The 230,686-nt window shown below is 60.7% G+C and carries 198 protein-coding genes, 1 tRNA gene, 2 other RNA genes and 1 pseudogene (2 of these 202 cut by a window edge); 155 read left to right on the top strand and 47 right to left on the bottom strand.

Going from position 1 to position 230,686, the window contains the following annotated elements:
• Nucleotides 1-645, bottom strand: the start of a protein-coding gene (locus AC07N6_RS11705) for a ShlB/FhaC/HecB family hemolysin secretion/activation protein (RefSeq protein WP_494783287.1). It extends 1,083 nt beyond the left edge of the window; 645 of the gene's 1,728 nt are visible here — the first part of the coding sequence; its start codon is at nucleotides 643-645; its stop codon lies off the left edge, out of view.
• Nucleotides 646-1,739: 1,094 nt separating this feature from the next.
• On the opposite strand from AC07N6_RS11705, the gene AC07N6_RS11700 reads away from it, so the two are divergent.
• Nucleotides 1,740-4,634, top strand: coding sequence for an NEL-type E3 ubiquitin ligase domain-containing protein (locus AC07N6_RS11700; protein ID WP_494783288.1), 2,895 nt, complete (start codon nucleotides 1,740-1,742; stop codon nucleotides 4,632-4,634).
• Between the two features lie 54 nt (nucleotides 4,635-4,688).
• On the opposite strand, the gene AC07N6_RS11695 is transcribed toward AC07N6_RS11700, so the two are convergent.
• Both AC07N6_RS11695 and AC07N6_RS11690 read right to left on the bottom strand, forming a co-directional pair.
• On the bottom strand, nucleotides 4,689-5,378 hold the full coding sequence (locus tag AC07N6_RS11695; protein WP_494783289.1) for a hypothetical protein: 690 nt from the start codon (nucleotides 5,376-5,378) through the stop codon (nucleotides 4,689-4,691).
• Nucleotides 5,379-5,568: 190 nt separating this feature from the next.
• Nucleotides 5,569-6,789 (bottom strand): aminotransferase class III-fold pyridoxal phosphate-dependent enzyme, encoded by a 1,221-nt coding sequence (locus AC07N6_RS11690; protein ID WP_494783290.1) that lies wholly within the window; start codon nucleotides 6,787-6,789, stop codon nucleotides 5,569-5,571.
• Here AC07N6_RS11690 and AC07N6_RS11685 point away from each other — a divergent pair.
• The 3 genes from AC07N6_RS11685 (at nucleotide 6,784) to AC07N6_RS11675 (ending at nucleotide 7,776) form a co-directional block, all read left to right on the top strand.
• Complete coding sequence (locus tag AC07N6_RS11685; RefSeq protein ID WP_494783291.1) at nucleotides 6,784-6,960, top strand: hypothetical protein; 177 nt, start codon at nucleotides 6,784-6,786, stop codon at nucleotides 6,958-6,960. The two genes, AC07N6_RS11690 and AC07N6_RS11685, sit on opposite strands and share 6 nt — an antisense overlap.
• A gap of 175 nt (nucleotides 6,961-7,135) precedes the next feature.
• Nucleotides 7,136-7,273, top strand: a complete 138-nt coding sequence (locus AC07N6_RS11680) for a hypothetical protein (RefSeq protein WP_494783292.1) — start codon at nucleotides 7,136-7,138, stop codon at nucleotides 7,271-7,273.
• A 95-nt stretch (nucleotides 7,274-7,368) separates the two neighbouring features.
• A complete protein-coding gene (locus AC07N6_RS11675; protein WP_494783293.1) occupies nucleotides 7,369-7,776 on the top strand; it encodes a CesT family type III secretion system chaperone in 408 nt (135 codons plus the stop codon).
• Nucleotides 7,777-7,951: 175 nt separating this feature from the next.
• Here AC07N6_RS11675 and AC07N6_RS11670 read toward each other — a convergent pair whose 3' ends face one another.
• Nucleotides 7,952-8,380 (bottom strand): hypothetical protein, encoded by a 429-nt coding sequence (locus AC07N6_RS11670; RefSeq protein WP_494783294.1) that lies wholly within the window; start codon nucleotides 8,378-8,380, stop codon nucleotides 7,952-7,954.
• A gap of 335 nt (nucleotides 8,381-8,715) precedes the next feature.
• On the opposite strand from AC07N6_RS11670, the gene AC07N6_RS11665 reads away from it, so the two are divergent.
• The 9 genes from AC07N6_RS11665 (at nucleotide 8,716) to AC07N6_RS11625 (ending at nucleotide 16,188) form a co-directional block, all read left to right on the top strand.
• The gene (locus AC07N6_RS11665) at nucleotides 8,716-8,874 is read left to right on the top strand and encodes a hypothetical protein (protein ID WP_225201430.1); all 159 of its coding nucleotides are present in this window, start codon (nucleotides 8,716-8,718) and stop codon (nucleotides 8,872-8,874) included.
• 83 nt (nucleotides 8,875-8,957) lie between these two features.
• Nucleotides 8,958-9,170, top strand: coding sequence for a hypothetical protein (locus AC07N6_RS11660; protein ID WP_494783295.1), 213 nt, complete (start codon nucleotides 8,958-8,960; stop codon nucleotides 9,168-9,170).
• Nucleotides 9,171-9,207: 37 nt separating this feature from the next.
• Nucleotides 9,208-9,381, top strand: a complete 174-nt coding sequence (locus AC07N6_RS11655; RefSeq protein ID WP_494783296.1) for a hypothetical protein — start codon at nucleotides 9,208-9,210, stop codon at nucleotides 9,379-9,381.
• Between the two features lie 258 nt (nucleotides 9,382-9,639).
• Complete coding sequence (locus AC07N6_RS11650; protein WP_494783297.1) at nucleotides 9,640-9,795, top strand: hypothetical protein; 156 nt, start codon at nucleotides 9,640-9,642, stop codon at nucleotides 9,793-9,795.
• A 411-nt stretch (nucleotides 9,796-10,206) separates the two neighbouring features.
• A complete protein-coding gene (locus tag AC07N6_RS11645; RefSeq protein ID WP_494786258.1) occupies nucleotides 10,207-13,092 on the top strand; it encodes a hypothetical protein in 2,886 nt (961 codons plus the stop codon).
• An 83-nt stretch (nucleotides 13,093-13,175) separates the two neighbouring features.
• Complete coding sequence (locus tag AC07N6_RS11640) at nucleotides 13,176-13,736, top strand: hypothetical protein (RefSeq protein WP_494783298.1); 561 nt, start codon at nucleotides 13,176-13,178, stop codon at nucleotides 13,734-13,736.
• 56 nt (nucleotides 13,737-13,792) lie between these two features.
• Nucleotides 13,793-13,948 (top strand): hypothetical protein, encoded by a 156-nt coding sequence (locus AC07N6_RS11635; RefSeq protein ID WP_494783299.1) that lies wholly within the window; start codon nucleotides 13,793-13,795, stop codon nucleotides 13,946-13,948.
• 118 nt (nucleotides 13,949-14,066) lie between these two features.
• Nucleotides 14,067-15,620, top strand: coding sequence for a class I SAM-dependent methyltransferase (locus AC07N6_RS11630; protein WP_494783300.1), 1,554 nt, complete (start codon nucleotides 14,067-14,069; stop codon nucleotides 15,618-15,620).
• A 142-nt stretch (nucleotides 15,621-15,762) separates the two neighbouring features.
• Nucleotides 15,763-16,188 carry a hypothetical protein gene (locus AC07N6_RS11625; RefSeq protein ID WP_494783301.1) on the top strand — a complete coding sequence of 142 codons (426 nt, stop codon included), beginning with the start codon at nucleotides 15,763-15,765 and terminating at the stop codon, nucleotides 16,186-16,188.
• Nucleotides 16,189-16,209: 21 nt separating this feature from the next.
• On the opposite strand, the gene AC07N6_RS11620 is transcribed toward AC07N6_RS11625, so the two are convergent.
• Nucleotides 16,210-16,950, bottom strand: a complete 741-nt coding sequence (locus AC07N6_RS11620) for an RNA polymerase sigma factor (protein WP_494783302.1) — start codon at nucleotides 16,948-16,950, stop codon at nucleotides 16,210-16,212.
• Nucleotides 16,951-17,177: 227 nt separating this feature from the next.
• On the opposite strand from AC07N6_RS11620, the gene AC07N6_RS11615 reads away from it, so the two are divergent.
• The 39 genes from AC07N6_RS11615 to AC07N6_RS11425 all read left to right on the top strand — a co-directional run bounded on the left by AC07N6_RS11615 (nucleotide 17,178) and on the right by AC07N6_RS11425 (nucleotide 52,626).
• Nucleotides 17,178-18,230, top strand: a complete 1,053-nt coding sequence (locus AC07N6_RS11615) for a hypothetical protein (RefSeq protein ID WP_494783303.1) — start codon at nucleotides 17,178-17,180, stop codon at nucleotides 18,228-18,230.
• Nucleotides 18,227-18,589: a hypothetical protein gene (locus AC07N6_RS11610; RefSeq protein WP_494783304.1), complete on the top strand. Its 363-nt coding sequence runs from the start codon at nucleotides 18,227-18,229 to the stop codon at nucleotides 18,587-18,589. The genes AC07N6_RS11615 and AC07N6_RS11610 overlap by 4 nt, the downstream gene beginning before the upstream one ends.
• A gap of 64 nt (nucleotides 18,590-18,653) precedes the next feature.
• Nucleotides 18,654-18,980 (top strand): hypothetical protein, encoded by a 327-nt coding sequence (locus tag AC07N6_RS11605; RefSeq protein ID WP_494783305.1) that lies wholly within the window; start codon nucleotides 18,654-18,656, stop codon nucleotides 18,978-18,980.
• Nucleotides 18,977-19,432 (top strand): hypothetical protein, encoded by a 456-nt coding sequence (locus AC07N6_RS11600; protein ID WP_494783306.1) that lies wholly within the window; start codon nucleotides 18,977-18,979, stop codon nucleotides 19,430-19,432. The genes AC07N6_RS11605 and AC07N6_RS11600 overlap by 4 nt, the downstream gene beginning before the upstream one ends.
• Complete coding sequence (locus AC07N6_RS11595; protein ID WP_494783307.1) at nucleotides 19,410-19,739, top strand: hypothetical protein; 330 nt, start codon at nucleotides 19,410-19,412, stop codon at nucleotides 19,737-19,739. Before AC07N6_RS11600 ends, AC07N6_RS11595 begins: the two co-directional genes overlap by 23 nt.
• Nucleotides 19,736-21,823: a type III secretion system export apparatus subunit SctV gene (sctV, locus tag AC07N6_RS11590; protein WP_494783308.1), complete on the top strand. Its 2,088-nt coding sequence runs from the start codon at nucleotides 19,736-19,738 to the stop codon at nucleotides 21,821-21,823. Before AC07N6_RS11595 ends, sctV begins: the two co-directional genes overlap by 4 nt.
• Nucleotides 21,824-22,061: 238 nt before the next feature.
• On the top strand, nucleotides 22,062-23,366 hold the full coding sequence (locus AC07N6_RS11585; protein ID WP_494783309.1) for a hypothetical protein: 1,305 nt from the start codon (nucleotides 22,062-22,064) through the stop codon (nucleotides 23,364-23,366).
• 116 nt (nucleotides 23,367-23,482) lie between these two features.
• On the top strand, nucleotides 23,483-23,917 hold the full coding sequence (locus AC07N6_RS11580; RefSeq protein ID WP_494783310.1) for a hypothetical protein: 435 nt from the start codon (nucleotides 23,483-23,485) through the stop codon (nucleotides 23,915-23,917).
• Nucleotides 23,918-23,985: 68 nt separating this feature from the next.
• Nucleotides 23,986-25,062 (top strand): FHA domain-containing protein, encoded by a 1,077-nt coding sequence (locus AC07N6_RS11575; protein WP_494783311.1) that lies wholly within the window; start codon nucleotides 23,986-23,988, stop codon nucleotides 25,060-25,062.
• Nucleotides 25,056-26,438 (top strand): FliI/YscN family ATPase, encoded by a 1,383-nt coding sequence (locus AC07N6_RS11570; RefSeq protein WP_494783312.1) that lies wholly within the window; start codon nucleotides 25,056-25,058, stop codon nucleotides 26,436-26,438. Before AC07N6_RS11575 ends, AC07N6_RS11570 begins: the two co-directional genes overlap by 7 nt.
• Nucleotides 26,435-26,935 (top strand): hypothetical protein, encoded by a 501-nt coding sequence (locus AC07N6_RS11565; RefSeq protein ID WP_494783313.1) that lies wholly within the window; start codon nucleotides 26,435-26,437, stop codon nucleotides 26,933-26,935. Before AC07N6_RS11570 ends, AC07N6_RS11565 begins: the two co-directional genes overlap by 4 nt.
• Nucleotides 26,936-26,937: 2 nt before the next feature.
• Nucleotides 26,938-27,600, top strand: coding sequence for a hypothetical protein (locus tag AC07N6_RS11560; protein WP_494786257.1), 663 nt, complete (start codon nucleotides 26,938-26,940; stop codon nucleotides 27,598-27,600).
• Nucleotides 27,601-27,692: 92 nt separating this feature from the next.
• Nucleotides 27,693-28,910: a FliM/FliN family flagellar motor switch protein gene (locus AC07N6_RS11555; RefSeq protein WP_494781977.1), complete on the top strand. Its 1,218-nt coding sequence runs from the start codon at nucleotides 27,693-27,695 to the stop codon at nucleotides 28,908-28,910.
• Nucleotides 28,904-29,566, top strand: a complete 663-nt coding sequence (gene sctR, locus AC07N6_RS11550; RefSeq protein ID WP_494781976.1) for a type III secretion system export apparatus subunit SctR — start codon at nucleotides 28,904-28,906, stop codon at nucleotides 29,564-29,566. Before AC07N6_RS11555 ends, sctR begins: the two co-directional genes overlap by 7 nt.
• A gap of 45 nt (nucleotides 29,567-29,611) precedes the next feature.
• Nucleotides 29,612-29,875, top strand: a complete 264-nt coding sequence (sctS, locus tag AC07N6_RS11545; RefSeq protein WP_494781975.1) for a type III secretion system export apparatus subunit SctS — start codon at nucleotides 29,612-29,614, stop codon at nucleotides 29,873-29,875.
• A gap of 4 nt (nucleotides 29,876-29,879) precedes the next feature.
• Nucleotides 29,880-30,668, top strand: coding sequence for a type III secretion system export apparatus subunit SctT (gene sctT, locus AC07N6_RS11540; protein WP_494781974.1), 789 nt, complete (start codon nucleotides 29,880-29,882; stop codon nucleotides 30,666-30,668).
• Nucleotides 30,669-30,683: 15 nt separating this feature from the next.
• The gene (gene sctU, locus AC07N6_RS11535) at nucleotides 30,684-31,790 is read left to right on the top strand and encodes a type III secretion system export apparatus subunit SctU (protein ID WP_494781973.1); all 1,107 of its coding nucleotides are present in this window, start codon (nucleotides 30,684-30,686) and stop codon (nucleotides 31,788-31,790) included.
• Nucleotides 31,791-31,799: 9 nt separating this feature from the next.
• Nucleotides 31,800-32,366, top strand: a complete 567-nt coding sequence (locus AC07N6_RS11530) for a hypothetical protein (protein WP_494781972.1) — start codon at nucleotides 31,800-31,802, stop codon at nucleotides 32,364-32,366.
• 80 nt (nucleotides 32,367-32,446) lie between these two features.
• On the top strand, nucleotides 32,447-32,851 hold the full coding sequence (locus AC07N6_RS11525; RefSeq protein WP_494781971.1) for an EscF/YscF/HrpA family type III secretion system needle major subunit: 405 nt from the start codon (nucleotides 32,447-32,449) through the stop codon (nucleotides 32,849-32,851).
• A gap of 14 nt (nucleotides 32,852-32,865) precedes the next feature.
• Nucleotides 32,866-33,768, top strand: a complete 903-nt coding sequence (gene sctJ, locus AC07N6_RS11520; protein ID WP_494781970.1) for a type III secretion system inner membrane ring lipoprotein SctJ — start codon at nucleotides 32,866-32,868, stop codon at nucleotides 33,766-33,768.
• The gene (locus tag AC07N6_RS11515; protein ID WP_494781969.1) at nucleotides 33,768-34,361 is read left to right on the top strand and encodes a hypothetical protein; all 594 of its coding nucleotides are present in this window, start codon (nucleotides 33,768-33,770) and stop codon (nucleotides 34,359-34,361) included. The genes sctJ and AC07N6_RS11515 overlap by 1 nt, the downstream gene beginning before the upstream one ends.
• A 69-nt stretch (nucleotides 34,362-34,430) precedes the next feature.
• The gene (locus AC07N6_RS11510) at nucleotides 34,431-35,150 is read left to right on the top strand and encodes a FliH/SctL family protein (protein WP_494781968.1); all 720 of its coding nucleotides are present in this window, start codon (nucleotides 34,431-34,433) and stop codon (nucleotides 35,148-35,150) included.
• Nucleotides 35,151-35,300: 150 nt separating this feature from the next.
• Complete coding sequence (locus AC07N6_RS11505) at nucleotides 35,301-35,534, top strand: hypothetical protein (protein ID WP_050468518.1); 234 nt, start codon at nucleotides 35,301-35,303, stop codon at nucleotides 35,532-35,534.
• Between the two features lie 3 nt (nucleotides 35,535-35,537).
• Complete coding sequence (locus AC07N6_RS11500) at nucleotides 35,538-35,957, top strand: hypothetical protein (RefSeq protein ID WP_494781967.1); 420 nt, start codon at nucleotides 35,538-35,540, stop codon at nucleotides 35,955-35,957.
• Entirely contained in the window at nucleotides 35,954-38,041 is a 2,088-nt protein-coding gene (sctC, locus tag AC07N6_RS11495) for a type III secretion system outer membrane ring subunit SctC (protein ID WP_494781966.1), read from the top strand. Before AC07N6_RS11500 ends, sctC begins: the two co-directional genes overlap by 4 nt.
• Before the next feature lie 540 nt (nucleotides 38,042-38,581).
• The gene (locus AC07N6_RS11490) at nucleotides 38,582-39,235 is read left to right on the top strand and encodes a toxin co-regulated pilus biosynthesis Q family protein (protein WP_494781965.1); all 654 of its coding nucleotides are present in this window, start codon (nucleotides 38,582-38,584) and stop codon (nucleotides 39,233-39,235) included.
• Entirely contained in the window at nucleotides 39,232-41,016 is a 1,785-nt protein-coding gene (pilN, locus tag AC07N6_RS11485) for a PilN family type IVB pilus formation outer membrane protein (protein ID WP_494781964.1), read from the top strand. The genes AC07N6_RS11490 and pilN overlap by 4 nt, the downstream gene beginning before the upstream one ends.
• Before the next feature lie 10 nt (nucleotides 41,017-41,026).
• Complete coding sequence (gene pilO2 / locus AC07N6_RS11480; protein WP_494781963.1) at nucleotides 41,027-42,292, top strand: type 4b pilus protein PilO2; 1,266 nt, start codon at nucleotides 41,027-41,029, stop codon at nucleotides 42,290-42,292.
• Nucleotides 42,282-42,791 carry a type IV pilus biogenesis protein PilP gene (pilP, locus tag AC07N6_RS11475; protein WP_494781962.1) on the top strand — a complete coding sequence of 170 codons (510 nt, stop codon included), beginning with the start codon at nucleotides 42,282-42,284 and terminating at the stop codon, nucleotides 42,789-42,791. Before pilO2 ends, pilP begins: the two co-directional genes overlap by 11 nt.
• A complete protein-coding gene (locus AC07N6_RS11470) occupies nucleotides 42,788-44,401 on the top strand; it encodes a GspE/PulE family protein (RefSeq protein ID WP_494781961.1) in 1,614 nt (537 codons plus the stop codon). Before pilP ends, AC07N6_RS11470 begins: the two co-directional genes overlap by 4 nt.
• Nucleotides 44,391-45,464 (top strand): type II secretion system F family protein, encoded by a 1,074-nt coding sequence (locus AC07N6_RS11465; protein ID WP_494781960.1) that lies wholly within the window; start codon nucleotides 44,391-44,393, stop codon nucleotides 45,462-45,464. Before AC07N6_RS11470 ends, AC07N6_RS11465 begins: the two co-directional genes overlap by 11 nt.
• A gap of 38 nt (nucleotides 45,465-45,502) precedes the next feature.
• Nucleotides 45,503-46,054, top strand: coding sequence for a type 4 pilus major pilin (locus AC07N6_RS11460; protein ID WP_494781959.1), 552 nt, complete (start codon nucleotides 45,503-45,505; stop codon nucleotides 46,052-46,054).
• A 73-nt stretch (nucleotides 46,055-46,127) separates the two neighbouring features.
• On the top strand, nucleotides 46,128-46,625 hold the full coding sequence (pilM, locus tag AC07N6_RS11455; RefSeq protein WP_494781958.1) for a type IV pilus biogenesis protein PilM: 498 nt from the start codon (nucleotides 46,128-46,130) through the stop codon (nucleotides 46,623-46,625).
• A gap of 53 nt (nucleotides 46,626-46,678) precedes the next feature.
• Nucleotides 46,679-48,055, top strand: coding sequence for a shufflon system plasmid conjugative transfer pilus tip adhesin PilV (gene pilV, locus AC07N6_RS11450; protein WP_494781957.1), 1,377 nt, complete (start codon nucleotides 46,679-46,681; stop codon nucleotides 48,053-48,055).
• Complete coding sequence (locus AC07N6_RS11445) at nucleotides 48,036-48,512, top strand: lytic transglycosylase domain-containing protein (RefSeq protein ID WP_494781956.1); 477 nt, start codon at nucleotides 48,036-48,038, stop codon at nucleotides 48,510-48,512. Before pilV ends, AC07N6_RS11445 begins: the two co-directional genes overlap by 20 nt.
• A 386-nt stretch (nucleotides 48,513-48,898) precedes the next feature.
• Entirely contained in the window at nucleotides 48,899-49,996 is a 1,098-nt protein-coding gene (locus AC07N6_RS11440; RefSeq protein ID WP_494781955.1) for a type IV pilus twitching motility protein PilT, read from the top strand.
• A gap of 214 nt (nucleotides 49,997-50,210) precedes the next feature.
• Nucleotides 50,211-50,612, top strand: coding sequence for a CesT family type III secretion system chaperone (locus AC07N6_RS11435; protein WP_494781954.1), 402 nt, complete (start codon nucleotides 50,211-50,213; stop codon nucleotides 50,610-50,612).
• A gap of 47 nt (nucleotides 50,613-50,659) precedes the next feature.
• The gene (locus AC07N6_RS11430; RefSeq protein WP_494781953.1) at nucleotides 50,660-52,111 is read left to right on the top strand and encodes a hypothetical protein; all 1,452 of its coding nucleotides are present in this window, start codon (nucleotides 50,660-50,662) and stop codon (nucleotides 52,109-52,111) included.
• Entirely contained in the window at nucleotides 52,108-52,626 is a 519-nt protein-coding gene (locus AC07N6_RS11425) for a phosphoribosyltransferase family protein (protein WP_494781952.1), read from the top strand. The genes AC07N6_RS11430 and AC07N6_RS11425 overlap by 4 nt, the downstream gene beginning before the upstream one ends.
• A 168-nt stretch (nucleotides 52,627-52,794) precedes the next feature.
• On the opposite strand, the gene AC07N6_RS11420 is transcribed toward AC07N6_RS11425, so the two are convergent.
• Nucleotides 52,795-53,574: a response regulator transcription factor gene (locus AC07N6_RS11420; protein ID WP_494781951.1), complete on the bottom strand. Its 780-nt coding sequence runs from the start codon at nucleotides 53,572-53,574 to the stop codon at nucleotides 52,795-52,797.
• A 443-nt stretch (nucleotides 53,575-54,017) separates the two neighbouring features.
• Nucleotides 54,018-54,374: a hypothetical protein gene (locus AC07N6_RS11415; RefSeq protein WP_494781950.1), complete on the bottom strand. Its 357-nt coding sequence runs from the start codon at nucleotides 54,372-54,374 to the stop codon at nucleotides 54,018-54,020.
• 625 nt (nucleotides 54,375-54,999) lie between these two features.
• Between AC07N6_RS11415 and AC07N6_RS11410 the strand changes: the two genes are divergently transcribed.
• The 7 genes from AC07N6_RS11410 (at nucleotide 55,000) to AC07N6_RS11380 (ending at nucleotide 63,135) form a co-directional block, all read left to right on the top strand.
• Nucleotides 55,000-56,610, top strand: coding sequence for an ABC transporter substrate-binding protein (locus tag AC07N6_RS11410; RefSeq protein WP_494781949.1), 1,611 nt, complete (start codon nucleotides 55,000-55,002; stop codon nucleotides 56,608-56,610).
• A gap of 70 nt (nucleotides 56,611-56,680) precedes the next feature.
• Nucleotides 56,681-57,655: an ABC transporter permease gene (locus AC07N6_RS11405; RefSeq protein ID WP_494781948.1), complete on the top strand. Its 975-nt coding sequence runs from the start codon at nucleotides 56,681-56,683 to the stop codon at nucleotides 57,653-57,655.
• Nucleotides 57,656-57,668: 13 nt separating this feature from the next.
• A complete protein-coding gene (locus AC07N6_RS11400; protein ID WP_494781947.1) occupies nucleotides 57,669-58,583 on the top strand; it encodes an ABC transporter permease in 915 nt (304 codons plus the stop codon).
• 26 nt (nucleotides 58,584-58,609) lie between these two features.
• Nucleotides 58,610-59,611, top strand: coding sequence for an ABC transporter ATP-binding protein (locus AC07N6_RS11395; protein WP_494781946.1), 1,002 nt, complete (start codon nucleotides 58,610-58,612; stop codon nucleotides 59,609-59,611).
• Nucleotides 59,608-60,645, top strand: coding sequence for an ABC transporter ATP-binding protein (locus AC07N6_RS11390; protein WP_494781945.1), 1,038 nt, complete (start codon nucleotides 59,608-59,610; stop codon nucleotides 60,643-60,645). The genes AC07N6_RS11395 and AC07N6_RS11390 overlap by 4 nt, the downstream gene beginning before the upstream one ends.
• Complete coding sequence (locus AC07N6_RS11385; protein ID WP_494781944.1) at nucleotides 60,638-61,102, top strand: transposase; 465 nt, start codon at nucleotides 60,638-60,640, stop codon at nucleotides 61,100-61,102. The genes AC07N6_RS11390 and AC07N6_RS11385 overlap by 8 nt, the downstream gene beginning before the upstream one ends.
• Before the next feature lie 146 nt (nucleotides 61,103-61,248).
• Nucleotides 61,249-63,135, top strand: coding sequence for a methyl-accepting chemotaxis protein (locus AC07N6_RS11380; RefSeq protein WP_494781943.1), 1,887 nt, complete (start codon nucleotides 61,249-61,251; stop codon nucleotides 63,133-63,135).
• Here AC07N6_RS11380 and AC07N6_RS11375 read toward each other — a convergent pair.
• Nucleotides 63,087-64,484 (bottom strand): aminotransferase-like domain-containing protein, encoded by a 1,398-nt coding sequence (locus AC07N6_RS11375; protein ID WP_494781942.1) that lies wholly within the window; start codon nucleotides 64,482-64,484, stop codon nucleotides 63,087-63,089. The genes AC07N6_RS11380 and AC07N6_RS11375 overlap by 49 nt on opposite strands.
• A 239-nt stretch (nucleotides 64,485-64,723) precedes the next feature.
• Here AC07N6_RS11375 and argE point away from each other — a divergent pair, with 239 nt between their 5' ends.
• From argE to AC07N6_RS11340, 7 genes are all read left to right on the top strand, one after another.
• The gene (gene argE, locus AC07N6_RS11370; RefSeq protein ID WP_494781941.1) at nucleotides 64,724-65,974 is read left to right on the top strand and encodes an acetylornithine deacetylase; all 1,251 of its coding nucleotides are present in this window, start codon (nucleotides 64,724-64,726) and stop codon (nucleotides 65,972-65,974) included.
• Nucleotides 65,965-67,326: an MmgE/PrpD family protein gene (locus tag AC07N6_RS11365; RefSeq protein ID WP_494781940.1), complete on the top strand. Its 1,362-nt coding sequence runs from the start codon at nucleotides 65,965-65,967 to the stop codon at nucleotides 67,324-67,326. The genes argE and AC07N6_RS11365 overlap by 10 nt, the downstream gene beginning before the upstream one ends.
• 579 nt (nucleotides 67,327-67,905) lie before the next feature.
• Complete coding sequence (locus tag AC07N6_RS11360; RefSeq protein WP_494781939.1) at nucleotides 67,906-68,286, top strand: hypothetical protein; 381 nt, start codon at nucleotides 67,906-67,908, stop codon at nucleotides 68,284-68,286.
• Nucleotides 68,270-69,388 (top strand): hypothetical protein, encoded by a 1,119-nt coding sequence (locus AC07N6_RS11355; RefSeq protein ID WP_494781938.1) that lies wholly within the window; start codon nucleotides 68,270-68,272, stop codon nucleotides 69,386-69,388. Before AC07N6_RS11360 ends, AC07N6_RS11355 begins: the two co-directional genes overlap by 17 nt.
• A gap of 188 nt (nucleotides 69,389-69,576) precedes the next feature.
• On the top strand, nucleotides 69,577-72,210 hold the full coding sequence (locus AC07N6_RS11350; protein ID WP_494781937.1) for a hypothetical protein: 2,634 nt from the start codon (nucleotides 69,577-69,579) through the stop codon (nucleotides 72,208-72,210).
• Between the two features lie 184 nt (nucleotides 72,211-72,394).
• Nucleotides 72,395-72,895, top strand: a complete 501-nt coding sequence (locus AC07N6_RS11345) for a hypothetical protein (protein ID WP_494781936.1) — start codon at nucleotides 72,395-72,397, stop codon at nucleotides 72,893-72,895.
• Between the two features lie 287 nt (nucleotides 72,896-73,182).
• Nucleotides 73,183-73,977: a transporter substrate-binding domain-containing protein gene (locus AC07N6_RS11340; RefSeq protein ID WP_494781935.1), complete on the top strand. Its 795-nt coding sequence runs from the start codon at nucleotides 73,183-73,185 to the stop codon at nucleotides 73,975-73,977.
• A 201-nt stretch (nucleotides 73,978-74,178) separates the two neighbouring features.
• On the opposite strand, the gene AC07N6_RS11335 is transcribed toward AC07N6_RS11340, so the two are convergent.
• Entirely contained in the window at nucleotides 74,179-75,108 is a 930-nt protein-coding gene (locus AC07N6_RS11335; protein ID WP_494781934.1) for a LysR family transcriptional regulator, read from the bottom strand.
• Nucleotides 75,109-75,219: 111 nt separating this feature from the next.
• Here AC07N6_RS11335 and AC07N6_RS11330 point away from each other — a divergent pair, with 111 nt between their 5' ends.
• The 3 genes from AC07N6_RS11330 to AC07N6_RS11320 all read left to right on the top strand — a co-directional run bounded on the left by AC07N6_RS11330 (nucleotide 75,220) and on the right by AC07N6_RS11320 (nucleotide 78,777).
• Nucleotides 75,220-76,506 (top strand): MFS transporter, encoded by a 1,287-nt coding sequence (locus tag AC07N6_RS11330; protein WP_494781933.1) that lies wholly within the window; start codon nucleotides 75,220-75,222, stop codon nucleotides 76,504-76,506.
• A 49-nt stretch (nucleotides 76,507-76,555) separates the two neighbouring features.
• Nucleotides 76,556-77,764, top strand: a complete 1,209-nt coding sequence (locus AC07N6_RS11325; RefSeq protein WP_494781932.1) for a M20 aminoacylase family protein — start codon at nucleotides 76,556-76,558, stop codon at nucleotides 77,762-77,764.
• 95 nt (nucleotides 77,765-77,859) lie between these two features.
• Nucleotides 77,860-78,777, top strand: coding sequence for a glutaminase (locus tag AC07N6_RS11320; RefSeq protein ID WP_494781987.1), 918 nt, complete (start codon nucleotides 77,860-77,862; stop codon nucleotides 78,775-78,777).
• 152 nt (nucleotides 78,778-78,929) lie between these two features.
• Here the strand turns inward: AC07N6_RS11320 and AC07N6_RS11315 are convergent, their stop codons facing one another.
• On the bottom strand, nucleotides 78,930-79,655 hold the full coding sequence (locus AC07N6_RS11315; protein ID WP_494781931.1) for a response regulator transcription factor: 726 nt from the start codon (nucleotides 79,653-79,655) through the stop codon (nucleotides 78,930-78,932).
• Nucleotides 79,656-80,074: 419 nt separating this feature from the next.
• Nucleotides 80,075-84,949 carry a hypothetical protein gene (locus tag AC07N6_RS11310; RefSeq protein WP_494781930.1) on the bottom strand — a complete coding sequence of 1,625 codons (4,875 nt, stop codon included), beginning with the start codon at nucleotides 84,947-84,949 and terminating at the stop codon, nucleotides 80,075-80,077.
• A gap of 400 nt (nucleotides 84,950-85,349) precedes the next feature.
• On the opposite strand from AC07N6_RS11310, the gene AC07N6_RS11305 reads away from it, so the two are divergent.
• The 13 genes from AC07N6_RS11305 to AC07N6_RS11245 all read left to right on the top strand — a co-directional run bounded on the left by AC07N6_RS11305 (nucleotide 85,350) and on the right by AC07N6_RS11245 (nucleotide 99,547).
• Nucleotides 85,350-85,763, top strand: coding sequence for an ExbD/TolR family protein (locus AC07N6_RS11305; protein ID WP_494781929.1), 414 nt, complete (start codon nucleotides 85,350-85,352; stop codon nucleotides 85,761-85,763).
• A 5-nt stretch (nucleotides 85,764-85,768) separates the two neighbouring features.
• A complete protein-coding gene (locus AC07N6_RS11300) occupies nucleotides 85,769-86,461 on the top strand; it encodes a TonB family protein (protein ID WP_494781928.1) in 693 nt (230 codons plus the stop codon).
• Nucleotides 86,462-86,632: 171 nt separating this feature from the next.
• The gene (locus tag AC07N6_RS11295) at nucleotides 86,633-89,104 is read left to right on the top strand and encodes a TonB-dependent receptor (protein WP_494781927.1); all 2,472 of its coding nucleotides are present in this window, start codon (nucleotides 86,633-86,635) and stop codon (nucleotides 89,102-89,104) included.
• Between the two features lie 62 nt (nucleotides 89,105-89,166).
• Nucleotides 89,167-89,823 carry a MotA/TolQ/ExbB proton channel family protein gene (locus tag AC07N6_RS11290; RefSeq protein WP_494781926.1) on the top strand — a complete coding sequence of 219 codons (657 nt, stop codon included), beginning with the start codon at nucleotides 89,167-89,169 and terminating at the stop codon, nucleotides 89,821-89,823.
• A 70-nt stretch (nucleotides 89,824-89,893) separates the two neighbouring features.
• Entirely contained in the window at nucleotides 89,894-90,637 is a 744-nt protein-coding gene (locus tag AC07N6_RS11285) for a GntR family transcriptional regulator (protein WP_494781925.1), read from the top strand.
• Nucleotides 90,638-90,657: 20 nt separating this feature from the next.
• The gene (locus AC07N6_RS11280) at nucleotides 90,658-91,761 is read left to right on the top strand and encodes a BMP family lipoprotein (protein ID WP_494781924.1); all 1,104 of its coding nucleotides are present in this window, start codon (nucleotides 90,658-90,660) and stop codon (nucleotides 91,759-91,761) included.
• Nucleotides 91,758-93,341: an ABC transporter ATP-binding protein gene (locus AC07N6_RS11275; RefSeq protein WP_494781923.1), complete on the top strand. Its 1,584-nt coding sequence runs from the start codon at nucleotides 91,758-91,760 to the stop codon at nucleotides 93,339-93,341. Before AC07N6_RS11280 ends, AC07N6_RS11275 begins: the two co-directional genes overlap by 4 nt.
• Complete coding sequence (locus tag AC07N6_RS11270) at nucleotides 93,338-94,471, top strand: ABC transporter permease (RefSeq protein ID WP_494781922.1); 1,134 nt, start codon at nucleotides 93,338-93,340, stop codon at nucleotides 94,469-94,471. Before AC07N6_RS11275 ends, AC07N6_RS11270 begins: the two co-directional genes overlap by 4 nt.
• Nucleotides 94,461-95,417 carry an ABC transporter permease gene (locus tag AC07N6_RS11265; protein WP_494781921.1) on the top strand — a complete coding sequence of 319 codons (957 nt, stop codon included), beginning with the start codon at nucleotides 94,461-94,463 and terminating at the stop codon, nucleotides 95,415-95,417. The genes AC07N6_RS11270 and AC07N6_RS11265 overlap by 11 nt, the downstream gene beginning before the upstream one ends.
• Before the next feature lie 31 nt (nucleotides 95,418-95,448).
• The gene (locus AC07N6_RS11260) at nucleotides 95,449-96,516 is read left to right on the top strand and encodes an ADP-ribosylglycohydrolase family protein (RefSeq protein WP_494781920.1); all 1,068 of its coding nucleotides are present in this window, start codon (nucleotides 95,449-95,451) and stop codon (nucleotides 96,514-96,516) included.
• On the top strand, nucleotides 96,513-97,454 hold the full coding sequence (locus tag AC07N6_RS11255; RefSeq protein WP_494781919.1) for a carbohydrate kinase family protein: 942 nt from the start codon (nucleotides 96,513-96,515) through the stop codon (nucleotides 97,452-97,454). The genes AC07N6_RS11260 and AC07N6_RS11255 overlap by 4 nt, the downstream gene beginning before the upstream one ends.
• Nucleotides 97,451-98,359 (top strand): nucleoside hydrolase, encoded by a 909-nt coding sequence (locus AC07N6_RS11250; RefSeq protein ID WP_494781918.1) that lies wholly within the window; start codon nucleotides 97,451-97,453, stop codon nucleotides 98,357-98,359. Before AC07N6_RS11255 ends, AC07N6_RS11250 begins: the two co-directional genes overlap by 4 nt.
• 30 nt (nucleotides 98,360-98,389) lie before the next feature.
• Nucleotides 98,390-99,547: an esterase-like activity of phytase family protein gene (locus AC07N6_RS11245; protein ID WP_494781917.1), complete on the top strand. Its 1,158-nt coding sequence runs from the start codon at nucleotides 98,390-98,392 to the stop codon at nucleotides 99,545-99,547.
• A gap of 131 nt (nucleotides 99,548-99,678) precedes the next feature.
• Here the strand turns inward: AC07N6_RS11245 and ssrA (AC07N6_RS11240) are convergent.
• Nucleotides 99,679-100,018, bottom strand: a transfer-messenger RNA (tmRNA) gene (gene ssrA, locus AC07N6_RS11240).
• A 6-nt stretch (nucleotides 100,019-100,024) separates the two neighbouring features.
• Here ssrA (AC07N6_RS11240) and AC07N6_RS11235 point away from each other — a divergent pair.
• The gene (locus tag AC07N6_RS11235) at nucleotides 100,025-100,387 is read left to right on the top strand and encodes a hypothetical protein (protein ID WP_494781916.1); all 363 of its coding nucleotides are present in this window, start codon (nucleotides 100,025-100,027) and stop codon (nucleotides 100,385-100,387) included.
• Between the two features lie 45 nt (nucleotides 100,388-100,432).
• Here the strand turns inward: AC07N6_RS11235 and AC07N6_RS11230 are convergent, their stop codons facing one another.
• On the bottom strand, nucleotides 100,433-101,365 hold the full coding sequence (locus tag AC07N6_RS11230) for an SDR family oxidoreductase (RefSeq protein ID WP_494781915.1): 933 nt from the start codon (nucleotides 101,363-101,365) through the stop codon (nucleotides 100,433-100,435).
• Between the two features lie 107 nt (nucleotides 101,366-101,472).
• Between AC07N6_RS11230 and AC07N6_RS11225 the strand changes: the two genes are divergently transcribed.
• From AC07N6_RS11225 to AC07N6_RS11195, 7 genes are all read left to right on the top strand, one after another.
• On the top strand, nucleotides 101,473-101,727 hold the full coding sequence (locus AC07N6_RS11225; RefSeq protein WP_494781914.1) for an addiction module antidote protein: 255 nt from the start codon (nucleotides 101,473-101,475) through the stop codon (nucleotides 101,725-101,727).
• 623 nt (nucleotides 101,728-102,350) lie between these two features.
• Nucleotides 102,351-104,468: a peptidase domain-containing ABC transporter gene (locus tag AC07N6_RS11220; protein ID WP_494781913.1), complete on the top strand. Its 2,118-nt coding sequence runs from the start codon at nucleotides 102,351-102,353 to the stop codon at nucleotides 104,466-104,468.
• A 196-nt stretch (nucleotides 104,469-104,664) separates the two neighbouring features.
• On the top strand, nucleotides 104,665-105,192 hold the full coding sequence (locus AC07N6_RS11215; protein ID WP_494781912.1) for a hypothetical protein: 528 nt from the start codon (nucleotides 104,665-104,667) through the stop codon (nucleotides 105,190-105,192).
• Nucleotides 105,193-105,216: 24 nt separating this feature from the next.
• Nucleotides 105,217-122,592, top strand: a complete 17,376-nt coding sequence (locus tag AC07N6_RS11210; protein ID WP_494781911.1) for an SPM autocatalytic domain-containing protein — start codon at nucleotides 105,217-105,219, stop codon at nucleotides 122,590-122,592.
• A gap of 18 nt (nucleotides 122,593-122,610) precedes the next feature.
• Nucleotides 122,611-123,147, top strand: a complete 537-nt coding sequence (locus AC07N6_RS11205) for a toxin-activating lysine-acyltransferase (protein ID WP_494781910.1) — start codon at nucleotides 122,611-122,613, stop codon at nucleotides 123,145-123,147.
• 16 nt (nucleotides 123,148-123,163) lie between these two features.
• On the top strand, nucleotides 123,164-124,534 hold the full coding sequence (locus AC07N6_RS11200) for an HlyD family type I secretion periplasmic adaptor subunit (protein WP_494781909.1): 1,371 nt from the start codon (nucleotides 123,164-123,166) through the stop codon (nucleotides 124,532-124,534).
• A gap of 74 nt (nucleotides 124,535-124,608) precedes the next feature.
• Entirely contained in the window at nucleotides 124,609-125,886 is a 1,278-nt protein-coding gene (locus tag AC07N6_RS11195) for a TolC family outer membrane protein (protein ID WP_494781908.1), read from the top strand.
• A 69-nt stretch (nucleotides 125,887-125,955) separates the two neighbouring features.
• Here the strand turns inward: AC07N6_RS11195 and AC07N6_RS11190 are convergent.
• Nucleotides 125,956-126,249 (bottom strand): annotated as a pseudogene (locus tag AC07N6_RS11190) (IS481 family transposase); the annotation flags it as partial.
• Nucleotides 126,250-126,268: 19 nt separating this feature from the next.
• Between AC07N6_RS11190 and AC07N6_RS11185 the strand changes: the two are divergent.
• A complete protein-coding gene (locus tag AC07N6_RS11185) occupies nucleotides 126,269-126,649 on the top strand; it encodes a site-specific integrase (RefSeq protein ID WP_494781907.1) in 381 nt (126 codons plus the stop codon).
• Between the two features lie 71 nt (nucleotides 126,650-126,720).
• Complete coding sequence (locus AC07N6_RS11180; protein ID WP_494781906.1) at nucleotides 126,721-126,957, top strand: hypothetical protein; 237 nt, start codon at nucleotides 126,721-126,723, stop codon at nucleotides 126,955-126,957.
• 139 nt (nucleotides 126,958-127,096) lie between these two features.
• Here AC07N6_RS11180 and AC07N6_RS11175 read toward each other — a convergent pair.
• Together AC07N6_RS11175 and AC07N6_RS11170 are read right to left on the bottom strand one after the other, a co-directional pair.
• Nucleotides 127,097-127,172 (bottom strand) — tRNA-Thr (locus AC07N6_RS11175).
• 373 nt (nucleotides 127,173-127,545) lie between these two features.
• Nucleotides 127,546-128,043, bottom strand: a complete 498-nt coding sequence (locus AC07N6_RS11170; protein WP_494781905.1) for a DUF2726 domain-containing protein — start codon at nucleotides 128,041-128,043, stop codon at nucleotides 127,546-127,548.
• A 161-nt stretch (nucleotides 128,044-128,204) separates the two neighbouring features.
• On the opposite strand from AC07N6_RS11170, the gene AC07N6_RS11165 reads away from it, so the two are divergent.
• The 10 genes from AC07N6_RS11165 to AC07N6_RS11120 all read left to right on the top strand — a co-directional run bounded on the left by AC07N6_RS11165 (nucleotide 128,205) and on the right by AC07N6_RS11120 (nucleotide 137,515).
• On the top strand, nucleotides 128,205-128,516 hold the full coding sequence (locus tag AC07N6_RS11165; RefSeq protein ID WP_494781904.1) for a hypothetical protein: 312 nt from the start codon (nucleotides 128,205-128,207) through the stop codon (nucleotides 128,514-128,516).
• A gap of 560 nt (nucleotides 128,517-129,076) precedes the next feature.
• The gene (locus AC07N6_RS11160) at nucleotides 129,077-129,313 is read left to right on the top strand and encodes a hypothetical protein (protein ID WP_494781903.1); all 237 of its coding nucleotides are present in this window, start codon (nucleotides 129,077-129,079) and stop codon (nucleotides 129,311-129,313) included.
• Between the two features lie 163 nt (nucleotides 129,314-129,476).
• Complete coding sequence (locus AC07N6_RS11155; RefSeq protein ID WP_494781902.1) at nucleotides 129,477-131,063, top strand: hypothetical protein; 1,587 nt, start codon at nucleotides 129,477-129,479, stop codon at nucleotides 131,061-131,063.
• 11 nt (nucleotides 131,064-131,074) lie between these two features.
• Complete coding sequence (locus tag AC07N6_RS11150) at nucleotides 131,075-131,362, top strand: DUF2523 family protein (protein ID WP_494781901.1); 288 nt, start codon at nucleotides 131,075-131,077, stop codon at nucleotides 131,360-131,362.
• Between the two features lie 2 nt (nucleotides 131,363-131,364).
• A complete protein-coding gene (locus tag AC07N6_RS11145) occupies nucleotides 131,365-132,438 on the top strand; it encodes a zonular occludens toxin domain-containing protein (RefSeq protein WP_494781900.1) in 1,074 nt (357 codons plus the stop codon).
• Nucleotides 132,435-133,697, top strand: coding sequence for a type II secretion system protein GspD (locus AC07N6_RS11140; RefSeq protein ID WP_494781899.1), 1,263 nt, complete (start codon nucleotides 132,435-132,437; stop codon nucleotides 133,695-133,697). Before AC07N6_RS11145 ends, AC07N6_RS11140 begins: the two co-directional genes overlap by 4 nt.
• Before the next feature lie 186 nt (nucleotides 133,698-133,883).
• Complete coding sequence (locus AC07N6_RS11135) at nucleotides 133,884-134,921, top strand: rolling circle replication-associated protein (protein ID WP_494781898.1); 1,038 nt, start codon at nucleotides 133,884-133,886, stop codon at nucleotides 134,919-134,921.
• A gap of 99 nt (nucleotides 134,922-135,020) precedes the next feature.
• On the top strand, nucleotides 135,021-135,851 hold the full coding sequence (locus AC07N6_RS11130) for a tyrosine-type recombinase/integrase (protein WP_494781897.1): 831 nt from the start codon (nucleotides 135,021-135,023) through the stop codon (nucleotides 135,849-135,851).
• 54 nt (nucleotides 135,852-135,905) lie between these two features.
• Nucleotides 135,906-136,853, top strand: coding sequence for a DUF4747 family protein (locus AC07N6_RS11125; protein ID WP_494781896.1), 948 nt, complete (start codon nucleotides 135,906-135,908; stop codon nucleotides 136,851-136,853).
• Nucleotides 136,854-136,873: 20 nt separating this feature from the next.
• Entirely contained in the window at nucleotides 136,874-137,515 is a 642-nt protein-coding gene (locus AC07N6_RS11120; protein WP_494781895.1) for a hypothetical protein, read from the top strand.
• A 343-nt stretch (nucleotides 137,516-137,858) separates the two neighbouring features.
• Here AC07N6_RS11120 and AC07N6_RS11115 read toward each other — a convergent pair whose 3' ends face one another.
• On the bottom strand, nucleotides 137,859-139,001 hold the full coding sequence (locus tag AC07N6_RS11115; RefSeq protein ID WP_494781894.1) for a branched-chain amino acid ABC transporter substrate-binding protein: 1,143 nt from the start codon (nucleotides 138,999-139,001) through the stop codon (nucleotides 137,859-137,861).
• Nucleotides 139,002-139,230: 229 nt separating this feature from the next.
• Here AC07N6_RS11115 and AC07N6_RS11110 point away from each other — a divergent pair, with 229 nt between their 5' ends.
• The 3 genes from AC07N6_RS11110 (at nucleotide 139,231) to rpiA (ending at nucleotide 142,765) form a co-directional block, all read left to right on the top strand.
• A complete protein-coding gene (locus AC07N6_RS11110) occupies nucleotides 139,231-139,743 on the top strand; it encodes an Lrp/AsnC family transcriptional regulator (RefSeq protein ID WP_141912163.1) in 513 nt (170 codons plus the stop codon).
• Nucleotides 139,744-140,290: 547 nt separating this feature from the next.
• Complete coding sequence (locus AC07N6_RS11105; protein ID WP_494781893.1) at nucleotides 140,291-142,054, top strand: cation:proton antiporter; 1,764 nt, start codon at nucleotides 140,291-140,293, stop codon at nucleotides 142,052-142,054.
• 39 nt (nucleotides 142,055-142,093) lie between these two features.
• Nucleotides 142,094-142,765, top strand: coding sequence for a ribose-5-phosphate isomerase RpiA (gene rpiA, locus AC07N6_RS11100; RefSeq protein WP_494781892.1), 672 nt, complete (start codon nucleotides 142,094-142,096; stop codon nucleotides 142,763-142,765).
• Nucleotides 142,766-142,885: 120 nt separating this feature from the next.
• On the opposite strand, the gene AC07N6_RS11095 is transcribed toward rpiA, so the two are convergent.
• The 3 genes from AC07N6_RS11095 to argA form a co-directional block, all read right to left on the bottom strand.
• Nucleotides 142,886-145,651 (bottom strand): M16 family metallopeptidase, encoded by a 2,766-nt coding sequence (locus AC07N6_RS11095; RefSeq protein WP_494781986.1) that lies wholly within the window; start codon nucleotides 145,649-145,651, stop codon nucleotides 142,886-142,888.
• 192 nt (nucleotides 145,652-145,843) lie between these two features.
• Nucleotides 145,844-146,116: an oxidative damage protection protein gene (locus tag AC07N6_RS11090; protein ID WP_050467979.1), complete on the bottom strand. Its 273-nt coding sequence runs from the start codon at nucleotides 146,114-146,116 to the stop codon at nucleotides 145,844-145,846.
• Nucleotides 146,117-146,206: 90 nt separating this feature from the next.
• Nucleotides 146,207-147,520 carry an amino-acid N-acetyltransferase gene (gene argA / locus AC07N6_RS11085; RefSeq protein ID WP_494781891.1) on the bottom strand — a complete coding sequence of 438 codons (1,314 nt, stop codon included), beginning with the start codon at nucleotides 147,518-147,520 and terminating at the stop codon, nucleotides 146,207-146,209.
• A gap of 336 nt (nucleotides 147,521-147,856) precedes the next feature.
• Between argA and AC07N6_RS11080 the strand changes: the two genes are divergently transcribed.
• The 12 genes from AC07N6_RS11080 to AC07N6_RS11025 all read left to right on the top strand — a co-directional run bounded on the left by AC07N6_RS11080 (nucleotide 147,857) and on the right by AC07N6_RS11025 (nucleotide 160,960).
• The gene (locus AC07N6_RS11080) at nucleotides 147,857-150,202 is read left to right on the top strand and encodes a TonB-dependent hemoglobin/transferrin/lactoferrin family receptor (protein WP_494781890.1); all 2,346 of its coding nucleotides are present in this window, start codon (nucleotides 147,857-147,859) and stop codon (nucleotides 150,200-150,202) included.
• A gap of 520 nt (nucleotides 150,203-150,722) precedes the next feature.
• Complete coding sequence (locus AC07N6_RS11075) at nucleotides 150,723-151,868, top strand: M20 family metallopeptidase (protein ID WP_494786256.1); 1,146 nt, start codon at nucleotides 150,723-150,725, stop codon at nucleotides 151,866-151,868.
• Between the two features lie 4 nt (nucleotides 151,869-151,872).
• Nucleotides 151,873-153,309, top strand: coding sequence for a 4-hydroxyphenylacetate 3-hydroxylase family protein (locus tag AC07N6_RS11070; RefSeq protein ID WP_494781888.1), 1,437 nt, complete (start codon nucleotides 151,873-151,875; stop codon nucleotides 153,307-153,309).
• Between the two features lie 52 nt (nucleotides 153,310-153,361).
• Nucleotides 153,362-154,468, top strand: a complete 1,107-nt coding sequence (locus tag AC07N6_RS11065) for an ABC transporter ATP-binding protein (protein ID WP_494781887.1) — start codon at nucleotides 153,362-153,364, stop codon at nucleotides 154,466-154,468.
• Nucleotides 154,469-154,470: 2 nt separating this feature from the next.
• The gene (locus AC07N6_RS11060) at nucleotides 154,471-155,361 is read left to right on the top strand and encodes an ABC transporter permease (protein WP_494781886.1); all 891 of its coding nucleotides are present in this window, start codon (nucleotides 154,471-154,473) and stop codon (nucleotides 155,359-155,361) included.
• Complete coding sequence (locus AC07N6_RS11055; RefSeq protein ID WP_494781885.1) at nucleotides 155,351-156,154, top strand: ABC transporter permease; 804 nt, start codon at nucleotides 155,351-155,353, stop codon at nucleotides 156,152-156,154. Before AC07N6_RS11060 ends, AC07N6_RS11055 begins: the two co-directional genes overlap by 11 nt.
• Before the next feature lie 38 nt (nucleotides 156,155-156,192).
• On the top strand, nucleotides 156,193-156,705 hold the full coding sequence (locus AC07N6_RS11050) for a flavin reductase family protein (protein WP_494781884.1): 513 nt from the start codon (nucleotides 156,193-156,195) through the stop codon (nucleotides 156,703-156,705).
• On the top strand, nucleotides 156,702-157,394 hold the full coding sequence (locus AC07N6_RS11045) for a DUF1028 domain-containing protein (protein WP_494781883.1): 693 nt from the start codon (nucleotides 156,702-156,704) through the stop codon (nucleotides 157,392-157,394). Before AC07N6_RS11050 ends, AC07N6_RS11045 begins: the two co-directional genes overlap by 4 nt.
• The gene (locus AC07N6_RS11040; protein WP_494781882.1) at nucleotides 157,391-158,065 is read left to right on the top strand and encodes a glutathione S-transferase N-terminal domain-containing protein; all 675 of its coding nucleotides are present in this window, start codon (nucleotides 157,391-157,393) and stop codon (nucleotides 158,063-158,065) included. The genes AC07N6_RS11045 and AC07N6_RS11040 overlap by 4 nt, the downstream gene beginning before the upstream one ends.
• Nucleotides 158,066-158,095: 30 nt before the next feature.
• Complete coding sequence (locus AC07N6_RS11035) at nucleotides 158,096-158,926, top strand: class II aldolase/adducin family protein (RefSeq protein ID WP_494781881.1); 831 nt, start codon at nucleotides 158,096-158,098, stop codon at nucleotides 158,924-158,926.
• Nucleotides 158,927-159,156: 230 nt separating this feature from the next.
• The gene (locus AC07N6_RS11030; RefSeq protein WP_494781880.1) at nucleotides 159,157-159,897 is read left to right on the top strand and encodes a GntR family transcriptional regulator; all 741 of its coding nucleotides are present in this window, start codon (nucleotides 159,157-159,159) and stop codon (nucleotides 159,895-159,897) included.
• Between the two features lie 40 nt (nucleotides 159,898-159,937).
• Complete coding sequence (locus AC07N6_RS11025) at nucleotides 159,938-160,960, top strand: ABC transporter substrate-binding protein (RefSeq protein ID WP_494786255.1); 1,023 nt, start codon at nucleotides 159,938-159,940, stop codon at nucleotides 160,958-160,960.
• A 131-nt stretch (nucleotides 160,961-161,091) separates the two neighbouring features.
• Here the strand turns inward: AC07N6_RS11025 and AC07N6_RS11020 are convergent, their stop codons facing one another.
• From AC07N6_RS11020 to AC07N6_RS11010, 3 genes are all read right to left on the bottom strand, one after another.
• On the bottom strand, nucleotides 161,092-161,733 hold the full coding sequence (locus AC07N6_RS11020; RefSeq protein ID WP_494781878.1) for a DUF1109 domain-containing protein: 642 nt from the start codon (nucleotides 161,731-161,733) through the stop codon (nucleotides 161,092-161,094).
• Between the two features lie 3 nt (nucleotides 161,734-161,736).
• The gene (locus tag AC07N6_RS11015; protein ID WP_494781985.1) at nucleotides 161,737-162,309 is read right to left on the bottom strand and encodes a sigma-70 family RNA polymerase sigma factor; all 573 of its coding nucleotides are present in this window, start codon (nucleotides 162,307-162,309) and stop codon (nucleotides 161,737-161,739) included.
• Nucleotides 162,310-162,393: 84 nt separating this feature from the next.
• Nucleotides 162,394-163,035, bottom strand: a complete 642-nt coding sequence (locus tag AC07N6_RS11010; protein ID WP_494781984.1) for a DUF1109 domain-containing protein — start codon at nucleotides 163,033-163,035, stop codon at nucleotides 162,394-162,396.
• A 250-nt stretch (nucleotides 163,036-163,285) separates the two neighbouring features.
• On the opposite strand from AC07N6_RS11010, the gene AC07N6_RS11005 reads away from it, so the two are divergent.
• The 4 genes from AC07N6_RS11005 (at nucleotide 163,286) to AC07N6_RS10990 (ending at nucleotide 165,671) form a co-directional block, all read left to right on the top strand.
• Nucleotides 163,286-163,564, top strand: coding sequence for a BufA1 family periplasmic bufferin-type metallophore (locus AC07N6_RS11005; RefSeq protein ID WP_494781877.1), 279 nt, complete (start codon nucleotides 163,286-163,288; stop codon nucleotides 163,562-163,564).
• Between the two features lie 15 nt (nucleotides 163,565-163,579).
• Nucleotides 163,580-164,437 (top strand): MNIO family bufferin maturase, encoded by an 858-nt coding sequence (gene bufB / locus AC07N6_RS11000; RefSeq protein ID WP_494781876.1) that lies wholly within the window; start codon nucleotides 163,580-163,582, stop codon nucleotides 164,435-164,437.
• Nucleotides 164,434-165,183, top strand: coding sequence for an HvfC/BufC N-terminal domain-containing protein (locus AC07N6_RS10995; protein ID WP_494781875.1), 750 nt, complete (start codon nucleotides 164,434-164,436; stop codon nucleotides 165,181-165,183). Before bufB ends, AC07N6_RS10995 begins: the two co-directional genes overlap by 4 nt.
• An 86-nt stretch (nucleotides 165,184-165,269) precedes the next feature.
• Nucleotides 165,270-165,671 (top strand): DoxX family protein, encoded by a 402-nt coding sequence (locus AC07N6_RS10990; protein ID WP_494781983.1) that lies wholly within the window; start codon nucleotides 165,270-165,272, stop codon nucleotides 165,669-165,671.
• Between the two features lie 104 nt (nucleotides 165,672-165,775).
• Here AC07N6_RS10990 and AC07N6_RS10985 read toward each other — a convergent pair whose 3' ends face one another.
• A complete protein-coding gene (locus AC07N6_RS10985; RefSeq protein WP_494781874.1) occupies nucleotides 165,776-166,501 on the bottom strand; it encodes an AraC family transcriptional regulator in 726 nt (241 codons plus the stop codon).
• A gap of 140 nt (nucleotides 166,502-166,641) precedes the next feature.
• Between AC07N6_RS10985 and AC07N6_RS10980 the strand changes: the two genes are divergently transcribed.
• Both AC07N6_RS10980 and AC07N6_RS10975 read left to right on the top strand, forming a co-directional pair.
• Nucleotides 166,642-167,313 (top strand): MSMEG_1061 family FMN-dependent PPOX-type flavoprotein, encoded by a 672-nt coding sequence (locus tag AC07N6_RS10980; protein WP_494781873.1) that lies wholly within the window; start codon nucleotides 166,642-166,644, stop codon nucleotides 167,311-167,313.
• A gap of 32 nt (nucleotides 167,314-167,345) precedes the next feature.
• Nucleotides 167,346-168,164 (top strand): SDR family NAD(P)-dependent oxidoreductase, encoded by an 819-nt coding sequence (locus AC07N6_RS10975; RefSeq protein ID WP_494781872.1) that lies wholly within the window; start codon nucleotides 167,346-167,348, stop codon nucleotides 168,162-168,164.
• A 139-nt stretch (nucleotides 168,165-168,303) separates the two neighbouring features.
• Here AC07N6_RS10975 and AC07N6_RS10970 read toward each other — a convergent pair whose 3' ends face one another.
• The 13 genes from AC07N6_RS10970 to AC07N6_RS10910 form a co-directional block, all read right to left on the bottom strand.
• Entirely contained in the window at nucleotides 168,304-169,092 is a 789-nt protein-coding gene (locus AC07N6_RS10970) for an enoyl-CoA hydratase-related protein (RefSeq protein ID WP_494781871.1), read from the bottom strand.
• 15 nt (nucleotides 169,093-169,107) lie between these two features.
• A complete protein-coding gene (gene pcaF / locus AC07N6_RS10965; protein ID WP_494781870.1) occupies nucleotides 169,108-170,310 on the bottom strand; it encodes a 3-oxoadipyl-CoA thiolase in 1,203 nt (400 codons plus the stop codon).
• Nucleotides 170,311-170,371: 61 nt separating this feature from the next.
• Complete coding sequence (paaK, locus tag AC07N6_RS10960) at nucleotides 170,372-171,715, bottom strand: phenylacetate--CoA ligase PaaK (protein ID WP_494781869.1); 1,344 nt, start codon at nucleotides 171,713-171,715, stop codon at nucleotides 170,372-170,374.
• 61 nt (nucleotides 171,716-171,776) lie between these two features.
• Nucleotides 171,777-172,256, bottom strand: a complete 480-nt coding sequence (gene paaI, locus AC07N6_RS10955; RefSeq protein ID WP_494781867.1) for a hydroxyphenylacetyl-CoA thioesterase PaaI — start codon at nucleotides 172,254-172,256, stop codon at nucleotides 171,777-171,779.
• Complete coding sequence (paaH, locus tag AC07N6_RS10950) at nucleotides 172,249-173,790, bottom strand: 3-hydroxyacyl-CoA dehydrogenase PaaH (RefSeq protein WP_494781866.1); 1,542 nt, start codon at nucleotides 173,788-173,790, stop codon at nucleotides 172,249-172,251. Before paaH ends, paaI begins: the two co-directional genes overlap by 8 nt.
• A gap of 2 nt (nucleotides 173,791-173,792) precedes the next feature.
• Nucleotides 173,793-174,584 (bottom strand): 2-(1,2-epoxy-1,2-dihydrophenyl)acetyl-CoA isomerase PaaG, encoded by a 792-nt coding sequence (paaG, locus tag AC07N6_RS10945; protein WP_494781865.1) that lies wholly within the window; start codon nucleotides 174,582-174,584, stop codon nucleotides 173,793-173,795.
• A 17-nt stretch (nucleotides 174,585-174,601) separates the two neighbouring features.
• A complete protein-coding gene (gene paaN, locus AC07N6_RS10940; protein ID WP_494781864.1) occupies nucleotides 174,602-176,278 on the bottom strand; it encodes a phenylacetic acid degradation protein PaaN in 1,677 nt (558 codons plus the stop codon).
• A 44-nt stretch (nucleotides 176,279-176,322) separates the two neighbouring features.
• Nucleotides 176,323-177,396 (bottom strand): 1,2-phenylacetyl-CoA epoxidase subunit PaaE, encoded by a 1,074-nt coding sequence (gene paaE / locus AC07N6_RS10935; protein ID WP_494781863.1) that lies wholly within the window; start codon nucleotides 177,394-177,396, stop codon nucleotides 176,323-176,325.
• 54 nt (nucleotides 177,397-177,450) lie between these two features.
• On the bottom strand, nucleotides 177,451-177,996 hold the full coding sequence (paaD, locus tag AC07N6_RS10930; protein WP_494781862.1) for a 1,2-phenylacetyl-CoA epoxidase subunit PaaD: 546 nt from the start codon (nucleotides 177,994-177,996) through the stop codon (nucleotides 177,451-177,453).
• Complete coding sequence (paaC, locus tag AC07N6_RS10925; protein WP_494781861.1) at nucleotides 177,993-178,745, bottom strand: 1,2-phenylacetyl-CoA epoxidase subunit PaaC; 753 nt, start codon at nucleotides 178,743-178,745, stop codon at nucleotides 177,993-177,995. Before paaC ends, paaD begins: the two co-directional genes overlap by 4 nt.
• 21 nt (nucleotides 178,746-178,766) lie before the next feature.
• Nucleotides 178,767-179,051 carry a 1,2-phenylacetyl-CoA epoxidase subunit PaaB gene (paaB, locus tag AC07N6_RS10920; protein WP_050468012.1) on the bottom strand — a complete coding sequence of 95 codons (285 nt, stop codon included), beginning with the start codon at nucleotides 179,049-179,051 and terminating at the stop codon, nucleotides 178,767-178,769.
• 63 nt (nucleotides 179,052-179,114) lie between these two features.
• Nucleotides 179,115-180,104, bottom strand: coding sequence for a 1,2-phenylacetyl-CoA epoxidase subunit PaaA (gene paaA / locus AC07N6_RS10915; RefSeq protein WP_494781860.1), 990 nt, complete (start codon nucleotides 180,102-180,104; stop codon nucleotides 179,115-179,117).
• 103 nt (nucleotides 180,105-180,207) lie between these two features.
• On the bottom strand, nucleotides 180,208-180,810 hold the full coding sequence (locus AC07N6_RS10910; RefSeq protein ID WP_494781859.1) for a phenylacetic acid degradation protein PaaY: 603 nt from the start codon (nucleotides 180,808-180,810) through the stop codon (nucleotides 180,208-180,210).
• Between the two features lie 371 nt (nucleotides 180,811-181,181).
• Between AC07N6_RS10910 and AC07N6_RS10905 the strand changes: the two genes are divergently transcribed.
• The 11 genes from AC07N6_RS10905 (at nucleotide 181,182) to AC07N6_RS10855 (ending at nucleotide 195,338) form a co-directional block, all read left to right on the top strand.
• Nucleotides 181,182-181,802, top strand: coding sequence for a TetR/AcrR family transcriptional regulator (locus AC07N6_RS10905; protein ID WP_494781858.1), 621 nt, complete (start codon nucleotides 181,182-181,184; stop codon nucleotides 181,800-181,802).
• 95 nt (nucleotides 181,803-181,897) lie between these two features.
• Complete coding sequence (locus AC07N6_RS10900; protein ID WP_494781857.1) at nucleotides 181,898-183,043, top strand: ABC transporter substrate-binding protein; 1,146 nt, start codon at nucleotides 181,898-181,900, stop codon at nucleotides 183,041-183,043.
• 73 nt (nucleotides 183,044-183,116) lie between these two features.
• Entirely contained in the window at nucleotides 183,117-185,174 is a 2,058-nt protein-coding gene (gene paaZ, locus AC07N6_RS10895) for a phenylacetic acid degradation bifunctional protein PaaZ (RefSeq protein WP_494781856.1), read from the top strand.
• Between the two features lie 151 nt (nucleotides 185,175-185,325).
• On the top strand, nucleotides 185,326-186,378 hold the full coding sequence (locus AC07N6_RS10890; RefSeq protein ID WP_494781855.1) for a branched-chain amino acid ABC transporter permease: 1,053 nt from the start codon (nucleotides 185,326-185,328) through the stop codon (nucleotides 186,376-186,378).
• A gap of 10 nt (nucleotides 186,379-186,388) precedes the next feature.
• Nucleotides 186,389-188,176 (top strand): branched-chain amino acid ABC transporter ATP-binding protein/permease, encoded by a 1,788-nt coding sequence (locus AC07N6_RS10885; protein WP_494786254.1) that lies wholly within the window; start codon nucleotides 186,389-186,391, stop codon nucleotides 188,174-188,176.
• Nucleotides 188,176-188,967 (top strand): ABC transporter ATP-binding protein, encoded by a 792-nt coding sequence (locus AC07N6_RS10880; protein ID WP_494781853.1) that lies wholly within the window; start codon nucleotides 188,176-188,178, stop codon nucleotides 188,965-188,967. Before AC07N6_RS10885 ends, AC07N6_RS10880 begins: the two co-directional genes overlap by 1 nt.
• 54 nt (nucleotides 188,968-189,021) lie before the next feature.
• Nucleotides 189,022-190,602, top strand: coding sequence for a methyl-accepting chemotaxis protein (locus AC07N6_RS10875; RefSeq protein ID WP_494781852.1), 1,581 nt, complete (start codon nucleotides 189,022-189,024; stop codon nucleotides 190,600-190,602).
• A 435-nt stretch (nucleotides 190,603-191,037) separates the two neighbouring features.
• Nucleotides 191,038-192,084, top strand: coding sequence for an aromatic ring-hydroxylating dioxygenase subunit alpha (locus AC07N6_RS10870; RefSeq protein WP_494781851.1), 1,047 nt, complete (start codon nucleotides 191,038-191,040; stop codon nucleotides 192,082-192,084).
• A gap of 85 nt (nucleotides 192,085-192,169) precedes the next feature.
• Nucleotides 192,170-193,360, top strand: coding sequence for an ABC transporter substrate-binding protein (locus tag AC07N6_RS10865; RefSeq protein WP_494781850.1), 1,191 nt, complete (start codon nucleotides 192,170-192,172; stop codon nucleotides 193,358-193,360).
• A 72-nt stretch (nucleotides 193,361-193,432) separates the two neighbouring features.
• Nucleotides 193,433-194,386: a PDR/VanB family oxidoreductase gene (locus AC07N6_RS10860; RefSeq protein ID WP_494781849.1), complete on the top strand. Its 954-nt coding sequence runs from the start codon at nucleotides 193,433-193,435 to the stop codon at nucleotides 194,384-194,386.
• 253 nt (nucleotides 194,387-194,639) lie between these two features.
• Nucleotides 194,640-195,338, top strand: coding sequence for a TetR/AcrR family transcriptional regulator (locus AC07N6_RS10855; RefSeq protein ID WP_494781848.1), 699 nt, complete (start codon nucleotides 194,640-194,642; stop codon nucleotides 195,336-195,338).
• A 28-nt stretch (nucleotides 195,339-195,366) separates the two neighbouring features.
• On the opposite strand, the gene AC07N6_RS10850 is transcribed toward AC07N6_RS10855, so the two are convergent.
• On the bottom strand, nucleotides 195,367-196,299 hold the full coding sequence (locus AC07N6_RS10850) for a LysR family transcriptional regulator (protein WP_494781847.1): 933 nt from the start codon (nucleotides 196,297-196,299) through the stop codon (nucleotides 195,367-195,369).
• Between the two features lie 128 nt (nucleotides 196,300-196,427).
• Between AC07N6_RS10850 and AC07N6_RS10845 the strand changes: the two genes are divergently transcribed.
• From AC07N6_RS10845 to AC07N6_RS10785, 13 genes are all read left to right on the top strand, one after another.
• Complete coding sequence (locus AC07N6_RS10845; RefSeq protein WP_494781846.1) at nucleotides 196,428-197,414, top strand: 2Fe-2S iron-sulfur cluster-binding protein; 987 nt, start codon at nucleotides 196,428-196,430, stop codon at nucleotides 197,412-197,414.
• A gap of 28 nt (nucleotides 197,415-197,442) precedes the next feature.
• Nucleotides 197,443-198,498 (top strand): gentisate 1,2-dioxygenase, encoded by a 1,056-nt coding sequence (gene gtdA / locus AC07N6_RS10840; RefSeq protein ID WP_494781845.1) that lies wholly within the window; start codon nucleotides 197,443-197,445, stop codon nucleotides 198,496-198,498.
• Between the two features lie 97 nt (nucleotides 198,499-198,595).
• Nucleotides 198,596-199,294 carry a fumarylacetoacetate hydrolase family protein gene (locus AC07N6_RS10835; RefSeq protein WP_494781844.1) on the top strand — a complete coding sequence of 233 codons (699 nt, stop codon included), beginning with the start codon at nucleotides 198,596-198,598 and terminating at the stop codon, nucleotides 199,292-199,294.
• 28 nt (nucleotides 199,295-199,322) lie between these two features.
• Nucleotides 199,323-200,585: an aromatic ring-hydroxylating dioxygenase subunit alpha gene (locus tag AC07N6_RS10830; protein ID WP_494781843.1), complete on the top strand. Its 1,263-nt coding sequence runs from the start codon at nucleotides 199,323-199,325 to the stop codon at nucleotides 200,583-200,585.
• 2 nt (nucleotides 200,586-200,587) lie between these two features.
• Nucleotides 200,588-201,058: an aromatic-ring-hydroxylating dioxygenase subunit beta gene (locus AC07N6_RS10825; RefSeq protein ID WP_494781982.1), complete on the top strand. Its 471-nt coding sequence runs from the start codon at nucleotides 200,588-200,590 to the stop codon at nucleotides 201,056-201,058.
• A gap of 7 nt (nucleotides 201,059-201,065) precedes the next feature.
• Nucleotides 201,066-201,389, top strand: coding sequence for a non-heme iron oxygenase ferredoxin subunit (locus tag AC07N6_RS10820; RefSeq protein WP_494781842.1), 324 nt, complete (start codon nucleotides 201,066-201,068; stop codon nucleotides 201,387-201,389).
• A 60-nt stretch (nucleotides 201,390-201,449) separates the two neighbouring features.
• Entirely contained in the window at nucleotides 201,450-202,637 is a 1,188-nt protein-coding gene (locus AC07N6_RS10815) for an ABC transporter substrate-binding protein (protein ID WP_494781841.1), read from the top strand.
• Between the two features lie 3 nt (nucleotides 202,638-202,640).
• A complete protein-coding gene (locus AC07N6_RS10810) occupies nucleotides 202,641-203,564 on the top strand; it encodes a branched-chain amino acid ABC transporter permease (protein WP_494781840.1) in 924 nt (307 codons plus the stop codon).
• Nucleotides 203,564-204,598, top strand: coding sequence for a branched-chain amino acid ABC transporter permease (locus tag AC07N6_RS10805; protein WP_494781839.1), 1,035 nt, complete (start codon nucleotides 203,564-203,566; stop codon nucleotides 204,596-204,598). The genes AC07N6_RS10810 and AC07N6_RS10805 overlap by 1 nt, the downstream gene beginning before the upstream one ends.
• Entirely contained in the window at nucleotides 204,595-205,344 is a 750-nt protein-coding gene (locus AC07N6_RS10800) for an ABC transporter ATP-binding protein (protein WP_494781838.1), read from the top strand. Before AC07N6_RS10805 ends, AC07N6_RS10800 begins: the two co-directional genes overlap by 4 nt.
• A 2-nt stretch (nucleotides 205,345-205,346) precedes the next feature.
• Entirely contained in the window at nucleotides 205,347-206,063 is a 717-nt protein-coding gene (locus AC07N6_RS10795; protein ID WP_494781837.1) for an ABC transporter ATP-binding protein, read from the top strand.
• Nucleotides 206,064-206,067: 4 nt separating this feature from the next.
• Complete coding sequence (maiA, locus tag AC07N6_RS10790) at nucleotides 206,068-206,724, top strand: maleylacetoacetate isomerase (RefSeq protein WP_494781836.1); 657 nt, start codon at nucleotides 206,068-206,070, stop codon at nucleotides 206,722-206,724.
• Nucleotides 206,725-206,873: 149 nt separating this feature from the next.
• Nucleotides 206,874-207,974 (top strand): porin, encoded by a 1,101-nt coding sequence (locus tag AC07N6_RS10785; protein ID WP_494781835.1) that lies wholly within the window; start codon nucleotides 206,874-206,876, stop codon nucleotides 207,972-207,974.
• Nucleotides 207,975-208,367: 393 nt separating this feature from the next.
• On the opposite strand, the gene AC07N6_RS10780 is transcribed toward AC07N6_RS10785, so the two are convergent.
• The 9 genes from AC07N6_RS10780 to ompA form a co-directional block, all read right to left on the bottom strand.
• Complete coding sequence (locus AC07N6_RS10780; protein ID WP_494781834.1) at nucleotides 208,368-209,519, bottom strand: Arm DNA-binding domain-containing protein; 1,152 nt, start codon at nucleotides 209,517-209,519, stop codon at nucleotides 208,368-208,370.
• 243 nt (nucleotides 209,520-209,762) lie between these two features.
• Entirely contained in the window at nucleotides 209,763-209,966 is a 204-nt protein-coding gene (gene xisR / locus AC07N6_RS10775; RefSeq protein WP_494781833.1) for an excisionase family protein, read from the bottom strand.
• 84 nt (nucleotides 209,967-210,050) lie between these two features.
• The gene (locus tag AC07N6_RS10770; protein ID WP_494781832.1) at nucleotides 210,051-210,383 is read right to left on the bottom strand and encodes a hypothetical protein; all 333 of its coding nucleotides are present in this window, start codon (nucleotides 210,381-210,383) and stop codon (nucleotides 210,051-210,053) included.
• 639 nt (nucleotides 210,384-211,022) lie between these two features.
• Nucleotides 211,023-212,051, bottom strand: a complete 1,029-nt coding sequence (locus tag AC07N6_RS10765) for a phage/plasmid replication protein, II/X family (protein ID WP_494781831.1) — start codon at nucleotides 212,049-212,051, stop codon at nucleotides 211,023-211,025.
• Between the two features lie 160 nt (nucleotides 212,052-212,211).
• Nucleotides 212,212-212,572: a transfer-messenger RNA gene (gene ssrA, locus AC07N6_RS10760) on the bottom strand.
• A 79-nt stretch (nucleotides 212,573-212,651) separates the two neighbouring features.
• Entirely contained in the window at nucleotides 212,652-216,383 is a 3,732-nt protein-coding gene (locus tag AC07N6_RS10755) for a DUF748 domain-containing protein (RefSeq protein WP_494781830.1), read from the bottom strand.
• A 263-nt stretch (nucleotides 216,384-216,646) separates the two neighbouring features.
• Nucleotides 216,647-217,315 (bottom strand): HAD family hydrolase, encoded by a 669-nt coding sequence (locus AC07N6_RS10750; protein WP_494781829.1) that lies wholly within the window; start codon nucleotides 217,313-217,315, stop codon nucleotides 216,647-216,649.
• Nucleotides 217,316-217,388: 73 nt separating this feature from the next.
• Nucleotides 217,389-218,096: a bifunctional 2-polyprenyl-6-hydroxyphenol methylase/3-demethylubiquinol 3-O-methyltransferase UbiG gene (ubiG, locus tag AC07N6_RS10745; RefSeq protein WP_494781828.1), complete on the bottom strand. Its 708-nt coding sequence runs from the start codon at nucleotides 218,094-218,096 to the stop codon at nucleotides 217,389-217,391.
• A gap of 110 nt (nucleotides 218,097-218,206) precedes the next feature.
• Nucleotides 218,207-218,821, bottom strand: a complete 615-nt coding sequence (gene ompA / locus AC07N6_RS10740) for an outer membrane protein OmpA (RefSeq protein WP_494781827.1) — start codon at nucleotides 218,819-218,821, stop codon at nucleotides 218,207-218,209.
• Between the two features lie 689 nt (nucleotides 218,822-219,510).
• Between ompA and gyrA the strand changes: the two genes are divergently transcribed.
• The 8 genes from gyrA to rpsA all read left to right on the top strand — a co-directional run.
• Complete coding sequence (gyrA, locus tag AC07N6_RS10735) at nucleotides 219,511-222,171, top strand: DNA gyrase subunit A (RefSeq protein ID WP_494781826.1); 2,661 nt, start codon at nucleotides 219,511-219,513, stop codon at nucleotides 222,169-222,171.
• Between the two features lie 62 nt (nucleotides 222,172-222,233).
• Nucleotides 222,234-223,346 (top strand): 3-phosphoserine/phosphohydroxythreonine transaminase, encoded by a 1,113-nt coding sequence (serC, locus tag AC07N6_RS10730; RefSeq protein WP_494781825.1) that lies wholly within the window; start codon nucleotides 222,234-222,236, stop codon nucleotides 223,344-223,346.
• 130 nt (nucleotides 223,347-223,476) lie between these two features.
• The gene (gene pheA / locus AC07N6_RS10725; RefSeq protein WP_141912256.1) at nucleotides 223,477-224,550 is read left to right on the top strand and encodes a prephenate dehydratase; all 1,074 of its coding nucleotides are present in this window, start codon (nucleotides 223,477-223,479) and stop codon (nucleotides 224,548-224,550) included.
• 70 nt (nucleotides 224,551-224,620) lie between these two features.
• Nucleotides 224,621-225,757 (top strand): histidinol-phosphate transaminase, encoded by a 1,137-nt coding sequence (gene hisC, locus AC07N6_RS10720; protein WP_494781824.1) that lies wholly within the window; start codon nucleotides 224,621-224,623, stop codon nucleotides 225,755-225,757.
• Between the two features lie 7 nt (nucleotides 225,758-225,764).
• Complete coding sequence (locus tag AC07N6_RS10715) at nucleotides 225,765-226,652, top strand: prephenate dehydrogenase (protein WP_494781823.1); 888 nt, start codon at nucleotides 225,765-225,767, stop codon at nucleotides 226,650-226,652.
• An 80-nt stretch (nucleotides 226,653-226,732) separates the two neighbouring features.
• Nucleotides 226,733-228,064 (top strand): 3-phosphoshikimate 1-carboxyvinyltransferase, encoded by a 1,332-nt coding sequence (aroA, locus tag AC07N6_RS10710; protein ID WP_494781822.1) that lies wholly within the window; start codon nucleotides 226,733-226,735, stop codon nucleotides 228,062-228,064.
• 62 nt (nucleotides 228,065-228,126) lie between these two features.
• Entirely contained in the window at nucleotides 228,127-228,795 is a 669-nt protein-coding gene (cmk, locus tag AC07N6_RS10705) for a (d)CMP kinase (protein WP_494781821.1), read from the top strand.
• A 205-nt stretch (nucleotides 228,796-229,000) separates the two neighbouring features.
• Nucleotides 229,001-230,686: the 5' portion of a 30S ribosomal protein S1 gene (gene rpsA, locus AC07N6_RS10700; protein WP_494781820.1), read on the top strand. 30 nt of this gene lie beyond the right edge of the window; the window shows 1,686 of its 1,716 coding nt (coding positions 1-1,686); its start codon is at nucleotides 229,001-229,003; the stop codon falls past the right edge of the window.

Below are 230,686 nucleotides of genomic sequence, written 5' to 3'. Positions count from 1 at the left end.
TGCCACGCCCGGCAGATCGTTGATCAACAGCAGTTCCCGTTCCAGCCGGGTGCCGGCCAGCGGCAAGCCCAGGCCGATCCGGTCCAGCCGTTGCCGCAGCGTGGCGCTGTCTATCCGTGATTCGTTATGCAGCCGGATTTCGCCCAGCCGTCCTTCCAGCACCAGCAGGCGCACCAGGCCCTGGTCCAGTCGCTGGGCGGGCAGATAGGCGCGCGCCAGCAGGTAGCCATGCTCGCGGTAAAAGCGGGTGATGCGAGCGGCGGCTTCATCGAGCGTGGCCAGGCTGCGCTCCGGGCCGACCAGGTCTTGCAACAGCCGGGCCAGGATGTCTGGTGAAAACGCCACGGCGCCTTCGATACGAAAACCGCTAACGGCAAATTTTTCCTGACCGATGTCTGCCGGCAGCGGCGTGGCGCCGAGCGGCGCTTCGGGCGGCAGGCTCTGGTTGCCCGGCGCGGCCAATGGCTGCGCCGGGCGCAGGTCGCGCAGCAGTTCGCCGGCGCCCGGCAGGCTTTGCGCGTGGGCCGCCGAGGCGGCCAGGCTCAGCACCGGGCCGATGACCCATAGCGTGCGCCGGACTCTTTTGCGATCATCCGCGCGCAAGCCGGCAGACCACTCCCCTGTTGTGTTGATTGAGGCAACCACGTCGCTTCCCCTTTTTATCGCCAGGCGAGAAAGCCTGGCTGTCGACACTGCTGGTTTTGTTGCGCCTGTTTATTCAAGGCCGACGCGTCGAGGCGTTGGCGTGAAAATACTGTAGGGCAATTCGCCGATCGAATGTCTCAACATTCCTCACGCCGGGGAACCGATGCAAAAGTGTTATCGCGCGGTGCTGTCGGGAACAAATGCCGGAGGGTCGCCTTCGTCGAAACCCGGATCAAGGCGTGGAGATCAACGTGCTTTGCCATGTGCCTGGTTGGCCGATACGGTAGACGGATCTCCGAATGGGAATAGAGCCGGCCATGCATGAAGCTTGAACAAAAACGGCGCCCGAGGGCGCCGTCATCAAGGTTAGTGCTGGCTGAAATAATGTTAAGGGAAGACGCCGAACAGATCGTCGACGTCGTATCTGCGGCGGGCGCTGGCAGCAGGGCCCGGGTTGGCGGGCAGCGGTCGCGCTGCGGCCTGGTGGCGCCGATCCGCCTCACGCGAAGCGTCAGGCAAGACCGGCGATGTCGTCTGCGGTTTCACTGTGCTCCTTTGATCGGCGAGTCTGGCTTGTCTGGTCCGGCCGTTGCGTTCCCCCAAGCCTTGCGAACAAGGGGCCGGTCTCTTGCATGTTTCGGCCAATGCCGGGGAACAGGCCGCGGCGATATTCTGCCGCGGCCGGATGCGCTATTAAGGTCAGGCGCCTGACCAGGCGGCGCGGCTTTCTTCTACTTGCCGCCGAACGGAGCGCCAGGTGAACGTGGCTGTTCGGCGGGAAGCGCGGTCGTTGCTCCGGAATCGAAACGGGGGGATTTCTTTCCCGGAGACGCCGTTCGACAACAGGTTGAAGTTGTCCGCGCCCTCCATGACCATATATGTCGCTGCCGGCCTGACGGTTCCATCTTCGGCCGTTCCGCACGGCGGGTGGTCGTGGGCATCGTTTTTCCGGCAGGGAAGCGGAACCCGGATCGCAGGTTTTCCACTTATCGATCAATGAAGGTCTTGCGCCGCCGCCATTCAGGCTGCGAACGCCCACCCCAAAATCGTTGCACCGAACGATGCAAGCGATGCTTTCCCGGAGTAATCACATCATGTATCCCCTGAACAATATCCAATCACACGCACCTGATCCTTTACAACGATATACCTATCAATATCCGGACATCCCATTTTCCTCGATCGACTTCACGTACACCCGTACGGATCGCCAGCTGTCGGCGTTGCAAAACGCATTGAACTTGGTATGGAACGACAGGTCTGCCTGGAGCAATGATGCGCACCCTGTGGGACTCGTTCTTCAAGACATGGGCCTGCTGGCGATCCATTCATCTGGCCGGCTGATCCCCGGATGGGTCGAGTCCGTTTCGCTGGACGATAACGAGTTGTTCTATAAATTGCCCAATGACTTGCCGAACCAGTTGCGACACCTTTCGGTGCGTAACAACCCCGCCTTGAAACGTTTGCCCCAGAGTCTGCCACGAGGCCTGACGATGGAAGTTTCTGGCAGCGGCCTGACACCAGAATATCTGCGTGCATGGATGAACATTCATCCGAATGCGGCGGTGAGCTTTACCGCTCAAGGCATCGCCATCGAGCCCGATCCCGTCGTCAGGGCACGCGAGCCGCGGCGCGAGCGCCACAATTGGGAAGCGCGCAGCGATCGACATACCGAGCCTTCTGACTATCAACCGCGCGTATTCTCGCGCGAGGACTATGAGCGTGACCGTTATGGAGCGCAATACGTCTATGCCCGCGCCGCGACGCGCCGCCAGGCTCCGGCAGAAGAGTACCCCATCGACGAGGTGGAAGACGATTCGGATGATTCCTCATCCGAAAGCGAGCAGTCCAGGTATGCGTCTGAAGCCGGCTCTTCGCTGCCTGCGGACATGGGCGCGGAAGAGATCGGTTTGGGCGATTATGTACTCGACAGCGAGAGCGACTCGGCAGCAGTGGAAAGAAGCGAGCAACTCAGCGAATTCGGTACATTCGCCAGGGATGAATTCGAGCTGGCCCTGGCAGCTTCGCTGGACGAGGCGCAACCAGGCAGTAGTGGCGCAGCACATGAAAGCGCCTCTCGACCAGACCACTTGTATCTGGACGACATGCCTGTGCCGTACGTGACCGAAGTTGGGCCCGAGGCCTATGCGGCGGCAATGATCGATTGTGATGGCTACCTTAGTCACAAGATGGCGTTCTGGCTCAACGAGGATACGCATGAAATGGAGCAATCCAGCGCGATCGCTCATCAGTGCATCCTCCACCTCTACGCGTTGGAAGAGGAAGACGACAATGGCGTCAAACGCCGTGCGCCCTATGAAATTGTCAAAGATCATTACGTCCGGTTGAACGAATTCGCCACAACCCTCGATCGGATCAAGAGTACCGCCACGTTCAGGAATGGGGGGCGTGAAAACCAGGCGCGCCAGCGTCAGCGGGTGGCCGACATGTTGCAGCTCATGGAAAGCGACAAGGAGTTGTGCGGGACAGTGTTGGTGGCCATGAAGGTTGCTGCAAGCAGCTGTCCCGATGCGCTGGCCACCGAAGGCCTGGAGATGATGGAGGCAATGTGCACGACTGCCCGTTCCATCCGGGAAAACTGGACTGCCGAAAAGTTTTATCAGAAGATGGAACAGCAGATCAAGCGTGAAAAAGTGCGAGCGCTGGTCGGTGACATTATCAAGCGTATGAAAAAGGATTATCGCCGTGCGTTGTTGGCCGCGATCGACAAGAACCACCGGGCATTCCATTCAATTTTTTGGCCCAATCCCGGCGTCAGGTTGTCCAAGCTGGTGGGGGAGAAGTTTCATCAGGTCAGACGTAATGGCACCATCGAGATACGCTATCCAGATCCTGGAGAGGAAACCGTTTATGCCAAGAGCGATAGAAAGAAGTATGCCAAGTTGCAGGCCGACAAGAAGGTTGATGACATCGAGGTCTTGAGCCTGTGCCAGAACAAGATGCAATCGCGCGGCTTGCTGAGCGACGTCCAGGCAGGTCTTTATACCTACATGCACGACAATAATTTTTACTCTGATACGCTCAACGTAACGTCGGCGGAACTGAGCAGCATGGCGGAGAGGTTAAGCTTGAGCCGGGCCAATGTGTTGAAGAAGATGACCTCCTGGGATCACTGGGCCGATTTTATGGATCGTAACGGCCATACCGACGAGGTGCGTAACGATCCCGAACTGAAGCGTCTTGAGGCCGATCTCGACGCCAAGATGGAGAAGTTGCGAGACGAACTTGAGAAGTTCACCGAAAAATATGCGATGGACCATCCCGAGGCTGGGCAAGACTTTGCCTTGCTTAACAATCTCATCACCGCGGTAGGCACTCCGGTGGTCATGCCGCACGAGCTCCTGCGTCGTGGCGGGGCAGACGCCAAGGCGATCACCTTCGCCGACAAGGAAAAGCACGTCAGTAAGGGGGTGACCCGGCTGGGCCAACTGGAAGCAGAAGCCAGCGCCATGGCAGTCGCCGCACCGGAACCCGGTACGCGGCGGCGTTCGACCGCGCCTGCCGGCGGTCATCGAGAGCGCGAGCGCAGTCACCATGCCGATTCGAATCGGCATCGCTCCGGTCATGGCCACCGAGCGCAAGATCGGGGGGCGAGCCGGCGCAGCACGACCGACGATGCAGCCAACGTCAGCAGTCGGCGTCGTCATGGTAACGACAGCAGAACCAGCGTCGCTGCCATTGCTCCCGCTTCCACTTCCGCTCCTTCTCCTGCTCTCGCTCCTGCTCTCGCTCCCGCGCTGGAACTTTCCTTTGAAGAAAGTCGGCTGGCGCTGTTCAAGTCCGTCGTCAAGACACTCAAGGATCAAGGCGAATCTCCGTATGAAGCGGCCTTGCTGAGAAAAACAGAAGAACTGGTGACAGCGGCAACAGCGGCAACAGCGGCAACAGCGGCAACAGCGGCAACAGCGGCAACAGCGGCAACAGCGGCAACAGCGGCGCCGGCGCGCAGATCCCACCGCCGGCGTTGAAAATGGAATGGCCGGCAAATGCCGGCCATTCCATGAGGGGGATATAGGGCGGATTCAATGCAGCAAGCGCTTGTTGGGCCCGTTCAGGCTGGAAAAATGCCAAGCGCCGGTGTCCGGCGAAAACACCGCGCACTCGTCGCCGCTGCCGGTGTCATGCCACATAGCGTGATAGCGCCGCACACTGGCCATGGCTGCGCAGTCCAGCGCCGCGCGCGCGCTTTGCGCCAGTTGCAGGTCGGACCAGCATGCGGCTACCCGCATCTGGTCGCTGTAGTGGTCGCCGCCGACCCGTTCCCACCACCGCTCGACGAAGTCCAGCACCTCGCGCTCGATGTGCAGCTGCGATATGCCATGCAGCGAATGCGCCATGCGGACCGGCACCGGCAACAGCGGCGTGATCAGCATCTGCTGCTCGTCGAGCAGCAGGTCGTTGGTATCGGATGCGAAAAATCCCAGCGCCAGCATCAACCTGCGTTGCTGTTCCGGTTGGCCGGACATGATGCGTTCGAGGTCGATGTGCTCCAGCGGGGCGCGTTGCCAGCCCGGTAGTCCCAGGCCCAGCAACTGCTGGCGGTAGATCTCGGCGTCCAAGGCAGAGGCAAAGGCCAGCACCCCGGCCTCGCCGCCGTTGCGAATATAAAATGTGTTATGGCTTTCTTCGCCGGGCAGGCAGCCGTCGGCGGCCTTCACCAGTCCCCACAGGCGTGGCGCGATGGTTTGGTCGGCAAAAGTCGGATCGAACATGATGCGCTCCTGGCTCATTGTTGTTGTCAAGCAGGCCGCGCGGGGCGGCCTGCCAACATGAGTAGCGCAATGTTGCCGCCCGGTTCCGTCGACACCGCGGGGCTTGCGACAGCCAGCCATGCATGCGTCGCCATCGCCGGCGCCGGCGTTTTCCGTCGGTCGCCGCTTGTGCCGATGCGGTTGGGACGGGCTACATCAGCGCCAGGGCTTGCGCGGTCTCATCCACTGCGCGTCCCAGCTTGTCGATCAGTTCGTCCAGATGGGGGTGGCGTGCGATGAGCGCCGGCGCGAGCGCCAGACGATCGCCCACGGCGCTCACCAGGAGGCCATGCTGCCGCGCGCGCAAGCTGCAAGAGTGCCCGGCCAGTCCCGCTTGGTCGAAGCTGGCCCGGCGCCAGGGAGCCGGCGACAACTGCAGCGCGGCCACCATGCCGCTGCCCTGGATCTGGCCTACCATGGGGTGGCCGTCGAAGCGCTCGCGCAGGCAATACTGGAAATACAGGCCGGTATCGTGTTCGACGGCCTCCATCAGGCCGTCGTCGTCCAGCACGCGCAGGGTGGCCAGTGCGACTGCCGCGGCCAGTGGATGAGCCTGCTCGGCAACGCCGTGTGCGAACGGGCCGTCCAGGCCGGCGAGCGTGTCGGCCATGCGCTCTGACACTGCCAACGCCCCCATGGTCACGTAACCCGAGGTCAGGCCCCGGTCCAGCAGCATGGCGTCGGGACGGATGCCGAAGTGGTCGCTGCCGAACCACTGGCCGCAGCGGCCGAAACCGCTGACAGCTTCATCCACGCACAGCAGGATGTCGTACCGTTCGCAGATGCGCTGGATTTCCGGCCAGTAGCTGTAGGGAGGATAAATGACGCCGCCGTTGCCTTGAAACGGTTCGGCCAGGAACGCCCCCACACGTTGCGGGCCGAGCTCCAGCAGTTTGAGTTCCAGTTCGCGGGCCGCAGCCAGGCCGAATTCATATTCGGTCAAAAAGCCATCGTAGCCGAACCAGTACGGCGGCGCGATGTGGCGCATCCGGTCCGGTGACAGGCCGTCGAAGGCATGACCGGCGCCATGGCGGCTGCGGCCACGGCGGTGGCTGATGATGATGCGCTTGTCCGGCTTGTCGGCCAGTTTCCAGAAATGCCGCACCGAACGGCAGAGCAGGTCGTTGGCCTCGGCGCCGGAGTTTGTGTAGAGCACACGCTGCATGCCTGGCGGCAGCAGCTTGAGCAGCTTGGCGCTGAGCTCGGACAAGGGCGCATGGGGGGCCTGGAGAAATTGGCTGCTATAGACCGGCGCGTCGAGCTGGCTGGCCGCGGCGTGCACCAGGGCGGGATGGTCATGACCGAGCGTGGCGCAGTATTGGCCGCAGGCGCCGTCCAGGAATCTGTTGGCGTCTGCGTCCCACACATGCATGCCCTCGGCCCTGCTGAACAGGCGAAGTTGTTCTGGCCGCACATGGTGCGCAAGATGGATGGCTTGATGGTCTTGTTGGGCCAGGGCGGGGCCGACGAAATGGTTCATTGCAGTAAGCGCATGGCGCTGGTCGTTGCGGTGGAAGGGCGCGGCATGGGCCGCCTCGATTGATGGGTGTAGCGGCTGGTCCAAGGGTTCCAGCGACGTGTCGCGCCAGGCATGCCCGGGCAGAGATAAAGTGAAAGCGATTGTTGCCGGCCCCGGCGGTTGAGCTGTGGGCAGCGGCGTGGAACCGCGCGCGCCGGAAGCCCGACTCATCTATCCACTCATCAGATGGAGAAACAAGATGGACATCAATCCTGTCAACATGCTCAATACGGTATTGAGCAATCCAATCGGCGCCGTTACCGATCCGCTGGGCACGCTGACCGGCGGCGGCAATGGCAACAACGGCGGCGGTTCCAAGAACGGCGATATCGTCTGATCATGGCGTTGGGGCGCAATTCACGCGCCGCAACGCCGCCTTGGCCGGACCAGCTGCGCCCGGCCGCATGATTAAAAAAAGAAAATTGGGGAAGTATGTCGATACACCGTTACCACGCCTTGATCGATCGCTTGTGCGAGCAGCTGTCGATCGAGGTCAAGCCTGCCATGTACCAGGCCGCGCAGATCGAAGTCGATGGGGTCGGCTTCACGCTGTTCCATGTCGGATTGATGTTGCCCGACAGCGTGCACATGCATTGCGATTTCGGCGCGTTGCCAGGCGCCGCGCGCGAAGCGGTGCTGCTGCGTCTGCTGGAGACGCAGACGTATCTGTTCGGCGTATGCGCGCCGGTATTCACCTATGATCGCATGCGCGACAGCGTCGCCTTGATGTGCCGGTTTCCTCTGCACGAGGAAACGGATGCGGCATCGACGCTGGAATTGCTGCGCTTCTTCTCCGGCCTGGCGAAGCGCTGGCGCCAGGATCGATTCACATTCGTGTAGCAAAGCCGTCAGCCGCCGCGCATGCGATCACGCGCGGTGGCCATCCTGTCCATCATTGCCATCGTCACCGTCACCGTATCGGCAACAACGAAAAAGGGCTGCGTCCTGTGCGATACAGGACGCAGCCCTTGAGACCTGATGCGGCGTGTTGACCATCCCGTTTCACGGGGCCGCTTCAACCACCCGTGATGTCACTTTCCTGGCCCAGGTTGCCGGCCGAATTTTTACCCTTCTCCTGTTGCAGTTCATCGACCGACACGCCGGTCAGGGCCGACAGCTTGTTCATTTCCGCGTCGGAGATGGTGCCATTCTTGAGCTTCTTGATCAGGTCATCGAGCTCATTGGAACCGCCGCCGCCGCCGCCACCGCCGGCGCCATTGGCGCCATCGGACTGCTCGGCTTCCGGATGGCGTTTTTGCAGTTCATCCTTGATGGCCTGTTGCTGCCACTGCGGCAGGTTGCCTTGCAGCAGGCCCTGCAGCAGTTCCTGGTCGGATTTTTTCGACAGGCCGTCCTTGAAGCCGTTGACTTCATTCGCCGATGGAGTCTCGTTGCCACCGGTCACGTCGCCGGTGCCGCCACTGAAAGTGATATTCATGCTCATGCTGTTTCCTTACAAAAATAGGAGGGGCTTGTGTACTGCCACCATGGGTGAACCCGTTTCGTCCTTTGGTTCCAGCGTTGAAAAATGAATCATGCGCCAACCGGATTTCTTGTTCGCACCCCGATGAAGCAGCTCTTCCAAGACAGGTGAAGGCCTCCAGAGCGGCGGCGTCATGCCTGGCCAGGATCGGTTGTGGGATGTTCCGATTCACCGGGCCGGGCGCCGCGAAGAAACATGCACGGCGCGATGGAACCTGCGCCCCTTGCCGTTCCACTTAGTTGGGACCGCGGGGGCACAATGCGCTGCGGTAATCTTTAACTTTCATGGAGGTTATTATGGCTGGAGGTTTTATCAGTGGTGCATCGACCGCAAGCACTGCTACTCAAGTAGCTGAGCAAAACGTCGTCAATACGAATGCTGAAATTGCAGCTGCGGATGACCTGTCTCACACGATCGACAAGAAGAAGCGCGACAACGTCAAGAGCTACATCTGAGCGGTTGGCAGATAAGTTCTTTTGAGTAAGGTGGGACTCTCGCGGGTCCCACCTGCATTTCAATCCCGAGTGAGGAAACGACCATGTCTACTTTCCAGAACCAGATGGCTGGCGGCTATCAATCGCAAGGCAATCCCAGCATGCGCCAGGGCGCGGCTGACCCCATGGTGGGCAATGCCCAGGTCGGCGCCGAGCAGGCCATGGAGTTCCAGTTGTGGGTGTCGCAGCAAGCCACTTCGCTGGCCAAGATGAAGGTCTTCGCCACCATGGCCAAGAACGTCAACGACCAGCAATGATCGCAACGTCGATCCTGCGCCGCTATCAGGAGCCCGCATGCAAGATTCGATCAACACCGCCGGCAGTTCGGCTGCGGCAGCGCGTACCAGCAGTGCGCGCGCCATTCGTACGCAACAAGCCGTCAATGACGATGTGACCAACGTCGACAACGTCAACATATTCCTCAAATACGCGAAGAAGGCGGAAGAGACCGCGCAAGCGGCGATTTGAGGCTTCACTGCATCGCCCGGGCGCCGCGCAGCTGGCGCGCCAACCGCCACAGCCGGCCGGCACGGGCATCTTCCTTGGTGGCGCCGCGGGCACGGCTGGTTCCATGCCCGCGGCGCCGCCTTGCGTGGGTTCCATCGATTGACGTCATGCCATCCCGCCCGCGCTGTCTGGCGGCTGATGGAACTCGCGCCGGGCCGCTTGCGACCCAGTACAGCGTCCGATGAAAACCTCTTGTCATTTTTCTTTTGGGAGTCCGCCATGGCAGTAGAACTTGCGACCGAATCGACCAACGCCACGGCAAAGACCATTGCCCAGCAAAATAGCGTGAACGCCTCGGCCGAGGAAGTCGATGCCTTCGACGTCATGTTCAAGATGATGAAAAAGGGGCGCGACGCCGGCCAGCAACTGGTCTAGGCATCGCAAAGAGGGGGCAAGCGATCCGGGCGCGCCGATGGCGGCGACCCGAGACCGGCGGCGCGGCTTGGGCGCCGTCGGGGCGATCAACCAAGGGGCCAAGCGATGCAGGCGGCTTGGCGCCTGGTCCATGCAGCAGCGTCGCACCATCTCCATTCCCGCATATTGCCGCGGCCGGCCGCGCCGCCGCCTCAGGCCGCTTGTCCCAACGGGGCGGCGCGAGCATGTCTTCGGAAAAAACCGCTTCCCTGTTGGCGGACTGGAACTAACAACTTCGTCGAGTCACTCAACAACGAGTCCGCTATCCCTTGAGTTTTCGTGCGTCATCGTCCGGCAACGGCGAGGTCAGCAGGTTATCACGCAGTGGCGCGGCCGTCGGAGTAGTCTGTTGCCCCTTTTTCCGGAGAACGTATGTCCAATACATTTACTGTCACATCCAACAACAACTATCAGAACGGTTCGCCGGATGGTGAACTGACCCTTACCTTGCACCTGCGCGGTGTCAGCGAGTCCGACTACAACGATATCCACAACGGCAATTCGTCGAACAAGAATGCGAACTACGTAGAGTTCGATCTGCCGCCGGCAGCCAAGCGGTTCCTCGATGCCATCCTGGGCACCGGCGGTAACGGCTCCAGGATGTCCGAGGCCGACGCCGCCAACACCATCAGCCAATTCCAGCAAGACAACAAGACCGGACGCCTGAAGCCGTCGCAGCTGCAGGAAATGGCCAACGGCTATTTCACCGGCAAGGATGGCAAGACCACCCGCGTGCCGGACAACGTGCAGCAAGCCGCGCAGATGATGATGGCCAATGGCGGCGAGCTGTTCAAGAAGACCGAATCGGCCACCGATGGCAATTTCGATGGCGAACTGGGAGAAGGCGATGCCGCCAATGCGATCAAGAAGGGGCGCATCTCTGATAGGCCTAGCGGCGGCGGCCAGGATTTCAGCGGCCTGTTGCTCAATTTCCTGCTGTCCTCCCTGATGAATGGTTCGCTGTCCAAGCACCAGCCTGACGACTACGACGCGGCCAAGACCATCAACCAATTTCAAAAAGACAACGACATCGGCCTGCTGTCGATCAAGCAGATGCAAGAGCTGGCCAACGGCTATCACACCGACAAGAACGGCAATACCGAAATGGTTTCCGAAGATGTGCAACAGGCCGCGCAGGCATTCCTGGACAATGATGCCGAATTGTTCAAGCGCCTGGAATCGTCGACCGACGGCAAATTCGACGGCCAACTGGGCCAGGGTGACTTCGACCAGGGACTCGCCAAGGGCCGCCTGTCTCCATCCAGCCAGTCCAGCGGGAATTCCTTCAATAACGGCTCGATCACCATTGATATCGGCGGCGGCAATAACGTGAACTTCGGTAACGGCCAAAACAGCGGCAAGCCGATGAGCGACCGGGATGCGGCCTACACCTTCAAGGACTTCCAGCAGAACAACGGCCTGGACCTGACCTCGCCGGAAGAAATGAAGAAGATTGCCGACACCGGCTACTTCACCGGCAAGGACGGCAAGGAGCACAAGGCCGATCCGGAAGTGCAGAAGGCCGCGCAGACCTACATGGCCAATGGCGGTGAACTGTACCAGCGCGTCGAATCGGCGACCACCGGCAAGAACGACGGCAAGCTGGGCGTGAATGATCCGGGCAATGCCGACAAGAAGGGACGTTTGGACGGCACCAGCAATGGCAACGGCTATAACAATGGCTATAACAACGGTAACAGTAACGGCTACACCCCCGGCAATATCAACGGCGGTGATGGCGTGAACTTCGGTAACGGCCAGAACAGCGGCAAGCCGATGAGCGACCGGGATGCGGCCTACACCTTCAAGGACTTCCAGCAAAACAACGGTCTCGACCTGACCTCGCCGGAAGAGATGAAGAAGATTGCCGAGACCGGCTACTTCACGGGCAAGGACGGCAAGGAACACAAGGCCGATCCGGAAGTCCAGAAGGCCGCGCAGACCTATATGGCCAATGGCGGTGAACTGTACCAGCGCGTCGAATCGGCGACCACCGGCAAGAACGACGGCAAGCTGGGGGTGAACGATCCTGGCAATGCCGACAAGAAGGGACGCCTGGACGGCACCAGCAATGGCAACGGCTATAACAATGGCTATAACAACGGCAACGGCTACACCCCCGGCAATATCAACGGCGGTGACGGCGTGAACTTCGGCAATGGCCAGAACAGCGGCAAGCCGATGAGCGACCGGGATGCGGCCTACACCTTCAAGGACTTCCAGCAAAACAATGGACTGGACCTGACCTCGCCGGAAGAGATGAAGAAGATTGCCGAGACCGGCTACTTCACGGGCAAGGACGGCAAGGAACACAAGGCGGATCCGGAAGTGCAGAAGGCCGCGCAGACCTATATGGCCAATGGCGGTGAACTGTACCAGCGCGTCGAATCGGCGACCACCGGCAAGAACGACGGCAAGCTGGGCGTGAACGATCCGGGCAATGCCGACAAGAAGGGACGTTTGGACGGCACCAGCAATGGCAACGGCTATAACAACGGTAACAGCAACGGCTACACCCCCGGCTACACCCCCGGCAATATCAACGGCGGTGACGGCGTGAACTTCGGCAATGGCCAGAACAGCGGCAAGCCGATGAGCGACCGGGATGCGGCCTACACCTTCAAGGACTTCCAGCAAAACAACGGTCTCGACCTGACTTCGCCGGAAGAGATGAAGAAGATTGCCGAGACCGGTTACTTCACCGGCAAGGACGGCAAGGAACACAAGGCCGATCCGGAAGTGCAAAAGGCCGCGCAGACCTATATGGCCAATGGCGGTGAACTGTACCAGCGCGTCGAATCGGCGACCACCGGCAAGAACGACGGCAAGCTGGGCGTGAACGATCCGGGCAATGCCGACAAGAAGGGGCGTTTGGACGGCACCAGCAATGGCAACGGCTATAACAACGGTAACAGTAACGGTTACACCCCCGGCAACGTCAACGGCGGTAATGGCCAGAACAACGGCAAGCCGATGAACGACAAGGATGCGGTCTTCACCATGAAGGACTTCCTGCACAACGAGGGTTTTAGCCTGATTTCGGCGGGAGGCATGCAAAAGCTCGCCGACACCGGCTACTTCACCGGCAAGGACGGCAAGGAACACAAGGTCGATCCGGAAGTGCAGAAGGCCGCGCAGACCTACATGGCCAACGGCGGCGAGCTGTTCAAGCGTATCGAGTCCGCCAACACCGGCGAGTACGACGGCTTGTTGGGTCAAGTCGATCCGGAAAAGGCAGTCGAGAAGGGCAGGCTGTAAGCGTTGGCAGGCAGTTGAGCAAGCAGGCGCGATCCGCGGCAGCGATGCCCGGATCGCGCCGTAGCAAGGAATAGATGATGAACATGAGAATCAACCCAGGCTTCGATGCCTCCAGGACCCATGACCTGGCGGAGCTGATGCGGGACCACAGCGCGCTGCTGGACAACTATGCCGTCAGGCAGCCGGTACCGCCTGCGGCGCAGCCCGGCTATCTCGATGCCAAGGCGTCCCCATCGACAGGACTGCCGCCAGGCCGGCGGCCGAGCTGGGCCCTGTCGCTGCGCAGTATCGGCCGGGCCAGGCCAGCGGCGCCTTCCAAGGCCGCCCTGACACGCGTGAACCATGCCGGCGAGCAGGATCTGCCGGCCACCGTGTTTCTCAACGGCGTGAGCGGTTACGTGCCTCCGATTCCCCGCGACGACCCGCAAGAAGCGCCATTGAAGACCGAAAAGACGCGCCAGGCCACGGTGACCGGCATGGAGCGCGATGAGCGGAAGAAGGCCGCCAAGCAGCAGAATGACACGCCGGCGCCAGGTTCGCGCATGCCCAACCAGGCCCGTTATCAATTGTTGCAACGCTCGCGCGTCATCTTGAATCTGGGCTTGCCGGAGCGGTATCTGGGCATGCGCGCGCAGATCGCTTGAGCGCGAAAAACTGTTTCTTCGCATTACGTCATTTTCCAAAAGAAAGGTAAGACGCCATGAAAAACGCTTCCAACCTGGATGATGAAGTCTCGTTCGAGAACGCATCCCCGTCACGCAGGACATTGCGCCTGGGCGCGCAGCAGACATTGATGAACGCCGAGCTGGACGAGGACTTCCCCTGGCATCGCATCCGTCGCATGTCACGCAAGTGAGCCGCGGATTGAAGGGGGCGGCCGGCAGTCGGCTTCCCTCTCCCGGTCGGCCTGGGTGACGCAAAGGCCGGCGCCGCCGGCAACGGATGCCGCAGCAATCACGCTAGAGGAGAGCGCAGTGGAGTGGAATGACAGTTACGAGAAGGGGCTCGACTATGTGCCGACCTTCGCGATGGAGCAAGGCCCGAGCCACCTGAACTTTGCGTGCGTTTCCTATGGCATCGAGCCGGTGCCGGTCGACGAGCCGTTCACCTACATGGAACTGGGATGCGGATTGGGCCTGATGGCCAACGTGTTCGCGGCGGCCAACCCCAAGGGGAAATTCTTTGCGGTCGACTTCATGCCATCGCATGTGAAGGCGGCCCAGGAAATGGCCGAAGGCGCGCAGCTGGACAACCTGACCGTGCTCGAGGCCAGTTTCAAGGAAATGGCCGAAGGCAAGATCGCGCTGCCCCAGTTCGATTACGTGACGATGTATGGCATCTACAGCTGGGTCGATGGCGTCAACCGCGGCTATATCGTGGAATTCCTGCGCCGCTACCTCAAGCCGGGCGGCGTGGTGTATGTCAACTACAACGCCATGCCCGGCTGGACCGCATCGCTCTCGCTGCGCCGGCTGCTGCGCGAGGCGGCCCGCAACCAGCCGCTCTGCACCAGGGACAAGCTGGCCAAGGGACGCGAGTTGGTGCAGGGACTGGTGGACGTCAAGGCCCGCTTCTTCACGCAGATCCAGTCCAGGCAACTGGACTACCGCTTGCAGAACCTGCGCAACGCCGCCGACGACAATTACCACGCCCACGAGTATCTGCACGATGGCGCCGATCCCATGTACTCGATCGACGTGATGCGCGAGATGGCCGGGGCCAAGCTCGACTTTGCCGGCTCGGCGCTGTTGAGCAGCCAGTATCACGAGATCTACATGAGCCGCGCGCAGCAGGATTTCCTGGCCTCCATTGCGGATCCGGGCCTGCGCGAACTGGCCTGCGACCATATCTGCAACACCCCGTTCCGGCAGGACATCTTCGTGCGCGGGCGCCGCCGCATGGCCCCGGCGCGCCGTCGCCAGTGGCTCGAGCGCTGCGGCCTGGCGCTCACCATTCCGGTCTCGCAGGCGACGCCGCTGCTGGAGTTCCCGGCGGGAAGATTCGAAGTCGATCCCGCGCTCTATCATCCCATCATGCAGGCGCTGCTCAATCGGCCGCATTCGCTGCTGGAGCTGGCCGCGCTGCCCGAGTTGCGTCAGCGCGCGGCCGGTTTCGACGAGGTGGTGCGCCTGGCCTCGCTGTTGCACGAGTCGGAGCAGTGCGCCATCTTCTTTCTCGGCGCCGCCGGCGTCGACCGCCGCCCGGCCGAGCGCCTGAACCGCCTGCTGGCGGCTTCGGCGCGCGAATCGGATGCGTTCCAGGTGCTGGCCTCGCCCCTGCTGGGGGGCGGCTTGCGCTCGGGACTGTGCCAGCGCATCGCCTACGACCAGATCGTCCACAACAGCGTGGCGCATGGCGGCTGGGTAGCGCCGATGGCGCAGGCCATGCGCCGCGAGAAGCCGGCGCTGGCGCAGGAACAAGACCTTGGCATGGCCATGGCCGACATCGCCCAGGGCATCATGGAGCAACGCTGGCCGATCTGGAAAAGCCTGAACATGGCGCCGCAACCTTTAACCGACATGGGGTAACACCATGCTTAGCAGCTTGAATTTGCTCGTAACTTGGGAATCCGGCCTGAAAGGGCCGTTTTCATTGGTAGAATCGTTGGCCACATCGCGCGCTTCGGCGCGCAAGCGCGCACATTGCGAACAACCAGACAGGATCGCGATCTTGCAAGACGAACAAGACGACATTTCCGGACAGGGAGTCAAGCAGCTGCTGCTGGACCTGATGCACTATTCGGGGCAGAAGGCCGCCGCGCGCCCGGCGCTGGAACTGCAGATCGGCGACATCCTCACCCGTACTTCGGTGGAGCCGGCCGGCATCGACCTCTACCTGTCGGTGACCGGCCTGCTGCCGCCGTGCGATGCGCCCATGGCCGCCGCGATGGCGCCGCCGGCGGCATTGAGCGAGGAAGGCAATGACAATTGCGATTTCCTGTGGCACGCCGATGAAGGCCGCTATGTGCTGGTCCGCAAGATCGCCTTGCGAACCTTGACCGACGAACGCGGCGTGATGGATGAAATACTCAATACGGCCGATCTCGCCACACGCTGTTTCGACGAGATCCGGCCCAAGTCGCCGCCGCGCCGCTAAGCCGGCACGGCGGCTGCGCCATCAGCGGCGCGACGAATTCGGGGTAGTGCTGGAAGAACGCCTGGAAGACACGGGGCTGTTGCCGTATTCGTTGCGCACGGCCGCGCGCACGCGCGAGACGCGGGAGCGGACGGTGCCGATGGGGATGCTCAATTGTTGCGCGGCTTCTTCGTAGGTGGCGTCGCCGTCGAGCACGGCTTCGAAGGTGTTGCGGATCTGCGGCGACAGCTCGCTCAGCAAGTCGTCCACCTTCTGCGCGATCTGCCGCAATTCATAGGCCATGGCCGGATCGGCGCCGGCGTCCACCAACTGCTCCATGAAATTCTCGTCGACCATTTCGTAGCGGTCGGCGGTGTTGCGGCGCACCTGGTTGCGGGCCAGGTTCAAGGCGATGCCGAACAGCCAGGTCGACGGCTTGGACAAGCCCGAAAAACGGTGCGCGCATTTCATCGCTTCGATGAAGGTGTTCTGCACCACGTCCTCGGCGTCTTCGTGGTTGCCCACATAACGCTGCACGAAGCGCAGCAGATGGGTGCGATGCTGGGTATAGAGCGCCACCACGTCGATCTGCACGGCCGCCGGCGCCGGCTCGGCCCGGACTTGCCCGGCGGCGCCGGCGTGTTGATCCTGCTCCTGGGGGGCTTGCGGTTCCCCGGCCTGCAAGTCGTCATCTTGCAGATCGCCCTCTTCGGCGGACAGGTCGACGGCGAAGACGAGGTGGGATTCGAGCGCTATCGCTTGGGCTTCAAATACTGCTTGCATGGCATTCTCCTTGGGTGAAACACCGGTGTAGGTTGAGTGCGCAAGAGCATCTGGTTGCTTGCGCTCATCTGGTATGGACGCAAGATAGCAGCGGGTCCGGCAAGCGTGATCATTCTTTGAACATTCGTGAGACTTTGATAAATGTTGAGGAATTATCTTGCGTCGCGTGGAACCGCCTGACCGCTGTTTTTCTTATCCGCCCATGGATGGAACCTGCCGCCCGGCGCATGCCACCCACGGCCATGAATGCCTCCATCAAAGGATCTTCCAATAACCTGCCGCTGGAACAGCCGCCGGTCGTTCCGCTGCCGCCGCGCGCCAATTCCAATCTGAGACAACATCAGCCGCTGAAGAACCAGGCGCAGATGTTCAACGATGTGGAAAACACGCTGCAGGAGACGCTTGAATCATTCAAGGCGCGCAGCGGCACGCGGGTGCTGCATCATCTGAAGCAGGCGCTGCAGGATCGCCCGCGCGTGGTGGTGCCGCGCCAGCCGCAGTCGCAATCGCAAAAGCCGGGGGCCAACGCCAAGCGCGGCGGCGCCGCGTCGCGCGGCAACGAGGCGCAGCGCGAAAGGAGCGAGCGCAGTGAGCCGGTCCAGGCGCTGGATAAGGCGGTGCTCAATGAAGTGTTCGGCGTCAACGGCGACCTGGTGGCCGAAAACCTGTCGATCCTGTTCGCCGGCCTGGGCCAGTCGCGCCACAAGGATCGCGAAACCCGCGAACGCCTGCAGGAAAAGCTGCTGCAAGAGCAGGAACTGGTGCTGCATGCGGTCAACCTGCTGCTGCAGACGCGCGAGCGCGTCAAGGATTCGCCCAGCGAAGATCGCGCCAAGGACATGAAGGTGGTCAATGCGACCGGCCAGATCATGGGCGAGATCTTCGGCACCCGCTTCTCGCGCATCCGCGCGGAGCTGGCGCAGGACCCCGACATGCCGCCGGCGCAGATCATCGATGCCGAGAAGGGGCCGGTGGACTTGCGCGAGATGCGCTACGTCATCGGCGCCAACCGCAATATTTCGGTGGATGTGTTCCTGTCGACGCTGACCATCGCCCGTTCAGTGGCGAGGAATTTTCCCGGATTCGTCAACGATGCGCTCAACGTGCTGAGTAGCCACATGGTCGGCTCGATCCTGATGCGCAAGGAAATGCGCGAGCATCCGGAGCGCAGCATGGGCTTGTACGCGCAGTCGATGGACGATGGCAAGGGCTTCAAGCTGGTGCGCTCGGCCTTCAAGATCGCCGATGACCTGGTCAAAAAACTCATACGAATCCAATGAAAGTCAAAGCCGATAGTGTCGAAGCCATGCTGGTCCTGGTGACTGCCGCCGAAACCGGATGGGGCAAGGGCAAGGTCGCGCAGCTCATGGCGCAGCTGGTGGATATGTCCGATACCGACAAGGATCTGCGGGCGCGCGCCTACCGCGAGGTGCGCAACGCGATCGCGCAGTTGCCGCTGGCGCTGTGGCCGCAAGACAAGCTGTCGGCGCGGCGCGAACTGCTCGATGAGCTGAGCCGGCAGATCACGCTGCTGCAGGACCGGATGTCCAATCATCCGACCCTGGCCGAGCTGCGTGAGCAGGAGTGGCGCGCCACGCTGGCCGGCGCGGTGCGTCGAGCCAACGCGCCGGACCCCTGAACGCGCCCGACGCGGCCGCAACAAGCACGATCCGAATCAACTATGACGCAGGGGGAACAGCCTCATGAACGACTTGATAGTCAGGCTTATCGGCCGGGCGCGATTGCAGAATACCGTTGCATTGTGCGACTTGGACAGCGGTTTGCATGTCTTCGCCTATCCGCTGGAGTACTGCATGCTGGTGGGCCTGGGAGTGGGCGCGGATGCGCCGATGCACGCCGGCGATCTGCTGCGGCGCCGTGCCGCCGACCCGCGCCGCTTCGGCGGTTGGCTGCCGGCGCTGTTCAATGACGGCAGCCTGTACGTGGTGCGCCGCCTGAGTTCGGAGGAGGAAGAAGGCGGGGAGCTGCTCGATGCCCAGATCGCATTGGGCCGGGAGCTGCTCAATTGATCCATTCCGCCTCCAGCGCCGGCAGCGTCCGGCCGCTACCCTCGGAGCCGGGCGAGCTGGGAGAAATCCATAGCGTCGGCCAGGTCGCGCAGCTTCCCAAGTCACTGCCGCAACTCACACCGGGCGAGGAAGCCGCCTCGCTGCCGCCGGCGGCACTGCCGGTCGATCCGCTGCAGGCGGTGGTCAAGGAATTCCTCGGCGCCGCCGCCACCTTCGACAATCCGGTCTGGCGCGGCGACCCGATACCGGTCATGCGCAGCCTGCAGCGCATGCTGGTGGAGCATTCCCTGGCACTGGAGGAAGGCGCGGCGCGCATGCCCATGATGAGCGCCTTGAAGCTGGTGGAAAGCGCAGTACAGATGCGTTTGCGGCTGCAGCAGATGAAGCGCAGCCATGCCGACGTCGACACCCCTCAACCGGAGCAGGACGATGCGCAAGAAAAGGCAGCATGAAGGAGCGCAGCCTGAGCTGCTGGCGGCGACCGGGCTGGTCTGGGGGCATTTGAACGCCTATCAGTATGAACAGGCCTACCAGCTGGCGCTTGGCTGCCTGCAGCTATGGCCGGCGGATGAAAAATTGCAATTGATGCGCGACCTGGCCGCCGCCGAGGTGCTGGAACCGGTCGATAGCGCTCGCCTGCGCGCCATGCGCACGCCCGTCAATGCCGCCTGGATCGACCTGGTGCTGCGGCGGCTGGACTATCACACCACGGCCGCGCCGGCGCCGCCGGTAACGCCATCCACGAGGGAATACCAATGAAAGCCATCGGCATCGTCACGCTGCTCAACAAGGTCGCCATGCGCGTGGGCCAGCGCGCCGAACTGCTGGCCGCGGCATTGGTGATCGGTATCGTCTTCATGCTGGTGCTGCCGATGCCGATCTGGCTGCTGGACATGCTCATCGCCTTCAGCCTGTGCGCGTCCGGCCTGATCGTCATCGTCGCCATGTACATGCCCGGCCCAACCGCCTTTTCGACTTTTCCAGCGGTGCTGCTGCTGACCACCCTGTTCCGCCTGGCGATCTCGGTGTCGACCACGCGCCTGATCCTGCTCGACGCCGACGCCGGGCACATCGTGGAGACCTTCGGCAACTTCGTGGTGGGCGGCAACCTGGTGGTGGGGCTGGTGATCTTCCTGATCCTGACGGTGGTGCAGTTCATCGTCATCACCAAGGGTTCGGAACGGGTTTCTGAAGTATCGGCGCGCTTCTCGCTGGATGCCATGCCCGGCAAGCAGATGTCCATCGACAGCGACTTGCGCGCGGGCATCCTGACCGCCGAGGAAGCCAAGGCCAAGCGTGCGCACCTGGGCATGGAAAGCCAGCTGCACGGCGCCATGGACGGCGCCATGAAGTTCGTCAAGGGCGACGCCATCGCCGGCCTTTGCATCGTGGCCATCAACCTGATCGGCGGCATCTCGATCGGCATCGTGCAGCGCGGCATGGAGGCCGGCCAGGCGATGCAGGTCTATTCCATCCTGTCCATCGGCGACGCGTTGATCGCGCAGATTCCGGCGCTGCTGATCTCGCTGGGCGCCGGCATCATCACCACCCGTGTCGGCGACGGCGGCGACGACGGCGACACCAACATCGGCCGCGATATCGCCGGCGAACTGTTCGGCGAACCCAAGGCGCTGCTCACGGCGGCCGGCATCATGCTGTTGTTCGGCCTGATTCCGGGCATGCCCACCCTGATCTTCGTGAGCCTGGCGGTAGGCCTGGCCGTGGGCGGCGTGGCGGGCCTGCTCAAGCCCCTGGCCGACGCCGAGATGGCGCGCCAGTCGGAAGAACAGGAGCGCCAGAACGCCGGCATCGTCGACCTCACCAACTTCGCCGCCACCACGCCGTTCATCCTGCGCCTACCCACGGCCATGCAGGACACCCCGGAAGCCGACCAGATCCGCACGGCGGTGCGCCAGATGCGCAATGCCATCCTGGAAAAGCGCGGCATTCCCGACTTGAAGCCGATCGAGTTCGAATTCGAAGATTCGGTGCCGGAAGGACGGGTGCTGTTCATGATGTCCGAGGTGCCGCTGGTCGACGCCGACATCATGCTGGGCTGGAGCGCCACGCGCGAGCCGCTGGAACGCGTGCAGGAGCTGGGTTTCCAGGCTTTCGAGCGCAACATCCCGGGGTCGCGCCGGCGTCGCGTCTGGATCAAGGTGGACGATCCTGTCCAGCTGCTCGACGTCGGCGTGCTGGCCGAACCCTGGGAAAGGGTATTCGCCGCCGACGTCGAAGTCGAGATGCTGCGCAACTGCCAGATGTTCGTCGGCGTCAACGAGGTGATCCGCTTCACGCGCTGGGCCGAGCGCCGCTATCCGGAACTGGGCAAGGAGGTGGTCAAGACCGTGACCTTGCCGCGCCTGACCGAAGTGGTGCAGCGCCTCACGCGCGAAGGCGTGTCGCTGCGCAACGCGCGGCTGCTGCTGGAAACCACGCTCGATTGGGCGCCCAAGGAGCGCGATCCGGACGTCATCGCCGACTACGTGCGGCTGGCCTTCAAGCGCCAGCTTTGCTTTGAAGCCTCGCGCGACGGGCTCATCGAAGTGATCCTGCTGTCGCCCGAACTGGAAGACCAGCTGCGCAACGCCATGCGCCAGACCAGCCAGGGCAGCTACCTGGACATCGATTCCGAACTCGAGCAGATGATCCTGGACCGCCTGAACGAGCTGTCGACCAACGTCAGCACGCCCATCGTGCCGCCGGTGCTGGTGACCGCGGCCGACATCCGCCGTTCGGTGCGCAAGCTGATCGAGGAAGAATTCTTCCCGGTGCCGGTATTCGCCTTTTCCGAGCTGACCCAGCATGCCAAGGTCAAGCCGGTGGGCATGATCGAAGTCTGAGAATTGCCCGGCTTCAAGGAACCGCCGCAGCGCTGGCGACATATATTCATCAGAGAGAAGTCATCGGGCCGCCGCGCAAGTTTGCGTCACAGCCCGCACACCCGGCAGCAGGCTTGAAAGAAGTTCTCCTTGCAGTCGGATCCAACACCTCGAACATAACCGGATTGCGTGTGCATGCCCGCCGATCGCGTCGCGAGAAGTGGACACGGTACCGCGATTACAACGAAGAACACTTATCATGCCGAACGATATTCCGAGATTCTCGCCCTCCGTCCATCAACCTGACTTCCAGCCGTCGCATACGCCGCCTCCACGACCGGGGGTGCAATCGGTATATCAGAATATCCAAGCTAACTTCAGGCCTTGGCATCGCCAGATCCTGGCATCTAACGAACAGATAAATGCCAACCTTGCATTCATACTAGAACATCCGACAAGATTCGAGAGCGCTACGGGAGCGAAAAGAACGGATGCGATGAAAGCGAATCTGGTCGAGATACTGGCCCAGGTGAGTAATCAACTTGAAGCATATGCACAGAAGGTAGCTGGCGATCTACAGAGAATGGGCGCCGCCATCCAGCATGACAGCGTCAGACCAGTGGTGCAGAAAGAACCGCACCATTTTAGGCGACAAGCCGAAGCGTCTGTCGATGGATCTGGCTCGTCCGGTCGCGCCGTTCCTCTGCAGAATAGGCCAGCCGATGTAAGCGCCAGGGATGATGAACGCGACGCCAAAGGTCCGAGCGACGAAGAAAAACGGGCGATGATGGAGATAATCACCCAAAGCACGAACGCCATGATAAAAACCACCAAGAGAAGCGTGTATAACCCGGTGTCGAACCAGCCCTGGCGGCGTAACCACCATGTCACCGAGGCCGAAGTCCATGACGACGCTGAGTCGCTCATTGACGAGAACCATCCGTACCAGGACAGCGACAATCAGTCCTTCAAGGATCACCCGATTGCGTCGCCGACCGATCGATTTGGCGGCGAGGGAGATTATTTCCGTCCCCAAAAGAAGAATTTCGACCAGCTTTACGATGTGTCTGATGCGGAAGAGAGCGATGCCGAGGATATCCCCCCTCCCAAGGCATTCCGGCCCCGGGAAGTTGCGGGACATGGCGATGCCGAGGAGTCGCCGCCGCCGATGCCGCCCCGGCCTCGCGTCACGCCACCTGCGCCCAACGCCGATGACATGACCAAGCAATTTGGCATCCCGCCATTGCATCCATCGCAAAGGCATCGTTATCCGTCACGAGGCGACAGCGTGACGTCCAACGCGGCGCCTGCGTCAATCGCGCAACGACCCGTGCCGCCTGTGCCCGCCGGCGTCGACCGGCAGACTGTTGGCTTGCAGTCATCGGCGCCAGGCCCGATGAGCGGGATCAAGCGTAAAGCCGCGCCTCAGGTCCAGGCGCCGCTGCAATCCTCGCCGCCGACGACGATCCCGGCCCATGTGAATGATTGGGTCAAGCAGTCCACGGATAAGGAAGCGGAGTTGCTGTTCCTGGCCCTGGCCTCAAGACTGAGGCGGGCCGTGTGAGCCAATCTTTCCCGATGACGCGGGCCGGACCTTGGGTCATCGTAACAATGCAATGGTTGCTGGTCCGGTTTTCGGCCTCGATTGATGTGCCATTTGATGCGACATGGAGCGTATAAATGAAATTACTTGCAAAAGAGTTGCAGCCTGTCCGTCCTGAGCCGCCGATGACCGCGGCGCAGGCGAAGGAGATCATCGATCGCGCCAGCAAGGACGAACACATGTCGGCAGAGCTGGATGCGCTGCGACTGAAATGCTGCATGTTCATCGACAACCTGATGCGCGACGTCAACCTGGACCTGGCGGAAAAGCAGAAGCGCACGCCGGCCTTGTTGAAGAGCCCGCAGCAGGCTTCGCCTGCCTCCCCGGCCTCGTTGCGCTCGGCTTCGCGTGACCGCGAGGCCATGGCGCGCAAGCGGCGCGAGCTGGCCGAGGCGATGGTGCTGGGCGCCTTGTTCAATCTGGACAATCCGCAATGGGACCCGCGCGATCCCGGCACCGCGCGTGCCGAGGACAACTTCCTGGTGGCCCTGGTCAAGAGCGCTTTCAAGTAACCGATGGAACCGGAGCCGCCGTTGGCTCACTCAATGCCAGACGAACATGTTTTTGATGGAGCAAGATCATGCATGAACTGCGCATTCTGAACGGTTACCATCGCGGCGCCACGCTGCCGCTGCCGGAGCCGGGCGACCATAGCATCGGCGCCGACGAAGATGCGGACGTGGTGCTGGCCGATCCCGGCATCCTGGCGCGACACGCCACCTTTACCCTTGCGGCCGGCGGCTGGACGCTGGCGGCCGCCGACGGCGCCATTCGCGACGCCCATTCCAATGCGACGCCGCCGCAGCTGGCGCTGTCGTTCGGCGATTTCGCCCGCGCCGACCGTATCTGGCTGACCGTGGTGGACGACAGCGCCCCGTGGAGCGATCCGCCGCCCGAGCCGCAAGACCAGCCGGAGGCGAGCGTACCGGACGAGGGTGAGACGGCGACGCCCGAGCAAGAGCAGGAGGAGCAGACGGAGGCGGACGCTGACGCGCCCGATGCCATCGCCGCCGAGGACCTGTTCGACCCCAACCAGGAACAGGCGCTGGAAGCGGCGCAGCAAGGGCCGGCGCCCGCGGACCAGGCCATCATCGGCGATGGCGGCGAACGCCATGGGCGCGGCTATCGCATGGTGCTGGTTGTCTTCGTGGCCGCGATCGCCTTGTCGGGCGCCGCGGCCTACGGCTTGACCAGCCATCCCGACGTCACTGCCAAGGAAGCATTGGCGCGCCAGGCCGAGTTCAAGCGCCTGGCTGCCTTGCCGCGCCAACTGCCTGCCGACGAGTTGGAACTGGCGCTGCGCAAGCGGCTGGACCAGGTCGACCTGCTCAACCGGGTCACGCTCGATCTGGGGCCGCGCGAATGGATCATTCGCGGCGCGCTGGGCGAAGACGATGCCGAGCGGCTGCAGCGCATGCTGCGCGCCTTCGCCAAGTCCTACGTGATCGGTTTCCCGATCAGCGTCAAGATCGGCAACGCCGAATCGATGCTGCCGTTTCGCATCAGCCAGGTGATGACCGGCAACGATCCCAGCATCGTCACCGACGATGGACGGCGCCTGTACGTGGGCGACGAATATCGCGGCGTGCGGCTGGTGGCGGTGGCCGGCAACCAGCTCAAGTTTTCAGGCAAGCACGCCTTGAACGTGTCATGGTGATCGCATCGTCCGCTTTTCGCGATGACGTCGGCGCGCGCCTGGCGCAACTGCGCGCGCGCGTGCCGGACTGGCAGGCCGGCCTGCCGCTGCGCCCCGGCTTTACCAGCCAGGGGCGGGTGGCGCAAGTGCTGGGCACGCTGATCGAGGCGCACATGCCGCCGGTGCAGATCGGCGAACTGTGCAACCTGTTCAACCCGGAGCAGCCCGGCAAGACCATGCTGGCCGAGGTGGTGGGCTTTACCGACAAGGCCTCGATCCTGTCGGCGTTGAGCCCGCTGGAAGGAGTCTCCACCCAGACCGTGATCGAGCCGCTGCGGCGCGCCCATTCCATCGAGGTGGGCGACCATCTGTTCGGGTGCGTGCTCGATGGCTTCGGGCGCTGGATGTTCCGCGCCCCTGCCGCCAGCGAGAACGTGGCGACCTGGAAAGCCATGTCGCCGGTCATCCGCGACGCTCCGCCTGCGACCAGCCGGCCGCGCATCTCCACGCCGCTGGCTACCGGAGTGCGCGCCATCGACGGCTTGCTGACCATGGGCATCGGCCAGCGCATCGGCGTGTTCGCCGGCCCCGGTTGCGGCAAGACCACGTTGATGGCGGCCATCGCGCGTGGCTGCCAGGCCGACGCCATCGTGTTCGGGCTGATCGGCGAACGCGGCCGCGAACTCAACGAATTCCTCGACCACGAGCTCGACGCCGAGCTGATCCGCAAGACCGTGGTGGTGTGCGCCACCTCCGACCGCACCTCCATGGAACGCTCGCGCGCCGCCTTTACCGCCACGGCGATTGCCGAAGGCTTTCGCGACCGCGGCAAGAAAGTGCTGCTGCTGGTCGATTCGCTTACCCGTTTTGCGCGCGCCCAGCGCGAGATCGGCCTGGCGGCGGGCGAGCCGCCGGCGCGCGGCGGCTTCACGCCCTCGGTCTATACCATGCTGCCGCGCCTCATCGAGCGCGCCGGCGGCACCCCGCAGGGATCGATCACCGCCATGTACACCGTGCTGGTGGACGGCGAATCGGCCTCCGACCCGATCGGCGATGAAGCCAAATCGCTGCTCGACGGCCATATCCTGCTCACGCGCAAGCTGGCCGAGCAGGGGCATTATCCGGCCATCGACGTGCTGGCCAGCATCAGCCGCGTGATGAGCAACGTCACCACGCGCGAGCACCGCGGGGCGGCCTCGCAGTTCCGCGAACTGATGGCCCGCTACCAGGAAATGGAATTGCTCATCCGCCTGGGCGAATACAAGTCCGGCGCCGATCCGGTGGCCGACCGCGCCATGGCCTTGCGGCAGGAGCAATTGAGCTTTCTGCGGCAAGACACCAGCACCAGTTCCGATTTCGAGCAAGCCATCGATACCCTGATGGGCATGGCCGAATGAGAGGCGCCAGCGGATTCGGCGCCAGGCCGGCCAGGCGCGAGGTGATCGACGTGCCCGAGCCGCGCCGGCCGGACCGCCGGCTCGACCAGCTGCTGCATGTGCGCAAGCAACGCCTGAGCCGCCTGGAGCGCGAACGCAATGAGGCGCGCACGCGATGGCGCGCACTGCGCGCCGACCTGACCCGCCAGAAGCAGGCGGCGCGCCAGGCCAAGATACGCGCCCATGAAGAATGGCTGGCGGCGCGCTCGGCGTTCTTCAGCATGGCCTTGACCAATGGCGAATTCAGCCGCGCCAAGACCGTCTACGAAAAGATGAAGACCCAGGCCGACGTGCTGCACATCGAATGCCGCGCGCATGCCGCCCGCTGCCGCGCCTCGGGCGTCGAATTCTTTCTGGCCAGGCAGCGCGCGACCGATGCCACCCGGCAGCAGGAAAAGTTGGGCCTGCTGCGCGACGAAATGAAGGCGGCGCTGCTGGCGCAAAACGCGGAGGCGTAAGCATGGCCCTGATCCCGATCTTTTCGCTGTTGAACGAATCCCCGCCCGGCGCGCCGCCGCCCAAGCCGCGCCGGCCGGTGCTGCCGCCCAGGCCGGTGGCGCTGCCGGCGCGCGAGGACGCAGCCGAACCGCGCCCGGCGCCGCGCCAGGCGCAGCCGCAGCGTGCCGCCACCGCCACGCGCGGCGCGGCGCCAGGCAGCGCCAGGGCAGGCGCGCGCCAAGCCGCCGAACGCGAGCAGCGCGACGCCGGCGCCGGCGCCGGCCACGATCAAATGCCGCCGGACCAGGGCGGCCTGATGCCGCTGCCGCCGCAAACCGGCGGCGGTGGCGGCGGCCAGCAAGGCGATACACAAGGCGACACGCAAGGCGAGGGGGCGCAAGATATGGGCAGTGGCGGCACGGGGGCCGTCCTGGCAAGCGGCGAGCTCGATTGCGACATGTTGGCCGCACTGCTGCCGACCGAGGGCGATGACGGCATCTTCGAAGTGCTGCTGCCCGACGGCACCAGGCTGGGCGTGGCGGTGGATATCGGCGAACATCATGTTGCCTATTTGCTCAGCCCCTCCTCGGAACAGTTCCGTGCGCAAATAAATAAGAAAAAAATGGAACTGCAAAAAGCCCTGATGCAACGTATGCAGACAGATGTCAGGCTTACGGTGCTGTAGAGCGGGCGGGCTGCGGTCGCAGTGGCATGGCGACATGGCTTGACCGGTTTGCGCCGTGGCCTGTGCCGATCCACTCGCATCCACAGGCTTTCATGTCCGATCTTTCCCAAGATTTTTCTTCGTCAGGCGCCCGGCGCTGGGACTTGCTGGCCGACGCGCCGGTGGTGCCGCGTCCGCAGGCCGAACTGAGCCGGCTGGTCGGGCGCGGCATGCGCCTGGCCTGGCCGGGCGCCGCCGAACTCCTGGTGTTGCCTGCCGCCGCGGGCAATACGCAGCGCCCGGGCGTGCAGTTGGAGCTGGCCGCCGGCGCGCTGCTGGTGGCCGATGGCGAGCGCCTGGTCAATGCCATGTGCGGCATCGACATCGCTGCCGCCCCGCTGGATGGCCAGGCTTGGCCGAGCTGGTTGGTCGGGGCCATCGCCGGCCGTCTGCAAGACACCCCGCTGGCCTGGCTGCAGGGGCTGCGGCCAGTCGCTCCCGAGACCGGAACGGACGGCCTGCTGCCGCTCGGGCTGCGCCTGCGCGATGGCCGGCATGCCGTCGATACCACCGGCTGGGCGCCGCTGTCGCTGTGGCAGGCGATGCTGCGCGAGGCCACGCCGCTGCGGCTGCCGCGCGCGCGCTGGCTGCCGCTGGCGGTGAGCGCCAGCGTGCCGCTGGCACGTCATCGCATGCCGCGCGCGGCGTTCGATGCGCTGCGCTGCGGCGATCTCATCTTGCCGGATTCGCCGTGTTTCGACATCGACGGCACGGGACGCCTGCTCCTGGCCCAACGCCGCTGGCGGGTGCAATACCTGGATCGCCAGCGCCTGCAAATATTGTCAGAGGAGGAAGACGTGGACTACCAACAGTACGATGAAGCACGCGACGAACACGATCAGGATCTCGCCGGCGACGGCGCACAGGAGCAGCCCGATGCTGACCAGCCGGACCCGGCGGAAGCAGTGCCGGACGAGGATCTGTATCGGGACGATGACGCCGCCGATCGCATCGACCGGCAGCTGGCCGAGCCGGACCTGGACGCCGATGGCCAGAGCGAGGCCGATGCCGCCTTGGACCGGCCGCGCCCGGCCAGTGCGGACAAGCTGAGCGGCCAGATCGCGATGTCGCTGCGTTTCGAACTGGGGCGCTTGAACCTGACGCTGGACCAGCTCGGCGCGCTCGGCGAGCAAAGCGTGCTGGTGCTGCATGACGCCTCGCCGCAGTCGATCGCCATCAGCGCCGCCGGCGTGCAGGTGGGACGGGGCGAGGTGGTGGCGGTGGACGGCCGGCTGGGTGTGCGCATCACCCAGTGGAGCGGGGCATGCTGAGCGGGCAGTTCGATGTCGTTTCCTTTTCGGTGCTGCTGGCGCTCATGGCGCTGGTGCCATTGATGGTCGTGACGACCACCTCTTTCCTGAAGATATCGCTGGTACTGCTGGTGCTGCGCAACGCCATCGGCGTGCAGCAGGTGCCGCCCACGCTGGCCATCTACGGGATCTCGCTGGCCTTGTCGGTGTTCATCATGGCGCCCACCGTGCAGGAAGTCGGCAAGCGCGCCATGGCGGTCGACAGCACGCATCCGGCCGCTTCGCGCAGCACGCCGATTCTGCAGCGAGCGCAAGATTCCTTCGATCCGCTGCGCCAGTTCATGCTCAAGATGAGTCGCGCCGAGCAGCGCGAGATGTTCCTGGCCTCGGCCAAGAAGCTGTGGCCCAAGGAAGCCGCCAAGGATGCCCAGGCCACCGACGCCCTGATCCTGATCCCCGCCTTCGTGGTGTCGGAATTGCAGACCGGGTACGAGATCGGCTTCCTGATCTACATCCCGTTCGTGGTGATCGACCTGTTGATTTCCAACTTGCTCATGGCGCTGGGCATGCAGCAGGTGAGCCCGCAGACCATCACCATTCCGCTCAAACTGTTGCTGTTTACGCTGGTCGGCGGCTGGGCCAAGCTGCTCAACGCCCTGGCCATGTCTTACCTGTAACGCGCCCGACGCGCGAATTCACCTCACCCAACTCCAGGAGCCGGCATGACCGATACCATCACCTATTTCCAGCAAGGCCTCTGGATGGCCGTCATGATGTCGGCGCCGCCGCTGCTCATCGCCACCTTATGCGGCATGGGGGTGTCGCTGATCCAGGCCGTCACCCAGATCCAGGACCAGACGCTGCCTTACGTGGTCAAGCTGGTGGCGGTGGCGGTGACGCTGGCCGGCATGGGGCGCTGGATCGGGGTGGAGATGATCCGCCTGGCGGAGCTGGCCTTCACCATGATTCCCGACATCGGACGTTGAACAGATGCCGACCTCGCTGCTGCTCGACATCAATGCCGTGCTGGTGACCATGGCCCTGGTCACGCCGCGCGTGCTGGTGTGCCTGGTGATCCTGCCCGGCTTCGGCCTGAACGTGCTGACCGGCATGGCCAAGAACGCCGCGGCCATGGCGATCGCCTTGCCGGCGGCGCTGCCGACCTTCTACTTCGTGCAGCGCAACGCGCCGGACATGCTCACTTCGGGCGTGATCGTGTTCAAGGAAGCCATCATCGGCCTGATCTTCGGCATCCTCATGGCCATTCCGCTGTGGGTGGTGCAGTCGATCGGATCGATCTTCGACAGCCAGCGCTCGCCGATCCAGATCCAGGCCAACAACGCCTCGGTCGACCGCGACGCCAGCGCCATCGGCGCCATGCTGTTGCAGGCGGTGGTGCTGGTGATGGTGCAAGCCGGCATGTTCACGGCCATGGCGCGCATCCTGATCGAGAGCTATGCGGTATGGCCGGCGTACGAACTGATGCCGCCGTTCGAACCTGGCCATTTCGACATCGTCATCAAGCGCTTTGGCGAATTGCTCTGGTACATCGTGGTGTATGGCGCGCCGGTGCTGATTCCCCTGGTGCTGATCGAATTCGGCTTCGCCATCATCGGAGTGTTTGCCTCCAACCTGCAGGTCTCGTTCGCCTCGGCCCCGATCAAGAGCCTGGTGGGCCTGGTGATCCTGCTGCTCTACTGGTCCACGTTTTCCCATTACGTGGCGGGAGATTTCGCCCATCTGCTCGACCTGGCGGCGAGCATGATGGAAATACCTTGATCGCGGGGAGGATGCATGAGCGACGAAAAGAGCGAAGAGCCGACCGACAAGAAGATCGAGGATGCCAAGGAGAAGGGCCAGATCGCCGTCAGTCGCGATCTGGCCCGGCTGGCCACGCTGGTGGTGGTGATGGAAACGGTGCTGGCGACCGAATCGCTGTGGCGCGGGGCCTTGTTCAATATCATGAACGGCGGCATCGAAGGCGTCGGGCAGGATTTCCGCACCGTGGTGGAAAACCAGCTGACCGCCTCGCTGACCTTGCTGGCGGTATTCTTCGCCGCCGCCTTCATCATCTGCCCGGTGGTGGCGGTGGCAGCCCATTGGGGGCAGTTCGGCGTGCTCATCGCCACCGAGTCGCTGCAGCCCAAATTCGACAAGCTCAATCCGGTCAACGGCCTCAAGCAGCTGGTGTCCAAGAAAAAGCTGGTCGAGCTCCTGATCACGGTGGGCAAGGCCGGCCTGATCGCCTTTCTGATGTACAGCGCCATTCGCGGCCAACTGGCCAATATCGTTACGCTGGCCGGCGGCGAGCCCAAGGATATCTACGAAGCCGTCCTGACGCTGATCCGCTCCATCTTCCACATGATCGCGGTGGTGTGCCTGGTCTTGGGCGCGATCGATTTCGCCGTGCAGAAGTACTTCCACAAGAAAGAACTGATGATGGACAAGGAAGAGATCAAGCGCGAATTCAAGGAATCCGAAGGCGACCCCATGATCAAGGGACAGCGCAAGCAGCTGGCGCGCCAGTGGGCCAACGAAGCGCCCGCGGCCAAGACCGAGAACGCCAATGCGGTGGTGGTCAATCCCACCCACTTCGCGGTGGCCATGTTCTACGACAGCGCCGAGGCCATGGTGCCGATGGTGCTGGCCAAGGGGAAGGACGACGTGGCCCAGGCCATGATCCGGCGCGCCCATGAATGCGGCATCCCGGTGATTCGCCACGTCTGGCTGGCGCGTACCTTGTACGCCACCTGCCGCGACGACACGGCGGTGCCGCGCAGCAGCTACCAGGCGGTGGCGCAGGTGTACGCGGTGGTGCACGAAATGCTGGCCAGCGGCGACACCCGGCGCGTGGTGGAGCTGGAGTCGCTGGGCGAGCCGCCGGCGCCGGTGGCCTTATAGGGAGGATGCATGGCCAATCCGCACGATATCGTCGACCCCACCGCACTGCATCCCGAACGGCTGGCGCCGGGCGAGGCCCGTAACCGGCGCACGCGCCACGAAATCGAGCTGCGTATCGTGGCCCATCGGCGGCAGGCGGCCGCTGAACGGCAGGCCGACATCGAGGCCGGCGCCGATGCCGCCGCGCCCGACAGCGGCCAGTCGCTGATCGGCGCGCTGGCCGATGGCGCGCCGCCCGCGCGGGGCGGCGACGATATCCTGAGCTGGTCGCTGACGGCGGTCTTTCGTTTTGGCGGCGACCTCATCGCCGACGACGAGCCGGCATCGCAACGCCATGTCATCATCGGCAGCGGCGACCGCGCCCATCATCTGGCCATGGCGCCGGGAACGCCCGCACCGCAGCCACGCCGGCCCGGCGCCAGGCGCGACGCGCTGATCATGCCGCCCAAGCCAAAATCCAGGGCCGAGTGCCAACGGCGCTGCGGCAAGAACGGATTTTGCGATCCTTCCTCGGACCTGGGTTGCGGCGGCGAGCATTGCGGCAATCCGCTCATGCGCCATCCCGGCATGCTGTGACAGCGGCGTGCGCCGCTGGAACCTTCCCTTGCGGTTTCCCACTCAAGAACTGTTCAGTCAGATTTCGATGGAGTGGAAATATGCAGCAAGCACCATTGCAGCCAAGCATGACCCTGAACGACCAGTCCGCCGGCGCAGCCCGCAGCAACGGCCTGCACATGGACGTCCAGTCCGGCAGCGCTGAAGGCGAACATTTCAAGGCCATGTTCGAGCAGTACATGAACAAGGATGCGATGCGCATCAAGCCCAACACCAATTCGCTGGGCAGCGCGCTGGCGCAGCGCACCACCAGCCTGGCGTCCGAAATCAAGCAAGACCAGATGTATGTCTCCAAGTTGCTCGAGAAGGCCAGCGTCAGCGGCGACTCCATGCAGCTCATGCGCGCCATGATGGCGCTGAGCGACTACCAGATCCGCGTGCAGACGATTTCCAAGACCGTCTCCAAGGCGTCTTCCTCCGTCGATTCACTGACCAAGCTTCAATAACCGGAGGCATGCATATGCCGAAGACAAGCAATCTGCAGCCGCGCAGACCGGTGGCGCGCGGCATCCTGTTACGCGACCTGGCGCGCCTGGCCTGCCTGGTCATGCTGCTGGCGCTGTTGAGCGCTTGCTCCAGGATGGTCATCCTGCAGGCCGGATTGACCGATGCCGACGCCAACGAAATCATCCTGACCTTGAACCGCCAGGGGATCGAGGTCGACAAGCAGAAGGGCAAGGAAGGCGTCACGCTGCTGGTCAAGGACGTCGAGCTCTCGCGCGCCACCGAAACCATGACGGCGGCAGGGTTGCCGCGCCGCAGCCTGTCCAACCTGGGCGAAGTATTCAAGAAGCAGGGCATGATCTCTTCGCCCATGGAAGAGCGCATCCGCTACATCCACGGCCTGTCAGAAGAACTGGAATCGACCATGCTGCAGTTCGACAACGTGGTGGCGGCGCGCGTGCACGTGGTGCTGCCGGAACGCATTGCGCCGGGCGAGCCGATCCAGCCTTCTTCGGCCGCGGTGTTCATCAAGTACCGTCCGCCGCTGGATGAAGACGCGGTCATGCCGCGCATCCGCCGGCTGGTGGCATCCAGCATTCCGGGCCTGGCCGGCGAGGATGGGCGCAATAAGGTGTCGGTGGTGATGATGCCGGGCGAAGCGCCGGCGCCAGGCATCGAATGGACCATGTTCGGACCATTCACCGTGGCCGCGGCATCGGCTACCGGGCTGGCGCTGAGCTTCGGCCTGCTATTGATGACGGCCCTGGGCAGCCTGGGTTATATCGGATTGCAAAAGGCGCTGCGTCATCCACGGCTCAACCGCATGGTCGCCAAGTTGGTCGCGCGCCGCGCCGGGAAGGCAGCCGAGAAGGCAGCCGAGAAGCGGGCCAAGGCGCAGCAGAGCACGCAGGGTACGTGATGCAGGCGGCCTTGTCGGACGATTTCCTCGATTGGTGGTTTGCGCCCTGGGCGTATGGGGCGCTCGCCGCCGGCGCGGGCGTTATCGAGCAGGTGGCGGCCAGCGCACTGGGACGGCGCGACAGCTACCGTCACTGGTGCGAGCAACATGCCGTGTCTGCCGTGCTGCCAGCATCGGCAGACCTGCGCTGGCAGGGGGCGGCGCTGCGCGATGCGCAGCAATTCGCGTTGGCGGCCACCCTGTACGGCGGCTTGTTCGCCGCCCGCGCCCGGCGCACCGAAGAACTGGCGGCGCTGACGGCGCCGCACCGGCGCTGGTGCCTGAGCGTGGCGCTGACGCAGCCGCTGGCCGGATGGACCGCCGAGCTGCCCGGGCCGCTGGCCAACGCACGTACACGAGGTGCGCTGGAACTGGCGTTGCGGCTGGAGCAGGCGTTTCCCGGCATGTGGTCGCGGCTACGGCGGTTGCTGGCGCCTGGCGACGAGGTACAGATGGCGCCGCAATTGCGGCTGCCGCTGCCGGAGACGGCGCAGCTGCGCGAGCGCGAGCGCAATTGCTGGCAATTGTGCGTCGCGCGCGCGGCGGCGGCCTAGTGCCTGATAACAGGCACTTAGATCAGTGCCGAGAATGGAGCCCGGAACATCATGCAGCAAGAACCAGCAATGAAGTCTTTTTGCGTCGCTACGCTGGCGCTGCCGCAGTCGCTGCGCCCGCGTTTTGGGGTGGTGAGCTCGGATGCCTTCGCCGTGACCGACGATGTCGGCCAGGCTGCCGCGCGCATGCTGGAGCAAGCCCGCCGGCAAGCCGATGACCTGATGAAAAAGGCGCGCCGGCAGGCCGACCACCTGATGCGCGACGAACAGCGGCGCGTGGCCGAGGAGGCGACCCAACTGGTGCAGGTATTGCAGCAAATGCAATGCGAGGTGCTCGAGCAGGCGCAGGAATTGGCCATCGAGCTGGCCCGGCTGACATTCGATCGCCTGGTGCTGGAGACCACCGCGCGCGAACGGCTGGAAGCGGCTTGCCGGCGGGTACGCGCGGAGGCGCCGCCGAAACTGGCCGAGGCGGTAGCCTGGATGCATCCGCTGGACAAGGCCGAACTGGCCGCAGCCGACGCCATGGCATGGCAGATCAGGGAAGACGATCGCTTGCCGCGCGGCACCTGCCGGCTGGAGGCCGCCAGCGGCGAATGGCGCGCGCAGTTCGACCTGGCCGCGGCTGCCTTGCGCGCAGCGCTGGCGGAATTCGGCGCGCCTGCGGTCGAGCAGGACCACGTCGCCGGGCATGAGCATGAGCAAGGGGACGACTACCTGCACGCTCCCGCAGCGCATGGCCAGGACGAGGAACAGGAGCATGCCTACGAGAGCGGGGAGGAAGAGTAGGGCGCAGGCGCCCCATGGCGGAGATAAAAGTTGAGACTTTTGCGGGGCATGCGAGCGAACCGTACGGCAGGGCGAGGGCACATATCCATGCATTCCCATCTGTCAATCGTGAATCGGCGCGCCGGTTCGCTCACGTCAAGGAGAACGACCATGTCCGCCAACAGCCATCCTTATTTGCAGACGCTCGGCAAGCTGAACAATCGTTTCGAATCGACCGCCGACCAGCTGAGCGATTTCAACCGGCGCCAGGCTGACGGCGAACATCCCGATCCGGCCGAATTCATGGACTTGCTCAACAAGCAATCGGTCACGCGCACGGCCATGACCGCGCAGTTCGGCCTGCTGCAAAAGCCGCTCAAGACCGTCCTCAGCGAAACCCGTTAACCCATGCGTTCCGAAGAACTGGAGCAGTGGCTCTTGGCGCTGCCCCTGTCGGAACCGTGTGAAATCGACGGTGAACGGGTCTATTTCAACATTGCCGACGATGGCGCGGAGCTTGGCCTGATCTTGCTCCCGCGCCCATCCGACGCCCAGATCACCGAAGCCATCCGCGCCGGATTCCAGGGCGCCCTGGAGTTCGAGGCGGGCCTGGGCATCGGCGAGGATGGCGCATTGCTGCTCAATCGTTGGTTGCCCCAGGCCGAGACCTGGTTCGACGCAGCCGACGCGCTCGAGGATTTGCTCAACCAGGCCGGTCTGTGGCGGGCCGCCCTGGGATACGTCACGAAGACCGGCACTCGGCGGGATACTGGAATCAATCGGGCCGAAGAGCGCTTGCGCGCGGCCATCAAGGGGGACACACCATGAACGTCAGAGAAACCATCAAGTCCTGGAGCATGGGCACGCTGCTGGTCGTGCTGCTGCTATGGGGCACCACGCTGCATGCGGCGGTGCCGGCGGCATGGAAGGACGGTGGATTTTCCATCAACGCCAATGGCCTGACGGTGCGCGGCGTGCTGGAGGAATTTTCACGCACCTACGGCGTGCGTCTGCAGATGAGCGCCGAAGGCGGCCAGATCATCAAGGGCCGGGTCAAGGCCGACAACGGTGTGGAGTTCCTCAACCGATTGACCGGTTCCTACAAGATGCGCTGGTTTGTCTACAACGATACGCTGTACGTGGTGCCGTCGACCGACAATACCTCCTCGCGCATGCAGGTCGGCGACGATGCGGTGATGGATGCCAAGGCCGCGCTGGTCGGCCTGGGCCTGTTCGATGAGCGTTTCGGATGGGGCGAGTTGCCGGACGAAGGCGTGGTCATCGTCAGCGGCCCGCGCGCCTACGTGGACCTGGTGCGGGAGGTGCTCATGCCCACCGGCAAGAAGGAAAAACTGCGCGGACGGCAGGTCATGCTGTTTCGCCTGACCTATGCCACCGCCAATGACCGCGTCATCAATTCGCGCGGCAAGGCCGAGACCATCCCCGGCATCAAGACCATCCTCACCAATCTGCTCATGGGCGCGCAGGGCGGCGAAAAACTCACCGGCAGCAGCAGCAACCGCTTCGATGCCGACAGCCGCAAGCGTTCGCGCACCGGCAAGATCAACCGGGGCGAGTCGAGCGAAGGCAATTCAGGCAATGGCGAGCGTTTTTCGCCCCTGTTCGCCGCGCCCGGCAGCAACGGGCGCAACAACCTGATGGCTCAGGGCGCATCCCAGGGCGCTCAGGGCGACTATGACAATGGCGCGGGCGCCGGTAACGGACAGGACGGCGAGGGCAAGCACCAGCCGCCCCGCATCGAAGCCGATCCCACCCTCAATGCCATCATGATCTATGACGACATCGCCAAGAAAGAGATGTATGCGTCGCTGATCGCCCAGCTTGACGTCAAGCCCCAGCAGGTCGAGATCGAGGCGCTCATCGTCGATATCGACCGCAGCCGGCTGGCCGAGATGGGGGTGGAGTGGGGCGTGCGCGCCGGCGTGTTCGACACCATGGTCAACGGCACCACCACCCAGTCCAGCGGCACCAACCTGCCGTTGCCGGGCGCGACCCTGCTCATCAGCGATGCGGCGCGTTTCTATGCCCGCCTCAAGGCGATGGAATCGAACGGCGAGGCCCGCGTGCTGGCCACCCCGACCGTGCTGACGCTGGACAATGTGGCGGCGGTGCTGGACCTGAGCCAGAGCGCCTACGTATCGATGATCGGCGAGCGCGTGGCCGACATGTCCGATATCACGGCCGGGACCATGCTGCGCGTGATCCCCCGCATCATCAATGACGGCGGCAACACCCGGGTGCGGATGGAAGTCGATATCGAAGACGGTTCGCTGAACAACAACGACACCAATACCTCGACCACCACCAACGGCAGCGGCAGCACCAATATCGCCGCCAGCGTGACCCGTTCGACCATCAATACCCAGGCCATCATCGATGCCCAGCAGACGCTGATGATCGGCGGCTATCGCGCCGAGTCGCTGATCCGCAACAAGCAGAAGGTGCCGGTGCTGGGCGACTTGCCGTTGGTGGGCGGATTGTTTCGCAGCGAATCCAAATCCAACAGCACCCGCGAGCGACTGTTCCTGATCACGCCGCGCATTACCAGCTTCGACGGCACCCGCCTGGCATCCAATACGGCCGCCCGCGGCAAGGCAGCAACGACGCCGGCGCCATCGGCGCCAGGCATGCCGCCGATCCCGGTGCCGGCGCCAGCCAACAGTTCGCAGATATTGCCGGCGCCTGCGGCGGCGGCCACCTCCAGCAGCACGCCACCGGCCATGCTGCCCCTGCCGGCAAGTCCCCCGGCGCCGACCACGCAAGGCGCCACGGAAGAGCCGGCGCTGGCCAGCGCGGCGCCCGCCGGTGGATCGTTGATGGGGGTGCACCTGCCGCTGCGCAAGACCAGGAACCGTTGCGTCAGGCCTGCAGGCGCCGTCGGGATTCTCTAAAACTTATCATCTCGCAGCAAGGGAGCGCTACGGCGCTCCCTTGGCGTTTGCGGGGCCGCGGATTTTTTTGTCAGGCGGTGGAACCGCCGCGCGGCCAGTTTCACTCATGTTCAGAGACCCGAGAGTCAGGTAATGGCAGGACGGTCGGGCAACAGGAAACGACGGGCGGCAGCAGCGTAGTTGTTGTTTCGTCCAGTTCCGCAGCGGTCATATTTGTTGAGAATTTCACGCTCCGGTTTAGTTACACTGTGCAACATGTTGGGACGGAAAGCGCCGCAAACGCTGGCCGGGCAAGGATAGGGATCATCGCATGGCGTACCGCGCCGACGTTGAATTGTTCACTGCAATGGTGAGCAAGCGATGAAGAAGATGCAAAAGAATCAAGCAGCATTCGAAACTCGGGCAACAGCACATTTTCAGGATTTCAAGCGATTCCAGGTCGGGCAATTCCCGCGCCGTTTCGCGCCGGCGATCTTGCACATGCAAGACGCAGGGGACTTTGTTTGCCTTTTTTTAACGTTGTCGTTCAAGGGACGCGTCATGGTTCGCTCAAACATTGCAGGCAGCCGCCACGGCAGGCAGTTCAGGCTGGTGGCTTGCGCTTTTGTCGTCACGCTGGGATCGGGCTGGGCCAGCCAGGCCGCAGCACAAGCGGCGCTGCCGTCCATGAAGTACGTCGGCGCCGCGACCTTTGCCAGCGCCGAGGATAGCCGCTTCCAGCTGGTGGCCGGCGAGCCGGAACTGGATGACTGCGACCCGCTGCCGCTGGCCAGGTCGGCGTTCGGCAGCGACACGCTGGTGCTGGCCAAGGCCGATACCGACAAGAAGTCGCCCCGCGCGGCGCGGGCCGGCAAGAGCGCGCTCACCACCGAAACCCTGATCGATGCGGCGCCGATGGCCGCCGCGCCGGCAGCCATCGCCGTGGCCGCCGACGCCACCCGCACCTGGGAGATCGTGGTCTCCGACAAGACCCTCAACGCCACCATGGCGCGCTGGGCCGCCGCGGCCGGATGGCAGTTGCTGTGGGAGCTGCCGGTGGACTATGCCGTCGAGGCCCGCACGCAGGTCCGCGGCACGTTCGAAGAAGCCGTGTCGATCGTCGCCAGCAGCATGGAGTCGGCAGAAATCCCGATGAAAGCAGTCTTTTATCAAGGCAACAAAGTGTTGCGCATCATGGCCAAGGGGAGCGAATGATGAAGGCATATTCCAGCAAACTGCCGCTGCTGTTGCCGCTGGCGATCCTGATCGCCGGTTGCAGCGGGCTGGCCAGCAAGCTTGAGGGCCAGGTCGACCAGGAAGGCGAACGCGCCAGCCGCCTGAGCCGTGACGTGGGCCGCACCGCGCCCGGCACCGTCATGCCTTCGGCCCCGCTGGTCAGGCACGAAACCGGGATCTGGCTGGGCAAGACGCCGATCAAGCTGGGCCAGCCTTCGCTGCCGCCGATCTTCTATGAACCGACCACCTTTGATCGCACCATCAATTCGCTGACCGAACTGGCCGAACGGATCACCCTGCGCTCGGGCATACCGAGCAAGGTCAGCCCGGACGCGCTGGAAGTCTCCGGCGGCGCGTTCCGCTCACGCGGCGTCCCGGGCTTGCCTGGCCTGCCCGGTGCGGCGGGGCGCGGCGCACCCGGGACCATGTTGCCGCTGCCCGTGGGCACTCCCGGCGAAGGCATGAGCAGCCCTGTGCAGCCGGGACGCGGCCCGGCGGCCAATACCGGCCAGGCCCAGCCGACCTTCACCGACATGCCCAATGGCGTGCGCATCGCCTATAACAGCGGCTCGCTCAAGGGCTTGCTCGATACCGCCGCCGCCCGTTTCGGGGTGTCGTGGAAGTTCAGCGACGGCGTGATCCAGTTCTTCCACACCGAATCGCGCAACTTCCAGATCAGCGCCATTCCGGGTGACTCGACCTTCTCGGCCACCGTCACCAGCGGCGCGACCTCCACCGGCGGCGCCGGTGGCGGCAGCGGCAGCGGTTCCAGTAGCGGCAGCGGCAGTTCGTCCTCGGGCGTGAACGCCAACAATACCCAGAATACCCAGGTCGCCTCCAAGCTGTCGGTCTATACCGGACTGGAGTCGGCGATCAAGGTAATGCTGTCGCCGTATGGCAAGGTGCTGGCTTCGCCTGCCACCGGTTCCATCACGGTGGTCGACACGCCCGATTCGCTGGAACGCATCGCGTCCTACATCGATGGCGAGAACAAGTCGCTGTCGCGCCAGATCGCCATCAACGTGACCGTGCTGTCGGTCACCCTGAGCGATTCGGACCAGTACGGCATCAACTGGAGCGCCGTCTACCGCAGTCTCAACAGCAACTTCGGCATCTCCAACGCCTATGCCGGCGCCGCGGCCACCGGCCTGGTGTCGTTCACCGCCGGCATCCCGGCCACCGGGACCTCCAGGTTCGCGGGCAGCCAGGCGGTGATACAGGCGCTGTCCGAGCAAGGCCGGGTGCGGCGCCAGACCACCGCATCGGTGGTGACGCTGAACAACCAGCCGGTGCCGGTGCAGGTGGCGCGCCAGACCACCTACCTGCAATCGCTGCAAACCTCGCTGGTGGCGCAGGTCGGGTCGACCACGTCGCTCACGCCCGGCGTGGTGACGGCCGGTTTCAACATGAGCATCCTGCCGCACATGCTGACCAATGGCACCGTGATGCTGCAGTTCTCCACCGACATCTCGACGCTGCGGCGCATCCGCACCATCGTCGGCACCAGCGACTCCGACGGCAGGGTCACCTCGCAGATCGAGTCGCCCGAGCTGGATACCCGCAACTTCCTGCAGCGCGTGGCGATGAAGTCCAACGAGACCCTGATCATCAGCGGCTTCGAGCAGACCGACGACGACCTGGGCCGCTCGGGCGTCGGCGAGGCCAAGAACATGGTGCTGGGCGGCGGTTTCTCGGCATCCACCAACAAGGAGGTGATCGTGGTGCTGATTACCCCGGTGGCCATGGGTTCGGCGTCCTGAGGAAGATGACATGGCCGGCTATATCACCACCCTAGAGAAGCACAAGTTCGTTTGCGGCTTGTTCTGGCAGTCGCTGTCCAAGCCGCGCGAACTCAACCGTGAAGCCGCCGAACTGGGACGCCGGATCGATTCCGACCTGATGGTGGTCCGCATGGACCACACCACGGCCCAGGCCGGTTTTGCCCAGACCAGGGACGGCATCAAGCGCGGCATGTATTCGCTGGCCGCAGTGGTATCGAAGACGCTGGCCATCGAAGGCGCGTTCTACGACGGCGAGCAGCAACCGGTGCACAACTGGCTGGGCGCCTTCAAGCTGCCCGACGACCACTGGGTCTACTTCGCGGTGCGCGACGCCAACTTCCTGCCCAACGGCGACTTTGCCGGCACCAAGGAAGAGGTGCTCGACCGCTTGCACAACGATTACGCGCTGGGCGGCTGGAACGTGGTGCTGGGCGAGGACGAGTTGCGCTCGTTCGGCTTCCACAACTTCCAGCCGCGCGACATCAAGAGCTTCATCCCGCAGCGGTCGGACGGCAGCATCCGCATCCACAAGTGGTGGGGCATGCGCCAGATCGGCGGCCGCCCCAGTTGGGTGCCGATGGCCGCCGCCGCCACCGTGATCGGCGCCGTGGCGCTGGGCGGCACCTACGGATGGAAGATCTACCAGCAGAAGAAGGAAGAGCGCGAACGCGAGATCGCCATGCAGCAGGTGCGCGAAAGATTGGCGCGCGAAGCCTCGGTGGCCGCGCGCCCCTGGGCCAAGAAGGTCTCGCCGGTGAGCCTGGTGCAGAACTGCCAGAAACAGTTCACCCATCCCACGGCAGGCGGCTGGGTGCTGGAGTCCTATACCTGCACCCAGGAGGCGCAGACCTATGCATGGGGCCGGGGCATGTCGACCGTGGCCATGCTGCGCGAGCAGATGCCGGATGCCGCCGTGGAAGCGACGGGAGAGCGTGCCAGCTACGTGCGCCCGCTGAAATTGCCGGCGCCGCAGAACGAAGAATTGCAGGACAGCCGCAAGACGCTCGAGCCGTTGCTGTCGCGGCTGCAGATGATAGGGGTGCCGATCAAGGTCACGACCGCGCCGCCGCCGCAATTGAATGCGGGCGACCAGCAGTGGCAGCCCAACTGGCGCAGTTACCTTTTCAAGCTCGTCGCCGGCGGCATGGAGCCGCTGGAGATCGCCGAGATTCTCAACCGGCCGGGTGTGCGGGTCGACAAGGTGGTTTATCAAGGATCCCAGTGGATCATGGAGGGAACGATATATGCGAAATAAGACCGTTATTGCACTCAGGACCGCTGCCGCAATGCTGGTCGTGGCCGCTTGGACGGCGTCTCCCGCCCACGCCGAGAGCACCTCCGAGAGCCTGACCCGGATCGAGGCCGAGACCATGGTCTTGAAGGCGCGCGAAAAGCAGCTTGAAGTGCAGGCCAGCATCGTCACCAGGCAAAACGAGATCGCTGCCCGGCAAAGCGTGACGGCGGCGCTGAACCAGCCCGAGGTGGTGGGCGACCCGGTGGTGCGCGCCATCGAAGGCATTGGCGGGCGCATGTATGCCACCCTGCAATTGAGCGATGGCAGCATGGTCGATGTGCAGCAGGGCGATACCCTGCCCGGCGGCATGAAGATCGTCGCGGTGCACCCGCGCGAGGTACTGGCCTCCAGCAAGGGACGCCAGTTCCGCCTGGGCGCCTATGCGCCGGCGCTGACCGGATTCAATCCGAATTTTCCCGGTCCGGGCGTATCCCCGGTTGCCCGAGGAGCGGCAAGATGAAACTGCGCCTGCCACGACGCCGCGAGCAGCCGCAAGGCGCGTCCGCCGGCGCCCATGACGACGTGCCGCGCTTCGACGGCCTGCTGGTGCTGAGCCACAGCGGCCTGTTCGAGGCCAGCCAGGAAGAGCGCAAGCTGCTGTGCCTGTTGGGCGACGGCCGTCTGCTGGTCGTGGCCGGGCAAGAGCTCAATCCGCATGTCATGTCCTACCAGGGGCGGCTGGAGCGCCTGGGGCAGCCGTATCAGGTGGAGTCGAGCGGAGTCGAGGTGATCTACCGCATCAACCGCATCGGCGGCGTGTTGCCCGAGGAGCGCCACCAGGAACACACCATGATGCAGGTCACCGCCAAGGACCTGCTCAACAAGGCTTGCCGTTCGCGCGCCTCCGATATCCATCTCCGGGTACGCAAGAACTGCACCGAGATCTACTTTCGCATCCACAACGACCTGGTGCCGGTCGGCGGCCAGACCCGCGAATACGGCGAGCGCCTGCTGGCTACCCTGTATGGCGCCATGACCTCGGTCTCGGACAGCTCCTACAAGCCCACCGAGCGCCAGGACGCCGCCATCGCGGACCGCGACAAGCTGCCGCCGGCGCTGTACGGCGTGCGCATTGCCACCGTGCCCACCAGCGAAGGCTCGGTGATGGTGATGCGCCTGCTCTATAACGATGCCGGCGACAACATCGATTTGCGGCCGCTGGGCTTTTCCGAAGCCCACGCCGCCGCGCTGCAAAAGTTGAAGGAGCAACCGGTCGGCCTGAACATCATCAGCGGCCCCACCGGCTCGGGCAAGTCGACCACGCTGCAGCGGGTGCTGACCGGCGAGATCATCGAAGCCGAAGGCAAGCTGCACGTACTGACCATCGAGGATCCGGTCGAATACCCGATCGAAGGCGCGGTGCAGACGGCGGTGACCAATGCCGGCAGCGAAGAAGAACGCTCGCGCGCCTTTGCCGCCGCCATTTCCAATGCCATGCGGCTGGACCCCGACACCATCATGATCGGCGAAGTGCGCGACCGCGCCACCGCGCAGAACGCGCTGCGCGCTTCGATGACCGGCCACCAGGTGTGGACCACGGTGCACGCCAACAGCGCCCTGGCCATCGTCGACCGCCTGCTGGACCTGGGTTTGCCGGCCAGCCTGGTGGCCGACCACCATGTGGTGACCGGTCTGATCAGCCAGCGCCTGGTCAAGAAGCTGTGCCAATGCTGCCGGCAGCCGCTGGCGAAGCATCCCGAAGCGTTGCCGCCGGCCATGCTGGCACGGGTGCGCCAGGCGGTGTCGGCCAGCCTGGAAGGCGTTTGCGTGACCGGGCCTGGTTGCGATGAATGCAAGGGGCAGGGCACGGTGGGACGTTCGGTGGTGGCCGAGATCATCATCCCGGACGACCATTTCTTCCGGCTGGTGCGCCAGGGAGAGAAGACCGAGGCGCTGAAGTACTGGGTCAACGAACTGGGCGGCAGGACCATGCTGGAGCACGCCATCGAGAAAGTGGCGCGGGGCGAACTCGATCCGCGCATGGCCGAGCGGGTAGTGGGCCACCTGGTCTATGAGCACGCACCGGTGTTGCCCTTTCTGACCGTGGTGGAGGGACGCAGTGCTACCTGATATCAACCGCCTGTGGGCCAGGGCGCAATTTACCGACACGGCGCGGCTGCGGCTGTATCGCAAGATGTCCAAGATGCTCAGCAACGGCTTGCCGCTATTGAAGGTGCTGGAAGAACTGCGCGACCGTGAATCGCATAACGGCAAGAAGCCCAAGGAGCCGCTGGCCATCATCCTCGATGATTGCCGCCGCAGCGTGCAGAACGGACGGCTGCTGTCGGAAGCGCTGGACGGCTGGGTGCCGAAGTCGGAACAGATGATCCTGATGGCCGGCGAGCAGTCCGGCAAGCTGGAATCGACCCTGATCTCGGTGGTCAACGTGGTCCAGGCGCGCAAGAAGATCAACGCGGTGATCGTGGGCGGCATGGCTTATCCGCTGGCGATCCTGGGCCTGGTGCTGTCGTATATCTACCTGTTCGGGGCCAAGGTCATTCCGCAATTCACGACCATGATGGATCCCAACAAGTGGCAGGGGGCGGCGCGCTCGCTGTACCTGATGTCGCTGTGGGTACAGCACTGGATGGGATGGACGCTGTTGGGCATCGCCGTGGCGCTGGCGATCCTGTTCGTGTCGATGCCGCGCTGGCGCGGCAGCCTGCGCATCTGGGCCGATCGCGCGCCGCCGTATTCGATCTATCGCCTGATGGTGGGCAGCGGTTTCCTGCTGGCGTTCTCGGCCCTGCAAGGCGCCGGCGTGACAGTGGAAAAGGCGCTGATGCGCTTGTCCAGCGGCGCCCAGCCCTGGTTGCGCGAACGCTTGGACGGCGCTTTGCTGGGGGTGCGTTCGGGCCTGAACTGTGGCGAAGCGCTGCGCAATACGGGATATCAGTTTCCATCGAAGGAGGTGATCGACGATCTCTGCGTCTATGCGGAGTACAAGGGATTCGCCGACGCCTTGCAGCTGTTGGCGGATGAATGGATGGAGCAGGGGGTGGAAATCATTTCCCTGCGCATGAAGCTGGTCAACGGACTGGCGGTGGTCACCATGGCGGTGGTCATCGGCTGGCTGGTGATCGGGTTCTTCGGGATTCAGCAGGAAATTGCGGCACTTGCCCGCGCTCATTGATGGTCTTAACGCAGTTCTTTCTTACACAGGGGTCAATCATGCACGTCGAAAAAATGAGTGGTTCACACGCCAGGGAAATTCGCTCCAACAGCAAGGTCGCCCGCCAGCAAGGCGCATCGCTGCTGGAAGGCATCGCCTACCTGGGCATCGCCGCCATCGTGGTGATGGGCGCGATCTCGCTGCTGACCGGCGCCTTCAGCAGCGCTAAGTCGAACCAGGCCAATGAAGAAGTGATCGGTTTGCGTACCGCGGTACGCAAGTTGTACATGGGGCAGACTTACCCGACTACCGGTATTCCGGCCATGTTGCAGACTGCCAAGGCGGCCCCAGGTACGTTGGCCGCTGATGGCACTGATCTCAAGAACAGCTGGGGCGGTACGGTCGGCATTGTCGGCGTCGCCAACGGTTTTACGATTACCTATCCCTCTGTGCCACAGGACGTGTGCGTCAGCATGATTTCAGGCGCCAACGGTTGGGTGAATGTGGCGATCAATGGAGGAACGGCAATTACCGCTTTCCCTGCTACGGCCACCAATGCCACTGCAAATTGCACGCTAACCAGTAATTCCATCGTCTACACATCGAGCTGATTGCCGCGGCTGTGACCAATGCGCCGGCGGGCGCAGTTGCACCCGCCGGCCCGACCTGACGGAGGGCTCCCCCATGTGGAACGCTGCAGTAGTGGCCATCCTGATCGCGGTGGCCGGTGTATATGCGACCAAAAACTCGCGGACGCTGGATGGCGTCCAGGCCAGCCTGGCCGCCAGCACGGCAGCCGAGATGGGCCTCTATCGCAACGCCGTCATCAATTATTTCACCGCGCATGATTCAAGCCCGGGCGTCGTCACCACGGCCACCCTCAAGAGCGGCGGCTACCTGCCGTCGTGGAGCCGCCTGTACCAGCAGAGCACGCCGCTGGCATGGAGCAATTACCGCGACGCCGCCGGTATCATCTACATCTACACCACGACGCTGCCGGACCGTAACCTGGTCGCCGAACTGGCCGGCCTGGCGCAGAACTCGGTCTTGTTCGGCGTCTATGACAGCACTACCAACAAACTGCAGTCGCCGGCAGCCGGCAACACCAATATCCCGACCTCCGCCATTTCCGCCATGTCGATTCCCAACGGTGCGCCGGTGTGGATCGCAATGATCAAATGAACATGATGCCGACCCGTCCTCCTTCTGCCATGCGTCGCCAAAGCGGTATTGCGATGCTCGAAATCCTCGGCGCGCTCGCCATCGGCGCCATCCTCGTGATGAGCCTGTCCAGCATGATGGATACCTCGCTGGAAGACACCAAGGGCCAGCAGGCGTCCTATTACCAGTCGCAGATCGTGGCCGCCGGGCAAAAATACATCGCGGCCAATGCCGCCACGCTGACGACTTCATTGCCGGCAGCGGGATCGTTGCTGGCGGTAGGCGTGGCGCAACTCAAGACCGGGAAATTCCTGTCCGACGGGACTGCCGCCAAGAATGTCTATGGCCAGACGCCGTGCGTGCTGATCCGCCAGCCCGATCCCGGCGGCAACCCGGGCAAGTTCGATGCGCTGGTGGTCACTACCGGCGGCGACCAGATTCCCGAGAAAGTGCTGCCCGTGATTGCCGCCAACGCCGGACCCAACGGCGGCTATATCAGCACCTCCGACTTCAACAACGCCAAGGGCAGCAACTGGAGCAGCAGCACGACCTCTTATCGGACGACCACCTGCAGCGGAGGCGCCAACCTGAGCGGCAATGCCAGCGACGGCGGCCACCTGGCATCCAATCTTTTTTTTGACGGGCCGGGGCAGTCTTCCGCCGATTATCTCTATCGCAACGCCATCCCGGGGCGGCCTGAGCTGAACCGGATGAACACGCCGATCCGCATGGCGGACGTGGCGCTGGTGAGCTCGGGCGCCAGCTGCCTCGATGCGGATGGCGTGAACCGGGCCGCGGTCGCCATCGACTCCACCACGCGCGGCCTGCTGGTCTGCGGCACGAACAACGTATGGAGTTCGCCCTCGCAGTGGAAAGACCCGGTGCAGAACTACGCCAATCTTCCCGCTTCCGGCAACACGGCAGGCGACGTGCGCATGGTCAGGGGCCTGTCGCGCGCCTTCACCTACAACGGCGCGAACTGGGTCGCGCTGGCAGTGGACCAGAGCGGCAACATGAACGTACCCGGCACCCTGACCGCCGGCGACGTCACCACCGGCGATGTCACCGCCAGCAATGTCACCGTCTCGCAAAATATCGTGGCCGCTGGAACTATTCATGCCACTGGCGACATTAGTACAAGTAACTCCGTTTCGGCCGACCTGGACGTCAACGCCGCGCGCGCGGTCAATGCAAAGGACGTCTATGTCGCCCACAACGTGGTTACCGAGGGGTTGCAAGTCAATCGCTGGACATCGTCGCCGGCTTTCACCGTCGGCATCAATACCTTTGTCGCCGGTGCGGCTTGCAACTATGCGACTTATGACGCCTGGGAAAACACGACCCACATCGTGTATCCGTTCGGGACAATCGTCATGGACAGTAACTACCGGCCGCTTATTTGCGGCGCAGACAAGACAATGAGATACGCAAATGGAACCTATTCCCCGTGAAACCAATCGCTGGCTGGCGCGCCTGCTGCTGCAGACCGCCGCCCTGATCCTGGCCTGCCTGGCATGCGCGCCGGCGCTGGCCTGCTGGAATGAAGTGGCTTCGTGGTATGGCGTCAATGTGCACCTGCTGTACGCGATCGCCAAGACCGAATCCAACCTGAACCCCAATGCCATGAACAAGAACAAGAATGGCAGCTACGATATCGGCATGATGCAAATCAACAGCAGCTGGCTGCCAACACTGAGCAAGTATGGCGTTACCGAAGAACAATTGAAGGATCCCTGCGTGAATCTGCAGGTGGGAGCCTGGATCCTGGCCCAGAACATGGCGCGCATGGGCCTGACCTGGGAGGCGGTAGGCGCTTACAACGCGCGTAATCCGCAACTGCGTATCAAGTATGCCCAGAAGGTATACAAGAACATACCCCAGGAGATACTGGCGCAGGCGTCCAGATAACGATAATGGGCCCGAGCCGCGCTTGAACCCCAAGCGCAAATGATTTAAACGTGAAAAGGAGGCGGCATGCATCCTTCGATTGAATTTTCGCTCGGCCTACGATATTTCGCTCAATTGGCAAGTTCAGACTCTGCAGGTGGAATACCGTTGTGTGCGCATAGAATATTAGTTTTTGCGAACAATTGCGACGGCGCGAGCAGGTATAGTAGACTCCCCTTTCATGATGTCAGTTGTCGGACCGATCATGGAAAGCACCTTTGGTGAGCGGTCAAATCCTTGCACAGCCCGGGGTCGCGGCGGTCAAACATGTCGGGGAAAGCAGCAGGCAGCAGTCCGTCGCTCTTCCATCAAGACTAAAAAGTGCTTTACAAAAATCAGGTGGCCGAATGTCAAATGACCATTTCCACGCACGCGATCTCCAACGGGAATTGCTCGCGCTCGTCAACTCTACGCAGACTTTCTCGGACATTCATATCGAGCAAGACCAGCCGCTGATGCTCAAGACGCCGCGCGGCTGGCAGCCGGTGCACGATATGCCGGTGTCGATCGAAAACCTGGCGCCGTTGCTGGCGGCCATTGATGAAGACTGGGAAGACAAGATCATCGATGGCGCGCTGGACTGCCCGTTCGTGCTGGGTGAATGGCGCTTGCGCTGCAATATCTACCGCATGGGGCGCGGCAGCAAGGTCGCCGTCTCGATTCGCCGCTTTCCGCTCGAGCCGCTGGCGCTGGAGCGCACCGGCTTGCCAAGTTACGTAAAGACGGTGCTCGAAGCGACCAAGGGCATCATCCTGGTGACCGGGCCCACGGGCGCCGGCAAGACCACCACCATCGCGTCGATGCTCGATTACATCAATTCGACCCGGCACGGTCACATCATCACCATCGAAGAGCCGATCGAATACGAGCTGAAACGCAAGCAGTCGCTGATTTCGCAAAAAGAGGTTCCGACCGACACTGAAAGCTTTTCGTCAGGTTTGCGCGAGGCGTTGCGGCAAAAGCCGGACGTGCTGATGGTCGGCGAGATCCGTGATTTCGATACCGCCGACACCGTATTGCACGCCGGCGAATCGGGCCACCTGGTGCTGGCTACGCTGCATACCAGCAGCGCCGTGCGCGCCATTACCAAGCTGCTGGGGTTCTTCCCGCAAGACCAGCGCGCCCAGCGCGCCGCCACGCTGGCCGAGAGTCTGGTGGGGGTGATCTTCCAGAGCCTGTTGCCGTCCGAAGACGGTGAACATCATGTGATGGCCAGTGAAATGGTGTTCAACAACAACCAGCAGATCGCCGCCTACATCAATGATCCGGCCAAGCTGCACATGATCAATGACTTCATGAAGCGCAAGGAAGACAACATGTCGCGCAGCCTCAACGAAGTGCTGTTGCAACTGGTGCACAAGAAGAGCGTATCGGCGCGCGACGCGCTGCGGGTGGCCTACAACCGCCTGGAACTGCATGAAATGCTCAACAGCGCCAAGCGCTAGCCGGCGTACGCGGCGTCATGCCCGGAAGCGACCTTCGAATGAAGGTCGCTTTTTTTTATGCCTTCCGTATCCCGAGGGGGCAACCGGGATGGGAGGGCGCGCGGCCATCTGCTCCTGCGTTCCGGGGCAAGAATTTTCTTTCAACGATATTCAATGTCAGGAACCACACTTGCCGCACCGGGCACCCATGGAGGAACCATAACAAGAGGAACCCATGTCCAGAAGCCGCTTTATTGAATTGACTAATGACTTCTGCGCGATCGCCAATATCGATCAGCCAGAACTGATGGTGCAAGGTAACGCCATCGAAGTCGATGGCATCGATTTTTTCGTCCAGTACGATGAAGAGTTCTCGCCCGATCACCTCATCGTCTATTGCGATTTCGGCGCGCCTCCCCAGGAGCGCCTGCTGGACGCCTACCAGGCCCTGCTCGAAACCAACATGCTGATCTACGCGGCCAATTCGCCCGCCTTCATGCTGGGGCCGGACCAGCGCGTGACGTTCGGCTACCAGTGCCGGCTCAACGAGCTGCGTGCGCCCGAACTGATGACTATCCTGCTCAACCTGGCCGAACAGGCCAGGGATTGGCGCACCGACCATTTCCTGGACGTTTGAGCATACCGCCAACGCCTCCAGCCAGCCGAATCCAACCAGGAGCCATCATGGGTCCCATCGATAACAAGCCCGTCAATTCCCCGGGCTATTTCCATCACGCCGACGACGCCAGCAAGACCGGCACTGCGCTGCGCTCGACCTTTAACCCAAGTCCCAACAACAAGATCACCAACATGCTGGCGCGCCACCACATGCCGCGCACGGCCGGCATGGTCAACGCGGTGCGCGGCCTGGACCTGTCGATCCGCAAGTCATGGAACCAGCGACGGCTGGACAGCGCCCGCGGCAAGCTCGAAAAAATGACCGGGGCCGAAGAACGGCCTGACGCAGCCGCCCTGAACAGCCAGCGCCAGCGCGTGGAGCAGCGCGAGCACAACGCGTTTCGCCTGGACAAAAAACTGGCCATCGGCGAGAAAGCCAGGGACGGCCGCCTGCAGCAAACTGTGAGCGAGTTCGACGCATCCTTGCAGTCGCATCTGAAGCAGAAAGACTATGTTCCCCTGACGGGCTTGGGCGATGCCAAGACCGAGAGCGTTAAAAGCTGGTATCTGAGCGACATCAACGACAACCACCGCATCAAAGTGCATTCCGATGGGCCGCCCCGGTTGGCCAGCTATGTCGCCAATCAGGTCAGTGCCGCTTATGATCGCGGCGCAAGCGGCGCCGCCAGCCGCACTCTCAGCACGCTGCAGCACGCGCTGGTAGGGATCCAGGGCGCGGCCTTGTCCGTCAAGGGGGCAGTGGCGGGCAGCCTGATCGAGAGCAAGCACCTGGACGCGGGCGGTCGGGCGCGCATGGACGTACGGGCGGCGCGTAGCGAACAGAAGCGCACCATGTTGCAGGCTTCCCTGAAGGGAAATGAAGTGCTCAGGCAGGCCTATCGCGATGTAGTGGAGGAACAGGTCAAGTCGGCTCGTGCCAGGCTCGCGCCCAGCGACAACCCGGATCAACCCAGTTATGTGGTTCGCGCGTCTGCGGACGGCACGGCGCCTCCGCAGACGCGCTCCTGGGAGCGCCGTATCAATCGGCTCCGCCAGCAGCCTGATGCCGAGCCGGCAGCGGCGACGTTGGAGCCGCAGTCGACCGGTTCCAGCACGACCGGCAGCATCGAGCGGCCCGATGCCGAACCGGGCGCGCAGCGCCAGTCAGGACGCATGGCCCGTTTCGCCTTGGCCGCCAGCAATCTGCGCAACAAACGCGACTTGCGCAAGGCCGGTGGCGATATGTTATTGGCTGCGGTCAAGCTACATGGGATCAACAGCGATGAGCAGAATGCCGCTTCCATGCGGAAGATGGAGCAGAGTGCGATTGCCTATGACAAGGCCGGCCATAAGTATGTGGCACGCCGTGCCTTGCTGCAGGGGGCGTTGATCAGGGTCCTGAAAGAACCAAGGGTGGGAGAAATGCTGGACGAATCGTTCCCGACCCAGCGGCGGGTGCATGCCGACCTGCCTTGGCAGCCAAGGCCCACGCCGCGCGATGACGAAGAGACGCCATGACCATCATGCTCGACTTGACGCAATCGCAGCCGCCGGCCTGGATGGATTTTGAATGTACCCGTCATGTGCGCTGGCATGAGATCGAGGCCATGGTGCAACAGCACCAGGCCGAGATCGCCGCGCGCTACGACCTGCTGGTGGCGGTGCTCCGGGCCGGAGCGCCGGTGGCGTCGCTCATTGGGCGCAACACCGGCTTGCCGATCGATTACCTGGTCTGCAACCGGCGCAACCCGCAGCCGCATTTTCTGGACGGCGAGGCCCGCGCGCCCAGGGGCCGCCGCATCCTGCTGGTGGACGACGTGTGCGGCAGCGGCTGGACGTTCGAGCGGGCCGCCGGCTACTGCCGGGCGTTGGATAACGCGGTCGGCACCTTCAGCGTCTACCGGTGCGCCGGGCCTGACATGTACCGGCCCGATTTTTCGATGGAGATGGCGGCCGACACCTATTTGCGTTGGCCCTGGGAATACCAGCCAGAGACTGAAATGCCGCGAGACCCGCAGCAGATGGCAGCGTGAACGGGGCGCCGTCAATGCCTGGAAAGAGCGTCGTTTGAAACAGGGCAAGGAAAGAGAGAACGCAACGGACAATTCATTTATGAAATTTAATTCATAAACATAATGCAGTTAAAGCTCGGGTAGGGCGCCAGGAACTGGCTGCGGAGGGAACTGCCTGAACAACGAAAATTACATGTGCCGCAGGGGCGCGGCGCCGGGTTCATCCAAAAAATCCTCGAGGGCGGCGTCGCTGTCCGCCATGCTTTCCGGACCGGCCAGCAATGTCTCGTCAACCGGATCGAGGCGGTAGCCTTGGCTGTAGGCGGTGCGAATCACGACCACCTGCCGGCCGTCGATTTGTAGCTTTTTGCGCAATTTATAGACGTGCTGTTCAATCGTACGGCCGGCGATTTCGCTGTCGGCGCTCCAGATGACGGTGCCCAGCGTCTCGCGCGAGATGTAGACGCCCGGCGACGAAAAAAACAGCCAGGCCATGCTGAATTCGCGCGGCGTGAGGGAGATGGGTTGGCCCTGATAGCTGAATTTCGCGCTCTCCTTGTTCAGTGAAAAGCCGGCATAATCGATCGAGCGTTTGCTGTTCTTGGGCGCACAGCGCCGCATCAGGGCATTGATGCGCGCCACCAGCTCGACCGCCTCGAAGGGGCGTTCGAGAAAGTCGTCGGCCCCGCTGTCGAGCATTTGCGCCACCAGCTCGCCGGAACGGCGCGGGGCCAGTACCAGGCTGGGAATATGATCGCCGCTACGAATGCCCAGCCACGAAAAGATGCTGTCGCCAGCGGCGGGATTGGCGGGAATGTCGAGGATGAGAAAGTCGTACGGTTTCCTTTTGAGAGTCCGGACCAACATCGTCTCTGAGTCGAACTGCGTCGGTTGAAAGCCCGCCCGCGCGACGGCCTCCTTCACCTGTTCGAACACGCTCGTATTGCGGATATAGCATGCAATTTTCATGGGGCCATCGGTCGTTGTTATAGGCACTGCCGGGGATTTGCCGTCCGATCGACGAAGGCTTGTCGTCGGTAGTTCTCTGCTCGGCGGGAGGGACGCGAGCCGAATTGCAGAGAATATAGTAGAGCAAAATTCCGCGCCGCACCGAGCCAATTAAATATTGTCTCCAGCGCGATGTGACAGAAGACTAACGAAGTCAAACATCGGAATGAATCTGTGCGACTGTGACGCATCCTTCGCGCCGACCGCGCGGAGGATGCTTAATGTACCCGGATATTTAGAAAAAACCCAGTGGTCAACGCAAATAGGCGCGCGGGAATCTTGCGGCGCCAGGCATAACGGCCGGTGAAACGTGGCGCCGATGAGATGTTGATAAACCAACCGGCATGTTGTTGTTATATTGCACCGCGAAGTCGCCGGAAAGCGACGCCTGCGGCGCCCCGCTGCTAGACGCACTTGAACTGCAATTTCACCTCATAGTCGTCATTGGCGTTGAGCGAAGGAAAAGTCGGCGCGCTGACGTAGGCGGCCAACTGCTCGGCCTGATCCTTGTGATCGCGCGGGTTGGACCAGGCGCCGCGAAAACGCGTATCGACGCCGTTCACCACATGTCGTTGCTGGCGATCGCGGCAGGTGGACGCGGCCACTGCCAGCGAGCCGTCGAGCGCTTGCTGTTCGGTCGGGGCAAAGGCCACGGTGCGATAAGCGCCATCTTCTTGGGGAATCAGGCTGACCTGCGGCGCGGTGGAGCAAGCAGGCACCAGCAGCAAAGCGGCCAGCGCGGCGAACAAGTTCTTTTTCATGAAGGTCCTTTCGTGGCCGGGCTGGCCGAAGTGTGAGTGCGCCGAGCAGCCGAAGCATGGCTGCGTTTGTCAGTGTTATGGCAGTCGTCGCGGTTCCATTGGTTGGTCATCAATCCGGTTTGTCGCAGCGTCGGCAGCCGGGGCGGCGACCGCGGTCACGCGAAAGAACGCAAAAAAATGGCCGGGAACGGCTCGCTCGCCGCTGCAATTTCATCTTCCCGACGAGCCCGAACAACACAGAATTCGGCCCGTTTTGGCGCCGTTGACGGGCGGCGCGAGGCAGTCTCAAATGGTGCAGGCATCGCATCGTTGCGGTGCGCAATGATTGCGGCCCGGTTGGGGGCGCCGCGGGGTTTGCGCGAGCTTCGGTGCGAACGGTGCGGCGTCGCGTGGCCATGACTTGCGAGGCATCGTTTGCCGCGCGTCTCCGGCGGCTCCCTGGCGTGCTTTTTCATGGTGCAGTGCAGTCCGGCGCGGCGCCTGCGGCGGCTTCTGTGACAGGCTTATCTGTACCCTGTGCTGGACAGTACAGAAGTCCCTACTTCTTGCCTTTCTGTATATCCCTCATGGCGGCTCGGCTGATTACCATGCAATCGTTCGAATCAACTCAGGGGAGAAACAGAAAGTGAAAAAAGAAATCATCGGTGCTCAACTCATTGCGCTGGCAAGCCTGTTCGGTTCCTGTGCGCAGGCGGCCGACATCAAGATCGGCCTGGCCGCCGAGCCCACTGCGATGGATCCGCATTTCCACAACCTGACGCCCAACAACCAGGTCGTCATGCATATCTTCGAACCGCTCATCATCGCCAATTCTAAGTTCGAATGGAAGCCCGGTCTGGCCGAGTCCTTCAAGGCGATCAACCCGACCACGTGGGAATTCAAACTGCGTCGCAACGTCAAGTTCCATGACGGCAGTACTTTCGATGCCAACGATGTCCTGTTCACCATGTGCCGGGTGCCGACGGTGGTCAACAGCCCCTCGCCCTTTACCCTGTACACCAAGGCGATCAAGGAGATGGAAGCGCCGGATCCCTACACCATCATCATCAAGACCGCCGAACCTTACCCGTTGCTGCCCAATGAACTGTCGTCGATCGCCATCCTGTCCGATACCTTGATCGAAGGCGAGAAAGTGACCTTCGCCGCTGCCGGCTGCAAGATCTCGCACCCCATGCCGACCACGGCCGACTTCAACAGCGGCAAGGCGGCTATCGGTACCGGTCCGTTCAAGTTCAAGAGCTTTACCAAGGGCGACCGCATCGAGTTCGTGCGCAACGACGCCTACTGGGGCAAGAAACCCAGCTGGGACAATGTGATCATGCGGCCCATCGCCGCGCCCGGTTCGCGCGTGGCGGCCTTGCTGTCGGGGGATGTCGATTTCATCGAACGCCTGCCCACGCAGGACAGCGCACGGGTCAAGGCCGATCCCAACTATCGCATCGCCGACGTGATCGCGGCGCGCTCGATCTTCCTGGTGATGGACCAGTTCCGCGACGTGCCGCCCGGCGTGACCGGTACCGGCAACAAGAACCCGTTCAAGGATGTCCGGGTGCGCCGGGCGATCTCGCTGGCGATCGATCGCGATGCCATCGTCAAGCGCATCATGGGCGGCGCTGCCGCCACCGCCAACCAGTTGCTCGACAAATCCTTCGAGGGCGGCGACACCAAGATGGCGCCCTTGCCTTACAAGCCGGAGGAAGCCAGGAAGTTGCTGGCCGAAGCCGGTTACCCGAACGGTTTCTCGGTGACGCTGGCCTCGCCCAACGACCGTTACGTCAACGATGCGCAAGTGGCGCAGGCGGTGGCGCAGTACCTGTCGCGGGTCGGCATCAAGGTCACCGTCAATGCCATGACGTCGAGTTCCTTCTTCGCCAATCGCGCCAAGTACGACTTCGGTTTCTACCTGGCAGGGTGGGGCGCGCAGACTGGCGAAATGTCGTCTTCGCTGCGGGCACTGGTGGCGACCCAGAACAAGGACCGCGGCTGGGGCGTGTCGAACTTTGGCAAGTACAGCGATCCCGAACTCGACAAGCTGATCGACGAAGCCATGGTCACGGTCGACACCGCCAAGCGCGCGGCGCTGCTGGCCCAGGCCAGCAAGCGTTCCATCGATGAAATGGCGGCAGTGCCGCTGCATTCGGAGAAGGCGGTGTGGGCAATGAAGAAGTCGTTGAACTACGAGGCGCGCGCCGACGAGTTCACCAGCGCGACCAACATCACCCCAAGCAGCAAGTAAGTACGGCAGTCAGGCGCGCGGGGCAGGCCTGGCCTGCCCCGCGCACTCGCCACCTTGAACGGTAACGACGATGATTTCATTTCTTGTAAAGCGCATCATTCCTTCGCTCATGGCGATGTTCGTGCTTGCGTTGCTGTTGTTTGTCGGCTTGTATGCCATCGGTGATCCGATCGAGATTCTGGTCGATCCCGCCGCCGACGAGGCCACCCGCGAGGCGGTGCGTCAAAGCCTGGGCTTGAACCAGCCGCTGTATGTCCAGTTCCTGCGCTTCCTGTCCAATGCGCTGCATGGCGACCTGGGCAGTTCGTTCGTCCAGAACGTGCCGGCGATCCAGCTGATCCTCCAGCGCATGCCGGCCACGCTTGAACTGGCCGTGCTGGCGCTGTTCATCGCCGTGGTCACTGGCGTGCCGCTGGGCATGGCGGCCGGCCTGAAGCCTGAAGGCAAGCTCAGCCGCGCCATCATGGGCATGTCGATCCTGGGCTTCTCGCTGCCGGGTTTCTGGATCGGCCTGATGATGGTGCTGGGCTTTGCCGTGCTGCTGGGCTGGATGCCCGCCGGCGGCCGTGGCCAGACCGAGCTGCTGTTTGGCGTGCCGGTCAGCTTTTTGACGCTGGATGGCTTGCATCACCTGATCCTGCCGGCGCTGACCTTGTCGCTCTACAAGACCGCGCTGATCATCCGCCTGGCACGGGCCGGCACCCGCGAGGTGATCCAGAACGATTACATCAAGTTCGCCCGCGCCAAGGGCGTGCGCCAGTCGCGCATCATCGGCTTGCATGTGCTCAAGAACATCGCCATTCCCGTCGTCACCGTGATCGGCCTCGAGTTCGGCTCGCTGATCGCGTTCGCGGTGGTGACCGAAACCGTGTTCGCCTGGCCGGGCATGGGCAAGCTGCTGATCGACAGCATCCAGCGGCTCGATCGCCCGGTCATCGTGGCCTACCTGCTGGTGGTCATGGTGATGTTTTCGGTCATCAACATTCTGGTCGACCTGGCGTACTCGCTGCTCGATCCTCGTATCCGCACCAAAGGGAGGGCATGACATGGAGATCACGATGAAAGCATCCGTGGCGGAAAAACCGCTCAAAAAGCCGGGTTCCTCGCTCTGGTTGCGCATCGGACAGGATTTCATGCGCAACCGGATTGCGGTGGCGGGCCTGGCGGTGCTGCTGATGTTGATCGCCGGCGCGGTGCTGGCGCCCTGGATCACCCCGCAGAATCCGTATGACCTGAACCAGCTCGACGTGATGAACAGCCACATGCATCCGGGCGCGCTGGCCGAAGGGCTCGACTACCGCTTCTGGCTGGGGACCGACGACCAGGGCCGCGATATCTACAGCGGCATCGTCTACGGCTTGCGCATCAGTCTCACGGTGGGCCTGGCGAGCACCGGCATCGCGCTGCTCATCGGCGTCACGCTGGGCTTGCTGGCGGCGTACTTCGGCGGCTGGCTGGACGGCTTGCTGATGCGCATCGTCGACATGCAGCTGTCGTTCCCGGCGATGCTGATCGCCCTGATCCTGGTGGCCTTGCTGGGCTCGGGCCTGGACAAGGTGATCATCGCGCTGGTCGCCGTGCAGTGGGCCTACTACGCCCGCACCGTTCGCAGCGCGGCGCTGATCGAGAAACAGCGCGAATATATCGAGGCCGCCAAGAGCCTGGGGTTGTCCAACGCCCGCGTGGTGTTCAGCCACCTGCTGCCGAACTGCATTCCGCCCATCATCGTGGTGGCCACCATGAACATCGCCACGGCGATCTCGCTGGAAGCCACGCTGGCGTTTCTGGGCGTGGGCGCGCCGATTACCGAGCCATCGCTGGGACGGCTGATCGCCAACGGTTATTCGTACATGCTGTCGGGCGAATACTGGATCTGTTTCTTTCCCGGCCTGATGCTGCTGATCCTGATCATGTCGATCAACCTGGTGGGCGACCACTTGCGCGACGTGCTCAATCCGCGCTTGCAAAAATGAACGGCCACTACGGCGAGGACAAGAAAATGAACGATACCTTATTGGAAGTGCGCGGCTTGCAGACCTGGTTCGAGACCCGCGCCGGCACCGTGCGCTCGGTCAACGACGTCAGCCTGACCCTCAAGCGCGGCGAAATCCTGGGCCTGGTGGGCGAATCGGGCTCCGGCAAGAGCGTCACCGGCTATTCGATCATGGGCCTGCTCGAGTCGCCCGGGCGCATCGTGGGCGGATCGATCCGCTTTCACGGCCGCGACGGCCAGGTCGAGGACCTGGTCAATGTCTCGCAGGAGCGCCTGCGCCAGTTGCGGGGCGATCGGATAGCGATGATCTTCCAGGATCCGGCAACCAGCCTCAATCCGGTCCTGCGGGTCGACACGCAAATGTGCGAAGCGCTGCATTCGCACGCCGAGCTGAGCCAGGTCGAGGCGCGCCGGATTGCCCATGACGCGCTCAAGCGGGTCGGCATCGCGGCGCCGGAAGAACGGCTCAAGTCCTATCCGCACCAGTTTTCCGGCGGCATGCGCCAGCGGGTTGCGATCGCCACCGCGATCCTCAACAAGCCGGACCTGATCATCGCCGACGAGCCCACCACCGCACTCGATGTGACGGTCCAGGCGCAGATCCTGTACGAGGTGAAGAAACTCTGCCGCGAATCCGGCACCGCGCTGGTATGGATCACGCATGACCTGTCGCTGGTTTCCGGGCTGGCCGACAAGATCGCTGTGATGTATGCCGGGCGCATCGTCGAGTCGGGCCCGGTGGCCGAGGTGATGTCGGCGCCGCGCCATCCCTACACGGTCGGCCTGATGAAGTCCATCCCCAGCAACAATCCGCGCGGACAGCCGCTGTACCAGATTCCAGGAATGGCGCCGTCGGCGGCCAACCTGCCGGAAGGCTGCGCCTTCCGTCCACGCTGCGCATTCGCCAGCGAAATCTGCGCGACGGTGCCCGAAGCCATCAACCGCTCCTCGCAACCCGGGGTGGAGCACATGGTTCGCTGTTTTCACGCCGATAAGGTCAAAGTATGAACATCACTGAAGCAGTCGCCCCATTCGCCGAGGCCGAATTCGACGCTATGCCCTTGCTGCGCCTGGAACAGATCGCCAAGCGCTTTTCCGCCAAACGCGACCTGGTCGATAATGCGCTGGCGAAGTTGATCGGCCGTGGCGATCCGCCGGCGGTGCACGCGGTCGACGACGTGTCGCTGGAGATCCGCAAGGGGGAAGTGCTGGGATTGGTGGGGGAGTCGGGTTGCGGCAAATCGACGCTGGGACGCGTGGTGGCCGGCATTCATCCCAAGTCCGAGGGAACGATGGAATGGAAGGGCATTTCCACCGACCGTCTCAACGCATCGCAGCGGCGTCGCCAGACCCTGGCCATCCAGATGATCTTCCAGGATCCGATGGCCTCGCTCAATCCGCGCAAGCGGGTGCGCGACATCATCGGCGAGGCGCCGCTGGCGCATGGCCTGATCAAGCCGTCCGAGCTGGAGCCCTACGTCGAGGAAATGATGCTGCGGGTGGGGCTCGATCCGACCTACCTGTTGCGCTATCCGCACCAGTTCTCGGGCGGCCAGCGCCAGCGCATCGGCATTGCCCGGGCGCTGGCGGTCAAGCCCGAGTTCCTGGTGTGCGACGAATCGGTGGCGGCGCTGGACGTGTCGGTGCAGGCGCAGGTGATCAACCTGTTCATGCGGCTGCGTGAGGAGCTTGGCCTGACCTACCTGTTCATCAGCCATGACCTGGGCGTGGTGGAGCATATTTCGGACCGGGTGGCGATCATGTATCTGGGCCGGATTGTCGAAGTCGCGCCGACGGCGCGCATGTTTGCCAAGCCGAACCACCCCTACAGCCAGGCCTTGCTGGCCGAAATCCCGCGCATCTCGCTGGCGCCACGCGAGTTCAGCCCGATGAAGGGGGAGCTGCCATCGCCGATGAATCCGCCGTCGGGATGCCATTTCCACCCGCGTTGCCCCTATGCGATGGAGCGCTGCAAGCAGGAACGCCCGCAGATGAAGAGCATTGCGCCAAATCACATCAGTGCCTGCCACCTCAATGCCTGAAACCACAACGCGTTCGGCGTTCCTGCAGCTGATGGACGCGGCCATACCGTGGGACATGCTGGCGCGGGTGGCTTGTACCGGGGCCGCGCCCGAGACCGCCGGGTGCGATGTGCGCCAGGGCTTGCGCATCTACTTTGTCCAGCACTGGTTCGGGTGGTCCGATGAAACCATGGTCGAGGCGATGCGCGATTCGCTGTCGATACAGTATTTTTTGCAGCAAAAAAACGGCGCGGCGGCGTCCGTCCCGGTGGCCGGCCTGGACAGCTTCCGCCAGTGGCTGGAGCGGCGCGACATGGGCCGGCGCCTGCTGGAAGCGATGGCGCGGCATCTCGACATGCGCGGCATCGTCGTCGTTGCCGGCGCGGCCACCGATCCATGCGCCCGGATCCGGGCGCCGCAGGCGTCGGGCTGGCTGGACGAGCAGCCAGCGTGTGAAGGGGAATCGGCCTGTCGCTAGCCGGCCGCAGGGGTGCTGAACGAGCCATATGTCCAAGGATCCACAGAATGCCGCTTGCACAAGATGGTCCGGAGACGAGCAGGAGTTTATCGGCAGGCCGGCCAGCGCCGCCCTGGATTTAGCAAAATAATGTCGCCGGGAAAAGTATGATCTCATCCATTCGCAGCAAAATGCTGGCCATCAGCGCCGGCACCGTAATCGTATCGCTGGCATTGACCACGCTGGCCACGTATCTGCTGGTGCGCGCCGACAATGCGCGCTCCATCCAGCAGAGCCTGGACAGCCTCAGCATGGCCAACTCGCTGGCCATTGGCGAGTGGAGCCTGGCCAAGGCCACCGCGGTGCAGTCGGTGGCGGCCGAGGTGGCGCCGGGCGACCAGCGCGGACTGGTGAAACACCTGATAAGCGCGGCCGGTTTTTCGCTCACCACCGGGGGCTGGCAAGACAAGTCATTCGTGTCGACCACGCCCGGCCTGCCGGCCGACTACGATCCGACGCCCAGGCCCTGGTACAAGGAAAGCATCGCCGCCGGCAAGCCATTGATCACCAAGCCTTACCGTTCCGCCACCGGCTTGCTGCTGGTGTCGTTTACCGCGCCGATCATGCGCGACGGCAAGCCGCAAGGGGTGATCGCCGGTGGGGTATCGCTGGACAAGGTGCGGGCCGTGATCGCCGCCATCCAGCCCACGCCGTCGAGCCTGGGCATGGTGCTGGACAAGGAGGGCGTCATCATTGCCCATCCCGACGAGAAGCAATTGCTCAAGAAGGTCGACCAGTTCGCGCCGGGCGTGACGCCGCAGGCGATCCTGGCCGCCGCCGGCAATGGCGAACTGCTCGATGCCGACTTTGGCGGCGTCGCCAAGCTGTTGCGCGCGCGCCCGATTCCCAATACCGAATGGATCCTGGTGATAGCGCTGGACCAGCGCGAGGCCAGCGCCGGCATTCGCGATGTGCTGCGCGCTTCCGCCCTGGCGGTGTTGTTGCTGGTGCTGGCCGCGACACTGATCTGCGCCATGTTGACGGCGCGCTCGTTCCGCCGCCTGTCGCGGGTGCGTGACGCGCTCGAAGAGATAGGATCGGGCAGCGGCGACCTGTCGCAACGGTTGCCGGTGGTCGGACGCGACGAGGTGGCGCAGATCGCGGCCTCGTTCAATATCTTCGTGGGAAAGATCGCCGACGTGCTCAAGGAAGTGCGCCATGGCAGCGCTTCGGTGGCGCTGGCTACGATGGATATCGAATCCGGCAATCGCGACCTGTCGCATCGCACCGAATCGGCCGCCAGCAGCTTGCAGGAAACCTCGGCTTCGCTGGAACAGATGACAGCCGCGCTCGAGAATTGCGTGGACAACGCCAAGCAGGCGTCGCAACTGGCGCGCTCGGTGAGCGGCAGCGTGGAACAAGGGCGCGGTGTCATGGGCGAGATGGCGGTCACGATGGACGAGATCTGCCGCGCCTCGACCAATATTGCCACCATCATCGGCGTGATCGATGCCATCGCGTTCCAGACCAATATCCTTGCCCTGAACGCCGCCGTCGAGGCGGCGCGCGCCGGCGAGAACGGGCGCGGCTTTGCGGTGGTGGCCAGCGAGGTGCGGGCGCTGGCCCAGCGCAGCGCCACCGCGGCCCGCGAGATCAAGTCGCTCATCACCGTTTCCGAACAGAGCGTCGCGTCAGGCAATGCCAAGGTCCTGGCGGCCGGACGCAACATGCAGGAAATCGTGCAGGGCATCGAGCGCGTGGCGACCATTGTGCAAGACATCGACCAGTCGATGCGCGAGCAGGGCGGCGGTATCCGGCAGATCAACGGCGCGCTGGCCGAGCTGGAACATTCCACCCAGCAGAATGCGGCGCTGGTCGAGGAAGCCGCCGCCGCGTCGATCACCCTCAAGGAACAGGCGGGGCGGGTCAGCCAGTTGGTGGCGGCGTTCCGGCTGGACCCGGCGCCGCGCGCGCCGGGCCTGGTCACGCGCGTCGGCCGCGCGCCTCAACAGATCGATTTGAACAGTGCGATCAGCGCCGGCTCGGTGCCGTAACAGACATTGAGCCGGAACCACGGCGTATCCTGCATGCCGTTGCGAAACACCTTGCCCGGCGCGATGATGATGCCGGCATTGGCGGCCAGCTTCCAGATGTCCGACGAGCTCTCGAACTTGGGGTGCCTGATCCAGATGAACTTGCCGCCCAGCGGGCGACAGAAGAACTGGAACCCCAGCGGGCGCAGCGCGTTTTCGGTGTCATTGAGGCTGCTGGCCAGGCGCAGCCTCAGGCGATCGGTGGAGCGACGATACAGGCCCTCGGTCAGGGCGTGAAAGACGAATTTTTCGCTCAACTGGGCGCTGGTGATGCTGGTGATCATCTTCATGTTGGCCAGGTCCTTGATCGAGTTGGCGGGCGCGGCCACGTAGCCGACCCGCGCCGATACCGACAAGGTCTTGGAAAAGCTGCCGACGTAGAACACCCGCGACAACTGGTCCAGCGTCGCCAGCCGCGGCACCTGTTCCGACAGCATGTCGGCGTAGGCGTCGTTCTCGACGATACGGAAATCGTACTGCTCTGACAGCCGCAGCAGGCGATAGGCGTTGCCCGGCGAGATGCTCGAGCCGGTCGGCGTGTGCAGCACCGACTGGGTGAACATGACGCTGGGACGGTGCTGCTGCGCGATCTTTTCCAGCATGTCGAGGTCCGGGCCGTCGTGATTGCGGCGCACCGGCAATGGCTCCATACCCTGCATCTGCAGGTTGCTGAACAGGTTGAAATAGCCCGGGTCGTCGACCAGCACCTTGTCGCCCGGGCGCAGCAGATAGCGAATGATCAGGTCCATTGCCTGCGACGCGCCCTGGGTCAGCAGGACCTGGTCGGGCTGGGCATAGATGCCCAGGTCGGACAGTTTCGACAGCAGCAGGGTGCGCAATGGCAGATAGCCGTAGGGCTCGCCGTACTGCATCATCGCCGAGTCGATCTTGGAGGCCACCGATTTCAGGCTGGCCTTCACCATGTCCGGGTCCATCCATTCCTTGGGCAATTTCCCCGTGGTCACATCGAGCAGGCCTTCGTCGTTGGTCAGGTGCGAACGCATCTGCCACAGGTGATCGAAGGCCTTGGCGAACTTTTCGGTGGGATTGCGCTTGTCGACCGGCGGGCGCGATTGCTTGACGAAGAAACCGCTGCGCGGACGCGATTCGAGATAACCCAGGGCCACCAGGCGCTCGAATGCGTCGGCCACGGTGTGCACGCTGACCAAATGTTGACGGGCGAACAACCTGATCGAGGTCATCTTGGTGCCGGAGCGCAAGGAACCGCTGTCGACCAGATTCTTGATGCGCTCGACGATTTGCTCCACCAGTGAAATTTTCGATGCGGTAGACAACTGGATCAATGCCATTTTCTTCCCATCTGTATTCTCCGGTCGTCATTACAGACGCCGGAAGTTAATGAATATCTGTACCTCGCCTGCGATGCATAGTGTAACTAGCATTGTCATATTCTAAATAAGCATCAATCCGATGGCTATAGCCCGTGTCCGACAGCGCCGACGCCGGGACACCGATTGCAGGTGCGCATGGGCTTCCAGGCCAGTCGCGCAGTTCTGTACTCGCAGCCGGAGTTGATTGACCCGATCCAATGGAAAACAAGAAATTGATTACGCCAGTCCAGCCCTCAGCCGAGACCTTGTCATTGCTGTCGACGCTGATCGGCTTCAACACGGTAAGCCGCGAGTCCAATCTGGGCCTGATCGAATGGGCGCGCGATACGCTCCAGAAACTGGGCGCCCAGGTCAGGCTGACCTACGACGCCGGCGGCAAGAAAGCCAACCTGTTCGCCACCTATGGCGAAGGCCCGGGGTTTGGCACCGTCTTTTCCGGCCACACCGATGTGGTGCCGGTGGACGGGCAGCAATGGGACACGGATCCCTTCGTGGCCACCACGCTGGGTGATCGCATCTACGGCCGCGGTTCCTGCGACATGAAGGGTTTTATCGCAGTGTGCCTGTCGCGGCTGCCCAGCCTGGCGCGCCAGAAACTGCATACACCGCTCCACTTTTCCTTTTCGTACGACGAAGAACTGGGATGCCTGGGCGTAGGCGGCCTGCTCGACGACCTCAAGGCCAACGGCATCAAGCCTACCGCCTGCATCGTCGGCGAGCCGACCATGATGCTGCCGGTGCTGGCGCACAAGGGCAAGCGCGCTTACCGCTGTTCGGTGCACGGACATTCGGCGCATTCCTCTTCGCCGCAACTGGCCATCAATGCGGTGGACTTCACCGCCGAATTGATCGTGCGCATTCGCGAGATCGCCCAGCGGGTGCGCGGATCCGAAACCTGGGACCGTGAATTCGACGTGCCGTATTCGACCATCGTCACCACCGTGATCCAGGGGGGCAAGGTGGTCAACACGATCCCTGACAAATGCGAATTTGTCTTCGAGCACCGGTTCTTGCCGGGCGTCGATCCGCAGCAGGTGTTGGACGAACTGCGCAGCTACGTCGAACAATCGATGCTGCCGCGGATGAAGGTCGAGGCAGAGGGCGAGCATGGCAGCAGCGCCGGCCGGGTCGAGTTCGAGATCCTGTCGTCCTATCCCGGCCTCAATTCGCAGCCCTCGGACGACGTGGTCCAGCGCGCCATCCGTATTCTTGGCGCCGAGCGCGCCAGCAAGGTCGGGTTCGGCAGCGAGGCCGGCCTGTTCAGCGCCGCCGGCATTCCGGCGGTGATCTGCGGCCCCGGCGATATCGCCCACGCGCATAAACCCAATGAATTCGTCACGCTTGAGCAACTTGCGCGTTGCGAGGCGTTTTTTGACAAATACGTGATGGCCACCAGCGTCGACGCCGGCCAGGCCGTCAACCAGCAAGGAGCGGCGGCATGGAATTGAGTGAACAGCTTGCCGCATGGTGCGCCGACGGCAGCAAGGTTTTGCCGTTGGCTTCGATCAAGCGCGCCGAGGCCGCTATTGCCGATGTCATGGGCTGTGTGTTGGGCGGACGCAATGAGCCGGCGGTGCTTGGCGCTGGAAAGATCACGCCCGACGATGGTAGCGGACGCTCCAGCGCGGTCACCCACAAGCGTCCCGTCTCGGCGCCGTGGGCGGCGTTGATCAACGGCTGCGCCGCCCACGCGCTGGACTTCGACGATAACTTCTTCCCGCCGGTGACGCATGCCAGCGCCTCGCTGGTACCGGCGCTGCTGGCGCTGGCCGAGGATATCGCCGCCAAGCCGGTGGAGGTGGTGCATGCCTATATCGCCGGGCTGGAAGTCGAGGCGCAGATCGGCAAGGTGGTCAACCCCTCGCATTACGAATCGGGCTGGCATGCCACTTCCACCATCGGCGCCATCGGCGTGGCCGCTGCCTGCGCGGTGTTGATGAAACTCGACCGGGAAGGCATCCTGCACGCCATCAGCATCGGCTCCAGCCTGGCGGGCGGCAGCAAGCGCCAGTTCGGCTCGATGGTCAAGCCGATGCATGCCGGCTTTGCCGCCATGCATGGCGTGATGGCGGCCAAGCTGGCCAGCGCCGGCGTGACCGGAGTGACCAATACCCTGCAGGGAAAATGGTCGTTCGAGGAGTTATATGCGGGAAGCGGCGACATCGGCATCTTCTCGCCCGAGATGTTTCCCGGCGCGCGCCTGGCCATCGACGAGTACGGCCTGGTGGCCAAGCTCTACCCGTCATGCATGTCGTCGCACCTGGGCATCGACGCGATGCTGGCGCTGGCCGACGACCATGTGTTCGCGACCGAGGACATCAAGGCCATTGATATCCACATGCCCGAATTCATGGTGGCCAACTTGCGTTACCAGAATCCGGTGTCGTCATCGGAAGCGCGTTTCAGCATGAACTACTGCGCCGCGCTGGCATTGGTGCACGGGATTCCCCGCATGAGCCATTTCACGGAGCAGGCGCTGACTGACAAAAAGGTCCAGCGCCTGATGCCGCTGGTGCAGATGCATGTCAGGCAGATCCTGCCGGAGGCGGCAAGCCTGCCGTGGGGAGGAGATTGCGTGGCGCGTATCACGCTGTCCGATGGCAGGGTCATCGAGCATCAGGCGATCTATCCCAAGGGCTGCATCCAGAACCCGTTGACCGAAGAGCAGCAGCGCATCAAATTCACCGAGTGCGCGCGCGGCAATACGTCGGGCGCCGATGCCAACGGCCTGTTCGAGCGTTTCAGTAATTTTTCCCACGTAGCGGCATTGGAATCCGTGGTCCAATGCCTGCGGGCCTGAACTTCCATCATAAAAAAACACAGGCGTCCCGCGCAGCGAAAATCCGGTACCGATGGCCCTAATGCCGTTCAGTTAAGGCTAATTCACAGAGTCCGTTCGGGCTGAGTAGGCCCGCCAGGGCCGTATCGAAGCCAGCGTGTCAGCTTACCGGTCTTGCCTGCCCTTCGATACGCTGCTGCGCAGCTACTCAGGGCGAACGGAGTCTGAACTCCATAAACAAAAATGCCGTTCAGCGCTTAACTGAACGGCATTAGTACCGATGGCCCCGGACTTTCCGCCCGAGCGGCTGTCACGGCGCCGGTTTCTTTCGGCTCCGCGATGTCCGCCACGAAGGCCGACGGCTGGAGCCACGCGGGTAGACGGCCCCGCCGTGGGGACAACGATCATAAGAAGATACCCACGTCGACGTGCGCGCCATCGATCTGTCTTTTAGCGGCAACGCTGCGCGCACGGTGGTCGGCTCTATCCGCAGCGACGCGGGTGCCCCTGGCAGATACCACATACCTTCTTCACAACCTATCCCATCCGGATCAGCCGGCGCGTCCGTGATCTGCGAAGCGCGTTGATCGAGATCCACGTTTGTCGCCGACGATTTTCCATCGGCCATGGCCTGTCGTCGAGCGCAAGACCCGGCGATGGAACTCCGGCCATTGCGCGTTACACCCATGGTCAACGATAGCTTCGATTTCCGGCCAAGCAGGATGCGATTTCCGCAAGACCGGTCATTCGTTCTTTCCCCGGCCAACGCTGGATGCCGCGATCGTGATCGTCTTCGCCGAAGCGAAACAATGCGATGCGACTGCGACGCGCCGCCGGGGGCGTTACACGCGATTGCACAGCGCCGACTACGGCTCATGCAAGCAAACATCAGCTTTTGATCGCGGCGTCATGGACGCCCGGCGCAACAAAAGCTTTTTTTATCTAATTCATTTTAAAGAAGATCATGCCTATCATTCCTAGCTTTATCAATAGTCTCTCCAGCTGCAGCAATACCAACCGTGTGGACGAGGGGGACGAAATGCTGCCGCCGCCGCGCCGACACGAAGGCAGTACGCAGCAGCCGTCATCGATTTCGGTGCCTGTCCGCACGAGGAATACCGGCCTTCAAAATCAACTGGTGCAAGAGGCCCGTAACAGTACCACTGGCAATACCGGCACGCTGGAAGTGGTCAACCCGCGCAATTCCATCACTTCGATTGCCTCCGCCGGCCCCGGTAGCGGTAGCCAAACCGAGCTGGACACCCTGGCGCTGAAAGGTCTGCAACTTCGCAACGAATTGACGACGTGCAAGGAGTCGGGTGACTTCAGCAAATACGGCGAACTGGTCGAACATGATGGCGTGCAAGCGCTGAAATTGCATGCCAGTGCAGAAGGAGTCGAAAACTTCCGCAGCCTGTTGGCAGCCTCGAAGGTCGCGATGGGCGACAACGGTGTATCAGTGCTGATTCGTCCTTCAGCCGGGTATGGTGGTGCCGAACTGTTCGCTCTATCGAAGGACAATTTCCAGACAGTCGGTGGCGTCACTCAGGAAGGGACCGCCATCAGCATCTGCAAGGGCGGCAAGATGAAATTGGAAGCGGGAAAAAAGGACACCCGCTTTGAAAACATCATGGATCTGCTCTACACCGTCAATCACGAGAAACTTGGCACCCCGATTCATTTCGCCTGCATGGCCCCCATTGCAGGACTCTACAACGCGAAATGCGGCGCAGAAATGATTGCGGTCACCAAGAAACATGTCGAAGACCACACCCCAGGGTGGAATGACAAAAATACGGAAAGCGCCAAGAAGGCCGGGCACTGGAATAAATTCGTCTTCAAGACGGAGATCGATGGCGAGGAAGCAACGATCAATCTGCCACTCGTAGGTATGCGCATCAATCCTGAGTTGCGCGCACAGATCAAGGCAACGGGTAGCAAGCTGCCGGAACCGACGCAGGACTTTCAGGATTTCAGCAAGCTGCCTGCATTCCCGACCGCCCCCGCCATGTATGCGCTGGCCCAAGAAATGGACGTGAAGCAACGTCAAGAAGCGGCGCAATCCCTGCTGGCCGCAGCTTGAGTAAAACCCACCTCATCGAACACAACTAATGGATCTTGCAGCTGGCGCGTGCCGGCTGCAAGTCACCGTAACGCAATCAATACCATAGGCTATTGCGACATTCGTCGTGCCAGGGCAGGCCGCATGAATGCGTCGAATGCGCACACCAACCATCGGTACCGGTTACGTTGCAAAAGAAAGGTATCAAAATGGTCCAAGGAACTACTCCAACAGCGCAGACACGGTCAACCAGCCCGGTCGGCGATGTCATCGAGATGACGAAAAATCCCACTACCGACTCTACTTTCACTTCCCAGCCGACAGCCAAGGCCGCGAAAAGCGATCTTTCAGGCAATCTTTCTGGAACGGCGAAGGGCAAGCAGAAGGCAACCGAACCCGTGGACGTTCTTCCTGTTTCGCACCTGCAGGCAATGGCTCCCGCAGCGGTTCCCCAACGGGTTCACGCCTTGAATTTGTGGGGGAAAGGTAAGGAACATCTTTTCCCATCGGCACCTCAGAATGTCCATCAAATATTGGGCGTGTACGAGCAAGCAATCAAAGAGGTACGGGAGTCCAAGCCGGTTAAGGTGGACAAGTACGATGCATTCCAAGCCAAGAAATCGAAGGCGCTCGACCTGGAATTCGAAGCTGCCCTGAAGACCAACCAGCTGCGGCAGTTGAAGGACGTTCAGAAACACACTGACGAGGCATTGGACGTGAAGGATCTCCCGGAAAGCGTGCGCAAGCTGGTCAAAGAAAGCCTGTCCGCTCTTTCTCCCGACGGACTCAAAGCGGCGGTGTCGGAAATGGAGAAAAGCGAGAAACAGGCCTGGAAGGATGTAGGTGCGGCTTGGGACGCAGCGTTGGTCGACTATCTGGATGCACACCAGCTGGACCGGAAATCATTGGAAAATGGTTTCAAGCGGGCCGGTTCGCCCGCCTATGCATCTCGTGTCGCCGCCCCGGCGATCTTGAGCGCTACCACCGCCATTCCCTCATTTATCCACCCGAGCTCTGCCGCAGGCCGCCTGGCGGTGACAGGCGCGGGTGCGCTGGCCACACTGGGCATCGCCGGGGTTGTTCAACCGCTCACCTATGCGGCGACCACATTGGCATCGGTCACGTGGTCGGACCGATTGTTCAACTACGCGGCAAATATCCAGAATCTGCTTGGTACAAAAATGATCGACGAGGTCGACAAGCAGTTGAAAGAAGTGAAAATCAATGCTGATAAGGCCTTGCAGGAGTGGCAGGCAGTGAAAGGAAGCGACAATGCCGTCGCAAAGAAAAAAGCACTACAAAAGCTGGAAAGCGCCACTGAGGAACTGGAAGCGGCAAATCATGAATATCTGTTGCGCGCCGATCTGAACCGGGTTTATCTGCAAGGGTTCCAGAATCAGGGGATTGCCAACGGCTTGAAGTATTACGGCAATCTGGTCGTGGGGCCGCTTGCAGCCGTATTGGGCGGCACCGTGGGTGGTAGTGCGCAGCTCGGCATCGCAGGTGCGCAGTTCGCCGCGCATATGATGATCTCGGGTGACGACGAAAAGAACAAGCAGTTGAGAATGTTCTATTTGCGTATGCGCGCATCCGGACCCCTGCCCGGAGAGGACCAGGAAGAGACGCTGAAAAAATTTCGCGATGAAATCCGCGATCCCTTCGAGGTCGCGGGAGGCGCGCTGGCACAGATATTCACTGCCCGCGTCGGCGAACTGGATACGGAAATAGCAAAGACGCTCAAGCTCGAACCGAAGCAATGGGCGATGGTTGTCAAGCTCAATGAATTTGAATCAGAAGGTCATGAGTCGGGAATTTTTGAGGGAGATATCGAGCGCGCCCAGGCACTGAGAGCCCAGGTAAATACAGCGATCAATGCGCTTCCTGAGGCGAAACAACAAAAACTGCAGGAAAAGATCAGCCTGCGAAACGATACGGCCAAAGACATTCCGCATGTCGCCAGCGGCACGCTGTCACAAGTATCAGCAAAAAATGAAGCGGAAGTGTGGCTTGGCTTTCAATTCACTCCGCCATCGTCCAGCGTGCTCGGCGGGCTGAAGGATTTCGTGACGGGACCCGTCAGCCCGGAATTCCGCATCGGGATGAAACAAGGGCTTGCCCGCATGAAACTGCCCCAGGAAGTGATGACGACCTATGGCCTGGCATTCTGGGCTGCATTCCAGCTGGGGATCTGCGGCGAAAATGGCCCGCTTATCCTTTCGAAGCTGGCCCAGGTCTTCATGGCGATCGACAAGTATCGGACATCCGGGGAGACGCCTGACGAAAAGGCAACCATCGCCTTGCAGTCGACGCTGGCCGCGGTCAATTTGATGGTCACCGCCGCGCTGATCTATTCGTCGTTCCGGCTGTTGAATATCGTTACGCACCCCAAGGGCGCAAGAGAAAAAATTGCCCAATTGGCCGGCGGCCGTAGCTCGGCGTCGAACACGACCTACCTGGGCGCCCTGCTGGCAGATCGTGAACCACATCGCGCGGAACGTACCCGTCCCGACGAGGGTTCAGGATTCCAGCGCACCGGTCTTCGTGCCGGTTTCGGAAAAGAACTGTGGCCAACCTTGGCCAAGCGGCTGGGGGTGCTGGCGCAGGAATCGATTCCCGCGGGTCATGCGAGAGAGCACTTTTTTGAATCAGTCGACACGGTCCATACCCTGAAGAAAGAAGTCGCACAAGCCGATCCAGCGTTGGCAGAAGAGATGGACAAGAAAAGCATCGAACTCATGGAGAACGTAGAAACGATGCACGGAGCGCTCCAGGACGCCGCAGGACCATCGACCACGGGTGAATTGCCTGGAGGGCGCGAACTGGAATTAACGACAAATCGCTGAGCGCAGCGTTGCGATGAGTTCGCTTCTGCGCATCATCTTGCGGTGGCACCGGCATCAGGTGCCAGCTTGCAGGGACTGATCGCAATCTCACCGCAAGCTGCCGGGTAACGCAATCGAAACGCGCGGTCGGCCACAGGCCGGCCGCGCTTTCCATTCGAGTCTCAGCCTTCAATGAGGATTGAAAATGGCAATCAAACAATTTTATCGATTCATCGACAAGCTCTGTGAGCTGGCGCATATTGCCCATCCGCAATCGCTGTACGAACGCGCCGACATCGAGGTCGATGACATCAAATTTACGCTGGTGGATGTGGGCAGCGACACCGAGCGCTACATGAATGTGTACTGTGATTTCGGCCCGTTGCCATCCGGACCGGATCGACTGATCGTGCTGTACCGGCTGATGGACCTCAATCTGGTCGGCTTTTCCAATAGACAACCGTGCTTCTCGATCGATACGACGGTAAATCATGTCGTGCTGATGGAGCGCGTCTCTTTCGATGCTGAGACCGCGCTCGATACGCTCAACGCGCTGGGAAAACTGGCAGCGCAGGCCAAGGAATGGCAGGCGACCCATTTGCTGCCCGGCGAGGAAGCGGTGTCCGGTAGTAGCACGGTCAAGCGTGGAGGAAGCGCGGCCTTTTTCAAAAACAGGTCGATGGCGAATGTCAGTGCTGCTGCCTGAGCCTGTATTGATGCCGCCAGCTTCGATGTTGTCGGACGTGTGAACTGGATCGCATGGCGAGCATCCCTTCTGGCGCTCGCGATACCACCGTGCGGGGCATATCTCTGCCGCAGGCGGCGATGACAACTGGTCAGCGTCAGGTACTTCCCGTTTTCTTCATATGCTTTATGAGTATATTTCCTATCGTAACTCGGTAATTTCTAGTGTGGGCGCCGCGGATTACACTGAGCTCGCGGCATAACGTAAGATCAATCCAATTATTCGGGCGACCACTTCAAGGGGAAAACATGAAATTCATCAGGTTGGCATTCATCACATCCATGGCGCTGTCTGCAGTCACGAGCGCAGCTTTTGCCGACAATCTGTCTTCGATTCAGAAGGCCGGCGTGGTCAAGATCGGTGTGCCGCAGGATTTTGCGCCATATGGGTCGGTCAATGGCGATATGCAATTGCAAGGCCTTGACATTGACGTGGCCAAGCTCGTGGCCAAGGGTTTGGGTGTGAAGGCTGAATTGATCCCCGTACCGAGCGCCAGTCGCATCGCCTACCTGCAGACGCATAAGATCGACATGATCATCTCCACCTTGGGTAAAAATGCCGAGCGTGAGAAGGTGATGGATTTTTCGCAAGGTTATGCGCCTTTTAACAACAGCGTCTTTGCGCCGGCAACGCTCCAGATCGCCGGTCCCGCTGATCTGGCAGGCAAGGCCGTGGGGGTGACCCGCAGCACGTTCGAAGACATCATGTTGACCGAGTCGGCGCCGAAGACGACCGTGTTCAAGCGTTATGAAGACAACAACGGACTGATCTCCGCCTACGTTTCCGGGCAGGTGCAGATCATCGGTACCGGTGACTTCGTGGCCTATTCGTTGGCCGAGAAGACGCCGGACAACAAGCCGGTCCTGAAGTACGTCATCAACGTCTCGACCTGTGTCGTCGGCGTCAACAAGGGGGAAGGCCCGTTGCTGGAGAAGATCAATGACGCGCTGACCGCGTCCAAGAAGAGCGGCGAACTCCAGGGCACCGTCAAGAAGTGGCTCAACGTACCGATGCCCGACAAGATCGCTAACGTCTACCAGTAGATTCACGGCGTAGCGGAGCCGCGCCCATCTTTAGCGTAAGCAGAGCGTTCACATCCGACTGACAATATGTCTTCGTGCATCGATGAGCAGATTCCCGCGGGCAAGAGATGGGTGCGGAAAAGAGGGGGGCGGTGACGCCGACGGGCGAGCCAGATCGGCTTGTGCGCGCACCGGCCGCGGCCGATCGGTTTTCATCCTCGTCTAATCGCGGTCTTGCGCGTTCGCGTCGGTGGACTGCATCTGCTTGAGATGCACCATGTAGCGGCTCAGCGTCGGATTGCTGTTGTCGGCACGATAGACGAAGGACACCGGATGGTGCATGGTGAGTTCCGGATGATCGATCAGCACCACACCTTCCGGGCAGGTATAGGCGGTCACATCGGAGACGATGGCATAGCCGAGACCGGCAGCGACCAGGCCAAGGATACTCAATACATCGCTGGCCAACTGGACCTTGCGCGGCACCAGGTTGACCGTTTGGCATTGGTAGTTGAGGAACTGGTCGTAGCCGGGCGCCACCTCGGAGGGGAACCAGATTGCCGGTTCATCGTTCAGCGCCGACAAGTTGGCTGGCACCTGACGCGCCAGCCGGCTGCCTCGCGGCAGCGCCAACTTGAGGCGGCATTCGAACAGTTGGATTTCGCCGAATTCGCGCGCCAGAAACTGGTCATTGGGCGGATATCGCCATGCCAGAAAACCCGCATCCAGATCACCTTCCCTGATCCGTTCCAACTGCCGGTCCGACAGGTTCGGTTCCAGCGACATGGCGATATGCGGTTCGGCTTGATGGAAGTTGCGCAGCGATCCCAGGATGCGCGGATGCCAACCGAAGTTGGGCGTGATACCCATACGCAGATTACCTTCCAGTCCTTCGGCCACACGAGCTATCCGCTGCCGCGTTTGCTGCAAGTCGTCCAGCATGCGGCGCGCATCGATGACCAACTGCTGCCCGGCGGCGGTCAGCGACGCACCGCGCACGCTGCGGTCGAACAATACCGCCCCCAGTTCTTCTTCCAGACCCTTGATCTGCCGGCTCAGCGCCGGCTGCGCGATGTGCAGTCGGCGTGCGGCCTCGGCCACGCTGCCGTGCTCGACCACACCGAGGAAATAACGAAGATGACGGAATTCCATTGCGGATGGCCTATATCAATTAAGTATAAATATTATATTTAAAAGGAATTTTTAAGTATAGAGCACAAGACCTATACTTTGGCACCAACTAAAAAAACGATTGGAGACTCTATGAATAACCAAGGCCATGGCCTGGATCCGAAGATGCAACGTCGCGCAGTGATCGCCGCAGCGATAGGCAATGTCCTCGAGATCTACGATTTCATTATTTTCGGTATCTTCGCGGTCGCGATTTCCAAGACCTTTTTCCCCAGTGGCGACGAATATGCTGCGCTCATGTTCACCTTCATGACGTTTGCCGCGGGCTTTGTGATGCGTCCGGTCGGGGCCTTGGTCCTGGGACAATATGCGGACAAGGTCGGCCGGAAGAAAGCACTGAGTTTCACGCTGGTGTTGATGGCGATCGGCACCCTTGTGCCGGCGCTCTGCCCGTCGTACGACTCCATCGGCATCACCGCGACCGTGATTCTGGTGCTGGGGCGTCTGCTGCAAGGCTTTTCGGCCGGCGGCGAGATCGGTAGCAACGTGGCCATGCTGGTGGAGAATGCATCGCCACGCAATCGTGCGCTGTTCAGCTCTGTCCAACAGATGGCTCAGGGCGGTGGCGTGCTGCTGGGGGGCATCGTCGGCTTTGTGATCGTCGTGGTCTATGGTCAGGAGCGCATGCTGCAGGACTACTGGCGCCTGGCATTCGTCGTCGGCCTGGTAATCGGTCCTGTGGGCTGGTACATCCGGCGCGTGCTGCCGGAAACCCCGGAGTTCGAACGAAGCGCGAAACAGGACCGGGTCGATTCCTTCCTGGTGGGGGTGAAAGCCAACTTCCGCGGCATTCTGACCGGTATTGCGCTCATGATCTTCTGGACCGTCGCGACGCAGGTGTCGAACTACTTCACCACCTATGCCGTACGTGAATTGAACATGCCGGTGGCGTCGACCTATCTCGGACAGATTGCGTCCGGCTTGACCTTGTTGGTGATCTGTCCTCTGGTCGGCATGCTGGCCGACCGCATTGGCCCCTACAAGCCGATGGCTTGGGGGGCGGGCCTGGCGGGCGTGCTGGCCTATCCATTGTTCAAGATGCTGGTCGCCACACCGACCTTGCCGATGCTGCTGCTTGTACAGATCGCCATTTCGATCACGCTGGGTCTGTATGCCGCGTGTGCGCCGTTGGTCATGTCCAACATCTTCCCGACGCGATACCGCGCCACCGGCATCGGCACATCTTATGCGCTGGGTGTGATGATCTTCGGCGGCTTGACACCAATGATCGTCACCAACCTGATCCAGATCAGCGGCGACAAGCTCGTCATCGGCCTGTATCTCACCGCAGCTGCGCTTGTGAGCCTGGCGCTGATCGGCGTATTGGGCCGGACGCAACGAAAAGCAGTAGCGGCCTGAGAGCGGATTCGCCCGGCGCTTTCACCTCAACCAACCTGAAGAGATACTCATGGATATCGTTAAAGATGGGCAGAAAGACTTGTCCAAGGACATGGATCTGGTGTCGATACGACGTCATCTGCACGCGCATCCCGAATTGCGCTTCGAGGAAAAACGTACCGCCGGCTTCGTTGCGGAACTGCTGCGCGAGTATGGTCTGAAAGTCGAAGAAAACGTCGGCGGCTATGGCGTGGTCGGCACCTTGCGCAAAGGCGCGTCGTCGCGCGCGATCACGCTGCGTGCGGATATGGATGCGTTGCCGATGCGCGAAGAAAACACCTTTTCCCACGTCTCCACCTGCACCGGGAAAATGCATGCCTGTGGCCACGACGGGCACACTACCATGCTGCTCGGTGCGGCCGCGCGCCTGAGCCGCGGGGTGGATTTCGACGGCACCGTGCATTTCGTGTTCCAGCCGGCCGAGGAAGGCGGCGCCGGCGCGCGCCTGATGATCGAGGACGGTCTGTTCGAACGCTTCCCGTCCGATGCCATCTTTGGTGTCCATAACTGGCCGGGCCTGCCGGCCGGCAGTTTCGGCGCGCGTCCCGGGCCATTGATGGCGTCGAGCAATACGTTCAGCGCCACGTTGATCGGGCGCGGCGCGCATGGCGCCCAGCCGCATCGCGGCATCGACCCGGTCGTCGCCGCAGCGCAGCTCACGCTGGCCTGGCAAAGCATCCTGACGCGCAACCTCAATCCCAATGATAGTGCGGTGATATCGGTGACGCAGATACATACCGGTACGGCCGACAACGTCATTCCCGAAAAGGCCACGTTGTCGGGCACCGTGCGCAGCTTCGACGCCGACACGCTCGATCTGATCGAACGCCGGATGCGCTCCATCGCCGAAGCGACCGGGCAGATGTTCGATCTGCACGTGGAGTTCAACTTCGAACGCCTCTATCCGGCCCTGGTCAATCATCCGGAAGAAACGCAACAGGCGATACAGGCGATGATGGCGGCCGTCGGTGCGGAGCAAGTCGATGCCGACACCGAACCGGCCTTCGCTTCCGAGGATTTCGCGTTTTACCTGCAGCACAAGCCGGGATGTTATGCCTTCTTGGGCAATGGCGTGATCGCCAGCGGGCAGCCGGCCGGGCAGCAGGCCACTTCGCGCGAATTGCATAGTCCGTTCTACGACTTCAATGATGACATCATCGATGCGGGCGTGGCGTACTGGATCGCCTTGGTGAAGCGTTACCTGGGCGTGGCTGCGTGAAGTTGCCGGTCATCGACCCCATGCTGCTGCAAAGCGCGGTGATGGGCAATGTCGCGCGCGAGGCGAGGTCGACACGGGCAGCCGATTTCGCGGCGTTGCCCTGGACCGAGATACTGGAGCGTGCGGCCCGTCTATCTGCTGTCTGCCAGCAGGAAGGTCAGGTGGCCGACTACATCCCGGCGTTGGCGCGCGTAGCTCCGGATCAGTTCGGCATTGCCGTAGCGACGCTCGACGGTAGCGTCTACTCGGTCGACGACGGCGATACCCGATTTTCGATCCAGAGTATCAGCAAGGTGTTTTTATTGACGATGGCTTATCGTAGCTATGGCGAATCCCTGTGGCAGCGGGTCGGGCAAAATCCAAGTACGAATCCTTTCAATTCGCTGATTGAACTGGAGCTGGAGCGCGGCATACCGCGCAATCCATTTTTGAATTCCGGCGCGCTGGCGGTAGCCGATGCGCTGCTAAGCCGAAATACCCATCTCGAAGCTGCGATGGTATCGCTGATGCGTGAACTGACCGGCAGCGCTGATATCAACTACGATTCGGAAGTGTTCAATAGCGAACTGCGCAGCTCGTCGCGGCACCATGCCGCAGCGCATCTGATGCAAAGCCATGGCAATTTTTCCAACGAGGTCAGTGAGGTGGTGCGCGCTTATTGCGCCAGTTGCGCCATCGAAGCTTCTTGCGTGGAGTTGGCGCGCGCGGGACTCTTCCTTGCCAATGGCGGGCGTGAGATTCAAAGCGGGCAGTGGCGTCTGTCGTCGCGCGAGGCACAGCGTGTCTGTGCACTGATGTTGACTACCGGGACGTATGAATATTCCGGCATGACCGCATTCGCCATCGGTTTGCCGACCAAGAGCGGCGTCGGTGGCGGAGTACTGGCTGTAATACCGGGGTGCGGCAGCATCTGCGCCTGGTCGCCGCGACTGGATGCGCGCGGCAATTCGGTGCGCGCGATGAAAGCGCTGGAACTCATTTCCAACACGGCTGGGCTATCGGTGTTCGCTTGATGACGCCGAAACGATACAGGGCGGGGATTCGCACGGCTAAAGCGGATCGCCCAGGGCCGATTTTCTTGCTTGATGCTGGATGTTCCTGGCTTGGTGGTGAATCCCTGATGGGATTCGCCACTTTTTTACCCGGATCTGCTTGCATCAGATGATCAGATGTCCCCGAGCGATGACATCGATGCCGGCGGCACCTCGTCGTTGTCGATCGGATCGAGCCGATAGCCCTGGCTATAGGCGGTACGGATGACCACGACGTTGCGGTTGTTGATCTGCAGCTTCTTGCGCAGCTTGTAGACGTGCTGCTCGATGGTGCGGCCAGCGATCTCGCTGTCGGTGCTCCAGATCACCGAGCCTAGCGTTTGCCGCGAAATGTAGACGCCGGGAGAGGAGAAAAATAGCCACGCCATGCTGAATTCGCGCGGCGTTAGCGAAATGGCGATGCCCTTGTAGCTGAACTTCGCGGTGTCGTGCTGTAGCAGGAAGCCGGCGTACTCGATCACACGACGATTATTCTTCGGCGCGCACCGACGCATCACCGCGTTGATGCGCGCGACCAGCTCGACCGGCTCGAACGGACGTTGCAGGAAATCGTCCGCGCCGCTGTCCAGCACGCGGGCGACCAGGTCGCTGCCGGACGCGCAAGAGAGGACCAGGGTCGGAGCCGAACCGCCGCTGCGCAAGCTCAGCCACGAAAGAATACTGTCTACATTGTCGACGCTGGAGAGAGCAATAATGACGAAGTCGAAAGTCTTGCGCTTCATCGTGCGCAGCAACGCCGTTTCTGTATCGAACTGCGTCGGCAGATGACCGACCCGGGTTAGCGCATTTCTAACCTGGTCGTAGACATGGGAATTGCGGATATAACATGCGATGTTCATCGGCGGACGATCGGTCTTTTTGTGGCCACTTACCGCTGCACAGGACATGCGCGCTGGGCTTTATAGAACAGTGCGGCTGAAAGTTCCCTCTGCATTTAGGGAGTAGTTATATTAGACCAAAATCCCTCGTTTTATTTAGGAAATTCCACGTTGCGGTTCTATTTCGCGTAAAACATTTCTGGAATGCGACACCGCTCACCGGTGACGCACGACGCCCTTTCCCTTGCGGTTCGGCTGGCATGCGACGCGCCTTGTTTTTGGGTATGCAAGGCACCGATGATGTACCACTCTGATCGGGGCATCCGGGCGGGATAGCCCGTCCCCGGATATCCCGCCCGCTGACAGATTTTTGGACAGGGCAGGGTGTCCATTGGCCCGGCGGCGATGGATGCGGCGTCGGGCCATATTGCGCACCACCGTTATTTGATCTCTTCGACCACGACCGGGGTCGCGCCATGCAACCCGGCATAGGTCTGGCCCAGCCATTGGTCGACCGGGTCATAGTCGCTCTTGGCGAAGTTCTTCAGCCGCTTGAGCATGTCCGTGGCTGAATTGGCCACATGGTCGCTCTGGCCCGGCATCAGGCGGCGCAAGCCACGCGGCGTGGCGGTGGCGCTCTTGATCTCGTTGCCCTTGACCGTGTAGCGGTTGCGGTTGGGATTGGGATAGGCCAGCGCCAGGAACGCATGTATCAGGTTGCCCGCGCGCAGGCCGGGGCCGGCGATGTTGACCGGCACCGCCCGGTACTGGCCCTGGTGCAGCGCCACCACATAGTAGCCATTGGGCCCGACGCCCAGCATCGGCGCGCGCTGGCTGTCGTAGGTCAGGTCGAAATGATCGTGCGTCTTGAGGAAGTGGCGATGCACCAGCGGCACCTGCTCGGTGCGCGCGCGGTTGTTATGGTCGATGCGCGAGCGCTGCTGCATGACCAGCTCGCCGCTGGCGTCGACCTCCATGATCATCATGGCCCGGTGCAGCGCCGAGCTCAGCACCCGTGCCATCAGTTCGCCTGGGAACGGTTTTCCCGGGACGAATGCGCGCCCGGGCGCGGGCAGCGTGAACAGGGTTTGCGGCGTCCAGGCGCGGATCTCCTGGATAGGGCGCTGTGCCGCCTGTTTCATGGTCGACCGGCGCGCGTCGTCGGCCAGTTTGTACTGGTGGTTGGGGCTGGCCGGATCGTAGTAGCCGCCCAGCCGCCGATAGATCTCGTGGGACACGTTGCGCACCATATCGTTGAGGTAGGGGACGACGGGGTGGCCGATCAGGATCGCCCCCTGGATGCCGATGCGAATCTGCGCCGGGCTCAGGGGCGAGGTGTAGGGCTCGCGCCAGCGCGCCTGCTCGTGCTCCTTCGGTTCTTGCGGGCCGCCATGGAAGTAATTCAGCGTGCCCCCGGTGAAGACCATCTTCCGCTGCGCGCTGTCGTACCGGTACAGTTGCGAAGTCTCGGGATGGCAGCACAGCGCGCCATCTTCGATATCCGGCTCAAGCGGTTTGCCGCCGGCTTGCGCCTGCAGGTACCGCATGTATCTCACCTCTGCCAGGAAGGTGTCGGCCACGCTGGTATAGAGCACCTGCCCCAGGTTGAATTCCTGGCTCTCTGCGGAGCTCATCAATTCGCCAGTCTTGCGTTTTTGCTTGATGTCGCGGTTGCTCTGCGGCGGCGGGTTATGGTCGATGCGATCGATGGTGGCCACCGTGCCCGGCATCAGCAGGCTCTCGACCTGTATATGCTCGGTCTGGCGCGGCACCGGCAAGGCGGTTTCCTGGCGGATCACCATATGCTGGCTGCGATCGATCGGCGCGGCGCCGTGGCCCAGCCCCTGCAGGAAGGTGGCCGTCATCTGGGTCGAGCTGGTGACCGACATGATCTCGCTCATGGCGACCACCGCGCCCTCGCCGATGAACACGGCGTCCTCGCCATAGCGCTCGCGCGCCTCCTCCTGGCGCGACTGCTCGATGTAATGGGCGTCGGTCACGACGCCCCGATGCACCACGTGCGCCGCCGGCTTGCCATGCAAGGCCATCAGGTTGACCATCAGCACCGAGATGGCGGTGACGAACTTGTCGCGCTCCCCGGTGACGTTGCCGCGATGGTTCATCGCCGCGATCTTGAACCACACGCCCGACGCCAGCCGCAGGTACTTTTCCTGGCCAGTCTGCGCCCAGCGCAACAGATAGTGGAACAGCTGCGATTCGAGCGAGTAGGCGTGCACCGAATGGTCGCCTTCGTCGAGCATGCGGTTGCTCAGTTGCAGGTACAGCGCATTGCTGTCTTCCACCCGGCGCGGCATGCCCGGCGCTTCGGCCAGGGCGCGCTGGATCTCCTTGACATAGGGCACCTGCGCATCGGTGAACGTGGTGTGGTCGCGCGGCATGCGTTCGGTCTTGGCGAATGGGGCGCCGGGCTTGGCGGTATGGGGCAGGGTGGCGGCGATGAAGTCTGGCGCCACCGCAGTGGGATAGATGATTTCACGGTTCTCGGCATAGGCCTGTGGAAAGCTCTTCATCAACAACTCGACCTGCTCGCGGATGCGCTGGGGCAGGTTGGCGCTGCTGTTGGACACCGCCAGGCTCAGGTCCGGCGGGGCGGCTGCGGAACCCTGCGCTTCATCCAGAGCGGCGGATGAAGCGGCGGGATTGCGCCCGGCGAACACGTCGGAGGCCGCGATCATGCCTTGATAGCGCTTGGCGACCGCATCCAGGTGCGCGGCCTGTTGCGGCGCGCTCATGTCATGGAAGCGGGCCGCGTCGCGTACCTGGGCCAGTTCGCCGGCATGGGTCTGGGGTTCATCCAGGTTGAGATGGTTGATGGCGCGCCGCATATGCTCCACGCCGCGCTTGAGCAGCACGGCAGTGCGGCGCAGTCCTTCGACGTCTTCCAGCTTGTCGCGGCCGGTTTCGATGAACCGCTCGCCATCGACCGAAAGCACGTTGATCGCGTCACGTATTCGCGCCACCAGGTTGTTGGGCGCATTCTCGCGCGCCAATTGGTCTTCGCCCGCGCGCGCATTGGCGCCGGCCAGCCCGGCTGCCGAGAATACCAGCCCGACCACGGGCAGCAGCCACTTGTCCGGGCCGCGCGCGCCCATGCGCGTGACGAACGCTTCCAGGAAGTTCTTGCCAAGATCGGTGTGGACATGCTCGCCGCTGCCAGTGTCGAGCGCCGGAACATCCGCGCCAAACACCGCGCCGATGGTGCGAAACACCAGGTCGGCGGCGAAGAAATCCATGGTCTTGTACGTCGCACTGAGGAGCAAATGGTTGGCCGGGTCGCCCGAGCGGCCACGCAGGAAATCCACCGCCGTCAACAAGGTCGCCACGCCGAGCAGGCTGGCGATGTCCTTTTCGTTGCCGCGCGGCAGTCCCATTTCCTTCTGGATGCCGTAGTTGACCAACAGGCGTCCCAACTCACCCAGGAAAGGCAGCATCGCCTCGTTGAAGACCTGGCCGCTGAATTTTTCACGGCCCTTGGCGGTGTCCTTGACGAAATTCTTGTAGGCGAAGCGATACGCCATGCTGACCACGTCCTGCGCCAGCACCGTGACGGCGATGGCGCCGGCCAGTGTCTTGGCGTCCACCAGCCCGGCGCCGGAACCGCTGAAGGGTTGCGCGCCTTCGAACAGCGCATGGGTCTTCTCGTCGCGGAAGGTGTTGATCAGCGAAGTCATGCCGTACACGGTGGCGGCCGTGACCGCGGCGCGCATGGCGGTGCCCAGGGCGGCGTTGGCGGTGGTGCCCTTGACGGCCGGATTCATGTCGTTGAGGATGACGTCGACCAGCGCATGCGAGGCCGCCGTGGCAATCCCCTTCAAGCTGTGGCGGTCCTTCAGGAATGGCCCGGCCGGAATCGCCTCGCCGGTCGAGACCACGATCATCGAGTTGGCGTAGCCGGGCAGGCTGCCGAACGGTCCGGTATTGGCGCCGCGCCAGCCGTAGGTCGAGACGTCGGAGCCGGGCAGCGGCGCGAGCGCCTTGACCGGTTCGCCGTGCTGGTCCAGCGGCGTCATCTGCAGGCCTTGCGGCGTGTAGACGAACTGATGCCGGTACTGGTCTTCGGTGCGCACGATCAAGGTCCGGTCGCGCGGTTTGTCGCGCATGAACTTGTCGATGACCTCGCGCATGGTCGCCAGCTTGACGCCGGCTACCTTGCCTGCCGGCCCCATGATCTCCACCCCGTGCTCGTCGAAGCCGGTGACCTCGGCGATGGCGCCGCCCCCCACATTGAGGCTGGCCGGATAATCGCCGTATGCGCGATGTTGCATCGGCCGCGCGCGGTCATGGTATTTCTGCTCGGTGATAAAGATGATGTTGCGGTTCTCGGGGCCGTTGAGGTCGCTGTAGCCAAGCCTGAAATCGCTTTTCTCACGGTCGTCGCCGCGATTGACGGCGGGGCGCGGGCCGAAGCCCTCGGCCATGTAGTTTTCTGCCGCGGCCCACGCGAACTGACGTGGAAACGGCGTCGCATTGAGCGGCACCGGCATGATGATGGTGTCGCTTTCATCGAGGCTGCGGCGGGCGGACAGCGAGGATTTCTTCGATAGTTCGAGCAGGTAGGTGCAGGCGTAGGTTTCCATCGCCGTGGGTTGCTCGTGCGCATCGGCCTTCTGCTTGCCTTTTCCCTTGTCCTTTCCTTTGCGGGCGGCGCTGGCCTGGTCCTGTTCTATCTGTATCAGTTCGGTACGGCGCTGATCGAACGCCAACAGGTCGCGGGCGCCCACGACACGATCCGAATAACCCTTCAGGAAATACAAATCGGTCTTGCCGTGTTCGTCGTCCACGCTGTCCTTGATGACCAGCAGGTGGATGGTGACGATGGAGGTGCGGAACTTGAAGGGAAAACTGGCGATGGCGACATGGTCGTTAAGTGAAGCCAGCAACACGCCGGCCGATGCCGATGCCACTTCACGTCCGCCCAGGGCGGCAATGATGCTGTCGAATTCGGCGCGCTCGACGCCGATCTCGCGCATGTCCTGGTGCAACTGGCGCAGCGCTGGCGAACGGCCGGCATGCGGCGAACTCAACTCGGCCATCATGGTCCGGCCGGGGGCGATTTCCATGTGCGGGTCTTCGGGGGCGTCGTGGTGCAGATGCGTCAACGCCAGCGACGGCTCGTGGGCAGGTTCGGCTTGCAGGTTCGGTGGACGCCTGTCGCGTGCGCGCGCGGCCGGCGTGTCGCCGGGCGGGGGCGTGGCGAGGTCGCGCAGTTCGTGCGTTTCGGCGGGTGCTTGGGCGGCGATGTCGAGCGCGGCCATATCGCGAATGGACGGGGAGGAGGTATTGATGTGGGCCATGATGAAATATCGATAGGGTGTAGGAGGGCACGCGTCGCCACGGGAGGTGGCGCTGCGACAGAAAAATTCTCCCGTGGGTAACGGTGCGCGAATCGATGTTCCGATGTCATCAAAATGTCATTCTCCGGTAATAAAAATAGGAAAAGTAATTCAACTATTGGAACGTACCAATATGGTGCGAAAAATCATTGTCTTGCCGATATGAAAGGTTGTTCTATTCACAGATAGCGAATTTTTATGACAGGCGTATTAAATTCTTTAACTAAAAAAATATAAAAATCTGGTACGTACCAGTTGTTGACACACGTTTTGTGCGATCGCATAATTCACTCCAATTTCACCGTCGGCAAAAAACGGATCGCAGGCCGGCGCGGGTGAGCTGATCAATGGAGAGATGGCGATGAGAAGCTGGGGCGAAACCGAAAAACGCAGGGCGCGTATCGAGATCATTCCGATGATCGACGTGATGATGTTTCTGTTGGTGTTCTTCGTGCTGCTGAGCCTGAACGTGATTCCGGCGATGGGCGTGAAGACCTCGCTGCCATCGTCTTCCAGCACCAGCGACCTGCAGACGCTGCACATCGCCCGCATCACGCTGGGCCTGGAGGGCGAATTGCAACTGGAGGGGCGCGACATCGCCGCTGGCGCACTGGTGTCGGGCTTGCGGCAACTGCAGGCCAGCGAGCCGTCCAAGAAGCTCACGCTGATCGTCAATGCCGACCAGAAGGTCGAGTTCCAGCGCGTGATCGACCTGATGGACACGCTCAAGGGCAATGGCTTCGATGCCATCTCTTTCGTGTCCAGGCGCAAGTGACGACGATGCAGATCCTCTACCGCCAGCGGGACTGGATCGCCATGCTGCCGGCGGCGGGGCTGGTGCTGTTTCTGGCCACGGCCGGCCTGCGCGAGCTCAAGCCGTTGACTCCCAAGGAAGAAACGCCGGTCAAGCTGGAGATCATCGACATGGCCCAACTGGAGCCGCCCAAGCCGGCGCCGCCGTCTCCTCCTGAACCTGTGCCGCCCAAGCCGCAGGCGCAGCCGGCTCGCCCGCAGGCGCCACCCAAGCCGGCGCCGGCGGCAGAGCCGGCCGCATCCACACCGGCGCCCACGCAGCCGGCAAGCAAGCCGATGCCAGTCGCCCCGACGCCGGCGGCCCCGGTGTCGACCGCACCAACGCCGGCGCCGCCGCCAGCACCGGCCGCGCCCAAGGCTGATGCCGAATTCATCGGCCGGGTGCGGGCTTACCTGAATTCGGTCAAGCGCTATCCGACCGGACGCGAAGCCAGCCTGCAGCGGCCGCAGGGCACGGTAAAGGTGTGGTTTGTCCTCAGGCGCGATGGATCGGTGGTGGAGATGGGGATCGAAGAGTCATCCAACTCGATGCTGCTGGACCAGGCCGCGCGCAAGAGCGTGGGCATGGGAAGTTTTCCGGCCTTTCCAGAGCAGTTCCGGCCGGGGCAGTCGCAACACCGTTTTGTCGTTGATTTGCAGTTCACACCTGCCGGAATCTAGAGCCGCTAAAAAACGCTGCTGGCAAGGCGCGCCGACACAGACAGTACGAAGGTACGGCAAGGAGGCGCAACGCGGCCAGCGGCGTTTTGTTGGCGGTTCTTAGGCATCCGGATCCATATGTCCGCGTATCCGGCGCGGCTACCAAGAACAAACCTATCGGGGAGTAACAACATGAAGTTGAAAGTCAAGAAGCTCGCGCTACTGGTGTCGAGCCTGTTCCTGGCGGATGCCACATTGGCCGTCGCCCAGGAAACCAGCGATCTCGGCCAGATCACCGTGCAGGGACAGAACCAGGCGCCCGGCGCCGGCCTGATCCAGCAGGACGACGCGCCCAAGGCGCGCAGCTCGGTCACCCGCGAAGCGATCGAGAAGATGGGATCGACCTCGACCGCGTTCCAGATGATCCAGAACCTGCCTGGAGTGTCGACCTTCGACCAGGATGGCACAGGGCTGTTCGGCGGCACGCTGCGGGTGCGCGGTTATAACGCCAACCAGATGGGGCTGACGCTGGATGGCGCGCCGCTCAACGACTCGCTCAACTACTCGATCAGCATTCAGGAGTTCGCCGATCCCGAGAACACCTGCGACGTGTTCCTGACCCAGGGCAGCGGCGACATGGAAGCGCCGCACGTAGGCGCCAGCGGCGGCAACCTGGGCATCAACACCTGTGATCCGCGCGATACGCTGGGCGGCAAGTTCAATTTCGCTGTGGGCGCCAATAACTACAACAAGCAGTTCGTGCGTATCGATACGGGCAAGTTCGCCGATGGACGCGCCAAGTTCTTTATCTCGATGTCCAAGGCGTCCGCCGACAAGTTCAAGGGCAGTGGCAGCGCCAGGCGCGAGCACGTCGATTCCAAGCTGGTGTTCGACTTCGGCGGCGGCAGCTATTCGAAGCTGGCCTTCTTGTGGAACAGGATGGACAACGCCAACTACCGCGCCGCCAGCAAGGCCGATCTGGCGCGCTTTGGCTATAACTACGAGTACGGCACCACGCCGCCCAGGCATCTGACGCCGGTGGCCGGCACGGCACAGAACGAAGCCACCGCCAACGCCGCCATTCTCAACAACTTCCAGGGTTTCAATAACAACCCGTTCGAGAATTACCAGGTGTCGATGGTCAACCACTGGCAGCTGTCGCCCAAGGCCAGTCTTGATTTCAACCCCTATTACATCTATGGCTACGGCACCGGCGGCAACCAGTTGATAAGCGTGTCGGAAGCGCGCGGCGCTGGCCTGCTGCATGGCGGTATTGGCGACATCAACGGCGACGGCGACACGCTCGACACCATCCTCGGCTATGGCAGCAACATCAGCCAGACCGATCGCTGGGGCGTCACCACCAAGGTCAACTACCAGTTGGCCAATCACAACCTGTCTGCCGGCCTGTGGTTCGATAGCGGCACCTCCAAGCAATATAGCCCGTTCGTGTCCATCGACAGCAACGGCAACAGTTCCGATTACTGGCTGCGCAATACCAGCGGCTACCTGAAGTATGCCGACGGCACACCCTACAACGCGGCCCGCAACTGGAAGACCAAGGTCGACGCGCACACCATTTTCCTGCAGGACAGCTTCACCATGATCAACGATCGCCTCAACGTGCAACTGGGCATCAAGCGCCAGGAGGTCAAGCGCAATTTCAATAACATCGCCAGCGGACTGACGGCGAACGGCAACGGCGCTGACTATACGGTCGACCAGACCTTTACCAATACGCTGGGCAACCTCGGCTTGCGGCTGCAATTGACCGAAACCCAGTCGGCCTTCTTCAACGCCGGCCAGAATGCCCGCGCGCCGGAAAACAATGCCAATACCGGCCTGGCCCAGACCAGCGCTTCGTCCAACTACACGACATCGATTGTCAACGGCGTGCTGGTGGCCCGCAATGCGGCAGGCGACGTGATTCCGGTGCGGATCGGCTCGCCTCGCGTGGGCGCCGAGAAGTCCAACAACTTCGATCTGGGATATCGCTACGCGGGTAGCCAGCTGACGTTCTCCGGTTCGCTGTTCTATGTCGATTTCCGCGACCGTATCGCCAGTCAGTACGACCCGGCGTCCAACCTGACCACCCAGTTCAACGTCGGCAAGTCCCGCACCTTTGGCCTCGAACTGGAAGCGGGCTACAAGATGAACGGCAACTGGAACCTGTATGGCTCGCTGACCCGTACCGATTCGAGCATGCTTGACGACAAGGTGGCGGTGCGTGCCGCCAACGGTACGGCGACCACCTTGTCGACTTCCGGCAAGCAGATGCCCGATACGCCCGACTGGCTTGGTTCGCTGGCGCTGCAGTACAACAGCGGCCCGTTCTATGCCACCGCGCAGGGACGCTATGTCGGCCGGCGTTACACCACATTGGTCAACGACGATGCCGTGGGCGGCTACACCCTGTTCGACCTCGGGGCAGGCTACCGTTTCAACAAGGCGATGTTCATGCAGAACCCGACCATCCGCTTCCAGCTGTTCAACCTTTTCAGCCGCAAGTACTTGAGCATGAACGGCCCCAGCGGATCGAGCTTCACCACCAATGCCAACGCCACCACCGGCACCAACGGCGCTGCCATTGCCGCGGCGTCGGCGCCAGTGTTCTATACCGGGGCGCCGCGCACTTTCCAGGTTTCGTTCAGCAGCGACTTCTGAGCCAGGCCTGATTTGTCCGATGCGCCGCGCGCTCAGCGGCGCATCCTTTACAAGGAATTCACATGAACGCCATCCAGCTGTTTCACGACCTGACCTTTTATGCGATGTATGCGGCCGCCGCGCTGGCGGTGTTTCTGATCGTCGAGCGACAGCTGTTTTTCTGGTTCGGTTCGCGCGACGCCGGAAAACTGCTGCATTCGATGAGCGCGCACACCCATTTCAAGCCGCAGCTCGATCCGGCCATGCTGGAACGCAAGACGGTGCCCGTGCAACTGGTGCGCGAAGCGCTGGAGGCGCACGCGGCGGTGTCGGACCAGACCCGGCTGCAAGACCTGGGCGAGGCCATCTATATCGCCGGCAAGTCGCGCGTCAATGCTCGCCTGTGGGTGCTCGACACCATCGTCACGGCCGCGCCGCTTCTGGGCCTGGTGGGCACCATCCTGGGCATCATCGATACCTTTTCGGTGTTGGCCTCATCCGGCATCTCGGATCCGTCGGGCGTGTCGAAAGGGATCGGTACGGCGCTCTATGCGACGGCGCTGGGCATCTCCATTGCGTTGTTCGGCCTGCTGTTCTATAACTATTTGCGGGAGTGCGCCGATCGCCTCAACGACCAGCTCAAGGAACTGCTGTTGCGCGCCGCCGGCGTGGAGCATGGCGAAGAACGGGAGAGCCAGACAGGACGCCCGGAACGGCATCCGATGCAGGCCGTGGGTTGAGATCCTGTTGGAAAGGCCGCGATTTACAGTTGGTACGTACCAATGTAATATCCGCGTCATGAAAAAATCTATGGACACCACCGAAGCAGTGCAGCCGCGTTATCGCTGGCTGGCCGATATCATCCGCGACACCATTGATCGCGGCGTGCTCACCGACAACCAGGCCTTGCCGCCCGAGCGCGAGCTGGCCGAGCGTTATGAAGTCAGTCGCGACACCGTACGCAAGGCGGTGCGCTTCATGGAAGAGCGCGGCATCATCTACAGCGATCATGGTCGAGGCACGTTCGTGTCGCCGGCGATAGTGCGCGGTACTACCCGTTTCATCGACAGCTTTTCGCAAGATACGGGCAACCGCGGCGGCGTACCCGGCCAGCGTATCCTGGCCATCGAAACGGTCGGCGCCAGCATGGCCATCGCCAATCTGCTCAACCTGGAGCCGGGCACGCCGCTGGTGCGGGTGCGCCGTATCCGCCTGATCGACGATGCGCCGGTGGGCCTGCATGATGCCTACCTGGTGTTGCCGCGCGGCGCCAGGATCAGTCGCCGCCAGATCGAAAAGGCCGGTTCGCTCTACAAGTTGCTGACGGCAGAGTTTGCCTTTGAGCCGGCCGAGGCGGTCGAGAACCTGTGCGCGGGCGCCGCTGATGCCGAGGACGCGCAGTTGCTCGGCATCGGTGCGGGCGACCCGTTGCTGGTGTGCGAGCGCATCACCTTGTCGGACCGCCGCCAGCCGATCGAATACTGCCTGATGAAATATGTCTCCACGTATCGTTACCGTACCCGCATCGCCAAGCATAGCGGCGGCATGAGCTGAAGCGGTCACTCCCGCCATCGATGACACAGACATTGAACATCCTGTTGAAACGCATGGCGTGGGGCATTGTCGCCGTGATCGCGCTGTCGCTGCTGGGACGCGTGGCCGACCGCGTTGATGCGGGCGCGGGCGGCAGCCGGTTGCGGGCTGTGTTGTTCGTCAACGGCACGCTGGGCGACAAATCGTTTTTCGATTCGGCGGCGGCCGGCATGCGTCAGGCACGCCAGACGTTGCCGGTGACGACCAGGATCGTCGAGGGCGGCGCCGATCCGACCCGTTGGGAGTCGGCCCTGGCCGATCTGGCCGATAGCGGCGAGTACGACCTGATCGTCGCGGGCACCTTCACCATGGTGCCTTATGTGCAAAAACTGGCGGCGCAGTTTCCACGCATGCGCTTCATCGTCTTCGATGCCGCCGTCGATTATGCGCACTGCGCATGCGCCAATGTTCACTCCATCCTGTTTCGCCAGAACGAAGGCGCCTATCTGGCCGGTTATCTGGCTGCAATGCTGCTGCGCGAGCGGGTACTGCCGGGCGCGGCCGCCAATGGCAGCCTGGGCGTTGTCGGCGGCATGCAGTTCCCCGTGATCGAAGACTACATGGTCGGTTTTCGGGCCGGCGCCCGCGCCTTCGACCCCGCCATCGTGGTGGCCAGCCAGTATGCCAACGGTTTTTCCGATCCTGCGGCCGGCAAGGACATCGCCAATGCCCAGATGGCCGCAGGCGCGGCCCTGATCTTCCACGCCGCCGGCGCCACCGGGCAGGGCGTCAACGAAGCGGTCAGCCAGGCGCACCGCTATGCCATCGGCGTTGATCTTGACCAGTACGCATTGGCCTACCGCAGCAATCCCCAGCGCGCCGGCGCCATTGTGACATCGGTGATGAAGAACATCGACGTGGCCATCGTCGGCGCGCTGGGCCAGCACTTGCAAGGGCAACTGCCGTGGGGACGCGCTCGCTCGCTGGGGCTGGCCGAAGGCGGGGTCGGGCTGGCGCCGCACTCGCAAGTGATGGACAGCGCGCCCGCAGCCATTGGCGCGCGGCTCGACGCGGTGCGCGCCGATATCGTGGCGGGCCGGCTCCAGATACCCAGCGCCCTGGCGCGAGCGGGGAGTCCCGGGTGAACCACAGTCAGCGCGTCCCTTTGCTTGAGCTGCGGCATGTCTCCAAGGTCTATCCCAACGGTACCCTGGCCAGCGACGATGTCTGCCTGGCGATCCATGCCGGCGAGATCCACGCCATCGTCGGCGAAAACGGCGCCGGCAAGTCGACCGTGATGAAGATGCTCTATGGCCTGGAACAGCCCGGCAGCGGCCAGTTGCGGATGCAGGGCCAGGGACTGCGCCTGCCCAATCCGGCGGCGGCCATTGCGGCCGGAATCGGGCTGGTGCCGCAACACCTGCAACTGCTGCCGTCATTCAGCGTGGCCGACAATATCGTGCTGGGCGCGGAGCCCGTGCGCGGCGTTTGCCTCGACCGGCGCGCAGCGGTAGAGCGGGTACGCGCGCTGTCGCGCCACTTCGGGTTGCAAGTCGATCCGCTTGCCAAGGCCGGCAGCCTGGCCATCGGGGTGCAGCAACGGGTCGAGATCCTCAAGGCGCTGTACCGCGGCGCGCGCATCCTGCTGCTGGATGAACCCACGGCGGTACTGGCGGCGCAGGAGGCGCATACCTTGTTCGATTCCTTGCGCAACATGGTGGCCCAAGGGCTGACGGTGGTGCTGATCTCGCACAAGACCGCCGACATCTGCGCCGTCGCCGACCGCTTCACGGTATTGCGCCGGGGACGCGTGAGCGGCGCCGGGGCGATGCGGGATACCACGCCGGCGCAACTGGATCACATGATCGTCGGCACGGCGCCGGCGCCGCTGCCGTTGCGCGATCCGGGCGCGCGCGCCAGCGTGCCGCTGGTGTCGGTGCGCGCATTGCAGGCGCATGTCCACGGCCGGCATGCAATGGGGCCGTTGTCGTTCGATATCGCGGCCGGCGAAATCCTCGGCATCGCCGGCATCGAAGGCAATGGCCAGGAGCTGTTGGCCAGGGTTTTGCTGGGTCAGCATGCAGCGCAGGGCGGGCAGGCCAGTGTCGACGGACGGCGCATTACCGGCCTGGATGTGCGGGCGGTACGCAATTGCGGCGTGGCGGCCATCGCCGAAGACCGTCTGCACGATGGCGTGGCGCTCAACATGAGCATTGCCGACAACGTCATCGCCACGCAATATCACCGGCGTCCGCTGTCGCGGCGCGGCTGGCTGGACCCGGCCGCCATCGGTGCGGCGGCCCGGCGGGTGGTTGAACGCTGCGGTGTGAAAGCGGCATCGCCCGCGGACCTGATCGGAACGCTGTCCGGCGGCAACATGCAAAAGGTAGTGCTGGGGCGCGAGACCGCCAGCGCGCCGCGCCTGCTGATCGCCAGCCAGCCCACCCGCGGCGTCGATATCGGCGCCGCGCGCAGCCTGCAGTCGCAGTTGGCGGCGCTGTGCGAGGCGGGCAGCGCGGTGTTGCTGATCTCGGCCGACCTGGACGAATTGCTGTCGCTGTCGGACCGGGTGGCGGTCATGGCCGGCGGCGAGCTGGTCGCGCACTTTGCCAGCCGCGGCCTGGCGGCCGAAACCCTTGGGCCCTACATGACCGGAACGCGCCGGCAAGCCGATGCGGCGGCGACCCTGGATGCGCCCTTTACGTCGTCAGGCGTTGCGCCATGATCCCGGCCAATCCGCTATTGCAGCAGCAGTTGCAACGCCAGGCGCTGGCGCAGCGTTGGCGCCTGCCGTTGGCCTTGCTGGCGTCGCTGGCCGTCGGTTTTATCATCACGCTGGCAGTGAGCGACCAACCGCTGCGGGCGTTCCTGGTGCTGTTGACCGGTCCGATGCCGCGCCTGGACTGGAGCGCGGCGGACGGCTGGCAACTGACCCGCATGGTGCGCTTCGGGGCCGTGATCGAAGACGCCATCACGCTGTGCCTGCTTGGCCTGGCGGTGAGCTTGCCGTTTCGGGCGCGCCAGTTCTCGCTGGGCGCGGATGGCCAGCTGTTTCTCGGGGCGCTGGCAGCCACCGCCGCCAGCCTGTGGTGTCCCGGGCCCTGGTATGCGGCGCTGCCGCTGGCGTTTGCCGCCGCCTGCATCACCGGCTTCGCCTGGGGGGCGGTGCCGGGCCTGCTCAAGGTGCGCTTCGACATCAATGAAATCGTCAGCACGCTGATGCTTAATATCATCGCCGTGCAATTCTATCGCTGGGTCGTCACCGACATCCTGCGCGACCCGGCGGCCGGTTTCATCGTCACGCCCATGCTGGCGCCGGGTTTGCAATTGCCGGTGTTGCTGGCCCATACCAACGTCACCGTGATGCTGCTGGCGCTGCCGGCAATGGTATGGCTGGCCTGGGTGCTGTTGATGCGCACCACGCTGGGCTACGAGATCCGCGTGGTGGGCGAGGCGCCGGCCTTTGCCCGCCAGGCCGGGCTGCCGGTACAACGCACCATCTGGCTGTCGATGGCGCTGGGCGGCGCGTTCGCCGCGCTGGCTGGCGTTCATGTCAGCCATGGCTTGCTCAAGCGGCTGCCGGTGGACTTGCCCACCGGGCTTGGCTACGAAGGGCTGCTGGTGGCGCTGCTGGCGCGCAACAATCCGCGTGCGGTGCCGCTGGCGGCGCTGCTGTATGCCTGGTTGCGCACCGGCGCGCTGGCCATGGAACGCAGTACCGACGTCTCGCGCGAGATGGTGCTGGTGATCCAGGCGCTGATGATCCTGTTCGTTGTGTCCGAGCGCATGGGGCCGGCGCTGGCCGGCGTGTGGCTGGACTGGCGCGCCCGACGGGGAGGGCGCCATGGCGCATGAGGCCTGGATGCTGCTGGCGGCCGGACTGTTGCCGGCCATCCTGCGTGCGACTGCGCCCATCCTGCTGGCGGCCCTGGGCGGGCTGGTGTCGGACCTCGCCGGTTGCATTAACGTCGCCCTGGAAGGCTTGATGCTGGTGGCGGCGTTCTTTGCCGTGTTGGTGTCGGTGCAGGCGGCACACTGGTTTCCCGGTCTCGCCCCTGTTTTTTATCCCTGGATCGGGTGCGGCGGCGGCTTGCTGGCGGCGCTGCTGATGGCGGGCCTGTTGGCGGTTTTTCATCTGGAGTGGGGCGCCGACCTGATTGTCGCAGGCATCGCCATCAACATCCTCGCGGCTGGCCTGACGGTGTTGCTGATGGCGTCCGTGACCGGCGACAAGGGCTCCACCGCCAGCCTCGACAGCCCGGTGTTGCCCGCTGTGCATGTCCCGGGACTGCAAGGCTGGCCGGTGCTCGACCTGTTGCTCAATGGCGAGCAACGGACCGGCCATCACGTGTTGTTGTACGCGGCGCTGCTGGCGATACCTGCGTTGTGGTGGTTCTTGCGCAGGATGCGCTGGGGAGTCTGGCTGCGCGCTGCCGGCGAGAATCCGCTGGCGGCAGCCGCAGCCGGGATCCCGGTCAAGCGCATGCGTTATCTGGCGCTGTTGCTGTCGGGCGTGCTGGCCGGGCTGGGCGGGGTCTACCTGAGCCTGGGCTACCTCAGCCTGTTCCAGGCCGACATGACGGGCGGGCGCGGCTTCCTGGCGCTGGCGGCGGTGTTTGTCGGCGCCCGCGCCATGCGCGGCGCGGTGCTCGCCTCGGTGCTGTTCGGCGCCAGCGCGGTGCTGGCCACGCAACTTGGGGCGTCGCGCATCCCGCCGCAATTGATTTACCTGCTGCCGCCACTGGTGACCTTGCTGGCGCTGGCGGTGGCCGGGGTTCGCCGCCGCCGGGCAGGCATGTAATGGCAAGCGCAACACATAACTGGAGACGCATGTGAGCAGTATTACCTTGAGGGACCGGATCTTCGCCTCGCTGGCGCTGGCCGGAATGGGAGACGCCCTGGGCGCGCAGACCGAACAATGGAGCATCGAAGAGATCGCCGCTCGCCACGGCGGCCTGGTGACCCGTTTCGGCACGCCGCCCGATGACACCTTTGCCGGCGCCAATGCCGGGCTGCGCGGCGAGGTCACCGACGATGCCAGCCAGATGTACTACCTGGCGCGCGCACTGATCGCAGCCGGCGGCGGGCTCGACTACGATGGGTGGGTAGCGTGCCTGCTGGACTGGGCCGCGACCAGCCCCAAGGCCGGATTCATGGGCCCCAGCACGGCCTTGATGGTCAAGGCCTTGCAGGAGGGGGGCGACGTCAACGATGTCGGCATCATCGGCCGCTCGCGGCGCAAGATGACCACCATCGGCATCACCAACGGCGCCGCCATGCGGGTGGCGCCGGCGGGGCTGGTGCACCCGGGCGATATCGAGGGCGCCTGCGCCCAGGCGTTGGTCACTTGCCTGCCTTCGCACGATACCGATGTGGCCATCTCGGCCGCCTGTTCGGTTGCCGCGGCTGTCGCCCAGGCGCTGGTGGCAGGCGATTTGGCTGAGGTCATCGAGGCGGCGGTGCAGGGCGGGCGCATCGGCGAGCAACTGGCGCGCCAGCAGGCGCGCAGCGTGGCCGGCCCCAATTACCTGGCGCGCCTGGACATGGCCTTGCGCATCGCCGACGAGGCGCATGACGATTACGCGTTCCTGGTCAACATGGAAAAGATGGTCGGCAATTCGGTACTGGCGGCCGAATCGGTGCCGGCCGCGCTGGGTGTGCTGCACTATGCCCAGGGCGACCCGCTGCGCACCATCGCCCTGTGTTCGTCGATCGGCAACGATACCGATTCCATCGCCACCATGGCCGGGGCAGTGGCGGGCGCCTTGCGCGGCACGGCGGCGTTGCCGGCCGATCTGCTGGACGAATTTCTGCAGGTCAATCGGGCCGACTTCGACCTGGAGCAAATGGCCGATGGCTTGCATCGCATCGCCGCTGCCAATCTCGGGGCATTGCGATGATGGCGGCATCGCGCCCATACGACCTGCTGGCCTTTGGCGACCCGGTGGCCGATATCATGTTGCGCGCCGATGCGCTGCCGCCGGCGGGCGGCAAGACGCTTGGCCAGTCGCTGGGCATCTGGCCCGGCGGCACCACCGCCAACGTCGCCTGCGCCGCAGCGCGCCTGGGACTGCGTTCGGCCTTGTTCGGCCGCACCGGCGACGATGCCTATGCCGCGCTGCTGCGGAGTTCGCTGAGCGATCATGCGGTGGCAACGCAATGGTTGTCGACCACCGCGCATACGCCTTCGGCCTCGGCCATTGCGGTGCTGGCGCCGTCGGGCGAGAAGTCGATCATCTACCTGCCCATGCCGGTCGCGCCGGTGCGGGACGAGCGCTTGGCGCAGGCCATGGCGCAGACCCGATGGATGTATGCCATGCCCTATGACTACGACGAGTTCGCGCGCTTGTGCCATCACGCCCGCCAGGCCGGGGTGCGCATCGCCATCGATCTCGAAGCGGCGGTCGCGCCCGACGCCGGGCAGATGCAGCGCCGCGCGGCGCTGGCCGATATCGTCTTCTTCAACGAGGCCGGCTTTTTTGCCGGCACCGGCCAGGCGCCCACGCCGGAGGCGATGCGCCAGGTCCTGGCGCTGGGACCCGGTGAAGTCGTGGTGACGCTCGGCGCTGACGGCGCGGTGGCGATGGACCATAGCGCTCATGCGCGCCATGCCGCTTTTCCGGCAACGGTGCTGGACACCACGGGCGCCGGCGACAGCTTCAATGCCGCTTACCTGTGCGCCCGGCTGGGAGGGCAGGCGCTGTCCGAGTCGCTGCGCTTTGCTTGCGCCGCGGCCAGCTGTACGGTGGCGGCGCTGGGCGCTCGCGCCGGGCTGCCCGACCGGGACCGGGTGGCGTTGCTGCTGCAACACGCCATGTTGCCAGAGGAGCCTGCGTGAAACCGACCATCATCGACTGCGATCCGGGGATAGACGACGCCCTGGCGCTGCTGCTGGCCGCCGGCAGCCCCGAACTCGGTTTGCTGGCCGTCACCACGGTGGCCGGCAATCGTCCGGCGCCGATCACGGCCCGCAATGCCCGCAAGATCCTCGACCTGGCCGGGCGCGTGGCGGTGCCGGTCCACGCCGGCGCCGAACGCCCCCTGATGGGCGGGGATGCGCGCTGCAACCTGGTGCATGGCGAGGATGGACTCGGTGGCGTGCCGCTGGACGAGCCCGGCGCGCTTGCCGCCGGCTATGCCGCCGTCGCGCTGGTGGACATGCTGCGGCAACATTCGCCCGCTAGTATCGACCTGGTGGCCATGGGGCCGTTGACCAACCTGGCGCTGGCTGAACTGCTCTCGCCCGGGATCTTGCGGCGGGCCGGCCGTCTGGCGATCATGGGCGGCGCCTTGCGGGTGCCGGGCAATATCACGCCGGCGGCGGAATTCAACTTCTATGCCGATCCGCTGGCGGCCGACATCGTCATGCGCAGTGGCGCGCCGATTACGCTGTTCGCGCTGGATGTGACGCACCAGGCCATCATGAGCCGAGCATGGATCGCCTCGTTTTCGGATCTGGACAGTCGCAGCGGCAGGGCCGCCGCCGCCATGCTGCAGGCCTACGCCGCGATGGACCCGTTGCTGCACGATGTCTGCCCGGTGGCTTACCTGCTACGCGAGCAGTTGTTCAGCCTGGAAACCTGCCGGGTGGAGGTGGAGTTTCGTGCCGGGCCCGACGAGGGGAAGGCGCTGGCCCATTTCGGCGTCGCCGCCGGCCCGGGCCCGGTGCTGCAAGCCGCTACGGGTGTCGATAATCCGGCGTTGCTGGCGCTGGTGTTGGAGCGCATTGCCACGTTGCCTTGATGGTGTTTTTCTTCTTTTGGTGAGTTTTTTATGAAATGCTCTTCCTGGTGCATGCGCCTGTTGCTCATGGCGTCCTGCCTTTGGCTGGCGGCCTGCGCGCAGATGGCGCCGCGCGAGACGCAAGTCGCCCATCGTGTCGGCAGCTTGCGTTTTCTGGGTGAGCAGCGCATCGCGCTGAACCAGCCGTTTCGCGACACCGTCATCGGTGGCCTGTCGGGTATCGACTACGATGCCGCCACCGATACCTGGGTGACGCAAAGCGATGATCGCTCCGAGATCAGCCCGGCCCGCTTCTACGTGCTGCGCCTGCAATACGACCTGGCCGGCTTTCATCGCCTGGCGGTGGAAGACGTCAGGTTCTTCAGGCAGCCCGATGGCTCGCTCTATCCTGGCAAGGCTGACTGGCCCGGGCGGGCAGGGGATATTCCCGATCTCGAATCGATCCGCATCGATCCCCGCGACGCCAGCATCTGGTACGCCAGCGAGGGTAGCCGGCAGCACGGCATGTCGCCATTCGTGCGGCGGGCCGACCGCAACGGCAATTTCCTTGCGCACTTTCCGGTAGGCAGCATGTTTGACGTTCATCCCGGGCAGCGACTGGGTTCGCGCGATAACCTGTCGTTCGAGGGGATCAGCTTTTCATCCGATGGCCGCGACCTGTGGCTGGGCATGGAAGGCCCCTTGTACCAGGATGGCGCGCCGGCCAGTCTGGAACAGGGGGCGCCGGTGCGCATCAGCCGTTACGGTCGCGATGGCGTCCTGCTGGCGCAGTACGCCTATATGCTCGACGCTATCCGCTTCGCCCCGGGCGGGCGCTATGCCGACAACGGCTTGTCTGAAATCCTGGCGGTGGACGACCGGCGGCTGCTGGCGCTGGAACGCTCTGGCGTGCAGGGCAGCGACGGGGTGTTCAAGTTTCATATCCGGCTCTACGAGATGGACGTCAGCCAGGCCAGCGATATTGGCCGGATACCATCATTGGAGACGGCCACTGAGGTGACCCCCGCGGCCAAGCGCCTGGTGCTGGACTTCGACACGCTGGGCATCGACAAGGTGGACAACCTGGAAGGCGTGGCATGGGGGCCGAAGCTGGCCAACGGTCACGATAGCCTGGTGTTTATTTCGGATAACAATTTCCAGCCTTCGCAAGTCACCCAGGTCCTGGTGTTCGAGGTGTTGCCGCCCTGAGTTTCAAGGCCCTGCGAAGACGGGCCGGGAGTTTTAACGTGCCCCCAGTCTACAGGTGGCGCCCTCTACGGTTGCCGACTATGGAGACTTCCGAAGCCTCCGCTTGCGCTCGACATTGCTCTCGCTGCTAACGACAGAGTAGGTCCGGCCTTTCTGTTCACAAGCCTTCTTTCGAAGGGGCCGGAAACTCGGCTAACGGGTCTTAGGAGTAAGTACCGTAGGCAAGGAATTGCGAGTCATTTGCAATTGTGGTTGTGCGCAATTAACGTCGGTCGCCTGACGTGATGTATCTCGGGTTACTGGCTACCCTGTCGAAACCAGGTCACCCCCACCGGATGGCACCGGCCCGTCAGGCCGGCCAAGGCATCGCGATGCCATCGGGTGGAGGTGGGGGGAATCGAACCCCCGTCCAGGACACTGTTGGCCCTCGAGTGCGCGACGCATGTCGCCTACACCAATATCCATGAGTGGAGCGGCATGCGCGGCGGTTCCATTCTTGGCTTCGATTCAAGACGATTCAGCGCGATTGGTTTGGATCTTAGGCTGCCATTGCCGCGTGTCGTCGGCGTCGGCCAGCGGATGGATCGTCAGCCGTGCCGCATCACCTGGGCACGGCTGGCGGATCAGGTCTGCCCGCTTTATGCAGTACCGCAGTACATACGATGGCACGCTGTTGCTTGGCGAATGTGCTCAATGGGAGACTCGAGGTCTGCAATCGGCCAGAAGCTGGCATCTGAGCATATGAAAAAAGCCCGCATGAAAAACACCCAAAAGGTTGGATCAGTGTCCAACTTTTGGGGTGTAGTTCAGTTCAATAAGCGGGATTTTTTGCGGCCATGAGCGGGGCCAGGGGCATTGCCATTACCCAGCTACGCGAACGGATTTTTACCCCTTTAATGCCTGCCGAATACCCTCGGCATAAGAGGTTTTCTTTATTGGCCCGATCAATTGCTGAAGAGCCGAATCATCCATGATCACCGGCTGCGTCAATAGATAATGCATCTCGACCAGCTCGCGCATAAATGGATTGAATATACCGATGAGACGCAAGATGGTCTTGTTCGCTACACGGGTCTTCAGCCTTCGGCCAGTCTGCCGTTCTATTTCCGCGAGCAGCTCCTGTTGCGTCGTGACACCGGCTCCGGCCAAATGCCAGGTCTTGCCGAATGTCTCGGGCGTGCCAATCATCTTCGCAACCACTGGTCCCACGTCGGGGACGAACACGAACTCGTGTGGGCTATCTAGCGGCCCGACCATGTCTGCGGTGCCACCCTGCTTCGCCGACTTGATCGCGCCATGCAGCAAGCTGGTTTCGACGCCGGGGCCATAGAAATCCGGTAAGCGCAGCACGGTGGCACGAATTTTCCCTTTGACATGCGCCTCCATCAGCAGGTCTTCCTGTTCCTTACGCATGCGTCCCTTGAAGGTATGTGGCGTGCGTGGATGATCCTCTCGCACTGGCGAAGTTTGTGGCAAGCCATAGGGATACACCGATCCAATCAGGAGGATGTGCTTGACGCCAGTATCAATGGCGCCGGCCAGGGTTTTGCGCATCAACTCGGGATGCAATTCAAACTGGCTGTAATTTACGCCAACGAGGTAAATCAACGTTTCGATGCCTCGCGCAGCGGCCTCAACTGAGGCAGGAGAATCGGGATCCCAGGTAACGATTTCAGCGAGAGGGTTTGCCCCGAAGGCCTTGTGCAAGCTGGTTTCGTTACGACCGACCACGCGAAACGGGTGGCCTTGAGCACTTATAGCCGAAGCGATACTTTGACCGATGGCGCCAGCCGCGCCAAATAGGGCAATCCTGGGCATGAGTTTTCCTTTTATGCGAGTTGGTTGGGAGAGCCCTCAGTATGAGAAATTGATACTTAAATGAGAATTGCATAAAGTTCGATGGGATCTATACATTTTTGAATACCATGATCGACGCCGAACTAAGCTGGGATTGGTACCTGTCCGATATCCTTGAGGCGAACGACGGCGCCCTGTTGGCGTCGGCGTTGGGTGATATAGCTCGTGCGCGGGGTATGACGGAAATTGCAAAATCAGCCGGGATCAGTCGCGAGGCACTTTACAAGGCGCTGCGCGCCGACAGTTTCCCTCGCTTCGATACCGTCAACCGCGTGTGCGCCGCACTCGGCGTGCGCTTGGTCGTGCAGCCTGTTCACGGCTGACGGCATCGGGCTGGCTATCGGTCGGCCCGTCGTAGAGCGGCGTCTGTCGCTCGAAATCATCCCTGCAGTCCACATCATAAAACAGCAGATTGACCGCCACCACTTCGTCGCAGAAATGGCAGCGGCAACTCGACTGGAAAGCACACGATCTATGCCTGGACACCGGAGCTGCGCGACGAGATTTTTACGCGATGGAGTTGCGGCCGAAGAAGGCGGATTGGTTGTTTGTACCCGAAAGGGGAGCAACTACTACAACGAAGAAAAAGATGACTATAGCGGCTGGGACTCTGTGTGGCAGCGCTTTATGGAGCGCGAGTCTCTTGATTTGCCTCCCGTGGATGTCGCACCCAAAGCACGAACAAGTTGTAAGTATACGTAAAGGAATTCGTGCTACATTCCTCCTGCTTGGTGAGAATCAAATCCATTGCCAAGTATATATTGCAAAAAATATAACTATTTAATGCGGGCGTGGGGTCCGCGTTATCTCGCCAAATCTTCAAGAGAGCAGGGGGCATAAACGTAAGTTTATGTAGAAGTGTGAATTCTCATCTCACATTATTTTGCCTAGGTGCGGCTTCGTACCAGTTCATTACTTCGACTAGACCGGATTTGAGCGCTCATTCATGAATGCAAGAGCGGAATTTGGTTTGCCCACAAACCAATTTGTGTGGGCAATAGGCAGCATTGCACACTTGAGCCAAGTGCCATTTGATGCGGCCCTTCTTAGTCAAAGCTTTTCTCCGCCTTACACATTTCAATCGCTCGTCGAGCCATTAAGAGCCTACGGATTTGCATGCAATGTGCGTAAATCGCTGCCTGCACTTTCCAAGATCAAATGTCCGTGCTTAGCGGAGTTGCTCGTTGACGCGTCGCAAAGCCTCGAGGGTGAAAGCGACCAACCTGCCGAGCCGTTGTCGGTGGCGCTCATTGTTAAATCGGAAGAGGACGGCCTTTGGCTGTTTTTTCCCGGAGCAAAACAGCCGGAAAAAATTCCCGAAAATGAGCTTGTGCGCCGACTCACTGGGAATTTGATCGAATGCACTCTAAGGAGTAAGGCAGCGACTGATCCAGATGGTCAGTCAAAGAGCCAATTCGGTTTTAGCTGGTTTATACCTGCTCTCATGCGACATAAAGCAGTTTGGCGGGATGTGCTGATTGCGTCGTTAGTGTTGCAGCTTATAGCGCTGGCGACTCCATTGTTCACCCAAGTGATCATCGATAAAGTCGTTGTTCACCAAACTAGCAGCACGCTTATCGTCATTGGAATTGGCCTAGCTGTATTCATGATCTTTAATGCCATTCTGAGTTGGGGGCGCCAATATCTCATTCTGCATACGGGAAATCGTGTCGACGCGCAACTGGGTACGGCGGTATTTGATCATCTCTTAAAGCTGCCTCTAAAGTACTTTGAATATCGATCTACAGGTGTGATCAATGCGCGATTGCATGGCGTTGAAACAATTCGGGAGTTCATTGCCTCAAGCGTAGTGACACTCGTCCTTGATCTTCCTTTCCTGGTGATTTTCATCGGCATCATGTTCTATTACAACGTGATGCTGACGGTGATCGTCTTGGCCGTGCTTGGTGTGATTGCGGTGCTATCGATATTGGTTGCGCCGGCATTCAGGAAGAAACTGAACAACCAGTTCTTGCTCGGAGCGCGCAACCAAGCCTTTGTGACCGAGTATGTCGCCGGCATGGAAACGGTTAAAAGTCTGCAGATGGAGCCGCAACTGACAAAGCGGTGGAAGGAATATCTTGCCAGCTATCTTGAGGCTGGCTTCCAGACCAAGCAGATCGCCAATACCTATAACGTCATTTCCAACATGCTTGAACAGCTGATGACGCTGCTCGTGCTCATCATCGGTGCATGGGTGGTCATGTCCGGTGTGTCGGACGGTGCCGAACCGTTCACGATTGGGATGCTGGTGGCGTTTCAGATGTTTTCCGGAAAGGTTAGTCAGCCGATTCTAAGGCTAGTTGGGTTATGGCAGCAATTTCAACAGGCGTCTATTTCGGTTAAGCGCCTGGCTGACATCATGGATGCGCCCATCGAACCCTATACTGTGGCGCCCAGTCGTGAGACTAAGAAAAAGGGGGCTGTTGAGATCGTGGGTTTGGCCTTTCGCTACGGGAGTGATCGCCCATTCTTGTATCAGGACCTCAATATCAGTTTAAAACCAGGGGCAACCACTGTTCTCGTCGGGCCATCTGGCTCTGGTAAATCTACATTAGCGAAATTGATGCAGGGCTTCTATGTACCGACAGAGGGACATATTTGCATCGATGGTGTGGATATTCGAAACATGGCCTCTAATGAGCTTAGATCATATTTCGGTGTGGTTCCCCAAGAAACGAATCTCTTCTCAGGGACTATCCACGAGAACCTCATCGCGGCCAATCCTTTTGCGACCTTCGATCAGGTCGTCCAAGCTTGCAAAATGGCCGAAATACACGCGGTCATTGAGACTCTTCCCAATGGTTATAAGACCGAAATTGGTGAACGTGGTGCGGGCTTGTCGGGTGGGCAGAAGCAAAGAGTCGCGATTGCGCGGGCGTTACTGAAAAGACCTCAGATATTGATTTTTGATGAAGCCACGAGCGCCTTAGATGGTGACACGGCGGATGAGTTTGCAGGCACTATAAATTCGTTAAGAGGAAAGATTGGAATGTTATTCATCACCCATCAAGTTCCGGAGAAATTACAGGTAGATCGAATTGTAAGCCTTAATAAAAATTGAATGTGTCGAGTCAAAAATCTATCCGAAAATTTAAAACTCCACGTTGATGTAATTTTCAATTGAAGCAGCAATAAGACGCGACACTAGCAGTGATGGAGTACAAATAGTATTTAACTGAAAGACTCGCCGAAAATATAAAAACCTCGTCATATGATCAAAATACCATTGAAGAGGTTATCTTTGTGAAGGATCTACCGTGGCGTTATGGAAAAAAATATCTCTCTATATTTTTCTAATTTTATTGGGCGTGACTGGGTGTGCGGCGAGAGATGAGCGTGTCGTTCATGAGTTCGCGTTCAATACGATTACCGATAGTCCTGATGTTCAGATACTTGATTATCGATATGGAGACAATCTTCTAACGAGAGCAATGCCGTGGCAGCTTGAAAAACCTGGCTCAATTAAGGCGACGGGTATATACGCTCCGCTAAAGCCAGCCGAAACGCTGTATGTCAAATGGCGGTCTCTTAAATATGATGAGGTGTATGAGCGAACAATTAAATTGAAGGGGCGCCTTCCTCTGATGTTGGATGACTATGTGATTTACATGATTGTGCAAGACAAAAAGATCTTTGTTTTCACCGTTTCCCCAGAAAAGCTCACAAAGAATCCTTGCTCTGAAAGAAAAAGTGAAGCTGCTCTAAAGATAAACGGCTCTCCTTTCGAGAAGGTTTTTAGTAGGTATTGCAGTAGAAGAATTACGCAAATCTATTCGGATAACTAAGATAAAAAATAAAAGGGGTTGAGGATGCAAGTAGTTCGGGCACTTACACAACAAGAGATTGCGCAGGCGATAGTGGAAGCCAACGCTATTGCTGCAAGTGTGGGGAATGTGACTTTACCAAATCAGTTTGTGTTCTTTGCGAACTTTGACGGCACAGGAAATGATTGGGCCAATGTTCCTGCCGGGGAGGTGATGACCAATGTGGCTATGATCGCCTCTCTCGTGAATCAGTCTGACAATGTCGAATCGAAATATTATTCTGGACCGGGAACAGATGGGGCAATACTTGGATCATCCGTCTTCCCAACTCAGCAGATTATTAATACCGCACAACGTGCATATAACGATTTTGCGGAGGCTGCAGGGAAGTGGCTGAATAGTAATCCCGGTGGTAGCGTTACGTCGATGGTCAGCTCATTTAGTCGAGGTGGAGCATCTGCCGCAGTATTTTCTCAGATGCTCTATCAAAAAGGCTTGATTGATCCAAATACAGGGGCTGTGCTAATAGCACCAGGGCAGGTGGGAATCTCAGCTGGCTTTATCATTGATCCTGTTTTTACAGGAGTACAAGGAAATCTGGATTTTGCCCCCAATGCCCAGAACATCAGTGTCCTTCGTTCAATGGATGAGTTTAGGCGTGAATTCACTGCGGTAGACTTTGGTGATCCAGCCATATCCACATTTGACTACTACGGCAATCATGGCGATGCTGGCGGCTTCTACGACAATGGTCAAGGTCTTGGAGCTCTGTCTCTAGGGGCAATGGTCAATTTTTTTCGAAATACTGGTTTAGCGATATCTGATGTCCCTTTAGATCGCACATTTGATTCGTCTAAAGCAGCAATCCATACCGAGGCTACCAATGAGTATGGAGGGCAAATATGGAGTGAATATGGAACACGAGGAAATCGACTAACGACCTCATATAGCATTCCTCCGACTACCAAAACATTGGACGACGGTTCAAGTGAGACTACATTCGTCTTAAATGACGGGAGAATACTAAAACGGATTTCGAATCCTGATGGGACAGTGTTGGATCGGTATCCAGAGGTAGGTTCAAATAACCTCATCTATGCTGTCAATGCAACATCGAACTTTCTATCCCTCGTTCAAGCAGTACAGAGTGGAAAAAACCTGCCCATTGTGACCGCTGGGGTGAATACGCTAGTCAACATGCAGGCGTATGCTGGACAGGTTAATACAACGTTATCCGGAGCTGCAACTGCTCTGAATACGCTTTCCACCTTACAGTTCCTCCAAAAGACGATCCGAGATGGTGACGCCCTAGGCACAATCTATGCTGGCGCGCAGCTAACTAACATTGGCGCGACTTTCTTTAAGGAGTCACTAGAGCAATCTGGTGTTTATTCCTACGTTAAAGATTATGTAACTCCTGTTACTCCCGATGGCCCCACGCCTCTGGGTGAAGCGGTTGGTCTGATTGGTGCTGCTTATAACCTTTCAAAAGGCAATTATGTAGGTGCTGTCGTTAGCGCGATTGGCGCATTCTTCCCGGTAGCAGGGGCAGTTTTGGCAGCAGTCCAAATGGTCTACGGATTTCTGTCGGAAGGTGATACTCCGTCCTCTATTGGTGCGTATAAATGGAATGACGATGGCTCTATTGGAATTGCAATCAAGTATGCAGAAGGTGGTGGAGAACAGATTGTCATCGAGACGATGAATAACTTCCTGACGAATCTTCGTCAGATTATGCAGGACGCTCAAGCGCAGAATCCAGGTGCGCCACTTGGTCTTATCGCCAATCGTTTGCCGGGACTGTATGCCAATGCAATAAGCGGTTGGGGTATCTACGATATCGATCCTGTCACTGGCAAGGATCGCACTATTTATTACAACCACGACGGTATTCCAACAAATGCCGTTGCGGGTACGCCAGAATTCTTCCGTAGATTCTCTCAACAGTTCATCTATTCGGCGCTTGGACGAGAAGCCATCGCGCCGATGTGGGAAGTAGAAACAGCCCGACTGCAGACCCTCAGCGGTGATCCTCAAGCTGGGCTCACTGAGCTCCAGCGCGCTCAACGAAATAATCAAATGGCTCCGGCACTGCAGCCAGGAGCAACGACAGAAACATGGCGTCCTATTGTCCTTGATCTCAATGGGGATGGCATTCAGATCGTCTCAAAGGATAACGCTGGCATTGTCTTCGACATCGACAATAGCGGATTCTATAAATCTACTTCCTGGATTAATAAGCAAGATGCCTTCTTGGTTCTAGATCGTAACTACAACGGCATCATCGATGACAGTAGTGAGCTGTTCTCCAACGGATTTGTAGCTGATTCTGCCAAAGGGCTGGCTGGTCTGCGCTGGGTGGATGCCAACGGCGACGGGAATATCACGGCGTACGACCCGGTTTTCAATGAGTTGAGGCTGTGGCAGGACGCCAATGGAGATGGTGTTATCAACACTGGAGAAGTGAAGTCGCTGCAGGATCTGGGTATCACCGCGCTTCACTATACGCTGGGCAGCTACGATAGAAATGGCCAGACTTATCAATTGGCCAGTCCTGATCTGCAAGCAAATGCGGTTGGCACACGGACGCACAACGTAGAAGGCGGAATCGTAGTCGAATCCAGTGATGGTTCGGTGTCAATGATTGTGACCAAGCTCGAGGATTTGTCCAATATTGCACCCGGCATGGATCACATTGCCAATGGTATCGAGGATATTCCTCTCAATATCTTCGTCGCGGATCTTCTCAAGAACGACAAGGTTGGCAACGTCACTGGTGCCGGCCTCGTCATGACTTCCGTGGGCGACGCACGGCATGGCACCGTCACGATGCAGAACGGAATCGTCTATTTTGTTCCAGAAAAAGATTACTTCGGAACGGATGCTGGTTTTACCTATTGGGAAACCGATGGATTTGGGAATGCCGCGAATGCGGAGGTCAAGTTAGACTTCGCCCCCGTGAATGATGCGCCTCAAATAGTAAGTGATGGACATAATCAAACCCCGATCTACGGGTATGTCCTGAAGTATGCGAACGGAAATGACTGGGATGGGAATACAAATACAAATGAACCCTATCATCTGGTTGCTCTCACTTCTCCAGGTGTCGGAGCGGTTCCGTTTATTGTAGTTCCTGGCGACACACAGACCGGTGATGCGCCAAAATTCAACTTCGACGTCCAGTATCGTGATCAACCAATAGCATACGACGATCACTACTATGGGCAGTTGACCGTTGCTGATCCTGATGACACCCAATTTCGCTATAGTGTATTCACGGGCTACGACAATACAGGACGTCCTTTTTCCCCTTCGGCACTTGATCCTCTCGGTATAGCGCCAATTTCCATAGAAAATATTCCCACTAACGCCCGCCTCTATAAAACGCGCTATGGTGAAGTGGCGATAGATCAAAATGGGAAATGGGCCTACTTTCCAGAGGCATACGGTCCTCCACTGGCGAATGTTATCGGAACGCCCGTATATTTGGAGGGGCAATCTGGGCAGCAAGATGCATTTCAGATCACTGTCACGGACTCTCACGGTGCCTCCTCTACCAAGACGATATTAGTGACGCTGCCTCCGCTTGTTATCCCTCAGGATCAGGGGGGCGCTCCGATCATTTTAGATCTCGATCGCAACGGAATTACGCTGCAAAGCGCGTCAACTAGCAACGCTTTCTTTGATATCAAGAATGACGGTTGGCGCTATCAAATGGGATGGACAACAGGCGGCGATGGTCTACTGGCGTTCGATGCCAATGAGGATGGAAAGATCTCAGGACAGGGAGAAATCAGCTTTACGCAGTATGTGGCGGGTGCACAGACTGACTTGGAAGGCTTGGCTGCCTTCGATAGCAACAAAGATGGAAAGATCGATGCAAGCGATGCGCTGTGGGATCACTTGCGTGTATGGCAGGATGCCAATGGGAACGGTGTTTCCGACGAGGGTGAAGTAAGGACATTGACCCAAGTTGGGGTCAAGGAAATTTCATTAACCAGCGATGGTCACTTCTCTACTTCCAATGGAAATACCATCCATGGGATGACACAAGTCACGATGGTCGATGGCAGTGCAATACAGGCTGCGGACGTTTCTTTCCAAGTGACAGATCAGGTTCTTTTGAGTAAGGCTGACGGATCCCAACAAGTACTGACACATAGCCAATTTTCAGCGGCAACCGAAATCAACGGCAGCGATCAGGCCGACACGTTAACTGGAACTACTGGTAGCAATCACATCATCGCCGGAGCGGGCGACGACTTCGTTTTTGACGACCAAGGCAACGATTCAATCGAAGGTGGTGATGGAAATGACGTCATCTACTCAGGTGCAGACGAAGATCTGATTCTCGCAGGTGCTGGACGAGACACAGTATTTGCCGGGAATGCCAATGATCTGATCTTTGGTCAGGATGGCGCGGATGCGCTATTCGGCGAAGCTGGCAATGACGTGATATTTGCAGGTGAAGGTAACGACTTTGTTGACGGTGGCCTTGGTAATGACGTCGTGTCTGGAGATGCGGGCGACGACGAAATCTACGGCAACAATGGGGATGACGCTCTGTTTGGCGGGGACGGCAATGACATGCTGTCGGGCGGAGATGGCGCCGATCAACTGCAAGGTGACGCGGGCGACGATTTCCTGGATGGCGGTGCTGGTGTTGACCGGATGACTGGGGGGGCGGGCAATGACGTCTATGTCGTCGACAACAAACTGGATGTCGTAAATGAGCAGCTTAACGAAGGCCGCGATACGGTCAGAACAAGTCTGGATGGTTATGTTCTCGGAGAGAACCTTGAAAATCTCACCCTGACGGATGCGGTCAACGCGGATAATCCGGGCTCGGATCTTGATTCGTCCGATCCGCGGATTGCCCATAGTGCATCCGGTAACACCCTGGACAACATCATTATCGGTAACCGTGCCGATAATACACTGTATGGCGGTGCCGGTAACGATGTGATCGATGGCGGTTCTGGTGCCGATATGATGATTGGCGGGATCGGCGATGACACTTACATTGTTGATAGTTTGACAGACCAGATCGTCGAACAGACAGGCGAAGGAAGCGACACAGTCAAGGCGAGTGTCACCTATTCGCTTGAAGACGATGTCGAGAATCTTACATTGACGGGAGCGCAGGCGATCAACGGCACCGGTAACGGTGCGGATAATGTCTTGATCGGTAACGCAGCCAGCAATACGTTGGTTGGCAACGCAGGCAATGACGTACTTGACGGCGGTGCTGGTGCCGATACGTTGATTGGCGGGGTAGGCGACGATACCTATGTCATCGACAGCATGGCAGACGTGATCATCGAAGTGGCGGGCGAAGGTGTCGATACTGTTAAGTCAAGTATCGATTTTAGCCTGACAGAGACTTTGGAGAATCTGACGTTAGTTGGTGCTGCCAAGAATGGACATGGCAATGCACAGAGCAACGTGATTGTGGGCAATGATGCAGGAGATACGTTGTTTGGTGACGCTGGGGATGACGTAATTTCCTCGGGTGCTGGGAATGACGTCATTGACGGCGGTATCGGCGCAGACACTATGGCGGGTGGCGCCGGAGATGATGTTTATTTCGTCGATAACGTCCACGATGTGATCATCGAAAGTGCAAATGGCGGTATCGATCAGGTCCGCACATCGGAAAGCTACGCACTGCCTGACAACGTTGAACAACTGATTATTGTTGGTAATAAGTCGGTGAGTATCGCCGGCAATGACCAGGCCAATACGATTACAGGCAACGATGCAGGTGATGTCATTTCTGGCGGTGGGGGAAACGACGTCCTCGTTGGCGGCGCGGGGAACGATATTCTGGTCGGCGGTACAGGTGCCGATAGCATGCGCGGTGGAAAAGGTAACGACATCTACGATGTTGATAGTGCCCAGGACGTGATTGTCGAAAATGTCGGAGAGGGCATCGATACTGTTCGTTCCAGCGTTAACTACACACTGCTCTCCAATCTGGAGAATTTGACGCTCACGGGAAATGCGCTGACCGGGACGGGCAATGAGCTGGACAACAAAATTGCCGGTAATAGCCTTGCTAATACGCTGACAGGTGGTGCGGGCAACGATACCTTGGATGGTGGTGAAGGTATTGACACCATGAGAGGCGGAACTGGGGATGACACCTACTACGTTGATAACGTATATGACGCTGTCATTGAAAGCGCTGGTGAGGGAACAGATACGGTAATTTCCAGTGTTGATTACGTACTTGGTACCAACGTAGAAAATCTGACGCTAACGGGCGGGGCAAAGAAAGGTACTGGTAACGGATCGAATAACATTCTTATCGGAAATGATAACGGCGTAACGTTAATTACCGGCGCAGGGAATGATCTTTTGATTGGTGGAGCTGGCGACGACTTTCTGGACAGTGGTTCTAGTGGCATCGATACAGTGATTGGTGGAGTGGGCAATGACACCTACGTTTCTCACAACGGTGTCACGATTGTCGAGTTGGCGGGTGGCGGGATTGATACGGTAAGAGCCTATGCTTACGAAAATTACACCTTAGGGGATAACCTTGAAAATCTTGTCTTGATCGATGGATCGAGGGCAGGTACCGGGAATGCGTTGGACAACGTTATTACCGGCAATAACCTTGGTAATACATTGTCGGGAGCGGGTGGTAACGACACCTTGATTGGAGGGAGCGGAAATGACGTTCTTGATGGTGGAACTGGCGCCGACTCCATGTCCGGGGGGGCTGGGAATGACACGTTTGTCGTAGATGACGCCGCTGATATTGTCATCGAGAGCGCCGGCGCGGGAGTAGATCTCGTCAAGTCGAGTATCCATTACACCTTAGGCGCTAATGTTGAGAATCTTACCCTGACCGGCAACGCGAGCCTTACCGGGAATGGCAACGAGTTGGACAACGTGTTGACCGCGAATGATGCTGGCAGCACCTTGAGTGGGGGCGTAGGTAACGACACTCTCATTGGTGGCGCGGGTACTGATACGTTGATCGGTGGTCTAGGTAACGATATCTACGGCGTTGACCAAATTACTGATGTCGTGATCGAGAACGCAGGAGAAGGTACCGATACCGTCAAATCCAGCATCAACTATACCTTAGGCGCCAATCTTGAAAACCTGACTTTGACCGGAGCGATCGCAACGATCGGTACAGGCAACGATCAGGCAAATGTGATCATCGGTAACAATGCCGGAAATACCTTATCAGGCGGCGCCGGTAATGACACGATTACTGGTGGTATCGGCAATGACGTTATCGACGGTGGTTCGGGTATCGACACGATGGCCGGCGGGGCCGGAGACGATATTTATTTCGTCGATAACTCGGCCGACGTCATCACGGAGAACGCTAGTTCTGGAACTGATGCCGTCTTTGCGGCAATTAGTTACACACTCAGTGCCAATGTTGAGAATCTGACCTTAACTGGATCTGCAACCGGGGTGGTTGCAACCGGTAACGCATCGGACAATGTCCTTACCGCCAATAGTGTTGGTAGCACCTTGAATGGCGGTGCAGGTAACGACACTCTGATCGGCGGCGCGGGCAATGACACGCTGATTGGCGGTATCGGCAACGATATCTATGTGGTGGGCCAAGTCGGCGACTCCGTGACGGAAAACGCCAACGAAGGAACTGATCTCGTTCGTTCTAGTATCAACTACACCTTGGGTAACAACGTTGAGAACCTGACCTTAACTGGTACGACCGCCACAGTTGGTACAGGTAATGCACTCGACAATGTCCTCACAGGTAATGACGCTGGAGATACACTTTCGGGAGGAGCCGGCAACGACACGCTGATTGGTGGTGGCGGTAATGATACCTTGATCGGCGGCGCTGGAAACGACATTTACGTTGTTGGCCAGGCAGGCGATGTCGTTACAGAGAATTTGAATGAAGGTATCGACCTGGTTCAGTCTAGCGTCAACTATACGCTGGGCGCGAATCTGGAGAACCTGACGCTAACAGGTACAGCGGCCACCATCGGTAACGGTAATGAGTTGGCAAACATCATTATTGGTAACAATGCAGGAGATACACTTTCCGGCGGAGCCGGAAACGACACCATCACCGGTGGCAGCGGAAACGACATTATTGATGGCGGGACCGGCAATGACACGATGAGCGGTGGTGTTGGTGACGACGTCTATATCGTCGATAGTGCCAGCGATGTGATCTCTGAGGCGGCAAGTGCCGGTACGGACTCCGTGCAGTCTAGCGTTAGCTACACCCTTTCCGTCAACGTAGAAAATCTCACGCTGACGGGATCCACAGCCGGTTTGACTGCGACTGGCAATGCATCCGATAACGTTCTGCGAGCCAATAGCGCAGGTAATACGCTCAATGCTGGCGCCGGTAACGATACGTTGATCGGTGGGGCGGGTAACGACACGTTAATCGGTGGCACTGGGAACGACACTTACTACGTAGATCAAGCCGGAGATACCGTCACCGAGAACGCAAGCGAAGGAACCGATCTGGTCATTTCGACGGCCAACTACACGTTGGCCGCGAACGTTGAAAACCTGACGTTAAAGGGGGGAGCGACCCAGGGAACTGGCAATGCCCTGGATAACATATTGACAGGTAATGACCTCGGCGACACCTTGTCTGGAGGTGCCGGCAACGACACCTTGATTGGCGGCGCCGGCAACGACACCTTGATCGGCGGCGCCGGTAATGACACCTACGTGACAGGTCAGGCGGGCGACGTGGTGACAGAAAATCTGAACGAAGGTACCGATATTGTCCAGTCCAGCGTCAATTTCACGCTAGGCGCCAATATCGAGAATCTCACTCTGACAGGATCTACTGCCACCATTGGTACGGGTAATGAACTGGCGAACGTTATTGTCGGCAACAACGCCGGTGACACTCTATCTGGCGGAGCAGGTAATGACACCATCACCGGTGGAACAGGTAATGACCTTATCGACGGTGGTGCCGGTAACGACACCATGGCTGGTGGTCTGGGGGATGATACTTACGTCGTTGATAGTGCTAGCGATGTAGTCAACGAAGGTGCTGGGCAAGGCATTGACACGGTCAAAGTCGGTTTCAGCTATACCGCTGGTATCAACATCGAGAACGTGACGTTAACCGGTACCATGGCAGGCCTCACAGCAACTGGCAATGCACTCGACAATACCCTCATCGCCAATGACGCAGGAGCTACGCTATCCGCAGGCGCCGGCAATGACGTTTTGATCGGCGGTGCAGGCAATGACACCCTGGATGGTGGTGCTGGTAACGATACGATGGCTGGCGGAGCTGGGGATGACATTTACATTGTAGACAGCGCTACTGACGTCGTCACAGAAAATAGCGGTCAGGGCACCGATACAGTCAGAAGCTATGTCGACTATACGCTTGGCGATAACGTTGAGAACTTAGTGCTTCTGTCGGGTTTCTCACCGACATTGAAAGGTGTCGGTAACGATAAAGACAATATTCTGTCCACTAGCAACGTACAGGGACAGCTTTATGGACGAGGTGGCAACGATACATTGATTGGTAGCTCCGGTAATGATGTTCTGGATGGTGGGGCGGGGGATGACCAGATGGCCGGTGGGGCTGGTAACGATGTTTATGTTGTCGATAGTGTGGGCGATGTAGTTATCGAGGCCGCCAGCGGTGGTACAGACGAGGTGCAGTCCAGCATCAGTTATACCTTGTCAGCGAATTTGGAAAATCTCACACTCACGGGAACGACGGCGGGATTGACCGGTACGGGCAATGCATCGGACAACGTTTTGCGTGCCAATTCGGTGGGCAGCACGCTTTCTGGCGGTGTTGGTAACGACGGGCTCGTCGGTGGTGATGGTAATGATGTTCTTATCGGTGGCGCCGGCAATGATACATATGTCGTAGGTCAGGCCGGTGACGTCGTCACAGAAAACCTGAACGAGGGAACCGACACGGTTCAAGCGAGCATTAACTACACCCTCGGCGCAAACCTGGAAAACCTTACCTTATTGGGAAGTGCGAAAACGGGAACAGGAAACGAGCTGGCTAACGTCATTACGGGCAATGAGAACGGCAATATCTTGTCGGGTGGCGACGGTAATGACACGCTCTACAGCGGCTCGGGAAGTGACACGCTCTACGGCGGGAACGGTAACGACACGTTGTCTTCGGGTGCAGGTAATGACCTGCTAGACGGTGGTAGCGGTAATGACAATATGTCCGGTGGTCTAGGCGACGATACCTATGTTGTCGATAGTGTGTCCGACGTTGTGACCGAAGCGACAAGTTCTGGCACAGATACCATTTTGTCGAGCGTTTCCTATACCGCCTCGGTTAACGTGGAAAATCTTACTCTCACAGGCACAACGACAGGACTCACTGCTATCGGTAACGAGTTGAATAACGTGCTGATCGCCAACGATGCAGGCAGTACTCTGCGTGGCGGAACGGGAAGCGATATTCTGATCGGCGGTGCCGGAAACGACCTGCTGGATCCAGGTGTCTTCGTATCCGCGTTTAATTCTGACGGAGCTGATGACACCATGCGAGGTGGTGCAGGTAATGACACCTATATGGTCTATGCCGCCAATGACTTCGTCATCGAGAATGCAAATGAAGGCGTCGATACTGTACAGTCATCTGCCTCAATTTATACGCTGACTGCCAACGTCGAGAATCTGACCTTGGTCGGGAGCGGCTCTATCCAGGGAACTGGTAACGAACTCGACAACATCATCATCGCCAACAACGCCGGTGACACGCTGTATGGCGGTGCTGGTAACGACACGTTGACTGGTGGGGCCGGAAGCGACTTCCTGGATGGTGGTACCGGAAATGACAACATGGCCGGCGGATCTGGGAACGATACCTATGTTGTTGATTCCGTGAATGATGTCATCACGGAAGCGGCGAGCGCAGGTACTGATACGGTGATTACGGGATTGAGCTACGCGCTCTCCGCAAACCTCGAGAATCTGACGCTGACAGGATCTTCCTCTGGACTGACTGCAACGGGCAACGCTTCGGACAACGTGCTGACTGCAAACAGCGGTGGCAGTACTCTAATCGGTGGTGCAGGAAACGACACGCTGATTGGTGGTGCCGGTGCAGATACCATGGCGGGGGGCGTTGGCAACGACACTTATACCGTAGACCAAGTGGGTGACGTTGTTACCGAGAATCTGAACGAAGGGGTTGATACCGTTGAATCGAGTATTGACTATGCCTTGGGCGCAAACATCGAAAACCTGACACTAACTGGAAACGCCACACAAGGTACAGGTAATGCGCTTGATAACATTCTGACGGCTAACAATCTCGGCAATACGTTGTCTGGCGGTGCTGGCAATGACACGCTATATGGCGGTACAGGAACAGATACGTTGATTGGTGGCGTAGGTAACGATACCTACTACGTCAACAATAGCAGCGACATCATTGTCGAAAATGCGAATGAAGGAACTGAGACGGTCTATACATCAGTAAACTACTCGTTGGCTGCCAACCTGGAAAATTTGGTAGTCACGGTTGCTTCCGTTTCGGCCAGCGGTAATGATCTCAACAACGTGATCACTTTATCCGCTGGAGTTTCAGGCGCAGTGAGTCTTTATGGCGGTGCTGGCAACGATACTCTTACGACTGGCGCAGGAAACGATTATTTGGACGGTGGAACAGGTTCCGACACCATGACGGGCGGCCTCGGCGACGATACCTATATCGTTGACAATGTACAGGATGTCGTTGTGGAGGGGGGCGCAGGCGGGATCGACACGGTCATTGCATCGGTAGATTGGACATTAGGCGCCAACTTGGAAACGCTCAGGCTGGCAGGAGGTGCTCGCACCGGAACGGGTAACGCGGGTCTCAATAACCTCTATGCCAACGATCTGGGGGACCGCCTATATGGTGGAGCAAGCTCAGACAACTTGTTCGGCGGAGCCGGGAATGATGTTCTGGACGGAGGAACCGAGGGCGACATCATGAAAGGTGGCGCCGGTGACGACATCTACTATGTGGATAATATCTTCGATAAGGTCACCGAGAATGCCAACGAAGGTGTTGATACGGTCTACTCCTATATCGATTACAACCTCGGTCCAATTGGCCCTGATAACGTAGAAAATCTGGTTCTGCTTGGTGGAACGACAGGTCTAGGCAATAGGCTAGACAACGTCATCACTGGAAATAATTTGGGGAATGCTTTAGCCGGGTATGACGGAAACGACACGCTGATTGGTGGCACCGGTAATGACACACTGGATGGCGGATCTGGTATCGACACTATGCGCGGTGGATTGGGCAATGACACCTACGTCGTGGACAATATCAATGATGTCGTGATTGAGAATGCCAACGAGGGGATTGACACAATCTCCGTCTCCTTTAGCTATACCCTGGGTGCTAACTTTGAAAACCTGACGCTAACTGGTGCGACAGTAGGATTACAAGGCATTGGCAGCGATGTGGATAACGTCATCATTGGCGGATCAGGGGGAAATATTCTCTCTGGTGGTGCTGGGAATGACACAATCACTGGGGGGGCGGGAGCTGATTCCCTTTACGGCGGTGACGGCGACGATACGCTAAATGGTGGAGCCGGAAGCAACATCTTGGACGGTGGTGCAGGTAATGACACTTACGTTATTAATTCGGTGCTTGATCAGATTGTTGAAGCCGCTGGAGCGGGGGGTGATACCGTCAAGACTTATATCAACTATACATTGTCCGACAACCTTGAAAACCTCCAGTTGTTGGGCAGCGCCGCTATCGGTACAGGCAATGGTGGCGCCAATATCATCAATGCTTCTGCGATCACTGTTGCAGCGACACTTTCGGGCGGCGGTGGTAACGACACGATCACAGGTGGCAGCGGAAACGATCTTTTGGATGGCGGTGCCGGTGACGACGCGATGAGTGGCGGCGCAGGAAACGATACGTATATCGTGGACTCGCTGGGCGATGTAGTCACCGAGGGGGCCAATGCAGGCACTGACATAGTGAAATCCAGTGTCGACTTCACCCTTGGCGCAAACTTGGAGAATCTGACCCTAACTGGTGTGTCGGCCATCAATGGAACGGGTAACACATTAGATAACGTGCTAACGGCAAATGATGCCGGCAATACATTATCTGGTGGTGCAGGTAACGATACCCTGATTGGCGGTGCTGGCAACGACACATTAATTGGTGGAATTGGCAATGACATTTATGTTGTTGGCCAATCTGGCGACGTTGTTATTGAGAATGCAGGTGAAGGTACTGACACGGTGCAGGCATCGGTCAGTTATACCCTCAGCGCTAACGTCGAGAACCTGACGCTGACTGGCGCAACGTCCCTTTCTGGAACGGGCAACGAACTTGCTAACGTCATTAACGCAAACAATGCGGGAGACACTTTAACTGGGGGCGCCGGCAACGACACGTTGAATGGCGGAACCGGAAATGATTACCTGTACGGCGGAGCCGATAACGATACATTGTCAGGGAATACGGGCAATGACTTCTTGGATGGCGGCGCTGGGAATGATCTGATGATTGGCGGCGACGGTGATGATACCTACGTCGTTGATAGTGCTGGAGATCAGATTTCTGATACGTCCGGTATCGATACCGTCAAATCGAGTATTTCCTATACGCTGGCAACAGCGCTCGAGAATCTGACCTTGACTGGAACGACCGCAGGTCTTACGGCCACAGGGAATGCTTCAGACAATATATTGATCGCCAATGATGTCGGCTCGACGTTGGCAGGTGGTGCTGGCAATGACACGCTAATAGGTGGTGCTGGCAACGACACGCTAATCGGCGGAGCTGGCAACGATACCTATGTCGTGGGGCAAGTTGGAGACGTCGTTACCGAGAACGCCAACGAGGGTACGGACTTAGTGAAGTCGTCGATTGACTATTCCCTGGGAGCGAACCTTGAGAACCTGACATTGCTCGGGGCAGCTAAGGTGGGAACCGGTAATGCTCTGGATAACGTCATTACCGGCAATGATGCGGGTGATACTCTGACAGGTGGTTTGGGGAACGATGCCTATTACATCAGCCAGTCGGGTGACGTGATCGTAGAGAACCTCAACGAAGGTACCGATCAAGTATTCGCGAGTGCCAACTACGTATTGGCGGCCAATATCGAGAAACTCACGCTGACTGGAGCCGCGACTCAAGGTGCCGGCAACGATCTCAACAACACGATCATCGGTAACAATCTGGGCAATAGCTTGTTGGGTGGTGCGGGCAATGACACGATAACGGGTGGTACGGGCGATGACCTCATTGATGGTGGTGTTGGCGCTGATACCATGGCCGGTGGAGCCGGAAATGATACCTATGTGGTCGACAATGCGTCGGATGTCATCACGGAAGCCACTGGTGCCGGAGTCGACACTGTACAGTCGTCGATCTCCTATACGCTGGCAGCCAATGTTGAGAACCTGACGTTGACTGGGGCGACGGCGGGGTTGGTTGCTACGGGTAACACCGCAGATAACGTGCTGCGTGCTAATTCTGCCGGCAGCACGTTAAGCGGTGGCGCGGGTAATGACACGTTCTATGGAGATGCAGGCAATGACAACATGATTGGCGGCGCCGGTAACGACACCTTCTATATTGATCAATTGAGTGATGTTGTTACGGAGAATGCCAGCGAAGGAACAGATCTGGTTATCGCCAGCCTGAATTACACCTTGGGTAACAATGTTGAGAACCTGACGCTTGTTGGTACCGCCACTCAAGGTACTGGTAATGCACTGGATAACATCATTACTGCCAATGATCTTGGTGACACACTCAACGGCGCTGCTGGCAATGACACTCTCATAGGTGGGGCCGGAAACGACACGATGATAGGCGGTGTCGGCAATGATACTTACGTCGTGGGTCAAACGGGTGATGTGATTACCGAGAATCTGAATGAAGGTACAGATACCGTCCAAGCCAGTATCAACTACACGCTGGGTGCTAATCTGGAGAATCTCGTACTGACCGGTACGACGGCGACAGTTGGAACCGGTAACGACTTGGCTAACACGATTACAGGCAACAACGCAGGAGACACGCTATCAGGAGGAATCGGTGCTGACAACATCACTGGGGGAACTGGCAATGACGTGATTGATGGAGGCGCCGATGCCGATACGCTGTATGGTGGTGCCGGCGACGACAAACTCTACGGTGGCGCAGGCAACGATGTGATGAATGATGGAGACGGCAACGACATCTTGGATGGCGGGACCGGCAACGACAATATGACGGGCGGAAACGGCGATGACACGTATATCGTTGATTCTACTGCGGACGTCGTAGGGGAAATTCCGGGGCAAGGCGTCGATACAGTTATTGCTTCGGTTAGTTATACCTTGGCCAACTATGTAGAGAACCTGACCCTTACTGGATCTACAGTAAATCTCATCGCGACAGGTAATACCGACAACAACATTCTGACTGCGAGCGATGCCGGCAGTATTTTGTACGGCCTTGTTGGCAACGACACGCTTTATGGTGGGCTTGGCGCTGATACGTTGGACGGTGGCGCAGGTCTTGACATCATGCGTGGTGGTAAAGGTGACGATACCTATTTCGTCGACAACGTTGGAGATGTCGTGGTCGAGCTGAACGGGGAGGGTATTGATACGATCTTCACGGGCCTCAACAATTACGCACTGGGCGACAATCTTGAGAACCTGACGCTGCAGTCGGCCACCATTACAGGGTATGGCAACCTTCTCGACAACAAGCTGACAGCGAGTAGCGCGGGTAACACGTTGTATGGAATGGTCGGTAACGATACGTTGGTTGGCGGGGCAGGAAACGATGTTCTCGATGGTGGCGTAGGCAACGACTCAATGTCCGGTGGCGCAGGAAACGACACGTATGTTGTAGATTCGCAAGGCGATGTTGTGAACGAACTGGCAGGGCAAGGAACGGACACCATCATTTCAAGCATCAACTATTCTTTGGGTGCCAATCTGGAAAATTTGACGTTGTCGGGATCAGCAACTCAGGGGACTGGTAACATGCTGGATAACGTCCTGACTGCGAACGATTTTGGCAATACCTTAAATGGTGGCGCCGGGAATGACACGTTGGTGGGAGGGGCTGGCAACGACACGTTGATCGGGGGTGTTGGCAACGACATCTATGTTGTTAACAGCGCTGGAGACGTCATTGTCGAAAATGCCGGGGAAGGTACCGACACAGTGCAATCCAGCTTCAACTATGTCTTGGACGCAAACCTGGAGAACTTGACGCTTATCGGCGGCGCATTGCGCGGTGAAGGCAATGCCTACGACAACGCTCTGACTGCAAATGACCTTGGAGATACCCTGTTGGGTGCAGCAGGAAACGACACGCTCGTTGGCGGCGCAGGTAACGATGTCCTGGATGGTGGCGTGGGCCAAGACATCATGCGAGGCGGCGCTGGCGACGATACCTATATCGTGGATAACCAAAGTGATCAGGTCATTGAGCTTGTCAACAACGTAGACTCGGGCGGCATTGATACGGTGAAAGCCAGTTTCAACTATGTATTGGCTGACCAGATCGAGAATTTGTATTTGATGGGGAATGCGACCTCGGGAACTGGTAACGCGCGCGATAACGCCTTGTTTGCTAACGACAATGCTGCGACTTTAAGTGGATTGGCCGGCAATGACCTGCTTCAAGGGGGCGCAGGCAATGACATCCTGGACGGTGGCACCGGATTCGACCTGTTGTTTGGTGGGGCTGGGAACGATCAGCTAACAGACATTTCAGGAAACGGCGCACTGTTCGGTGGAGCCGGTAGTGACATTCTCACAGCAGGTAATGGAAGTTATCTGTTGTCGGGCGGTACCGGGAATGACGTCTTGAATCTGGGCAGTGTACGCAATGTCGTCGCGTTTAACCGTGGCGATGGTGCTGATACCGTCATTTCGGGCGGAACGCAAAACGTACTGTCATTGGGTGGCGGCATTCGCTATGCGGATCTTTCGTTTAACAAGAGCGAAAATGATCTTGTACTCAGTGTTGGCCAAGGTGATTCGATAACGCTGAAGGACTGGTATTCCGGTGTTGCAAAACAAAGCTTCGCTACGTTGCAGCTCTTTACGGAAGGCGGCGACTTTGACGCATCGTCATCTGATGATCTGAAGAGCCATAAGGTAGAGGTCTTCAATCTTGCCAATCTGGTACAGAAATATGATCAAGCACGTTTGGCACAAGAAGCTGCGTTCCAACCTGTGACGCCTTGGGCATTGACCGATGGATTGCTGGCGGCGCACCTGTCCTCCAGTGACAACGTGGCATTGGGCGGTGATCTGGCCTATCAGTATGCCCAGAACGGGAACTTGAGTGGATCCTGGTTGGCCGGGGTACAAACGACGATTTCTGACACTCAGTTTGGTAGCGGAGCACAAACGATCCAAAGACAACTCGCCGCAGCGTCGAGCTCAGATATGAAGTTGGTTGCATAAGTACTTTTTGAGAAAACTATGTCTGAAAATTTGAAAAACTTTCCTCAGCCTACCCCTGAACAGCAAGCCGCTATGCAGGCAGAACTAGATTTAGCATTCGTGAAATTGCCGACGCTAGGTCCGATAGCCTGGCTTTATGGCCGTACGCAAGATCGACGCTTTATGTTCTTGGCTGATTTGGATTGGGCGGTCGTGCCACCTGTGACACTCGATCAATGCCGCTTGTTCATGAAGGGGAAGATGCCCTTTGCATTCTTTACCTGGGCAAAGGTAAGCGACGAGGTTCAGCAGCGACTGCAAGCAGGAGTGAATAAACTCGCTCCGCATGAATGGAGTTCAGGGACCAATCTCTGGCTGATTGATCTTGTTGCCCCGTTTGGCGGCTTGGAACAGATGCTGGTCGAATTGCATCAGCTCAAATTTAAGGATCAAGGAACCCTGCGCTATCTGTGGCCGAATCCGGCTACTAAGCAGCTGGAGGTACGCATTTTTGATCCCTCTGCGCCGAGCGCTCAGGCTGCTGCATCGGCGGCAGCAATGACCAAAAAGCACTAAGGTAAGCGGAATATCAATGAGCTGGATCGCCTCACAAGCAGGCGTAGATAATGCACAAGAATCACGTTCAATGGATGACATTGAGCGTGATCCTCCCGCTTCTATGCTTCGTTTTACTCTTTATGCCGTCAGTCTTCTTTTCGTCATTTTGCTGATATGGGCGGCGGTCGGAAAGTTGGACATTATCGCCTCAGCGGAAGGGCGACTTGTTCCGCAGACCTTTGTGAAAATCGTGCAGCCTGCTGATAGTGGGGTTGTCGCTGAAATTCGCGTAAAAGAGGGGCAACGCGTCGAGGCTGGCCAAGTCTTGATGCGCATGGATACCAAGATTTCCGACGCAGAAGAATCTGAGCTGCGCATGGAGTTGGCTAATCGTGTCCTTCAACTGCGCAGAATCGACGCGGAGTTGAATGGTGCTCCCTTGTTGCGAAAAGCAGGCGATCCCGATGATCTTTTCCAGCATATCAGTGCGCAATATGTGGCACATCGCCAGAATTACCTGGATACCTTGGGCCAGGAACAGCAGGTGCAGCGTAAGTCGCAGCATGATCTGTCTTCAGCCAGGGAAGTATTGGGAAAGTTGCGGCAAACGGCACCGATTCTGAAGCAACAAGCCGACGCCTACGTAGACCTTGGGAAGGAGGGATACGCGGGCCAGTTGATGGTCCAAGATAAACAGCGAGAGTATCTCGAGCGAGCACAGGATCTGAAAGCGCAGGAATCTACGGTGGCAGGACTAGAAGCTGCTATCGCGCAGTCACAGAAGCGAATTGAGCAAATTACGTCGAACTATCGAAGCACCTTGCTCAATGAACGAGTTGATGCGGATGGTCAGCGCCACAAGCTGGAACAGGATCTGGTAAAGCAAGGAAGAAAGGCTGAGCTATTGGAGCTCAAGGCCCCTCAGGCCGGGTTTGTGAAGGACTTGGCGACGCATACGATTGGTACAGTGGTCACGCCTGGGACCATCTTGCTTACCTTGGTGCCTGAGAATGAACCGCTGGTTGCCGAGGTGCAAATCAAGAACGACGACGTTGGTTTCATTCACGAGGGACAACGAGGAAAGGTCAAGTTCGTTGCCTATCCTTTCCAGAAATACGGGATGTTAGAGGGTAAAGTCATTCACTTGGGGGCGGACTCCCAAGATGCGGGAGGTAATCAGCCGGCCAAAAATACAAACTCCGATAATAAAGCGGTGCCCTCCCAGCAGACCTATAAGGCGCTTGTAGAGTTGAATCATCAGGCGCTAGAGAACCAAGGAGAAAAGCTGCGGTTGGTACCCGGGATGCAGGTGATTGCGGAAATCAATCAGGGACAGCGTACGGTGTTGGAGTATTTGCTTTCGCCCGTTCAGAAGGCGTTTCACGAAAGCGCGCGAGAGCGATGATGACATTGAGGGGAAGAGGGCGTCCATCCTTCTGGTGGATGTGCGCCTTTATGGTAGCTATTGGATGGAGCCGAGTGGCGTTCGCGGTGGGGCCATGGGAGTTCTACGAACGTGCGAAGACCGAGGATCCAGCGTTTGAAGCCGCGCGTTTTGAGTTGGAATCGGCGCGCGAGCGCCTCCCGCAGGCCAGAGCTGGTTTGCTCCCATCGATGAGTGCTTCAGGAGGGAGGAGCCGCTCGCATGGCCAGTACATCTTCAATCAAGATCTCCCCTCTGACCGTAACGTTAATGCGTGGAACTGGACCGTGCAGCTTACCCAGCCTTTATTGCGTGCGCAGAACTGGGCAAACTATAGCCAATCTGAGGCGATTGTTGCGCAAGCTGAGGCGAAGTTTATCCAGGCGAGACAAGATCTGATTTTGCGGACCGCACAGGCTTATTTCGATTTCGACGTTGCCAGAGAGAGTGTTGGCGTCGCGAATGCGCAAATAGCGGCAGTAGAACAGCAGTTGAATCTGGCCAAGAAAGGTTTCCAAGCGGGGACCAATACCATTACAGACGTGCATGAGGCACAAGCACGTTATGCCTTAGGGCAGTCTCAGAAGATTGCCGCGGAAAATGACCTCCTCAGCAAAAAAGAGGAACTGCAGAAGATCGTTGGCCCAGCAATGGATCCAGTTTCTCCGCTTAGCGTATATGCCGTATTGATGGCCCCGCAGCCCGCCAACGCAGATGATTGGGCTGAAACAGCGCGTGGTTCGTCGCCGTTGGTGCTGCAGCAGCAAGCGGCTGTCACTGCCGCAGAAAAGGAAATCGCCAAAGACAAGGCAGGACATCTTCCGACCGTTGATCTCGTGGGTTCCTATGGCCGAAATTTCTCCTCAGGGAGCAACAATACGCCGTCCGACTACGAGAGCCGAGTACGATCCAATCAAATTAGTATTCAAGTCAATATCCCTATTTTCTCCGGCGGTGAAGTCAGTTCTCGAGTGCGCCAAGCGGTGGCTGATCAATACAAGGCACGGGCGGATCTTCGCCAGGCAGAGCGCGGTGCCTATGCGTCAGCAAAGCAATCGTTCGCGGCTGTGTCTAGTGGTATTTCTCAAGTCGAGGCATTGAAGGCGGCAGTGGAGTCCAGTCAAAATGCCGTTAAAGCGAACCAGGTTGGATATCGTTTGGGGACCCGCATTATCGTGGATGTGCTTAATGCACAGCAGCAACTTTATACCGCCCAGCGAGATTTGGTGAAAGCCAAATACGAAGTACTTATTCAAAGTCTGAAACTGAGGGCGTCGGCCGGAACCTTGTCAGATGAGGACGTGATTGAGATGAACCGATTATTTTCAGAATAATGTGTAGTAGTCGCGATCTGATCTGACAGTCCCCAGTTGACGACGGCAATTGTCAGGTCAAGTTCATCTGAATGGCAGCACCCGATCATTGAGCAAGTCGGCAGCAGTGATCGGCGTTTTGGTTGTGTACAGCTTGGCCTCTGCCCACTTCGAACAAGTATCGACAAAGGTCTGCTGGTAAATGCGGCCGATGCCTTTGATAGTGCCTACATAGAACGTGTTCTGGCTGCCCAGATAGCCCGGGTGGGCCGTCTCGATTTCGCCGTGGGAAACGTCATCGTCTTGCTTCCTTTCGAGAGCCGCCACTTGGGCCTCAGTCAGCACGTCACCGGTCTGGGCAACATGGTGCTCCAAGGCCGCTATCCATGTGCAGCGCCGGAAGGTGAAGAATTCGACGGGAAAGCGTGCGATCTACGCCTGGACGCCGGACCTGCGCGACGAGGTGTTTTATGCAATGGAAGCTCGGCCGAAAAAGGTCGATTTGCTATTCTGCACTCGCACCGGAACCAGCTACTACGACGAGGCTAAAGACGATTTCAGCGGGTGGGACTCGATGTGGCAACGTTTCATGGCTCGAGTGTTGGCGGAAACGAAGGTGAAGCAGTCTTTCACTGACCATGATCTGCGCGCCAAGTGTGCAAGTGACGCTGATAGCTTGGAACAGGCTCGTGCCTTGTTGGCCCACGCGGATGCGCGCACGACCAGACGAATTTATCGACGCAAGCCAGAGCTGGTCCCGCCTTTGAAGGCTAGATTTGAATGACGGGGGCACAGTACAAGAATTAGATTATTCTTCGTAGATTGAGGGACTCATATGACAGGATTGGATCGTAAATGGCATCGAAAAGAAAGTTAAAGCAGACGTGGGCTAGATTTAAAAAGTGCGATGTAACTACTAAAGCGGGTACGATTGCTACGATTACCCCTGGCATTCATCACGTCGTCGAGAATCAAACGCAAGGCGGCGGAGCCACGATCTTATACGGCCCTTATCAAATTGATATTAATTATGTTGAGTTGAAACGTCTGATAGAGGAGGGCTTGTGTGTTGAGGTACCCGATCAGCGCTGAAAGCAAAAAGCAATAAAAAAAGCCCGCATGAGCGGGCTTTTTTTATGGGCCATGTGTCTGGTCGGACACAATTCTATTACCCAGTTGGGGGCCTTTTACCCAAAAGGGGTTCCTGCATAAGCCGGAACCCCTTATAAACTGGTGCTGATGGGCGGAATCGAACCGTCGACCTACTGATTACGAATCAGTTGCTCTACCAACTGAGCTACATCAGCTGAAGGAGCGCGATTATAATCTTTTCTTTTCTCTTCTTCTAGTGCAAGAGTTGTCAGCACTTCACCATAGCTAACGCCAGCCTCTTCGGCAATCTTCTTTGCGGTGCTGTAATCGGGCAGACGTTCCGCCTTTGCGTAGCGGTCAAGCGTCTTTTGGGGCAGTCCCCACGCCTTTGCGGTCGCATTGACCGAGCGTCCGCGCAAAGCTTTCTCTATCAATTCGTGATAACTCATAGCAATATCCAATTTGCAGAGTAAGTCCGTTCGGTCTTATTCTTCGTAAGTCCATTCGGTCTTATGAGACTGTTTGGACTTAGTCTGAATTGTCTAAGCGAACGATATCACAAAACTAGATAGGGGTTGGCGTGGCGACTTATACCCGTGGTTGGGCGCTCATGATTGCATCCAAGGTGGGGGATGCATTGATGTTGAAATCTCTCTCCAACGTGGCGAGGTCCGGTACGTTGTTATACCTGACTACTCGATACCCAGCATTGGCAAGAATCGCCTGCCGTGCTGCGTCTTTTTCTTCTCGGCCTTTGTGGCTGGCGTCGTCCAATTCCACTATCGCTACGACTTCGAAAGACCTACTCAGGATCACGAAGTCAGCCACCTTCCTATCAAACCTGTTTCTGTCTATTTGGCTTTTGGTCTTTAGAAGTGCAGAGAAAGCCACCTGCGCTAAGACGATGTGGTTTCTGAGTGCCTCAGTGAGTCGGAAGTACATAGCCTGCTCTCGATTTGTCAAGGCAGTTCGCTTGGTTATTGGCCCAATCTTTCCTTTGCCTTGTTGGCGCTTCAGTTTCTGTTTGACCGCAATGATGACTACCGCTAACGCGATCAGAAACAGAAAAAAGAACAGTGTTTTCATCTCTACCCCCTTTGAGTTGTTGGCGTGACGGATCGTAGCTCTATGGTTCGCGGTTTAGCTGTTTTCTTGAGCATTGTTGAACAACTTATTAGCCCATTAGTTTGCCCGTTGAGGGTTTATTCCGGCCCATGTGGTCAATTTAATCACTGAAAGGAAATGCAATGTCCGCAATCGATAACAAGCATCTGATTGAAATCGTCTCCATCCAAGAGTCGTCTGGCATCAGCCGCAAGACGGGCAATCCATGGAAGATGTACCGCGCCCAATGCGTGGTCACGGGCGGCGACAGCGGTGCCAAGGTGGGGGAACTGTTGCTGCCCGACTCTCTGAAAGACACTGCCCCCGGCAAGTATCTGGCTGAATTCCAGCTGGATGTGAGCTTTGAACGTCTGGTGGTGCCGCGCATCACCGCTCTGCACAACCATGGTGGCGCTGGCCGCGCTCAACCGAAGCCCGCTACTGCCGCCGCCTGACGATGAAGCAGCCGGCGGACAAATACACGGTAGACCTGTTCGATGAATCGCGTCGTGGTCGTCCGCCGAAACTGGTCGCAAAAACCAATGCGCAACGTCAACGCGAATTCAGGCAACGCCGCAAATTCAACTTTCTGAATCCTAATAAGCGTAACGATAAAACCAATGTCTAAGTATGCCCCTTGCTGCGATCAGGATTCATTGCCTCGGATATCCGCTGAAGGCGTGCTTACCTGCGAAGTTGGTTTCGCAAAGGTCTGCCTGATGGAGGCCTCTAACCTAGCTCCGCCAGATGCGACGACAGTGGCCGCTGTCTGGTCTGCGTCGTTCTCCTTGGTCGTTCTTTGTTTTCTCATATCGCGCAGCATCGGCGCGGTGCTTGACGTCATAAGGGGGCACTAATGGGACATGCCAAGCTGGTAGCTCTTACGGGAGTCTCAGTTCTCGGCCTTTGGTTGTACATCTTCTACCAAATCTACACCGTCATTTTCTAGCTTTTAGTATTGCTCGTTTTGGGCAAGCGTGGCCGGGCGTTTCCGGCGTTTTCTCAGGGGTTCCAAATGAAAAAGAAGTTCAAAGCTCTCGCAGTTGTTGCCGTCGCTGGTGTCCCGATGGTGCTGTCCGGTGCAGCCTTCGCGCAGACCGCTCCTGCGGCTGTCGATCTGAGCGCCATCACCGGTGCTGTCTCCGCAGCGGATATCTCGACCGGTGCTCTGGCAATCGGTGCCACTTTGGCAGTGGCCTACGGCACCATCAAGGCCGTCAAGATCGTGATTGGCGTCCTGAAGTCGACCTAATCGGCCAGTCCGTTAAAGGGAGCGGTGTAGCGCTGCACCGCTTTTTTTATGTCTATCGAATCGCGAGGTGCCACTTTGGACTATTCCAACCTTTGGTATTTGTTCGTATTTGGCTGGGGTATCGCCTGCGCATGGGCATTTGTTCAGGGTTTCAGGGGGTGATATGCGTCTACGTTCCTTTCTTACGTTCTTTCTGATTCTCGCCACGCTTATTCAAGCGCAGGCCAATGCACAGGCCTTGCCCGCTGCCGCCCGAGTTGCAACGGGCGTCGCGGGTGTAATTGAGCGTCAACTTGTGCGCCGCGGCTTCGCTGCAAATGATCCCCGCTTTAGCGCGACTCTTCAGGCTGTCGGTGTTGCCGCGAATGACGCCGTATTTAACGTTGCTGGAACTGTGGGAATGGCTGCCGCTGGCGTCGCTGGTGCACCAGTGTGGGCCACCATCGCAATCGGTGTTGGCGTTGGTGCGCTAGCATTTGGTGCGTACAAGTTACTCACTCAACCTGTTAGCTCCGATGGCACTCCCTCTTATGCTGTAGCACCAGCTAATTTGAGCACGGCCGACATTCAATACGCTGCTTTGCATCCGCAGCCTTCGCCAACGTCTACTACGCCTGTCCAATACCAGTCCGGTACGTCAGTCTTTCCAACGGTTCGGAACACCAGTCAGTTGTGCTACAAGACATCGTCCTCTGCATTGACATACGAATGTACCTCGCAGCCTCTAGCTGGCACTGACGTTCCGTACTTCGTCAACATTGACGGCTATAAAGGCGTCCCCATCAAGACACTGGGGGATTTTACGGTCTATGTGCAGTATCTCACTAGCCAACAGACCGTAAGCCCTGGCTATTCGAATGACCCTTCACCGTATTTCACCGTCTCTTACTTAACTCCGCCTACTGCTTATGCGACCAGCATGCGCGCTGTGGTGAAGATCTCGCCGCTGTATGTCAATACCGGCATGGTCGATGAGAACGGGCAACACATTTTCACGCCTCGCAATGACGGGTACTACCAGACTCTGACCGTTACGACGGTGAGTAACCCTGACTACGTCAATACCAGTGGCGTTAAGGCAGGGACGATGGATGATCTGATGGCTGCTTTGGCGGGGAATCAAACGATGGCACTGGATGACGCTTCAATCGCAGAGATAGCCGATAAGCTCTTCAAACGGGCGGCCTCTTCTAGCGGTTATTCCGGCTTCCCGTACAGCACAACCGACCCCGTCACTGCAACTGATGCTGCCAATTGGCGCGCGTTAAGTTCCGATAATAAGGTCACGATTGGTGACGCCGTTGCGCCCGTTACTACCCCCGTAACGATTCCGAACCCTCACGCCACGCCGGGGACTGATCCGGGGACAGGGACTGATCCCGGTACTGGAACCGATCCGGGGACTGATCCCGGCACCGGCACGAATCCCGGAACCGATCCGGGGACAGGTACTGATCCCTCTACAGGAGGAGACCTCGGGCCTGATCCTGCCATCCCTTCACCCAATTTAGAGGCCACGCCATCAGCAGCGGCGATCTTGGCTCCTGTTCTGACTTTGATGCCCTCGCTGCGGAATTACGTTGTTCCAGCTCCCGATGCGCAATGTCCGCAGTGGTCTATGAGCGTGTTCAGCAAGGATGTTGTTATCGACCAGCATTGCTCAATCTTGGAGAAACTGCGCCCTCTCTTTTTTGCTGTAATGGGCCTTGTCTGGGCTGCGGCATCAATGCGTGTCGTGCTTAGCGCTTAGGAGTTGCTGCCATGTTTGCGATTTTGCTCTCAGCGGTAAACGTCCTGCTTGGGTTCGTCCTCCGATCGGTGATCGTTAAATTTGTTTTGTTCTTCGGGCTGTTCTTCATCACTTCCGAGTTTGTGCCTTTGATTGTCGATTTGCTTCCGAACTCAACGGCGCTTACAACTGCCTTTAATGGTCTTCCAAGTGACGTTTGGTACTTCCTGAATCTGTTCAATTTGAAGACTGGGCTTCCCATGATGCTGTCTGCTTGGGTTACTCGTTTCATCATTCGGCGCATCCCAATTATCGGCTAGTCATGGGTATCAACGTCTATTCCGGCCTTCAAGGCTCCGGGAAAAGCTACGAAGTTGTTGCCGAGGTCATCGTCCCGGCGATCCTTCAAGGCCGCCGAGTCGTGACTAACGTTGATGGCATCGACGGGAATAAAGTGCATGCCTACATCCTCGACAAGTACAAGGCCAGCCCTGAACGGCTGGGGACTATCGTTCATGTGAGCAACGGCGATGTGTTCAAGGCGGATTTCTTCCCTTATTACGACAACGAAAAGAACGCCAATACGAACACTCTGGTTCAGCCTGGGGATTTGGTTTGCATTGATGAGGCTTGGCGTTTCTGGCCAGCGACCGGCGCAAAGATTCTTGTGCAGCATCAGAGTTTCTTCCTTGAGCATCGGCATTTCACTCATGCCGATACAGGCGTCGCCTGCGATTTGGTTCTGATGATTCAGGATATGGCCACGTTGAACAAGTATTTGAAAAACGTTGTGCAGTTCAGCATTCGCACCCATAAGAAGACCTCGCTAGGCATGCCGAACAGCTACAGCATTGCGGTCTTTGAGGGATCGAAGCTAACCAAGGCCAACATGATCAGCACGACGATACGGCGTTACCGGAAAGAGGTATTTCCGCTGTACTCGTCGTTCAAAGGTGGTGCTGAGGGTGTCATTGTCAATGTCGATAAGCGTCAGAATAGATTTAGCAATAAGCGCCTCTGGATCACTCTCGCTGGTTGGGTTGCAGTAGGTCTTGTTGCCGTCTTTTCTGTCTCGCACTTTTTCGGAAAGAAGACGGCCACGGCGGGGGCGGCGAGCACCAATGCGACCGCATCTACTGTGAAGAACGGCGCAGCCATCACAAAAGATGAGAAAGCGGTTTCAGATAGATGGCGGTATGTCGGAACTGCTGATGTTGGTGCCAATTCGTTTGTGTTGATAGTCGATTCGTCTGGGCGTGTCCGGTATGAGCTTCCATTCGCTTTTGTCCAAGCTGGCCCTCGTACTTATGGGGTCATTGACGGCGCAAAGGTGACCCGCTACTCCGGCGCGATTGATCAGAACAAAAATTTTGATAAGGGCGAGGTGAGGAAATGAAGCGTTTCGTTTTAGTTCTTCTGTTGTGTGTTACCCATGTGTTTTCGTTTGCTGCTGGAAGCTCGGAAATTTCTTCCTTTGAGCTGTCCCGTATCCGAATCTCTGAGGCAGTGGAGCTCATGTACACGCAGGTTCTCAAAACGCCGTACCTGATACAGCCGGAAGTCCTCTCAGATGAGCGCTTGATTTCCTTTCGTTTCAGTACAGGTGATTCAGCTCGCTCTGAGATTGGAAAATTTATTGCGGCTTTGGGCCTCTCTGTTCGTACCGTGAACGGCATTGACCTGATTGGTACGGCTGAGAAAGCGGAGCAGATTAAGCCCCCCAAGGAGCCATTCGTGTATCACCCGAAATACAGGGACGTTCCTTACTTGGTCGATATGGTGCGGGTCTTCTTCGCAGATGGGGAGTTCTCCTCTTCCCGTTCAATCCATGGTGCGCCGCAGACTATCGCCTCTGATGGGGCTACAGGGGCTGCGAAACCAGTATCTGCGCCTGGAACTGCTGCTTCCCTTATTGATACCGTTAGCGATGCTCTCGTCTATAACGGGCCGGCTGGGGACATCAAGAAATTATCAGCCTTGTTGGAGCAGCTGGATACCCGGCAAGGGGAGGTAATGGTACGGGGGCAGGTGTATGAGGTTTCCTCGAACGATTCTGAAGGGTCTGGATTTGCTCTTGCTCTCCGATTGTTAGGCGGCGCGGTTACCGCAGGTCTGTCAACCGCAAACACGATGGATGGGTTCGTTAGGTTTAAATCCAACTCAGTCGAGGCGATATTCGCGGCCCTGTCGAGCGATAGCCGATTCAAGACAATATCGGCCCCGTCCCTCCGTGTTCGTTCTGGTGCTTCTGGCCGCTTCTCGGTGGGGCAAGAGGTTCCAGTGCTAGGTGCTGTTAGCTACGTGGGGAACGGCGCCGCGCCCGTTCAATCGGTTGAGTATCGGAATTCCGGGGTGATCTTCGATTTACAGCCTATTGTTCGGGGCGAGGTAATCGACCTGAACGTTCAGCAGCAGCTCTCTAACTTCATCCTCACGCAAACAGGTGTAAATAACTCTCCCACGCTCACAAAGCGCGAGGTACGTACGTCGCTCTCCCTTACTGATGGCGATATCGTCGTGATTGGTGGCCTTGCTGAGAACCGCGAGAGTTCCGGACGCGTGGGCTTCTCTTTCCTCCCTGACTGGATGCGCTCCACTACTGGGGAAAAAGGGAAAAGCGAGATTTTGCTTGTGCTTCAAGTGACTCGCTTGTGACGGGCCTCGGCTTCATTGCCGAACATGTGGGAGGTCGCGAGCTGGGTACGTTTGCTACGCGCATGTAGCGGTCGGGCATAGCCCGATGGATCCCGTCGACCGGGATCCAAGCATGCGGCGGCTCGGCTGCTCTGTGAGCTCTGCGCCCGATTCTGGTGCTGCTGAACTCGCGCCGCCCGGAACGGAGTGAGGACGGCGCGAGCGAAGCGAGCGCCTAGACTTGTACCTAGAACACTTAAGGAAAAAGAGGGGAAACACCGCTTTTTCGGCAAGTTGGGAAGTGGTTTTGATGGACGTAAAAATACCCGGATCAGCGCGCCAACGCTGCCGGGTTCACACAACCGGTCTTTAGGGGAAATTGTGCTTACGACGAGTATAGACAAGGCAGCAGCCAATGCAAATCTTCAGGCGTCTCTTGGCTCCTATTTCGCCGGTACTGATGCAATCCGTTGGAAAACGCTGACAGTAATGGAATTCCCCGGGGGCGTTGAAGTGTTCTTAGATGAGAGCTACGAAACGCACAGCGATGGCCAGATATTCGATTACGCGACAGAGGTCGAGGAGCCGACAAAGCGCGGTGAGGGCGATCATGAAAAGGCCCGCGCTGTTGCGGCGCGTCGTGCAAAGACAAAGGTGCGCAGGCTGGCAAAGATGCTGGAGGCAGATTGCCTGCTTACTTTGACCTATCGCGAGAACATGACCGATTACGCTCGCGTAGAACGTGATTTCAAGGCCTTTAGGGAACGTCTTCGCAGCTTGGGAGAATTTCACTATGTCGCCACCTTGGAAGTGCAGCAGCGTGGCGCATTGCATGTGCATATCGCCTGCCAGCAGTTTCCAGCGTGGCTACAGAACGAACACGGTGTTCGCGTTCGTAGCTGGAACCTGATCCGCTCTATGTGGCGTCGGGTGGTTGGAAAGGATAATGGCAATGTTGATTTCACTAGACCACGTGGCCGCAATTCAGCGCATCGCATCGCCAGTTATATCAGCAAGTACGTTTCCAAGAATCTGGAAGAGGCCCGCTTTAATAAAAAAAGCTATTGGGCCTCGCGCGGCATCCCCAAGCCTAACCAGTACAAAATTTTCTTCAGGCCCGAGACCGATAGTTTCGACATTGTGGTGCTTGTCGCGCAGGAATTTTCCATGCGTGGTTTCGACGACATCATGCAGTATCACGACCGACTCAACTCGTTCTACTGGTTCGCAGCTGGCAAGAGTTAGGGTTCCGTCGTTGAGCAAAGTTGAGGGTTTCTATGTGTCAAGGCCGGTTAACATTTTCCCATTGGGTGAGGAGGGGATTGCAAAGTGGTAGCCGGAAAAATGTGGGATGACGCGGTCGAGAAGTGGCTCGCAGATAAGGCGGATAAGCGTTCGTTGAAGTCGGACCAGTCCAATATTCGTTGGCTGAACAGATTCCTGCTTGGCGTCCCCTTAAGGGACATTGACCGCGAAGTGGTTGATTCTTTGCGTAGTAAAAAGATTGCTAGCGGGGCATCGAATGCAACCGTCAATCGTATGTTAGCTTTGCTACGGGCGATTTTGCGTATGGCGGTCGTCGACTGGGAGTGGCTGCAATCTGCGCCTCACGTGCGCTTGCTTCGCGAGCCTGTCCGCCGCATTCGTTACTTGTCTCCCAAACAGGCAGTTCGATTACTTGCTGAACTCCCACCCCATCTGGCTGCGATGGCGGCTTTTTCACTTGCAACCGGTTTGCGTCGGGCTAACGTTACAGGCTTGCGATGGGAGCAGGTCGATATGAGGAGGCGAATAGCCTGGTTTGAGGGGAATGATATGAAGAATGGTAACCCGCAAGCTATTCCATTGAACGACGATGCAATGCGCGTGCTTTTTGCTCGGCATGGTGCGCATCCAGTCTATGTTTTTACATACAAGGGTAACAAAATTGTTCAGGCAAGCACTGCGGCTTGGTATAAAGCACTGGAACGCGCGGGGATTCAAGATTTTCGTTGGCACGATTTGCGCCATACATGGGCGAGTTGGCATGTGCAAAGCGGTACACCGTTGCTTGCACTTCAGGAATTGGGGGGATGGGAATCCGCCGAGATGGTACGCAGATACGCCCATTTTTCGCAGCTAAACCTTTTTACTTTCGCTTCAAATCTTCCTTCAACAGTTGTTCCCGTAAGTTAGTAGCTTAACTTGTGGTAACGTTTAAATAAGATTAATAAAAAATAGGGGAAAATTGTGGCAAAGTTTCGCGTCTATAACATTCAATTGCTGCCAGTTAAAGAGGGGGTCGATGAAGTAGGCAAGAGTGGGTACCGGAAGCTTTTTTCTCAGTTTCAGGCCCTCAATAAGGCCAAGCTACGTGATCGTCTAGAGGGGACATTTCATTTCCGCCAGACTGAAGATACCTTCATCGGGCCAGCTCCGAAATTCCAGTTTCCTGCTGGTTATGTATATGGGTATTTTCTGCGGTATCGAAAAGTTGACCGCGTAAATCAACTTGGCACCGAAAAGACCTTGTTCAAAGCTGGAGCGAAAACAGGGGTCACTTCCGAACAGTACATTGCTTTCGTGTTCGATACGGAGGAGCACCTTTTGGCGCTAGAAGCCCCGAGCTGGTTGCCAGCGACGCAGCCATTTGGGGACGAACTACATCGAATGCTGAACGCGGTGGCATCGGTTGATTTCCCCAATCATGAGTTGACGGTGAATGGTATTGCTAAGCGCTCGGCTCTTGATAAGGTTTTCCAAACTGCTACGTCTTATTCGGTCGTCGATCTGGATCTTACTTTTAGAAATGGCCACGATACCGAAGAGCTTCTTCAAGAGATGAAGGACACACAAACTAAATCTCTCGTAGTGAAAGCTTCTGCAGGAAAAGGCGGCCGGATGAGCCGTATGCCTAAGTTCTTGCAAACAATGGTTGTCGCAGCCGCCACAGGTTTAGGCAGTACCCGAATTACATATTTTGCCCCTCAGACAGAGGGATCGAAAATTGTTCAGCGGCAGCAGTTTTATGACAGTCGAGATATGCCTGTTACGTTCCAAGTAAATAGAACTGCGCAAGCAACTCAGGGAGAAACCGAGTTCTTTAACCGCATCGCAGCCAAGTTAGAGGACATACATGAGGGGCTGGAAGATGCAGAAGACGAGGGGCCAGACGAAGACGGTGGCGAACATGGCTAGTTCGCTAGCGGGGAGGGGATATGGGGTTCTATAAAGCACTAAAGAAGTTTCCCATAATTGGCACAATTGCCAGAATTGTGAACGCGTACGCCTACCGGGGCGACTATGCGGCCGGTCAGGAATTCGCAGGCATTGGTGCATTTATAAAGGTGCTATGGCGTCCGTTACTCATATCTTTTTTGTGCACACTCGGCATTTTGGCGCCGTGGGTACAGGCATATTGGAGTAACGGCCTCCTCGATTTCTCACTTTGCTTGCTTGGAGACTTCGCTTCTAAGCCTGGAGCGCTTGCGGTTAGTGTGGTTCCGAGCTTGCTGGGTTTCGGAATCGGGGTCTATGCACTAACGTTTGCAATACCTGACGCGCTGGTTCAGATGATGGATGAGCGAATGTCGGAAAGTGTTGAAACGGGGGATAGGAAATACGGTTCGGTGCTGGTGTTGAATGCCGATCTCGGCTACCCATTGATCGTTCTTACAATTGCACTGGCTATAGGGGTGTTCCAGCAGGCTTATTCAACAAATGCCGTTTTGTTATCCGTTTGCTGGTTCGCTTTTTGGTATTCCGTGATCGCAATGATAGAAATTATCGGGGTACTTTTCCAATTGGCGGACCTCGCCATTTTAGGTAAGCGCAAAACGGCAGGGAAAAAAGATAAATAGCTAATATTGACCATTTAGCAGAGCTTCACTATCTACCATGGAAAAAAATGCCCGCTTATGCGGGCATTTTTATTGAAATCTGGATTGCCGTAATCGTCGGGCTCGTTGCCGGGCCTTGCTGAAGCGTGACACCTGATTACGAATCAGTTGCTCTACCAACTGAGCTACATCAGCGCAAGGGCGGTATTCTATCAAAAACTTCGGTTTCGCCAATACTTCATTGCCGGTTCAGATATGAAAACGCCCCCGGCATGCACCGGGGGCGTTCCCATTGTTGCTTTGCAGCCTTGCAATCAGGCCGGCTTGCCCGCTTCCCCGAAAGGTCGCGGGCAAGGTGCGGCGATTACTTGGTCACCGCCAGCAGGGTGCGTTGGCCGCCCTTGTAGGTGTACAGGGTCAGCGAACCGTCCTTGATGTCGCCCTTGGCGTCGAAGGCGATGGTGCCGGTTACGCCCTTGTGGCTGATCTTGGCCAGTTCCGGCAGGTACTTCTTGGGATCGGCCGAGCCGGCCTTGGCCATGGCGTCAGCCACGGTCAGGGTGGCGTCGTAGGCGTAGGCGGCGTTGTAGACCACATCGATGCCGAATTTCTTCTTGTAGGCGGCGCGGAAGTCGTCCATGCCCTTCTTGCCGGCCTCGTCGACGCCGCCGGCTTCAGCGCAGACCACCTGGTCGTCGCCCAGGCCGTCACCGGCCAGGCCCGGCAGGGAGCCGGTACAGATGCCGTCGCCGCCCATGAACTTGGCGGTGATGCCCAGTTGCTTCATCTGGCGCAGCATCGGGCCGCCGACCGCGTCCATGCCGCCGAAGAACACGACTTCAGGCTTCTTGGACTTGATCGAGGTCAGGATGGCGTTGAAGTCGGTCGCTTTGTCGTTGGTGAACTGCTTGCCGACGATGGTGCCGCCGGCGGCTTGCGCGCCCTTGGCGAATTCTTCAGCTACGCCCTGGCCGTAGGCGGTGCGGTCGTCGATCACGGCGATCTGCTTGGTGCCCAGCTTCTGCACCGCATACTTGCCCAGCGCGGCGCCCAGCTGCGCATCGTTGGCCACCACGCGGAAGGCGGTCTTGAAGCCTTGTTGCGTGTACTTGGGGTTGGTGGCCGAAGGCGAAACCTGCGGGATGCCGGCGTCGCTGTAGATCTTGGAGGCGGGGATGGTGGTGCCCGAGTTCAGGTGGCCGATCACGGCGGCGACCTTCTGGTCGACCAGCTTGGTGGCGACGGCGGTGGCTTGCTTCGGATCGGAGGCGTCATCTTCGCCGACCAGTTCGAACTTGACCTTCTTGCCGCCGATGGTGAAACCCTTGGCGTTCAATTCATCCACGGCCATGCGGGCGCCGTTTTCATTGTCCTTGCCCATGTGGGCGTTGGGGCCGGAGAGCGGTCCGACGTGCGCGATCTTGACGACTTCCTGGGAGTAGGCTGCACCAGCGAACGCCAGTCCGATAGCTGCGGTTAATGGAATAATTGCGCTCTTGAGTTTCATAAAATTCCTCTGTAGATTGAATTGACCATTTTTGATGTTTTGTCTCACTACCTGGAACCCGCTCCAGAGCGGGTTCCCGAGCTTTATTCAGATCCTTTTTGCGGGGATTGGGCGGCCCGCTTTTGCTTTCGTCCCCGACTTTCTGAATAATGCAGACGGTACAACATAAGATTCGGCTTCGCCAAGTTTTTTTTAGAGGCTCGCCTAAAAATTTCCATATCATTTGCCCATGCCCGCAAAACATCATACGCTCGACAAGGTTGACCGCAAGCTGCTCAACATGCTGCAGAAAGACAATCAGATCTCGACTCGCGTGTTGGCCGAGAAACTGCATATTTCCCAGCCGACCTGCCTGCGCCGTATCCGGGAGCTGCGGGAGGCGGGGATCATCAGCGCCGAGGTGGCGATGGTCGACCCTTTCGCCCTGGGCTACGGCATGCTGGCCTTCCTGGAAATCTCGCTGAACAACCAGTCCGACCAGCATATGCAGGACTTCGAGCAACGCATGGCCAAGGAGGCCGAGGTCATGCAGTGCTACTTCGTCTCGGGCGAATACGACTATTTCCTGGCGGTGCATGTCATCGATATGGACGCCTATTACCAGTTCGTGCGGCGCGTCATTTCAGGCTCCGGCAATGTGCGTCATTTCCAGTCGCGCTTCCCGATGAAGCGCGCCAAGTTCACCACGCGTATCGCCTTCGATGAAAAGGCGGCCGAAGTACTGGTGCGCGTACCGGGCTGAACCGCCGTCGTGGCCGGTAGCCCGGCCCAATACGCGCGCACCTTGTTTAGCAGTTTTCATGCCTGCGCGCAGCAGGTCTTTCCTGTCCGCCGGCGCGGCCATCGCTTGAGCGCGCATGGCCGCATGCGGCCGGCGGTGCGGGAGCCAGAGCGCCGCGCCGGTTTTCCCGGTACGATGCGTCGTTGCGGCCGACAAGCCTCCTGTGTTATTTTCGAGGCATCCGATGGCGTTGCCGGGTAACTGTTCTGCCCGGCATTGTCATTCAGGCCATACGCACCAAGAGCGGACGCAGATCAGCAGAACCAGTCGCCGGCCGCGCCGGCATCAGCCGAACCATCCAGCATCATCCACCTTGTGCGGCGCAACAGCCGTATCCCGAGTCGCGTCAGGAGCCGAGCTCCAGATGCGGAGGGGGCGTTGCCCATGCAGTAAGCGGAAATGCGGGGCGCAGGGCGCCTGATGGTGCAGCGCCGCTGCAAAATGGCGCACGTCCGGACCGCAACAAATTTGGCAACCCTTACCTGAAACCGAAAGGAAACCCCGCACGATGCACGAAGTCGAGCTATTCATCCAGGACATGGCGATCATCATGCTGATCGCCGGCATCGTCACGGTGCTTTTCAACCAACTGAAGCAGCCCGTGGTGCTGGGATATATCGTAGCGGGCGTGATCATCGGCCCGCATACCCCGCCGTACGACCTGATCCAGGATGAGAAGACCGTGCACATCCTCTCCGAGCTCGGGGTGATCTTCCTGCTGTTTTCGCTGGGGCTGGAGTTCAGCCTGAAAAAACTGGCCAAGGTCGGCGCCACCGCCTTCATCGCCGCCGCCGCCGAGATCCTGCTGATGATCTGGGTCGGCTACGAGATCGGCCTGTACTTCGGCTGGAAGCGCATGGACGCCATCTTCCTGGGCGCCATGCTGGCGGTGTCGTCCACCACCATCATCGTCAAGGCCCTGAACGAGCTGGGCATGAAGAACGAGAAGTTCGCCCAGATCATCTTCGGCATCCTGATCGTGGAAGACATCCTGGCCATCGGCATGATCGCGTTGCTGTCGGGCATCGCCACCAGCGGCTCGGTCAACTCGGGCGATGTCTTCACCACCGTGGGCAAGCTGGTGCTGTTCATGATCGTCTCGCTGGTGGTGGGCATCCTGGCGGTGCCGCGCTTGCTCAACTTCATCTCGCGCTTCAAGAGCAATGAGATGCTGCTGGTGGCGATGCTGGGCATCCTGTTCGGCTTCTGCCTGCTGGTGATGAAGCTGCAGTACAGCGTGGCGCTGGGCGCCTTCCTGGTCGGCGCGGTGATGGCCGAATCGCGCCAGCTGCACCGCATCGAGCGCCTGGTCGAACCGATCCGCGACATGTTCTCCGCCATCTTCTTCGTCGCCATCGGCCTGATGTTCGACCCCAACGTGCTGGTCCAGTACTGGCAGCCGATTACCATCATCACCCTGGCGGTGGTGTTAGGCAAGCTGATCAGTTGCGGCATGGGCACCTTCCTGGCCGGCCAGAGCGGGCGCACGCCGATGCGCGTGGGCATGGGGCTGGCGCAGATCGGCGAGTTCTCCTTCATCATCGCCGCGCTGGGGGTGAGCCTGAAGGTCACCAGCGAATTCCTGTACCCGATCGTGGTGGCGGTTTCCGCCATCACCGCGCTGTTGACGCCGTACCTGATCAAGGCCGCCGACCCCCTGTCGGCCAAGGCGGTCTCGCTGGTGCCGTCCAAGGTCTCCAATCTGCTGGGCATGTATTCGCGCTGGCTGGAAAGCCTGCAGCCGCAGGGCGACCGTGCCGAGCTCTCCAAGATCATCCGCCGCATCCTGATGCAGGTGCTGGTCAATCTGGCGCTGGTGATCGCGCTCTTCCTGGCCGGCGCCTTCTTCGTCGACGGCTTGAGCAAGTACCTGTCGGACTGGACGCCGGATCCCGATGTGCAAAAGGCCATCATCTGGGGCTGCGCGCTGGTGATTTCGCTGCCGTTCCTGATCGCCACTTACCGCAAGCTGCAGGCGTTGTCCATGCTGCTGGCCGAGGTCGGCGTCAAGCCGGAGTTCGCGGGAGCGTATACTTCGGGGGTGCGGCGCGTCGTTTCCGAGATCCTGCCCATCATGTCCATCGTCGGCATCATGCTGCTGATCTTCGTGCTCTCGGCCAGCATCCTGCCGCCGCTGAACCTGCTGGCGTTCGTGCTGGCGGGCGCGGCGGGGCTGCTGTGGCTGCTGTGGAGCAAGCTGGTCAAGCTGCATTCGCGGCTGCAGATCGCCCTCTTCGAGACGCTGGACGAGCAACCTGAGGACGTGCACTGACGCCGCCATGCAAAGAATTTATTACCTGACTGAAAAATCATGACGCAAGACGAATTGAAACAGGCGGTCGCCAAGGCCGCGATCGAATATGTGGTCGATGGCGAGATCATCGGCGTGGGCACCGGCTCCACGGCCAATTTCTTCATCGATGAGCTGGGCAAGATCAAAGACCGCATCAAGGGCGCCGTGGCCTCGTCGGAAGCCACGGCCGAACGCCTGCGCTCGCATGGCATCAAGGTGTTTGATCTCAACGAGGTCGACACCATGCCGGTCTACATCGACGGCGCCGACGAGATCAACGCCGCCGGCGCCATGATCAAGGGCGGCGGCGCGGCCTTGACGCGCGAGAAGATCGTCGCCTCGGTGGCGCAGAAGTTCGTGTGCATCGCCGACGGTTCCAAGCTGGTGGATGTGCTGGGCAAGTTCCCGCTGCCGGTGGAGGTGATCCCGATGTCGCAGGCGGTGGTCGCCCGCAAGCTGGGCGCGCTGGGCGGCGAGCCGCGCCTGCGCATCAAGGACGGCAAGCCGGTGGTGACCGACAACGGTTGCTACATCATCGACGTGGTCGGCTTGTCCATCACCGAACCGGCCGATATCGAAGACAAGATCAACAATATCGTCGGCGTGGTCACCAACGGCCTGTTTGCGCGCCAGGGGGCCAATGTCTGTTTGCTGGGGACGCCGGAAGGCGTGAAGAAGCTGGAGTTCTGACGCACTTCCTTGCCGCCGTCGGAACTGGAAAAGACCGTGTCCTCAATGGACACGGCCTTTTTCGTTGGTGCGGCGAGAGCGCTCTCCTTGCGTCATCCCGGCGCAGGCCGGGCAGGGGGCTTATTGGGGCGACGCCGCCTTGGCTTCGTCGCGCGCCACCACCACGCTCATCTTGGCCGGATCGAAGTACTTGCGTGCCGCCGCGTTGACCTGTTCCAGCGTCAGGCCGGCGATCTTCTCGTCCATCTGCTGCTGCCAGACATAGGTACGCCCCAGGTTCAGCAATGAAGTCCAGCCGCTGGCGATGCCGCCATCCTGCGCGCGCTGCTGGTTGCGTTGCTGCAGGATGCCGGACTTGGCGCGCAGCAGCTCGTCCTGGGTAAAGCCCTGTGCGACCACGCGCGCGATCTCTTCGCGCACGGCGGCATCTACCTTGTCCAGGTTCTGCGGCGCGGCGATGGCGCGCACCACGAGATTGCCGGCGTCGCTGACGGCGCCCACGTTCAGGCCGGAACCGATGCCGTAGGACAGGCCGTCCTGCTGCCGCACGCGGTCGGCCAGGCGCGACTTCAGGCTGGCGCCGCCGAGCAGGTAGTTGGCCACGGCCAGCGCCGGGTAGTCCGGATCGCTGTCGAGCAGGCGCAGGTTCTGGCGCGCGTAGTACACGCCGTTTTCCTTGTCGGGCGTGTTGACCGCCTGGCGCGTGGCGGCAATGTCAGCCCAGGTCGGCAGCACGCGCGCATAGGGCGCAGCGCTGTTCCAGCCGCCGAAGCCCGCGTCGATGGCCTGGCGTGCCACGGCCGGGTCAAAGTCGCCTACTACCGCCAGTTCGCCGTTGGAGGCGCCATAGAAGTCGCGATGGAAATCCTTGACCTGTTCCAGCGTCACGGCCTGGATGGCGGCGATGCGCTCATCCAGCGTTTGCGTGGCGCGCCAGTCTCCCGCCGGATAATGGTTGAAATGCAGCGCCACCGCTTCGGCCGCGCGCGCTTCGGGTTCATTGCGCGAGGCTTCCAGCGAGACCAGGGTTTCGTTCTTCAATTGGGTGAATTCGGCGGCGTCGAAGCGCGGATGGCGCAGCACATCGGCCACCAGCCTGAGGGCCGGCGCCAGGTTGTCGCGCGTGGTCTGGAAGTTGTAGATGCCGCCGCTGATCTTCAGGCGGCTGAATTCGTCAGCCAGTTGCTGGCGGTTGAACTGCTGGTTGCCGCGCATGAGCATGGCCGCGGCCAGTTGGGCGATGGTTTTCTTGCCGAACAGGGTTTGCTCGTCGCCGAACTCCAGGTTCAGCCGCACCGAGACCGTGGCCCCGCGCGATTTCTTCGGCAACAAGGCCAGCTTCAGCGCGGTGTGCGGCGCGCTGCCGGGCGCCACCAGCGTGGTGCGCTGTTCGATGTTGCCGGGCGCCGGGTCGAAGGTTTCGCCCGCTGCCACCGGCGGACGCGGCTGGTACTGCGCCAGCAGCGAGTCGACCGCGGGCGCGGCCGGCACGTCGGCGCGTTCCGGCTTGTCTTCAGGCAGGTACAGGCCGACGGTGCGGTTGTCGCGGCGGAAGTATTTGGCGGCTGCGGCGGCGACATCGGCCGGGCTGACCCGTTGCTCGTTATCGCGGTCGGCGAACAGCAGCCGCCAGTCGCCCAAGGCGATGGCGCCGGACATGGTCACCGCCAGCTGTTGCGGATTGTTCTGCAGCTTTTCGAACGCATTGGCGCTTTCGCGGCGCAGGCGCTCCATCTCCTCGGCTGTCGGCGGGGTGGCGGCGAAGGATTCGATGGCGGCGATCAGTTCCTGCTTGACCGGCGCGATATCCGCGCCGGCCTTGACCATCGCCGCGATGATCTGCAAGCCCGGCGCCACGCCATTCAACTGCATGTGGTAGACCGCGCTGGCCTTACCGCTTTCCACCAGCGACTTGTGCAGGCGGCCGTTGGGCGTGTCGGCCAGGATGGCGCCGGCGAAGGCCAGGGCGTTGGCGTCCGGATGCAGGCTCGAGGGCATCTTGTAAGCCACCGCCACCAGCTGGATATCGCCCTTGCGGCGGATGGTGAACTGGCGTTCGCCATCCTGCGTCGGTTCCACCGTCCAGAATTGGGGCAGCGCGCGTTTGGGTTTGGGCATGCGGCCGAAGCTTTGGTTGACCCATTGCAGCACCTTGGCCGGTTCGAACTTGCCCGCCACCAGCAGCACGGCGTTGTCGGGCTGGTAATAGGTGCGGTAGAACGCTTGCAGGTTCTCGATCTTCACGTTCTCGATATCGCTGCGGTTGCCGATCGTGGAACGGCCATAGCTGTGCCAGTCGTAGGCCACGCTTTGCATGCGTTTCAACATCACGCTGGTGGGCGAATTCTCGCCGCTTTCGAACTCGTTGCGCACCACCGTCATCTCGGTGTCGAGATCCTTCCTGGCGATGTTCGAATGCAGCATGCGGTCGGCTTCCATGGCGATGGCCCAGCGCAGGTTGTCGTCGCCGGCCTGGAAGGTCTCGTAGTAATTGGTGCGGTCCAGCCAGGTGGTGCCGTTGAAGTTCATGCCGCGCTTGCTGAACTCCTGCGGGATCGCCGGGTAATTCGGCGATCCCTTGAACATCAGGTGTTCCAGCAGGTGTGCCATGCCGGTTTCGCCATAGTTTTCGTGGCGCGAGCCGACCAGGTAAGTGATGTTGACCGTGACGGTAGGCTTGGAGTCGTCAGGGAACATCAGCAGCTTGAAGCCGTTGGCGAAGCGGTATTCGCTGATGCCCTCGGCCGATGGGCCCTGTACGACGCCGGGCGGCAGCGGCGCCGCCGGCGAGGCGGATACGACGGCTACGGCGGCGCCGGCAGCATAAGCAGGCGGGAGGGACAGGCCCGACAGCGCGGTAGCGAGGCTGAGGGCGGCAATGAACATGCGCGATGCACGGAAGGGCAAATTCTTCTCCTGCGATGTGTGGCGGTGAAATGGCGGCAAAGATGGCGACCAAGATGGCGGCCAAGCAGCCATTGTAAAAGATCGCAACCGGGCTCCAGGGAAATCCGCGGGCGATAAAAAACGCCGAAGCAGGTTGACCCGCGACGGCGTTTGTCCGGAAGAAGGCGACGCTTACTCGCTCGGCGGCACATAACCCTGTGCGGCATCGGCGCCTTCGCCGAAGAAGTGCTTCTCCATTTGCACCGCCAGGTACTTGCGCGCGCGGGCATCGGCCAGCATCAGGCGGTTTTCGTTGACCAGCATGGTCTGGTGCTTGAGCCAGGCGGCCCAGGCTTCCTTGGAGACGCTCTCATAGATGCGCTTGCCCAGTTCGCCCGGGTACGGCGGGAAGTCCAAACCTTCGGCTTCCTTGTTCAGTTTGATGCAGTGGATCATGCGTGCCATGTCGATTCCTTGTTCGGTTGGGGTTGTTGCGCCGGCGGCGGCGGCTCTGCGATCTGTGGTGCGTCGAGCCTGCCCGCGTCCCGGCAAAATTCAATACAGGTTCTTGATCAGCACCTGCGACTTGCGTTGCCAGTTGTAGATTTGCTGGCGGTCTTGCGGCAGGTCGTTGACGCCCGCCAGCACGAAGCCGCGTCTCAAGAACCAGTGCGAGGTACGGGTGGTGAGCACGAACAGCTTGGTCAGTCCGGCTTCGCGCGCGCGCGTTTCGATGTGTTTCAGGATGCGGTCGCCGTCGCCCTGGCCTTGCACTTCGGGATTGACGGTGAGGCAAGCCATCTCGCCCATCCTTTCCTTGGGGAAGGGATAGAGCGCGGCACAGCCGAAGATCACGCTGTCGTGCTCGATCACCGAGAAGTAATGGATCTCGCGCTCGATCAGTTCGCGGCCGCGCTTGACCAGGGTGCCGTCGGCCTCCAGCGGTTCGATCAGCTTCAAGATGCCGCCCACGTCCTCGATGGTGGCCTGGCGCAGGCTTTCCAGGTTCTCGTAGGTGACCATGGTGCCGATGCCGTCGTGGGTGAACAGCTCCAGCAGCACCGAGCCGTCGGTGGCGAAGGGCACGATGTGCGCGCGCGACACGCCGGCGTTGCAGGACTTGACCACGCTGCCCAGGTAGAAGGCGGCGTCGGCCGGCAGGAAACCCGCCGACAACACGGCCTCGGCCTGGTGCGACGACAGTTCGCGGATATCGGCGCCGCCGGCATCTTTCATCAGCGGCGTTTCAGACAGGAAGATCAGCTTCTCGGCGCGCAGCGCGATGGCGGCCGACACCGCCACGTCTTCCATGGTCAGGTTGAAGGCTTCGCCGGTGGGCGAGAAACCCAGCGGCGAGAGCAGCACGATACCGCCCGCGTTCATGATGGGCTGGATCACGTCGGCGGCGATCTTGCGTACCACGCCGGTCAACTGCAGGTCGACGCCGTCGATCACGCCCATCGGGCGCGCGGTCACGAAGTTGCCTGAAATGACACGGATGGCCGAATGCGCCATCGGCGTATTGGGCAAGCCCTGGCTGAAGGCGGCCTCGATATCCAGGCGCAGCTCGCCGGCGGCTTCCTTGGCGCATTCCAGGGCCGCGCTGTCGGTGACGCGCAGGCCGTTGTGGAAGTGCGCCTCGACGTTGCGCAGCGCCAACTGTTCGGCCACCTGCGGGCGCGACCCATGCACCACCACGATGCGGATGCCCAGCGCATGCAACAGCGACAGGTCCTGGGCCAGCACTTGCAGGCCGCCGGCCGTCACCAGTTCGCCCGGAAAGGCGACCACGAAGGTCTTGCCGCGGAAGGCGTGAACATAAGGCGCGACGGAGCGCAGCCAGTTGACGAATTCGGTCTGATTTTCCATGACGCGCATTATAACCAGCGTAGCCGCCCGGCGTGGGCGAGCATGCCGGGCCGGTTGCAGTTTTGGGAAGGGCGGGCTGAGGCGCGCAGCTCCTGGCCGGCGAGAAATATCAGATTTCTTCTAGATACATGAGAATCGTTCTCAATAAAAATGGCGGCTTCGGTTTTCGCAAGCCAAATCATCCGCATTGGCCGGCGTCAGGCCCATACCTTGGGCAATCCATCCGATCCTTTTCAGTGCCGCTAACAAAGCGCCGCTAAGCCGAATTTTCTCCATTTCACCGTGTTTCGCCAGCTACGCATCAGTCAGCCGACACATCCAAGGAAAGACTGACCGATGTTGAAGAAACTCCCCCTTGCCATCGCATTGATCGGCATGCACGGGCTGTTCGCCCATGCCAGCGCAAGCGATGACGGCCATGCCGTGCAAACACGCGGCCAACTCGATGACATCACCGTGCATGGCGGCCATATCGCCGATGACGTTGCCGCCACCGTCACCGTCGTTACGCGCGAGGATCTCGATGAAAAAGGCGCCCGCACCATCAAGGATGCGCTCAAGGACGAGGTGGATGTGGTGGTGCGCACCCGTCCGTCGAATTTTTCCTCCACCCGTTCCGCGACTGGACGCGCCCGTAACGAAGCCATCAATATCCGGGGCATCGAAGGCAATCGCGTGCTGATCGTGCAGGACGGTATCCGCCTGCCCAATGGCTTTTCGTTCGGCCCGGCATTCCAGACCGGCCGTGGCGACTACTGGGATATCGACAGTTTCCGCAAGATTGAGATCCTGCGCGGCGCGAATTCGACCCAATACGGCGCCGACAGCCTGGCCGGCGTGGTCAGCGTCACCACGCTAGGGCCGCAGGACCTGATTGGCGCGGGCAAGAATGCCGGGGGCTTCATACAGTCCTCTTATGCGCAGCAAGACAACTCCTTCAACCATTCAGCCGGCGCCGCCTTCGACGACGGGCGCTGGCAGGGCATGTTCATGGGCAGCCTGCGCAGCGGCCACGAGACCTGGTCGCAAGAGAACGACCAGCGCCCCAACAGCAACCGTACCGCGCCCAATCCGGCGAACATGGAAAGCCGTTATTACCTGGCCAAGCTGGGTTTCAGGGCGGATGCGGCCAATCGCCTGCAGGCCACGCTGGAAAACCTGAACATGCAGGTCGATACCAACCTGCTGACCGAGGTGTCGCCTGTGCAGGAATTTAGGCGGATTCAGTCGATGAATGCCTACGACACGACCAAGCGGCGGCGTTTCTCGCTTGAATATTTTCATGACGGGAATGAGGCAGCCTGGTTGAGCCGATTGCACGCTCATTTGTATTGGCAGGATTCAAGCGTGCGACAGTTGACTCGTGATCGGGTCTTCGGTCCCCAAGGAACGGCAGAGACGGAATTTTTTTATAAGTACGGTGCCTTCAATGGATCCGCTCTGCCGGTATTGCAGCGTTTGCGAGACAATTCTTATAACGACAAAACTATGGGTATGAGCATTGTGGCTGATACTAATTTTCATACTTCCTGGGGCGGCCACTCGCTGCGTTATGGTATGGATCTCAGCCGTTCTGATATTGGGGCTTCAGTCGGAGGGACGGTTCCATTTTCCAGGCAGCAGTACCCCTACAAGCCATCCCCTGATACGTCATACCTGCTTGTTGGCGGTTTCATCCAAGATGAGATATCCATTGCGAATTTGAAGATTATTCCAGGGCTGCGTTACGATTTTTTTCGCAATGCACCGGATGAGTCTTCCCTGTCGGCCTATGACAAAGCACAGCTCTTGTTTAATAAGACTACAGTGAAATCGCAAAGTGATCATGCCTTCACGCCGCGTCTGGGCCTGATCTGGTCGATTGCGCCAGCCTTCGCGCCTTACTTCAACTATGCCAAGGGATTCCGGGCGCCGACGCCGGATCAGCTCAATTCCAATTTCTCCAATCCCGCGTTTTACTACACCTCTTTCGGAAACCCTGATCTGAGGCCGGAACGGGTAACTGGTAAAGAGCTCGGTATACGTGGCAGCACGAACGGTTTCCGCTATTCCATGGCTGCATTTGAGAGTCGTTACAGCGATTTCATTCTGAGGCGTTTGGCCAAACTGGATATGACCTTGCCTGGGCCTTATGTCTATCGTGATATGAACCAAAGTGAGGCATACGTAAGGGGGGCGGAAGCGCGTGCGGAATGGGACGTCAATGCCGCCTGGCGCCTCAATGCAGCCATCGCCTATACGCGAGGGGATGTGATGTCTCCTACGAGGCCAAGCCTTGCTGCCGACGGTGCTACCGTGTTGTATTCGGATAACCAATGGCAACCGCTGGATTCCGTCCAGCCCATGCGCGCCGTCATCGGCGCCAGGTACCGGCAGGAAAAGTGGGGGACGCATGCCGACATCGAGCATTCCTGGGGCAAGTCTGCGGATCGCATTGCCAAGCCATCTGACGGCAGCACGCTTCTGCTGACCGCGCCCTACACCGTGGTCAGCGCCGGCGCCTGGGTCAAGCCTTTGCCGCGCTTGACCATCACGCTCAACGTGGAGAACGTCTTCAATGCCTATTACGAGCGCTGGTCCGACGTCGGGGAACTGCCGTCCTCCACCGGAAACGACAATACTCGTCGGCAGTACACGGCGCCGCCCCGTAGCCTGCAGGTGGCTTTGCGTTATACCTATTGATTGAGGGCGCCTGCCGCTCTCGGGGGGGAGGTGGAGGGGGGGTATGAGCGCATTTCCGGGAAACTCGGCTGGATAGCAATCAGTTCAGCGAGTTTCCTGGCGATCACCGTCATTGAAAAATCTGTGTTTACTCCATCGAGAAGTACTATCTTCTCGCCCCAACTCCAAACAAAAAAAGAAAAATAATGTCGTTTTTGGTGCGAAATAAATCACGCATAGCGCATGTTGTTGTCGTTCGCGGCGCACTTCACCTGGCCCGGTGAAATTACTTAACTATATGTTTTTAATGAATTAAATTTAATTTATGGCGTAAAAAATCTTGGCATAATTTTGTATGGCACAAGATTTGCTTATTATCCTTTGCTGCATGCAATAAATTGTGCGGCAACGACAGGGCAGGCCGAAGTCCCGGGTGGTGATGCTGCCCATGGGGCTGGGCTGAAAAGCAACCGGATTCCATTTCTTTATGCGCCAGAATTCCTCCTCCTTATCGCCGCAGCCAGTGCTGCAGGCGCAAGTCATGCTTCAGGCGCAATTGCCGGAGATGCTGGCCTTGCTCGAAGAGCTGGTCAACATCGATAGCGGCTCCTATGACGTCCAAGGCGTCGCTCGCGTGAGTGCGCGTCTGGCCGGCTTGCTGGCTGACATGGGCTTCGGCATTGAGCGCCTTGCCGTTCCCGAACGAGCCGATCTGGTGGTCGCCACACGCCGCCTGGGCGGGCGCGGCCGGTTGGTGATCCTGGGGCATTGCGATACGGTCTGGCCGGCCGGCACCGTTGCCGGCTGGCCCTACACGCGCCTTGACGAGGCGCGCGCCACCGGTCCCGGCGTCGGCGACATGAAGGGCGGGCTGGTGATGGCGTTGTTTGCGCTGCGCACGCTCATCGCCGGTGGCTTCGATGCGCTGGAATCTATCCGTTTCATCCTGGTCCCCGACGAAGAACTTGGCAGCACGCATAGCCGCCCGCTGATCGAAGAACAGTCGCGCGACGCCGACGTGGTGCTGGTGCTGGAACCCGGCCGTCCGGGCGGCGGCGTAATTAGTGCGCGCGGTGCGCTCGGCGCCTTCTTCATGAAGGCCCGCGGCTGCAGCGCGCACTGCGCCAGCAATTATGCCAAGGGCGCCAGCGCACTGCGCGAGCTTGCGGGCAAGGTGGTGGAGCTCGACGGACTCTCCGATCCGGACAACGGCGCCATCGTCAATGTCGGCGTGCTGCAAGGCGGCACCGCGCGCCAGGTGGTGCCGGGCGAGGCGCGCATGGATATCGACCTGCGCGCCCGCACCGATGTCCAAGCCGCAGCGCTGCGCGCGGCCATCGAGCGCATCGCCGCCGACAGGCGCGACGAACGCGTGTCGGTCGAACTCAGCGGCGGCCTCACGCGCCCCGCGTTCACCAGCGAACGCAACCGGGCGCTGGTGGCGTTGGCGAAATCGGTGGCCGGGGAGTTGTCGCTGGCGCTCTTCGAAGCGCCTCCGGCCGGCGGCGGCTCGGACGGCAACTTTACTGCCGCCAAGGGCATTCCCACCCTGGACGGCCTCGGCCCGGTCTGCCACGACATCTGCAGCCGGCAGGAAATCATCGAACTCCAAAGCCTGGTCGACCGCGGCGCGCTGTTTTGCGAACTGATCCGGCAACTTCCTTCACTTCTCTCTCAAGGCAACTGACACCATGGCACTGCTCACCGGCAACCAATACCGCGCATCCCTCAAGGACGGCCGACAAGTCTTCGTCAACGGGGAACGCGTCGACGACGTCACCACCCATCCGGCGATCAAGCCCATGGTCGACGCGATGGCGGCCCTCTATGACCTCCAGCACGACGAGCGCTACAAGGACGTCTTCGGCTATATCAACGAGGAGGGCGAAGTCGCCAGCCGCGTCTACAAGCTGCCCGAAACCATCGAAGACCTGCGCAACCGCCGCGAGATGACGGCCGCGATCCTCAACGAGGTCAGTCCGGTCATCGACCGCTTCGGCGACGAGACCGTCACGCCGTTGTTCGTGATGAAGGACCGCAAGGCCCTGCTCGACAAGTACGATACCCGCTACTACGAGAACGCGGTGCGCTGGCTCAAGAAGCTGCAGGTCAGCAACTGGTTCCTGACCTCGGGCAATACCGACCCCAAGGGCGACCGCAGCAAGCAACCTTATCAGCAGGACGATCCCGACATGTACACCCGGGTGGTCGAGGAACGCGAGGACGGCATCATCATCCGCGGCGCCAAGTTCGAAACCGGCGCCTGCTACGCGCATGCCGCTTTCGTCAAGCCGACCGTGGGTTCCTGGGTGCCGGAAAACACCGACTACGCGGTGGCGTGTATCGTGCCGCTCAATTCTCCCAACCTGCGCCACATTTGCCGTGCGCCGCACTTCGAAACGCCTAACGGTTTCGATAAGCCGCTATCGTCGCAATTCGATGAGCTCGACACGCTGATCGTGTTCGACGACGTCTTTGTCCCCTGGGAAAATGTGATCTTCTCGCGCAAGCCGGAATTGGCCGCGCTGATCCGCCAGGATCTTCACAACTGGGCGGCGCAGGGCTTCCTCAACCGTGCCTATGCCAAGGCCGACACGCTGGTGGGCGCGGCATTGCTGGTGACCGAGCACACCCGCTTGGGCGCGATCCCCGCGATCCGCGAGAAAATCGCCGCGCTGATGGGGTACCGGGAAGCCATCCGCGCCTTCATCTTCGCCTCCGAATCGGAGCACCAGGTCAGCGAGAGCGGCATGATCATGCCCAATCTGAGCATCCAGAACGCCGGCCGCGTCTACGCCTCTTCCAACTTCTATGCAATGGTGCAGATCCTGCGCGACCTGGCCGGCGGCACCGCGGTAATGCAGCCCGACGAGCGCTCGCTGCGCAGTCCGTTGACCGGGCCGGACGTGCAGAAGTATTTCCGCATCGGCGACGTCACCGCCGAGAACCGGCTGAAGGTGCTCAACCTGGTGGCGGAACTGACCGCCAGCAGCTTCGCCGGCCGCATGTGCGCCTACGCCATGTTTGCCGAGAGCCCGCCGATGGTGCAGGCGATGTCGCTCTACAGCAGTTTCGACCGCAAGGGTTCCATGCAGCGCGCCGCGCGCCTGGCCGGTGTGGCCGCCTGATCTGAACGCCGGACATACAGCCGATACATTGCATCCACAGACGGGCATTTCCATGACAGAACCACTTCACACGGCGGGCGTCGGCCTGGTCATCGAGCAAGTGCGCAAGCACTACGGCGCCTTCACCGCGCTCGACGATATCTCCCTGTCCGTGCCGCCGGGAGCGCTGCTGACGCTGCTGGGCCCCAGCGGCTGCGGCAAGTCGACCCTGCTGCGCATCATCGCCGGCTTCGCCAGCGCCACTGGCGGCCAGGTCCGGATCGGCGGGCGGGATGTGGCCGCGGTGCCGCCGTTCCAGCGCGAGACGGCGATGGTCTTCCAGAGCTATGCCTTGTTCCCGCACATGCGCATCCTGGAGAACGTCATGTTCGGCCTGAAGATGCGCAAGGTCAAACCGACCGCCGCCCGCGAACGTGCCATGCAGGCGCTGGAGATGGTGCGCCTGGCGCACCTGGCCGACCGTTATCCCGCCCAGCTCAGCGGCGGGCAGCAGCAGCGTGCGGCCTTGGCCCGCGCGCTGGTGACCGACCCCAAGATCCTGCTGCTCGATGAACCCTTCGGGGCGCTCGACAAAAGCCTGCGTGAAGAAATGCAGGTTGAGCTGCGCAAACTGCAAAAGGCTGTCGGCGTGACTACGGTCTGCGTCACCCATGACCAGGCTGAAGCCATGACCATCTCCGACTACGTGGCCGTCATGAAAGACGGTCGGCTGGAGCAGTTCGGCCGGCCCCTGGAAATCTACGACCGGCCGCGTTCTGAATTTGTCGCGACATTCATTGGCAGCGCCAATGTGTTCAAGGGCACGGTGCAATCGGCTGCTGCCGGCCGTGTGGAAATCGGTTTGCCGGGCGCCGGCACGGTGAGCCTGTCGGGGACGCGTGCGGCCGGGCAGGCGGCCGCCGTGGCCGTGCGGCCCGGTGCGATGGGCATCGCGTCCATGGAAACGGGGGCCGCCCCGGGCATGGGCGCGCTGCACATGCCGGGCCAAGTGGCGTTCTGCGTCAACCTGGGGCACGGTGTGAGCTACGAGGTCAGCGTGCCGGGGGTAGGGCGGGTGATGGTCGAACGTCCCCGCCGCCAGGACGATGTATTGTTCGATGCCGGCCAGCAGGTCGTGCTCACGGCCGCACCGCAGGACTGCGTATTGCTGGAGGCATGAGCATGGCGATCGACAAGGATGCATTGCAGCATCGCGCTTCCCGCTGGAACTTCGCGCCGGCGTTCGTGGTGATGGCGTTCTTCTTCAGCGCCTATGCGGCCTTCCTCTACACCAGCTTGCTGCACCAGGTGCCGGGGCAGGCTTCTTACGGCGGTTCGCCCAGTCTGGCCAACTATGCGCGTTACTTCAGCTCGGCTTCCGACCTGGCCGTGCTGGGCAAGACGCTCTGGCTGTCGGCCGAGCTTACCCTCGCTTCGCTGGTGCTCGGCTATCCGGTAGCCTATGTCATCGTGCGCGCCGAATCGGGCGTCTTGCGCGGCCTGCTGCTGGGCGCAATGGCCGTGACCTTCCTCGCGGGCTCGGTCACCCGCGCGTACGCCTGGCTGATCATCCTGGGCAATCAAGGACTGATCAATGCGCTGCTGCTGCAACTGGGCGTGATCGCCAAGCCGCTGCAACTGGTTTATAACGAGACCGGCGTGTTTATCGCACTGCTGCATTTCGTGCTGCCGTTTTTTGTGTTGACCATGATGGGGCCGTTGAAGAACGTGCCGCGTTCATTGGAAGAGTCGGCCATCAACCTCGGCGCCACGCGCTGGCGCGCCTTTGTCCACGTGACATTGCCGCTGGCGGTGCCGGGCATCATCGCCGCCGGCTCGCTCACGTTTGCCATGGCGCTCAGTTCGTTTCTGTTTCCGCTGATCTTGGGCGGAGGGCGCGTGCGCATGGTGGCCAATGCCATCTACGACTACATCTTTGCCACCTACGACTTCCCGTTCGCGGCTGCCACCGCCACGGTGTTCCTGGTCGTCGCGCTGTTCTTCGTCTGGGCTTTCTCGGCGGCGCAGAAAGTGTTCACACCCGGCATGAAAGGGGCGCCTGATGCAGGGTAATTACAAACTTTATTCGCCGGCCATATTGGCGCTTACCCTGGCCACGGCGGTGTTCCTGCTGGCGCCGGTGATCTTCATCGTGATCTACGCCTTCAACGACGGCAGCTATTTCAGCTGGCCGATGCATGGTCTGTCGACCAAGTGGTTCGCCAACTTCTTTGCCAATGACCGCTTCATGAGCGCCGCCCGCACCAGCATGGCCATGGGCGCGATTGTCACGCCGTTATCGCTGGCCATTGCCGTGCCCACCGCGTATGGGCTGGTGCGCAGCCAGTTCCGCGGGCGCGAGTTGATCAACGCGCTGCTGATGTCGCCCCTGCTCATCCCGGGCGTGGTGACCGGCATCGCCTTCCTGATCTATCTGAGCCATATCGGTATCGGCCCCGGCTTCACGGGGCTGGTGATCGCCATGACCTGCTTCAGCCTGCCGTTCGCGGTGCGTACGCTGGTGGCCAACATGCATGGCTTGCGGCCGGAATTGGAAGATGTCGCCCGCAATCTGGGGGCGGGCAATTGGTCGGTGTTCTGGCGCATTGTGCTGCCGCAGCTGCGTCCGGGCCTGCTGGCGGGCGGCACTTTCGTGTTCGTGGAGGCCATCGATAACTTTTCCATCAGCGTGTTCTTGTCCACCGCCGACATGAGCACGCTGCCGGTGGAGGGTTACAGCTACATCCGCGACTTCGACGATCCCACCGTGGCCGCCATGGCGGTGGTGCTGATCGCGCTGTCCACCGGGCTGGTGCTGCTGGCCGGGCGGATAGTCGGGCTCAACCGCATGTTCCGCATCGAATGAACGCCGCCCTGACTCCTCCTTTTGTGAAAGAAGACATCATGGATGCCAGAACGCTTTTTATCGAGACCATGCGCCACGCCGCCGCATCGGTCGCGGTGGTCGCCACCGACGGCCCGGCCGGACGCGCCGGGCTGACGGTCAGCGCCGTGTGCTCGCTGTCGGCCGATCCACCGTCGATCCTGGTCTGCGTGCATGAGATGAGCCCGGTGCTCGACATCATCCGCCGCAACGGCTGCTTCAGCGTCAATCTGCTGGGCGCAGACCAAAGCCATGTCGCCGACAGTTTCGCCGGCCGCATTGCCCGATGGCGCGACAACCGCTTCGCCTGCGCCCAATGGAGTGTGGGCGATACCGGTGCGCCGACCCTGCAAGGCGCGTTGGTGGCATTGGATTGCCGTCTGGCGCGCGACATCCCTTACGCCACGCACGCGGTGCTGATCGGCAATATCGGCAGCATGGCGCTGGCGCCACGCCCGGGCCTGTTATACGTGGACCGCTGCTATCGCCAGATCGGCGCGGCAGTGCCGACGCATGAGGAGGCCTGCGCATGACGTTTTCCATCGTCGGACGCTGCGCCCGCAGCGGGATGCTGGGGATGGGCGTCACGTCGTCCAGCTTGTGCGTGGCCAGCCGGTGCGCCTGGACTCGCGCCGGCGCCGGCGTGGTCGCCACGCAAAACCTGACCGATCCCGGGCTGGGCGTGCTCGGCCTTGAGCTGCTGGGCAACGGCCGGCCCGCAGCGACCGTGCTGGATATGCTGGTACGCGCCGATCCGCAATCAGGCTACCGGCAACTGTTGGTGCTCGATGCCCAGGGGCGTACCGCCCATTTCACCGGCGCGCAGGCGTTGCCCGTCCATGCCTATGCATTGGGGCTCGACTGCGCCGCTGCCGGCAACATGCTGGCCAACAGGGATATTCCAGGCGTCATGGTCGAAACGTTCGTCGCCACTGCCGACCTGCCGCTGGCCGAACGTCTGTTGCGCGCCCTTGAGCGCGGGCTGGCGGAAGGCGGCGAGGAGCGCGCGCTGCGCTCGGCCGGCATACAGGTCGCGCATACGCTGGACTGGCCGGAAGTCGACCTGCGGGTGGACGGCCAGGAGCAGCCGCTGCAAGCGCTGCGCACGTTGTGGCAGCTGTATGAACCGTTGCAGGCCGGCTATGTCAGCCGTGCTGCTACACCGCAGGATTACGTGCTGGCGCCTGCCGCGCCGGCATCCAACCGCGAGGCCGCACAATGAAATTGTTGTATTCCACTTCCTCGCCTTTCGTGCGAAAAATCACGGTGCTGATTCACGAACTGGGTTTGCATGAGCGCATCGAACGCTTGCCCAGCGCCGCCAATCCCTTGCAGCGCGACGAGCGCATTACCCGCCACAATCCGCTGGGCAAGGTGCCGGTCCTCATCACCGACGCCGGCCTTTCCCTCTACGACTCGCGCGTCATCGCCGACTACTTGTGCAGTGTCGTGCCCGGCAACGCGCTGCTGCCGGCCGACGGCGAGGCGCGTTGGCGCATCTTGCGCGATCAGGCGCTGGCCGATGGCCTGCTCGACGCCGCCCTGCTGGTGCGCTACGAGATCGGGCCGCGTCCGCAAGACCGGCGCTGGGACGACTGGATTGCCGCGCAGACCGCCAAGATGAACGCCGCGCTGGACGAGCTCGAAGCGCTGGCTGCAACCTGGCCTGGCCGCTACGACCTGGGGGTTATCGCCGCCGGTTGCGCGCTGGCCTATCTGGACCTGCGCTTTTCCGGGCTGCAATGGCGCATGCGCTGCCCCGCGCTGGCGCAGGCCATGGCGCCCGTGTTCGCCCGTGCGGCCTTCGAACAGACCGTGCCGGTGCTGCCGGCGCCTATTCCGATTTCCGCTGCGACTCCCGCTGCGCAGGCTGTTGCCGGCCTGCGCAATTGACCCTTTCAACCCGACACCAAGGAAACCATCGTGAGCGATCTCGCCAACTCCATCCGTCCTGCGGCTGCCGCGTCTACAGGCGCGGCTTCTATCCTCTCTGCCATCTCGCCCGAAGAGCGTCAGGTGCGCGAAGATCTGGCCGCGGCCTATCGGCTGGTCGCGCTGCTGGGGATGGAAGACAGTATATGGACCCACATTTCGGCGCGTGTGCCAGGCACCCATGATCAGTTTCTGATCAACCCGCATGGCGTCCTGTTTCGCGATATCACCGCATCCTCGCTGGTGAAGATCGATACCGAAGGCCGCATTCTGGAGCCAACCAGGTACTCGGTGAACACCGCCGGATTTGTCGTGCATAGCGCCGTGCACATGGCCAGGCCGGACGCCGGTTGCGTGGTGCACCTGCACACCGTGGCGGGTGTGGCGGTGTCGTCGCTGGCCTGCGGCGTGCTGCCGAGCAACCAGTGGTCGTTCCAGTTCCATAACCGCGTGGCTTACCACGACTACGAAGGCATTGCGCTCGACACCGAGGAGCGCGAGCGCCTCATTGCCGACCTGGGGCCCACCGCGCGCGTGCTGGTGCTGCGTAACCACGGCATGCTGACACTGGGTCATACGGTGGCCGATGCGTTCATCCTGATGCGCAACCTGGACATGTCCTGCCAGGCGCAGATGGCGATTTCGGCGACCGGCCTGCCGGTCACCGAAGTGCCGGAAGCCGTGCGCGAACATACCGCGCGCCAGTACGAACGCAGCGTGGAAAAACACCATGCCGACCCGTCAAATTCATCGATCAGCCTGGAATGGAGCGCATTGGTGCGCCGTCTTTCGCCGCCTGAACCGACACATTTCAGCGACTGATCGGCACGCGCGCGCGAACGCGAACGATATGGGGCCTTTTGCGTATGGCCTTTGTCATGGCTGGTTTGGGGCGTGAGGCATGAGAGAATCCGGCCTTTTTCCATGTGGCATCGGCATTTTCATTGCATGCAACAGTGAATGTAGAAATGGATGCTGGCATGGATTCTGCTAAACCGATGTCGACCGATGATTTTCCGAGCAGCCGTCGCCACAACAACGCGAGACAAGCCATGAACAACACCCCTCAAGTTCCAACGCCCGCCGATTCCACCAAGGACTTGGCCGCCATTGCAGATGCCAATACGCCCTGGTTCGCGCCCAAGGGCGTGCCGGTCGCGCGCATGGCCGACCAGATCTACCGGCGCTTGCGCACAGCCATCCTCAGCGGCGAGATCCCGGCGCGTACGCGGCTGGTGGAACTGGAAGTGGCGGCGCGGCTGCAAGTCAGCCGCACGCCGGTGCGCGAAGCGATCTCGCGCCTGGTGAGCGACCTGCTGGTCACGCCGATGACCTACGGTGGCGTCGAGGTGGTCGATACCGCCGAGGAGCAGGGCGACATCTTCGTCATCCGCGAGGCGCTGGAAGGAGCCGCCGCGCGGCTGGCCGCCGAACGCATCACCGACGCCGAGCTGCAGGCGCTCGAGAAGGTGCTCGAAGACAGCAAGGCGCTGCCGCTTGATGCCCTGGCCGAACGTGCCGCGCTCAACGATCATTTCCACATGCTGATCCTGCGAGCCGCGCGCTCGCAGCGGCTGACGCAGATGGTTGAAGGCTTCCGCGAATTCTTCATCGACGAGGTCAAGCTGATGCGCTACACCCAGCGCGACACGCAGACCGCGCTCAAGCATCACCAGGAAATCGTCGAGGCGCTGCGCGCGCACGACAGCAAGCGGGCCGAGCGCTTGGCCCGCAACCACCTCGAACACAGCAAGGCGCGCCTGCAAAAGCCGGGCAAGCGTCGCCGTCCTTAGTCTTGTCCACCGGCCACCACCATCTGCCACCTCCACCGCCATGACAAATTCAACCGCTCGCTTGCTTCGTTCCGCCTTCGCGGCCGCTACCCTTGGTCTCGTCATTTCCGTGCCCGGCCAGGCGCAGGAAAAGTCCATCAACGTGATGATGTGGGGTTCCACCTGGCAAACTTCATTGCAGCAGTCCAGCGCCGATTTCACCAAGAAGACCGGTATCAAGGTCAATCTGGTCACCCAGGGCAGTTCCGGTGAAGGCCTGGTCAAGTTGCAGACCATGAAAGCCAAACCGACGATCGACGTCTGGTTCACCACCGCTTCCGTGGCCGAGCGCGCCGTCACCGACGATGCGTTGTTCGCGCCGCTGCCGGCAGCCAAAATGAGTAACCTGGGCGAGCTGGCCAAGGGAACGGCAACCGACAAGTACGTCGGCATCTATGGTTATCCGGTGTCCATCATCTACCGCAGTGACCTGGTGCAAGAGCCGATCAAGGCGTGGTCGGATCTGTGGCAGCCACGCTTCGCCGGCAAGCTTGCGGTGCCGGCGATGGGGATCTATCAGGGCCGCGCCTTGATGATTGCCGCGATGAGCGCGGGCGGCAGCGCCACCGATGCCGATAAGGGCTTCGAGATGCTGGGCAAGCTCAAGCCCAACGTCGTGATGTTCTACGGTACCGATACCCAGGCCCGCCAGGCGCTGGCGCAAGGTGAGGTATCGGTGCTGGTCGGTCCGCCGTCGCAGGCCAAGCGCATGGCCGATGCCGGCCGCCCGGTGTCGGTGGTGAGCCCCAAGCCAGCCATCATGAATTTCGACGTGGCCACCATCGTGCGCTCCGGCAAGGAAGACCTGGCCGCCCAGTACATCAATTTCCTGCTGGACCGCGCAGAAAATGAAACGCTGGCGCGCAACCTCAACATGAGCCCGGTCAACAAGAATGCCAAGGCGTCCGACTATCTGGCGCCGATGCTGCCCAAGCCGGAAGATACGTTCATTCCCAGCGAAGAGTTCGTCAACAAGAACATCGCCGCCTGGACCGAGCGCTTCAATCGCGACATCGTCAAGTGATGGCCTGAGGTCATGTCTACGGCCTGCCGCCGCCAAGGTGCAGGCCGTTTTTTAACCAGCGCCGGGAGCATCGCCGGTTCGGATGAAGCATGACCTTGTTGCGATCCTGGAACGACGGTCGCCAAAGGGATTTACCAGCGCAGCAGGCGCGGCCCCAATAAAAAGCCCGTCATTGCAGGGATCAACATGCCGAGGAAATACCACAGCCCCCAGAACGGCACGCCCATTTCCGGACAATGCAGGCAGTACACCATGGCGGCAGTGGCGCCGGCCAGAAGTCCGGCGATGACGCCGGCCAAGCGCAGCCGCGTCGGCGCCATGGCGCGCACCGCCCAGACGATGGCGGCGAACAGCGGCAGCGACAGCAGCGCGATGTTGAAAGGGCAGGTGCGCCAGGTGGATCCCATCAGCAGCGCAATACGTTCGGCCGCCGGGGAAGACAGCAGCGCCAGTGCGCCGGCAACCCAGATCGCAGCGCTCGGTGCGGCGATGCCGCTCCAGCGCAAGCCCACCCGCAGGCCGGGGCGCAGCAGCCGGCGCAGCACCAGCAACGAACTTGCCGCCAGCGCGGTGGGGAAGGCCAGCTTGATCCAGAACAGCGGTACCGACAGCATTGCTGTCAAATCCGGGCGCAGGCCGAACAGCAGGAGCATCAACGTCACGGAGCCCGCCATGCCCAGGGCCAGCGCCTGCGCCATGCGGCGCATTGGCAAGCCACGGTCTATCGGCGCCACGCCGGCGGCCATCATCGATATCAGGTCATCGGTTTTCATGATTCACAATTTCTCTCGAATTTTTGCCGCCAGTGCTTTGAGGCCGCGGTGGATTCCCACCTTGACCGCCGACTCCGTCATGCCGGTCAATTGTGCGGTTTCCGCTACCGACAAGCCTTCCAGCTTGACGTGTACGATCGGCAAGCGCTGCTTGTCGGGCAACAGCTCCAGGAGCGAGCCGACATCGCGCCGCGCTTGCGCGGGCTCTTCGTCGCAGGCGGCGAACAGCTCATGCTCGTCGTCCAGCGGATCGTTGAAGGCTTCGCGGCGCGAGCGCGCGCGCAGGAAATCCATCAGCTTGTAGCGCGCGATGGCGTACACCCAGGCCGTGAGCGGCTGGTCCGCGCGGTAGGTGTGGCGCGCGTTGTGCACCGCCAGCAGGGTTTCCTGGACAATGTCCTCGACTTCGTCCTGCATGTGTTGCAGCCGTTTGCGCAGGAAGGCGCGCAGGCGGCCGCTCAACTCGGACAGGAAGTCGCGGTAGGCGCCCGCGTCGCCCTCGAGCCCGGCCAGGAGCAAGGTCCTGAGGCGCTCCTCGGCCGGATAGGCAGGCTCCTTGCCGGCCAGCGGTTTCATGGCGCGGCCGGCCGCATTGTCCTCGAAGGAGGGCAATTCATGGGCAAAGAACGGTTGGCTTTTTGTCATAGGCATGCCGCAGGTTCACCAACGCAGGAGGATGGGGCCGAGCCATGCGCCCAGCAGTGTCGGCGCCAGCATCCCCAATACGTACCAGAGGCCCCAGAACGGCGGCGCCATTTCCACGCAGTAGAGCGAATAGACTAGCACGCCCTGGGCGCCAGCCACCAGGCCGGCGACGGCGCCGGCGGCCGCGAGCCGGGTCGGGGCCAGGCCGCGCATGAACCAGAACATGGCGGCCAGCGTCGGCAGCGACAGCAGGGCGATGTTGAGCGAGCAGACTTCCCAGGTCGAGCCCAGCAGCAATGCCAGGCGTTGCGAGTTCGGCGCCAGCGCCAGCCAGCCGGCGCCAGCCAGCCATAGCACTGCCGGCGGCAGCACCAGGGCGGCGGCCGGGCCGATGCCGATGCGCATGCCGGGACGGGCCAGTCGCGTGGCCGCCGCCTGCGCCGCCAGCAATATCGCCAGCGGGAACGATACCTTGAGCCAGAACAGCGGCTGCAACAGCAGTTCCGGCATGTCGCGGCGCACGCCGTAGATGATGGCCAGCAATAGCGCGGAGCCGCCCAATCCTGCCGCAAGCGCCGCCGCCATGCGGGTTCCGGTGCCGCCGGGCAGGCGGTTGCTGTCACCGGTACCGGCGGCCAGCATGTTGACCAACTCCATCGTCTTCATCCGCTTTTCCTTTTCCGCTTTTCCTTTTCGCCATCGGCGCACCGGGCGCCGCTTTCCTACCTATTCGTTGGCCGGGCCGGTTCGGTTACAGCGCGCGCAAAAAATATTTTTCCGGAATTTCCGCCGTTCGCTGTAACCGCGGCGCATGGGGCGGCGAAATAACGTACAGATCGGCAGTCACGGCGCGGCAATGATGGCGCCGCCGGTCGTATTCACTTTCAACCCCATAAGGAGTCACACCATGCATACCCGTACCCTCGCCACCGCCGCCTTCACTCTCGCCACCCTGGCCTCCGGCGTCGCCATGGCGCAAAGCCAGCCGCCCGCCGCCAAGCCTGCCGTCGAAAAGTGCTATGGCGTCTCGATGGCCGGCCAGAACGATTGCAAGGCCGGCGCCGGCACCACCTGCGCCGGTACCGCCAAGATGGATTACCAGGGCAACGCCTGGAAGAATGTGCCCGCCGGCACCTGCACCTCGATCAAGACCCCGCACGGCATGGGTTCGTTGAAGTCGTCCTGAGCCGGAGCCGGGAAAATGGAAGCGACCTCCGCGCCGGCAGGCGCCGGACTCGGCCTCAAGCCCCAGCATTTCGATGCGGCGCTGTCCTGCGCGGCGCCTGGCTTATGGTTCGAGGTCCATCCGGAGAACTACATGATGGATGGCGGCCCGAGGCTGGCCTGGCTGGACGCCGTGCGCGGCCGCCATCCCATCGCGCTGCACGGGGTGTCGCTTTCGCTCGCAGGGCCGGATGCGCCGGACGCCGCTCACCTGCGGCGGCTGGCCAGACTGGTCGCCCGCATCGAGCCGGTGCTGGTGTCCGAGCATCTGGCCTGGTCGCGCGCCGATGGCCGCTATTTCCCCGATCTCCTGCCGGTGCCGCGTACCGGCGCAACGCTGGCGCGCCTGGCGGCCAACATCGCGCGCACGCAGGACGCGCTCAAGCGCCGCATCGCGCTGGAAAATCCGTCCCACTATTTGCACATGGATTGCCACGAATGGAGCGAGCCCGAGTTCCTGGGCGAGCTGGTGCGCCGCACCGGCTGCGGCCTGCTGGTCGACGTCAACAACGTGCACGTCAGCGCGGCCAACCTGGGCATCGATGCGGTGGCTTACCTGGCGCAACTGCCGGCTGATGCCATCGAGGAAATCCACCTCGCCGGCCACAGCAGCGACCGCAACCTGCCCGGCCTGCTGGTCGATTCGCACGACGCCGCGGTAGCGCCATCCGTGTGGACGTTGTATCGCTTCCTGGTGGCGCGCATCGGTCCGAAGCCGACGCTGATCGAACGCGACGGCAACGTGCCGGCTTTCGATGAACTGCTGGCCGAGCGCGATACCGCGCAAGTAATTCTCGCCGCCAGCCGGCAGCTGCGGGAGGAGTGCGCATCGTGAGCAATCATGATTACTTCAGCCAATTCCTGCATGCCGTATGGCATGGCGAAAGCGGCCATCCGCTGGTGGCTTCGCTGTTGGCGCAGCCTGCCTTCGCGGTGTATCGCAACACGATTTTCAAGGGCTGCGTCGATGCCTTGTCGGCCAATTACCCGGCGGTGCGGCGGCTGGTCGGCGAGCCGTGGTTCCAGGGCGCGGCGCTGGCCTATGCGCGCCGGCACATGCCCGACGACGCCTGCCTGATTGCCTATGGCGACGGCTTCCCGGATTTTCTCGACAGTGTCGATGCTGCACGCGAACTGCCTTACTTGCCGGGCGTGGCGAGGCTCGACCGCTACTGGAGCGAGTCGCACCTGGCGGCGGACGATGCGCCGCTCGATACCGCCGGCTTGTATGCGGTGCTGGCGTCCGGGCGCGATGTGCAACTGGCGCCGCAGGCAGCGACGCGCTGGCGCTGGGAGCCGGCGTATCCGGGCTATTCGATCTGGGATGCCAACCGCAGGCCTGGTGTCGAACTGCCATCCGAACTCGGATGGCGCGGCGAGGGCGCGCTGCTGACCCGGCCGGAAGGCCAGGTGCAGTGGCAGCCGATCGGCCTTGGCGCCTGCCGTTTCCTGGATGCCTGCCGGGCCGGCATGGGCGTGGCCGCAGCGGCAGGATTGGCGCTGGAAGCCGAGCCCGGCCTGGATGTGGCCGCCATGCTGGGCGAGCTGGTGCAGGCCGGCGCCTTCACTTCTTTTCATTGATGGAGAGCGACATGAACAACACTACCTTGACCCGTACCGGCGAGACGGACCATTGCCGGAATTCCCTCTGGTCGCGCGGCGCAGGCATGGCCGAACGCCTGATCGGCGCTTCGCTGCTGGCGCTGGTGGCGCGCGTGGCGATGGCCGCGATCTTCTTCCTGTCCGGCCGCACCAAGGTCAGCGGTTTCCTGACGATCAAGGACGGCACTTACGTGCTGTTCCAGGAGGAATATCGCCTGCCGCTGGTCCCGCCCGACATTGCCGCCCACCTGGCCACCTATGCCGAACACCTGTTCCCGCTGCTGCTGGTGCTGGGGCTGTTCACGCGCGGCGCCGCGCTGGCGCTGCTCGGGATGACGGCCGTGATCGAGATCTTCGTCTATCCGGACGCATGGCCCACGCACCTGTCATGGGCCGGCCTGCTGTTGTTGCTGGTGGCGCGCGGCGGCGGCGCGTGGTCGCTGGACCGCCGTTTCGGCATCCGCTGATTTGGCGTCGGAGGAGTGTTTCTCCTGGCTATGCTTTTTGCGGAAAGCCGGATTTCCGCAATCTCCCCGCGGCGGAAACGAAGAAGAGGCAATGAAATCAACAGTTAATTTCCTCGCAAATACTGGGTAGGCGTGACGCCGAAGCTGCGCTTGAACAATGCGATGAATGCACTGATATTGCTGTAGCCAAGTTCAAGCGCGGTGGCGGTGACGGAGTATCCCTCGGCCAGCAGTTCGAGGGCACGCAGCAGGCGCGCCCGCTGCCGCCAGGCGCCCAGGCTGTAGCCGGTCTCCATCGGAAAGCGCCGATTCAGCGTGCGCGGGGAGACATTTACCAGCGCCGCCCAGTCATCCAGCGAATGCTCCAATGCCGGCTCTTTCAGTAATCCTTGCGCGATCTTCACCAGCGGCGCGCTGGTTGGCATCGGCAGGTTGAGTGCCTCCGCAGGCAGCGATCGGACTTCCTGCACCACAACTTGTTCGAGCAGATCGCGCATGGTGTCCGCGGAGGCTTCCTGCAGGGATTCGAGTCGGCGCAAGGCTTCGCGCAACAGGGCCGAGAGGCGCAGCGTGGTCGGCTGCTGCGGCAGGCCCTCGCAAGCGCTCGTGCGTACATACACGCTCCAACCGTCGACCTGGCCATGCGTGTTCGCCCAATGCAACTGCCCGGGCGGAATCCAGACCGCGTGCACATTCGGCACCAGCCATTTTCCGGCGGCGGTACCCAGCGTCATCAGGCCTCCCCAGACACCAAGCAGTTGCCCGCGGCCGTGGCTGTGCGGATCGACAAAGGTGTGTCCTTCGATGCATTGCGAAACGACGACGAGCAAAGGGCCAGCGTCGTCGTCCTTCGGATCTATGGGCCCGGGCGGGGAGGGGGAAAGCATGGCGTAAATGAGGTATCGATTGACATAAATAGCATAGCTGCGCCATCAGCGTAGACCTAACATGGCCTTTCATCAAGGAGAAAATGACCATGCGATACCCCAGTGTTCCTCCCGAAGGTGCGGCGGATCTCCTCGCGCATGTGGCTCAGCAGGAATATGTCGATCTCGACGCGCTGTATGCGGCTCCGTCGCCCATGATCCTCAAAGCGGTGACCAGCCACCTCACCGAATACCATCGCGCCTATCTGGAGATCGCGACTTTCTTCTGCCTGGCTACCGGGCGCCAGGATGTAGGCCTGGACGCTTCTCCGCGCGGCGGACCGGCAGGCTTCGTACGCATGCTGGACGAGACCACGCTCGTCTTTGCGGACTGGCCCGGCAACAACCGCATCGAATCCTTTCGCAACCTGCAGAACGACGACAGGGTTGCCATGCTCTTCCTGTTCCCGGGACTGGAGGTATTCATGCGCATCAACGGCCGCGCTCGACTCTCTACGGCCTCCGAACTGCTGGTGGAACTGGCGGAAGGAGATAAGCGGCCCAAAGCCGCCATCGTGGTGAGGGTTGAGGAAGCGCTTTTCCATTGCGGAAAGGCCGTCAACCGTGCGCGGCTGTGGAATCCGGCATCGCATGTGGATCGCGCAAGCCTGCCCAGCGTCGGCACGGTGCTGGTCGCGCTGGCCGGTCTCAACGACGTCTCCGCGTCGGCGCTGGACGCCAGGTACGACGTGGCGGTCAAGCACGAGCTGTACTGACATCGAACATGAATACGGAAGGAAAGAAAATCATGACATCCAAGGTTTGGTTCATCACGGGCGCTTCCCGAGGTTTCGGTCGCGCATGGGCGCAGGCAGCGCTGGAGCGCGGCGACAGGGTTGTGGCAACGGCGAGGTCTCTGGAGGTGCTGCAGCCGCTGGTCGAACAATATGGCGACGCGGTGCAGCCGCTGGCGCTCGATGTCACCGATCGTGCTGCGGTGTTCGCGGCAGTGGATGCGTCCAAGGCGCACTTTGGCCGGCTTGACGTGGTCATCAGCAATGCCGGCTACGCGCTGTTCGGCACGATCGAGGAAAGCACCGAAGCACAGGCGCGTGCACAGTTCGAGACCAATCTGTTCGGAACGCTGTGGGTGGCGCAGGCTGCATTGCCGCACCTGAGGGAGCAAGGCGGAGGACACCTGCTGGTGACCTCCAGCATTGCGGGAGTGATCACCTTTCCTACCGCCGGTATCTACAACGCAACCAAATGGGCCGTCGAAGGGCTCATGGAAACCCTCGCTTCGGAGGCGAGCGCCTTCGGTATCCGCGTGACACTGATCGAGCCCGGCGGCTACGACACCGACTGGCGCGGAGCATCGGCCGCCACTACCGTGCCGATGAGTGTCTACGACGAACTGCGCCAGAAGATCAAGGCGCTTAGTGCGGGTCGGGTATTGGGCCAGCCTTGCGCCACATCGGCCGCGATCCTGGCTGTTGTCGATGCACAGGAGCCGCCATTGCGGCTCTTCCTCGGAAAGGCCTGCCTGCCTTCTGCGAAGCAGGCCTATGCACAGCGGTTGTCGGTCTGGGAGGCATGGGCTGCGGAGTCGGACGCGGCCCAAGGGTAAACATTGACGTGGCGCAGCGATCTTTGCTGCGCTGGCCGGGCGCATGGAAAAGAAAAAGCCCCCGCATCGTCGATGGGAGGGCTTAAGTCCAATTTGGGAAATTGGAGGAGACGAATAATTGTGAAGGGATTTACTAGACCTAGCGGCCGGTAAATACCGCCGAACGCTTGGCTTTGAAAGCCTCGATTCCTTCCCTGCGGTCATCGCTGGCAGCCAGGAGGGAGAACGATTTGCGTTCGAACTGAAGCCCGGCGTCAAGGCCCAGCTCGTAGGACTTGAGCATGGACTCTTTCGCCAGTCGCAAGGCCAGCGGAGATTTGGCCGCAATCGTATCGGCCAACGCAAGAGTGCGCGCTACGGTGGCTTCGTCCTCCGTGACTTCCGCAATGAGTCCTGCAGCCAGCGCTTCATCCGCACTGATCAATTCCCCGCTCAGGACCATTTTCATGGCCAGCGGTTTTCCTACCGTGCGGATGAGGCGCTGGGTTCCGCCGGCGCCCGGAATCGTTCCCAGGTTGATCTCGGGCTGGCCGATTTTGGCGCTGCGGCCGGCAATGACGATATCCGCATGCATCAGCATCTCGCAGCCGGCTCCCAATGCATAGCCATTGACGGCGGCCAGCAATGGTTTGGAAAAACCGGCGATGGCGCGCCAGTACTGCGGCCTGACATCCAGTTGGGTATCGATGGCGCCGAGTTGGGCCATCTCGTTGATATCGGCGCCGGCGGCGAAGGCTTTCCCGTTGCCGCTGATGACGACTGCACGGATCGCGTCATCCTTCTCGGCGTCGCCCAGCACCCTGGTGATTTCCAGCAAGGTATTGTTGCGCAGGGCGTTGCGCACGTCGGGACGGTTCAGCGAGATATGCAGCACGGAACCGCCGTGCCGTTCGATCAGGATGTCCTGGAAGTTATGCTCTTGGTTCATGATGGCTTGCGACGATCAAACGCGCTCGATGACCAGCGCGATGCCTTGGCCGACGCCGATGCACATGGTGCACAGCGCATAGCGGCCGCCGATGCGTTCCAGTTGGTTCAGCGCGGTGGTGACCAGGCGTGCGCCCGAGGCGCCCAGCGGATGGCCGATTGCAATGGCGCCGCCGTTGGGGTTCACGTGGGCGGCGTCGTCGGCCAGGCCCAGGTCTCGGGTGACCGCCAGGCCTTGCGCAGCGAACGCTTCGTTGAGCTCGATCACATCCATCTGGTCCAGGGTGAGGCCTGTTTGTTGCAGCACCTTGCGCGTGGCCGGCGCCGGCCCGAAACCCATGATGCGCGGCGGCACGCCGACGGTAGCCATGCCGAGGACGCGGGCGCGGGGCTTGAGCCGGTACTTGTCAAGCGCGGAGGCCGAGGCCAGAAGCAAGGCGCATGCGCCGTCGTTGACTCCCGAGGCGTTGCCGGCCGTAACCGTGCCGTCCGGCCGAACGACGCCCTTGAGTTTGGCGAGGGACTCGACCGTGGTGTCTGGACGCGGATGCTCGTCAACGCTGACCACCTTCGGATCGCCCTTTTTCTGGGGAATGGAGACCGGCGCGATCTCGCGCTGGAAGAAACCCGCTTCTTGCGCCGCGGCCCAGCGCTGCTGGCTGCGTACTGCGAAAGCATCCTGGTCGGCGCGGTTGACGTTGAAGTCGGTCGCTACGTTTTCGGCCGTCTCGGGCATCGAATCGACGCCATACTGCGCCTTCATCAAGGGATTGATGAAGCGCCAGCCAATGGTGGTGTCGTAGATGGCGGCGCTGCGCGAGAAGGCGCTGTCGGCCTTGCCCATGACGAAGGGGGCGCGCGTCATGCTCTCGACGCCGCCGGCGATCATCAGCTGCGCTTCTCCTGCCTTGATCGTACGCGCTGCAAGTCCAACCGCATCAAGGCCGGAGCCGCACAGGCGGTTCAGGGTCGTGCCCGGCACTTCGATCGGCAGGCCGGCCAGCAGGGCGGCCATGCGGCCGACGTTGCGGTTGTCCTCGCCGGCCTGGTTGGCGCAGCCGTAGATGATATCGTCCAGCTGCGTCCAATCGACGCCGGAATTGCGCTGGATCAAGGCGCGGATAGGGGCTGCTGCGAGATCATCTGCCCGTACACCGGCGAGCGCACCGCCGAAGCGGCCGAAGGGGGTGCGAATTGCGTCGCAAATGAATGCGTCCATGTGAGTCCTTTAATAGGTCGGCCCGCCGCAAGGGCGAGCCGCTGATGCAGTAGAGGAGGCCTTATGCCGCGGCGACAGGTACCGGCTGGGTGATCTTGGGGCGGTGGTCGATAACACGCCTGGCCTTGCCGACGGCAGTGCGTTCGATTTTCCCCGCCTCGACCACGTTGACCTTGGTGGAGATGCCCACATAGGTCTTGATGCAATGCTGCAGATCTTTCTGCAGGGATTCAACCTGGTCGGGCGGCAGCGCGAGGCCGGGACGGAGTTCGGCGACCACGGACAGGGTATCGAGATGGCCGTTGCGGTCGACCAGCAGTTGATACTGGGGCGCCAGCTGGGGCATCTTCAGGATCAGCTCTTCGATCTGCGTCGGGAAAACGTTCACGCCGCGGATGATGAGCATGTCGTCCGAACGACCGGTGATCTTGCCGATGCGGCGCATCGAGCGCGACGTCGGTGGCAGCAGGCGCGTCAGGTCGCGGGTGCGGTAGCGGATGATCGGCAACGCTTCCTTTGAGAGGGAGGTAAAGACCAGTTCCCCTTCGGAGCCGTCGGGCAGCACTTCGCCGGTATCCGGATCGATGATTTCCGGATAAAAATGGTCTTCCCAGATCACCGGGCCATCCTTGCTTTCGATGCATTCGCTGGCCACACCGGGGCCCATGACTTCCGACAGGCCGTAGATGTCCACCGCATCGATGCCGGCGCGCGCCTGGATCTCCTGGCGCATGGCGTCCGTCCACGGTTCCGCGCCGAAAATCCCCACGCGCAGCGAGCTGGCGGCCGGATCCAGCCCCTGGCGCTGGAACTCCTCGATCACATTGAGCATGTACGAAGGCGTCACCATGATGATGCTCGGCTTGAAGTCCTGGATCAGTTGCACCTGTTTCTCGGTCTGGCCACCCGACATGGGGATGACCGTGCAGCCGAGTTTTTCGGCGCCATAGTGGGCGCCCAGGCCGCCGGTGAACAGGCCGTAACCATACGAGATATGGACGATGTCCCCGCGGCGGCCGCCGGCGGCACGGATCGAACGGGCCACGACCGTGGCCCAGGTGTCGATGTCTTTTTGCGTGTAGCCGACGACGGTCGGCTTGCCGGTGGTGCCGCTGGAGGCGTGCACGCGCACGACTTGCTCGCGCGGTACGGCGAACATGCCGAACGGATAGTTGTCGCGCAGATCCTGTTTGCAGGTGAACGGGAACTTGGACAGGTCGGCCAGGGTTTTCAGGTCGTCCGGATGCACGCCCGCCGCGTCGAAGGCGGCGCGGTAGTGCGGCACATTGTCATAGGCGTGCTTCAAGGTCCATTTCAGGCGCTGCAGTTGAAGGGCCTGCAGTTCGTCCGTGCTGGCCGTTTCGATGGGCTCAAGGTCGCCTGCTTGAGGTTTTTGGGTGGGCATGGTGGTCTCCAGAGGGATTTTTCTACTGCTTTTTGTTTCAGAATAGCGAGTTATTGCGAGCTTATGTGGCCGATGCGTGCAGTCCGGCAATCACTTCGCCCTTGATTCGGTAGGACTTGCCGCGGAAGAACGCGATCTTCTTCCCGTCCTGGTTGGTGACGGTGATGTCATACACCCCGGTACGCCCGGCAAGAGCTTGCTCCACCGCTTCCGCCGTGAGCACGTCGTTGACGAATGCCGGCGCCACGTAATCGATGCTGCAGCCGGCCGCCACCGTGTTCAGGTTGCGGCTGTTGCAAGAGAAAGCGAATGCGCTGTCGGCCAGGGAGAAGATGAAGCCGCCATGGCAGCTGGCATGGCCATTGAGCATGTCGTTGCGCACGAGCATCGACAGCCGCGCATAACCGGGGCGGACCTCCAGGATCTTCATCCCCAGGGATTGCGTGGCGTTGTCGCGCGCATACATCGCCTTGGCGGTAGCCTCGGCGAGCGCCTGTGCTTGTTCGGGTGTCATTGCCTCGGCAATTGCGATGTCAGCCATGGAAGATCCTTCCGCTTGCTTGGTAGCGTTGAATGAGCGGCGAGACGCGATAGCGGTCTTCGCCGTAGGTCAGGGACAGTTGCCGCAATACGTTGGCGACTGTTCCGATGCCGATGTGATCGGCCCATGCCAGGGGGCCGCGCGGGTAGTTGACGCCCTTTTGCATCGCCATATCGGCATCGGCGATCGTGCAGACGCCTTGATTCACGGTGTCCGCCGCTTCATTGGCCAGCATGGCCACCGTGCGCATGACCGCCAGCCCGGGGACGTCATCCAGCCGGGAGACGGCATAGCCGGCAGCCTGCAGCAGGCCCACCCCGGTGCGGTATGCGCCATCGCTGCATTGATCGGCGCGCGCGACGGCCAGGCGTGTGGCGCTTGCATAATCCAATGCCAGGTCGACAACGATGAGGTCGGCAAGATTGAGGTCTTCGGCCCGCTGGGTAGCGGTACGGCCATCCGTCTGGTAGATGCGGGCCGGGCCGGCCTTGAGCAGCAGGCCGTCCGGCCGGGCCGGGTTGTGCTCGATACGGGCGCCGGCAAGGCGCTCTTTGAGGCGCATGCAAAGCGGATGCTCGCCAAACAATTGCACGGTCTCGTCGGGACGGTCGTACAGCGGCTCCGTTGCCGGATCGGGCATGGGCTGGCTGCCATCGTAACGATAGAAACCGCGGCCGCTCTTGCGGCCAAGGAAGCCGGCGTTGACCAGTTCCTGCTGGATCAGCGAAGGGGTAAAGCGCGGATCGGTGAAGTACGCCTGGAAAACCGATTGCGTCACGGCAAAGTTGACGTCGTGGCCAATCAGGTCCATGAGCTCGAACGGCCCCATCTTGAAGCCGCCGCTTTCGCGCAGCACGGCGTCGATGGTAGCGGGTTGTGCGGCCTGTTCATTGAGGATGCGCAGGCCTTCGGCGTAATACGGGCGCGCAACGCGGTTGACGATGAAACCCGGCGTGGACTTGGTGTGCACCGGGATTTTTCCCCAGCCGAGCGCGGTGTCATATACCTGTTGCGCGACTTGCGCATCGCTGGCCAGGCCGCTGATGATTTCGACCAGTGCCATCAGCGGGACCGGATTGAAGAAGTGCATGCCAACCAGGCGCTGCGGCGCGCGCAATGCGGCGCCAATACTGGTGATCGAGATCGACGAGGTGTTGCTGGCAAGAATGCAGGCATCGCCGACGATGGCTTCCAGCGACGAGAAGAGCTGGCGCTTGGTATCCAGGTTCTCGACAATGGCTTCGATGACCAGCGAGGCGTCGGCAAGCTCCTCCAGTTTGCTTGCGGCTTGCAGCCGCTTTCCGGCCGCGCTTGCTTCCTCGGCTGTCATGCGGCCCTTGCCGGCCAGCTTGTCGAACATGGCGCGGATATCGGCAATCGCCTTGTCCACTGTGGCAGGACGGTTGTCGAACAGCTTGACGGTATGTCCGGCCGCCGCCGCAACTTGCGCAATACCGGCGCCCATGGTGCCGCTGCCGATGACGGCAATGATGCCGGACTTCGGCAATGCGCTGTCTTTGCCGGATTGGGACATGGTCATTCTCCAGTGAAGGCAGGGGCGCGTTTTTCCAGGAAGGCCGATACGCCTTCGCGGTAGTCGCGGCTAAGGCCCAGGGCGCGCATGCTGTCGCGTTCCAGGTCGAGTTGCTGAGCGAGCGTATGGGCCGGGCTTTGGTAGATGGCCGCCTTGGTATGCGCCAGTCCTTTGGTCGGCGCCTTGGCGAAGTGCTGGGCCATCGCGCGGGCCTGTTCCTGCAGTTTGTCATCGTCGACGCACTTCCAGATCAGCCCCCACAGTTCGGCCTGCTCGGCCGTGATCTTGTCGCCCAGCAGCGCCATGCCCATGGCGCGTGCCGTGCCGACCAGGCGCGGCAGGAAGTAGGTGCCGCCGGTATCCGGAAGCAGGCCCAGCTTGCAAAAGACTTCCACGAAGCTGGCCGAGCGGGCGGCGAGGACGATGTCGCAGGCCAGCGGGATATTGGCGCCGGCGCCGGCGGCCACGCCATTGACGGCACAGATCACGGGGAAGGGCAGGGCGCGCAGGGATTTCACCAGCGGGCCGTAGTACTTGTCGATGGATTCGCCCAGGTCGACCGCCGTCTCGCCGGGCTTGACGGCGCGGTCGGACAGGTCTTGCCCGGCGCAAAAGCCGCGCCCGGCGCCCGTCAGCAGCAGGACTCGCACGCTCGGGTCGGCCTGCAGCTTGCCGATGGCATCGCGCAACTCCAGGTGCATCGCCACCGTGAAGCTGTTCAGCTTGTCGGGCCGATTCAGGGTGATGACGGCCATGCCGCCACTATGTTCAAAGAGGATGGATTGGTAAGCCATGATGGGGTGATGGTGGATTAGTGGGCGGCGGGGGCGCTAACGGGCTCGCGCGTCTGTACGACGCGGAAGCGCTCGGCGACGAAGGCGGCATCGGCCAAGGCAGCGTTGGCGGCAGGATTGGCGCCGGTGCCGTGGTAGTCGCTGAAAGCGGCCGACTGGTTGACGAAGACGCCGCCGGTCAGGTTCAGCGACAAGGCCACGCCGGCATTGGCCGCGGCATCAGCCAAAGCCTCTTTGACCAGGGGATCGATGCTGTAGCCGGAGAGTGTCAGGGCGCCGTGCTGTTGCGCGGTGCGTTCGGCCAGCGCCACGGCCGCCTTGGTGTCGTCGACCGGAATAACGAAGCTGATGGGACCAAAAAATTCTTCCGTGACGGCCGCGTTGGCCTCAACCTGCACGACCAGCGGGGTGCGAATGCATGCTTGGGCAAACTGTGGATGCTGCAGGCCGATGCTGTCCAGCAAGACCTTGCCGCGAGTGCGCGCGGCCTCGATCCTCTGGCGCACGCCATCATTCTGGATGGCGCCGAGCACGTCGACTGCCTTGGCGGCATCGCCGGTGAGCCTGGCGATGGCGCCGGTAATCGCCGCGGTCACGGTTTCAACGCTGGCATGGCCTTCCGGCGTGCGGATGCCGTCCTTGGGGATGTAGATGTTCTGGGGCGTGGTGCACATCTGGCCCGAGTACAGGCAAAGCGAAAAGGCGATGTTGTTCGCCATGCCTTGCAGGTCGTCGGTGCTGTCGATGACGATCTGGTTCACGCCGGATTTTTCGGTGTAGACCTTCGCCTGGAGGGCGTTGCGTTCCAGCCAGTTGCCATTTGCGCTGCTGCCGGTGAAGTCGATCAGGGCGATTTCCGGCCGCAGGGCGAGTTCGCGGGCGGCGGCATCATCGTGGTCGTGTGCGAACAGGGTAACGATGTCCGGGTCGAACCCCGCTTCGGCGAGCACTTCCCGCGCCACTTCAACGGTGATGGCCAACGGCAGGATCGCTCCGGGGTGCGGTTTCACGATCACGGCGTTGCCCGTTGCCAGGTTGGCAAACAGGCCTGGATAGCTGTTCCACGTCGGGAACGTGCAGCACCCGATCACCAGGCCGATGCCGCGCGGGACGATGCGGTAAGACTTGCGCATCCGCAGCGGGGCATGCTTGCCCTGGGGCTTTTCCCACCCGGCAGTGGCGGGAACCAGGCTCATTTGCTGCCAGGCGCAGCCGATCGCTTCCAAGGCACGGTCCTGGGCATGCGGGCCGCCGGCTTGAAAGGCCATCATGAAAGCCTGGCCGGTGGTGTGCATGACGGCGTGGGCGATCTCGAAACTGCGGGCATTGAGGCGGGCCACGATCTCGAGGCTGACGCCAGCCCATGCCTTGGGGCCGGCGCGGCGCCAACTGGCCGCCGCCGCCGACACCGCCGGCAGCAATTGCCCGATTTCGGGTTTGGGATAGCGGATGCCGAGGTGAAAGCCGTACGGGGAGGTCTCGCTACCGGCCAGGCCTTCGCTTGCGGCCTGGGCCAGTGCGAATGGCCGGTTCAACCTGGCTTGATAGGCTGCTTTCCCTTGGTCTGCGGCGGTTTCGCCATAGACGCGCGGGCTGGGAGACTCGCTAAACTGGCTCCAGTAGCCGCGGCTTTGCAGGGCCTGTACGGCTTGCTCAAGGGTGGCGCGATGACGTTCAAAAAAAGCGATGCTCATGAAAGTCTCCAAAGAATGATGTCGGGGCAGCGAGGTCGCGCCAATCAGGTGTCCTGGTCGAAGTCGAGCAATAACTTGTCGGTGACAGGAAAGCTCTGGCAGCTAAGAACGAAGCCGCGCGCGATCTCGTAATCCTCCAGGCAGTAGTTGGCATCCATGTCGACCTTGCCTTCGATGACCTTGCAGCGGCAGGTGGCGCAGACGCCGCCCTTGCAGGAATAGCGCATGTCGATACCGTGCTTGAGGCCGGCATCGAGCAGCGATTCCTTCTCTTTTTCCATCGTGAACACCGTGTGGTAGCCGTCGACGATGACGGTCACTTCGCATTCCTGGTTGCCGACGACAGGACGCGGCGCCGTTGCCTTGTGCTTGGGGGCGCTGGCGGCAAAGAGCTCCATCTTGATGTCGGGCTTTTGCATGCCGTGCGCCTGGAGGGAATCCGAGACGGCATGCAGCATCTCTTCGGGGCCGCACAGGAACGCGGTGTCGATGTCTTTGAGGTCGATCCAGGAGGCGAAGAACTGGTCGCATTTCTCGCGGGTGATGCGGCCATTGAACAAGTCGATGTCCTGCTGCTCCCGGCTCATGACGTAGACCACATTCAGGCGTTCGAGGTACACATCCTTCAGGTCGGTCAGCTCTTCCTTGAACAGGATGGAAGAGGAGGCGCGGTTGCCATAGACCAGCGTGAAGCGGCTTTGGGGTTCGGCGGCAAGGGTGGTCTTGATGATCGACAGCATGGGCGTGATGCCGCTGCCGGCGGCAAAAGCCAGGTAGTGCCTGCGGTTTTTGCTGTCCAGCGGCACGTTGAACTGGCCCATCGGCGGCATCACCTGCAGGCTCTGGCCGGCCTTGAGGTGCGCATTGGCCCACGTGGAGAAAACGCCGCCCGGGGTGCGCTTGATGGCCACGCGCAGTTGCCGGTCCTGCACGGCGGAGCAGATCGAGTAGGAGCGGCGCAGGTCTTCGCCTTCGATCTGGGAGCGCAATGTCAGGTGCTGCCCTTGTTGGTACCGGAAGGTCTCCTGGAGATCGTCGGGGACGGCAAAGGAGACGACGATGGTGTCGCGGGTCTCTTGCTTAACGTGCGAGATGGTCAGTGGATAGAATTTGCTCATGGTGTCGTTGCGATCTGTTCTGATGTTCTCGGGGAGGGCGTTCAGGGAACGCCGTCAATGCGCCTTGAAATAGTCAAATGGCTCCATGCAGTCCTTGCATTGGTAGAGCGACTTGCATGAGGTCGAACCGAACTGGCTCACGCATACCGTGTTGCTTGAGCCGCAGTGCGGGCACGCCACGTTGGGCGCCTGCAGGCGCTTGCGGCTGATGCCGCTGATATCGATGACCCGCTGGGCGGGAGGTGCGATGCCATAGCCTTTGAGTTGCTGTTTGCCGGCCTCGGTCATCCAATCCGTGCTCCACGCCGGCGATAGCTGGGTTCGGATCTCCACCTGTTGCAGGCCATGTTCATTGAGGGCGGCCACAATCTCGCTGGCGATGACCCCCATGGCCGGGCAACCGGAGTAGGTCGGGGTGATCACAATCGCGCAATGCGCCTGGCCATCGGGAAGGCCTTCTCCTTGCGTCACCTCGACATGACGAACGATGCCGAGGTCGACCACTGAAATCACTGGGATTTCAGGGTCGCGGACCTGCTCAAGCCACTGCCATATTTGGGCTTGCAGCAGCGCTGCCGATGGTTGGGCGCGGACGTTCACCAGCTCGCTCCCGGATAGGCGCGCTGCAGGAATTGCATCTCGGCCAGCAGGTAGCCCAGATGCTCGCTGTGCTTGCCCTGCTTGCCGCCGCTTTGCATCCATGCTCCGGCCGCCGGCGACTGGAGCGTCGCTTCGGCCAGGGCTTCTTCGACGTGCTGCAGCCATTTTCCTTGCAGCCCGGACAGGTCGGGGGCGATGCCCTGGCCGGACATGGCGGCATCCAGCGCATCGGCGGCGAACATTTCGCCGGTGTACATCCACAGGCGATCAATCGACTGCTGCATCATCTTGTGGCTCATGTCGCTGCCGTCTCCCAGGCGCACCACCAGGTCCGCGGTGCGGCGCACGTGGTAGGTCACCTCCTTGATGGATTTCTGGGCGATCTCGGCGATGCGGGCATCGCTGGACGAGCACAGCGCTTCCAGCATGAAGTAGTGCCAGACATCGAAGAAGAACTGGCGCACCAGGGTGTCCGCATAGTTGCCATTGGGCTGCTCCACCAGCAGCAGGTTGTTGAATTGATGCGCATCGCGCAGATAGGCAAGCTGGTCTTCAGTGCGTCCCTTGCCTTCAAGTTCCGCGGCATAGCTGAGCCACATGCGGGCTTGGCCGATCAGGTCCAGCGCGACGTTGGTCAGGGCCATGTCTTCTTCCAGCGCCGGTCCCTTGCCGCACCATTCGGACAGGCGTTGCGAGAGGATCAGGGCGTTGTCGCCCAAACGGCGTACATAATTTGCTTTGTCCGACATGTCGGTTCTCCAATGCGCCCGTCAAAGGTTCTTCACTTCTTCCGGCATGGGGAAGAAGGTGGGATGCCGGTAGACCTTGTTGTTGGCCGGTTCGAACAGGGGCACTTTGTCGCCCGGGCTGCTGGACACGATATCGGCCGCGCGCACCACCCAGATGCCGACGCCTTCGTTGCGGCGGGTGTAGACGTCGCGTGCGTTGTTGATGGCCATTTCGCCGTCCGGTGCATGGATGCTGCCGACGTGCTTATGGGCCAGGCCGTGCTGGCTGCGGATGAAAACTTCCCAGAGGGGCCATTCGTTGCTCATGCTTTTTCCTTGTTGGCGGGCCGGCGGTGACGGCCACTGGCGTGGTTTATGTATGCGGTTGGCTCATGCGGCCTGGCGGGCGCCCTGGTGCTTGTTGGCGTGCGCCTGCAGGCCGTCGCGGAACCACTCGCCATCGTCATAGGCTTGCTTGCGTACCTGTAGCCGCTGGCGGTTGCAGGGGCCGTTGCCTCGCAGGACGTTGTTGAATTCTTCCCAGTCGATGGCGCCGAAGTCGTAGCTCCCTTTGGCCTCGTTCCATTTCAGGTCGGGATCGGGAATCGTCAGCCCCAGGTACTCGGCCTGAGGCACGGTCTGGTCGACCATGCGCTGGCGCAATTCGTCATTGGAGAACAGCTTGATGCGCCACTGGGCGGACTGGGCGCTGTTGACGGAGGCCGCGTCGGAAGGGCCGAACATCATCAGTGCCGGCCACCACCAGCGGTTGAGCGCGTCTTGCGCCATCTGTTTCTGTTCGGCAGTGCCGCGGCACAGCGCCATCATGATGTCGTAGCCCTGGCGCGCATGGAACGACTCTTCCTTGCACACGCGAACCATGGCGCGCGCGTATGGCCCATAGGAGCAGCGGCACAGCGGGATCTGGTTGATGATGGCCGAGCCATCCACCAGCCAGCCGATGGCGCCCATGTCGGCCCAGGAGAGGGTGGGGTAGTTGAAGATACTGGAGTACTTGGCCTTGCCCGAGTGCAGGTCGTTGAGCAACTGGTCGCGGGAAACGCCCAGGGTTTCGGCGGCGCTGTACAGGTACAGGCCGTGGCCCGCTTCGTCCTGGATCTTGGCCAGAAGAATGGCCTTGCGCTCCAGCGTCGGTGCGCGGGTGACCCAGTTGGCCTCGGGCAATTGGCCGACGATCTCGGAATGGGCGTGCTGGGAGATCTGGCGGATGAGTGTTTTGCGATAGGCCTCGGGCATCCAGTCCTTGGCTTCGATCTTGATGCCCTCATCGATGCGCTGCTGGAACGCGCGTTCTTCCGGCGCCATTTCTTCCAGGTTCTGTATCCTGGAAAGGCCTGTTTCTACGAGTTGTGCATACATGGTTTCATCTCCATGAAAGGGGTTCTCTCTGGTGCAGGGGCGAACAAGGTCCTGGCCGCCGGCCCGTTCCAGATGGATGTTGCTGATTTATTCCGTTTTTGCGCTAAGCCTGCTTGGCCGTTATCAATGGTTCAACGGAGGGCGCCGCCAGCACCGGCCGGTTCTTTTCGATCTTTTCCAACGGCAGGACCTCCCGCATGCCGGCCAGGCATCGCTTGGCCAGATCCTGGTAGGTGCGCGTACCTTCCTGCTTCCAGGCGATCTCCTGATCGCTCAGTTCGCGTATTGTTTTGGCCGGCACGCCGGCCACCAGCGTGCGCGGCGCAATCTTCATCCCCGCGCGGACAAATGCGCTGGCGGCAACGATGGCCTGTTCTCCGACTTCAGCATCGTCCATCACGACGGCATTCATGCCGACCAAGGCATCGCGGCGGACGATGCAGCTATGCAATACCGCGCCGTGGCCGATATGGCCGTTTTCTTCAATGATCGTGTCGTGCGCCGGAAAGCCGTGGATCACGCAAGTGTCCTGAACGTTGGCGCCCCGCTGCATGACGATGCGGCCGAAGTCCCCGCGCAAGCAGGCTGCCGGCCCGACATAGCAGCCCGGCCCGACGATGACATCGCCGATCAGCACGGCGCTCGGATGTACATAGGCGCTTGGATCGACTACGGGAATCACGCCTTCTATCGAATAACACGGCACTTTTGTCTCCTTGATTGCGACGCTGCCCGACTGCTGAGTGGCTTGCTTTTTGGCGATCGGGCGGATGTTTTTTGGCGTCCGTGGATGCCGAAAAAATTATTTGCCTGATGCCGCGTTTTAGGGAATAATAAATTCGACCGACCGGTTGGTCAATAATGTTTTGAGTTTTTTTTGTGTGTTGTACCGCCGGTCACAGTGGGCAGCCGTCAACAGATGGCTGCGACGGTCACTTCAACATTTCAGCAAACAGCGACAACCGGGATGCCGGGCTGAGTAGCGGCTAGAGAACGCCGCACGCACGGTGATGTCGCGGAAAGGCCATGATTTGCGGCACAATCATGTGTTTCGGAAATGTTGAAAGGAAGAAGCCTATGCCACGCAAGCGTGCAGCAGGATTTGACAACCAGCGTGAACAGATCATTGAGCAGGCGGCTGCCTTGTTCGCGCGCAACGGTTTCGTCGGAACCTCGATGAATGAAGTGGCGCTGGCCTGCGGATTGTCGAAGGCAGCCTTGTATCACTACGTGTCGGACAAGTACGAACTGCTGATGTACATCTGCGAAGGGCACATCGAGAGGCTGTGTGCGCTGGTGGAGGAGGTCGGCAAGCAGGATCTGGAGCCGGAACCGCGTTTGCGCCTGATGGTTGAGCGTTTTGTCGAAGAGTATGCGGATGCCCAGAACGCGCACCGCGTACTTACCGAAGACGTGCGCTTCCTTGAGCCAAAAGATCAAAAGCGGATCCTGGCCGGCGAACGAAAAGTAGTTGAAGCGATGGCGCAGGCCATGGTCGGTGTGCGGCCGGAGTTGGCAGAAAGCAAGATGGCCAAGCCGATCACCATGCTGTTGTTCGGAATGATCAACTGGATGTTCATGTGGTTGAAGCCCGATGGGGAGCTGACCCATGAGCGCATGGCGGTAGTCGTGTCCGATCTCCTGTTCGGCGGGATAGGCGCCGTTGGACTGGGTGACGCGGGAAGGAAAAAGAAATGACGTGATCTCCTGGCAGGTTGCGTCATTTCAGTAGTGTGGGAGAAGGCTCAAGGCCGGCTCGCAGGATGACAAAAAACCAAACTAGGAGACCACTCATGAAGTTCGCACGCAACCTGGCTGCATTGGTGTTGGCCGGCTACGCAATCGCCGCACATGCCGACATCAACGTCGGCGTTACCTTGTCCACTACCGGCCCGGCAGCCTCGCTGGGGATCCCGGAAAAGAACACCATCGCGCTGCTGCCCACCAGTATTGCCGGGCAGAAGGTCAATTACATCGTCCTGGACGATGCATCCGACACTACCCAGGCGGTCAAGAACACACGTCGCTTCATCAGTGAAAACAATGTGGACCTAATCATGGGCTCCACCGTCACGCCCAATTCCCTGTCCATGATCGAAGTGGCCGCCGAGGCCAGGACACCGATGATTTCGCTGGCGGCGTCATCGCGTATCGTCGAGCCGATGGACGACAAGAAGAAATGGGTCTTCAAGACCCCGCAGAACGACATCATGATGTCGCTCGCCATTGTCCAGGACATGGTGGCCCGCGGTTATAAGCGGGTCGGTTTCATCGGTTACTCCAACGCTTATGGCGAGGGCTGGTTCAACGAGTTCTCCAAAGCCGCCGCCCTGAAGAAGGTGGAAATCGTCGCCAATGAGCGCTTCGCTCCGACGGATACGTCGGCCACGGCGCAAGCGCTGAAGCTGATGTCGGCCAAGCCGGATGCAATCCTGATCGCCAGTTCGGGCACGCCATCGGTGGTGCCGCAGCGGGCGCTGAAAGAGCGCGGCTATCAGGGGCAGATCTATCAGACGCACGGTGTCGCCAACGCCGATTTCCTGCGGGTGGGCGGCAAGCTGCTCGACGGCACATTGCTGCCGGCCGGGCCGGTCCTGGTGGCAGCGCAGCTGCCGGCCACCAACCCCATCCGCAAGGTCGCCCTGGATTATGTCGCCAAGTATGAAGGCGCGCATGGCAAGGATTCCGTGTCCTTGTTCGGAGGCTATGCCTGGGACGCCGGCCTGCTGCTGCAAGCAGCCGTGCCGGTGGCGCTGAAATCGGCCAAGCCGGGTACGCCGGAGTTCCGCGCCGCCCTGCGCGATGCACTGGAAGGCGCCAAGAACGTCAACGGCGTCCACGGTGTGTACAACATGTCGCCAACCGACCACTTGGGCCTGGACCAGCGCGCGGCCGTGATGGTGAAGATCGTCAACGGCGCCTGGACGTACCAGCCTTAACTATCCCCTGCAGTCACGGCGCCGGCATCGCATTGGCGCCGTCTTCCTTTCTTGCCGTCCACAGGATATTGCTATGACAGTACGACCGACCCTCTTGCAAAGTTACATCGCCGGCCGTTGGGTCGGAACAACTGCCGCCCAAGCGCTGCACAGCGCCGTGAACGGGCGGGAAGTGGCCTCCACCCACCAGGAAAGCATCGACTTCGGCGAAGCGCTGGAGCATGCCCGCCGCCATGGCCTGCCGGCGTTGCTGGCGCTGGACTTCCAGCGGCGTGCGGCGATCCTGAAGGCGCTGGCCAAATACCTGACTGAGCACAAGGAAGAACTGTATGCGATCTCTGCGCATACGGGCGCCACCCGTGCCGATAGCTGGATCGATATTGAAGGCGGAAGCGGCACGCTCTTCGCATACGCCAGCGTTGGCGGCAATGAGTTCCCATCGTCCAACCTGGTGCACGAAGGTCCCGCCATGCCGTTGGGCAAGCAAGGCCGCTTTGCCGGCACCCACATCCTCGTCCCGCGCGGCGGCGTGGCGGTGCATATCAATGCGTTCAATTTCCCGGTATGGGGCATGCTCGAGAAATTCGCGCCGACCTTCCTGGCCGGCATGCCCTGCATCGTCAAGCCTGCAACTGCCACCAGCTACCTGGCCGAAGCCGCCATGCGCCTGATTGAACGTTCCGGATTGCTGCCCGCAGGCAGCCTGCAACTGGTGATTGGCAGCACTGGAGACCTGTTGGACCGATTGCAGCCGCAGGATGTGGTTACTTTCACCGGTTCGGCAGACACCGCCGCCAAGCTACGCGTGCATCCGAATCTGGTGCGTCACTCGATTCCCTTCAATGCCGAGGCGGATTCGCTCAACTGTGCCATTCTTGGCCCGGACGTTACCCCGGATGATGAGGAGTTCGACCTCTTCGTGAAGGAAGTCGCGCGTGAGATGACGACCAAGGCCGGCCAAAAATGTACGGCAATCCGCCGCGCCATTGTGCCCCGGCGCCACATCGACGCCGTGGCTGAACGTTTGCGCACGCGCCTGGCCAAGACGGTGGTGGGAGACCCCGCACTGGAGCAGGTGCGCATGGGACCGCTGGCCTCCAAAGCCCAGCAGCATGACGTTGCAGAGCGACTCGCGCTGTTGAAGCAGGGGGCGGAACAGGTCTTCGGCGCTGCCGATGGCTTCAATCCCCAGGGCGAAGGGGTAAGCGATGGCGCGTTCTTCGCGCCGACGCTCCTGCTGTGCCGCGATGGCGCCGCCAATAGCGCCGTGCATGATGTCGAAGCCTTCGGCCCTGTCAGTACGCTGATTGCCTACGATGAACTCGACGATGCGTTGGATCTGGCCGCGCGCGGCCGCGGCAGCCTGGTGGGGAGCCTGGTCACGCATGATCCGGCGGTGGCAGCCCGTGCGATTCCGGTGGCCGCGGCATGGCACGGACGCCTGCTGGTACTGGACCGGGAAGCGGCGATCGAATCTACCGGCCACGGCTCTCCGCTGCCGCAGCTCAAGCACGGTGGGCCAGGTCGCGCCGGCGGGGGGGAAGAGCTGGGCGGGGCGCGTGCGGTGAAGCACTACCTGCAGCGCGCCGCCGTGCAAGGTTCGCCGACCATGCTGGCCGCGGTGGTCGGCGAACATGTGCGCGGAGCGGCCGTGCGCGATACGGGCGTGCATCCCTTCCGCCATCATTTCGACGATCTGCAGATCGGCGATTCGCTGACCACCCATCGCCGTACCGTCACCGAAGCCGACATCGTCAATTTCGGTTGCCTGTCCGGAGACCATTTTTATATGCACTTCGACGAGATAGCGGCCAGGGAGTCGCCATTCGGCAAGCGCATTGCGCACGGCTATTTCGTGCTGTCCGCGGCCGCCGGCCTGTTCGTTTCGCCGGCGCCGGGGCCGGTGCTGGCCAACTATGGCCTGGACACGCTGCGCTTCATCAAGCCGGTAGGGATCGGCGACACCATCCAGGCACGCCTGACCTGCAAGCGCAAGATCGATCGCAACAAAACGGATGCAAAGGGCGTCGGCCAAGGCGTGGTGGCCTGGGACGTGGAAGTCACCAATCAAGGCGGCGAGCTGGTGGCCTCCTACGACATCCTGACGCTGGTCGCAAAGAAACCGGGCTGACCCAGGGCGGTTCACCGCGCCATCAATAAAAAGCCGCGGCGGCACCGGAAGATCAGACCGGTGCGCACGCAAGGCATCAGGCGTAATCAGGCCGGGGCGGGCGCCGAAGAAGCGGTGCACGCCTTGGCGGCAACAATCTAGGGAGGAAGAAGTGGATGCGAGCATAGTTGCGGTGCTGATCCAGGATGGCATGACCACGGGCGCGATTTATGCCCTGCTGTCGTTGGCATTGGTATTGGTGTTTTCAGTGACGAGAGTCATTTTCCTGCCGCAAGGCGAATTTGTGGCATTCGGCGCCCTGACGCTTGCGGCCATGCAAAACGGCCAGGCGCCGCGTACCGCATTGCTGCTGGTCGCGCTCGGGGTGGCAACCTTGGCGGCGGAAGTTCTTGGCAGCCTGCGCGTAGCCGAGCGGCGTGTGCGTCTGCCGCGCCGGCTGCCGGTGCTGGCCGGGAAATACCTGGTATTCCCGGCGGCGCTTTATTGGCTGACGCTGCAGCTGGCCTTGCAAGATTTGCCGATGCTGCTCCAGATTGCCTTGGCGCTGGCCATCGTCGTGCCCATGGGGCCCATGATCTATCGCATCGCCTACCAGCCGCTGGCGCATGCCAGTATCTTGGTGTTGCTGATCGTTTCGCTCGGGGTGCACTTGGCGATGGTGGGCCTGGGGTTGCTGATGTTCGGGCCGGAAGGCTCCAACACCAAGCCGTTTACCGACTTGCAACTGACCTTCGGACAAAGCATGGTCTCTGGCCAGAGCCTGATCGTGATTGCCACCGTGCTGGCACTGATCGCCGCGATCTGGTGCTACTTTGAACGCAGCCTCTCGGGGAAAGCCTTGCGCGCTACCGCGGTCAATCGCTTGGGCGCGCGCTTGGTGGGCGTGGGCATCAACCAGGCCGGCAAGCTGTCTTTCACCATGGCCGCAGGTATTGGCGCGCTGTGCGGCATCCTGATCGCACCGTTCACCATCGTCAACTACGAGTCGGGCTTCCTGATCGCGCTCAAGGGCTTTGTGGCCGCCATCTTCGGCGGCCTCGCGAGCTATCCGATCGCAGCGGCGGGCGCCTTGTCGGTGGGGCTGGTGGAGAGCTTTTCCTCATTCTGGGCCAGCTCTTTCAAGGAATTGATCGTGTTTACCGTGATCATCCCGGTCTTGCTGTGGCGTTCGCTGACCAGCCACCACGTCGATGAAGAAGCATGAAGGAAGCGCCATGACCAACACACTCACATTGCGGACGCTCTTGCCGGTGCTGTTTTTTGCCCTGGTCCTGGTGTTGCCGGGCCTTGGCGTGCCGCCGTTCTGGATCACGCTGCTTTCATACGTGGGCCTTTACGCCATCGTCGCACTGGGCCTGGTGCTGCTGACCGGCGTCGCAGGGCTGACTTCTTTCGGCCAGGCCGCCTTCGTTGGCATCGGCGCCTACACCACTGCCTACCTCACTACGCACTATGCGCTTTCGCCGTGGCTGGGGCTGTTGGCCGGGATTGCCATCACCGGCGTTTGCGCCTTGCTGATCGGGGCGGTGACCATGCGCATTTCCGGACATTACTTGCCGCTGTCGACCATCGCTTGGGGACTGTCCTTGTATTACCTGTTCGGTAACCTCGAGAGCTTGGGGAAATACGACGGGATCGGCGGCATTCCTTCCATCAGCGTGGCCGGGTTCGAGTTTGGCAACGGCACGTCGATGTATGTACTGATCTGGGTCGTTGCCATACTGGCGCTGATCTCGGTTCAGAACTTTCTCAATTCGCGGGCCGGCCGTGCCGTGCGGGCGCTGAAGTTCGGCACGGTGATGCCCGAGGCCATGGGGGTCGATACCGCACGCATGAAGATAGTGATCTTCGTCTACGCGGCTATCCTGGCCGGCATCTCTGGCTGGCTGTATGCGCATCTGCAGCATGCGGTCAATCCCACGCCTTTTGGCTTGAAGTACGGTATCGACTATCTGCTGATGGTGGTGGTCGGCGGTGCCGCTCACGTATGGGGCGCACTGCTGGGGGCCGGGCTGATTACGATGCTCGGCAACTTCCTGCAGGAATGGCTGCCGGGATTGCTGGGTAGCGAGGGCAATTTTGAGGCCGTGGTCTTCGGCATTGCCCTGGTGATCTTCCTGCAATATGCCAATGAAGGGTTGTGGCCCCATATCCAGGCGCGCTTCGCTGGGCGCACCAGGATGCGGGTGCCTGCGGATGCCGCGCCATTGGAACAGTTGCCGAAGCCTGCCGCCGGCGAGACGATTCTTGAGGTCGAAGCGGCCCGCAAGCAATTCGGCGGCCTGGTGGCGGTCAATGACGTGTCTTTCAGTGTGAAGGCCGGCGAGATCGTCGGGCTGATCGGCCCCAACGGCGCCGGCAAATCGACCACTTTTAATCTGGTGACGGGGGTGCTGTCCATTACCAGCGGCAAGGTGAACTACCGTGGCCGTTCCATCGCGGGATTGTCATCGCGCCAAATCGCCAGTCGCGGCATTGCCCGTACCTTCCAGCATGTTCGCCTGGTGCCGGGGATGAGCGTGCTGGAAAACGCTGCAATGGGCGCTTACCGGCGCGGCGATTTTTCCCCTCAAGGCGGCATCCTGGCCGGACTGTTGCGTTTGAACCGCGGGGAAGAGGCCAAGATCATGGCGGAGGCCAGGCGCCAACTGGAACGCGTTGGTCTGGGGGATCTGCTGGATCGCCCCGCCGGCAGCCTGGCCTTGGGCCAGCAGCGTATCCTGGAAATTGCCCGCGCCCTGTGCTGCGATCCGGCACTGCTGTTGCTCGATGAACCGGCTGCCGGGTTGCGCCTGAAGGAGAAGCAGGCCCTGTCCGAGCTGCTTGCTAAGCTGCGCGGCGAGGGGATGGCAGTGCTCCTGGTAGAGCACGACATGGATTTTGTGATGCGCTTGACCGATCACATCGTGGTCATGGAGTTCGGCACCAAGATCGCCGAAGGAACACCAGCCCAGATTCAGGTACATCCGGCAGTGCTGGAAGCTTACCTCGGAGGAGTTTGATGATGAATGCCGAAACCATGATCGCCCGCCGCGAGGTGGCCGTTACCGCGCAGGCATCCGTGCTGCTGGAAGTCAGCGGGCTGCAAGCCCGCTATGGGAAGGTCGAGGCGCTGCACGGCGCGGCCTTGACGGTGCGCGCCGGCCAGATCGTGACGGTGATCGGCCCCAATGGCGCGGGCAAGTCCACGCTGTTGAATGCCATCATGGGCGCCCTGCCGGTCAATGCCGCTGCCACCGGCCGTGTAGCGTGGCTCGGGCATGACGTGAGCAGCCTGGACGTGGAAGAGCGGGTAGCCCGGGGCTTGTCGCTGGTGCCGGAAAAGCGGGAGCTGTTTGCCACCATGACGGTGGAAGACAACTTGCAGCTTGGCGCCTATAAGCGCCGCCGCAATGGCGAGGCCGGCTATATGGACCAGATTGACATGGTCTACGATCTGTTTCCCCGGTTGCAGGAACGGCGCAAGCAAGCGGCCGGGACGCTCTCGGGCGGCGAGCGGCAAATGCTGGCGGTGGGGCGCGCCTTGATGGCCAAACCGCAGTTGCTCATGCTGGATGAACCAAGCCTGGGGTTGGCGCCGCTGATTACCAAGGAAATTCTCGGGATTATCGCCAAACTGCGCGAGACCGGCGTGGCTACCTTGCTGGTGGAGCAGAATGCGCGCGCAGCCTTGCAGGTGGCGGACTACGGCTACGTACTGGAGATGGGCGAGCTGGTGCAGGAAGGGGCGGCAGATGCCCTGGCGGCCGACCCCAGGATTGTCGAGAGCTATTTGGGCCTGGCCAAGCGCTAGGTACTGCCCGCGGCGGCGAAATCCAGGAAGAGCAAAAAAATAAGGACGGAGACAATGGACCTGCGCTGGTGTTCTATTCGCACGCGCCTGGCTGGCGCGTTTGCCTTGTTGTTCATTCTGCTGGCAATACTTGCGGCGATCGTGGGGTTCAACGATATCGCACGCCAGGATGAGCTGGCCCGCCAATTGACGGCGCTGGGGCAGGGCATCGGCCATCGGGAGTCGCTTGCCATCGCCGGGCTGGTGGCGCAAGCCGAGGCGGCCAGGGCGATGCTGCTGCAATATGCGGCGGGCGGCGCCGTGCTGGTGCTGGCCTTGGCCGGCGCGGTGGCGTGGCTGGTCGGGCGCAGCATCACTCGTCCGCTGGAGGCTGCGCTGTCGCTGGCGCGGCGGGTGGCGACCGGCGACCTTTCCTCGGACATCGCGGCCAAGGGGAAGGATGAAATCGCGAACCTGTTGCACGCCCTGCAAGCCATGAACGGCAACCTGAAGAAAATCGTCGGCGATGTGCGCGTGGGGACCCAGGTCATCGCGGAGGCATCCGACCAGATTGCCGACGGCAACAGTGCGCTGTCTTCCCGGACAGAAAGCCAGGCCAGCTCCTTGCAGCAAACCGCATCATCGATGGAGCAGTTGACTTCCATGGTGTCGCAAAACGCCGGCCACGCGGAGCATGCCAACCAGGTGGTCGCGGCGGCTTCCGGTTCGGCGCTGCGCGGCGGCCAGGTGGTAGAGCAAGTGCGCGACATCATGGGCGCGATAAACGATAGTTCAACCCGCATAGTCGACATCATCGGCGTGATTGACGGTATCGCATTTCAGACCAATATCCTGGCCTTGAATGCCTCCGTCGAGGCCGCGCGCGCGGGGGAGCAAGGCCGTGGATTCGCGGTGGTCGCCTCGGAAGTGCGTTCGCTTGCCCAACGTTCGGCCGTAGCGGCGCGCGAGATAAAGGCCCTGATCGACGAGTCGGTGCAGAAAGTGAAAAGCGGCAATCTTCTCGCGAGCCAGGCAGAAGGTGCGATGCGTGACATTGTGCGGTCGGTGGCCCAGGTGGAGGGCATCATTGCGGAAATATCGCAGGCTGGGCGTGAACAGAGCCACGGCATTACCGAGATCAATCACGCGGTGGGGCAGATGGACAAGATGACGCAGCAGAATGCCTTGCTTGTCGAGAACGCGGCTTCCTCGGCACTGAAGATGCAGCAGCTGGCTGCCTCGCTGGCGCAATCGGTGGCCGCATTCCGGTTGGAAAACAGTTCGGACGCAGCCATTGCGATGGTCAAGCGCGCCGTACGCCATGTGCAGGCCAACGGCGCCGAGGCCGCGCTGGCCGATTTCAGCCTTCCGGCGCCGGAATTCCGGCAACGCGACCTCTACATCAACGCGATCGACCTGGATGGGAACACCCTGGCCCATGGCGACAATACCAAGCTGATCGGCCGCAACCTCATCGATATGAAGGACGCCGATGGCAAGCCATTCATCCGGCACTTCGTGGAAACCGCCAAAAGCGCAGGGCGGGGATGGGTGGATTACCGATGGCAGAACCCGATAACCGGCCTGCTGGAAGAAAAGCGTACCTACATCGAATTGGTCGACGGCCTTGTTTTGGGATGCGGCGTTTATAAATAAAAAAGACGCTATTGGGACGGGGGGGGGGGGGCTGTTTGGAATTCAATGTTGTCTGAGGCAAAAGGAAATGGCCCCATCGGGGCCATTTCCTTTTGTTGGTGGGGCGGCGTCACTTTAACTTAACATTGGTCGGAAACCCTTTAAAGAAAAGAGTTTCTTTATTTTTTATGCTGTCGCTACCCCCCCAAAAAAAAATACCTCCAGGCGTACTGGATGCAGTTGGACGCCGGTGGATCCGTTATGGATAGATTGACAGTACAAGCAGATTTTTTCGATCTGTTGTTTCCATTCTACGGTTGGTTCGATTTCGCCAATGCAGATCAGTGGATTGCTGCACGGAATCAATAATTCAAATTAATTTACAAACCGCTTGCTCTGTTTGTTTCGTGGTGTAGAATTTCACAAACAAATAATTATTCAACTCAGGAGACAAAAATGGCATTCATCACGAACGCGTGGTATGTCGCATGCTGGGCTGCGCAAGTGAAACGCGACGAAATGTTCCATCGGACATTGCTTGACCAGCAAGTGGTTTTCTATCGCAAGCAGAACGGTGAGGCGGTGGCGCTGCAGGATCGCTGCCCGCACCGTTTCATTCCGCTGCATCTCGGTACCATCCGGGGCGATGCCATCGAATGTGGCTATCACGGGCTGCAGTTCGATTGTTCCGGGAAGTGCGTTAAGAATCCCCACGGTGACGGCAAGATCCCGGCGGCTGCCAAGGTGCGGGCTTATCCGGTGCACGAGAAACACGGCATGCTGTGGATCTGGATGGGGGACGAAGAGGCGAACCCCGCGCAGATCCCGGACTACAGCGTCCTTGAGCCGGAATCAGGCTTTCGCACCAGTACCGGCGGCTATATCCATATCAATGCCAACTATGAACTGATGGCGGAAAACCTGCTCGACCTGAGCCACATCACCTATCTCCACGACGGGCTGCTTGGCAGTCCGGAGCAGGTCGGCGCCGACCAGGTGGTCAAGGAAGAGGGCATGCACATCATCTGTAATCGCTGGATGCCCAATGTCAGCGTGCCAGGCATTTTCGACATGCTGTACAAGCGCGACGGCAAGCAGGTCGACATGTGGACCAACATGCGCTGGATCCCGCCCAGCAGCTTCATCCTGGATTCGGGCGTGCATGCGCCGGGCGGTGAGCGTGAAGACAAAGGCTGGTACTACGGCGTGCACATCCTGACCCCGGAAACCGAACGCACCACGCACTATCACTTCGCTGCTGCGCTGCCTTCGGGCACCGTGATGACGACTGACGAGGCGGCGCGCTATGCGGAATTGCGCCGCTTCGCCTTCGAGGAACAAGACAAGCCGATGCTCGATGCCCAGCAGGCAGCGCTGGGCGAGATGAACTTCTGGGACATGAAGCCGGTGCTCTTGAGTGTAGACGCGGGGCCGGTGCGCATGCGCCGCGCGCTGGAACGGATGCTGGCCGCGGAACGCCAGGAGGCAGCCGCCGGGAAGTAGGGCGGGGAAGAAGGAGCCGGCGCATCAAGCTGAAGGGCTGGCCATTTGCAGCAAGAAAAAATATAAAACCAGAGAGGAGACAAGAATGCAAAATGCTTGGAAAAAGGCGGCATGGACGGGCGCCGCCGTGGCCGCCATGGCAGCGGCCGCATGGGTGCCGGCCGCCGCGCAGACACCGGTGAAAATAGGATTCATCGGCGAGCTGTCGGGGCCGCAGGCTTCGATCGGGCGTGACCAATATGATGGTTTCATGCTGGTCGTCGAACGTAATGGCGGCAAGCTGGGCAATGTTCCGGTGCAGGTGATCAAGGAAGACACGCAATTGAAGCCGGATGTGGCCAACCAGGCCGTGCGGCGGCTGATCGAGAAGGAAAAGGTGCCCATCATCACCGGGGTATCCTTCTCCAATATCATGATGGCGGTGCACAAGTACGTGACCGACCAGCAGGTATTCCTGATCGGCTCCAATGCCGGCCCGTCGCAGATCGCGGGTGCGCAATGCTCTCCGTACCAGTTCATTACCGCCTGGCAGGGCGACCAGGCGGCCGAAGTCGTGGGCAAATATGCGACCGACAAGCAATACAAGCGCGTGCTGCTGATGGCGCCTAACTACCAGGCCGGCAAGGACACGCTGGCCGGTTTCAAGCGCCATTACAAGGGTGAAGTGGTAGACGAGATCTACACGCAGTTGAACCAGCTGGACTTCGCGGCGGAGATCTCGCAAGTGTCGTCGGCCAAGCCCGATGCGGTATTTGCGTTCTTCCCGGGTGGACTGGGCGTCAGCTTTGCCAAGCAATATGCCCAGGCAGGCTTGATGAAGAAGGTGCCGCTGCTGTCGGTGTTCGTGGCCGATGCCATCAATCTTCCATCGATCGGAGATAACGCGCTGGGCATGGTGAGCGGCAGCTTCTGGGGGCCGGATATGGAGGTGCCGGCCAGCAAGCGCTTCGTCGAAGACTTCGAAAAGAAGTATGGCCGGATTCCTTCCAACTATGCCGCGCAAAGCTATGACGCCGCGCAGCTGCTGGACTCTGCCATCAGGAAGGTCGGCGGCAACGTGAGTGACAAGCCAGCGTTCATGGCAGCCCTCAAGGCGGCTGATTTCCAGTCGGTGCGCGGCGCCTTCCGCTTCAATAACAATCATTTCCCGATCCAGGACATGCACATCCTGGAAGTTGCCAAGGACGGCAAGGCGCGATTGAGCCTGAAGACTTTGGCCACGCCGTTCAAGGCGGTCGAGGACGCTTATCACGACAAGTGTCCCCTGAAAAACTGAGCAGCGTTTTTCCATCCCGTACTCTTTTCATCCTGGCCGGGACGGCCAAGCGGCTGTCCCGGGATTGCATCCATGACTACCAAGACAATTCCTGTGCGCGTTGTCGAGAAGCGCCGCGCGGCATCCGATATCGCTCTCTTCGAGCTCGAGCGCTCTGATGGCAAGGCCCTGCCGCCGTTCAGCGCCGGCTCGCACATCGATGTTCACCTGCCCAATGGCCTGGTGCGCCAGTATTCCCTGTGCAACGACCCCGCGCAGGATCAACGCTACCAGATTTGCGTGCTGCACGATCCCAATAGCCGCGGGGGATCCCGGGCCATGCACGAACTGGTGGCGATCGGCGACGAACTGCTGATCGGCGAGCCAAGAAACCTGTTCCACCTGGTGCCTGGCGAGCATGAAGTCGTGCTGCTGGCCGGCGGAATCGGTGTCACGCCGCTCATGGCGATGGCGTGGAAGCTGCTGGCGCAAGGCGCCAGGTTCCATATGCATTACTTTACGCGCAGCGCTGAGCGAACGGCCTTTCATGCGCAGATACTGCAATCAGCGCTGTGCGAGAAGGTGTCTTTCTGGTTCGACGACACGCCCAACGCGGCACGGCCGTCGGTGGGCGAGATACTGGGTCGCGCCGACCCTGATGCGCATGTCTATGCCTGCGGCCCGATGGGCTTTCTCAAGCACGTGCAGGATACCTGCGAGCAGATGCGCTGGGCGCATCTGCACTACGAGGCTTTTACAGCGGCGCCTGTCGAGCATGGCGAGGCTTTTACGGTAAAGCTGCAAAGCAGTGGACGCATGATAGCGATCGCGCCCGGGCAGACGGTGGTGGAGGCGCTGGCGCATGCCGGCATCGAGATTCCCGTTTCCTGCGAGCAAGGCATCTGCGGGACTTGCCTCACCAGGATCTGTGAGGGCGTGCCGGATCATCGAGACCAGTATCTGACAGATGAGGAACGGGGAAGGGGCGACCAGTTCACGCCGTGCTGCTCTCGTGCGAAGTCGCCGGTCCTGGTGCTGGACCTGTGACGGCAAGGCGAGACTGGTGCGTGGAGCCGGTTTCGCCATGTCCTTTTCCGGGGCTGCCGTTCGCTGCGTCAATAAGCCCGCAAATCCGCCATATCACTGCCTGAGGTCGCAGGAAGCTTGTCCCGGCCTCAGGCTGTCCGCCAGCATGAAAAACCTGCAAGCCTGATGCTCTTGCCGCGCGATTTCGCGCCGGAAGTCCCCGATGCACAGCGGTATAATGGGTGCCCGCAAGTAATTCTTCCACCTTTAGAAAATGATCTCTTCCGGCGCTTCGTCACTCGGGCTGCAGGCCGACGCAGATAACACCCAGGCGCAGGTCTCCGGGCATGGCGATGGCGCGGTGAAAAAAAAGCCGGCACGCCGGACCCAGAGCGACCGTACCCGTGAGGCGCGCGACCGTCTACTGACCGCCGCCATCGACGTCTTGATGGAGAAAGGCTATGCCGGCCTGACCACGAAAGAGGTGGCGACGCGCTCCTGCCTGTCCAACGGCGCCCTGATGCACCACTTCAATTCGAAGGCCGAGCTGGTGGTGGCCGCTACTGCCGCGGTCTATGAGGTCTCGATCGAACGTGGCCAGCGGGTGGCGAAATCGGCACAGGCCGTCAAGGATCCGGTCGAGGGCTTCATTGCCGACAGCCTGAGCGTCTATTTCGACTGGCCATTCGTGGCCGCGCTGGAAGTCATCATCGTGGCCCGCACGGACGTCGAACTGATGGAGCAGATACTCCCGGTGATGCAGCACTATCGCAACACAACCAACGAGGTGTGGTTGCAGGTGTTCCGTGCGGCAGGCTTTTCCAGCAAGCAGGCAAACACGATTCTCAACCTGACGCTGAACCTGGTGCGGGGCATGGCGATCAACCGCCTGTGGCGTCACGATGATAGCTACTACACGCAGCTCCTCAAGGAGTGGAGCAAGCTGATCAAGTCCGCGATCAGCGTGAAGTAAGCCGCCAGGCTGGGCGGCCGGGCGAGTCTCAAATGGACTTGCCGCCGGCCGCGTTCTTCTTGTCCGAGAACAGATCGAACATCAGCCTGCGCAGCCACTGATTGCCCGGTTCCTTGTGGAACTTGGCATGCCAGAACACATTGATCCCGGTCTCGGGCAAATCCACGGGATGTTCCAGGAAGCGCAGGTTGAACGGCGCCAGGCATTGGCGAGCATAGCGCTCCGGCACAGTCGCGACCATGTTGGTAGTGGAGAGGATGTGGCCGACCGCCACGAAATGCGGCACCGACAAGCGGATGTTGCGGCGGATCCCCTTGCGCTCGATAGCCTCGTCGAGCTTGGCGTGACCGGTTCCGGGCGCCACCACCCTCACATGTTCCGCCTCCGAAAACTCTTCCACGGTAATCTTTTTCTTGTCCAGCGCATGGCCGCGCCGCATCAGGCAGACGTACTTCTGCTCGAACAGGCGCTGCTGGAAAAATCCCGTTTTCAATTGCGGCAGCAGACCGACCGCCAGGTCGACATGGCCTGACTCCATCTCGTCCTTGAGGTTGATGGCAGTGTTGCGCACGGTATTGATCGAGATATTGGGGGCGATGCCGGCCAGCGTGTCCATTAGGCGTGGCAGGAAGTAGATCTCGCCGATATCAGTCATGCCGATGGTGAAGGTGCGACTGGTGCGCTCTGGATCAAACAGGGCTTGCTGGTTGAGCGTGCTGTGGATGGCGCTCAGGGCGTAGGCAATCGGTTCGGCCAGCTGGATGGACAGCGAGGTCGGCTCCATGCCCTTGGAGGTGCGCAGGAACAATTCGTCGCCCAGCAGGCGTCGCAGGCGGTTGAGCGCGTTGCTGATGGCGGGCTGGGTCTGGCCGAGTTTCTCGGCGACGATCGACACGCGGCGGTCGACCAGCAACTGGTTGAAGACCACCAACAAGTTGAGATCGATGTCCTTGAGTTCCATTCCTGCCCTTGAGTAATATCACTGCTAGTGATTATTTAAATTCAGAGAATACTATATATTTATAAATGGCCGCTTCCTATAATCGCCTCACCAAACAAAAAAATGACAAGTAGGCAGAGGAGACAGGCATGGAACTGGTGGTGCAACCACTTGGGCGTTCGCTCGCCGTCAAGGCGGGAGACAATCTGCTGGAGGTGCTGCAGGCAAACGGCGTCCCCGTGTCCTACAGCTGCCGCGCAGGCCGTTGCGGGACTTGCCGCTGCAAGCTCGTCGAGGGCAAGGTGCTGGAGTCCGCGGGCGATGCCAAGCTGACCAATCCCGGCGCAGGCAGCCACGTGCTGGCATGCATGAGCGTGCTCACGGAGAGCTGCGTGGTGGAAATTCCCGAACCTGACGAGATCGTGGCGCACCCCGCGCGCATCCTCAAGGCGACCGTGGTGGCGATCGAGGATCTCACGCACGATATCAAGCGACTGGTGCTCAAGTCCCCCAAGCCGCTTTCGTTCTCGGCGGGTCAATACGCCATCCTGCAATTCACGCTTGAACATATCCGGCCATATTCGATGGCAGGCGTGGCAGATGACGATACCCTCGAATTCCATATCCGCAAGGTGCCCAACGGGCGCGTCACCGGCTATGTCTTCAATGAGCTCAAGGCCGGTGACCAGGTGCGGGTATCCGGCCCGATGGGCACCGCCTATTTGCGCAAGAAGCATGAAGGCCCGGTGCTGTGCATCGCCGGCGGTACTGGCCTGGCGCCAGTATTGTCCATCGTGCGCGCCGCCACCGCCTTGAAGATGACCAATCCCATCCATCTCTATTTCGGCGTGCGCTCTTCCGCGGACATCTATGGCCTGGACTGGCTGGAAGCGCTCGCACGGCGCAATCCGAACCTGCATGTCCACGTGGTGATCGCCACCAACGAGCCCGGCACCCGGCATCGCGTGGGGCTGGTGACCGATGCGGTGTCAGCCGACTGGAGCGACCTGCGCGACTGGCGCGCCTACCTGTGCGGTGCGCCGCCGATGGTCGAGGCGGCGACCCTGATTGCCAAGTCCAAAGGCGTCGCGTTGGAACACATTTATGCCGATGCGTTTTACGCCAGCGCCAACTAACAGCAAAAGACTACAAGAAGGAGACGAGATGAAAGCCGAAGTACCAGAAATGGTGCGTGCCGAACGCCGCCAGTATTACGATCAGATCAACCATTTCAGCATGACCCCGCTGTGGGAAGTGTTGGGGCGCCTGGTGCCGAAGCAGCCGACACCGGTCATCAGCCCGATGTTGTGGAAATATGCGGACGTACGCGAGCATGTGATGCAGGCCGGACGCCTGATCAGCGCCGAGGAGGCGGAGCGCCGCGTGCTGATCCTGGAAAATCCAGGGCTGCGCGGCAACTCGTCTGCCACCCAGACCCTGTATGCAGGCCTGCAGCTGATCATGCCGGGGGAAGTGGCGCCGGCGCACCGCCATACCCAGTCCGCTTTGCGCCTGGTGCTGGACGGCGAGGGTGCCTACACAGCGGTGGATGGGGAGCGCACTACCATGCGGCGTGGCGACTTCATCATTACACCGGCCTGGACCTGGCATGACCACGGCAACCTCGGGCAAGAGCCGGTGGTCTGGCTGGACGGACTGGATATTCCGCTGGCGCGCTTCTTCAATGCCGGTTTTGCCGAGCCAGGCGAGACGCATTCGCAAGGTGTCAGCCGGCCCGAAGGCGATGCCCTGGCGCGCTATGGCAGCAACATGGTGCCGGTCGACTTCCAGCAGTCAGCCAATTCCCCCACCAAGGTATTCGTCTATCCGTATGCGCAGACCCGCAGCGCACTCAAGGCTATCGCCCGCGGCCAGATTGATCCGCATCATGGCTACAAGCAGCGCTTCGTGAACCCGGCAACCGGTGCGTCGCCGATGCCAACCATGGGGGCCTTCATCCAGCTGCTGCCGGCGGGCTTCGAGAGCCTGCCATACCGAAGCACCGATGCCACGGTCTACGTGTGCCTGGAAGGCGAGGGCGAGGCCCTGGTCGGCGACCAGTTGTTGCAGTTCCAGGAGAACGACGTTTTCGTGGTGCCCTCCTGGTACACGCTGCAGTTGCGATCCCGGCGCGAGGCGATTGTCTTCAGCTATTCCGACCGGCCGGCGCAGCAGGCGATCGGCTTCTGGCGTGAAGAGCGCTTGCCGGCGGCAGGCTAAGCCTGCCGCATACATCTGAAGAACACGTCGCATCCCTCATTTCAACCCATGCATTTGGCTGCTCGGACGGCCAAGTTTTTCCTCAATCGGAGCATTCATGAACTACGCCGTACCCATCGCGCCCGTCGCCACCCTTGAGATTGCCGGTAGCAAAGATGCCTTCCCGGTCAACCGCATCTTCTGCGTGGGCCGCAACTATGCCGCCCATGCGCGTGAAATGGGCAAGGATCCCGAGCGCGATCCGCCGTTCTTCTTCATGAAGCCCGCCAATGCAGCGGTGCAGGCAGGCGAGAGTGAGACCCGCATTCCCTATCCGCCGATGACCGCCAACTTCCATCACGAGATCGAACTGGTGGTGGCCATCGGCCGCGGTGGCAAGAACATCAGTGTCGACGATGCCTTGTCGCATGTGTATGGCTATGCCGTCGGTCTGGACATGACACGTCGTGACCTGCAGCTGGAGGCGCGCGAAAAGGGCCGCCCCTGGGAGTTCGGCAAGTCGTTTCGCGATTCCGCCCCGATCGGCCCGATTCATCCGGTGGCCAGCGTCGGCCAGGTCACCAGCGGCGCCATCGCCGTGACGGTCAACGGCCAGCCACGGCAGCGTTCCGACGTGAAGGAGCTGATCTGGTCGGTCGCCGAGAGCATTGCCTACCTGTCGCAATACGAAACCCTGGAACCGGGCGACATCATCATGACAGGCACCCCCGAAGGCGTGGCGGCGGTGACCAGCGGCGACCTGATGGAAGGTTCCGTCGAGGGCCTGGGAACGATCCGCGTTCGTGTGGCGGGCTGACAGCAGTCCGCGCAAGAGGAGACTTGACATGCACAACCCCAGCGAAGCTTTCCCGGTCGAAAAGAAATGGACCGGCGACGGCTCCAGCCGCATCCCGTTCTGGGCCTACACCGACCAGGGCCTGTACCAGCGCGAGCTGGAGCGCTTCTTCTATCGCGGGCACTGGAACTATGTCGGCCTAGAGGCCGAGATCCCCAACCATGGCGACTTCAAGCGTACGGTGGTGGGCGAGCGCTCGGTGGTGATGATCCGCGACGCCGATGGCGAGATCAATGTGGTGGAGAACGTCTGCGCGCACCGCGGCATGCAGTTCTGCCGCGAGCGCAGCGGCAACCGCAAGGAGCTGGTGTGCCCCTATCACCAGTGGAACTACAAACTCAATGGCGACCTGCAGGGCGTGCCGTTCCGGCGCGGCGTCAAGCAGGATGGCAAGGTCAACGGCGGCATGCCGAGCGATTTCAAGATTGAGGAGCATGGCCTGACCAAGCTCAAGGTGGCGCGCCGCGGCGGTGTCGTGTTCGCCTCCTTCGACCACGAGGTGGAGTCGCTGGAAGATTTCCTGGGCCCGCAGATCCTGGCTTATTTCGACCGCTTGTTCAACGGTCGCCAGCTGAAGATCCTGGGCTACAACCGCCAGCGCATCCCGGGCAACTGGAAGCTGATGCAGGAAAACATCAAGGATCCCTATCACCCGGGACTGCTGCATACATGGTTCGTGACCTACGGCCTGTGGCGTGCGGATAACAAGTCGCAGTTGCGCATGGATGACAAGTTCCGGCATGCGGCCATGATCTCTACCCGTGGCACCGGTGGCGTCAAGACCGAGGTGACCGCCGGTGTCAGCAGCTTCAAGGAAAGCATGCAGATCCAGGACAAGCGCCTGCTCGACATCGTCCAGGAAGACTGGTGGAAGGGGCCGACGGCCGTGATGATGACGGTGTTTCCCAGCGTGATCTTCCAGCAACAGGTCAACAGCGTGTCGACCCGGCACATCCAGCCCAACGGCACCGGTTCCTTCGATTTCGTCTGGACCCATTTCGGCTTCGATGACGATACCGAGGAAATGACCGAACGCCGCCTGATCCAGGCCAACCTGTTCGGCCCGGCCGGATTCGTCTCGGCGGACGACGGCGAAGTGATCGAATTCTCGCAGAGCGGCTTTGAGCAAAAGCCGATTCATCGGACCTTGGCCGAACTGGACGGGCGTGAAGTGCATGACACCGAGCACATGGTGACCGAGACCCTGATCCGGGGCATGTACGACTATTGGCGCAAGGTAATGGAGGTTTGATGATGGACGCTAGCTTGTATGTCGAACTGTGCCAGCTTTATGCCCGCTATGCCGAAGTGACCAGCAGCGGGCGCTGGGAGGAATGGCCGGACTTCTTTACCGACGAATGCCTCTATAAGGTGCAGCCGCGCGAGAACTTCGAGCGCGGCTTCCCGCTGGCCACGATGTCCTTTATCAGCAAGGGCATGCTGCATGACCGGGTCTATGGCATCCGCGAAACCCTGTTCCACGATCCCTACTATCAGCGCAATGTGACCGGCTTGCCCATGCTGAAGTCGGTGGCGGGCGAGGTGCTCAAGGTCGAGGCCAATTATTCGATCCTGCGCACCAAGCTGAGCCAGGAGACGACCATCTTCAATGTTGGACGCTATGTGGATGAAGTCCGCATGACCCCGCAGGGGATGCGGTTCAGCACGAAGTTGTGCATCTATGACTCGGAAATGATTCCGAACTCCCTGATTTATCCGATCTGAGGCATTCATGAGCGATACCTGCACTCAACAATGGATCGAGGCCGGCAACGTCGACGGCATTCCCGCCGATGACGTGATCGGCGTCGAAGTGGAGGGCAAGGATCTGGCCCTGTATCGGGTCGACGATGAAGTATTCGCCACCGACAACATCTGTACCCACGGCCATGCCAGGTTGTGCGACGGCTTCCTGGATGGTCACGAGATCGAATGCCCTTTGCATCAGGGGAAGTTCGATATCCGTAGCGGCAAGGCCATGTGCGCACCGCTGACCGTCGATGTACGCACGTATCCGATACGCATCGAGGACGGAAAGGTCTTCGTCGCAATCTAGAAAAACAAGGCGCCGCCATGCATGCGGTGCCATTCCCATGACGACAGGAGAGGAGACAGCATGAAATATTCGAAGACACTCGCCGCCGGCGCAGGCGCGTTGGCGGTCTTGGCTGCCTTGGCAGCCATGCCGGCGGTAGCGGCCGATGCCATCAAGATCGGTTTATCGGCCCCCTTGACCGGCAGCCAGGCAGTAGTGGGACAGGACCAGGTCGATGGTTTCAATCTGGCTGTCGAACAGAACGGCGGCAAACTGGGCGGGCGCAGCGTCACCCTGTTCAAGGAAGATGACCAGCTCAAGCCGGAGATCGGTTCGCAGATCGTTCGCAAGTTCATCGAGAAGGACAAGGTCGATGCCATCGTCGGCATGGGCTTTTCGAATGTCTTCATGGCGGGCCTGAAGCCCATCGTCGATTCCGGCATCGTGGCGATCGGCACCAATGCAGGCCCGTCGCCGGTCGCCGGCGCATCCTGTGCCGCCAATGTGTTTTCTGTCGCGTGGCAGAACGACGGCGCGGCAGAAGCGGTAGGGCAGCATATGAAGTCCAAGAACTTCAAGCGGGTGGTGCTGCTGGCGCCGAACTACCAGGCCGGCAAGGACATGCTGACCGGTTTCAAGCGCTTCTACCAGGGCCAGGCGGCGGACGAACTCTACACCCAGGTCGGCCAGACCGATTATTCCGCCGAGATCTCGCAGATCCAGGCCGCCAAGCCTGACGCGGTTTTCGTGTTCTACCCGGGCGGCATGGGCGTGAACTTCGTCAAGCAGTTCAGCCAGGCGGGCCTGCTGGGCAAGTTGCCGCTGTTCTCCGTCTTCACCGTGGACGGTACCACCATGCCGGCGTTGCGGGATGCCGCCGTGGGCAGCGTGTATGGCGCGATGTGGGATGCGGCGTTGGACAATCCCGAGAACAAGAAATTTGTCGAGGCGTTCCAGGCCAAGTACAAGCGCGTGCCCAGCGAATACGCCGCTACGGCCTATGACGCCGCGCACGTACTGGACCTGGCGCTGCAGAAGAGCAATGGCAATACCAGCGACCGCAAGGCCTTCGCCGCTGCGGTGAAGGCGGCCGGCGGGGAATTCCGCTCGGTGCGCGGGCCATTCCGCTTCAATAACAACAACATGCCGATCCAGAACTACTACATCTTCGACGTGGCCAAGAATGGCGGCAAGGTAGAGGTGCGCCAGAGCGGTGTGGCGCTGGCCAACCATGTTGACAGCTACGCTAGCCTGTGCCCGAGGAAGTAAGTCATGGATCTCCTTCTGCAAATCGCTACCCAGCTGCTCAACGGGGTGCAGTACGGGGTGCTTCTATTCCTGCTGGCCGCCGGGCTGACACTGGTATTCGGGATCATGAGCTTCGTCAACCTGGCGCACGGGTCGCTGTACATGCTGGGCGCCTACTTCTCGGCGCTGGGGTATGAGTACGGCGGCAACTTCTTCTGGGCCGTCATGGCGGCCCTGGGGGGATGTGCGGTGGTAGGCATGGTCCTGGAGCGCTTGGTGATCGCGCGGCTGTATCGGCGTGACCACCTCGACCACGTGCTGGCGACTTTCGGCCTGGTCTTGTTCTTCAACGAGCTGGTGCGCATCCTCTTCGGCCCGCAGCCTTATTTCCTGCCCTTGCCGTCCTTCCTGGAGGGCACCATCGAGGTGCTGGGCACCAGCTACCCGGCCTATCGGCTGGCCATCATCGTCACCGGCTTGCTGGTGGCGGCCGGCGCGCAATGGATGATCAACGGCACTCGCCTGGGCATGCTGATCCGGGCCGGCGCGGTCAATCCGGCCATGGTCGGCGCCCTTGGCATCAACATTCGCCTGCTCAATGGCCTGCTGTTCGTGATCGGCGCCATGCTGGCCGGCCTGGCCGGCGTGATGGCTGGCCCCATCCTGTCGATCCAGTCCGGCATGGGCGAACCTGTGCTCATCGCGACCTTGGTGGTCATCGTCATCGGCGGCATCGGTTCCATCCGTGGTGCCTTGTACGCGGCACTGATCGTGGGCATCGCCGATACCATGGGGCGGGCTTTCCTGCCGCAGATCTTCCGCACCCTGATGGATCGCGAGGCGGCCACGGCGGCTGGTCCAGCGGTGGCGTCGATGTTGGTCTACGTGCTGATGGCCGTGGTGCTTGCGGTCAAGCCGAACGGGCTGTTCCCTGCGGGAGGAAAGTGATGAAATCGACTAACAAGACTAACAAGATGCGAGGTTTCTCGTTCTGGGTGCCATGCCTCCTGCTGGTGGCCTTGGCTTGCCTGCCGGTGGTGGCCGAGTGGACCGACCAGGCCTTCTTCATCACGCTGTTCGCACGCATGCTGGTGTACGCGCTGGCGGCGGTAGCGCTCAACCTGGCGCTGGGTTATGGCGGCCTGGTCAGCTTCGGGCATGCCTTGTTCTTCGGGGGGGGCAGCTATTGCGTGGCTATTCCCGCCTTCTATGGCATCGATGCCGGCTGGCTTCATCTGCTGGCGTGCGTGCTGGTCTGCGGGGCACTTGGCGCGGCGACCGGGTTCATCAGCCTGCGCACCAGTGGCATCGCCTTCATCATGATTACGCTGGCGTTCGCGCAGATGGGTTACTTCGTCTTCGTCAGTCTCAAGCACTACGGCGGCGACGACGGCATGACCATTACCGCGCCGTCGCAATTCGGCTGGTTCAGCCTGGGTGACCTGAAGACCCTGTACTACACGGCCTTTCTCCTGCTGTGCCTGGCGCTGCTGGCCATGTGGCGGATCCATGGCGCACCGTTCGGTATGGTACTGCGCGGCGCTCGCCAGAACCCGCGCCGCATCAATGCCCTGGGTTTTCCCGCTCGCCAATACCAGCTCGCAGCCTATGTCATGTCTGCGGTGGTCTGTGCGCTCGCTGGCATGCTGTTTGCCAACCTGAACGCGTTTGCGTCGCCCAGTTCGCTGGCATGGTCGATGTCGGGCGATCTCATCGTGATGGTGGTGCTGGGGGGCATGGGATCGGTGGCTGGCCCATTGCTTGGCGCCATGAGCTTCCTGGGCGTGGAAGAAATACTCAAGTCGTACACGGACCATTGGGCCGTCGTCTTTGGCCCGATGATCGTACTGATCGCCCTGGCCGGACGCGCTGGCATCGTGGGTGTGCTGTCGAAGCTGGATGAACGGCTGGCCATGCGCAAGCGCGGCGCCGAGCTCGCCACGCGGGTGCCAGTCGCCTTGGCCGGGGAGGAATCGCGATGAGCCAGGCATTGCTTGAAACCAGAGGCCTGACCAAGCGTTATGGCGGCTTGCTGGTAACAGACCAGGTCGATCTGGACATCCGGCCGGGTGAGCTGCACGCCATCATCGGGCCCAATGGGGCCGGCAAGACCACGCTGGTAAATCAACTCTCGGGCGAGCTGCGCGCCGATGCGGGTGTCATCCGCTTCCAGGGGCGGGATGTTTCCGCGCTGGGGATTGCTCAGCGCGCCCGCAGCGGTTTGCTCCGTTCCTACCAGATCACCGCGGTGTTCGAGGAGTTCACGGTACGCGAGAACGTGATTCTGGCCGCGCACGGTGCGCGCCGCCATGGCTTTGCGTTCCTGCGCTCGCTGCTGGGACAGCGCGACCTGGCGGCCATCGCCGACAAGGTCATCGATGAGGTCGGCCTGGCGGCTATCGACGGCGTGCCGGCCGGCGAGCTGGCCTATGGCCAGCGGCGCCAGCTTGAACTGGCCATGGCACTGGCGGCCGAACCTCGTTTCCTGCTGCTGGACGAACCCATGGCCGGCATGAGTGCCCAGGAGTCTGCCGTGGTGGTGGCCTTGCTGCAGCGCCTGAAAGGACGCTACGGGATCCTGCTGGTGGAACACGACATGGAAGCGGTGTTCGCGCTGGCAGACCGCATCACGGTGCTGGTCTACGGCAAGGTGATGTTTTGCGGCACGCCGGACGAGATTCGCCACCATCCTGAGGTCAAGGCGATTTACCTGGGCGAGGAGGAATAAGCATGACAGCTCTGCTGGAAGTAGAAAACCTGAACGCCTCCTATGGCCAGGCACAGGCGCTGTTTGGCGTCAGTTTCGACGTCAGGCCAGGGGAGGTGGTTACCCTGCTCGGACGCAATGGCATGGGGCGCTCCACCACCATCAAGTGCCTGTTCGGCCTGCTGCGCGCCCAGCGCGGGCGCATCAGCATGGGCGGGCGAGAGATCCACGCTTCCCCATCGCACGAGATCGCGCGCCTTGGCCTGGGCCTGGTGCCCGAAGGGCGCCAAGTGTTTCCCAACCTGAACGTCGAGGAAAACCTGGTGGCCACGTCCCGCGCCCCGCGCCAGAAATCCGCCGGTGCGCCCTGGAACCTGGCCCGCGTCTACGCACTGTTCCCACGACTGCAGGAGCGTCGCCGCAACCAGGGCTGGCAATTATCAGGGGGGGAACAGCAGATGCTGGCCATCGGCCGCGCCCTGATGACCAATCCTTCGCTGCTGGTGCTGGACGAGGCGACCGAAGGCTTGTCGCCGCTGGTGCGCCAGGAAATCTGGAATGCACTGCTGACGCTCAAGCAGGATGGCCTGGCGCAGATCGTCATCGACAAGAACATCAAGTCGCTGCTCAAGCTGGCCGACCGTCATTTCGTGCTCGAGAAAGGGCGCGTGGTGTGGTCGGGGGCGTCGGCGCAGCTGGCCTGCGAAACCGAACTTATCCACCAATACCTAGGAGTTTGACGCCATGGGCGCAGAACGCATCCTTTATAACTATTTCCGCAGCTCCTCTTCATACCGGGTGCGCATCGCCCTGAACCTGAAGGGCTTGCCGTTCGACTACCGCGCGGTGCACCTCAACCGCAATGGCGGCGAGCAGTTCGGCGCAGGTTTCCAGGCACTCAATCCGCAAGCGCTGGTACCGGTCCTGGGCGATGGCGCAGGGCTGATCAGCCAGTCGCTGGCCATCCTCGAATACCTCGACGAGCGCTATCCGCAGGCGCCGCTGCTGCCGCAAGACCGGCTGCAGCGCGCCTACGTGCGCCAGGTAGCCGCCAGCATCGCCTGCGAGATGCATCCGCTGAATAACCTGAGGGTGCTGAAATACCTGAGCGGTACGCTGGGGGTGTCGGAAGAGCAAAAGAAAGCCTGGATCCATCATTGGAACCTCCTGGGGCTGGAAGCCCTGGAGCAGCAGGTGGCAGCCTCGCCCCTGCGCGGCCGCTTCATCTGCGGCGACACTCCGGGCCTGGCCGATTGCTGCCTGGTGCCGCAATTGTTCAATGCCCAGCGCTTCGACGTGAACCTGGAACCCTATCCAGTCTTGCGCGCCATCGCCGCCGAGTGCGAGCAACTGGATGCATTCCGTAGCGCGCACCCGGCAGGCCAGCCAGATGCCGAGTGATCCATAAGTACGAAACGACGGAACATTTTCCTGAAAGAGGTGGGTACGAACTGACAGCGACACTACGGAGGGCGCCAACCGATAAAGCGATAGCCGGCACATAGACCGGTCTACGCGGCGCCGTCCTTTCGACAACTACAGGAGGAAACATGCAGAAGATGAAAATCACCGGCGCCATGGCGCTGGCTGGGACAGTATTGGCCGGCGCGGCGCATGCGCAGGGTTCGTCGGTCATGATCTACGGGATCATCGACACTGCCGTGGCGTACACGACCAACGCCAATGCCAACGGCAACTCGGTGATCAAGATGCCGTCGCTGACCGGAAGCTTCCCGTCGCGTATCGGCTTCAAGGGCACGGAGGACCTGGGCGCCGGGTTGCAGGCCCTGTTCGTCCTCGAGTCCGGCTTTACCCCCGACAGCGGAGGCATGGGGCAGGGTAACCGCCTGTTCGGACGGCAATCCTTCGTCGGCCTCAAAGGCAGCTGGGGGCAGGTGTCGCTGGGACGCCAGGTCAACATGACCTTCCTGGCGACTGCCAAGAGCGACGTCATCGGCCCCAGTTTGTTCTCCATCAACAGTATCGACAGCTACCTGCCCAATGCCCGCAGCGACAACGCCATCGGCTACCTGGGCAACTTCAGCGGATTCACCGTGGGCGCCACATACAGCTTCGGCCGCGACAATTCTTCCGCCGGCGGCCCCTCGGCAACCAACTGTCCCGGCGAAGTGGCCGGCAACGCCAAGGCCTGCCGCCAGATCACGGGCTTGCTCGGCTATGACGGCCAGGGCTTTGGCGTCAATACCTCCTATGACATCATGTATGGCAATACCGGCGCCTCCGGCGGGCTCACCAGCAGCGACAACACCGACCAGCGCGTCACGCTGAACGGCTATGTCATGCTGGGGGAGGTGAAGCTGGGCGGCGGTGTCATCGATCGCCGTACCCGCGCAGCAGGCAATGCGAACACCAATTCCGACCTCTACTACCTGGGCGCCAGCTATCCCCTCTCGGCCGCCTTGGTACTGGATGGCCAACTAATCCGCCTGAACGTCAAGGGCAGCAGCAACGACGCGACGATGTCAGTGGCCAGACTCACCTACAACCTCTCCAAGCGCACCGCGCTCTATACGTCAATGGGCTACATCAAGAATGGCGGGACCTCTGCCCTTGCCCTCGACGCCGGTGGTTCGGTGGGAGCAGGCAAGAACCAGTTCGGTCTGATGACGGGTATTCGCCATTTGTTCTAGGATCATCTGAGGTTCTGAGGAGGGAGGGGCTGGCAAGAGTAAGCCAGCTCGCCCCTGGAAATCAGCAGGCGACACTTGCGAGCAGAGTAGTGTCGTTGTTTGGCCCGCCGGTTGGCGGGCTTTTTTTTGTGCGCCCAGCATGGGCGCACAAAGGAAATGGTCCCGATGGGGCCGTGTCGAGGTGGCGGGAATCTCCCGGGATTGCGCTTGCAAGCGCAATCCGCTCGCCGGGCACGACGCATGCGTCGCGCAACCCCCGGCTCGCCCCGCGTCCGTGCCGGACGCGGATTCGGTTCTCGGGGCATCAAAAACAAAAGGAAATGGCCCCGATGGGGCCATTTCCTTTTGTTGGTGGAGGCGGCGGGAATCGAACCCTCGACCATCCTTTTGAAATCAATCATTTATCACCTCTTTGTGACCAAACTGGGACAAAAATTTCATTACCCTTTCCCCTCCGCTTTGATTTCGGTTGGGAATCCAACGTGCATATCGTTTCAATGTCATTTGCAAGTTCTTGTGCCCCATTTGAACTGACACCCAGAAAGGGTCTTCACCTGCCGTCAGCATTAAGCTGGCATAGGTATGGCGAGTCTGATATGGATTTCTTGGTTTGACTTTGGCGTCAACTAGCAACGGATACCATGCGCGTTTGCGCAGCTGGCCATCATCAATCCACGGCGCCAATGTATGCGGATTTAAGAACACTTCATCGTGCGTTAAAGATTGAAATTGCTTTTGAGCTAGTAGTGCTTGCTCTGCAAATGGAAGTAGTAAAACTGTCCGTCGCCCCGCAGCGGTTTTGGTATCTTTCAGCGATTTTCTAACCTTGGCTCGCGTAACGTAAATTTGCTTTAGGCGGAAGTCGATGTCTTGCCATCGTAAGGCGATTAGCTCCGAGGTTCTTAGCCCAGTATAGAAAGCAAACTGGATGAGGTTGCGAATTTGAGGAATAGCAGACGAATTTATTATTTGGTTGATCTCGTCAGGAGAAAAAGGATCGGGTTCTTGCGATTGATGGCGAAAATTTTCAATTCGTTCTAGAGGATTATTTTTAATCGTTCCATCTCGAAAAGCATTTTCGAATACTTCACGAAGAGGGATCAAAATGTTGTTTTTTCTCTTCCCACTGATCGCCAAATTCTGGAGCCACTCTCGGATCATCATCGTCGTAATGTCCCTAAACTGAAGTGATCCAAAACGTGGCCGAAGATGGAAATCAATAGCGCTTCTATAGTCTCGAAGAGTGCTTAAAGCGCAGTCAAGTTGTTTGAACTTGAGAAAGCCATCTAATGCTTTACCAATTTCTGATGAAGTCGACGTGTCATGGCAAACTCGATTCGGAAAATATTTTCCGAGGTCGAGATCGCCGCGTGCGATATCGAACAAGATCGCATTTCGGGTGCGCTCCGCATACTTTAAGTTTGCCTCGGTTGGAGGAATTCTTAGTTTTTCTCGGTGGCGTTTTCCTGCGAATGTGAAGTCGATTTGAATTCCACTTCCATGAGCGCGTACGCCTTTTCTTTTCCGAGAGCTATTCATCGGCATCGTTCAGATCCGTAATCGATAGCAGTGGCTTGTCGTCATCCATTTCCATTATGCGATTCGCTACAAGCATTACGGCCTTTTCCTGGCCGCTGAAGTGAATACTCTCGGACCCGCAGTTAAAGCATCGCGAATATCCGACCGCATCCACATTCGGAGGAATAAATTTCTTGTTTCGCTCTCGTTTGATTGAATTCTTTTTTCCGCAAGCGCAAACGGCATGTGACGGCATTCGTACATACCGACTCATGATGCATCGCTCCCCATCGGATGGACCGATCCACCCTCCACCCATAGTTGAATGGCATGTAAATCAAAGAGAATTCGTCCATCAGGTGCTTTGCGCCAATGGAGATTTTGAAGCCAGACACCTTTCTTAATTTTTGCTCGGACGGCGTTTTCAGAATAGCCAGTTTGTTGAACGAGCAACTTAATCAATACCCATTTCATAAAAAACCCCCCAGGATTAGTCGGCACCAATTGAGCATTGGTGTGGGGGAGTTTAATAATCCCCTAGGGGTGCGTCAAGTACCCCTAGTTGATTTCTGTCGAGCGTACTCCTTTAATCTCACCTTTGACTGCCTTCCAGAAGTTTGAAATCTTCTCTACCGTGCTCCAAGCCAGGGAACGCTTGGCATCAGGTCCCACCTCCAAAAAAAGCGTCCTCGAATCGATGGCGAGTATGCGGTCATACTCCTTGATCGTCTTAGGGGTATGCATCAGCAATACCGGTTTCCAGCCGATTCGGCGGGTAACAAACGCATAACCGATGGCGCTACGCAGAGTATCGGAATTCCCTCGGAAGTTTTTAATTGCCTTTTCAACAATTAAGCACAATTGCTCGTCAGAAGGTATTTGGGTAGTCATTATGGGATGTATAGGGGGACTTTAAAATCCCTTTATTTTAGAGGGCTCACCGGGCTTTGGGTACCAAATTGGTACTTTCGTGCAGTATCACTATACTGCACAGGAGTAGTTGCTCTATTGGCATCTAAGCCGCCTGAGAGTCCCGATTTCGGGACAAAGCTCACCGGCAAGGGCTACGCCCGTCCTCGCAAAGCTGCGGGCGGGCGTAGCCCTTGCCGGTAGATCTTGAGGGAGTATTGGGGCATTCAGGTGGATGGCATCGTCGCAGCGCCGGCCAACGGCGCTTATCGCTCCTGCATGCCACCATGATAAGCAGGGGTGCCCTACGGGCATCTCGCCCTTCGGCGAGACTCCAATCGCCCCTGCGATGGATTGTTCGTCCAGCCTAGCTTTCCAAAGACTATGCTCGAATCCACCAGTAGAGATCAACAATACGAAAATGAATCATTGCTGACCAATACGATTTGGAGAGGGAGGTCTTCAACGCATACCGATATTCGGCTACAGCGCGTCGTTGCAGGTCATAGTGTATTTCAGGTGTATACGCGGTGTGGCGCGAAAGAAGTCGATAAGCCAATGCGTCTAAAGCTAATTGCATAAAACCATGTTTCATAATTCCCCTCGCTAAGCTCTTCAAGGTTAAGCAACCTTTTGATCCTGAGTATCGAAATAAAGCTCAGTGCCCCTCGCCCAGTCAGGAATATGTGCAATAGCCTGGGGACGTAGGGCGCGGACCAGTGAAACAACATTTTCGAATGATCGCGGCTGGATAATCGCGATATCAATGTCGTGATCAAGAAGCTGGCGCCTGTATCGATAGAAAGTATTTTTGGGATACATTGCGCGCAAATCTTCGCCATTCTTCCAAAGGCGATACACAGCTACTAGACGAGGGGGAAGCCCACTTATATGAGCTTCTGAGAGCGTAAATTGATTGCTCATATCAATGGAATCCAAGTAGTGGTTATGAAGTTTTGCAGGAATGTCTGGTGACCAATGACACGCTGTCTTCAGCAATAAAAGATCATCCAATTGCATTGACCGCAGTACGAGTTCTATCCGGAGCTTGTCTTCAGCATACTCCAGCAACAAATCTCGGTTTGGTAAATCATTAGACAATCGATGCTCTTTGGTTGAGGAGACCTCATCAGCTTTACCATAGGCTTTCATTGCCCATCGTCGGGAGTGCTTTCCCCAATACAGCGTGCCGCCTCTAGTCATTGGGCGGCCATGCCGGCTTTTCGATTGATATTCAGCAGAACGGAGCCACGAGCGTACGTTCGCCCGGCTGTCAAGCGAGTACATATACGCGATGTCTACCCGCGTCAGATCATAATTTCCGTTACGCCACATTTCGTCGTCAGCGGGTGATACAGGGATACCTAGCGTGCGACAAATTCGCTGCATACTCTCGCGAACTAATCCGATGAGATCGTCCGATCCGAACAGATTGTGACCTTGCAAGAACTTCGAGGGATTGCCTGAAATATTGATGTGCCGTTCACCACGAGAAACTATATGAAATCTCGAGTCGTAGGAGCCGACTACTGGTAACCGCTTTTCAGATTGCCATTCCACTTCACCGTCGGAGTTCACGGAGAGAAGCCGTCCACCCGCAAATGTCGTTGATGAGGACAAAGGAATAGTCGCAGTCACCCAGTCGATCATGGATGAGCCCCACCCATGTAAGCGCTGTGACAAATTTGTGACGAAATGGAGGCCAGAATAGGCCACCACAGACAAACTGTTGGAAAGTCCCAATACCTCGCAAACCTTTCTAATGATTGGTTTGCGAGGTCCCTAACGTAGTCTAGGGTGGACTTAAATATGGTGGAGGCGGCGGGAATCGAACCCGCGTCCGCAAGCACTCTACAGACGGTTCTACATACTTAGTGCTGTCATTTGATTTAACCCGGCCGCCGCGGACGCACACGCTGCGGCAAGGCTAGTCACCTTGGATTTAACCCCGGTTCAAGTGACCCGTTCCGAGGCGATTCTCTGTAAATGACTCCACTGCTGTTGCCAGCCCACCCCAGAGACGAGATGGTGTGGAGCTAACCGCGATTAAGCGGCCAGTGCGTACGAGTTATCGTTAGCAGTTATTTACGTTCTGACTGTATTTACGAGGTAATCAGGCCTCGGTATGCCCCGCGCTGCTTTGCAACCCACGTCGAAACCAAGTCGCCCCCGCAGAAACGCAGAAAGGGAATTATAACCTACTGTAGGGGCGCTTTCGGTTTTATCAAGTCCGCGGGGCCGTTTCCTGTCTTATTGGATGCCGAGGTCGACCCGGGCGGTGGCTTCCTTGTCCGGGATGCCGTCGGCGCTGAGCTTGGGGGCGATCAGGAAAATGCGTTCCGCAGGGATCACGCTTTGTTCCTGCAGGTAATTGCGGACCTGGTCGGCGCGGCGCTGGGCCAGGTTGCGCAGGTCGTCTTGCGTGACTTCCGTGTTGTCGGTGATCAACTTTTGCATTTCTTCCGGCGGCAGCGATTTGGAGAGGCCGATCATGTTGCGCGGTTTCTTGAACTTCGCGTCCTTGTAGACCAGTTCGAGATACTTGGGACGTTCGGCATCGCTGATTTGCACCGCGCCGGAGGGTTGGCCTTCCTTGTCGATCAGCTCGCGGCGCTTGATGGCGCGCATCTGGCGGTTCAGGGCTTCCTGGCGCAGGCCCAGGTCATCGATCTTGGGATCGACGCGGCCGGTGATGTCGAGCTTGATGCCGGGGCGTTCGTTGAGGACGTAACCCAGGGCGTCAAGCTTCTTGCGGATTTCGGGGGTGATGTCGGCCGAGCCGGGAGCGAATTCGATATAACGCAGTTCGCCGATGTTGTCGGAACTGTTGAACATCGATCCGATCAGGGCGAACGGCGAGGTGACGGCCTTGACGATCAGGTTCACGAATACGCGCAAGATGATGCCGCCGACCGAGAACTGCGGGTCGGAGAGCGAGCCCGAGATCGGCAGGTTGAGGTTGATGTTGCCATTGCGGTCCTTGAGCAGCGAAACCGCCAGCATCACCGGCAGCTTGGTGGCGTCGGGGCTGTCGACGCGTTCGCCGAAGGTGAGCTGTTCGATGCGCACGTCGTTTTCAGCGACCAGTTTCTCGTTCTCGATCTTGTATTGCACATCCATCGACAGTTTGCCCTTGGTGATCGGGTAGCCGGCGTACTTGGCCGAGTAGGGCGTCAGGCGCGGCAGCTGCACGCCATTGGCGCTGGCCTTGATGTCGAGGAACATGGGCTTGAACAGCGGATTGAGCGAGCCGGAAATCTGCAGCGGGGCGTCGTTGTCGATCTTGCCGCTGATGTTGACGGGCGCCGGCTGCGGTTTTTCCGACGAGATCTCGCCGATGGTGCCGGCCAGGTCGGTCATGTTGGCGGTGTAGTTCGGCTTGACGAAATTGTCGGTGTAGTTGATGTTGCCGGCGGCCAGCACGACTTGCCCGATGCGCACGATCGGCGCATTCGGATCGGCGCCGGTGGCGGTTGCCGGGGCGGTCGAGGTGGCGGTCTTGGGCGCGCTGGCGGTGTCCTTGGGTTCTTTGTTGTCCTGCTTGTCGGCATCGGTGATCGAGCCTTGCGATTGCGCGTCGGACACCAGGATGTCCTGCAGGTTCAGCCGGCCTTTCTCGGACAGGATGGTGCGCGCGTAGAAGTTGGTCAGCGCGACCTTGTCCAGCGAGATTTGCGTACGGCCGCCCAGCTTGGCGCGGATGCCGCTGAGGTCGAGCGCGCGCCAGCGCAGGAAGTCGCTGGCGGTGACCTTGTCTTGCAGGCGCAGGTTGCCGACGGCGGCGCTGCCGTTGTAGCTGAGCGCGAACTTCTGCTGTTCCAGCGGCGGCGTGACGGCCAGCTTGCCCTTGGCGCTGAGCAAGCCGCTGGTCAGCGTGACGTTGAGCGCATTGGCGAAGTAGCCCTGGAAGGGAGCGATGGGCAGGTTTTTCGCATCCAGATTGAGGTTGATGTCCTTTAACTGCGGCGCGGCCTGGCCGTTGATGTCGAGTTTGCCGCTCTTGTCGAACTGGGCTTGCAGGCTCAACTTGGTGTCGCGGTCCAGCTTGCTGGAAAGGTTTTGCACTTGCAGGTTGATGCCGTGGATCTTCAACCGGGACTTGGCGCCGGCAGCCGCATCTTCGAAGTTGAGGGTGCTGTCGGCCAGGCTGAAGGTGTTCAGGCGCGCCACCCATGGCGATGGCTGCGCTCCCTTGGCCGGCGCCTTGTTGCCGGATGGCTCGGGGGCGCGCTCCGTGGCGGCGGAGGCAGGGGCTGCCGCCTGCAGCCGTTGCAGGTTGAAGCTGCCGTCGCCTTCACGCCGGATATCGCCGTTCAGGCCGCTGATGCGGATGGCGTCGGCTTGCGCCAGATGCGCGGCCAGGTCGAGCGAGGCTTGTTGCAAGGCGATCGATTTGACCGTGATGGCGTTGGCATTTTTCGCCTTGGGCGCCAGCTTGAGGTTGGCGAGGTTGAGGCTGGTATCGCTCAGCTTGAGTTGCTGATCCTGGAATTGGATCGTTGAAGCGCCGGACAATGCGCCGGATACATTGGCTGCCAGCGAGCGGTTCAGGTAATTCTGGTAGCCGGCGATGTCGATGCCATCCAGCGTCAGCTTGCCGTTGAGCTGCGGCTTGAGCGGTGCGATCTCGCCGTCGAACGCCAGCTTGCCGCGGCCGTTCTCGACCAGGGAGATTTTCAGCGTGGCGGGTTTGGCGTCGGCGTTGGTCGAGAGCTGTGCCGCGTCGACGCTGAATTGGCTCAGTTGCACGTTTTGTGCGGGCGCTGCGTTGGCTTCGTCGCGCCAGTTGATTTGCCCGTCGCGTACGCTGAGTTGCTGGACGAGGATGGCGGTGTCTTTCTTTTCATCGGCGCTGGGGGCGGGGGCTTGCGCCGCCGGCGCATCGCTTGCCTTGGCGGGCTTGGCGGGTTTGGCAGGTTGGCCCGAGGCCAGCGCCCGTACCCAGTTGATGTCGCCGCGCGCATTCATCGCCGCCCACACTTGCGGCGCTTCCAGGCTGATTTGCGCAATCTCGCCGCTGGCATTGAGCACATCGAACTGCTTGATGTTGGCGGCCAGTTTCTTGGCCTTGAACAACTGGGCTTGGCTCTTGTCCTGCACCGAGATGTCTTCCAGGGCGAGATCGCCGCTCAGCGCCACTTTGGGCTTGCCGTCGGTGCGGACGAAGCCCAGGTCCAGTTTGGTCGTGAGCTTGGCGCTTTGCAGCTTGACCGGCAGCGCGACGGGGACGAAGGGCAGGTAGCTGACCACATCGAGATTGTCGATGTCGATGGCGAAGGTCGATTCCTGGGTGCTGGCGAAAGGCTTGCTGCGTCCCTGCAGATGGAAGGGCGTGCCGTTGATGTCGGCCGAGAGCTGGGGCTGCACCGAGCTGTCGATGCTGCCGGGCAGGTTGGAAATGAACGGCAGGCCGATCTGCAGCGCCTGGACGTTGATGTCTTTGCCGGTGACCTTGTCTTCGAAGCGGATCTTGCCGTCCTGCAGTTGCACATTGGCCAGCGAGAACTGCGATTTCGAATCGCTCTTGGGCATGGCATCGATGCGCTCGAGAATATCGGAGAAGTTGTAGTGGCCGATGCCCTCGGCGTCCAGGCGTACCACGTGCACGTCGGGCGCGGTCAGCTTGATTTCGTCGAGTACCGGGGCCAGGCGGAAGATGGAGGCGGAGGAGGCGTTGACCAGCAGGCTCTTGGCCGCGAAGAAGGGCGTTTTCTGGTCCGGTTCGTAGAGCGTGACATCGGAGACGGTCAGCGCCAGCCGGAAGGGGTTGAAGTCGATTTTGCCGATGTCGAGCTTGCGGCCTATCTTGTCCTGGGTCTGCTCGATGGCGATCTTTTTGATGAAGGACGGCAGCGCCAGCCAACTGGCGGCGGCCAGTGCGAGCAGGACAACCAGGATCCAGGCAAGCCATTTGAGCGGGCGGCGCAAGCGCTGCTGCGATTTCAAGTTGTTGAGGGTTGCTGCGATGCCCGGATTTGCCATGCTGGATGTTCCTTCTCGATGCAACCGGGCGGCGAGGGCGCTGCGCAGGAGCAGGCGGGCGGCACCGGTGCGTTCAACGATATTTGTTATGTGTGCGAAGAACAGGTGGCCGTATGGATGGCCACTTGCATCATTCTAATGCGGCATCGGCAAGCGTGGAGCATAGATCTCTAAATAGGGGCAAGCCAGGGCGGTGGAATGCAAATCGGCTGCGCGCGGCAGCCGATGGAACGGGGCGGGGCTTGCCATCGGCCCTGCGCAAATCAGATCGGCGCAGGTCCCAGCAGTTCCAGCAGTTTTTGCGGCTCGTGCAGCAGCGCGTCGGCATCCCAGGAGGCCGGTGCGGAGTGGCCGCAATAGCCCCAGGCCGCGGCGACGGTAGGCATGCCGGCGGCCTTGCCGGCTTGCACATCGCGCAAGTCGTCGCCGACGTACCAGCAATCCTCCGGCGCCAGTCGCAAGCGCTTGGCCGCTTCCAGCAAGGGGGCCGGGTGCGGTTTGGGGTGCGGGGTGGTGTCGCCGGAGACCACGCAGGCGGCATGCCCCAGGCCGATCTGCGGCACCAGCGCATCGGTGAAGCGGGCGGCCTTGTTGGTGACGATGCCCCAGGCGATGCCGCGCGCTTCCAGCTGGGCCAGCAGGTCGGGGATGCTGTCGAACAGTTTGCTGTGGGCGGCCATGTTGGCTTCGTAACGGTCCAGGAAGCGTACTTTCAGCGACTCGTACTCGGCGTGGCCCGGATGGATATCCAGCGCGGCGCCGATCAGTCCGCGCGCGCCGGCCGATGCGACGGGGCGCAGCAACTCATAAGGCGCCGGTTCAAGGCCGTGTTCGCTACGCAGGAAATTGGCCGCGGCGGCGAGGTCAGGGGCGGTGTCGGCAAGCGTGCCGTCGAGGTCGAACAGGATGGCGCGCGGTGGGCGTAGCGGCATGGTGCGTCACAGGATGGGGTTGGAGGAAGGGCGCCGCGCATGGGCAGCGGCGCCCGGCAACTGCTGCGGCCGGTCAGGCCAGCGGCCGGGTGCAGGCGACCAGGTAGTTGACGTCGGTATCGTTGTTGAGCGAATAGATCTTGGTGAGCGGGTTGTAGCTCATGCCTTTGTAGGCGTCGATATCCAGGTCCGCCTGGCGGATATATCGCCCCAGCTCGGCGGGGGTGATGAACTTGGCGTAATCGTGCGTCCCTTTGGGCAGCATGCGCAGCAGGTATTCGGCGCCGATGATCGCCAGCAGGTAAGCCTTGGGATTGCGGTTGAGTGTCGAGAAAAACACCTTGCCGCCGGGTTTGACCAGGGTGGCGCAGGCGCGCACGATGGAAGACGGATCGGGCACGTGTTCCAGCATTTCCATGCAGGTGACGACATCGAACTGCCCGGGTTCGCGTGCGGCCATGTCTTCCGCGGCGATTTTTTCGTAACGCACCTGCACGCCGGATTCCATGCTGTGCAAGTCGGCGACCTTCAGGGCCTTGTCGGACAGGTCGATGCCGGTGACGTTGGCGCCCTTGGCCGCCATCGATTCGGCCAGGATGCCGCCGCCGCAGCCGATATCGAGCACTTTCTTGCCGGCCAGCGGCGCGCGGGCATTGATCCACTCCAGGCGCAGCGGATTGATTTCATGCAGGGGACGGAATTCGGAACCGGGATCCCACCAGCGGTGGGCCAGCTCACTGAATTTCTGGAGTTCTTGGGGGTCGGCATTGGTCGCATTCATAGGCGCAATGATAGCCGAAACAAGGGCGGGTGTCGGACGGCCGGAAATCAAATCGGCATAAAAAAACCCCGCCGAAGCGGGGTTTATTGAGGCCTTGTAGCGTCAATCGATTACTTGCGGGTACCCACAACTTCGATTTCCACGCGGCGGTTCTTGGCGCGGCCAGCTGCAGTCTTGTTGTCTGCGACCGGTTGCGACTTGCCCTTGCCTTCAGTGTAGACGCGGTTGGCTTCGACACCCTTGGAAACCAGGTATGCCTTGACCGATTCAGCGCGGCGAACCGACAGCTTCTGGTTGTAAGCAACCGAACCAACGGAGTCGGTGTGGCCGACAGCGATGATGACTTCCAGGTTGATTGCCTTCAGGTTGCCGACCAGCTCGTCCAGCTTGGCCTTGCCAGCAGGCTTCAGGACTGCCTTGTCGAAGTCGAAGAACGCGTCAGCAGCGTAGGTCACTTTTTCAGATGTCGGAGCAGCAGGAGCGGCAGCAGGAGCAGCAGGAGCGGCAGCAGCAACCGGTGCCGGTGCAGGCGGCTCTTCGCAAGGGCCGTTCACATAGGCGGTTTGCCAGCACAGACCGTAGCCGCTGCGGGTAACGACGTCACGGCCATCTTGCAGGTACACGCTGCCCGGACGGACCTTGATGTCCTTGATTTCCTGGGCAGTGGCAGACAGAGCGATGGCTGCGGACGCAGCAGCGAAGACGAGTTTTGCTAATTTGTTCATGTTTCTCCTCTCGGGTGAGATATCCGCAGATAAACTGCGCTACAAGATTACGACATCAAAAAAATGAATAATATCATGTGTTCAGGTCGTCACAGCCCCCTTGTTCCCTAGGTGGCATGCGATGAACTTAGCCGCCATTCTGCCACAGGGATTGCCCTTGAGTGATGCTTGCTATTTGGTCCAGACAACGTTTTTGGGACTGTGTTGTTTCCGCGCAACGCGCTTTTTTAGCGGCTTTTTTGTCCCGGAAGAGCTTTAAAAATCGCCGTTTTCGCAAGAAAATCCTTATTTTTCATGTAGTTCGCCAATTCCCGCATATCCAGGGATGATGCGTTTTTGATGCGTTATCGATGCGAGTGAAGGTTCAGATACGCCCCCTTATCGGGGTTCTGGAAATTCGATTTCAAAGAAACTTGTCAGAAGCTTCATTTCCAGTCCCGATGTTGTCCGTTGGGAAGTGTTTTGCCGGCAACCCGCGCCGTCCAGGCGATCCCGCCACTAATAATATATAGGCCATCGTTCGCGGCTGAGGGGTTGCGGCGATCCATGGCGCGCTTGGCGGCCGCGGGGTTCCCAAGCCGGCGGTTCGGCCCTGCGGCATGCTAGAATGCGCTGTTCAGATTACGTCCAAGGGCATGGCCCGCCCGGTATGATTTTTTTAATACCGGGAAACATCTTTCGACTCTCCAATGGATCAATTCGCTAAAGAAACCATCCCCATTTCCCTCGAAGAAGAGATGCGCAAGAGTTACCTCGATTACGCCATGAGCGTAATCGTGGGACGGGCACTTCCGGATGTGCGCGACGGCTTGAAGCCGGTGCACCGCCGCGTCCTGTTCGCAATGCATGAGATGAACAACGTGTGGAACCGTCCGTTCGTCAAATGCGCCCGTGTGGTCGGCGAAGTCATGGGCAAGTATCACCCGCACGGCGACGCCTCGATCTATGACACGCTGGTGCGCATGGCGCAGGACTTCTCGCTGCGCTACACGCTGGTGGACGGCCAGGGCAACTTCGGCTCGATCGACGGCGACGGCGCCGCGGCGATGCGTTACACCGAGTGCCGCCTGGACAAGATCGCCAACGAATTGCTGGCCGATATCGAAAAGGAAACCGTCGATTTCGTGCCCAACTACGACGGCAAGGAAAAGGAACCCTCGGTCCTGCCGACGCGTATCCCGAACCTGCTGGTCAACGGCTCCTCCGGCATCGCCGTGGGCATGGCCACCAATATCCCGCCGCACAACATCACCGAAGTCATCAACGCCGCGCTGCACTTGCTGGGCAACGCCGACTGCACCATCGATGAGTTGATCGAGCTGGTTCCGGCGCCCGACTTCCCGACCGGCGGCATCATCTATGGCGTCACCGGCGTGCGCGACGGTTACCGCACCGGCCGCGGCCGCGTGATCATGCGCGCCAAGACGCACTTTGAGGAATTCGGCCGCGAAGGCCGCACCGCCATCATCGTTGACGAGCTGCCCTACCAGGTCAACAAGAAGGCGCTGCTGGAACGCATCGCCGAACTGGTGCGCGACAAGAAGCTGGAAGGCATTTCCGACATGCGCGACGAGTCCGACAAGTCGGGCATGCGTGTGGTCATCGAGTTGAAGCGCGGCGAAGTGCCGGAAGTGGTGCTCAACAACCTGTACAAGCAGACCCAGCTGCAAGACACCTTCGGCATGAACATGGTGGCGCTGGTCGACGGCCAGCCGCGCCTGTTGAACCTGAAGCAACTGCTGGAATGCTTCCTGTCGCACCGCCGCGAAGTGGTCACTCGCCGTACCGTGTTCGAACTGCGCAAGGCGCGCGAACGCGGCCACGTGCTGGAAGGCCTGGCGGTTGCGCTGGCCAACATCGACGATTTCATCGCCATCATCCGCGCCGCGCCGACGCCGCCCATCGCCAAGGCCGAGCTGATGGCGCGCGCTTGGGACTCGTCGACCGTGCGTGAAATGCTGGCGCGCACCGGCGAAACCAATGAAGGCGGCATCGAGGCCTTCCGTCCGGAAAGCCTGCCGGCCCATTACGGCATCCAGTCCGACGGACTGTACAAGCTGTCCGACGAGCAGGCCCAGGAAATCCTGCAGATGCGTCTGCAACGCCTGACCGGGCTGGAGCAGGACAAGATCGTCAATGAGTACAAGGACGTGATGGCGCAAATCGCCGACTTGCTCGACATCCTGTCCAAGCCGGCGCGCGTGACCGCGATCATCACCGACGAGCTCAATGCGGGCAAGAACGACTACGGCATCGGCGCCAAGGACGAGCGCCGTTCGACCATCGAACTCAATGCCACCGACCTCGGCACGGAAGACCTGATCACGCCGCAAGACATGGTCGTGACGCTGTCGCACACCGGTTACATGAAGTCGCAGCCGGTCTCCGAATACCGCGCGCAAAAGCGCGGCGGCCGCGGCAAGCAGGCCATGGCGACCAAGGATGACGACTGGATCGACCAGCTCTTCATCGCCAATACGCACGATTACATCCTGTGCTTCTCCAACCGCGGCCGCCTGTACTGGCTGAAGGTCTGGGAAGTGCCGCAGGGGTCGCGCAACTCGCGCGGCAAGCCCATCGTCAACATGTTCCCGTTGCAGGACGGCGAGAAGATCACCGTGGTCCTGCCGCTGTCGGGCGAGAACCGGGTCTTCCCGGAAGACCGTTACGTGTTCATGGCGACCAGCCTGGGCACCGTCAAGAAGACCCCGCTGTCGGACTTCAGCAATCCGCGCAAGGCCGGCATCATCGCGGTCGACCTCGATGAGGGCGACTTCCTGATCGGCGCCGCGCTGACCGATGGCCAGCATGACGTGATGCTGTTCTCCGACTCCGGCAAGGCGGTGCGCTTCGACGAAAACGACGTGCGTCCGATGGGCCGTACCGCGCGCGGCGTGCGCGGCATGAACCTGGAAGAAACGCAGCAGGTCATCGCCCTGCTGGTGGCCGAGAACGAGCAGCAGTCGGTGCTGACCGCGACCGAGAACGGTTTCGGCAAGCGTACCCCGATCACCGAGTACACCCGCCACGGCCGCGGCACCAAGGGCATGATCGCGATCCAGACCAGCGAACGCAACGGCAAGGTCGTGGCCGCTACGCTGGTCGAGCCGACCGACGAGATCATGCTGATCACGACCGGCGGCGTGCTGATCCGCACCCGCGTGTCGGAGATCCGCGAAATGGGCCGCGCCACCCAGGGCGTGACCCTGATCGCGGTGGAAGACGGCACCAAGCTGTCGGGCCTGCAGCGCGTGGTCGAATCGGATGTGGAGGACGAGCGCGGCGAAACTGCCGAAGGCGCGGAAGGGACGGAAGCTGCCGGTGGCGAAACACCGGCCGCGGACGCGTAATACGTTGCAACGCAAGGCGGTTCATATCAGATGAGCCGCCTTTTTTGATTGTGATCGCAGATATGGTTTACAACTTTTCCGCCGGCCCGGCGGTATTGCCCAAGGAAGTGCTGCAGCAGGCAGCCGATGAAATGCTGGACTGGCATGGCAGCGGCATGTCCGTGATGGAGATGAGCCATCGCGGCAAGGAATACATGTCCATCATCGAGGCCGCATTGGCCGATGTGCGCGATCTGCTGGCGGTGCCCTCGAATTACAAGGTGCTGTTCCTGCAGGGCGGGGCGATCGCCGAGAACGCCATCATCCCGATGAACCTGGCGGCGTTGCGTTCGCCTGCCGGCCAGCATGCGCCGGGCGTGGCCGACTACATCAACACCGGCTCCTGGTCGACCAAGTCGATCAAGGAAGCCGGGCGTTATTGCACCGTCAACGTCGCCGCTTCGTCGGCCGACCACAAGTTTTCCAGCATTCCGGCGCGCGCCGACTGGACATTGTCGAAGGATGCGGCCTACGTCCACATCTGCAGCAATGAGACCATCGACGGCGTCGAATACCAATACACGCCGGATGTGGCGGCCGACACCAACGGCGCGCCGCTGGTGGCCGACATGTCTTCGCACATCCTGTCGCGCGAGATCGATGTGTCGAAGTACGGCGTCATCTACGGCGGCGCCCAGAAGAACATCGGCCCGGCCGGCGTGACCATCGTCATCGTGCGCGAGGACCTGCTGGGCCACGCGCTGCCGATCTGTCCCTCGGCCTTCGACTGGAAGATCGTGGCCGACAACGACTCCATGTACAACACCCCGCCGACCTACGCGATCTATATCGCCGGCCTGGTGTTCCAGTGGTTGAAGCGCCAGGGCGGCGTGGCGGCGATGGAAAAGCGCAACATCGCCAAGGCCGAACTGCTGTACGGCTATCTCGACGCCACCGATTTCTACGGCAACCGTATCGCAAAGGATTGCCGTTCGCGCATGAACGTGCCGTTCTTCCTGCGCGACGAGTCGCTGAATGACGCATTCCTCGCCGGCGCCAAGGAGCGCGGGCTGCTGCAGCTGAAAGGCCACAAGTCGGTCGGCGGCATGCGCGCATCGATCTATAACGCGATGCCGATCGAGGGCGTACAGGCCCTGGTCGATTACCTCAAAGAATTCGAACGCAAGCACGGCTGATTCCTGCCTGCGGGCGGGCCGCTTTCCCGATGCGGCTCGCCCGCAGCCGGGTAGCGGCGCCATGCCGTCACCTGCGCAAGGCAAGGCAGGACAGGGCCGGGGCGCAAGCCATTGAACAAGAAAGAGCGAAATGAGTGACGACAAGTTGCTGCCACTGCGCCAGAAAATCGATGCCATCGATGCGCAGATTCTCGACCTGCTGAACCAGCGCGCCCGTGTCGCGCAGGAAGTGGGCCATGTCAAGGCCGAGACCAACGCGCCGGTGTTCCGCCCCGAGCGCGAGGCGCAGGTGTTGCGCCGCGCGGCCGAGCGCAATCCCGGTCCCTTGCAGGGCGCCGATATCCAGACCATTTTCCGTGAAGTGATGTCGGCTTGCCGCGCGCTGGAAAAACGCGTGGTAGTCGCCTATCTCGGCCCGGCGGGCACGTTCAGCGAACAGGCCGTCTACCAGCAGTTTGGCCACGCGATCGAGGGGCTGCCTTGCGTCTCCATCGATGAAGTGTTCCGCGACGCCGAGGCCGGCACCGCCGATTTCGGCGTGGTGCCGATCGAGAACTCTTCCGAAGGCGTGATCAACCGCACGCTGGACCTGCTGCTGCAAACCACGCTGACCATCAGCGGCGAGGTGGCGATTCCGGTGCACCACAGCCTGATGACCAAGGGCGGCAGCATGGACGGCGTGACCCGCATCTGCGCCCACTCGCAGGCGCTGGCGCAGTGCAACGCCTGGCTCAACCAGAATTACCCGGGCATCGAGCGCCAGGCCGTGGCGTCGAATGCCGAAGCGGCGCGCATGGCAGGCGAAGACCCAGGCGTGGCGGCGATTGCCGGCGAGATCGCCGGGCAGAAGTACAGCCTGCAGACCGTCAACGCCCATATCCAGGACGACCCGCACAACCGCACGCGCTTTGCCATCATCGGCCGCCTGCGCACCGCGCCTTCCGGCCGCGACCAGACGTCCATCGTGCTGTCGGTGCCCAACAAGGCCGGCGCGGTGTACAACCTGCTGGCGCCGCTGGCCAGGCACGGCGTGTCGATGACGCGCTTCGAGTCGCGCCCGGCGCGCATGGGGGCGTGGGAGTATTACTTCTACGTCGACCTCGAAGGCCATGAGCAGGACGAGAAGGTCGCGCAGGCGCTGGCCGAGCTGAAGCAGAACGCGGCTTTCTTCAAGCTGCTGGGTTCGTATCCGCTGGGCCTGTAAGCGATACCGACGACGATTGACGAACATCGTGCCGCCCAGGCGGCGCACCCTCATTTCCGGAAAGACCAGGATGTCCAAACAACTTGCATCTGCTCAGTTAGCACCCGCTCAGTTAGCACCCGATTACGTCCGCGCCATCGCTCCCTACCAGGCCGGCAAACCGATTTCCGAAGTGGCGCGCGAATTCGGCCTGGACGAGGCCGCCATCGTCAAGCTGGCTTCCAACGAAAACCCGCTGGGCATGCCCGAGTCGGCCAAGCTGGCGATGCAGCAGGCGGTGGCCGAGCTGGGCCGCTATCCGGACGCCAATGGTTTCGAACTGAAGGCCGCCATCAGCGCCAAGTACGATGTGCCGCCGAACTGGATCACGCTGGGCAACGGCAGCAACGACATCCTGGAAATCGCCGCGCACGCCTTCGTGCAGCCGGGCCAGTCGGTGGTGTATGCGCAGTACGGTTTCCTGGTCTACGCGCTGGCCACGCAGGCAGTCGGCGCGCGCGCCATTGAAGTGCCGGCCAAGGATTTCGGCCACGATCTGCCAGCAATGGCCAAGGCGATCACCACCGATACCCGCCTGGTCTACCTGGCCAACCCCAACAACCCGACCGGCACCTTCGTGTCTGCCGATGAGCTGGAAGCTTTCCTGAAGTCGGTGCCGTCCGAGGTGGTGGTGGTGCTGGACGAAGCCTACAACGAATACCTGGCCGCCGAGCACCAGTACGAGTCGACCCGGTGGGTGCGCCAGTTCCCGAATCTGGTGGTCTCGCGCACCATGTCCAAGGCCTATGGCCTGGCCGGCCTGCGCGTCGGTTTCGCCATCGCGCAGCCGGAAGTGACTGATTTGATGAACCGTATCCGCCAGCCGTTCAACGTCAACTCGCTGGCCCAGGCGGCCGCGGTCGCCGCCCTCAACGACCAGGCCTTCCTGCAAAAGAGCGCGGAAATCAACAGCGCCGGCTACCGCCAGCTTACTGCCGCGTTCGACGAGCTGGGCTTGCGCTACGTGCCGTCCTTCGGCAACTTCGTGCTGGTCAAGGTGGGCGAGGACGACGGCGCCGGCGCGCGGGTGAACCTGGCGCTCTTGAAGCAGGGCATCATCGTGCGCCCGGTGGGCAACTACGGCCTGCCGCAATGGCTGCGCATTTCCATCGGCCTGCCGCAAGAGAACGCGGCCTTTATCGCCGCCCTGAAAACCGTCCTTGCCTGAGTCCGCCGTGTTCAAGAAAGTTGTCGTTTTCGGTGTCGGCCTGATCGGCGGATCCTTCGCGCTGGCGTTGCGCCATGCCGGTAAAGTCGAACATATCGTCGGCGTCGGCCGCTCGTCGGCGAGCCTGGCGCGCGCCCGGGAGCTGGGCATCATCGATACGGTCGCCACCGATCCGGCGCTCGCCGTCGACGGCGCCGACCTGATTTTGCTGGCCGCCCCGGTGGCGCAGACGGAAGCCATCCTCGCCGCCATCGCGCCGCACCTGCCGGCCGACGCCATCGTGACCGACGCCGGCAGCACCAAAGGCGACGTGGTCGCCGCCGCGCGCAAGTCGCTGGGCGGCAAGATCGGGCAGTTCGTGCCGGGCCACCCGATCGCCGGACGCGAGATGCACGGCCCGGAAGCGGCATTGGCCGACCTTTACGTGGGCAAGAAGGTGGTGCTCACCGCCTTGCTGGAAAACCGGGCCGACGATGTCGAACGCGTGGCCGCCGCCTGGCAGGCCTGCGGCGCGCTCATCCATCGTCTCTCGCCGCAAGAGCATGACGCGGTATTCGCCTCGGTCAGCCACTTGCCGCACGTGCTGGCCTTCGCGCTGGTCGACGACATCGCCGGCAAGCCGCATGCGGCCACGCTGTTCCAGTATGCGGCCAGCGGCTTCCGCGATTTCACGCGCATCGCCGGCTCGTCGCCGGAAATGTGGCGCGACATCACGCTGGCCAACCGCGATGCGCTGCTGACCGAGGTCGATGCCTATCTGGCCCAGCTCACATCGATGCGGCAGATGATCGCCGACAGCGACGGCGCCGCGCTGGAGAAGATCTACGCCAGCGCCCGGCATGCCCGGTTGCAATGGGCCGCGGCCATCGAAGCCGCCGAGCGCAAGGAATCCTGAGGCCGCGCCCGCCGCGGCTACAATGCATCATCCGCCGCACCTGCGGCGCTTGTGACGATCAACCTTCATTCCCGATCCCGATGAAACAGCCTTCCTATCCCCGCCATATCGATCTCGCGCCGGTGCCGCATGTGCAGGGCACGGTCAAGTTGCCGGGCTCCAAGAGCATTTCCAACCGCATCCTGCTGCTGGCGGCGTTGTCCGGCGGCACCACCCGCATTTTCGACCTGCTGGCCTCCGACGACACGCTGGTCATGCTGATGGCCTTGCAGACGCTGGGCGTGAAATGGGAGCAGGTCGAGGGCACCCAGGATTACATCGTGCATGGCGTCAACGGTGTGCTGCCGGTGCACCAGGCCGACCTGTTCATGGGCAATGCCGGCACCGCGATCCGTCCGCTGACCGCGGCGCTGGCGGTGCTGGGCGGCGACTACACGCTGCATGGCGTGCCGCGCATGCACGAGCGGCCGATCGGCGACCTGGTCGATGCGCTCAATGCGGTCGGCATGCGCATCGAATACACCGGCAACCCCGGCTATCCGCCGCTGCATATCCGCCGCGGCACGCTCAACTCGCACCGCATGAAGGTGCGCGGCAATGTCTCCAGCCAGTTCCTGACGGCGCTGCTGATGGCCGCGCCTTTGATGGCGCGCGATGAGCCGATGTCGATCGAGGTGGTGGGCGAGCTTATTTCCAAGCCCTATATCGAGATCACGCTGAACCTGATGCGCCGCTTCGGCGTCGAGGTCGAGCGCCAGGGCTGGCAGCAGTTCACGGTCAAGCCGGGCCAGCATTACCGCAGCCCGGGCAGCATCCATGTCGAGGGCGATGCCTCGTCGGCCTCCTATTTCCTGGCGGCCGGGGCGATTGCCGGCGGTCCGATCCGGGTCGAAGGCGTCGGTCGCGACAGTATTCAGGGCGACGTGCGTTTCGTCGAAGCGTTGCAGCTAATGGGGGCGAACATCAGCATGGGCGAAAACTGGATCGAGGCGTCGGCCAACGGCCCGTTGAAAGCCATCGACGCCGACTTCAATCACATCCCCGACGCCGCCATGACCATCGCGGTGGCTGCGCTGTACGCGGATGGCCCCAGCATCTTGCGCAACATCGGCAGCTGGCGCGTCAAGGAAACCGACCGTCTGGCGGCCATGGCCATCGAGCTGCGCAAGCTGGGCGCCGAGGTGGAGGAGGGCGCGGATTACCTCAAGGTGACGCCGCCGGCCGCCATCGGCACGGCCGCCATCGATACCTATGACGACCACCGCATGGCGATGTGTTTCTCGCTGGCGTCGCTGGATGGCGCGTTGCGCCGCGGCAACCATATCCGCATCAATGACCCCAAGTGCGTGGCCAAGACCTTCCCGGACTACTTCGAGGTCTTCAAAAGGATTGCCGAGCAAACCTTGATCTGATAAACCCTTTTCAAGGGTTGTATCCCGTTATTGACGTAAATTATTTTCTCAGACAGGTTTGCATGGAAAAGGCAAAGATCCCGGTTATCGCCATCGATGGCCCGACCGCATCCGGCAAGGGCACCGTGGCCCAGAAGGTGGCCCAACAACTGGGCTTCCATTATCTGGATTCGGGGGCGCTGTATCGCTTGACGGCGCTGTCGGTCCTGCGGCGCGATATCGCGCTCAACGACGAGCACGCGCTGGCCAAGGCGGCCGAGCACCTGCATTGCCATTTCGACGGCGCCCACATTTTTCTTGCCAACGAGGATGTGACCCAGGCCATCCGGGCTGAAGAGGTCGGCAATACGGCATCGAAGATTGCGGCATTGACAACGGTTCGCCAGGCTTTGTACGGCCTGCAGCTGGGCTTTCGCCGGCCGCCCGGCCTGGTGGCGGACGGGCGCGACATGGGCACGGTGATCTTTCCGAATGCCCGCCTGAAGGTGTTTTTGACCGCCAGTGTGGCGGCGCGCGCATCCCGGCGTTATAAGCAATTGATTGACAAGGGTTTTTCTGCTAATATCGACGACCTTTCGAGGGATTTGAAGGAGCGGGACGAACGCGACATGAATCGCACGTCGGCGCCTTTGAAGCCAGCGGAAGGCGCATATCACCTGGATACCTCGGATATGACCGCTGATGAAGCGGTGCAGCAGGTACTCGGTTGGTACGCTGCCCTGGGCCACTGACACGCTTGATTTATCGGCGTGACAGGCGCATATAGGGCAGATGCAAGTTGTAGTGCCCGTAGTGCCATTGGTGCCCGGCAGATGCAAAGTCTGGCGGGTGTTGATAAACCTAACCCAATATTTCATGCCATCCCGGCAACGAGGGCGGCAGTGCAAGGCGGTCTGATTGCATCAACGAATATTGGCAAAATCTTTCTTTTCTCATATGTCTACCACTACCGTTATCGCTGCAGGTGTTGATACCGCCAGCGAATTTGCTGCACTGTTTGAAGAATCGCTGTCGCGTCAGGACATGCGTTCGGGTGAAGTCATCTCCGCAGAAGTCGTCCGTCTCGACCACAACTTCGTGATCGTGAACGCCGGCCTGAAGTCGGAAGCTTTCATCCCTGTTGAAGAATTCAAGAACGACAACGGCGAAGTCGAAGTCAATGTCGGCGACTTCATCTCCGTTGCGATCGAATCGCTGGAAAACGGCTTCGGCGACACCATCCTGTCGCGCGACAAGGCCAAGCGTCTGGCATCGTGGCTCTCGCTGGAAAAGGCGATGGAGTCCGGCGAGATCGTCACCGGCACCGTCAACGGCAAGGTCAAGGGCGGCCTGACTGTCCTGACCAACGGCATCCGCGCCTTCCTGCCGGGTTCGCTGGTCGACACCCGTCCGGTCAAGGACACCACCCCGTTCGAAGGCAAGACCCTGGAATTCAAGGTCATCAAGCTGGACCGCAAGCGCAACAACGTGGTGCTGTCGCGCCGCGCCGTGATCGAAGCCTCGATGGGCGAAGAGCGCGCCAAGCTGATGGAAACCCTGAAGGAAGGCACCGTCGTCACCGGTATCGTCAAGAACATCACCGACTACGGCGCGTTCGTCGACCTGGGCGGCATCGATGGCCTGCTGCACATCACCGACCTGGCATGGCGTCGTGTGCGTCACCCGTCGGAAGTGCTGTCGGTTGGCCAGGAGATCACCGCCAAGGTCCTCAAGTACGATCAGGAAAAGAACCGCGTCTCGCTGGGCGTCAAGCAACTGGGCGACGATCCGTGGACCGGCCTGTCGCGTCGCTACCCGCAAGGCACCCGCCTGTTCGGCAAGGTCACCAACCTGACCGACTACGGTGCGTTCGTTGAAGTCGAGCAAGGCATCGAAGGCCTGGTGCACGTCTCCGAAATGGACTGGACCAACAAGAACGTGGCGCCGAACAAGGTTGTCCAGCTGGGCGACGAAGTCGAAGTCATGGTCCTGGAAATCGACGAAGAGCGTCGCCGTATCTCCCTGGGCATGAAGCAGTGCAAGCCGAATCCTTGGGACGACTTCGCCGTGAGCCACAAGAAGGGCGACAAGGTCAAGGGTTCGATCAAGTCGATCACCGACTTCGGCGTGTTCATCGGCCTGACCGGCAACATCGACGGCCTGGTGCACCTGTCCGACCTGTCCTGGACCGAAGCCGGCGAAGAAGCCGTGCGCAAGTTCAAGAAGGGCGACGAACTGGAAGCTGTCGTGCTGGCGATCGACGTCGAGCGCGAGCGCGTTTCCCTGGGCGTGAAGCAACTGGAAGGCGACCCGTTCAACAACTTCGCCGCCCTGAACGACAAGGGTGCGATCGTGACCGGTACCGTCAAGTCGGTGGAGCCGAAGGGCGCCGTGATCCAGCTTAACGAAGAAGTCGAAGGCTACCTGCGTGCATCCGAAATCTCCCGCGACCGCGTGGAAGATGCCGGTACCCACCTGAAGGTCGGCGATGCCGTCGAAGCCCTGGTCATCAACATCGACCGCAAGGCGCGCAGCATCCAGCTGTCGATCAAGGCCAAGGACAACGCCGAGACTCAGGAAGCCATGCAAAAGATGTCGGCCGACTCCAACGCTGCTTCGGGCACCACCAGCCTGGGCGCGCTG

The organism is Herbaspirillum sp. GW821-FHT09A12 (assembly GCF_059418325.1).
This window is presented reverse-complemented; position numbering and strand designations above follow the sequence as displayed.

Bases quoted from the DNA above. Each gene is read 5' to 3' on its own strand.
- AC07N6_RS11700 (WP_494783288.1), top strand. From the start codon at position 1,740: ATGTATCCCCTGAACAATATCCAATCACACGCACCTGATCCTTTACAA.
- AC07N6_RS11695 (WP_494783289.1), bottom strand. From the start codon at position 5,378: ATGTTCGATCCGACTTTTGCCGACCAAACCATCGCGCCACGCCTGTGG.
- AC07N6_RS11685 (WP_494783291.1), top strand. From the start codon at position 6,784: ATGCATGCCCTCGGCCCTGCTGAACAGGCGAAGTTGTTCTGGCCGCAC.
- AC07N6_RS11690 (WP_494783290.1), bottom strand. From the start codon at position 6,789: ATGCATGTGTGGGACGCAGACGCCAACAGATTCCTGGACGGCGCCTGC.
- AC07N6_RS11680 (WP_494783292.1), top strand. From the start codon at position 7,136: ATGGACATCAATCCTGTCAACATGCTCAATACGGTATTGAGCAATCCA.
- AC07N6_RS11675 (WP_494783293.1), top strand. From the start codon at position 7,369: ATGTCGATACACCGTTACCACGCCTTGATCGATCGCTTGTGCGAGCAG.
- AC07N6_RS11670 (WP_494783294.1), bottom strand. From the start codon at position 8,380: ATGAGCATGAATATCACTTTCAGTGGCGGCACCGGCGACGTGACCGGT.
- AC07N6_RS11665 (WP_225201430.1), top strand. From the start codon at position 8,716: ATGGCTGGAGGTTTTATCAGTGGTGCATCGACCGCAAGCACTGCTACT.
- AC07N6_RS11660 (WP_494783295.1), top strand. From the start codon at position 8,958: ATGTCTACTTTCCAGAACCAGATGGCTGGCGGCTATCAATCGCAAGGC.
- AC07N6_RS11655 (WP_494783296.1), top strand. From the start codon at position 9,208: ATGCAAGATTCGATCAACACCGCCGGCAGTTCGGCTGCGGCAGCGCGT.
- AC07N6_RS11650 (WP_494783297.1), top strand. From the start codon at position 9,640: ATGGCAGTAGAACTTGCGACCGAATCGACCAACGCCACGGCAAAGACC.
- AC07N6_RS11645 (WP_494786258.1), top strand. From the start codon at position 10,207: ATGTCCAATACATTTACTGTCACATCCAACAACAACTATCAGAACGGT.
- AC07N6_RS11640 (WP_494783298.1), top strand. From the start codon at position 13,176: ATGAGAATCAACCCAGGCTTCGATGCCTCCAGGACCCATGACCTGGCG.
- AC07N6_RS11635 (WP_494783299.1), top strand. From the start codon at position 13,793: ATGAAAAACGCTTCCAACCTGGATGATGAAGTCTCGTTCGAGAACGCA.
- AC07N6_RS11620 (WP_494783302.1), bottom strand. From the start codon at position 16,950: ATGCAAGCAGTATTTGAAGCCCAAGCGATAGCGCTCGAATCCCACCTC.
- AC07N6_RS11615 (WP_494783303.1), top strand. From the start codon at position 17,178: ATGCCACCCACGGCCATGAATGCCTCCATCAAAGGATCTTCCAATAAC.
- AC07N6_RS11610 (WP_494783304.1), top strand. From the start codon at position 18,227: ATGAAAGTCAAAGCCGATAGTGTCGAAGCCATGCTGGTCCTGGTGACT.
- AC07N6_RS11605 (WP_494783305.1), top strand. From the start codon at position 18,654: ATGAACGACTTGATAGTCAGGCTTATCGGCCGGGCGCGATTGCAGAAT.
- AC07N6_RS11595 (WP_494783307.1), top strand. From the start codon at position 19,410: ATGCGCAAGAAAAGGCAGCATGAAGGAGCGCAGCCTGAGCTGCTGGCG.
- sctV (WP_494783308.1), top strand. From the start codon at position 19,736: ATGAAAGCCATCGGCATCGTCACGCTGCTCAACAAGGTCGCCATGCGC.
- AC07N6_RS11585 (WP_494783309.1), top strand. From the start codon at position 22,062: ATGCCGAACGATATTCCGAGATTCTCGCCCTCCGTCCATCAACCTGAC.
- AC07N6_RS11580 (WP_494783310.1), top strand. From the start codon at position 23,483: ATGAAATTACTTGCAAAAGAGTTGCAGCCTGTCCGTCCTGAGCCGCCG.
- AC07N6_RS11575 (WP_494783311.1), top strand. From the start codon at position 23,986: ATGCATGAACTGCGCATTCTGAACGGTTACCATCGCGGCGCCACGCTG.
- AC07N6_RS11570 (WP_494783312.1), top strand. From the start codon at position 25,056: ATGGTGATCGCATCGTCCGCTTTTCGCGATGACGTCGGCGCGCGCCTG.
- AC07N6_RS11565 (WP_494783313.1), top strand. From the start codon at position 26,435: ATGAGAGGCGCCAGCGGATTCGGCGCCAGGCCGGCCAGGCGCGAGGTG.
- AC07N6_RS11560 (WP_494786257.1), top strand. From the start codon at position 26,938: ATGGCCCTGATCCCGATCTTTTCGCTGTTGAACGAATCCCCGCCCGGC.
- AC07N6_RS11555 (WP_494781977.1), top strand. From the start codon at position 27,693: ATGTCCGATCTTTCCCAAGATTTTTCTTCGTCAGGCGCCCGGCGCTGG.
- sctR (WP_494781976.1), top strand. From the start codon at position 28,904: ATGCTGAGCGGGCAGTTCGATGTCGTTTCCTTTTCGGTGCTGCTGGCG.
- sctS (WP_494781975.1), top strand. From the start codon at position 29,612: ATGACCGATACCATCACCTATTTCCAGCAAGGCCTCTGGATGGCCGTC.
- sctT (WP_494781974.1), top strand. From the start codon at position 29,880: ATGCCGACCTCGCTGCTGCTCGACATCAATGCCGTGCTGGTGACCATG.
- sctU (WP_494781973.1), top strand. From the start codon at position 30,684: ATGAGCGACGAAAAGAGCGAAGAGCCGACCGACAAGAAGATCGAGGAT.
- AC07N6_RS11530 (WP_494781972.1), top strand. From the start codon at position 31,800: ATGGCCAATCCGCACGATATCGTCGACCCCACCGCACTGCATCCCGAA.
- AC07N6_RS11525 (WP_494781971.1), top strand. From the start codon at position 32,447: ATGCAGCAAGCACCATTGCAGCCAAGCATGACCCTGAACGACCAGTCC.
- sctJ (WP_494781970.1), top strand. From the start codon at position 32,866: ATGCCGAAGACAAGCAATCTGCAGCCGCGCAGACCGGTGGCGCGCGGC.
- AC07N6_RS11515 (WP_494781969.1), top strand. From the start codon at position 33,768: ATGCAGGCGGCCTTGTCGGACGATTTCCTCGATTGGTGGTTTGCGCCC.
- AC07N6_RS11510 (WP_494781968.1), top strand. From the start codon at position 34,431: ATGAAGTCTTTTTGCGTCGCTACGCTGGCGCTGCCGCAGTCGCTGCGC.
- AC07N6_RS11505 (WP_050468518.1), top strand. From the start codon at position 35,301: ATGTCCGCCAACAGCCATCCTTATTTGCAGACGCTCGGCAAGCTGAAC.
- AC07N6_RS11500 (WP_494781967.1), top strand. From the start codon at position 35,538: ATGCGTTCCGAAGAACTGGAGCAGTGGCTCTTGGCGCTGCCCCTGTCG.
- sctC (WP_494781966.1), top strand. From the start codon at position 35,954: ATGAACGTCAGAGAAACCATCAAGTCCTGGAGCATGGGCACGCTGCTG.
- AC07N6_RS11490 (WP_494781965.1), top strand. From the start codon at position 38,582: ATGGTTCGCTCAAACATTGCAGGCAGCCGCCACGGCAGGCAGTTCAGG.
- pilN (WP_494781964.1), top strand. From the start codon at position 39,232: ATGATGAAGGCATATTCCAGCAAACTGCCGCTGCTGTTGCCGCTGGCG.
- pilO2 (WP_494781963.1), top strand. From the start codon at position 41,027: ATGGCCGGCTATATCACCACCCTAGAGAAGCACAAGTTCGTTTGCGGC.
- pilP (WP_494781962.1), top strand. From the start codon at position 42,282: ATGCGAAATAAGACCGTTATTGCACTCAGGACCGCTGCCGCAATGCTG.
- AC07N6_RS11470 (WP_494781961.1), top strand. From the start codon at position 42,788: ATGAAACTGCGCCTGCCACGACGCCGCGAGCAGCCGCAAGGCGCGTCC.
- AC07N6_RS11460 (WP_494781959.1), top strand. From the start codon at position 45,503: ATGCACGTCGAAAAAATGAGTGGTTCACACGCCAGGGAAATTCGCTCC.
- pilM (WP_494781958.1), top strand. From the start codon at position 46,128: ATGTGGAACGCTGCAGTAGTGGCCATCCTGATCGCGGTGGCCGGTGTA.
- pilV (WP_494781957.1), top strand. From the start codon at position 46,679: ATGCTCGAAATCCTCGGCGCGCTCGCCATCGGCGCCATCCTCGTGATG.
- AC07N6_RS11445 (WP_494781956.1), top strand. From the start codon at position 48,036: ATGGAACCTATTCCCCGTGAAACCAATCGCTGGCTGGCGCGCCTGCTG.
- AC07N6_RS11440 (WP_494781955.1), top strand. From the start codon at position 48,899: ATGTCAAATGACCATTTCCACGCACGCGATCTCCAACGGGAATTGCTC.
- AC07N6_RS11435 (WP_494781954.1), top strand. From the start codon at position 50,211: ATGTCCAGAAGCCGCTTTATTGAATTGACTAATGACTTCTGCGCGATC.
- AC07N6_RS11430 (WP_494781953.1), top strand. From the start codon at position 50,660: ATGGGTCCCATCGATAACAAGCCCGTCAATTCCCCGGGCTATTTCCAT.
- AC07N6_RS11425 (WP_494781952.1), top strand. From the start codon at position 52,108: ATGACCATCATGCTCGACTTGACGCAATCGCAGCCGCCGGCCTGGATG.
- AC07N6_RS11420 (WP_494781951.1), bottom strand. From the start codon at position 53,574: ATGAAAATTGCATGCTATATCCGCAATACGAGCGTGTTCGAACAGGTG.
- AC07N6_RS11415 (WP_494781950.1), bottom strand. From the start codon at position 54,374: ATGAAAAAGAACTTGTTCGCCGCGCTGGCCGCTTTGCTGCTGGTGCCT.
- AC07N6_RS11405 (WP_494781948.1), top strand. From the start codon at position 56,681: ATGATTTCATTTCTTGTAAAGCGCATCATTCCTTCGCTCATGGCGATG.
- AC07N6_RS11400 (WP_494781947.1), top strand. From the start codon at position 57,669: ATGAAAGCATCCGTGGCGGAAAAACCGCTCAAAAAGCCGGGTTCCTCG.
- AC07N6_RS11395 (WP_494781946.1), top strand. From the start codon at position 58,610: ATGAACGATACCTTATTGGAAGTGCGCGGCTTGCAGACCTGGTTCGAG.
- AC07N6_RS11390 (WP_494781945.1), top strand. From the start codon at position 59,608: ATGAACATCACTGAAGCAGTCGCCCCATTCGCCGAGGCCGAATTCGAC.
- AC07N6_RS11385 (WP_494781944.1), top strand. From the start codon at position 60,638: ATGCCTGAAACCACAACGCGTTCGGCGTTCCTGCAGCTGATGGACGCG.
- AC07N6_RS11380 (WP_494781943.1), top strand. From the start codon at position 61,249: ATGATCTCATCCATTCGCAGCAAAATGCTGGCCATCAGCGCCGGCACC.
- AC07N6_RS11375 (WP_494781942.1), bottom strand. From the start codon at position 64,484: ATGGCATTGATCCAGTTGTCTACCGCATCGAAAATTTCACTGGTGGAG.
- argE (WP_494781941.1), top strand. From the start codon at position 64,724: ATGGAAAACAAGAAATTGATTACGCCAGTCCAGCCCTCAGCCGAGACC.
- AC07N6_RS11365 (WP_494781940.1), top strand. From the start codon at position 65,965: ATGGAATTGAGTGAACAGCTTGCCGCATGGTGCGCCGACGGCAGCAAG.
- AC07N6_RS11355 (WP_494781938.1), top strand. From the start codon at position 68,270: ATGCCTATCATTCCTAGCTTTATCAATAGTCTCTCCAGCTGCAGCAAT.
- AC07N6_RS11350 (WP_494781937.1), top strand. From the start codon at position 69,577: ATGGTCCAAGGAACTACTCCAACAGCGCAGACACGGTCAACCAGCCCG.
- AC07N6_RS11345 (WP_494781936.1), top strand. From the start codon at position 72,395: ATGGCAATCAAACAATTTTATCGATTCATCGACAAGCTCTGTGAGCTG.
- AC07N6_RS11340 (WP_494781935.1), top strand. From the start codon at position 73,183: ATGAAATTCATCAGGTTGGCATTCATCACATCCATGGCGCTGTCTGCA.
- AC07N6_RS11335 (WP_494781934.1), bottom strand. From the start codon at position 75,108: ATGGAATTCCGTCATCTTCGTTATTTCCTCGGTGTGGTCGAGCACGGC.
- AC07N6_RS11330 (WP_494781933.1), top strand. From the start codon at position 75,220: ATGAATAACCAAGGCCATGGCCTGGATCCGAAGATGCAACGTCGCGCA.
- AC07N6_RS11325 (WP_494781932.1), top strand. From the start codon at position 76,556: ATGGATATCGTTAAAGATGGGCAGAAAGACTTGTCCAAGGACATGGAT.
- AC07N6_RS11315 (WP_494781931.1), bottom strand. From the start codon at position 79,655: ATGAACATCGCATGTTATATCCGCAATTCCCATGTCTACGACCAGGTT.
- AC07N6_RS11310 (WP_494781930.1), bottom strand. From the start codon at position 84,949: ATGGCCCACATCAATACCTCCTCCCCGTCCATTCGCGATATGGCCGCG.
- AC07N6_RS11305 (WP_494781929.1), top strand. From the start codon at position 85,350: ATGAGAAGCTGGGGCGAAACCGAAAAACGCAGGGCGCGTATCGAGATC.
- AC07N6_RS11300 (WP_494781928.1), top strand. From the start codon at position 85,769: ATGCAGATCCTCTACCGCCAGCGGGACTGGATCGCCATGCTGCCGGCG.
- AC07N6_RS11295 (WP_494781927.1), top strand. From the start codon at position 86,633: ATGAAGTTGAAAGTCAAGAAGCTCGCGCTACTGGTGTCGAGCCTGTTC.
- AC07N6_RS11290 (WP_494781926.1), top strand. From the start codon at position 89,167: ATGAACGCCATCCAGCTGTTTCACGACCTGACCTTTTATGCGATGTAT.
- AC07N6_RS11285 (WP_494781925.1), top strand. From the start codon at position 89,894: ATGGACACCACCGAAGCAGTGCAGCCGCGTTATCGCTGGCTGGCCGAT.
- AC07N6_RS11280 (WP_494781924.1), top strand. From the start codon at position 90,658: ATGACACAGACATTGAACATCCTGTTGAAACGCATGGCGTGGGGCATT.
- AC07N6_RS11270 (WP_494781922.1), top strand. From the start codon at position 93,338: ATGATCCCGGCCAATCCGCTATTGCAGCAGCAGTTGCAACGCCAGGCG.
- AC07N6_RS11265 (WP_494781921.1), top strand. From the start codon at position 94,461: ATGGCGCATGAGGCCTGGATGCTGCTGGCGGCCGGACTGTTGCCGGCC.
- AC07N6_RS11255 (WP_494781919.1), top strand. From the start codon at position 96,513: ATGATGGCGGCATCGCGCCCATACGACCTGCTGGCCTTTGGCGACCCG.
- AC07N6_RS11245 (WP_494781917.1), top strand. From the start codon at position 98,390: ATGAAATGCTCTTCCTGGTGCATGCGCCTGTTGCTCATGGCGTCCTGC.
- AC07N6_RS11235 (WP_494781916.1), top strand. From the start codon at position 100,025: ATGCGCGGCGGTTCCATTCTTGGCTTCGATTCAAGACGATTCAGCGCG.
- AC07N6_RS11230 (WP_494781915.1), bottom strand. From the start codon at position 101,365: ATGCCCAGGATTGCCCTATTTGGCGCGGCTGGCGCCATCGGTCAAAGT.
- AC07N6_RS11225 (WP_494781914.1), top strand. From the start codon at position 101,473: ATGATCGACGCCGAACTAAGCTGGGATTGGTACCTGTCCGATATCCTT.
- AC07N6_RS11220 (WP_494781913.1), top strand. From the start codon at position 102,351: ATGAATGCAAGAGCGGAATTTGGTTTGCCCACAAACCAATTTGTGTGG.
- AC07N6_RS11210 (WP_494781911.1), top strand. From the start codon at position 105,217: ATGCAAGTAGTTCGGGCACTTACACAACAAGAGATTGCGCAGGCGATA.
- AC07N6_RS11205 (WP_494781910.1), top strand. From the start codon at position 122,611: ATGTCTGAAAATTTGAAAAACTTTCCTCAGCCTACCCCTGAACAGCAA.
- AC07N6_RS11200 (WP_494781909.1), top strand. From the start codon at position 123,164: ATGAGCTGGATCGCCTCACAAGCAGGCGTAGATAATGCACAAGAATCA.
- AC07N6_RS11180 (WP_494781906.1), top strand. From the start codon at position 126,721: ATGGCATCGAAAAGAAAGTTAAAGCAGACGTGGGCTAGATTTAAAAAG.
- AC07N6_RS11170 (WP_494781905.1), bottom strand. From the start codon at position 128,043: ATGAAAACACTGTTCTTTTTTCTGTTTCTGATCGCGTTAGCGGTAGTC.
- AC07N6_RS11165 (WP_494781904.1), top strand. From the start codon at position 128,205: ATGTCCGCAATCGATAACAAGCATCTGATTGAAATCGTCTCCATCCAA.
- AC07N6_RS11160 (WP_494781903.1), top strand. From the start codon at position 129,077: ATGAAAAAGAAGTTCAAAGCTCTCGCAGTTGTTGCCGTCGCTGGTGTC.
- AC07N6_RS11155 (WP_494781902.1), top strand. From the start codon at position 129,477: ATGCGTCTACGTTCCTTTCTTACGTTCTTTCTGATTCTCGCCACGCTT.
- AC07N6_RS11150 (WP_494781901.1), top strand. From the start codon at position 131,075: ATGTTTGCGATTTTGCTCTCAGCGGTAAACGTCCTGCTTGGGTTCGTC.
- AC07N6_RS11145 (WP_494781900.1), top strand. From the start codon at position 131,365: ATGGGTATCAACGTCTATTCCGGCCTTCAAGGCTCCGGGAAAAGCTAC.
- AC07N6_RS11140 (WP_494781899.1), top strand. From the start codon at position 132,435: ATGAAGCGTTTCGTTTTAGTTCTTCTGTTGTGTGTTACCCATGTGTTT.
- AC07N6_RS11130 (WP_494781897.1), top strand. From the start codon at position 135,021: ATGTGGGATGACGCGGTCGAGAAGTGGCTCGCAGATAAGGCGGATAAG.
- AC07N6_RS11120 (WP_494781895.1), top strand. From the start codon at position 136,874: ATGGGGTTCTATAAAGCACTAAAGAAGTTTCCCATAATTGGCACAATT.
- AC07N6_RS11115 (WP_494781894.1), bottom strand. From the start codon at position 139,001: ATGAAACTCAAGAGCGCAATTATTCCATTAACCGCAGCTATCGGACTG.
- AC07N6_RS11110 (WP_141912163.1), top strand. From the start codon at position 139,231: ATGCCCGCAAAACATCATACGCTCGACAAGGTTGACCGCAAGCTGCTC.
- AC07N6_RS11105 (WP_494781893.1), top strand. From the start codon at position 140,291: ATGCACGAAGTCGAGCTATTCATCCAGGACATGGCGATCATCATGCTG.
- rpiA (WP_494781892.1), top strand. From the start codon at position 142,094: ATGACGCAAGACGAATTGAAACAGGCGGTCGCCAAGGCCGCGATCGAA.
- AC07N6_RS11095 (WP_494781986.1), bottom strand. From the start codon at position 145,651: ATGTTCATTGCCGCCCTCAGCCTCGCTACCGCGCTGTCGGGCCTGTCC.
- AC07N6_RS11090 (WP_050467979.1), bottom strand. From the start codon at position 146,116: ATGGCACGCATGATCCACTGCATCAAACTGAACAAGGAAGCCGAAGGT.
- argA (WP_494781891.1), bottom strand. From the start codon at position 147,520: ATGGAAAATCAGACCGAATTCGTCAACTGGCTGCGCTCCGTCGCGCCT.
- AC07N6_RS11080 (WP_494781890.1), top strand. From the start codon at position 147,857: ATGTTGAAGAAACTCCCCCTTGCCATCGCATTGATCGGCATGCACGGG.
- AC07N6_RS11075 (WP_494786256.1), top strand. From the start codon at position 150,723: ATGCTTCAGGCGCAATTGCCGGAGATGCTGGCCTTGCTCGAAGAGCTG.
- AC07N6_RS11070 (WP_494781888.1), top strand. From the start codon at position 151,873: ATGGCACTGCTCACCGGCAACCAATACCGCGCATCCCTCAAGGACGGC.
- AC07N6_RS11065 (WP_494781887.1), top strand. From the start codon at position 153,362: ATGACAGAACCACTTCACACGGCGGGCGTCGGCCTGGTCATCGAGCAA.
- AC07N6_RS11060 (WP_494781886.1), top strand. From the start codon at position 154,471: ATGGCGATCGACAAGGATGCATTGCAGCATCGCGCTTCCCGCTGGAAC.
- AC07N6_RS11055 (WP_494781885.1), top strand. From the start codon at position 155,351: ATGCAGGGTAATTACAAACTTTATTCGCCGGCCATATTGGCGCTTACC.
- AC07N6_RS11050 (WP_494781884.1), top strand. From the start codon at position 156,193: ATGGATGCCAGAACGCTTTTTATCGAGACCATGCGCCACGCCGCCGCA.
- AC07N6_RS11045 (WP_494781883.1), top strand. From the start codon at position 156,702: ATGACGTTTTCCATCGTCGGACGCTGCGCCCGCAGCGGGATGCTGGGG.
- AC07N6_RS11040 (WP_494781882.1), top strand. From the start codon at position 157,391: ATGAAATTGTTGTATTCCACTTCCTCGCCTTTCGTGCGAAAAATCACG.
- AC07N6_RS11030 (WP_494781880.1), top strand. From the start codon at position 159,157: ATGAACAACACCCCTCAAGTTCCAACGCCCGCCGATTCCACCAAGGAC.
- AC07N6_RS11025 (WP_494786255.1), top strand. From the start codon at position 159,938: ATGACAAATTCAACCGCTCGCTTGCTTCGTTCCGCCTTCGCGGCCGCT.
- AC07N6_RS11020 (WP_494781878.1), bottom strand. From the start codon at position 161,733: ATGAAAACCGATGACCTGATATCGATGATGGCCGCCGGCGTGGCGCCG.
- AC07N6_RS11015 (WP_494781985.1), bottom strand. From the start codon at position 162,309: ATGAAACCGCTGGCCGGCAAGGAGCCTGCCTATCCGGCCGAGGAGCGC.
- AC07N6_RS11010 (WP_494781984.1), bottom strand. From the start codon at position 163,035: ATGGAGTTGGTCAACATGCTGGCCGCCGGTACCGGTGACAGCAACCGC.
- AC07N6_RS11005 (WP_494781877.1), top strand. From the start codon at position 163,286: ATGCATACCCGTACCCTCGCCACCGCCGCCTTCACTCTCGCCACCCTG.
- bufB (WP_494781876.1), top strand. From the start codon at position 163,580: ATGGAAGCGACCTCCGCGCCGGCAGGCGCCGGACTCGGCCTCAAGCCC.
- AC07N6_RS10990 (WP_494781983.1), top strand. From the start codon at position 165,270: ATGGCCGAACGCCTGATCGGCGCTTCGCTGCTGGCGCTGGTGGCGCGC.
- AC07N6_RS10980 (WP_494781873.1), top strand. From the start codon at position 166,642: ATGACCATGCGATACCCCAGTGTTCCTCCCGAAGGTGCGGCGGATCTC.
- AC07N6_RS10975 (WP_494781872.1), top strand. From the start codon at position 167,346: ATGACATCCAAGGTTTGGTTCATCACGGGCGCTTCCCGAGGTTTCGGT.
- AC07N6_RS10970 (WP_494781871.1), bottom strand. From the start codon at position 169,092: ATGAACCAAGAGCATAACTTCCAGGACATCCTGATCGAACGGCACGGC.
- pcaF (WP_494781870.1), bottom strand. From the start codon at position 170,310: ATGGACGCATTCATTTGCGACGCAATTCGCACCCCCTTCGGCCGCTTC.
- paaK (WP_494781869.1), bottom strand. From the start codon at position 171,715: ATGCCCACCCAAAAACCTCAAGCAGGCGACCTTGAGCCCATCGAAACG.
- paaI (WP_494781867.1), bottom strand. From the start codon at position 172,256: ATGGCTGACATCGCAATTGCCGAGGCAATGACACCCGAACAAGCACAG.
- paaH (WP_494781866.1), bottom strand. From the start codon at position 173,790: ATGTCCCAATCCGGCAAAGACAGCGCATTGCCGAAGTCCGGCATCATT.
- paaG (WP_494781865.1), bottom strand. From the start codon at position 174,584: ATGGCTTACCAATCCATCCTCTTTGAACATAGTGGCGGCATGGCCGTC.
- paaN (WP_494781864.1), bottom strand. From the start codon at position 176,278: ATGAGCATCGCTTTTTTTGAACGTCATCGCGCCACCCTTGAGCAAGCC.
- paaE (WP_494781863.1), bottom strand. From the start codon at position 177,396: ATGAGCAAATTCTATCCACTGACCATCTCGCACGTTAAGCAAGAGACC.
- paaC (WP_494781861.1), bottom strand. From the start codon at position 178,745: ATGTCGGACAAAGCAAATTATGTACGCCGTTTGGGCGACAACGCCCTG.
- paaB (WP_050468012.1), bottom strand. From the start codon at position 179,051: ATGAGCAACGAATGGCCCCTCTGGGAAGTTTTCATCCGCAGCCAGCAC.
- paaA (WP_494781860.1), bottom strand. From the start codon at position 180,104: ATGTATGCACAACTCGTAGAAACAGGCCTTTCCAGGATACAGAACCTG.
- AC07N6_RS10905 (WP_494781858.1), top strand. From the start codon at position 181,182: ATGCCACGCAAGCGTGCAGCAGGATTTGACAACCAGCGTGAACAGATC.
- AC07N6_RS10900 (WP_494781857.1), top strand. From the start codon at position 181,898: ATGAAGTTCGCACGCAACCTGGCTGCATTGGTGTTGGCCGGCTACGCA.
- paaZ (WP_494781856.1), top strand. From the start codon at position 183,117: ATGACAGTACGACCGACCCTCTTGCAAAGTTACATCGCCGGCCGTTGG.
- AC07N6_RS10885 (WP_494786254.1), top strand. From the start codon at position 186,389: ATGACCAACACACTCACATTGCGGACGCTCTTGCCGGTGCTGTTTTTT.
- AC07N6_RS10880 (WP_494781853.1), top strand. From the start codon at position 188,176: ATGATGAATGCCGAAACCATGATCGCCCGCCGCGAGGTGGCCGTTACC.
- AC07N6_RS10875 (WP_494781852.1), top strand. From the start codon at position 189,022: ATGGACCTGCGCTGGTGTTCTATTCGCACGCGCCTGGCTGGCGCGTTT.
- AC07N6_RS10870 (WP_494781851.1), top strand. From the start codon at position 191,038: ATGGCATTCATCACGAACGCGTGGTATGTCGCATGCTGGGCTGCGCAA.
- AC07N6_RS10865 (WP_494781850.1), top strand. From the start codon at position 192,170: ATGCAAAATGCTTGGAAAAAGGCGGCATGGACGGGCGCCGCCGTGGCC.
- AC07N6_RS10860 (WP_494781849.1), top strand. From the start codon at position 193,433: ATGACTACCAAGACAATTCCTGTGCGCGTTGTCGAGAAGCGCCGCGCG.
- AC07N6_RS10855 (WP_494781848.1), top strand. From the start codon at position 194,640: ATGATCTCTTCCGGCGCTTCGTCACTCGGGCTGCAGGCCGACGCAGAT.
- AC07N6_RS10850 (WP_494781847.1), bottom strand. From the start codon at position 196,299: ATGGAACTCAAGGACATCGATCTCAACTTGTTGGTGGTCTTCAACCAG.
- AC07N6_RS10845 (WP_494781846.1), top strand. From the start codon at position 196,428: ATGGAACTGGTGGTGCAACCACTTGGGCGTTCGCTCGCCGTCAAGGCG.
- gtdA (WP_494781845.1), top strand. From the start codon at position 197,443: ATGAAAGCCGAAGTACCAGAAATGGTGCGTGCCGAACGCCGCCAGTAT.
- AC07N6_RS10835 (WP_494781844.1), top strand. From the start codon at position 198,596: ATGAACTACGCCGTACCCATCGCGCCCGTCGCCACCCTTGAGATTGCC.
- AC07N6_RS10830 (WP_494781843.1), top strand. From the start codon at position 199,323: ATGCACAACCCCAGCGAAGCTTTCCCGGTCGAAAAGAAATGGACCGGC.
- AC07N6_RS10825 (WP_494781982.1), top strand. From the start codon at position 200,588: ATGGACGCTAGCTTGTATGTCGAACTGTGCCAGCTTTATGCCCGCTAT.
- AC07N6_RS10820 (WP_494781842.1), top strand. From the start codon at position 201,066: ATGAGCGATACCTGCACTCAACAATGGATCGAGGCCGGCAACGTCGAC.
- AC07N6_RS10815 (WP_494781841.1), top strand. From the start codon at position 201,450: ATGAAATATTCGAAGACACTCGCCGCCGGCGCAGGCGCGTTGGCGGTC.
- AC07N6_RS10810 (WP_494781840.1), top strand. From the start codon at position 202,641: ATGGATCTCCTTCTGCAAATCGCTACCCAGCTGCTCAACGGGGTGCAG.
- AC07N6_RS10805 (WP_494781839.1), top strand. From the start codon at position 203,564: ATGAAATCGACTAACAAGACTAACAAGATGCGAGGTTTCTCGTTCTGG.
- AC07N6_RS10800 (WP_494781838.1), top strand. From the start codon at position 204,595: ATGAGCCAGGCATTGCTTGAAACCAGAGGCCTGACCAAGCGTTATGGC.
- AC07N6_RS10795 (WP_494781837.1), top strand. From the start codon at position 205,347: ATGACAGCTCTGCTGGAAGTAGAAAACCTGAACGCCTCCTATGGCCAG.
- maiA (WP_494781836.1), top strand. From the start codon at position 206,068: ATGGGCGCAGAACGCATCCTTTATAACTATTTCCGCAGCTCCTCTTCA.
- AC07N6_RS10785 (WP_494781835.1), top strand. From the start codon at position 206,874: ATGCAGAAGATGAAAATCACCGGCGCCATGGCGCTGGCTGGGACAGTA.
- AC07N6_RS10780 (WP_494781834.1), bottom strand. From the start codon at position 209,519: ATGCCGATGAATAGCTCTCGGAAAAGAAAAGGCGTACGCGCTCATGGA.
- xisR (WP_494781833.1), bottom strand. From the start codon at position 209,966: ATGAAATGGGTATTGATTAAGTTGCTCGTTCAACAAACTGGCTATTCT.
- AC07N6_RS10770 (WP_494781832.1), bottom strand. From the start codon at position 210,383: ATGACTACCCAAATACCTTCTGACGAGCAATTGTGCTTAATTGTTGAA.
- AC07N6_RS10765 (WP_494781831.1), bottom strand. From the start codon at position 212,051: ATGATCGACTGGGTGACTGCGACTATTCCTTTGTCCTCATCAACGACA.
- AC07N6_RS10755 (WP_494781830.1), bottom strand. From the start codon at position 216,383: ATGGCAAATCCGGGCATCGCAGCAACCCTCAACAACTTGAAATCGCAG.
- AC07N6_RS10750 (WP_494781829.1), bottom strand. From the start codon at position 217,315: ATGCCGCTACGCCCACCGCGCGCCATCCTGTTCGACCTCGACGGCACG.
- ubiG (WP_494781828.1), bottom strand. From the start codon at position 218,096: ATGAATGCGACCAATGCCGACCCCCAAGAACTCCAGAAATTCAGTGAG.
- ompA (WP_494781827.1), bottom strand. From the start codon at position 218,821: ATGAACAAATTAGCAAAACTCGTCTTCGCTGCTGCGTCCGCAGCCATC.
- gyrA (WP_494781826.1), top strand. From the start codon at position 219,511: ATGGATCAATTCGCTAAAGAAACCATCCCCATTTCCCTCGAAGAAGAG.
- serC (WP_494781825.1), top strand. From the start codon at position 222,234: ATGGTTTACAACTTTTCCGCCGGCCCGGCGGTATTGCCCAAGGAAGTG.
- pheA (WP_141912256.1), top strand. From the start codon at position 223,477: ATGAGTGACGACAAGTTGCTGCCACTGCGCCAGAAAATCGATGCCATC.
- hisC (WP_494781824.1), top strand. From the start codon at position 224,621: ATGTCCAAACAACTTGCATCTGCTCAGTTAGCACCCGCTCAGTTAGCA.
- aroA (WP_494781822.1), top strand. From the start codon at position 226,733: ATGAAACAGCCTTCCTATCCCCGCCATATCGATCTCGCGCCGGTGCCG.
- cmk (WP_494781821.1), top strand. From the start codon at position 228,127: ATGGAAAAGGCAAAGATCCCGGTTATCGCCATCGATGGCCCGACCGCA.